Below are 168,469 nucleotides of genomic sequence, written 5' to 3'. Positions count from 1 at the left end.
GAAGCAAACGCCAACAAGTTTACGTTCGTCTGGCGTAAGGCCGTCGAAAACTACAGCGACAAGCTAATAGAAAAGTCCAACCAAATGTATGATGAATTAGTGGAAAAGGAAATCATCCCTGAAATAGAAAGGGAAAATCCGGAGGAATTATCGGTCGACGAACTTTCTGATATAGCCGAAACATTAGATGAAAAAGTCGAAGACTTGAACCGGAAAATTGAAGAAAGCGAAGACACAAGTGAACGAAAACAAATTCGTTCCGAACGCAAAGAACCGAATCAGGCCAGGAAACAGTTCAGAGACTTTGCGGCGCGCAAGCAAAAATATGCGAACGACATGGAAATCTTCGGGAAAAGGAATAGTTATTCGAAGACAGACCACGATGCGACATTTATGCGGATGAAAGATGATTATATGAAGAATGGGCAATTGAAAGCCGGCTATAATATCCAAGTTGCGACGGAAGGTCAATACGCCCTCGCTTATGATATTTTTCCGAACCCCACAGATATGCGTACCTTCGGTCCTTTCCTTGATCGGATCGAACAGGATTACTTTGAACTTCCGAACTACATCGTCGCCGATGGGGGCTATGGGAGTGAAGAAAATTATGAAGATGTCCTGGAAAACCGGGAGCGTGAGCCTCTGATTACATACAACTCTTATCGTAAAGAGAAGACGAAGAGCTTTCAAAAAAATGCCTTCCACTCCGCGAATTGGTCATACAATGAAGAAGAAGATTCCTATACGTGTCCTAACGGAAAACAAGTGACGTTCCGTTACCGATCCCAGAAAACCGATCGAAACGGTTATACTCGGGAGTTCAAAGTGTACGAGAGCGAAGATTGTACGGGATGTCCGCTCCGTTCCCAGTGCACGAAGGCAAAAGAAGGGAACAATCGAAAAATCTATTATAATGAAAAGTGGGAGCAACAAAAAAATACGGTGAGAGAGAAGCTTTCGGATGAGAAAACCGGCGAACTCTACGGCAGACGCAAAGTAGATGTAGAGCCAGTTTTTGGATTTCTGAAGGCTAATTTGCGTTTCACTCGCATGTCCGTTAGGGGCAGCGATAACGTTGAAAATGAATTAGGTTTTGCCTTTTTGGCCGTGAACTTGAGAAAGTACACGGCCTGAAACGGAAACCGTCTAACCAATTATGAGATTGACTCAGTAAAAAAGGTTCCGGTCATCAAAATTCGATAATCGGAACCCTTTTTTTACTATTTTCGGCTAGTTATGTCCCAGACTCTTTATTTGAAAATTGTCATAGCCGCGCATGTACTGGGACTGGATAGTAAAAGATAAATCTACCAGTGCTTTTTAAGGAGACGTGGCTATGCTTGATTCAACTTTATTTCTATTTATGATGATTGGTTTGCTCGGTATCGGTTCTCAATGGATCGCGTGGCGGTTCCAATGGCCATCCATCGTCGTCATGTCGGTTGTCGGATTATTAGCCGGACCAATCTTCGGCTTTATGAACCCGGAGGAAACCTTTGCAGGTGTGTATGAGCCGATCATTTCGATCGCGGTTGCGATTATTTTATTCGAGGGGAGTTTAAAGCTCTCATTCCGGGAGATAAAAGGGCTCGAGCGCTCTGTAGTAAGAATCGTTACGCTGGGAGCTTTCCTGGGGTGGATTCTTGGTTCCTTCACGGCTCATTATGTAGCCGGATTATCATGGGCCGTCTCTTTTGTAATCGGAGGTCTGTTAATTGTAACAGGGCCGACTGTCGTACTGCCGATGCTGAGGCAGGCGAAACTTAAGCCCCGGCCGGCTTCGATACTGAAATGGGAAGGAATCATCGTTGATCCCCTCGGCGCACTTCTCGCTGTTTTTTCTTATGAAATCATTCGATTTCTCGTATTAGAAAAAGTATCGGTTACGGAGCTGTTATTGTTTTTCCTTGTATCAGGGTTTGCTGTTCTTCTTGGATGGCTGTTAGGCTGGTGTATTGCATGGATGTTCAAGCATGGTTACATCCCTGAATTTCTAAAGTCGCCAATTGTATTCGTTGTGGTCATTCTCTGTTTCACCATACCAAACGAAATCATGCATGAAACTGGTCTGCTATCCGTAACCGCCATGGGGGTGACGATGGCCAATATGAACATTTCTTCGATTAATGACATGCGCCATTTCAAGGAAAACATATCCGTCTTATTGATCTCAGCGATATTCATCATGCTGACTGCTTCCCTGTCACTTGACACTCTGCTTTCCATGCTGGAAATGGAAATCCTTTGGTATGTCATCCTGATGCTGTTCATTGTCCGTCCGCTTTCCATCTTATTATCGACGATTCGGACAGAACTTTCTCTTAAAGAAAGGATATTAGTTGGATGGATTGCACCTCGTGGAATCGTGGCCTTGACGGTTTCTGGTTATTTTGCCAGCGTGCTTGTTGATGAAGGTTTTGAAGATGCCTCCATATTAGTACCGCTCACCTTCGGATTGGTTTTTTCCACAGTTGTAGTCCATGGCTTTTCTATCACCTGGCTGGCACAGAAGCTGGGTATTGCCGCTAATGCCACCCCTGGGGTATTAATTGTCGGCAGCAACCATTTTACAATAAAACTGGCCTCTGCTCTTCGTGATCTTGAAGTTCCAGTATTGTTAACAGAAGCTTCGTGGGATCGTGTTCAACTGGCTAAGCAAAACGATTTTAAAAAGGTCTATTATGGGGAAATTCTCTCGGAAAAAACCGAATACCGTTTAGATCTTACCCCTTATGATAAGCTGGTAGCGGCAACAGAGCTTGATTCTTATAACGCGCTCGTGAGTACAAATTTCATGGCGGAATTCGGCCGCAGCAACGTCTATCAATTAAGCCTGAAATCAAACGAAGAAGGTCATCTGAATGACCTGGCTCATACAACGCATGGCAATATTTTATTCGAAGAAGGCATGAGCTGGGAAGCATTGATGAAACGAATAGAACACGGCTTTGTTTTCCATTCCGAGGAGCTTTCAGAATCCTTCATCCTGGAAGACTACGAGGCTCGGCTTTCAGATGATTCGGTCATGATAGCCATATTAAAAAATGAAGGAAGCGTTCAATTTTTCACATCGGAAAATAAATTGGAAGGCCAGCCCGGCGATAAGGTGTTGAGTTTAGTAACACGGCAAGAAGCTTAATCTTTTTTCAAATATTTACAATCATTATCTGACCTGGTAGCCTTATAGCAGGCATGGGGGTAAAAGCTATGTTGAAAAAGATATTTGGATATTTGGCTGCCGCAATTGCTGTTCTACTTATTGTCATCGGCCTTATTCTCGCCTACTTGATTTTTGCTGACTTCCAATATAATGAGGATGAAGACGAAAATGGGAATACGGAAAGCCAATATCAATTAGAAATTCAAAAAATAAGCTTGTAGACAATCGGCGTCTACAAGCTTATTTTTGTTTATTTAGCTGATTTCCAGGATTTTTGATTTTGAAGGGAAAGGTTTGCCATTCTATTGCGGTTCGTGGCGATGATATAGACGGCAATCGTGCTGATAATAGCTACGATAATCGAACCGATATTGAAGATTCCTTTTTCCGCGGTCCACACAATCGTGTAGCCAAGACCACCGGCAAACGTAGCATAATATAAGAACGGGAAGATGGTTTTTCGTATGATATCCCCTTCTTTCCCTACTAAACCAACGACGGCACATGCTGCTACGACGTTATGAACACAAATCATATTGCCGGCAGCTCCTCCAACTGCCTGGAGCGCCACAATCCAAGGTGCATCGACGCCAATCTGGGAGCCGACGTTAAATTGGAACAAGGAAAACATCATGTTGCTGACAGTGTTACTCCCCGCAATAAAGGCACCCAAGCCGCCAACAAATGTAGCAAACAGCGGCCATAAATCTCCTGTCAGCGTTGCTACTCCTGTCGCGAGTTCCATTGGCATGCTTTCATAACCGGCACCACCACCACCGGAGTTCAAGAATACCTGAACCATTGGCACGGTAAAAACAAGGGCGGCTGAAGCTGGAATCATCGTCTTGCCTGAATGTTTCCAAGCTTTCTTATAGGATGTGCTGTTCATTTGATGAATAAAGTATGTGATTAATGATACCAGTACAAAAATAGTACCCGGCAAGTATAACGGTTGGAAACTGGCTGTGATTTCTGTACCGAAAATATTTGGCATCGTTACATTCCAAGCCTGCAGCCACTCCAGGAAAGGAAGCGCTTTCAATCTTGTTATTACAAGAAACAGCCCAATTAACAAGTATGGCGTCCAGGCACGAACCATCGACATGCTGCCACTTTTATGAGCGATATCTTTGATTTCAATACTTCCAGTCCATGATGGGTCCCAACGTTCTTTTTCCTCAAAGTCCCAATGCTCTTCTTTCGGGGGCATTAAGAAACCTTTTTTAGCTGCTGATACGACAATGGCCAGCCCTACCAGTCCGCCAATCATGGATGGAAATTCTGGTCCAAGGAGATTCGCTACCATTACGTACGGTATTGTCATGGCAAAAGCAGCGAACAAGGCGAACTTCCAAATTGCAAGCCCTTCGCTGAACGATTTGTTTTCCCCAAAAAATCTTGTCATCAAAGCAACAACGAATAACGGGATCAGGGTGCCTGTAATGGCGTGGATGATGGCTACCCTGCCCCCAACCATGGTAACCAGCGTCAGGAAGTTATCCGTGATCGTGGCATCCGCTGCCAGCCCTGACTGGACGCCGACCAGAATCGGTGTGCCGACTGCACCAAACGAAACTGGAGTACTCTGGATGACCATCCCTGCAACGACAGCCGCCATGGCAGGAAAACCAAGACCAACAAGCAACGGAACTGCCACAGCTGCCGGTGTGCCGAATCCAGCTGATCCTTCGATGAAGGAACCGAACAACCAGGCAATGATGATGACTTGCACTCGTCTATCCGGGGAAATATCGATAAATCCCTGGCGAATGGTTTTGATTCCACCGCTCTCCTGCAAAGTATTCAATAATAGAATTGCACCAAAAATGATATATAGGAGTGTTCCAGCGACAACCAGACCATTGACAGAAGCTGCAGCAACCGTTGCTCCAGGAACTTGCCAGACAAACAACGCCAACAAAACTGCGACTATGTAGGAAATCGGCATGGCTTTTGCCGCCGGCCACCGGAGTCCTACAAGGAATATACCAACTGCAATAATCGGTAACAACGACAAAAGTGCTAAGGTTCCAGTATTCATTACTCACCCTCCGTTATATTATTGTCACTCGTGTTTAGAAAAAGCTAGCTTCTCTTAAACCATTGCTCCTCCTTTCTTTAAGATATGTACCTGGGACGAAAAGAGCATATAAACTAAAAGCCAGGGACTTCGCTCCTCATATTAAACCAACTTCACAGCTAAACCCCTGACAAATTCATCTATTCAGCTTCCGACCGATATAGAACTCTTTACCATTTTATTGCTTAACGTGCCAATTTCATCTATTTTGCAAGCTATCACATCATCGGATTTGATAAGGTAAGCTCCTAAAGGGCTGCCAGTCAAGATACAGTCACCTGGCTTCAAGGTCATTACTTTCGATAGATAAGAAACCATTTCAGCCAAAGGAACAATCATAAGGCTTGTGGGGCTGTTTTGCTTTTCCTCTCCGTTGACCTCTGCTTTCACCTGTACTTGATAAGGGTCAAGCTCTGTTTCGATATAAGGACCGAGCGGCGTGAACGTATCGAATGATTTACCCAATGTCCAATGCCCGGCCTCATGGAAAAATTGCGGAGCTGTAACATCATTGCCAATCGTGTAGCCGAATACATAGTCCAGCACTTCTTCTTTCGGTACATTTTTCATTTCTTTCCCGATGATAACAGCCAATTCTGATTCGAACTTCACTTCTTCAATTCCCTCTGGGATCTGGATATCCTCATCTGGTCCGATGACAGATGAAGAAGGTTTGAAAAAGAAAACGGGTAAATCAGGAATTTGTTCCGGCAGTTCTTCTTTACTGCTGACATAGTTGGCTCCAATCCCGAGAATTTTTTCCGGAATTACCGGGGCCAGCAATTGAACCTCATCCTCTGCCAAGACTTCCCCCGTGTATTCCCATTTTGAATACATATCACCATTTATGACCTGGATAGCGCCATCAGCAGCCACTCCAGTGAGCGTTTTCCCCATGTGTTTGAATCTTGCGAATTTCATTGTCCTTCCTCCTGTCTATTCCATGTGTTATTTAACTGCTACCGTGTCTTTTACGATCGTTTTGATATCCATACAACGGCTTGGTGTCGGGAACAGCTTCCCTTTATTGAGCAAGTCCTCCGGATTGAATACTTCTCTGATTTTTGTCTGGGCATCAAGTTCTTCGTCCGTGAAAATAAAACGCATTTCCTCTTTTTTCTCAATGCCCACTCCGTGTTCACCGGTTATCGAGCCACCAACATCAGCGCACGCTTTCAAACAGGCAGTACCTGCTTCCAGTGCTTTTTCGGTTTCACCAGGGATACGGGAATCAAACAGTATCAGCGGGTGCAGGTTGCCATCACCGGCATGAAAAATGTTCGCAATCCGAAGACCGGACTCATCACTGATTTCTGTGATCCGCTGCAGCACTTCAGGCAGTCTGCTCCTCGGAATAACACCATCCTGAACTAGATAATCCGGGGAAATCGCACCCATTGCACCAAACCCCGTCTTCCGGTTTGCCCACCACTTTCCTCTTTCTTCTTCACTCTCCGCTACTTTTACTTCACGAACGTTCCTTGATTTACAAACCTCCAGTATTTGCTTGATTTGCTCATCTATGCCCGCCGCTATGCCATCTACTTCAATCAAAAGCAGGGCTTCAATGTCTTTCGGGTGACCGACTGGAAAGGTGCCCGCTTCTACCCCCTCAATAGCCGTTTTATCCATCATTTCCAAAGCCGCTGGCACGATTCCCGCTGATATGATGCCAGACACAGCCCGGCTACCATCCTCCACATTATCGAAGTAGGCAAGCACTGTCTGTTTACCTTCCGGATTTTTCAAAATTCGCACCGTAATTTTTGTAACGATACCGAGTGTCCCCTCCGATCCAGTCAACAGCCCCATCAAGTCGTATCCCGGGCTGTCCGGGATGCCGTCTTCACTGATTTCGATGACCTCTCCGTTCGGCAGAACAACTTCCAGACCTAATATGTGATTAGTTGTCACTCCGTACTTCAAACAATGGGCACCACCTGCATTCTCTGCCACATTGCCTCCGATGGTACAAACATATTGACTCGATGGGTCGGGTGCATAATAATAACCCTTACTTGAAATCGAATTCGTTAATTTCAAATTGACAAAGCCTGGCTGAACCACTGCCTGACGATTTTCAAAATCGACGTGCAGGAGGTTCTTCATTTTCCCAAGACTGATAATCACCTCTCCATTTAGCGGTATTGCACCGCCACTCAATCCTGTGCCAGCTCCCCGAGCCAAAAACGGAAGGTCACGTGCAGCACAATATTTTACAAGTGCAGCTACTTCCTCCGTGTTTTTTGGGAAAACCACTGCTTTTGGCATTGCCTTGTGTACGGTGAACCCATCACAGTCATAAGAGAGCAGATCTTCCTTTTCAAAAAGGATTTCGCTTGGCCCTACAATAGCGGCCATTTGTTCCACATGCTCATCTCTACGTGTTTTTTTCTTCCTTCTAGATTTGAACAAACTCACTCACCCCTTGCCTGTTGTGGATTCCATGGCCTTTTTATCTTTTTGATAAGCCCAGTCAAGCAGCTGCACCGTATGGACAATTTCACTTCTCCGCCCGTGTTTTTGTACCCCCATCGCCATTTGCAGCATGCAGCCTGGGTTTCCCATTGAAATCATCTCTACTTCTTCTGGGACATTTTCCATTTTTCTATCTAACACAGCACCAGCCATTTGGGGATTGGTAATGTTATAGATTCCGGCACTGCCGCAGCATGTATCGGAATTCGCCATTTCGGTATATTCGACGCCAGGGATATCATTCAGCAGCTGTCGTGGTTCATGTCTGACCCCTTGCCCATGAGCTAAGTGACAGGCATCATGATAGGTGATTTTTTTATTGATCTCGCTTTTCGGCTTCTCATAACCTGTATCATAAAGGTATTTGGAAATGTCCTGGACTTTCTCAGAAAAAACTTCCGCTTTTTCTTTCCATACCGGGTCGTCCTTAAATAATTCCGGATATTCTTTCAGTGCACAGCCACAGCCTGCGGCGTTGACGACTACTTTTTCAGCATCCTCGAATGCTTCAATATTCTGCTTCGCGAGCTTCCTCCCCATGTCCCGGTCTCCGGCATGGACATGAAGCGCCCCGCAGCAGGTCTGCTTCTTCGGTATCTCGACATCATTCCCGTTATGGGTCAACACATTAATGGTAGATTCATTGATATCACTGAACATGACATCCATGATACACCCGGTCAGCATGGCAACCCTGGCTTTTGTCTGTCCTTCAGCAGGAACAAACTTATAATCTTTGAATTTCTTTTGAACGGGCTTCTTAATCTCAGGCATGATTGCTTCCATATCAGCAAGATGGGGAGGCATGATCTTAAGTGCCCCGGTTTTACGCACGGCCGACTGCAAGCCGCTTTTTTGATAGAGTTTAAGAAAGCTGCCGACCGTCTGCATCCGGTTCGGGTGAGGAAAAAGCCCTTTCAGGAAAAATCCGCTGACCGCACCTTTCCATCCCTTCAGCGGCAGCGCCTGACGGACCTGGCCGCGCGCTTCTTCTATCAGCCCTCCCACATCGACATCTGCTGGACATGCAGTCGTACAGGCACGGCAGTCGAGACACTGGAAGACAGGATCAGCAAATTGTTCATTGACACTGATCTGTCCTTCCGCTACCGACTTGATCAGGTGAACGCGTCCCCGAGGGGAATGCTGCTCTTTCCCGGTTTCTAAATATGTAGGGCATGACTCCAGACACATGCCGCAGTGAACACAATCGGCCCATTTGTTTTCATCAGGATGATCCTTCAGCAAATAATTACTCGGGCTGGCTTCCGCACATGGCGGTGCTGCTTCTTCCAGCTGTGCCGCTAAACTTTTAGCCATTTATATCCCTCCTAAGAAGCGCTGGTAATTCAATGTATTGTTTGGATCGTTTTTCTTTTTGATCCCTTCAAACAAGAAAAAGTAGGATGGTTTCTTTCCCCAGACATCGATTTCCTTTCGAAGCTTAACAGGCAAATGTTTCACCACAGCATAACCTTTTTTACTTTCTGCTTCTGCTCGGAACTGGTGAATAGCTTGCTTCACTTGAGGTTCTTCCCCGGTAAGAATGACGGTAGTGATACCGTGCCCTAACCCGCCATGTATCTCTATATCCAACTGATCGATATCCGTCATGGTTTCCTCCACCGCCATCATCGCCAGGACATCCATATTCTTCGTTCCTATTTTCAACACAGCTTTTGTACTGCCTGATTCTTGATCAGTCAGGCTGTTCGGAGCCAGGGTGGCAAAAGCATGCCAGAATTCCTTTGCCTTATCCCGGTTGGAAATATCCACACTCATTCCGGCTGGGACATGCTCTTCCATCCACTGTTCCTGATACCAGACGGAGTTTTCGACATCTTCAAAGGCAACCAGTAACGTGTATACTTCCCGATTTAATAGCTTTTTGGAAAGAGCCGGGTTAATCATTTCAAGTGAAGCAGGTTCAACCATCGAATCCTGGATGTTTACGATAAATTCTTTTAGATCCTGCAGCTGCTCTTTAGGTACAAACAGCTTTACCAGACTTTCTGCTTTTGGGACAGGGCGCAGCTTCATGGTGATTTCCGTAATCACTCCAAGCGTGCCCATAGCACCGATAAATAGTTTATTCATATCATAACCGGCAACATTTTTGACGACCTTTCCACCTGTGCGGATGATTGTGCCATCAGGATAAGCCACCCTTAAACCGATGACCTGGTCCCTTGCTGAACCATACTTCATTCGTTTGGGACCGCTTTCATTTGCAGCGATGATACCTCCAATTGTCGCTTGTTCCGGCCAGGCTGGATCAAGAGAAACCATCTGACCAAAATCATTAAGAAACTGCTGGAGTTCTTTAATGGTCGTACCCGGACGAACGGTAACCGTCATATCACCAGCTGTATGCTCGACGATTCCTTTATACTGAGACAGCGAAAGCAGGATATCGTAATCATCTTTCAAACCGCCATATCCCCGCTTCGTACCTCCGGAAACTACAGCCACCTTCTTACCTTCTTCATTCGCTTTGCGAAGAACGTTCGCGATTTCTTCTTCGCTTGTCGGCTCTGCTAATTCAGCACCGCTGTTTCCAAATTTCTCATCTTTCAATACAAGTGAAGCTGTCGATTGAGGAATATCCCTAATTTCCATCCCATCCCCCTCCTTTTAAAAATCAATTGATTTTTGAACTAATGGTTTCCATCCTAATAGGAGAATATCGGGGCAGGGAAACGACTCGCTTTCCACGGGGAAGACGGCAAGCTTCCTCGGGCTTGCAGCCCTGCGGGATCTTGCCAGTCCTTCTTTTCCCGTAGGAGTCTCGCCGTTTCCCTTCCCCTTTACCCAAGCTTGTCAATGGAAACCTACTTCAAAGAATAGATAATAAAGAAAGTACTACTAGTAGTAAATTGTAAAACTACTTTCTACAAAAGAAGCCACTAACGGATCGTTAATGGCTCTTGTTCAGTTCGTTTACTTGTTTGCCGGCTCCTTGAATTTTGCTTCAATACGACGGCGGTGAAGAATCGGCTCTGTATAACCGCTCGGCTGTTCACATCCTTTGAATACCAGGTCACAAGCAGCCTGGAAAGCGACAGACTCATCATAATCAGCTGACATTGGACGGTAATCAGCATCTCCTGCATTCTGTTCATCGACGACCTTAGCCATCCGCTTCAACGTTTCCATCACTTGCTCTTCTGTACAGATGCCGTGATGCAGCCAGTTTGCAATATGCTGACTGGATATTCTCAAGGTCGCACGGTCCTCCATCAAATCGATATTATTGATATCCGGCACCTTGGAACATCCCACGCCATGTCCCACCCAGCGGACGACATATCCGAGGATGCCCTGCGCGTTATTATCCAATTCCTCCTGGATTTCTTCCTGGCTCCAGTTTGGATTTTCAGCAACCGGAATTTGCAGGATATCATCTTCATACTTACCCGGAGATTTAGCGAGTTCGTTCTGCACTTCCGCGACATCGACTTTATGATAATGAAGGGCATGCAAAGTTGCTGCTGTCGGAGAAGGTACCCAGGCTGTACTGGCCCCTGCTTTCAGCTGACCGTCTTTTTGTTCCAGCATAGCAGCCATCAGATCCGGCATTGCCCACATCCCTTTTCCGATCTGCGCTGTCCCGCGGAAGCCTGTTTCAAGTCCGACACTGACATTCGACTTCTCATATCCGGTAAGCCAGACAGATCCTTTCATGTCCCCTTTTCGAATCATTGGTCCTGCTTCCATAGATGTATGGATCTCATCGCCAGTACGGTCTAAAAATCCAGTATTAATAAAGGCGATTCTGTCTTTAACTTTGCTGATACAGTTTTTCAAGTTTAATGTCGTACGACGTTCTTCATCCATAACACCAATCTTCAATGTATTTCGTTCATAGCCAAGCAGCTCTTCGGTCCGACTGAATAGTTCTTCTGCAAATGCCACTTCCTCAGAACCATGCATCTTCGGCTTAACGATATAGACAGATCCTTTACGTGAATTCTGATAAGTACCATTACCAAGCACATCATGTTTAGCAAGCAGACCTGTAATTACCGTGTCCAGGATACCCTCTGGGACTTCTTTTCCATTCTGATCCAATACAGCATTATTGGTCATCAGATGCCCTACATTCCGCGCAAACATCAAGGAACGTCCGGACAGAGCCAATTCCCCGCCATCAGGTGTCGTATAGAAGCGGTCGGGATTCAGTTTCCGTGTAATCTCTTTTTTGCCTTTTTGGAAAGAGACACTTAAGTCTCCTTTCAAGAGACCAAGGTAATTTCGATAGACAAGCACTTTATCCTCGGCATCAACCGCTGTTACAGAATCTTCAAAGTCCATAATGGTGGTCAAGGCAGATTCCACCAGCACATCTTTCACACCAGCTTTGTCAGACCTGCCGATTGGATGCTTGCGATCTACCTGAACTTCAAGATGAATGCCATTGTTTTTCAACAGTACGGCCTCTGGTTCTTCCGGGCTTCCGACATATCCGGCGAACTGGGATGGTTCTTCCAGCCCTGCATTACTGCCATCCTCCAATTCAACAGTAAGCTTACCGTCATTTACTTTGTACACGGTTACCTTTTTATGAGAAGTCCCTTTCAATGGGACAGTTTCATCTAAAAATTCTTTGGAATAGGCAATGACCTTGTCCCCACGGACCGGATTGTAATCTCCTTTGACTTCTGCTCCCTCATCTTCACTGATCGCGTCAGTGCCGTATAAAGCATCATATAGGCTTCCCCAGCGAGCATTGGCAGCATTGATCGCATAACGCGCATTATTTACAGGTACGACCAGCTGTGGTCCAGCCTGGACTGTAATTTCATCGTCGACATTTTGGGTCGTAACCTGAAAATCGTCGACCTCCGGCTCCAGATAGTTCATTTCTTTTAGAAAGGCTTTATATTTACCAGCATCGAAAGATTTATTTTCTTTATGCCAGCTGTCAATTTTCTTTTGTATTTCTTCCCGTTTATTCAGTAACGATTTATTATCAGGTGCTAAATTATAAATGATCGCTTCTAATCCGCCCCAAAAGTTATCACTTGTGATCCCGCTTTCCGGGATTGCTTCTTCGTTAATAAAATTATAAAGTTCAGGAGCTACTTGAAGATTACCGATTTGAACGTAGTCTTTCACTGTAAATTCCTCCTTAAAATGAATGGTTGGAACAGATAGCAGGATATACACCCCAAACATAGGAACAACGATTTAAAATTCCGAATTTTCTATCCATTCGTTACCTTTTATCTTATAATAAAAGCGCACATATCAAAAATACATATTTGGAATTTACATTATGCCTTTTAGTTATAGTACAATATAAAATATAGAATCACTGTTTTATTACAGCGTGAAAAAATATATAACTGGAGTGATCAATGTGGATATTCGTCACCTGGAGTACTTTTCCGAGGTAGCCAAACAATTAAGCTTCACGAAAGCTGCTTCCACCTTGCATGTATCGCAGCCGTCTCTCAGTAAAGCCATCAAACAGCTGGAAGATGAATTGGGCGTGCCGCTTTTCTACCGCGGGAAACAATTAGTATTAACTGACGCCGGTAAGGCTGTGCTCGTCAATGCAAAGAATGTGCTGGACGCTTTCCATAATCTCAACTCGGAACTGAATGACGTTATCGATTTGAAAAAAGGTGAGGTGAAAATCGGAATCCCTCCAATCATCGGTGCCGCCTTTTTCTCCAGCGTAATTACGTGCTATAAAGAAAAATACCCACAAGTAGAAATTTTGTTGAACGAGGTCGGATCAAAAATGATTAAACAGGGAGTGGAAGATGGCTTATTAGACATTGGTTTAGTTTGCAATTTACCAAGTAAAAATGAAGATTTGTTTGATGTGATTGAGGTTATCAACGATCCATTGACACTAGTCGTCCACAACGATCACCCATTAGCATCGGAAAAACGCATCGATCTGGCATCATTAGAAAACGAACCCTTCATTATGTACCGCCAGGACTTCACGTTACACGATCGGATTTTAGATGAATGTGCAAAGAAAGGTTTCACCCCGAATGTCGTCTGTCACAGTTCCCAGCGTGACTTTATGATTGAGATGGTAGAGGCAAGGTTAGGCGTAGCTTTGCTTCCTGGAAAAATTGCTGCAGAATTAATGGATCGCTCCCTGGTTTCCGTCCCCCTGATCGATTCGAACGCAAGCCTCGAACTCGGGATGATTTGGAAGAAAAATAAATACCTGCCATTTGCAGTAAGAGAATTTATTGAAACAGCAGAGCAATTATTAGTAAAGAAAGAATTGGTTTCTGCAGTAAATTAAAGATTTTTTCTGCAGAAATCGGGCCAGAGTTACCGGATACGTCTGCTTCCCTATCAAAGAGAAAGGTTACGAGGGGGCAATCACAATGATTAAAAGCTAACAAGGCGCTGCAAACGCAGCGCCTCATTTTTATACTTACCTCATAAGCTATGGACAGGGAAACCAATTGCTTTGTCAGCAGCTTCCATGATACTTTCCCCCAGAGTCGGATGGGCATGGACAACAAGGGAAATATCTTCTGCGGTAAGACCAGACTGAATAGCAACAGCAAGCTCATTAATTAACTCCGGTGCCCCTTCTCCCGCCACTTCTGCTGACAGAATTGTTTGGTCAAGTGAGTCAACCAGCAGCTTCACAAAACCTTTACTGTTATTCATGGTTAGCGACCGGCCATTATGGCTGAAAGGGAAATGATGGACATCTACTGTAACTCCGGATGTAGTTAATTCCTCTTTCGAAGGCCCGACAGCAGCAAGTGGCGGATCTGAAAACACCACCGCCGGAATGACATAATCGGATAGGTCTACCGTGTCTCCAATGATAGTTTCTGCAGCAATCTTTCCTTGCAGTGAAGCACGGTGAGCCAGAGCCTGGCCGGAGGTTACATCCCCAATAGCAAAAATGTGGGACTGATTGGTTCGACAAGCGGAATCTATAGGAATTAACCCTTCCTCTGTCGCAATAATTCCCGCTTTATCTAAGCCTAAGGCTTCTGTGTTCGGTTTTCTTCCGACAGTGACCAACGCATAATCCGCTGAGATTTGCCTGGATTCCCCATGAGCATCAAAGTTAACCACAACGCCATCGGTCGAGTTTTCAACTTTAGAGACGTTTGCATCGGTATGAATGGCGACATTCTTTCTTCCATTCAGCTCCTCCTGAACAAGTGTGCTCATTTCTGATGAGAAACCTGAAAGTATTGAAGGAAGTCCCTCAAGGATAATCACCTCTGTTCCGAAGTTTGCAAACATGGTTCCCAGTTCTATTCCGATGTACCCTCCTCCAATGACAGCGAGAGAGGAGGGCTTTTCATTTAATGATAAAACTCCTTCAGAAGAAAGAATTCGCTCTCCAAAAGGAAATGCAGGGACATTTACAGGTTTTGAACCTGTAGCTATAATACAAGAATCAAAAGTCACCACCCTATCTTCAGTGCCAGAAATGGCTGCAGAATGTGAGTCAAGGAAAGCCGCTTCTCCTTGTATCACGTTTACATTTCGATGGTGAAGCAATCCGGCAACCCCGTCGGTCAGCTGCCTGACAATATTATTTTTCCAGGCTTGCAATTCGGCGAAATCCACCTTCGCTTCTGGATAATACACGCCTGCAGCTGCAGCTTTTTGCGGGATTGCGGCATAGTGGCTCGCCTCGATCAGTGCTTTAGAGGGAATGCAACCGACATTCAAGCAGGTGCCTCCCAGCTTCTCTTTTTCCACTAGTGTTACCTTCATTCCAAGCTGTGCTGCCCGTAATGCTGCCACATAACCACCTGGCCCGGCTCCAATAATGAGAACATCCGTATTAAGCATGTTGATTTCTCCCTTTCTCACAATAGCATTTGATAAGGATGCTCAAGATAATAGACGATTTCATTCAAAAAGGAGCTGGCAGGATCTCCATCAAGGGCACGGTGATCGAACGTCAAGCTAAGGGGTAAAAGGGTTCGTTCTGCTATTTCTCCGCCTTGGAATACGACCGATTTTTGATAGGTTCCTACTCCTAAAATCCCGGCTTCCGGTGTATTCAGGATCGGAGTGAAGTATTCAATTCCGGACGCCCCTAAATTGGTGATTGTAAATGTTGATCCCTTCATCTCATCACTGGAAAGCCTGTTTTCTCTTGCTTTTTTACTTAGCGTATATATACTCTCCGCCAACTCCAGGATGGTTTTATTTTCAGCCTGAAAAACGACCGGAACAACCAGGCCATCATCTAAAGATGTTGCCATTCCCAGATTAATCGTTTCGTACGTATGGATTTCATCATTGATATAAGCACTGTTAGCTGCTTTATGTTTTCCTAAGGCCATTACTGTTGCCCTGGCAATAAACGCTGTCAATGTTAGAGAAATGTCGGCATCTGTTTTTTGCAATTCCTGTTTCGCTTGTTTTTGAATTTCCTGTAACTCGGTGATATCTGCCTTTTTCATCAGAGTCAACTGAGCGCTTTCCTGCAGACTTTGATGCATTCGATCTGCAATTACTTTCCTAATTCCTTTAGCTGGAGCTACTTTGGAATTTGCATGGTCCTGGGAAGGTTGTTCATGTGAAGAAGCCGGTGCAGCTGCCAGACTTTCCTTTTCTTCCTCAACAGCTGGATTTTGATCTAAATAATTCTGTACATCCTGCTTGGTAATCCGTCCTTGTGGGCCTGTCCCGACTAATTCCTCCATTGGAACTCCATTGGATTTCGCCATTTTCTTAGCAGCTGGTGATATTTTAATTCTCTTACCCGTATCTGGTGCCCGTTTTTCCTCTGTCATGACAGCAGTGGCTGCTACCTCACTTGCAGCTGATGTTTCTTTAGAAGATGTTGAAGGCTTGTCTTCCTCATTAGAAGAAGTGTCGATATTTTCACCTGCTTCTCCAATATAGGCTAATGTATTGCCCACTTTTAACGTTTCATCTTCTTTCGCCATAATTTTCAAGATTACTCCATTCGCCGGAGCCTCTAATTCATTGGTTATTTTCTCTGAGCTGATTGTAACCAGGGGTTCCCCTTTCTTCACTGGTTCGTTTTCCTTTTTCAACCATTCAGCAATGGTGCCCTCCTGCATGCTCATTCCGAATTTTGGCATCACCACTTTCTCCGCCATGGCATTCCCACTCCTTCTTTCATCAGATTAAAAACTAGTTAGATAGTTACGATTGATTCATCATCTATCAATTCAGAAACTACGGCTAATATTTTTTCAGGTGTTGGCAAATACAAGTCTTCTAAAGCTGGCGAGAACGGCACCGGGCTGTGAGGTGCAGTAACCATCTTAATCGGTGCATCGAGGTAATCAAAACCTTTATCAGCTACCAATGCTGAAATGTCGGTTGCTGCGTTGCAGCGTGGGTTGGCTTCATCGACGATGACCAGCCGGCTTGTCTTCTGAACTGATTTCAAAATTGAATTCTCATCCAATGGAGAAAGACTCCTAGGATCAACAACTTCGGCTTCGATTCCTTTTTGGGCAAGTTGTTCAGCCGCAGCAAGCGCTGTATTGACTTGCTTTCCGATTGCCACAATCGTTAAGTCGTCCCCGGCACGTTTGATGTCCGCCTTTCCAATCGGAATAGTATAATGTCCTTCTGGTACTTCCCCTTTGACGTTATAGAGGGTTTTATCTTCAAAGAACACTACCATATCGTCATCTTCTATAGCAGAAATCAGCAGTCCTTTGGCATCAGCAGGGGTGGAAGGGACCACAACTTTGACACCCGGAATTGCGGTAAACATGCCATAAAGGGTCTGCGAGTGCTGAGCTGCTGCACGAAATCCTGCTCCGTGCATCGTCCGGATTACAAGAGGAATTTTCGCGTGGCCGCCAAACATGTACCTTAATTTCGCACCCTGGTTCATCACTTCATCCAGACAGCTGCCGATAAAGTCATTAAACATCAATTCAGCAATTGGCCGCATTCCAGTGGCTGCAGCACTTACAGCAGCTCCAACATATCCTGCTTCAGCAATTGGCGTATCAAGAATCCGATCTCGTCCAAATTCCTGGACTAAGCCTTTAGTGACCCCCATTACTCCGCCCCAGGCATCTTCATCTCCGAGATGATCGAGGTCAGCTCCACCGGCTACATCTTCTCCCAGCAAAATAACATTTTCATCGTTTCTCATCGTTTCCTTAATCGCTTCATTAATCGCATCAGCAAATGAAATTTGTCTTGCCATCGTTTATTCCTCCCCGCCTGGTTTATAGTTCACGTACACATCCGTGGTCAGTTGATCGGCCTCCGGCATTGGGCTTTTCTCCGCAAACTCCACAGCATCTGCGACGGCCTGCCGCACGTTTTCATCAATGGAGTGGAGCTCATCCTCGGATGCAAGGTTATTCGATAATAGATGTTCCCGGAATCGAATAATTGCATCTAATTCATTCAGGTGCTGCTCTCGTTCCTCTGATGTTTTATAGGTCTGGGCATCGCCTTCAAAATGTCCATAGTTTCTATATGTGACACACTCGATCAGACTAGGTCCTTCTCCATTACGGGCACGTTCCACCGCTCGTTGTGCCGCTTCATAAACGGCCATCGTATCTTTTCCGTCCACCGTTTCACCCGGGATATTATATCCGGCTGCCCGATCAGCAATCGATTTACAACTGGAGGCATATTCAAACGGAGTCGATTCTCCATATCCATTGTTTTCCGCTACAAAAATGACAGGAAGGTTCCAGATTGCTGCCTGGTTGATTCCTTCATGGAAAGTTCCGTGGTTGTTGGCACCATCACCAAAGAAGCAAACCGCAACCCCGCCAGTTTTTCTCAACTTTGCTGATAACCCTGCGCCAGTCGCCAGCGGGAAACCACCGCCTACAATTCCATTTGCTCCAAGCATCCCTTTACTGACATCGGCAATGTGCATGGAGCCGCCTTTTCCTTTACATAAGCCCGTGGCTTTTCCATAGATTTCTGCCATCATGCCTTTCAAGTCGCACCCTTTAGCAATACAATGTCCATGTCCACGGTGTGTACTCGTAATGTAGTCCTTGTCATCTAAATGGGAACAAACGCCGACCGCAACCGCCTCTTCCCCAGCATATAGATGCACGAATCCGGGTATGGTTCCTGTACTGAATGTTTCATGGACCTGATCTTCAAACCGACGAATCTCTACCATCTTCTGATACATCCATTTGGCTTTTTCAGCTGTCAGTGCTTCTTGCTGGACTTCCGATACTCTCATACACGTCGCCCTCCTTAATTTTTGTAACGCTCTAACGGAATTTGCCTATGGAGCGTTCTACTTTTAACTGTTGCAAGTTTCATGCCAAAAAAGAAAACGCTTACATAATAAGCGTTTTTAAACATTCATCTATTAAATTTCGACTGGAAACTGAGACAAATCGGGAAACTGTCTCATTCTGTCTCAATATGTTCCATTATCCCAGATTGTATTTTTTCAATTTCCGATAAAAAGTGCTGCGGGGTATCCCAAGCTGCCGGGCAGCGGCCGAAGCTTTTCCTCCGTGCTGTCTTAACGCTTTTTCAATATACTCCTTTTCCATCTGCTCACGTGTGGACAATTCAACACAAAAGCTGTCTTCCCTTTCATATGGAGTAATTTGCCGAATATAGGTTTCAACTTCTGAAGGTTCTGGTGATTGCTCACCATATTCTGTATAAATACCTTCCAATACATTAAAAAGCTCCCGGATATTCCCTGGCCAATGGTAGCTTTGCAAAGCCCGAATAGCTTCTTTACTCCAGGTGAATGGCCAATTTTGTTTCCCAAAATAATAATCAACTAAGTCAGGAATATCCGATAACCTGCTTTTAAGCGGCGGCATGTGAAGAGGATAGACATAGATTCGATAATAAAGATCTTCCCTGAATTGCCCTTTCTTAACGAGCGCTCCAAGGTACCTATTGGTTGCTGTAATGAGACGGAATGTGACAGGTATCGGCTTTTTACCGCCAATAGGCACTACCTTTTTTTCCTGGAGCGTACGCAGTAGAGCAACCTGTGTTTTTACTGAGATGTCACCAATTTCATCCAAAAATAAAGTGCCACCATTGGCTTGTACTATTTTCCCTTCATAACCACCCTTTTGAGCACCAGTGAATGCTCCTCCTGTATAACCAAACAGTTCGCTTTCCAACAGGTTTTCAGGTATGGCACCACAATTGACCGCAACAAACGGGCCTTTGGATTTACTGCAATCATGAAGCGATCTTGCCATTACTTCTTTTCCTGTCCCTGTGTCTCCAGTAATATGAATGGTGACATTCTTATCAGCAGCCTTTTTCGCACGATCTATTACTTTTTGAAATGCGCTGCTTTTCCCGGCTACACCCTGAAATTGGAACGAGGAGTTCCAGCCTTGGACTGCAGGTGATTTTTTATGATTTGTTAAAGTGATTAGATGCCCGATGATTTCTCTTGAATCTTTTGCGTATACAGGAGACTTTTTGTGGTTTGTCGGTAATTCAGAAATGGCAGCAGGACCATTTGTAATGGCAGGGGATGCGTAAACCAACTGGTGATTACGATTATAAAGCATGAAGGAACGGTCACTGCCTCTTTCTTCTTTCAATCCAAAATGGATTAACTCAAGCTCTTCTTCCTTCATCATATGCTGCCACTTGCTCTCAATCGCATAGGCAGCAGCAACAACTGTCGCAAGCACATGTTGATAGTAATCGGGAATATAAGGACTTGAGATATCCAAAGCACCAATCACATCGCCATTCTCATCTTTAATCGGCGCAGCGGAACATCCCCATGTTTGCGATGCTACTGAAAAATGTTCCATCCCATTGATGGCGATTGGTTCACCAATTGCCAATGCTGTTCCGATTGCATTGGTTCCGACTTGTTCTTCCGTCCATTTCACACCCTCTGTAAAATTTATCTGACCCGCCGTGGCTTTCACTTGTTCCTCCCCTGCCATCCTTAGTACATAGCCCTCACGATCGACAAGGAGCAAAACCACATTAGAATCATGGTACATAGCTGCAAGCTTTTTGATAAATGGTTCTGCCAATTGTATCAGCCGGCTATTTTCTCTTCTCCGTGTCTGTAACGCCTCATAAGACAACAAGTGGGTGCCTTTCCCATTGTAAGGATCGACACCAAGACGTCTGCAATGGTTCCATGATGTCAGAATCCGCTCGTTAATACGTGAATCATCCAATACACCTTCCTGGACAAAACGTCTCCAATCACCTTTTGTGATTTGTTCCACCACGTGATACTTCACCTCTTTGAATGGTATTAAAGTATGTCAGCAAGAGAGCATTCTACTCCTAATATTCGATTAAAATTGCTCTGGTTCCTCCTTGTAACTACTTATATTTCTGAAAATTCCTACAAAATTCTCAAACTATTAAAATACTGTGCATAAAGGGTTTAGAAGCTTGAAGATGAGTTCATTTCCCGATTTTTGTAAAAAAAGATCGATAAATGTAAAACGAATATAAAAGGAATTTTTTGTCGGTTTGTCGAAATTAAGCAGTATGCATAAAAACTTAAGACACTATGAAAGGGTGTAAGTATGTTGAAGAATAGTCTTTTCAAATGGCTGCCCTATAAAGACCAGGATACAAGTGAAAAAAGATTAGTAGAAGTAATGAAACGTCTAAAGATTGGTGACTACCATTTTAATTGGGATCGCAGCAGTTGTTATATAGAATTCGATTACAAAGATCATTCCTATCGTTTGGAACATTCTGTAGAGAAAGCAAAAAGAAAAGGGATTTTGCTGAAGAACGGCCTTGATTGTTTAGCGGCATTGACCCAGACACTAGAGGACCTTTGTGTCATCATCGACCGCGGCACCTATCCGTTCGAAACATGGATAGCAGGGATGCAGGACGATTCAAAAGAAGAAGCACCAAAGATTGAGAGTAAGCATCAAAATGAAAGTAACGCAGAGACAGACAAAGAGGAGTTTAACAAGGAATTCATTCCTTTTCGTAAAGATTCAACCGTAAGAGATTTTGAACGAAAGCAGGTTGCCCAGGGAGGACAGCGTAAATAAATAAGGGAAAGTTATGTAATTTTAATATCAAATCGATTACATTAACTATATTCATGTCCTGATCTGATAAAATTTATAAAAAGAACGACAGCACCACATTGGCGCCTACCCCTGGCGCCAGTATAGTGCTGCTTTCTTAAGCAAGAAAACCAACCAGTGAAATCCGGTTGGTTTTTTTATGCGGAAAATAAAAAATAATAGAAAAACCCTTGTAATTAAACAAGGGTTTATAAGTGGAGCATAGCGGGCTCGAACCGCTGACCTCTTCGCTGCCAGCGAAGCGCTCTCCCAGCTGAGCTAATGCCCCGTAATTCAATTTTTCAACTCGACAATCAGTATTATATAACGACAATCCTATTTTTATCAAGAGGAAAATGAAAAAACTGCTAATTTTAATTCTATAACGGGACTTTCTTCATTGTTTATGCTGTTCCTTCACCGGGAAACGCTCTTTCTAAGGAGGCGATATCGATGCAACCGAACTATCAAATCTTTGGTGATGACGAAAAAATGGGTGAATCCATCGACCGAATCAAGAAACATGGGGTCGATGAGGATAACATCTATATTCTTTCCCATGACAATGACCATGTCAGACGAGCGAAAAGACAAACCGACGCAAATAAGATTGGTGTAAGCGAAACTGGTCTTGGTACAGCAACGAAAAATGTCTTCCGTGGTAAAGATGATAAACTGCTCTCCAAGATGAAAGAAATTGGCTTCGAGCAATCTACGGCTAAGGAACTCCATAAAGAACTAGAAAAAGGAAAAACGTTATTAGTTGTTACGAATGAAGAAGATGTAAAATTTTAATAAAAGAACCAAAAAGCGGAGGGGTCTATGACAGGTACCCTCCGCTTTGCTTTATTTAACGGGAACTTTGATATACTGGTTCAGCATGTTTTGCATCAATTGTTTCCCTTCCAGCGTCCCGATAGATTCCGGATGAAATTGGACACCTTCGATCGGATACTCTTTATGCCGGATACCCATGATTTCTCCGTCTACTGTTACAGCAGTTAAATCAAAGGTTTTTGGCAGACTTTCCATATCGACAATCAAAGAATGGTAGCGCATGGCTTCCATCGGGGATATCAGCCCCTCGTAAATTCCTTTTTCCTCGTGATGGATGTAAGATGATTTGCCATGCATCAACTTTTCCGTCTGTACCACTTCCGCGCCGAATGCCTGGGCGATGGCCTGATGTCCAAGACAGACACCGAAAATGGGGATTTCACCTTTAAACTCATCGATGACTTCTAAGGTCATCGGTGCATCGCTTGGTGAACACGGTCCCGGCGAAAGAAAAATCAAATCAGGCTGAAGATTTTTTATCTCTTCCAGGCTAACCTTATCATTACGACAGACAATGATTTCTTCCCCAAGCTCACCAAGATATTGCACAATGTTATAGGTAAAGGAATCATAATGGTCAATCATATAAATCATATTGCTCAGCTCCTCTCTGCTCTTCCTCCTCTGCTACTCGACTAGTTCACGTACATTCTCATAAAAACGATCCAGGGCTTCCTGACGCTTGCTATCATCTTTTAAATTTTCTACTTCTGCTTCCACCAGCCGAATGATTTTACTTCCGATAATGACACCGTCGGCATGGTCCCGAATCATTCGGACATCTTCATTCGTCGAAATGCCAAAGCCAACGGCAACAGGAACAGGGCTGTGCTCCTTCACTTTCCTGATAAAGTCGGTGACTTCTGACGACAGCTGGTTTTCGCCTCCGGTAACGCCAAGTGTGGATACGCAATAAAGGAATCCGCGCGCTTCCGATGCTATCTTTTGAATCCGTTCTTCTGAATTAGGGGCAACTAGCGAAATATATTCAATATCGTGCTTTAACGCCAGTTCTCTGACAGACTCGCTTTCTTCATGGGGCAGATCCGGAATCAGTACCCCTTCTGCTCCATGTTCCTCCAATAGTTTGAAAAGCTTTTCCTCTCCAATACGGAGGACTGGATTATAATACGTGAAAACGACAACTGGTATCTCCAGTCCCTTTTCACGCATTTCTGGAATCAATTCAATTGCCTGCTGCAAAGACATACCATTGTCCAATGCCCTTTTCGCCGCCCGCTGGATCGTCGGCCCATCGGCCAATGGATCGGAATAAGGAATTCCTAATTCCAAAATATCAGCACCAGCCTCCTGGAGTTTCAAGGCGAGGTCAATCGTCACTTTAGGAGTAGGATCGCCTGCTTCAATGAATGGGATGAACAAGTCTTCTGTCTTGTTCAATTTCCCTTGGAATGAAGTTTGTGTCAGCATATTATTCCTCCCCCTTGAAATGATTCATAATCGTAGCCAAGTCTTTATCTCCACGTCCCGACAGATTGATAAGAATCGTTTTATCCGGTGACATGTCTTTTGCTTCTTTGAAAGCCTGTGCTAAAGCATGAGCGCTTTCCACAGCAGGAATGATGCCTTCCGTCTCGGTCAGCAGCTTCAATGCGTTCATCGCTTCCTCATCGGTAACCGCTTCATAGCGTACCTGTTTGGAGTCGAACAAATAAGCGTGCTCCGGGCCGATGCCTGGATAGTCGAGTCCTGCGGAAATCGAGTATGGCTCGGTAATTTGTCCATGCTCATCCTGCAACAGGAACGTCAACGAACCATGAATAACACCGCGATCTCCCTTCGTCAATGTCGCGGCATGCTCCGACGTATCTATGCCTTTTCCAGCCGCTTCAACGCCGACAAGCTCCACATCATCTTCCAGGAAAGGATGGAACATACCGATGGCGTTGCTCCCGCCGCCGACACAGGCATAAATATAATCCGGCAGGGTTGGCTCTCCTTCAAGAAACTGACGCTTGGATTCATCACCGATAATCCGCTGGAAATCACGGACCATCCGTGGGTAAGGGTGCGGTCCAACAACAGAACCGATCAAATAAAAGGTATCTTCACAGTTGGCAACCCAGTAACGAATCGCCTCATTGGTTGCATCCTTCAAGGTGCCTCGTCCACTGGAGACAGGAATCACTTCTGCCCCAAGCATTTTCATCCGAAAAACATTCGGCTCCTGGCGGCGGATATCTTCTTCCCCCATGAACACTTTACATTCCAATCCGAATTTAGCAGCCACCGTCGCAGACGCTACACCATGCTGTCCTGCTCCCGTTTCTGCAATGATTTTTTGTTTGCCCATCCTTTTCGCAAGCAATGCCTGACCAATGGCGTTATTTAATTTATGGGCACCAGTATGGAGCAAATCCTCCCGCTTTAAATAAATCCTGGCTCCACCGAGCATCTCGGTCACTTTATCTGCATAAGTAAGTGCCGTCGGTCTTCCTGCATACTTTTCTAATACGCGGTGATATTCTGTGATAAACTCTCTGTCAGCCATCGCTTCATCAAGCGCTTCTTCGAGCTCCTGTAATGGAGCCATCAAGGTTTCCGGTACATATTTTCCACCAAAGTCACCGTACCGCCCTTTTTGATCTGGATATACTTGTTCCATAGTTTTCCACCTCTCTCATCAGCGCTTGAATTTTATTTCGATCTTTTTTATTGTCCGTTTCAGTCCCACTGGAAAGGTCTATCCCTCCCGGGTGGTAGTTTAGTACTTCTGCTGCATTTTCATCGGTAATACCGCCAGCAATCAGACACGGAACCCTCTGGTGCTCTGCTTCTTTCATATATGCCGGGATTGCTTCCCAATCAAATCGCACGCCGGTTCCGCCGTAGGCACCTTTCACTTTGGAATCTACTACAAATCCATCAACTGCTCCTTTGAATAAGTGCATATAATCCACGCCAAAATCAGCGTGGTGGATGACTTTATAAACCGGTACAGCAAAATGTTCTTTGATTTGCAGTACTTCAGAAACCGTTTCATTGCCATGTAACTGGATGATGTCGAGTGGGACGTAGTGTAAAGCGATTTCCAATTCTTCAAGTGTCGGTTCGACAAAAACACCAACCAGTTTTTGCTGTGGTTTGATTTCATTTATCCAGCGTCCGACAAGCTCAGGACGGACATACCGTTTTGTTCCTTGTACGAAGATGAAACCAAGATGAGTCGCCTGCGAGTCTGCACTATAGGCTAAGTCCTGCTTTGAGCGGTTCCCACATAGTTTCACTAACGGTTCGGTCATGAGCGGACGCCCCCCATCAAACGGTTCACCGCTTGATTGAGGTTATTCTGTCTCATCAGCGCTTCACCAACCAGGATACCTTCCGCTCCAACAGATACGACCTGTTCGATATCCTCATAGGTGAAGATGCCGCTTTCCGAAACTAGCAGACTCTCTTCTGGCACCATTGGGGCAATTTTCTTCGTCTGTTCCAATGTAGTTTCAAAGGTTTTAAGATTCCGATTATTGATACCGATAATTTTCGGTGTAAAAACTTCTAAAATCCCTTCCAGCGTCTCTCCTGAATGAACTTCTACGAGAGCTTCCATCCCAAGTGACTCGGCATGATCATAAAGTTCATGAAGCTGCTTTGGTTCCAATGCTTCTCCGATCAAAAGGATCGCATCCGCTCCGATACGGTCGCTTTCTTCGACCTGGATAGGGTCGATGATGAAATCTTTACGCAATACCGGCAGCTCCACTACCTTTTTAATATCACTTAAAAAGTCACGGTGCCCCTGGAAGAAATGCTGATCGGTCAATACAGATATCGCCTGCGCTCCCGCTTTCTCATATTCCCGCGCGATGACGACGGGATTGAAGTCATCACGGATGATTCCTTTCGATGGCGATGCCTTCTTCACTTCTGCAATCAAACCGGCAAGGTGGGGGGAATTTCTTATCGCACCACGCAAGGAATGGCGTGTCGTATTCTGTTTATCTGGTAATAAGGTTTTTTCTATTTCTTGTTGTTTGATAGCGAGAATTGTATCAAGCATATTTCTGCTCCTTTGTATGTGTGATTGCTTCAAAGTATTCCCTTACAACATCTTCCTCAAGCGCTTTTTTCACCTGCGCTACCCCTGCCTGGATGCTATCCGCCTGTCCGGCAATATATAATCCAGCTGCCGCGTTCATCAGTACGATGTCCCTGGCGCTGTCATTCGCTTTGTTATAGACGATATCTTCAATGATAGCGGCACTTTCTGTCGGATGGGAAATTTGGATATCCTCCAGCTTGCCTCGTCTCAGCCCCACCTCTTCCGGGCTCACAGTAAACCTCGTAATCTCTCCATCTTTCAATTCCACGATATCGGTTTCTCCGGTAATGGTTATTTCGTCCAGTCCATCACGGCCAGTCACCAATAGTACGTGTTTGGATCCAAGTGCCTTTAACGTACCTGCCAGTTTTTCTCCGTGATTCGTATCATAGATACCAATCAGCTGACGTTTCGTCTGCGCAGGATTGGAAATCGGCCCAAGCAAGTTGAAGACAGTCCGGAATCCAAGCTCCTGTCTTGCAGGTACGGCGTGTTTCATCGCCTGATGGTAAGTCGGTGCATATAAAAAAGTCATCCGCTTTTCGTTCAGCGCTCGCTTGCCTTCCTCCGGAGTAACCTCTAAAGGCATTCCTAATAACTCTAGCACATCGGCGCTGCCACTTTTGGAGGAAACTTTACGGTTGCCATGCTTTGCAACCTTTACACCCATTGCGGCAAGGACAATAGCTACTGCTGTAGAAATATTAAAGGTCGAGCTGCCATCTCCACCAGTTCCGCAAGTATCAATGACCGCGTCATCTTCGAGATCCATTTTCAGCATATTGCTTCGCATCGCTCTGGCAAAGCCCGTCATCTCCTCGATTGTTTCCCCACGGTAACGCAGTACGCTCAATACACTCATCAATTGTCCTGTAGAGACTTTCCCCTGCATAATCTGGTTCATCAAATCAAAGGCGTCCTGTTCCCCAAGCTTTTCTCCTTCAACGACACGTTTCAATAATTCTTTCATCTCTGCTCCACTCCTTCTCTGCTCTTCTCAAATGTTTTCTCAGCTAATTCTATCGTCTTCTTTAATGCACTCGCTTTATTTAATGTTTCCTCATATTCGCTTTGCGGGTCGGAGTCTGCTACAACTCCCGCCCCCGCCTGGATATAAGCTTTTCCTTTATAAAGGGTCATTGTCCTTATAGTGATACAGGAATCAATGTTCCCGTCATACCCAAGGTAAAGAATGCCTCCTCCGTAAAGGTGTCTTGGCGTTGGTTCCAGTTCCCTTAATATCTGCATCGCCCGTACTTTCGGCGCACCGGATAATGTCCCAGCCGGGAATGCCGAGTATAAAGCCTCTATCGGATGGATTCCGCTGCGAAGCTTTCCGGTCACTTTACTGATGATATGCATCACCTTGGAAAAACGTCCGATGACCATGAACTCAGGCACCTTAACGGACCCGTACTCCGCTACCCGTCCGATATCATTCCGGGCTAGATCGACAAGCATCCGGTGCTCGGCCCGTTCTTTTTCATCTGCAAGGAGTTCATTAGCCAGGGATTCATCTTCTTCCTCAGTCATCCCCCGCTTTCTCGTCCCGGCAATCGGGTGAATTTCTAATTCCCCATCCCGGACTTCTAACAATCGCTCCGGGGAGCTGCCGATCACTTCTAACTCACCGAATTTCAAATAAAACATATAAGGGGATGGATTCACTTTCCTTAATACCCTGTAGAGCTGAAATCCCCCAAGTGTGGTTTCCGCTTCGAACCGTTGGGAAAGGACCGCTTGAAAAATATCTCCTGCATGGATATAATTTTTCACTTTTTCTACATCTTCAAGAAATGATTCATGCGAATAGTTGCTTTTCAATTGGATTTCTTCGTGAGATTCTTCATCGTTCGTCAGCATCAGGTCATGTACAAACCCGTTGGTCATCAGCTGATCACTAAGTTCTTTGATACGGTTTCTCGCCTGAAGGAATTTATCTTCTGGTTTATCATCATCTTCCAACCGCGCAAACTGCATAATTGTGGTTTCTTTCGTTTTATGGTTATAAGCAATGAGCGTCTGGCAAAACAACAGGTGATAGTTCGAGATCGGAATATCGTCTTCAATTGCCTCGGGAACAGGCTCTATATCAGAAATAGCATCATACGCGATATAACCGACCGCGCCACCACGAAACGGGACAGCGACCTCTGGTTCCTTTACCTTCAAATACTCCAATGAGCGATCGAAGGCTTCCTTCAAATCAGGAGCTTCCATCACCTGTGCTTTTTGTAAATCTTTAATATGAAATATCTCCCCATCCTGCTCAACTTCCAGCATCGGTTCAATGCCGATGAAGGAAAAATTGGACCATGGGGATTCTGGATCCTGACTCTCCAGCATATAGACAGCTTCGTCTTTCAAAGCCTGGAACATATGAATCGGAGTCAAAGTATCCGTATAAAATGATTCCGTTACAGGGATTGTCTGATATGTGCGTGCAGCTTTTAGAAAAGCTTCGCGTGTGGTCATGTCCTCACCTCTCCATAATTGTTATGGAGAATGAGAGTTGGAGGGTAAAAAGTGGATGATAAAAGAAGGTTTGGTACAGGCAACAGTTCAGGCTCTCCCTGATGTCCCTCTACTCGCTCGGCTCAACTCATCCAATTACCTCAACTCAGCTCACTCATTCTCGTCTCTCAACTCTAACTTGTTTGTTAGTTTAAAGAATACTACGCTGTATGTCAACCAAAAGTTCTGACAATTTAAATAATATGTTCTGTTAAAGCTCCCTTTTCTTGAAGACTCAGTTTCGAGATAGTTTGTTTCCGTTACGATAGTAACGATTTGGAGGTTTGGGGGGGTTTCTCCCATCCTTCGGATGGGGTGGTTGGGGATGCTTGGTATTTCTTTATAAATATTTCTATAAAAATATGAAGCTTTTTCCTATAATCATTCGTAAGATTAGATGTATAGGAATTATAGGGGGGATTCATATGGCAGAGTTATTTGAAAGTGTCAACTGGGCGCTTATCGCACCGTTGATTGTCATTCAGCTGATTTTACAAGTGGTGGCGCTGATTGACTGGTTCCGGATCGAGCGGACAAACGGTCCAAAGATCATGTGGCTGTTCATCATCCTGCTTCTTAATATGATAGGACCGATCTTGTATTTTGTGATCGGAAGGAGACAGGAGTAATGGCGCTGCTCACGGTAAAAAACTTGAAGAAAAATTATGATGGCAGTCCTGTCATCCGTGGAATCGATTTTTCAATCAACAAGGGAACATGTGTCGCTTTGCTTGGTCCCAATGGGGCGGGCAAAACGACAACGTTACGGATGTTGTCCGGTTTGATCCGCTCAAACGGCGGTAGTATTTCTTTTGAAGGACTGGATGACCAGACGGATATCCGCTATCACATCGGCTATCTGCCCCAACACCCCGTATTCCATTCCTGGATGTCAGGCAAAGAGTTTCTAGTATATGTAGCCAGGCTTGCTAACCTTGACAAAAAAACAGCGGATGCAAGGGCGGACGAATTACTTGCCCGTGTCGGCATTGCTGATGCAAAAAATAAGCGGATAGGAAAGTATTCTGGTGGGATGAAGCAGCGGCTTGGCATTGCCCAGGCTATGATTCACCAGCCGAAGTTGTTGATGCTGGATGAGCCTGTATCTGCTCTCGATCCGATAGGGCGCAGGGAAGTGCTTAATTTGATGGAAGAGTTGAAGCAGGAAACAACATTGCTTTTTTCTACTCATATATTAAATGATGCAGAAGAAGTCAGCGATGAGCTTCTGATGATGCATTATGGCGAAATTGTCGAGTCGGGACCGATGGAAATGGTAAGGCAAAAGCATCGCGTCGATAAAATCGATGTCGCCTTCCATGAAGATTTTGTACCCGATGAAATTTTATTGACAGCTCTTCCTTCTGTCATGCGTATAGAGTCCCACAGGGGAATACACCATATATTCGTTACAGATACCACCCAGGCAAGGGATGAACTTTTGCAATTGATTCAGTCGGAACACTGGCCTCTTGAACGGTTTGAAGTCGGCCGCGCATCACTGGAGGACTTATTCATGAAGGTGGTGAAGTCATGATGCAATTTCTGACCGTTTTCAAACGAGAAATGCTTGAATCGGGCCGGAATTTCAAATGGATTTGGGTGCCTCTTGTTTTTATCCTGCTTGGGCTATCTGATCCTCTGTCTACTTATTACCTTCCACAAATCATAGAATCTGTCGGAGGCCTTCCTGATGGCACGTCTTTTGACATACCGACTCCACCTCCCCATGATGTACTGATGATGAGTCTTGCTCAATTCAGTCAGCTCGGTGTACTGGTGGTGGCTTTGATGGCTATGGGACTTATATCCGGAGAAAGGAAAAGTGGTGTCGCAGAACTTGTGCTGGTAAAACCGGTGAAATACAGTACGTATGTATCAGCAAAATGGACAGCTACTAGTGTTCTGGTGTTAGTCTCTTTGTTTGCCGGTTTATTGGCTAGCTGGTATTACGTGAATTTACTATTTGGTGATGTTTCATTTTTACATTTGCTGGCGACATGGTTTTTTTATGGTTTGTGGCTGGTATTTGTCATCAGTATCTCCGTTTGGATGAATACCTTGTTTAAAGTCCCGGGATTAGTTGGTTTCTTGACTATATTGCTGGTTATCCTTACAAGCATCGTTACAAACATTTTTGATCATGTCTTGGAGTGGAGTCCGGCAAAGCTCAGCCCTTATATCCGCACAATGTTAAGTGACGGAAGCATCCCTGGCGACCTCTGGGTAACTGCTATCATCACGATAGGAATAAGCCTTGCCTTGCTGGCAGCAGCCATCTACACTTTCCGCACGAAAGAAATGGCCTGATTCCCAGCATTTGGAGGGCTCCGGGGTGTTTACGTAAACACCCCGGAGCCCTCCAAAATTTAACAAAAGGGAGGGTGCGAGTTGCAGCACTCTCCCTTTTCCTTTAATCTTGTAAATTGTTGTCGCCAAACATGAATTCACGCTGATGGTAATGGACAGCAAAAGCGAGCCCGATTGCCATGAGGTTCGCGAGCAGTGAGCTGCCGCCATAACTGATGAATGGCAATGGAATACCCGTAATTGGAAGAAGCTGAACGGTCATACCAATATTTTGAAACACGTGGAAAGTAATCATACTGACAACGCCTACGCAAACATAGGCACTGTAGGAATAATTTGCCCGAATAGCCAGCTGGATCAAATGGTAAATCAATAAGAAGAAAACCAGAATCACCAGACAGGCGCCGACAAATCCGAATTCTTCTCCTATTACACTAAAAATGAAGTCGGTATGACTTTCGGGGATATACACTTCTCCTCCGCCGAATCCTTTCCCCGTCAACATGCCGGACCCAATCGCCTGCAAAGACTTAATGAGATGATACCCTTCACCGGACTGGTATTTATAGGGCTCAAGCCAGGCATAGATTCTTCCGAATTGATACTCCTGGATTCCCAAATACTTACGCAGTACATCAGGAGCCTGGATGACGAGGTAAAACAACGTCCCTCCCACTGCTCCAATCAATCCATAAATCGGAAGAATCAACTTCCAGGTGACACCTGCAACAATAATCAATCCTGACATAATTCCCAGATAAACGAGCGCCGTTCCGAAATCCGGCTGCTGCATAATCAGCATGATGGGAGCGAATGTGACCCCCATAATTTTCATCAGGAGAACGAAATCAGTCTTAGTAGTCTTAAATTGATTTTCCTTATTGTGGTTGACAATTACTCTGCTTAAAACAAGTATGGTAAATATCTTCATAAATTCCGATGGCTGGATCGATCCTATTCCAGGCAGAAGAAACCAGCTTTTCTGCCCATTGATAACTGGAGCTATACTTGCCGGTGCCATAACGAGCGCCAGCAAAACCAGCATACCTGCTCCGTAAACATACCAGCTCAACCCTTTATACTGAATGGGTTCAATTAACATCATTCCGGCTATGATCAAACTGCCAAGTATGTACCACATAATCTGCCGGAGTACATAGTTATCGGAATACTGATTCGTCTGGATTGCGCTATATATGGCGACACAACTGATAGTGAACAAGGCTAACATAATAAAAAACAGGCGCCAGTCAAAGCGCTCTTCGAATGTCATTCAAATCATCCTCAAGGTTTATCAAAATGATGTAAAAGTAAAAAACTGTTTTCCATACATATAGATTCTAATACAATATCCGGGATGATGAAACATTTTTATATGAGATTTAACAATGAAAATCACACAAGGAGGCCCAATATGAAACAGATTTTGCGGAGCTATGATTTCGGTTTGCTTGCCATCATACTACTCCTGAGCATATTTGGACTTTTAATGGTCTATAGTTCCAGTTTTGCCTTTGCAGAGATCAAATACGGAAATCCCCAATACTTTTTCAACAAACAATTGATGTGGCTGATCATTGGACTGACGTTATTTTTCTTCGTCAGTATCTTCCCCTACCAATTATATGGACGATGGATCATACCAATTGTCTTCTTGACTTTCCTATTACTGATAGCCGTCCTGATTCCTGGTATCGGCATTGAACGAAACTATTCGCAGCGATGGCTCGGCGCCGGTCCTTTGATTTTCCAGCCATCGGAACTGGCAAAAATAGCATTCATCCTTTATTTCAGCAAAGTGTATACCAATAAACAAAAGGATATGGATAGCTTCACAAAAGGGGTTCTCCCTCCGTTAATTATACTTGGAGCCGGATTCGGACTGATATTAATGCAGCCTGATCTCGGAACTGGGACGTCAATTCTGCTTGCTTGCGGAATGATATTGTCGGTATCAGGAATAAGACAAGTACACTTTTGGGCGTTAGCAGGCACTGCTGCTGCCGGGATCGCTGTATTGGCATTTTCTGCTTCTTACAGGCTGGAGCGGCTGACCTCTTTTGTCAACCCTTTCGCTGATCCTGATGGAAGTGGCTTTCAACTGGTCAATTCTTACCTGTCTATTGGAACCGGCGGTGTCACCGGAACCGGGCTTGCTAACAGTGTCCAAAAACTGGGATACTTGCCGGAAGCCCATACGGATTTCATCATGGCGATTATAGCTGAGGAGTTGGGGTTCCTTGGGGTAGCCATGACTATGATTCTATACTTGTTGCTTTTGTTTAAAGGATTCCATATTTTTCAAAAAACAGAAAATCCGTTCGGGAAGTTATTGGCCTTAGGGTTCACCTTTCAAATCATTTCTCAGGCGATGATCAACCTGGGAGCAGTTACAGGGATGCTCCCAATTACAGGGATAACCTTGCCATTGATTAGTTATGGAGGGACTTCCATGGTCATCACCTTTATCTCCCTCGGCATCATGATGAACATTTCTTTGCAGCAAAATTACCGCTTAAAGTATAAGAAAGCTGGGAATACTACCCCTTCAAACAGGGTAAAAGATGAAAAGACATACCAACGTCCGGTATGGAACGGATGACGTACCTGTTGTAATAGGGGGGAATACCTTGACTGCAAAAATTGAGTATGACAGTGAACTAATGTTAGAGATCTTAGATTTGGTCAAAGAAAACAATCAGCCAAAATTAATGGAAATAGTGGATGATATCCAGCCTTATGACTTACGGCAAATCTATCTCCAACTACCCGAAAAGCTGAAAACTAAATTTTTGTCTCTAGTGGACCAAGTACAACTCGTAAAGTTGATCCAGGAACTGGAACAACCAGATCAGTTGAAAATGCTAAACCAATTGAGTACAAGTAAGTCTGTTGCTGTTTTAAACAAAATGGATAATGATGACTTGGCTTATATGTTCGATCAATTTCCTAAAGAACGGGTAGAATATTACCTTTCGCGCATGCAAGAACAGGAATCTACTCATGTACAAAACATCATGAACTATCCCGCCGAGACAGCAGGAAGACTAATGACGAACCGTTTTGTATGGATTTCTAAATCAGCAAGCGTGCGCGAGACCGTTGATAAATTAAAATCATTTGCAGCGATAGCCGAAACCATCAATTACCTGTATGTCATTGATGAGGACAAAAAGCTGGTTGGCGTTGTCTCATACCGTGACCTGATTCTGGCGGATATGAATGAAACGATGGAGGATTTGATTTCCCATCGGGTTATTTCGGTACCGACAGAAATGGACCAGGAAGAAGTTGCGCAAGTAATCGAGCGTTATGACTTCCTTGCTGTACCAGTAGTGGACGAAGAAAACCACCTGAAAGGGATTATCACGGTCGACGATGTCATTGATGTCGTCATCCAGGAAGCGAATGAAGACATCGAGAAGTTGTCTGCCTCTGGTAAAGATATTACCTTCGAAACCAACTCGTTGACCGCTTCCTACCGGCGACTGCCGTGGCTGATTTTATTATTATTCATTGGCCTGGTCTCAGGGAGTATCATCAGCACCTTTGAAGAGACATTGGATGCGGTGGTTGCACTTGCCTTCTTTATGCCACTGATTGCAGGTATGACCGGGAACACAGGGACTCAATCACTAGCCATTGTCGTCCGGGGATTGGTTTCTCAAGACCTGGACAAAAAGACAGTCGCCAGGCTGCTATTAAGAGAAATGCTAGTTGGAATTATTATGGGGTTGATATGTGGAGCCCTTATTTTAGTGGTAGCCTATTTTTGGCAAGGAAATATTGCATTAGGGGCTGTCGTAGGGTTATCATTGCTGCTGACCATTATTATCGGTACCTTGACTGGGACAAGTATCCCGCTCCTGCTTCATAAATTCAATGTCGACCCTGCAGTTGCTTCCGGACCACTAATTACGACTATCAATGACATTCTATCCTTATTTATTTATTTTAGTTTAGCAAGACTTCTGATCGAGTTTATGATGTAAAAAGGTCTGGCCCTGTTTAAGGCCAGACCTTTTATTATTTATTCAATTTCAGCTACATACTTTCTCAGTTTTTCGTTTCTTTCCTCACGTTCTTGTTCAGAAGCTGTATCGTATTTTTTCAAGAGATGGAAAATATCATTAAGCTCTTCTTGAGAACGAATATCCTTTAAATAGATATGCATTTTCACTGCCAGTTCATCAGGTAGGAATTCTTCCTGACTAATCAGTTTTTTCTTCACATCGTCTTGACCATGATCAATATTGCACTCTGCCATGTTTAACAAACCTCCATCTTAAATAATTTATATTGAGACTTACTACATGCTTACCCATAAAAATCCCTAAAAAAACTCCCCTCTTTCTTAAGCTCTGTTAAATCCCCGTGTTGTTCTTGCGGATAAGCTCCCAATTGCTGAAGACTCAGTTTCAAGATAGTTGGGTCCGTTACCGAAAGGGAAGCGATGGGCTGTGAAACGACGCTTTCCCCTCTCTAACTTTTATGAATTTACATAAATAAGATAACTCGAAATGAAGTAGGTGATAACCATCAATAGAGATGGTATTACGTACGTTAGTTTATTTTTCACCTGGACACGGATGATTGGATAAATCGCTAACAGCCCTAATGCCATCGCACTCAAGGTAGTAATGGCATGGGTATTGCTGACTGTTTGAAGAATGGCTTCTTGCCAGTACAAGACATCGGTTCCTACCAATATCATCAGATTGAACAAGTTGCTCCCCATGATGGAACCAATCGCTAAAGGATAATTCCTTAATTTCAAAGCTACAAACACAGAAACCGCTTCAGGCAATGACGTGGAAGCGGCGACAAGAAATGTGCCGACAAAACTGGAACCCAGCCCGGTAATGACTGCAATTTTATCTGCTGAGATAGTCAAAGCTGAACCCGCTGCCAATACTAAAATGGCGGATATGATAAATCCCATGACTGCACGCTTCAAGGTGACATGTTTATAGGCTCCATAAACTTCTGCTTGTCCCTCCGATTCAGATTCCTTCTGCTCGTCCCCTGCTTTTGAAATGATCTTCGCGCCTATGCCATACATAACGACCATGGCAATGGATTCCCATCCGATGCCGAAAAAAGAAAAAGGAATCGGGATGAGGATAGAGACGACTACCGTTAACGACAGCAGCATAAATAATCCCATGGTATAAAAGTTTTCGTTGGTGGCATGGTTAAAGATCCGTTTCCTTCTGAAAATCGCATCCATGACAGCCAATATCAATAAATTGAACATGTTGCTTCCCATTACATTCCCGACTGCAATATCCGGGTTATCAATGATGACAGAGGTGACACTGGTAGTAACCTCCGGTAATGAAGTGGCACCACCAAGCAGTACCCCTAAAAAGGCTGCTTTCAATGTTGATTTTTTATCAATGACATCCACGTAATTGGAGATTTTAACACTTAAATAGATGGTAGCGACAGCTGCAATTATAAAAATGACATAAATCATGATGACCCTCCGTTTTTATTCTACGGGTATATACCCAGTACGCAAAATATCAACCATATGATTACTGTCGCTTTACTGATCATCCATAAATTCGAGGTTCTTAAAATTTCTGCTGATCGGTCTTGGCGCTTTCAGCTTATCAAAGAATATCACATATGTGTTTTTCTTTTCATCAATACTTTCAATTTTACCTTCACCAAACACAGGGTGCCTGACGCGGGATCCTTCATGAAAGCCATCAGTTGATGCTTGTTCAGGATGGGCATACGCCTGAATATACTGCTTCGCTTCTTTGATCAACTCTTCATCCAATAAACCGATACGCCGGTATGCTGCTTCTTCAATTTCAAAAATAAACCGGGAGGGATACTTTTGCAGGCCGCCGCTCTGGAATCCTTCTGATTCCGTCAGATACAGTTCCTTTTCTGCTCGGGTTATAGCTACATAGGCAAGCCTCCGTTCCTCTTCCAGGCCGCGCTCTTTCCGTTCTCTTAAGGTCCGGACATTGGGGATGATCCCTTCTGTCATTCCGACAAAAAAGACATACGGAAACTCCAGCCCCTTGGCCGTATGGATCGTCATCATTTTGACAGTTTCCGCTTGTGCTTCCCGGTCATGTTCCGTATAAAGAGTCAGCATCTGCAAATATTCTTCCAGCTCGATGTCTTCCCCCAGTGTCTGTTCATACTGCACGATGGAATGAAGAAGTTCGGTGAGATTATCCAGACGGTCCTGATCCCCGTCCTCCCGGATATAAGCTTCGTAGCCTGTCTGCTGAAGAGCTTCCTGCAACAGCTCAGAGATGTTCATTGTTTTTCTTTTTACTTTTAATGATTCGATCGCATCGATGAAAGCTTGCGCTCCTGTACGGTGTAGCCGGGGATGATCCGCATATGTTTTCAACGCATCATATAAGGATAAGCCTTCGGTTTCCGCCCGTTCCCTGAGAAAATGCATCCGCTTCTTTCCGATTTGACGTTTCGGTACATTGATAATCCTTGAAAAAGACAAGTCATCTTCAAACGCTATCATCTTAAGATGAGCAAGGGCATCTTTGACCTCCATCCGGTCAAAAAACTTGAAGCCGCCAAAAATGGTGTACTCTATGCTTTCTTTGATAAGCGCTTGTTCGATGAAACGGGACAAGTAATTGGCGCGATATAAAATGGCGATGTCATTATAACTGACCTGCTTCGTGTCAATCAGCTCTTTAATTTTATCCACCACCCAGGCCGCCTCTTCCTGCTCGTCCTTGCCATGATAATGGATAACCTTTAAGCCACCTGCATTATCGGTAACCATTTCCTTATCGACACGGAAGTAGTTATGCTTGATGAGCGAATTACCCGCCGATAATATTTCTGGGGTCGACCGATAGTTCCGGTTCAGGAAAATCGTTTCAGCTGAAGGAAAGTACTCCTGGAAGTCGACGATATATTTGGGGTCGGCTCCCCGCCATTCGTAGATCGTCTGATCCGGGTCACCAACAACGAACAAGTTCCCATGCTTTTCCGCCAGCATCCGTACGAGTTCGAATTGCTTGGCATTACTGTCCTGAAATTCATCTACCTGAATATAGAACAACCGGTCCTGCCACTTTTCCAATACCTCGGGATATTGACTGAATAACACGAATGTGAAATTAATCAAGTCATCAAAGTCCAGACCGAATACCCGTTTTTGTTTTTTCAAATACATTTGGATAATCCGCCCATCCAGGTCGTCCCCCGATTCTTCTGCCGGCATCTCTCCCCGCTGGACCATTTGCTGAACATAATGGGTGTTTCCTTTCAGCATGCCGATCTTATCGAGCAGGCGCTTGAATGTTTTATCATTCATTTTTAAACCTAAGTCTTCGAAAATCTCACGGAGTATTGTTTTTTGATCTTCCACATCCAGAATGACAAAATTTTTCGGATAGAAAAGCCGATGGATGTCCTCCCTTAGCACACGTACACAAAATCCATGATATGTTGTGATAAAACCGGTATCCTGCTCTCCGCCAATCAATTGTTTGACTCGTCTCCGCATTTCATGGGCTGCTTTATTGGTGAACGTCACACACAGCATGTTGGAAGGCTCGATCCCTAATGCATTAACAATGAAGCCATAACGGTGTGTCAACGCTTTTGTTTTTCCTGATCCTGCCCCGGCGATGACTCGTATGTATCCTTCCGTGGAAGTAACTGCCTGCTGCTGCGCTTTATTCAGTCCTTGCAGTAAATCTTCCATGCCTCACCCCACCTTTTCCTAGAACATTTGTTTGTATTATATCATAATTGCCGGGCAAGCACTTATCACTCATCTATCATCTCAATTACGTATAATAATTCTCTCTTTTTTGAAGATTTGTCTCTCATATTTTTGAATTTGTCTCTTTTGTCCCTGAAATCACCTCTCTTCTTTTCATAAATTCTACTTTAACGTTATGTTTTCTCTCTTTTAGTCATTTTGTCTCATAAACCCAACAAAAATAGAAACCAGCCGCCCTTGGAGGCTTGCTGGTTTCTTAGCTATTCCCGAATCGCGCAACGGTTTGGGCCAATCTCCATTTCCCGCTGAGCTTCTGTTTCTGGTTTTTGTTTTCCCATATTTGTTTCACGGATATCCTGGTAGCTGTTTGGCTGTGGCGGCAAGTTGTCTGTCACCGCGCTTCGGAATTCATTTTCGTCTTCGATGTTCAACCCATGATTCTCATTATAGAGGGTACCGAGATTCTCTGAAATACTTCCATCTTCATTCATTTCTTTGATGCCCATATAGTGGGCAGGCAGAACAGTCAGGCTATCCGACAGAGATTTATATCTCTCATAAAGTGTGTTACGTAAATCAGCCACCCAGTCTTCAGCCTTTCCGGCCAAGTCAGGACGACCGATGGAATCAATGAACAGAATGTCTCCTGTGAGTAGATACTTATCATCGACAATAAAAGACGTACTCCCAATGGTGTGGCCTGGAGAGTATATAGCTTTGATGGTCGTTTGCCCTATCTGAAATTCATCGCCGTCATGCAAGGGGCTATAATCATATGTGACTTCATCGGCATCCTTCGGAGGTAAATAATAAGAAGCCTGCTGTTTATCAGCCAGCTTTTTTCCTCCTGAAATATGGTCGGCATGCAGATGAGTGTCGAACACATGGGTCAGCTTTACGCCTTTTTCCTTAATCATCTGTTCATATGGCTCCAGCATCCTGTTTGTATCAATCATTGCTGCCTCGCCATCCGATATGACCAGGTAAGACAAACAACCTTTCCCGATCCGGACGAACTGAATCATACTACCACCGGAAACCGTTCCGATTTCAACCGGCTCCAAGTGTTCACTGTATGCTTTCATTCCTCCTGCAATTGAATAGACATTATCGTACCCTGCCTCGGCGATTTGCTCAGCGACAAATTGAGAAGATCCTCCTTTGGCGCAAATCGTATAAATCGGTTCATCCTTTGGCAAATGGTCGACGACTGGATCAATTCCTTCTAATAATTCGAAGTAAGGTTTATTCACAACATCTACGTTTTCACCTTCAATTTTCCAATCATCAAACTCATCGGTATTTCGGACATCTAAAATAAAAACCTTTTCCCCTGACAAGATTTTCTTGGTAAGTTCCTTTACTGTAACTTCTTTGACCTGTTGGCCTGTGATCATTCCTATTCTCCTTTCATTTAAAATGTGAGCGTGATGTTGGCATCATTCGCAAAGTTCAAAAAGCTGGCAGCTTCACCAACATCTATCCCCCCCACAAAATGGTCTTTCTCTAAGCTCATCACGTCCATTGTCATCTGACAGGCGATCATTTTCACATTCATTTCACTTGCCATGCTTACCAATTCTTCTATTGGAGGAACATTGGCACGTTGAAAACCTTCCTGGAAATGCTCTGTTCCTTCAGGCATCGGCAATTGTTTGTGTCCTTCCTTGTGAATCAAATTCAACCCTTCAAACGTGAAAAAGATGCCGACTTCTGCATCTGTCGCTGCAGCGGCTGTAGCAATATTGAATACTTTATAAGCATCGAACATTCCGCCATTCGCTGCTATAATAGCTACTTTCATTTTTCGTCCTCCTAGTTATTTTGTTCTGTCGGCCCTGACCACTCTTTCATGCCAGGAACCACATTTTTGACATTTTCGAATCCTTCAGCAGCCATTTTCTGTGCCGCTAGATCACTGCGGCTGCCTGTTCGGCAAACCACATGAATATCATCATTTTTATCCATTTCCTCAAACCGTTTTTCCAGTTCATCCAAAGGAATGTTAATGGCACCAGGGATATGGCCGAATGCGTATTCAGCAGGTTCACGGACATCGATGACAGTAACTTTCTCATTACCTTCTATCTTCTGAAGCAAATCATCCAAAGTCATAATATCTTTATGTTTCGTTTCTGTTTTCTCTTCATCTGCACTGGCTTTTCTCAAATAATGTTTGAATACATCGTCTTCTTGCGTAGAACCTAAATATTGGTGTCCGGTATTTTCAGCCCAGGCTTTAATATCGGTCGTCGACCCTTTGTCCGTTGCCTGAATTTCCATAACCATACCCGGATCTAAGCTTTCGATTCCTTTTTTGGTTTTAACAATGGGCATTGGACAGGCTAGTCCTTTAGCATCAACCACTTTATTGACGGTAACTTCCACCTTGTATTCACTCCTTTCGTCCTTATTATTGATAAGCTTTCTTTTAATATGCTGAGTTATTATTGCCATTGGTTTGTCGGCAACTTTTTTATATTTAGGTATAAAAAAAGCACCCCAATTGGTGTGCTTGAAAAATAAAATAATTATGAATGCCATTTACAATCCTTCTAACTCTTTTTCTGGAATGTCCGCTTCCTCATTATTGGATTTAATAATTTCTACATGTCTTAAGTTACCGATACTGTCAAAATCTATGGCTAAGGTATCTCCTTCTTTCGCAAAAGCAATCAGTCTTTCTTTTAACACCATCATTTCATTATGCTCGTTGCCTTTATCAACAAGTACAGCGTACAGCCCTTCAAAACGGTCCAAGGTGTATTGATTAATCATTAGGATGTCTCCCTCTCTTCGTAGTTTAGTTGGAGATATTAGCCTGTATCATTTCTTCTCTTAGTTATCCCTACCCTTGTCAGAAAATTAAAAACAGGTATTTCTTGGATTTTGTCGAATTATTCGGATTTTATGATAGGGATGGTCTCAAAATTAATCAAAATAAATTATGACAAAAGACTTATTTGATACATTCTGTAAAGAAAACGTAATATAAATGTCGTTTTATTCCCTGTTTTATTATAGAATAAACATAGACATTATGAAGGAGGAACAACAGTGCGCACGTTTTTATTAGCCTTATTGGTCATTTTCATGATCAGCTTCGGAGTCATTGGCTATACGGACACGGGAGAAGAAGGCGAAATTGAAATCAAGGACGATAATCAAACCGAACATTTGGTTATCCAGAGTATTGCCACCTTTATCAAATAATAAAAATCCGCCTGTCATGGAAGACAGACGGATTTTTTTACTGGTTCATGACTTTTTCAAAATTGAACGCAACACTTGGCGTAATATCGGCAAATAATGACCGCTTCATAATCTGTAACGCATTACTGTTATCTTTTTTATCTTCCGATGCGACCAGATCCTCAGGGATATAAAGGTCATACTCGCGCATGTAGGCACCGTTAGCTGTAAATAATACACACATATCTCCTGTCAATCCTGTCAGGATGAGCCGATCTACTCCCATTTGTGTCAGGAGGATATCCAGCTGAGTACCATAAAAGCCGGAGTGTTTTGGTTTGATAACAAAAAAGTCGTCATTAGCCGGTCTCATCTTTTCAACGATTGGTCTGCCTCTTCCTTTTCTGCACTCTTCAACTATTTCTTCAGCATTATCCTGCCAGAGGCCAAAGTTGTCATTGACATAAATGACAGGAATGTTTTTGGCTTTTGCCTCTTGCTTAAATGTATGGAGGTTATCTATCATTTCCAAGCCATTTTCAAGTAAGTCTTCTCCTCCATCAAAATCCATTTTATTAATGACATCTATAATCAACAAGGCTGTATTGGACTGCTGCATTCTATTACTCCTCTATGATTCGTATTTTGGCGGTTCAGCCGGCATGATTCTTTTATGTGCCGATTTCCGGTGTAGAGCTTCAATAATTTCTTTATCTTTCTCCGCTATTTCTTCGCCTCGCAAGTACGCGTCAATCGTATCGTAGGAAACACCCATTTCTTCCTCATCCGTTTGACCTTCCCACAATTCTGCACTCGGTTTCTTGTCGACGACCTGAGAAGGTACACCTAGATAGCGAGCCATCTCCTTGACTTCTCCTTTAGTCAAGTGGATAAGTGGGACAAGATCGACACCGCCATCCCCATATTTCGTGAAGTATCCGGTATAATGTTCAGGAGCATTGTCTGTCCCTACCACCAGATAGCCGTAATTTGCAGCGACTGAATATAAAGTGCTCATACGCAGTCTCGCCTGGAGGTTAGCACCGTTCAACTGAGCGTTCTTTTCATTCCAATCCTGACTTTGCCGTAACTGTTCCTGTATCTCGTTATAAGTGGTCTGATAACTTTGGGTCAACTCGATACCAACATATTTTAAATCAGCTTCTTGCACTACTGCCACGGCGTCCTTTTGATCTTCCACTCGCTGATTAATTGGGAGGATGACACCGATGGAGTTTTCCGGAAAAGCCCGTTTGATCAGATTCGCTACTACCGCGGAATCAATTCCTCCACTTACACCTACCAGGGCACCGTTAAGTCCAGCATCCTCTACCTGCTGCCTTATCCAAGTAACTAGATGTTCGACTCGTCTTTCCATACTCATTGTATCTCTCCTTCTTTTTAACCATTTATCTATACCTCAAGTTCCTTTCCAGACCTGTTTCTAAACATTCTGGTTTACTCGGTTGTATGTAAGGAAATAATCCTATACAGATTGACATGTAAGGAGAGAGATTATGCCGAAGCCATATAGACGCGCCCTTCAATTCAGCATGACACTTGCTGCTTTGATTTTTATCATGACCATTGTGTTCATGCAGATCGAAAACTATTCATTTTTTGATAGTTTCTGGATGACAATCGTATCCGTTTTGGCCATCGGATACGGTGATTTAGTTCCTGTCAGCAATGCAGGAAAAATTTTCGCCATGTTGTTTGTTCCGCTTACCATGGGGTTTTCAACCTACCTGCTGACCTTTGTGGCAGCATCCATGATTGAAGGTCGAATATCAAAAAAATGGGAGAGAAAAAAGATGGATAACCAGATAAAAATCACTATATTATTTGTGGCTACGGCCGTGTAGGGGAACAGGTTCTAAGAGAGTTTTCCGAGCAGAATTATGAGGTGGTTATCATCGACAATGATGAAGAAGCAGTAGAAAAGATTCCGGAAGACATCCCTTACATTAAGAATGATGCGAAAAGGAATGACGTGCTCAACCATGCGGGGATTAAGAGAGCAAAGGGAATCGTCATCACTACTTCCGATGATGCTGCGAATGTTTTTATTACACTGACAGCCAAGGGATTAAATAAAGACATTGAGACAATTGTACGGGCAGAAGAGTTTGAAACTGAAGATAAAATGAGACGTGCCGGTGCTGACCATGTCGTCAACACGAATGATATAGGCGGAAGAAGAATGGCTCTTTCTATGATCAAACCTGCCAGCATCCATTATATCGATTCCATCATGCATGCAGAATCCGGCCATCATAAGGTAGAGGAAATTACGATCGGTCAAAACTCTAAGCTTGCCAATAAAAAAGCAACCGAACTTCGCACTCAGGATGATTACGGGATCTCCGTCCTTAGGATTGAACGTAAGGGAGAATTTATTGGCCTGGCAGATAAAGATGCCATTATCCAAACGGATGATAAATTGATCCTGTTCGGCGATGCAGAGAACATTAAATTTTTTACAGAAAGCTCATTTGAATAAGCACTCCGGGCAAATGACTTTAAAAACTTCTTATCGTGCGTGATAATAACAGACAGATGAATTATTATTGCAGTCGTTTTTAAAGGAGTGCTGATCATGATAGAAAAAGAAAGACAGGTGCTAGTCATTTTCCCTCACCCGGACGATGAAGCGTTTGGTGTTTCCGGTACAATTGCGTCCTATATCAATCAAGGGACGCCTCTGACTTACGCCTGCCTAACATTGGGAGAAATGGGAAGAAATCTTGGCAAACCTCAGTTTGCCAACCGTGAAACCCTCCCATTAATTCGAAAAGAGGAATTGAAGCTTGCTGCAAAAGCAATGAGGATTGAAGACTTGCGGATGATGGGGTTTCGTGACAAAACATTGGAATTCGAGGATGATGAAAAAATGACCCAATTGGTCCGCGACCTCATTAAAGAGCTCAACCCGTCATTAATTATTACTTTTTATCCAGGTTATGCTGTCCATCCCGATCACGAGGCTACTGCCCGTGCTGTTATACGCGCAGTTCGCGAAATTACCCCCGCAGACCGCCCGAAACTGCATTGTCTTGCCTTTGCGAATAATACATTTGAAGAACTTGGTGCTCCAAATGTCATCAATGATATCAAAGCAGTGAAAGAGCAGAAACTGGATGCCATGCGGGCTCATATTTCACAAACGGCCCGGATTCTGGAAATGATCGAGGAAGGTATGAAAGTCAATGATCCAGAAGCGTTGAAATGGGTAACCAAAGAGAGCTTTTATACGTATGACTGGAACAACGATACCGTAAGCTGAAAAGCTGTCCTGCCGGGCAGCTTTTTAACTTGTGAAGGACCCGCGTTTTCCTAAGCGACTCCCTAAACCATACACCACGATAAAGAACTTTACATCGTTTAGCGCTCCTTATGGGCGGGTACATATTAAATACAATATTGCATAGAAAGGAGCATACTTTCATATGGCAGATAAAAAAGGTCTAAGCGATAAAATGAAAGCCGGCGTGTCAAAAGCCAAAGGCGAAATGAAGGATCAAGTCGGTAATGCAAAAAACGACCCTAAGATGCAGGCAGAAGGAAAAAACGAAAAGGATAAAGGTGAATTTCAGGAGAAAAAAAGTGAAATGAAAGATCGCTTTAATAACGGAAAATAAAAGCAAAGAACAAAAGCGCAAGCGCCTTGCTCACCCCCGACAAGCTTAAGACAAGCCTCGCCGTGACGTTTTTTGTCACAGAGAGGATTGACTTAAGACCTCGAGGGGGTAGGCGCTGGAGCTGGATGGGACCAACCACGTAAAGTTATCCACAAAAAGAAAATTTTATAATTTCCTAGACAACGACGAAAAGCCGCTTCCTGGTTCAGGATAGCGGCTTTTCTTATGTTTCTGTATTCATTTCTTTAGGTTTTCGAACAATGCTGAGCACACCAGCTATTATATAGAATAACCCGGCGACCACAGCGACACCAATGGTTACAATAGTGGCCATAACCGCAATGACAATCAATAATATCCCGGCAAGCTTTGGCTTTTTATTTCCTTTTAACATATAGATGGCCCATATACCAGCAAGTAAAGCAATCACAGCTGTTATTATAATGACCATCGCACCATCAGCTATCCCTTCTATCATCTGGTCAATATTGACCTCCTCCAGGTTAGCTTCAGGATCCTGCTGAATAGTTCCTTCCAACGTGTTCCTGAAATCAGGATTGTCTTTCGCATTAAGTACAATCCCAAGCATCCCGGCAATCAGGCCAAAGAGCGCAATCCCGATGCTGGTCACTACTATTTCGGCAGTCCGCTTCATACATTTTCAACTCCCATATAAAGGTTGCATTATTCCTGTTTTTCATTAAAAAGAATAACATACCAGTCAACGATAGGTTCTAGTAAAAAACCCACTTGCCTGAATAATTGTTCAGGCAAATGGGCATCTATTACTTACTTCTCTACATTTTGCAGTTTTTTCTTTTTCGCTTCTTTTTCACGTTCATTCTTATTCAAAATCTTTTTACGGATACGGATGGATTCCGGAGTAACTTCACAGTACTCATCATCATCCAAATATTCAATCGCTTCTTCCAGCGTAAGTTTACGAGTCTTTTTGATCGTATTCGTGGTGTCTTTGTTAGCAGAACGGATGTTGGTCAAATGTTTTTCCTTCGTAATATTAACCGTCAGGTCATTATCACGATTATGCTCTCCGACCACCATGCCTTCATAAACTTCTGTACCTGGATCGACGAAAATAGTTCCACGATCTTCCAGGTTCATAATGCCATACGTGGAAGATTTCCCTTTATCCAGTGAAACAAGTACACCTTGACGACGACCGCCAACTTGCCCTTGGGCAAGAGGAGCATAGCCATCAAATGTGTGGTTCAAAATTCCATACCCACGTGTCTGAGATAGGAATTCAGTCGTGTAGCCGATCAGGCCGCGGGAAGGTACAAGGAACTCCAAACGGACTTGTCCATTACCATCGTTGACCATGTCCTGCATTTCACCTTTACGAAGTCCAATTGATTCCATAACCGCACCTTGATATTCTTCCGGAACATCAATTTGGACGCGCTCTACTGGTTCACATGTTATGCCGTCAACTTCTTTCAAGATAACTTTCGGTTTGGATAATTGGAGCTCAAAGCCTTCACGGCGCATGTTTTCCACAAGAATAGACAGGTGGAGTTCTCCTCGGCCTGCTACGATCCATACGTCAGGTGATTCTGTAGGTGTAACACGCAGGCTGACATCTGTTTCAAGCTGGGTCATCAAACGTTCTTCAATTTGACGGGAGGTAACATACTTGCCCTCACGTCCGGCAAACGGACTATTGTTCACGAGGAACGTCATTTCAAGTGTCGGTTCATCGATACGTGGAATTTCCATTGCCTCTTGATGATCAGGAGGACAAATGGTTTCTCCGACGTTGATATCTTCCATACCGGAAACTGCAATAATGTCTCCAGCTTTCGCTTCTTTAATTTCGATACGTTTTAGACCGATGAAGCCAAACAACTTCGTCACGCGGAAGTTTTTGACGGATCCGTCTTTTTTCATCAGGACGACAGATTGTCCAACTTTGATACTGCCGCGGAAAATCCGGCCGACTCCGATTCGCCCGACATAATCGTTATAATCAAGCAAAGTAACCTGGAACTGCAATGGGTCATCTGAATTCTCGACAGGTGCCGGAATATTATCCATAATTGTCTGGAACACCGGGTCCATGGTTTCTTTTTGAGTCTCTAATTCAGCTTCTTCACTGGAAGTTCCATTCAATGCAGATGCATAGACTACCGGGAACTCCAATTGATCTTCATCAGCACCAAGCTCGATGAAAAGGTCCAATACTTCATCAACGACCTCTTCCGGCCGGGCACTAGGACGGTCGATTTTATTCAATACGACAACCGGCGTCAATTTTTGTTCTAATGCCTTTTTCAATACAAACCGTGTCTGCGGCATGCACCCTTCATAAGCATCGACGACCAGTAATACGCCATCGACCATTTTCAGGATCCGTTCTACTTCGCCGCCAAAGTCCGCGTGGCCGGGAGTATCCAGAATGTTAATTCGGGTATCATTATAGTTAATCGCGGTATTTTTAGCTAAAATCGTAATTCCGCGTTCTTTTTCTAAATCATTCGAATCCATTGCGCGTTCGTCCACATGCTCATTGTCCCGGAACGTGCCGGAATAACGCAACAATTGATCGACTAACGTAGTTTTTCCGTGGTCAACGTGAGCGATGATCGCTACGTTACGGATATCATTTCTGTGTTGCATGGTGCATACACTCCTCTTTTGCTTTTAGAAAAGCCTGACTTTACGTACAAAATTATTCAACTTGACTATTATAACACAATAACAACTATGATAATACACCTAACTTATATTTTGCTATTCTTCCCATTTACGATTCAATAAAATCAATTATTTGATTGCAATTGTCAATTCATAGTCTTATATAACATAAAAAGATATTTCGAAAAAGTGCCACAAAGTTGCCACAAGATTATACGGACAGGTTCATAGTTTTTCTTTCATGCAAATGATAAGCTATAAATGAATGTGATTATTTACAAGTAAGGGAGTCATTATGATGAGAAAATCGTTGTTTTTACTAGGATTTTTTATTACGGCTATCGTACTTACTGCTTGCGGAGGAGATCAGTCCGGAAATGCTGAAGAAGAGGAAATGGAGCCGATGATCGCAACAGAAGTGATCATGCCTGAAGATATCCAGCCAGGCGAAGAAGCTACTTTTAAGGCTAAGGTTACCCAGGGAGATGAAGCTGTCGAAGACGCTGACTATGTAAAGTTTGAATTTTGGGCGGAAGGTAATAATGAGGATGAAGATAATGAAAAAGTGGAGGCCGAACATAAAGGTGATGGCGTGTACGAAGTCTCCTATACTTTCCCGGAAGAAGGAGTATATTTCTTATATGCACATACTCAGGCAAGAGATATGCACGTCATGCCTAAAGAACAATTAACCGTTGGGAATGGAAACACGGAAGAAGTACAAGAAAAGGCAGAGGAGAACCATTCTGATGAACACCATGATTCTAAAGATATAAAGGTTGATTTTGACTCCAACGGAGAGTGGAAACCAAATGAAGAAGCTAAACTGAAGGCAGACATAACTCAAAACAAAAAGCCGTTCGAGAATGCAACCGTCCAATTTGAAATTGTTTCTGACAAGCTGGAGAAACATATATTTGTTGACACCACTGAACAAAAGCCCGGTGAATATGAAGGAAAATATACCTTCCCTTCAACTGGTAACTATGAGCTAATAATCCATTACGTAAAAGAAGACACCCATGACCATATAAGCAAGCAAGTGAAAATAAACGAATAGGTACAAAAGCGCAAGCGCCTTGCTAGTAATGACGTTCGACTAAAAACGGCACGTCCTCAAAAAAGACCTTGTCTTTTTCTGCGATGTACTTTCGGAGATGTAGTTCTAGTGTGCCAACGTCGAACTGACCTGCATCCTCGAAACAGAAAACCACTTTTTCTTCGTGCGATGTTGTTCTAAGAAGCATTCCTTGTCCTGCAGGCCCCCGACAAGCTTAATACAAGCCTCGGCGTGACGTCCTTTGTACTTTTAGACCGATTAAGAGTAGAAAAGGTTTAAAGTATAAGTAAAACTAAGGCTTTCGCCATAAACCATTGGCGATAAGCCCAGTTTTTCTAATCACAGAGAGGATTGACTTAAGACCTCGAGGGGGTAGGCGCTGGCCGATGAAAGCGCCACGTCCTGTGGCGACATCGGTACTAGCACGTCCTGTGCGTCGGAGCTGGATGTAACCCACCACGTAAAGCTATTCACAAAAAGAGAATTTTTTTATTTTCCCAGATAGTTAATAAAGCAGGCCTGTCTCAAGGTCTGCTTTTAGTTATCATTGCTTTATAATCTTAAAAAGCCTGTCATACTCCCTGGCGCTGGTCATATCCAATTCAGTAAGCCCCTTGGCATTCCAGGAAGTTAATTTCATCGTGATCACTTTATAATCGATATTTATTAAAGGATGATGCTGTATCTCCTCGGCATATTCAGCAACCTGATTGACAAAATGCACGCCCGTCAAATAATCTTTAAAGCGATATCGTTTGACGATCCACTTATCATCTTCCAATTTCCACCCATCAAGCTGCTCTACTTCCTTGACCTTTTGTGCATCAGAAAACCTTTCCACTACCCTTCCCCCTTTGTTGTTATTCTGCTGTGGTCCCTGCTGTCAGCTTTAAAAACTCTTCCACATCTTCTGTACATACTTTCATGGCATCTTCCCAAAATTCCTGCTGCTCAAGATTTACCCCCAAATGCTTTTCTGCCAAATCTTCCACCCGCATTTTCCCGGTATCTTGTAGTAAAGAAATGTACTTATTTTCAAATTCTTTCCCTTCCTTTAACGATTGGGCGTAGATTCCTAAACTGAACAAATAACCAAACGTATATGGGAAATTATAGAAAGGTACACCAGTAATATGAAAATGAAGCTTGGATGCCCAGAAATATGGATCATATTCTCCTAATGCTTCCTGGTAGGCTTCTCTTTGAGCATCGACCATCAGCTCATTTAATCGCGCTGTTGGTACCATCCCCTGCTTTCTTTCTTCATAAAAACGTGTTTCAAATAGAAACCTGGCATGGATGTTCATAAAAAAGGCGACGCTGCGCTGTACTTTATCTTCCAGCAATACTGCTTTTTCCGTTTCATTCTTCGCATGCTTGACAGCTGCGTCAGCAACAATCATTTCCGCAAATGTAGAAGCAGTTTCAGCCACATTCATCGCATACCCCTGGTTTAAAATGGGAAGGTCATTCATCACATGCTGGTGATAGGCATGACCCAGTTCGTGTGCCAGTGTTGCCACATTAGAAGGTGTACCTGAATATGTCATGAAAATTCTCGTTTCTTTGCTGTCCGGAAAACTGGTGCAAAAACCTCCCGGGCGTTTTCCTGGCCGGTCCTCCGCTTCAATCCACCTTTTGTCAAAAGCCATTTCCGCAAACTCAGCCATTTTTGGACTGAACTTACCGAACTGTTCAATAATAAAAGCTGCCCCCTCATCATAGGACAATTTCTGATCAGCTCCCCCGATCGGAGCACCTACATCATAAATCGCAAGCTTATCCAGACCTAGTAGATCCGCTTTTCGGCTAAGATACTTAGTGTAATATTTTTTATATTTGGTGATAGCATTCCACATGGCATGAAGGGTTTGCTTATTCATACGATTAATGTCCAGGGGTTCTTTTAATGTATTATTCCAACCCCGGTGTTTATAAGTCTGCAGTCGGAAACCTGCTAAATGATTAAGGGTTTCGGTAAATAAATCACTCTTCTCTTCCCAGGCCTCCTGGAGTTTACCTGCTGCTTCTTTTCTTACTTCCCGGTTGGAAGAACTCAATTTATTGGATGCCTGCCCGACCGATAACTCCTTTCCTTCTACCGATATCGTCATTTTTCCTACTATGCTGTTATAGACTTGTCCCCAGGCATGATAGCCATCTACACTCAAATCATTGATTAAAGATTCCTGGTCTGCTGGAAGCTTTTCTTTAGCACGTTTACGCCTTTCTTCCAGTACATAAGATACAGGCGAAAGTGAATCCTCTTGAAGCAGCCCTTCCCAGTGCTGATCACCGACCTCCACCAGTTTCTCATCAAGTTTCGTCAGGATGTTGCTATAATCTGCCCCAAGTTGACTGCGCTTCGCCAGCCATTCTTTCGCTTTGATATCTTTGACATCCTGGGCAGTCAAACAGCTTACGAAAGCCCCTATTTCTCTGATCCTCCTGGTCACTGTCTGGAGTATATCCAAGACCCCTGTAAGTAGTGCAGCATCACCTTCCTGGTTTTCGAACGACAAGGCTTCTACCTTGTCTTTAAGTTGAAGCATGAATTGTTCTGTTTTCTGTACGTAGCTTTCAAATTCTTTGGAATTACTTTCTCCAGGAAATAAACTATCAAGGTCCCATTTCAGATTATATGTATTCAATACAGGCGCCTCCTTTTTATGTATACATTTTCCATTATAAAGAAATTTCAGATAATTAGCCACTTCGATATATAATAAAAAACCTATGTTCAGCCACTCGCTTATACATAGGTTTACATTGTAGCTATTTGTTTTTCGCTAAAGTCTTTTGATTCATCCTTTTCAATCGTAAAATGATATTTCCCTTGCATGTATCCAGTGTCTTTAAGTGAGCGAATGAACTTTTCTGCTTCTGCTTTCGTTTTAAAACTTAACTCTCTTTTGCTTTCACTATAAAGAAAATTGATTTCTGTTCTTTTATTAAACCATGCTACTACTTTAAAACTCATCCGTATTCCCCCTCCACAAAATAAATAGTGAAACTGATCCTAAGCATGTTTCTACAACGGGAGGTCAAGAGTGAAAGACTACAAATGTTTCTTTTTTTATTTAATATGTATATTTTAACATTATCCGACTTCCTTTTTATATATATTCATAAAGAACAGGAGATAAGTCTTATTAAAGATAACTAAATATTCCGAATTATATTTCATTTTTAGGTAATTAGACAGGGACACTGTCAGGAAGCAGATGGTTTGTAGACACAAATGTTTTCATTCATAATAAATGAACTAGTTATCGGAAGGTAGGATGACAATGAAAAACCATGCGGGTTACCAAAAAATGATACTTCCCGGGCACTTGTCTTTTGGTTTGTCGATACCAATAGAGAACCATGGTAAACAGGTACCTCATATGCAAAATCAGGTAGAAATGGCTCAGCTTGCTGAAAACAAGGGATTCCGGAGTTTATGGCTGCAAGATGTTGTATTGGAAGATCCTACATTTGAAGACCCTGCTACCGGACAAATATACGATAGTTTTATCTATTTAACCTACCTTGCAAGCCATACCAGTTCCATCAACCTTGGAACAGCAGCAACTGTTTTTTCTTTACGCCATCCGCTCCGGACGGCAAAGGAAACAGCCAGCATCGAACGGTTATTTCCGGAACGGCTAATGCTGGGAGTGTCCTCAGGAGATAGACGGAAGGATTTCGCAGGCTTGCATATTCCAGTCATGGAGCGTGGACAATGGTTCCGAGATGCCTTCAACTACTTTCAACAAGTACTTTATGAAGAGTTTCCATCCCTTGACTCACCACTGGGTCAAATAGAAAAAGCCAACCTTGTTCCTAAACCGACGAAAGAAATCCCCATCTTCCTAACTGGGTATGCTCAGCAAACATTAGAATGGGTAGCTGAACACGGACATGGGTGGATGTTTTACCCCCAGCGCCCGGAACAGCAGGCCACAACGATTAGAGAATATCGAAACCTGGCAGCAAAGTATAGCACGGAGGAGCATCGTGCCTTCCTCATGCCATTGCCTTTGGATCTGACTGCTGATCCTGACCACCCTTATGAAAAAATCCCTGCCGGCTACAGGACCGGACGAAATGATTTACTAGAAATATTAACAGCCTACCGTGACGCCGGAGTCAATCACATCTTTTTCAATCTATCCCAGAGTAAACGCCCGGTCAAGGAGGTAATCAGTGAATTAGGTGAATATATTCTCCCGTATTTTCACTGGTAAGAACTGAATAAAAGCGCAAGCGCCTTGCTCACCCCCGACAAGCTTAAGACAAGCCTCGCCGTGACGTTTTTTGTCACAGAGAGGATTGACTTAAGACCTCGAGGGGGTAGGCGCTGGAGCTGGATGGAAACCACCACGGAAAGTTATCCACAAATAGAAAATTTTATAATTTCCTAGACTATAAAAAACAGGAGGTGGTAAAGATGGCTTCGAAACCTGAAATTATTTTACTAGGGACTTACCATATGGCAATGAATCCTGAATCGGTTAATCAACATCAGGGGGAGATATCAGAGATTATTCACGAGCTGAAGGAATTCAACCCCACAAAAATCGCGGTCGAAAAAAGCTTTTTGCTTAGCAAGGAAGTCAACCGCAGGCTGCAGGAATATATCGCCGGGACTTTTAGGCTGGGTTATGACGAGGTGGACCAATTTGGTTACCGTCTGGCCAAAGAGCTAGATCATAAGGAACTTTACACAATTGATGAAGAGGTGAACATGACCAGTCCGGCCTTGAACCAGGTATTTGAATGGGCAGAGAATTACCAGCCTGATTTGTTAACGCAGATTATTGAAATTCAGCAGCAGCTGGCGAAAATGGAACCGGAAGACTCCTCCCCGCTGCATCGTCTTAAAGCTATCAACAATGCTGATTACAGCTCTACTCTTGAAAAATTGTATTTGAAACTCACCTTGATCGGTAACCATCAGCATCAAGTGGGGGCAGCATGGTTGAAACAATGGCACCAAAGAGACTTATCTATTTTTGCTAATGTCAGCCGTTTGGCAGTTAATGGCGATCGCATTTTGCTTCTAATCGGCAAAGACCACCTTCCGCTTTTGAATCACTTTTTTGATGGAAGCGGAAGTTTTGAAATGGTTCCAGCATACGAATATCTCCCCAAATAAAAACCTCCACTCTCTTATAAAGAGTGGAGGTTTTGCCTTTATTTGTGAGGGGGCTGATCCTCATTGTGTTTTCTTTTTCTTCTCATACGTTCCAAAATTCGCTTACGGTTAATATGAATGGTCTTTGGTTCATACCCTTCACTAGCCTCGATATCTTCATTGGAAGCTTTCATGAAGGATAATGCCAGCATGAACATAATAAAGATCAACGGGAATCCGCCGATTATGCTGGCCGTCTGCAGCGTTTCAAGTCCACCAAGAAACATGAGCGCCAACGGAAGCAGACATAAAGCAAATGCCCAAAATAACCGGTTCCAGCGCAATGGTTCTCCATCCACTTCTTTTTGTACAACTGCGGAAAGGATGTAGGAACTAGAATCAAAGGTGGTGGCAAGGAAAATGATTGCCAATATCGTAAATATAAGCACCATGAACTTCGCTAATGGCAGCTGGCCGATAATTGCAACAATGGCTGCAGGTGCGCCATGCTCGTTCATATAACCAATGGTATCAAAGGATCCCGTCATCTGCATGTACAGTCCGAAGTTGCCCATGATACCGAAGAAAAGGATACATCCTAGCGTTCCATATACCATCGTACCAAGGATCATCTGCCGGATCGTACGACCTCTGGATATACGGGCCACAAACAAACCGACAAACGGGGCATAAACAAGCCACCAGGCCCAATAGAAAATAGTCCATCCTTCCGGAAAGCCAGTTTCTTCGAATTCGCCAAGGTTACCGAACGGCTCAGTCCACGTTGCCATTTTAAAGAAATTATCCAACAATATGCCAACGCTGTTCGTAGTCGTCTCCATGATAAACCTTGTTGGTCCAAATAAAAATATGAAGCCTAATAGAAATAGCGCCAGCCATAAATTGATATCACTAAGCAGCTTGATCCCTTTTTTCAGTCCGGAATAAGCACTGAAAGCAAAAATCGCTGTACATATAAGTAATATAAATGCCTGCATCGTCATATCAGCTTCAAAACCGGTCAAATCGCTGATACCTTCTGCAATCATTGGAGTACCAAGTGCCAGGGTTGTACCTGCTCCTCCCATCAATCCGAACATGAATAAAATATCAATGATATATCCAAGCGGACCATCCACTGCTTTTCCTAGTAATGGCCTGCAAGCTTCACTGATTTTCAGTACAGGCTTTTTCCTGACATAATAGAAATAAGCAATCGGCAGTGCAGGAAGTGTATAGATCGCCCATGCGATCGGTCCCCAGTGAAAAATACCATAAGCAGTTGACCACTGGATCGCTTCTTTTGATTCTGGTTCAATACCGAATGGCGGTCCTTGATAATAATACGCCCATTCGATAACGGCCCAGTATAAAATACTGGAACCGATCCCGGCCGCAAACAGCATTGCTGCCCAGGAGAAAGAATTAAATTCAGGCTTCTCTCCCTCGTCCCCTAATAAAATATGGCCATTTTCACTGAAAGCCACAAATATCAGGAAAGCGAAAACCAACAAACCCATGACTAAGTATAAGACGCCGAAATTAGAGGTCATGAAGGTGTTCGCCTGATCCACCAATGCTGCTCCGGCTTCTGGGAAAATAACAAGTGGTACGACCACCAATAGCAACAAGGCAAAGGCTCCTATAAACGTGGGCCAGTCAATTATTTTAGTATTCATTTCACTACCTGCCTTTCATATTTTGTTATGATTATTACAACTACAATTTGAAGTGACTTTAAGTAGAGGTTTTCCTTACACCAGTTAATTACTGTATCAAAACCTTTATGAAGCAACAAACCGGCTATACTCCCTTTTCGCAGTGTGACAGTAAAATATCTCACGCTAGAAAGAGCCTATGTCGAATTATATACTATTTTGTCGAATTAAAACGAATCTCCAAATTGCAAATCGGAGGCCTAATCAAGCTTCTAATAAATTCGTCTTTACATACCCACGTTATTTATCAATTCGTCCGTAATGGAGAGGTGGTCTCGGGGCGGTAGGATTGGTGCTTTTGTATCTGCCCTATCCTGGAGCCAATCAAATCGAACTCTCCAAGTCGTTACCTTAGCATTTGCAGGCACAGGTATTTGGATATTCTTCCTGAGAGAATTTTGGTTATTATCTTCAACAGCTTTGCTATTAAGTTTGCTCTATTCCCTCCCATTTATTAATCACCTCATTAAGGTGGGAGGTTATGATATGGGATTTAAAAGCAGGAATATTTCGGTTGCGGTGATAGCGAATATGTGAAATGGAACCCGTATTACCGGATTGAATATAGGGTTTGGTTATAATTTAAAGCAACTGGAAGTCTGCACGCAGTCTTTCTTATGGAGGAGAAAGGAGAAGGATAAAATGAGGAGTTGGCGGAATTGGGATGAATGGCTCAATCCCTTGTATTTTCCATTAGTAACAGCCATACCTGTCGAAACATGGCTGTTGATTTCTATACAAACAAAAACGTGGAATGCAGTAGAGTTGACCACCTTTATCATATCTGCGCTATTCTTAGTATTTGCGGGAATTGTAGAATTGAGCGCTGAAGAAATAAAACATCGTTTTTTTGGCCACCTTTACTTGGGAAGTGCTGTGGTCTTTGGGGGATTAGGGTACCTCTTTTTTTGAGTTTCCCTCCCCCTTTTGTTATATAAAAAAAAGCCACGGCAGGATCATCGGAATCATAATGATCAGGGTCACGGTAAGCCAGGCGGTAGAGTTTTCATTCGCCAATTGCTTTCGGTAAGACATCCCCCATGCCATTAGAAGCAGGAGGGTGACAATGATGCTTCGTAAATGGAACGTGTCATCTTTATTCATCATGAATATATAGATTCCGCCTTCGATAAGAAGCATAATGCCTACTAATGAATTGAATATATGGGTGAAACGTTTGCTCACGCTTGTTCACTCCTTGACTAATAAGTTCTTTTACATTTTATCATTCGCTTAAAACATTATAGTATTACTTTTGCTTTTACAAGTTGAAAAGATTAAAATTATAAATGACTGAAAATTCCCTTAATTAAACATTTTTCCCTAAAGGAGGAATTCTAATGACACGACAGCTTACATGCCAATCTGCGGTATATGCGTTAAGTAAAGAAAATCCCTCTGCAATTACAATCCAGCCGGGAGAGACGCTTACCATGGAAACGTACGATTGCTTTCAAAATCAAATCCAGTCAGAAACAACGGAGATCAGTGCGATTGACTGGAATCAAATCAACCCTGCAACGGGACCAGTATATGTGGAAGGTGCTGAACCGGGAGATATTCTTAAAGTGAAAATTGATCAGTTGAAAATAGGTGAACGAGGAGTAATGGTGACAGGAAAAGACCTTGGTGTCTTAGGCCACCGTTTTGATAATTTTGATGTCAAAATCATTCCAGTCAAGGATAACCAGGCAATTTTTGATGAAAAACTTTCATTACCATTGAACCCAATGATTGGAGTCATTGGTGTTGCACCTGAAAATGAACCCGTCAACTGTGGCACTCCAGGCGCACATGGCGGCAACATGGATACAAAAGTTATCACGGAAGATGTAGAGCTATATTTTCCGGTTTTCGTAGAAGGCGCACTGTTTGCCCTGGGAGATTTTCATGCTGCTATGGGGGATGGAGAAGTGAGTGTATCAGGTATAGAAGTTCCTGGAGAAGCAACGGTCACCTTTGAGCTTATAAAAAAACAATCATTACCTTTTCCTTTAGTCGCAAACGATGAAGGCATCTCCTTAATTGTATCAAAAGAGACGCTTGATGAGGCTGTTGTCACTGCGGTAGAGCAAATGGTGGATTTATTACATCCGCGCACTGACCTTACGCTCTCACACCTGACCATGCTGATGAGTGCTGCTGGAGAAGTTCAAGTCAGTCAGGTTGTCGATCCTCTCGTAACGGCCAGGTTTTTTGTGCCGGAACATATATTAGAAGCTTATGATATTCAACTATTTTAAACAAAACGCCAACTCCCGGACAAGGAGTTGGCGTTCTTTAAGTTATTTTATTCAGGAAATCGGCTTATAAAAGCCTGTTGATTTCTTCCTATACCCCCACTTTTCATATATATGATGGGTCGTTTGCCGTTCAGGGCGATTCCCGCTATTCAGAATTATAGAAGCAGCTCCGCGCGCTTTCCCCCATTGTTCGGCACGTTTGAATAATTTCTTCCCAATTCCTCTTCCCTGATGTTCCTCCTCCACAATAGCAGCAACCACCCTCACGTAGCTGTCATTCATTTCATAACGAAAGCTATGGATCATCCCAATCATTCCGAGCAGCTGTCCAGATTCTTCATATACATAAGTCTGATAGTCCGTCTTCATTTTGATTTTCGCAAACCGTGCGGACATCTCCTTTACAGTGGTCGGATATCCTAATAAATTTACCAGCTTTGCTAATTCCCCTGCGTCTTCTAACATTGCTTCCCTTATCATGTACTTCCTCCTTAGCCTATAATCCAGGCTTTTAACCGCCACAAGGCCTATTTGGATAAAAAACTAAATATCTGTGCTTATTAGCATAGTAAAAGAAAGCCTTTCTCTAATAGAGAAAGGCAAATTGTTTGCGGTTCATTCAGGTTTTGTCTGTTCCAGCTCCAAGCTCTCCCATTTTTCCTGTTGATCCATCTCCGGACTTTGAACTTGGAATGGAATTACAGCCACAGCTATACCTATAAGGATAATAAATGCGACACGTTTGACCTTATCCACGTTCTTCCCCCTATACAGGTTAGTAATCTAAGTGTAACATACCAAAACCTTCCTAATAAGGTGTGAGAATGAATTCAATCTGAAAACCAGGTGACACCTTTCGTCACCTGGTTATTTTCTATTTACGATTGCTGCTTCTCCCTTTGTCTTAATTCGACTCTGCGAATTTTACCAGAAGTGGTTTTCGGTAATTCCCCAATGAAGTCGATCTTTCTTGGGTATTTATAAGGTGCTGTCAATTCCTTCACATGGGCCTGTAGTTCCTTGACCAGTGTTTCATTACCATTGACATTTTCCTTCAATACGATATACGCTTTAACAATATTACCGCGGACTTCATCTGGACTTGCAACTACGGCACATTCCTGAACGGCAGGGTGTTTTACTAAAGCGTCTTCCACTTCGAAAGGACCAATTGTATATCCAGAGCTGATGATAATGTCATCACTTCTTCCTTCAAACCAGAAATAACCATCTTCGTCCTTGGAAGCCTGATCCCCTGTTACATAATAGTCACCACGATAAGACATTTTCGTGCGTTCTGGATCTTTGTAGTACTCTTTAAAGAGCGCTGGAGTTTCCAAGTGTACGGCAATATCTCCAACTTCGCCAACTCCTACTGGCTGTCCCAGTTCATCGATGATTTCTACCCGATTTCCTGGAGTTGGTTTACCCATTGATCCTGGCTTGACATTCATGTCCTTCATTACCCCGACTAATAGTGTGTTTTCTGTTTGTCCGTAACCATCACGCACGGTGACATTGAAATGCTTCTGGAAAGTGTCGATCACTTCCCGGTTCAGCGGCTCTCCGGCTGAGACTGCACTGTGCAACGCCGGTAGGTGATAATCGTCCAAATTATCGACTTTTGCCATCAGGCGGTATTCGGTTGGTGTACAGCACAGTACATTAACCGTATAGCGTTCCAAAATACTCAGATAAGTTTTTGGATCGAACTTTCCTTGATAAACCAGGCCAGTAGCTCCAGAGCCTAACACAGAAAGAAAAGGGCTCCAAATCCACTTCTGCCAGCCTGGTCCAGCTGTCGCCCAAACGGTATCCCCGTCCTGTATGCTAAGCCAATTTTCGGCTGCTGTTTTCAAATGGGCATACCCCCATCCATGTGTATGCACTACACCTTTTGGGTTGCCGGTAGTCCCTGATGTATAGGATAAGAAAGCCATATCATTTCGCGAAGTATTTGCCATCTCCAATTCAGCAGCTACCTTGTTTTGGTCGAGAAGTTCGTCAAGAAAAGTCCACCCTTCAACCGCTCCACCGACTGTAAACTTTTTAAGTGCATCGATTTCTTTTATATCCTTAAACTGCCCCGTGTATGGGTGGTAGCTTACAACCCCACTTACTTCGCCATGGGAAATACGATATTGAAGATCTTTCGTTCTTAACATTTCAGAGCTTGGAATCACAACAAGACCAGCTTTTAAAGCCCCTACATATACCTGGTAGGCCTCAATCAGACGCGGGATCATGATCAATACCTTATCGCCTTTTTGAAGTCCTTCTTCTTTGAAAGCGTTACCAATTTTGTTTGCATTTGTTATCAATTCCGCATATGTAATTTCTTCCTGGTGCCCCTGATCATCCTCCCACTGCAGTGCTTTACGATCAGGATCACCTGCATACTTCTCAATTTCAGTGACTACATTATAAGTTTCCGGAGCAATTAATGATTCTCTATTCATCTCATATCCCCTTCCAAAAATCTAGTAGCTTCTTTCATCCGTATTATATCAAATAATTCATAATTGTTGTAATTATTTCAAAAGTAAAATGGCCTGTTGTAATTAATGACGCTTATCCAATAAAAGACTCGAAAAGTCGAAGACTTGATTTCGAGATGTTTGCCTGCATAACGGTCCGATGGGGAACGACTCCCTTTCCGCGGACATGCGCTGAGCCTCCTCGAGCTGGCGCTCTGTGGGGTCTCACCTATCATGCTCATCCCGCAGGAGTCTCGCCGTTCCCCATCGGACCTTGCCATAGGAAATTCTCGAAAACACACTTGTGGAAACAGCCTCTGGTACACGTAATGATAGACTTGTTACCCTATATATTCTTTATAAATAACTACAGATGAAGGGTTTGTTAAACACTTCTTGTAAGGTCCGTTATTTACAAAACTGGCTGGACGGGCTGGGAAACGGGGAGACTCCCGCGGGAGAAGGGGCTAGGCAAGATCCCACAGGGCTTTAGCCCGAGGAAGCTTGCCTGGTCCCCCGCAGGAAAGCGAGTCGTTTCCCAGCCCATCCCCTTACGCTCATCGTAACGGACCCAACTATCTTGAAGCTGAGTCTTCCATTAAAGGGAGCTTCACTTGAAAAAAACCGGTTGAAACTTTTCGTTTCAACCGGTTTATCAACTAAGCCAGACGTTTGAAGTTCTCGCCTAATATTTCATTCATGGAATGCACAGTAACAAAAGCGCGCTCATCGATGGAAGAGATATATTTTTTCAGGCGCGCGAAGTCCTTCCGACCCAGGATTGTCGTTATAACTTCTTTATCTTCATAGTTAAAAGCACCTCGGGCAGTATGAATAGTTGCCCCCTTCCCAAGCTGGCGAACAATAAATTCACGGACTTGCTTACTTTCCCTGCTAATGATGACAATTTCATTTTTATGGTCGAATTGCTGAAGAGCATAGTCGATGACTAAACCATTCAGAATGACCCCGAAGAAAGCGTACATTCCGATAGCCGGACCAAATAGGAACACGGATGAAGCAGCAATAGCAATATCAGCCATCAGCACACCTTTCCCGACTTCAACGGAAAAATACTTATTCATAATCATAGCCAATATGTCCGTTCCGCCTGTTGAGGCACCTTGATGGAATACGATGGCCATCCCGGTGGCAGCAATAATCTGACCAATGATTAACTGAATCAGAATATCATTACTTAGCGGAGCCCCCATCGGGTAGACCACTTCCAGTCCCCACACCATGAAGGAAAGGGCTAAGCTTGCGTAAATCGTTTTTGCACCAAATTGAAACCCTAAAAAAATGATACCAACTATGAATAACAATATATTCAAGATCAACATGATAAGCCCAAGTGATAAATCCGGAAAAACTTTATTCATCACAATCGAGAGCCCACTGACTCCACCAGTTGCCAGATCATTTGGTGACAAGAAAAAATGCACATTCACCGCCACAAAAAATGCACCAATATTCATAAGTGTAAATGACCACAATTTTTTTATCATCAGAAAGCCCCCTTGTGTTTATTTTATAGTTAATTAGCACGTTTCTTATTTCGACACAATCGGGATTATAACGAGGCTTTCGATGTTTGTAAACAGCTATGCACAAAACTACAAAAAAACTTTCATGTAAGCGATTCAAGCAATTTCACCATTCATAATTGTACAAATATTTTAACTTTAAAGGGGCTATTACCCGGGAAATATGTCGAAAAAAAACAGACCCTGTAAAGGTCTGTTTCTTACATAGGAAAAGCTATCGTAACACACGTACCCTTTCCTTCTTCACTGCTATATTTAATGGTGCCGCCTAAATCGTCGACCATCTTTCTAGTCACCATAATTCCTAAGCCTGTTCCATCTTTTTTTGTTGTGAAAAAAGGTTCTCCAAGTCTTTTTAGCCTTTCTTCAGATAATCCTTTACCATTGTCTTTAACTACTATTTTAGCCTCACTATAGTCACAAAAGACATCAATACAGACTGTACCTTTAAGTTCTACAGCTTCTATGGCATTTTTAATGATATTTATCAATATCTGCTTGAACCTATTGGGATCAGATTCCAGCGTATATTCACCGCAATCGATTGAAGTATGAATTTTAATGCCCTTCTCTGCAATCAACGATTGGTAGAGTTCCAATACATACTCTATCATTTGCTTAATATTGACCGCTTCTAACTGTTTTGATGAAGCCGGCTTTGCAAGCATCATAAAATCATTGACTATTGACTCAATGCGATTGACCTCACTTAATAATAAATCATTATAAGAGTCCCTCAATTCTGGGTTAGCTGCACCAAGCTGCATGAATCCTTTCAAAGCGGTTAACGGGTTTTTGATTTCATGGGCGATACCAGCTGACATCTGGGTAATCGTGGAAAGCTGTTCAGATTGGCGCATGAAAGCTTCCTTTTCTTTCATTTCGGTAATATCCTCACTGATACCGACAATGTATTTTTCATTGCCTTCCTGGACCGGAAATCCCCTGGTCCGTATCCATTTCACTTCACCAACAGGTGTTGTGATTGGGTATTCTATCTGACAGTTTTCGCTCCGCATCTTTCGATATCCTTCAAGTATATAGGCATAATTTTCTTCTTCCGTTAACTGCTTCCACCAGCATAGCGGGTCATCTCTTCTTTTTTCTAAAGGAATACCGAATAAGTCCCTGAAGCGCGGACTGACATACATCAATTCCATGAATGATTCATCACAAATCCAGAAGACGTCTTTGATATTATCAGCTAACAGGCTAAATCGTTTTTCGGATTCTTGCAATGCCTGAAGATATTTCTTCCTTATTGTCACATCCTGGATAAAGATAGTGAATCCATCATCTGTCGGATATATCGTGATTCTCGCATACATCTTCCGTTCTTTCATGTAAGCATCAAATGTAACCGGCTGTTCCATTTCTAACGCCATATAGTAATGGCGATAAAAAAGGTAGTAGTCACTGATTGGATATAATTGCCATAATTTATGTTTATAATGGGACTGCAGATTTTTACCAAGCATCCGTTCCATTTGCGGATTAGCATACGTCAATTGCCACTGCTTATTAATCAGTGCTAAACCATGCGGGAAATTTTCTGTGATCGCTTTCATTTGGTTATGCAATTCAGCAAAATTCATTTCAGGAGGCTTGTCCGTTACTCTTGTTTGTTTTTCTTGTACGGCGGCCAGGGCCTCGGAGCTTTCTTTAACTTTTGATGCCTTGTGGTTATACTCAGCAAGAAGCATATGGTGGGAAATGCTATTATCATCCTTATGTAAAGGCTGGATAACAACAGCTACTCTTCGATGGGATAGCGGTTTAAACGCACATCGTACCCATTGATGATGTGTCTTGAAGAGAAGGCGCGCTTTGCTGTATAAGGTCTCTTTCTTTGTGACATGCTTCAATGAATGTTGTATGCCGAATTGGTCGTAAACATAGAACAAGTCCAGCCAGTCATCTAGAAGAATCTCTTCCTTCGTAGAGATCTCTTTCTGCACCGAACGACTGCATGTTACCGTTTTAGTTTCTAAGTTAATGAGACAAATATTCTGATCAATCAGATCAAACAGCGCTAATACGTCACTTTCCTCCAAACCATATTGCATCCTCTCAATTAACATCAATGGACTACCTCTTTCCTTATGATACTTAAGGTAACGATTGTATGCTCCGTAGGTACTATTATAACAAAATTATTTAAATTTTGAATATATTCTTACAATTTTGTGAGAATTAGGTAAAACCCCTTAGAACATGGGTGTCTAGTAGAGATATTGTCATAAATAGGAATACACAGGAATACCATCTTTTTTATCAACTTCAAAAGAGTTCTTTCTACCTATGTAAAAAAATCACTTGTCACCTTGGTGTCCTTTTATGTTAATCCTAACAGATGCAAAGTGAATAATTTGTCGAAAAACATCAAATAGAGACACTTTTTTCAGTGTCTCCATATTAGTACCAATATCCACCTTTCGGAAGCAGTTTTTTCATCATTAGGTGATCCAGGCTATGAAAGGTATACCCTTGTGCACGCAAATCATCGATCATCTTTTCTAACGCAAGTGCATTATCTTCGGAAACGCTATGGAGCAACATCACCGCTCCGGGATGAACCTGGCTCATCAAGCTATCGTAAGCATACTTCCAGCCTTTTTGCCGGCCGGTATTCCAATCCACAAATGCAATGGACCAAAAGGCATTGATATACCCTAATTCTCTCGTCCATTCCAACGACTTATCTGTAAATGTGCCACGCGGAGGGCGTAAATAAAGCATATCTTTCTGGTCAGTCAATTGGGCTACCGCTGTTTCTACTTTGTGCAGCTCTTCTTTAATTCGCGACTTTGATGACGCCGTAAAGTCAGGGTGATGCCAGGAATGGTTGCCGATAATGTGGCCTTCTTTATTCATTCGTTTCACAAGCTCAGGAGCACTGTTTATATAATGGCCTGTAATAAAGAATGCTGCCGGCACCTTTTTCTCTTTTAATACGTCAAGAATTCGACCCGTATACCCTTCTTCATACCCGTTATCAAAAGTAAGGTATATTTCTTTATCGCCTGACTTATCTATATAAAAGCCATCGTGTTGTTCCAATAATGGCCCATAAAAGCCCACATCCGGCGGGGAACCATCCTTATTTTTTTCATACCCCCAGCCATAAGCAGCAGCCGATATAGGAAATAAAGGCACTATCACAATGGATAGGATTAGAAGCGTTATCTTTTTCATTGTTGTACACCTGCTTTTTTCTTAGTTTACAGCAAGTATCCTATGATATACCTGACTTACTTTTCCATATTAATAAGTAAAGAAGCACCTGCTGAACAGATGCTTCTTTAACAACCAAACTATAGAACCATGGCTGCAACCCAGCCAAAAATGAATAACGGTATATTATAATGCAAGAAGGTTGGAACACATGTGTCCCAGATGTGGTGATGCTTTCCGTCAGCAGCAAGTCCTGACGTTGGTCCCAGCGTGCTATCTGATGCAGGAGAACCAGCATCCCCCAGCGCCCCTGCTGTTCCAATCAAAGCAGCCAACGCCATAGGGGAGAAACCGGCAGCAACACCGATAGGTACGAACAGCGCTGCCAAGATTGGTACGGTGCCGAAGGAAGAACCAATTCCCATGGTTACCAGCAAACCGACAAGCAACAGTATGAAAGCGATTAGACCTTTATTGTCTCCGATCATATCAGAGCTTGATTCAACTAACGCATCAATTGAACCCGTTTCCTGTAGTACATTGGCATAACCAGCGGCAATCAGCATAACAAATGCTATCATTCCCATCATGCCAATACCATTCGTGACCACTTCGTCACCACGACGGAATGGTACTACAAGAAATACAAACATAAGAACAAGTCCTGTCAATGCTCCTAATACTAGGTTTTCGGTCCAAATCTGTACTCCTAGTGCTCCTGCCACGGCTACAAGCGTCCAGGCATGTTTCGCACTAAAAGCAGCATTTGCGATGTCTGTGGTATCTTCTTCACCTACTTCTACACTGACCTGATATTTATCTCTTGGCTTACGATAAGAAAAGAACACAGCTACGAGCAAGCCAATAATCATTCCGGAACCAGGAATCAATAATGACAGAGCGATACTTCCGATACCTAAATCAACTCCGCTGGTCCCCATGGCATCCTGAATGGTCTGATGGAAAATCAACCCGAACCCTGCAGGAATCATCACATATGGTGCTTTCAAACCAAATGTTAAGGCAGCAGCTACCCCGCGTCGATCCAGTTTCATTTGGTCAAAAAGCTTTAACAAAGGTGGAATTAATATAGGAATGAATGCAATATGAACGGGAATGACATTCTGAGATAAAGATGCCACACCAGCAATCACTAATAACATGGTGACACGCTTATTTTTCAACACTTTCAGTAAATAATTCACTAATATACTCGTTATTCCTGAGTAACTGATTGCTACTGCGAAGGCACCTAATAAAATATAGCTTAAAGCAACGCTCGCCTGATTCCCCATCCCATTGATCATCATATCCAAGGAATTTTGCAGCGATTCTCCAGCTATGAGCCCTGCTGATAAAGCCGCGGCAATGATTGCAATTATCACATTGACACGCAACAGACTGAGCACGGTCATGATCAGCACCGAAATAATAACAGCCCACGCCATATAAATTCTCCTCTCAACCATTTTAATTTTAGTTCGTTAACGATTTACCATGATAAAGGAAGGCGTTATAAAAATCAACCCCTTATTGTTTCATACCATATAATAACAAGCCCTTCCCCTCTAATAATAAAACCGCACGTTGGTGGGTGCGGTTTCGTCTTGGAGTTACATTTTCTTTTCAAGTTCTTCGAGCATTTGTATAAGCTGATCAATATCCTGCACGGATGTCTCTTCCGGCTCCATTTCATCCAGGCGTGACATAAATGCTGCCAATCTTAATTTCAGATCTTGAAGTTTTTCTTCTTGAGCCATGCATAAACTCCTTTGTTCATTGTATTCGTTATGGGGTTTTCGATTGATACCATGCACTATCATAGTAGAAATAATCCGGTTTGTCCATGTAGAACAGGAATATAATATTAGAAATACGTGCGAAAGCCTTCATCCTTTACCAAAGTTTAATTATCCAAAAGTAAAAAATACGCCTGACCCCATGTGACCGGATCAGGCGTGTATGCTGGTTATTTCAACTGGAAAGAGTAAGATACATGATCCTGAATCGGTATCCACGCTCCAATTCCTTGTTTTTTTATGTTTTTTACGATTAATTGCTTTTTGGATCCTTTCAATTGAATATATACTTCACCAAAGGCAACTGTTCCTTTTTCATTGACTGCTGGAGCATATGCTTGTAAGGAACCGATTTTTTTTGACGGAACTGCATAGGTATTCTGCTGTTTCGTACCACTGCCCACGACCGTATGAAATGACAACGGAAGGTTGGTATTATTCTGGGCTTCTAATAGAAGCATGCGTTTTACTTGATCAGGGGTATCAATTTTGGCTGTAAGGCCACCTTTGATATGTTTTTCATCTTTTTGCAAGTAATTCATTTTTTCTGTCTGTTGACTCGCCTGATTGTTCAGTTCATTTGTATTGATATGCTGATATTCCCAATTAATGCTCGTCTCCTTGGACGTGTAGTTCAATGGCCATTTTCCTAAGTAAACCTCGCCGCGATACCCAATGGCTAATGGAGAAGGTTTCAAATTCGTTTCATTCAATAATTCAATTAGCTGGGGATTCGTGATTTTCACCTCAGCTTCTTTTATCAGTTCATCTGTCAGTTCACTTGGCTCAAGGACAACCTGGTCTTCTGTTGAGTTAGGGTAGGTATTGTCTTTCGAGATATTCAAAACGTGACTTGGCAGCCGCCCTTCTTCTTTCTTATCTTCTGCTTGCAGAAGAAGCGGCTCAGCCGAGAATAACACCAATAATAATGCCATGATGGACAGGATCCACGTTCGCATATAAGGGAGCCCCTTTCTTTTTTGATTATCTTTTGAAATAAGGGGCTTTTTATTCATCAGGTCATCTCATCCATATATTAAAAAACGCGCCCTATCAATATAGGACACGCTTTACAGGAATTATTTACATGCTAAGCTCGATATAATCTACCGTTTCCTGAACATCGATACTGTCTTTGACAGACTGTACCATCGAACAGTTATTACGGGCGATTTCCAAGTTTTTCTGCAGTTTATCCCGACTGATGTTATGGCCTTTCACAATATAATGAATCGCCACCTTTTCAATCCGGTTAGCCACATCTGGATTACGGGTTACATCTACGGTAACTTTAATATCTTCGTACTTAACCCGTTGTTTGTCTAAAATTTTACGATAGACACCCACACTGCAGCCAACGATGGACGAAACCATTAATTGGTATGGGCGGAAGCCAAATTCTTCATTACTGGAGATATTCAGTTCTCCATATTCTAATTGCGTTCGAATTCCATTCTCTCTCATAAAAAATTCCATTATACCACTCCTTTATGACGTTCTTTTTCTCATTTTAACAGAACAAGCTCAGGGAATAACATCTTTTACTCAAGGTTTGCATTTTTCTTGCCATTACCATTATTCTCCGATAGGATGAAAGAAGTTTTTTTGAGGGGGAGGATAAAGAATGGTCAAAGCTAATACTCGCTTCAAAATCCTCATCGCCTTAGTAGCGATTTCAGGTTTTTCTCAAGGTATGCTGCTTCCATTGCTTGCAGTCATCTTAGAACAAAATGGAGTTTCTTCTTCCATCAATGGCCTGCATGCCACTGGATTGTATATTGGAGTTCTTATTGCTTCTCCTTTTATGGAAAAACCGATGCAAAAAGCTGGCTATAAGCCAGTGATTCTGATCGGTGGGGCATTCGTATTCATCTCCATGGCTTTGTTCCCATTTTGGCAGGCGCTTTGGTTTTGGTTTATTTTGCGGATGACTATCGGCATTGGGGACCATATGCTTCACTTCGGTACCCAGACTTGGATTACATCCACGGCTTCTCCAGAGACCAGAGGAAAAAGTATCGCATATTACGGTTTATTCTTCAGTGCCGGCTTTACGTTAGGACCCTTGATGACAAACTTATTATCTATCCATATATATTTACCATTCCTGCTTTCCGCCTTGCTGAGCGCCATCGTCTGGTCCAGTATGTTTGGGGTTAGAAATGAATTACCTGCGAAAGATAGCCATAACGTTCATATGGGCAGTTCGATCAGCAGATTTGGACAGGCCATCAAGTTAGCCTGGGTCGCATTTCTCCCCCCGCTTACTTACGGTTTTCTGGAAGCTACCTTGCACGGGATTTTTCCTGTTTACGGCATGCGGATTGGTCATGATGTTAACATTCTTTCATTGATTATCCCGTTTTTTGCAGCAGCAAGCCTTTTATCCCAAATACCATTGGGTATGTGGAGCGATAAAGCAGGTCGTAAAAAAGTGATTTCCCTTGTCTTAGCAGCCGGTACTTTAGCATTTTTTCTTGCTGCATTACTCGAAGACTCCGCATTCTGGCTCTTCGTACTATTTGCGCTGGCAGGGTTATGTGTTGGTTCTCTCTATTCCTTAGGGCTTTCCTACATGACCGATATTCTGCCAAAATCACTCTTACCTGCTGGAAATATCATGTGTGGCATCGCCTTCAGTGTCGGCAGTATCAGCGGCCCGTTTTTAAGCGGTGCTTTCATTGATTTGTTCCCAGGCACTTCCTTCTTCTATGTCATCGTAGCATTGCTTTTAGTCGTACTGATCGCTACTATATTGAAGAAAGAGCCGGCAGTTAACGACCACCTGCAGCACTCTTCATAAAAAGAATGTCTCCTGTTACATAAGTTAACAGGAGACATTTTTTATTGTAGTGCTTTCTTCAAAACCTCGAGATTCCGATACATTAAACTGAAGTAATCTTCATCAGCTTCGATATCATTATCTGTCAAAACTGATAAATTATGAATTCTTAATGCTTCTCCATTAATTTCTTTTTGAACGACTTCGGATACCTTAGGAGTAACATTTTGTTCGAACAATACATACTTTAAGTCATTGTCTTCCGCTACTTTGATGATTTTTTCTAATTGTTTTTGTGATGGCTCTTCCGTTGGACTTAATCCACTTACTGCAATCTGTTCAAGACCATAGGCATGTTCCCAATAACCATAAGCCGCATGGGACACAATGATTTTATTTTTGGGTTGTGCTTTTATTTCGTTAGCAAACGAATGATCCAGCTCCTCCAAGTCTGTTTTCAGTGTGTTGAAGTTCTCTTCAAAGGTTTCTTCCTCTTCCGGTTTCAATTCAACAAGAAGGTCTTTGATATTAGCTGCCAGCTGGATGGATAGGACGGGATCAAGCCATACGTGAGGGTCTTTGTCGTTATCACCATGACCATGACCATCATCTTCTTCTCCGGCATGATTCTCCTCATCGTCATGCTCGTCATGGCCGCCATCTTCTTCATTCTGTTGGTGTTCATGATTCTCCAAATCGATACCTTCAGTCGCCTCCAGGATTTTCACGTCCTCTGTTTCAACAGCATTGGAGATCTTTTCTGCATAAGCTTCCAGTCCGGCTCCGCTATAAATGAAACCATCTGCTTCTGCTACTTCTATCATTTGTTTTGTATCGGGTTCAAATGTATGCGAATCCGCACCAGGAGGAAGGATTGACTCTACTTCTACATGATCTCCGCCAATTTTCTCAGCAAAATCCATCAACGGATAGACAGTTGTATAAAGTTTAAGTGTTTCTTTAACTTCCTCCTCTGAAGTGTCTTTTTGACTCGCTTGTTCTCCACAAGCTCCCAGGAAAACAGTCAATAATAATGATAATAAAAATAAATACTTCTTTTTCATGGCTTACTCTCCCCCTCCGTTACTGAAATGAATTATAGCGTAACCATTACGCTTTGTAAATAGTAATCACTACCATTTAGTTTAGACCTGAATAGAAGCGTACCGTCTCGCACGATACGCTCCGTTCTTAAAGACAGCCTGGGCACTTTCCGTAAATCTCGAACTTATGATCATCAACAGCATAACCATCCAGGCTTTGGGCTATTTTATCCATCGGACAAAACTCTACCGCCTTTGTTTTGCCACACCCGGTACAAATAAAATGATGATGATGGCCATGCGTGTCACAATGGAAACGGAAATGTTTCTCCCCATCCAGTTCAGTCGATTCAAGTACCTGTTCTTCTGCCAACAAGTATAAGTTACGGTAAATCGTATCGTAGCTTACACCGGGAAAGTCCTTTTGTATTTCCTTTAGAATCGTCTTGGCAGGAATATATCCTTGATCCTGCTCCGAGAATATCTCAAGTATCCGCTCTCGCTGTTTCGTACGCTTATATCCCTTTTCTTTTAATTTATTAATTGCTTTTTCTATATTCATACCGTTTCACCCTTTAATGATAATTGACCTGAAACCTTCCGATAGGCTATCGCTCCGATTAATATCAAAATGGCAGTAACTACAATTGTTCCGCCAGGCGGTACGCTTAGCTGATAGGAAGTAATTAATCCAACGATTACGGATAATTCTCCGAAAAAGATAGATAATCCAATCGTCTGTTTAAAACTTTTGGAGATACGTAATGCTGCAGCAACAGGAAGGGTCATCAATGCTGATACGAGCAATATACCGACAATTTGCATCGCTGAAGCGATAACTAAGGCCACCATAACAATAAACAATAGGTGGATCAATTTCCCATTAACCCCGGACACCGCAGCATGGTCTTCATCAAACGACAACACAAACAGCTCTTTATAGAACAACAAAACGACGGCAAGTACCAATAATGTAATCACTAACACTGTCGACATGTCCGCACGGCTGACAGCAGTGACACTGCCAAATAAATAACTGAATAAGTCGGTATTAAAGCCGTCCGCAAGCGAGATCAATATGACCCCGACACCGATCCCTCCAGATAAGATGATCGGAATCGCGAGCTCCTCATAATGCTTATAAACTTTTCTAAGTTTTTCAATCAGAATGGCGCCCGTGACAGAAAACACCATCCCCATATAAACGGGGTTCCATTCATTGATCGCCGTTACCCGCTTTTCTAATAACAGACTTGCCGCAATACCAGTTAAAGTAATGTGTGAGAGCGCATCCGCAATCAGCGACAATCGCCGCACAACGATAAAGACACCAAGAAGCGGTGCCACAAAACCGATCATCAAACCGGCTAACGCAGCGTTCTGTAAGAACTCATAGGTGAAAAAGCTTTCAATCACGAGGGTCCACCTCCCCATGGTTGTGGGTCAGCTGCTGGACCGGATGACCGTATAATTGACTGAGATCTTCATTAGAAAATGCCTTATATTCATGAGACTCTCCATGAAAATGAATGGTTTTATTCATACAGACGACATGGCTCGCATGTTCGGTAATCGTCCCAATATCATGGGAAACCATCAATAATGTAATCCCTTCGTTGCGATTTAATTTGTGCAGCAATTGATAAAAGTCAGCCACATGTTTGGCATCGACTCCGACAGTGGGTTCGTCTAATATCAAAAACTTCGGATCGCTCACCAAAGCTCTGGCAATAAATACACGCTGCTGCTGTCCACCAGAAAGTTCACCGATATTATGGTTGAAGTAGTCTTCCATCTCTACTGTCTTTAACGCCTGCATCGCTTTGTCCCGGTCATTCTTATTATAAAAACGAAACAAGCCTGTTTTTGAAATTAACCCTGTTTTTACAACTTCCAGTACGGTAGCCGGAAATCCAGAGTTAAAGCTGTTGGCTTTTTGTGATACAAATCCGATCTCTTCCCAATGTTTAAAGCTGCGGACAGGAGACCCAAACAGCTTGATACTTCCTTTTGTAGGTTTCAACAGGCCAAGCATAAGCTTGATCAATGTGGATTTACCAGAGCCATTCGGGCCGACCAGCCCAAAGAATTGACCCGCCTCGATAGTGAGTGATACATCCTTTACTACCGTCTCTTTTTCATATTTAAAGGATACATTATCCATTTCCAAAACTTTATTATCTGTCATACTAATCCCTCTTTAAATCATAATGATTACGAACTACATTATAACGGCTTCCGACAGTCTACACAAGTATCTAATCGTAACCATTACAATTACATATGTTTTCCAGATAAGCTCCCTTTTCTTGAAGACTCAGTTTCGAGAGAAACTGTTTCCGTTACGGTAGTAACGGTGTGGAGGTCCGGGAAATCACTCGCTTTCCATGGGCATGGGGTGAGCTTCCTCAGGCTTCGCCTTCCGGGATCTCACCAATCATGTTTATCCCATAGGAGTCTCGCAATTTCCCAGCCGCCCTTACTCTAGTTCGGCAACGGAACCCAAAATATCTCGAAATCAAGTCTTCGACTTTCCGCCCTTTAATTGAATAAGCCTCTTGTGTTAAAAATAACGTTTATAAAAATAAAAAAGAAGCTCTGGTAGGCATTGCCTGGAGAGCTTCTTGACTATAAATATTTATTGTAGCGCTGTTCTAAATAATCCTGTAAGGCCGAGAATACCATGGTCATTGGCCAATAGATCAAAGCAGCCAAAATATACATTGTCATTGTGTCGTAATTTCTTCCTGCTACAATCTGCGCTTTATTGAACAGTTCAGGTACGGAGATCATTGCAGCCAAGGACGTCGCTTTCATCAAATCCAGGAACACATTCGTCAGTGGCGGTATAGCTATTCTCGTAGCTTGAGGAAGGATGATTCTTCTCATCGTCTGCCAATACGAAAAACCTAAAGCCTGTGCAGATTCCCACTGTCCCCCATCCACACTGCTTAGTGAGGAACGATTGATTTCAGCGATATAAGCAGCTGAATTCAATCCAAACCCTAACACAGCAGCCATGGTGGCAGTCAATTCAATCCCAACTACCGGAAGCCCAAAATACAGGATAAACAGGAAAACCAAGATAGGTGTGCCTCGCATGAACGATATATACATCCTTGCAGGCCAGCGCAGCATCCGTTTGTCCGATCGTCTCGCCAGAGCAAGAAATAAACCAATCAACAGTCCAAGCAGCATACCAAGGATAGCCACCAATAAAGTCAGCGGTACCCCACTTAATACAAAGGGAAGGTTATCCCAGGCCCGCTGGGCATTGAACAGATCCTCGATCTCTACTCGTTTGATTTCAATGCCGAACATATTCACTCACCTACAAATCTAAGCCTTCGATCTCTCGAATATCCTCGTCTGGTTTCTTTGATGCATCTTTTCCGCCGAAGAATTCTTTCGAAATCTCAGTTAAAGTTCCATCTTCGCGCATTTCATTCAAAGTTTCATTCACTTTTTGTTGTAATGTACCTGCGTCTTTCGGCATTACGATCGCAGAGTTTGTTGGATGAAACTTCAAGTCCGGATGTAATGTAACCTCAATGTCCGGCAGTGCTTTTAATGCCAATGATTGCAGGTAATAATCATTGATAATTAAATCGGTACGCCCATTCTCCACATCGCGCAAATATACATCATTGGTTACGTTTCCGTAAGTTTTCACCTCAGCTCCAAAATGACGGGAAATCTCTGCAAAAACAGTAGTGGCTCCTCCACCGGCAACTTTACCATCTAAATCTTCAAGTTTTTCAATGCCGGACAAGTCATCTTCCCGCACAATCATCGTCGAATAAGAATACTTATAAGGGTCGCTGAATGCGAACTCCTTCTTTCGCTCTTCTGTCACTTCCATATCATTGATTGCCATATCGATCCGTCCGCTTTTAATGGCTGAAAGCAGACCGTCTACCCCATATTCTTCAAACTTCACCTCGAGGCCAAGACGGTCCCCGATTTCACGCATAATTTCAACATCATAGCCTGTTAATTCTTCATCAGATCCTTCGGGATAAAAGGAAGCAGGATAAAGGGTACCAGATGTGCCTACCACCACTTCTCCTTGCTCCTCAATTTCTGACCACTTTTCTCCTGTCTGGTCTGAAGAACCACAAGCCGCTAACGCGAAAACAGAAAGTATCATAAGTATAAAAAATAGTGCTTTATTTTTCATGATTTTTTTCCTCCTCCTTAAATTCACACTTCACCAATATAGCAACGGGAAGGATAGTTTGCAACAATATAACCTGTCTTTAAAAAAGGATAAATAATCCAACGATTCTCACTTGATAATATCCCGAAATGTGCTATGATAATAACAGGTACTAAATTATAATTATTTTAATTTAAATTAACGCTATCAAAACCTAATTGATAGCTTTTATCATTTGTATAGTTAAATGATGTTGATTACTATTCTCAATTATAGAAGAGGAGTTGAGAACATGAGTTCAGAAGCACGTGCAGTCAGTACAAACCAGCCACAAACATCGCATACTCAAAAATCATTCGTATGGTGGGAAAAAGTTAAAGAGCATATGGAACTTATCGCAGCGATCGTCAGTGGAATTATCATTCTGACTGCCTGGATTTTTGAAGGATCCATGAGCTATGGAACATTTGTTGTTCTTCATTTAGCTGCCTTCGTCATTGGTGGTTTTGCAAAAGCTAAAGAAGGTATTGAGGAAACCATTGAAAATCGGGAACTTAATGTCGAGATGCTGATGATATTCGCGGCAGTCGGTTCTGCCATTATCGGCTATTGGACGGAAGGAGCTATCCTGATATTCATCTTTGCATTAAGTGGAGCATTAGAAACTTACACCATGAATAAAAGCCAACGGGAAATTTCATCTTTAATGGATTTACAGCCTGAAGAGGCTTTGCGTATAAAAAATGGAAGAGAAGAAATTGTTTCAGTTAAAGAGTTGCAACTGGGTGACCGCATCCTTATCAAGGCTGGTGAACGTGTTCCTTCTGATGGCACCATTATTAAAGGAAGAACCAGCCTGGATGAAAGTGCGATTACGGGAGAATCTGTTCCAGTAACAAAAGAAACCAACGGAGAAGTATTTGCCGGGACAGTCAATATTAATGGAAGTATTACAGTTGAAATCACGAAACCGTCTGATGAAACGCTTTTCCAGAAAATCATAAAGTTGGTACAGTCCGCGCAAAGTGAAAAATCACCATCTCAATTGTTTATCGAACGGTTTGAAGGTACTTATGTCAAAATCGTCTTGATTGTGGTTGCATTAATGATGTTTTTACCTCACTTTCTGTTTGGCTGGAGCTGGACAGATACGATATACAGAGCAATGATCCTATTGGTAGTTGCCTCTCCATGCGCGTTAGTAGCATCCATTATGCCGGCAACGCTGTCAGCTATATCGAACGGTGCCCGAAATGGAGTTCTCTTTAAAGGTGGGGTTCACCTGGAGAAACTGTCCCATTTAAATGCGATTGCTTTTGACAAGACAGGGACACTGACCAAAGGAAAACCGGAAGTCACAGATGTGTTTTTCCGCTCAGAGGAAGAGTCGGGTAGAGTTCTATCAGTACTTGCCTCAATAGAAAGAGAATCCACCCATCCGTTAGCACAGGCTATTGTCACTTACACGGACACCCAACCCGGCATTGAACGTCGGGAAATCAGCAATATGCAGGACCTTGCCGGCAACGGCGTTACAGCAGAAGTGGATGGAGTCACATGGAAAATCGGTAAGCCAGGATTTCTTGGAAAAGAAGCTGCCGAATCCTTCCACGGAGGAATTCTGGAACAATTAGCCAGGCAAGGTAAAACGGTTGTATTCATTGGAGATGAAAAAGGCATCGCAGGAGTTGTAGCTTTAAAGGACACGGTTCGAGAAGAAACCAAAAATGCCATCAAAATTTTACGGCAACACGGAATTTACACTGTTATGCTGACCGGTGATAATGAAACCACAGCTAAAGCGATTGCTGAAGAAGCTGGGCTTGATAACTATGTGGCTGAATGTATGCCGGAGGAGAAAGTGGATGAGGTAAAAATTCTTCGTAACAATTTTGATAACGTCGGTATGGTCGGTGATGGTATCAATGATGCACCTGCTCTGGCTACCGCAAATGTGGGTATCGCTATGGGGGAAGGTACAGATGTTGCTTTAGAAACGGCTGATATCGTTTTGATGAAAAATGACTTACCTAAAATCGCCAATGCCATTAAACTTTCCGAACGAATGAACAAAATTGTCAAACAAAACGTTGTCTTCTCCATATTGGTCATCATGGTACTGATCATTTCAAACTTCCTGCAAGTTCTGGACCTGCCGCTAGGCGTCATTGGTCATGAAGGAAGTACCATACTTGTTATTCTGAATGGCTTGCGACTTCTTAAATCCTAATATGTATGAAGGTATAAACCATCTAAAAAAGGCTTCCCGTCCGGGGAGCCTTTTTTCGTGTTAGTGGTAGTTATTCTGCTTATTCGCGGAGCTGCTTGTTTTGTGTTTAGGAGCATCACTTTTTTTCTTCTTGTTGTTCTTATTATTATGATTTTGCTTATTATCGCTCATCGCTGCCACTCCTTTTTTTCAATAATCATGCTTAGGTTCTGCATGAAGTACAGCGATTATACAGGCTATCAGGAGGAATGGATGCCCAATTTTCTCCTTCGCAAAATTGCATTAATTTCTCCTCCTAAAATGATGATGATCCCGGAAATATAAAACCAGATCATCAATACGATAAACCCGCCGAGGCTGCCATAAGTGGCTGAGTAATTGCCCATGCTGGTGACATAAAATGAAAATAATAAGGACACGATCTGCCAGCCAACTGTTGCAAAAACCGCGCCAGGGAAAGCCTGCTTTATTTTAATATATTTATTGGGGGCCAGCATATACAGAAACATGAGGACGAGAAAAAAGATGATCGAAGAAATCACCCAGCGTAAGGCATTCCACAACTCAAGGAAACCTTCGGATAATCCAAACATAGAAAACAGATAGACCCCGACCATTCTTCCAAACACAGGGAGTAAAAATGCGACGGCAATGACACCGATCATCGAAATAGTAAGTACGATAGCAATAATTCTCCCGACAAATGGAGAACGGCTTTCTTCTACATCATAAGCACGGTTGAATGCACGCATGATGGAGTTGACACCATTGGACGCAGACCATAACGTGCCGATGATACCAATAGACAGTAAGCCACTATTCTGACTTGCCATCAATTCTGCCAGATTTTCCTGAATCATCGTGTAGGTTTCCTGAGGAGCATAGGTGTGAATAAAATCCAACAGCCTTTCCTGCGAAAGCCGCATATAGCCTAATAAAGTGACAAGAAATATCATGAAAGGGAATAAAGATAATAAAAAAAAGTAAGATAATTGGGCGGCCATGCCACTGATGTCATCCTTGTTGAAGCTCGCTCCTACCTCTTTTATAAAACTGAAGAACTCTTTCATGATATCCCTCTCCTAACCATTGGGAGAATGTTATGAAACGTCCCGGTGATCTGTCAGTTTCTCGACGTCCTTTTCTACTTCTTTTTCCCATTCGCTCACTTTATCAAGCAGTTCCTCCACTTTATTCAAAACTTCCAGTATATCTTTAGCCCCATCTGCCACACGGTTCGTCAGCTGGTTGTACTTAAGGCGTAACTCCCGGATAGCTTCTGAAGGGTTTGAAGTATAACTCTTAGAAGATACCCCAGCCTGTTTAGTGCTGTTAAAAACATACTCTCTGGTCTCCTTGTCCAACAGCGTAACAGCTCCTCCAATAACGGCACCGATCATGACCCCTTTCCAAAACTTATGCTCTTTCATATTTACCTATTCCTCCTTTGATAATTGATGGTCTTTTTTGATTTTATTTAAAAGTTCTCTGCAGCCAGCCGATACAAGTTCATAGACATATTCAAAGTTGCCTGTAAAAAATGGATCGGGGACATCTTTCACTTCTGCTTCCGGAATAAAATCAAGCAGTCGAGCTACAGTAACATCTTCTTTTTTTCTTATACCTTCCATATCTGTGACATTCTTTTCATCCATCGCAATCAAGTAATCAAAATCGTCCCAATCGCGCTCTGTAATTTGCCTGGCAGACATTCCTTCATAAGAAATTTTATATTTATTCAGAATTTCTCTTGTGCCCTCATGAGGAAGATCACCAACATGCCAGTGACCGATCCCGGCAGAGTCTATGGATATTTTCTTTTCCAACCCTTCTTTCCTTATTAAATCGCGAAAAATAGCTTCCGCCATCGGCGACCGGCAAATGTTGCCTAAACAAACAAATAGAACTTTAATCATTACTTCTTCTCCCCCAATTCTTCTCTTTTTATCTCATGCAAATTTTGTATATATCGACTGCTACCCCCATTTTTACCGGTGAAAACTTGTTTTATCATCTACTATTATACCCGAAATAGCTTGACATTTGCTCTTAGTTTTCGGAATATTTTATATATAAGGAAAAAGGGGGTACTAATCATGCAAGATGTCTTAAGCAGTATATCCGGCGTTGTATGGGGTCCCGTATTATTGATCCTGCTCGTCGGAACCGGTGTCTATTTGACACTAAGGCTCGGATTTTTGCAATTCAGCGCATTGCCTTACGCGTTGAAGCTTGCATTCAGTCCGGGTAAACAAGATAAAAAATCGAAAGGTGACATTTCCCACTACCAGGCTTTGACTACTGCGATGGCAGCCACTATTGGAACCGGTAACATTGCCGGGGTAGCTACAGCTGTCGTACTTGGTGGCCCAGGTGCCGTATTCTGGATGTGGATCACCGCTATTTTCGGAATGGCAACAAAATATGCAGAAGCCATTCTCGCCGTTAAATATCGAATTACAGACAAAAACGGAAACATGTCTGGTGGGCCGATGTATTACCTGGACCGAGGTTTAAAAATGAAAGGCCTTGGAAAAACACTCGGTATCTTGTTTGCTATCTTTGGTGCGATAGCTGCTTTCGGTATTGGAAATATGGTACAATCCAATTCTGTATCCGATGCACTCGATGCCACGTTCTCCATCCCTACCTGGGTAACAGGATTGATTCTTACCGCGCTGGCAGGTTTGGTATTGCTTGGCGGAATTAAAAGTATCGGTAAGGTCACTGCATTTTTTGTACCGATCATGGCGATATTTTATGTCATTGGTGCACTTATTATTATCTTTACTAACTTTCACCTCGTACCAGCTGCATTTGGCACAATCTTTACGGATGCTTTCAGTGGGAATGCGGTAGCTGGCGGCCTGTTAGGTACAGCCATCCGCTATGGTGTCGCACGTGGTGTCTTCTCCAACGAAGCTGGTTTAGGGTCTGCTCCGATCGCAGCAGCAGCTGCAAAAACAGACTATCCTGGCCGCCAGGCATTGGTTTCGATGACTCAGGTTTTAATCGATACGATCATCGTCTGTACAATGACTGGTCTGACAATCGTTATGGCAGGTCAATATGGTAATGGAGACCTGGAAGGAGCTGATTTAACTACCGCCTCATTCTCCATTTTCTTAGGTGATATCGGTGGTTATATCGTTTCTCTCGGACTTGTATTCTTCGCTTTCTCCACCATTGTGGGATGGTCCTACTATGGAGAGAAATGTTTTGGTTATCTGACAAAAGACCGCGCTTTACCACTTTATAAAATTGCATTCGTCTTATTCGTGTTTGTAGGCGCTGTCCAAGAACTAGGCATCGTATGGACCTTTGCTGACATCATGAACGGGTTGATGGCATTCCCTAACTTGATTGGGCTCTTGCTTCTATCCGGCGTGGTAGCATCAGAAACGAAGCGCTTCTTGAAAGTAGCCAAGGAAGAAAAACGTCAGGAGAAGCAGTCCTCTTACTCTTAATTAGAACAAAGTTTAATGGAAAAATAAAGCAGCGCCTGCCTGGCGCTGCTTTATTTAGTCTTGTGGAAAGTATAAGGATTACGTACTGTTAAAAAATTCTCAAATTCTTCCGGTGGAAGCGGCTTACTAAAGTGGTAGCCCTGATAATGATCACAGCCATTTTCTTTAAGAAAACCTAAAACCATAGGTTTTTCCACGCCCTCTCCTATGACCTCTAACTTAAACGTATGCGCAAGCTGAATCATTGCCTTCACAATTTCTGCACCACTTGGGTTCGTGCTGACATCTTTTATGAAGGATTGGTCAATTTTTAAGTAATTAATTGGAAACTGCCGTAAATACCCAAGCGAGGAGTAGCCAGTGCCAAAATCGTCAATTGACAAAGCAACGCCAAGCCTTTTTAGCTCCTGCATCGTTTGGATGCATACTTCCGCATTTTGCATGATACTGTTCTCAGTAATTTCAATTTCTAAAAAACGGGCCGGCATCCCCGTTGCCTCTAATATCTTCCCTACACGGCTCGCAAAGTCATGGCGCTGAATTTCTTCTGCTGATACATTGACAGCCACACGCTCCGGGGCGTATCCTTTTTCCATCCATTCCTTGTTCTGGCGGCATGCTTCATAAAGCACCCATTCCCCCAGCTCCAGAATCAATCCAGTCTCTTCAGCAATCGGAATAAATTTCCCAGGGGAAATGAATCCTTGAACAGGGTGCTTCCACCGAACGAGAGCTTCCATACCACTGATCACTCCGGAACGGACGTCAATTTTCGGCTGATAATACAGCAGCAGCTCCCTATTACGGATGGCTGCACGCAAGTCGCCTTCTAAAGAAACCAATTCATTGTAGTACTTATTCATGGAATCTGTATAAAAGAGCAGACTCTGCCGTCTTTTCAGTTTGCAATAATGCATGGCAACATCCGCATTTCCAATCAACTGCCCAGCCGTAGTACCGCCGCCTGAATAGCCAGCGATGCCAATACTTGTGGTAAGAAATAATTCTTTCCCTTTTATACGCAAAGGCTTGCTTACATGTTCCAAAATAGAGTTACCTAACTCTCGCACCTCTTTTTCTGAGCTTGCCAGATCGGTGATAACAACAAATTCATCACTTCCAAGTCGGTACAGGTTCCCTTTTTCGCTGATCACTTCACGGATTCGCCTGCCAATCAGCTGGATGACTTCATCACCAGCCGTATGACCAAGGGCATCATTAATATATTTGAAACGATCCAGGTCACATAAAAGGATATAGAAAGGCGTGCGCTTCTGCTTAGCAGTGGATGTTAACCTTTCTTCCAAGTCTTTCTGTAATTTCCGCCGGTTAGGCAAGTCCGTCAATGGGTCGTGATAGGCCATATGCCTGACTCTCATCTCAGCCACTGCATGCACAGTTATATCAACAGAAGAACCGATGATCTCCACCACTTCTCCCTCGTGCTGGATAGGAGCCAATGTGGAGTAAAGGAAAGTATCCCTTAATTTATGTTTATATGTAATGTTTTCTCCAGCAAATGCTTTATCGTATTTATTTGTTAAATACACGGCTTTTTCTAACCCGAAAATCTCATCCATTTCTTTCCCTTCAACAAAAGCTGTGGTAAGCCCTAGGTCTCTGGCCAGTTTCCCTTCAAACATGGTAAAGTAATAATTTCCATTTTTATTTTTTCTAACTTTAAATACCATATTCATTAATGCTGCCACGGTTCGTTGAAAATCATTTTCCACTTCAATAACCAAAGTTTCTTCCATCACTTTGCTTTCTGTAAATGCTAAGTCCTCGTAGGAAGTAAGATAATTATGAAGCAGTTTATCAAGTTCATTTAGTGTTTGTCGTTCTTTTCCACCTTGAAGCTGTAGTTTGAGAGTTTCCATTAGTCGGGTTATTTCTGCATGTACAAACGAGGTATCCAAATTATTCATGGAATCCACCTTTATCAAATATCGTTAAGGTTCGAGAAGATTGAGTTAATTTTAAACTATTTTACCCATTATAAAAAGACTAATCATTTCCTGCATTCACTTTAATCACTAGCTATTTTTCTCTGAAAATTAATATTTTGTTAGTTGAATTTTCACTTTTTCAAGTGGGTGACAAGCAAGAAAAATTAAGACAGACCTATAGAAATAGGCCTGTCTGATGAAGAATTTATGAAAAGTGTACTTCCCTGGCAAAACGAGCAAGCGGATTTATGACTTTCCCTGATTCGGAAGCATGAGGGCGATCATCACCATCTTCATAACCATAGTCAACCATACGATTACGATTTAACGTAAGTTTGGTTAATTCAGGTTTAAAGAAATCAAAGAGTTTAAAACGATCTTTCAAATGTTGGTGGTTGTTCTGATATTGTTTGATGGAATCCGCTAGACACTCCCAAAATTTATATTCGGTTACGGCTTCCTGTCGATCAAGAATGTCAGCCATGTACCTTAAGTGGCATACAAACAACCCTGTGAAGATAAATTGGGTGAGTCCTTCAGGCGGCTCACTCCTCAGTACATCCTTCAGTTCTTGTGATAGTACAGATAACTCTTCAAATGGCTGATCACTGATATTTACGTCATCCACAAAATCTTTCACTGCCAACCGATGCGGCTTGAAATCTTTGATTACCAATATCGTATTCTGCCCATGAGGTGAAAATACTGTGCCATATTGATATAAGTAGTGGAGCAGCGGATCCATGACCACTCGGAAAAATTCCTTCAGCCACTCCTCAGGGGACATCCCGGAAGCCTCGATCAAGCTTGAGACAAATGGTTTGCCATCGTTATCTTCATGTAATAATGCGGCCAGGGTAATCGCTTTTTCTCCATCATCCAGATATGTGTAAATACTCTCCCGCCAAATGACACCAAGCATTTCCAGGTATTGATAGGGGGAGTTCTCAAGCTCTGGGTAGAGGCTGTGATCTACATTAATACTTGCTATTTCTCCCGGCAGGATCACCCGGCAAGTTTCTTTTAAAAAATCATCTTTCTCATAAATTCCTTTGATGAATTCCGTAATCTTTGGTGCAATCAGGGTACGCTCCGCAGGCAAGCCGCGATAGACTAGAGTATTCAATATACTCATCGGCACCTTCACGTGATGTTTTTCTTTATTGCTTTGATTTACAAAGGTCCGAATCGACTGTTGAGGGAGGTAATTGTCTTCACCTTTTCCTAATGGTATGATCATCTGCCTGGATAAATCTTCAGCGAATTGATGGATGATCACATTTTTCCACTGCCATTCATGAACAGGAAGGTAGAAATAGTCCTGTTCATCAACTCCCCATTCTTGCAGCACTTTTTCAAACTGTTTCTTTTCATCAAGGGAAAGCTCGTCATGTAAAAGCTTATGATAATTGATTTTTTCAGTCGACTGAAAGGAAGCGCGATCCTTATGCACGGCGATCCAGTATAATTTAGTTTCTTTTTGCATTTCTGGCGCGTAATCACAATAATCGTCGTAGCCGAAACCGATTCTCCCTTTATTATAAGTAATCCATGGGTGGCCGCTCATGTGTCCCTCTAACAACGCATAATCTTCCTTAATCAGCTCATCGGAGGTTTTCGAAGCTTTTCCAAGCAGATGCATATCAGCCACAAGTGTATTGTTCAATTCTTTAATTAAATGACCGGCTGTTTCAGAAGACATTCCTATAATAGGCTGGATATCAAGTAAAAATTGGATGGCATGATCAGCTGGGCGCTCTGTTCCATCTTCTTTTTCGCAAATAGTTCCAGCTTTTACCTTCAAACCTCCAAATAGATCTTTTCTTGCAAGAAAAGTATATTGTTTATTATCAGAGATCGGCAGCATGTATTCATCCCACTTCCCATGCTGCTTCTTAATTTCTGGTTCAAGCATATCTTCGTACGTATACTCCTCGATCATTTTGGTTAACAGCTGGTAATTCGCTTTCTCCCAGTGTTCGTGCTTAAAGTATTTCTTTATATATGGTAAATGCATGAATGAAATCCCTTCTTTCCCTGTAAATTTATTGACTAAAAGCAGGCTGTCTCCTAGTGCCAAATGACTGATAAACATTTGCTTGGCTGACTGGATAGACGTCTCTGCCAGCCAAGGAGTTAATGATAACCGCATTTCGGTGAGCGCCCAATCCAAGATCTGGGGCACCGACTCCATGCGTATGAATTTCTCCATTTTGAATGAAGATATGATTATTGTAGATTCCGTCCATTGATAGCTTATAATCTTCACTCACACTAAACCGCCCTTGGCTATCCCAGATAATAAGGTCATGAATTGGCATCAGGAAGTCTGGAAAGTTTGGCTTGTAGCCTGTCCCTAATATCACCACATCCGTTTCCACTAAAAATTCTTCTTCACTTACCAGCTGGCACCCATAAAGTCTCCATTGCTCCCCAAAAGGCTTGATCTGTTTAATAGCCGACATAGCTTGTAAGTGGATGTCAGGCTCTTCTTCTCCAACACTTCGCTGATATAAAAGTTCATAAATATTGGAGATAGTATCTGCGCTGATTCCTTTATATAACAAATCCTGTTCACCCAACAATTTGTCTTTTTTCTCCTGAGCTAATTGATAGAAAAAAGAAGTATAATCAGGTGAAAAATGTTCAAGTCCAAGTTTTGAATATTCCATTGGGAAGAAACCTTTCGAGCGGGTGTACCAATCCAACGAATATCCATGGTCTGGCTGGTCTTCCAGCAAATCAAGAAATACCTCCGCTGCACTTTGTCCCGAGCCAATGACCGCTACTTTTTCAGCCCCTTTACAAATATTTTTCTTATATAGATAATCTGCTGTATGAAATACCTTTTCCCCCAAGGCTTCCTGTAATTGTTCAGGAACAGCAGGCACCGTTCCAATTCCCATCAGAATATGGCGGCCATAGTAGCAATCTTCTTCCTTTGTACGAACATCTTCCACCACTATTTCATATACGTCTTCTCCATCAAGAGTTTGAAGCTCCACTTGTTTCACATTGGCATGAAACTGGCAATTATCCAGTTGCTCCGTCACCCATCTGCAATAATGGTTGTATTCCTTCCTCGGAATGTGGAAATCTTCCCGGAAATAAAAACGATACAACCTATTCTTTTCCTGTAAGTAATTTAGGAAGCTATAACGATTTGTTACATCTGCCATACTTACAAGGTCAGCTAAAAAAGGAACTTGTAATGTAGTCCCTTCAATCATCATCCCGGGGTGCCAGTCAAATTGTGGTTTCTTCTCAAAGAACAAAGCATCTATTTCGGGTACCCCTTCTGCCAGCGCTGCAAAGCCAAGGTTGAATGGACCGATTCCTATGCCAATCACGTCGTAAATGTTAGACTTCTTGATAGAATCCTTCATGAGACCACCTCTTTTCAAATGTCTCCCTGTGACAAAACATCAATAACCCTGTTTTATCTGGTAGTTTTATTGGATGAATTGCTTCAAACCCGCACTTTTCAAAGACATGGATCATCTTTTCATTTCGTATATCCGGTTCGGCAACCACTTTCTTTGTTTCGGGCCGCTTGAATTGAAAATCTACCATCGCCCGTAACAGGGGGAGAGCGTATCCCCTCCCTAGATATTGTGTGTCCCCGATCAGCAGATGGATCCCTTGATCAAAGGGTTCAGCATCGTAGCATTTTTCTACGACATCATCCTTGACCCAATAAGCCTCCCAATAGCTCATGGGATGACCGTCAATCTCTCCTATATATAACGTTTGGTGACGGTCATCCAGTGCGTCTTTCAAATGTCCGCTGAACTTAGCGAATGGCAGATTCAGTTGCCAAAAAGGGATGACGTGCTGTTGATGCATCCATAAAAATACGTTGGTCAAATCCCTATCATAGTCTAATTTACGGAAGGAAATATTTTTCTCAACATCATTGTCAAAGGTAATGAAATCAGGATTCATGAGAAATTCCCACCTTTTTTGCTATAGGGTTTGTTACTGATGTATAAACCGATTGCGTTTCCAGCGAGCCTACAAGTTCATCCATATCGTGAAAACGAGTAAGCAAGTTAGCCTTACAAGGGAGGTCGTCATTTTCTAATAGACTGTCAAGCAATTGCTTAGACTCCGTGGTATGTTTCTTGTGTTCCTCTAAACGCTCACGCAGCAGCTGGATTAAATTTTCCTCGGGAACTAACCCATTGGTTCCAAATCCATTAATGACACCAAACAAATGGTTGAAGACAAAATAATAACGAAGCCTTTCCTCCGCAATACTATCTGCACAGATGGTATCGCTCTTTTCATTCAGGCCAGGTAAAAGAGCCTTCAGATGGTCAGCTTTCTTTTCCCGAAAGTAGTAGCCTTGGTTATCACGGTAGTAAAATCGCTCAGGATAACCGTCTTTCAATTGAACCATTGAATTCTGCTGGTGAGCTTCCAGTGCAATGCCATAGTTTTCAAAGAGCCATAGAATCGGATCAAGGGTAATGGATAGATAGCGTTCGAACCAGTCTTCACTTACCTGTTGAGTAGTTTTGTTTGCTCGTTCAGCCAAACCGGTAATAATACTATAAAGGCGTGTCTGTTCCCCATAAGGGTGGTCTTGCCCCAGTCCGGCTGCTAATATCACATTTGCATCATCGTTGTAAAACGGATTCTCACGCAGGATGCAATCCAGCCGCACTTCATTTTCCCCTGGAATATCTACACTGATATAAGCAGGGTCTGATATCACATTGAAATTTGGAAACTGTCGATTCAAATCCTCCCCTAAAGTTGTCTGTAATAGTCGTGACACTTCAACTCCTCTATCCAATTCTTTCTGCTGGTTCATTCTAAGGGAATTCGTAATTTTTATCGGGACTGAAAACTTGTACATATATTTTGACTGTGGACTATATACCGTTCGGAATGAGGAGGTAGCTGTAAACTTAGGTCCCATCGGTCCAAAATACCTTATTGTCCCCTCATCCAACATATGCTGTACGGATGATTTTTTCAGCAGTTCTCTTGCCTGCAAAGGGTGAGCAGGAATCCATGCTCCTTCACCTTCAGTCTTGATCACCTCTTCGGCCAAGTTTTCTTTGATCATTTCTTCAGCAGAAGCCTTCAGGGAAGAGTCTTGATTTACGTATCCCTCTGCAGCCCAGAAGTAATGCAATTGGAACTCTCCCTTCATTTCAGGTGCGTACCAATTATCTTCTTCTTCCGTGATGCCTTGCTTGCTTTTTGGAGTAGGGTGAAGCAAATGACCGAAAATCAATGATTGCTCTGCTTCAATAAAATTGAATTGACGGCTGCTCAAGTAGTTGGAATCAGCTAATCTATGTTCGAGGTATTTTTTTATGTTTTTACAGCTCAGAATCACACGCATGATCAGTTCATCCTCAGCTTCTTCCTGATTATTTTCCAATGCTAATTCTTTGGTAATCAGGGAAGCTAATGTGACATAATCGATCGGCTTAGTTTCATTTCCTGTATGATAATAAATAGGGAAATCAAACAGGTGCCTTCCTGTTTCAGACCAATACTTCACATCGATGATCAGATCAATTCCCTGATTAGATAAGGCGCAGGAAATAGTCTTTGCTGACCCTGCAGCAGTTTCTTCCTTGAAATTTCCTGTTTCTCTCAGGTAGCAATTCAAAAAGCTTTGCATTGTCGCGTTCTCTGCAATTTCTTTTATATTTCTCACACGGGAAACCTCCATTTATCTAATTCCAATTTTCCAAACTCATGGATATCAACTAAAATTTCCTTCAAATCCTCAAGCTTCGTCCGGGGATTCAGAAGTGTAAATTTCAAACATACTTCACCTTTTATGGTTGTTTTAGCGAGAACAGCTTTACCTGTATAAAGTAAATGCTTATGGATATTACGATTGACCTGGTTTAGATCTACTTTGCCGGTTACAGACGGTTCAAAGCGAAAAACAATTGTATTTAACTCTGGATCGGCATTGATCACCTTCATGTTTTCCAACCCAGCGATATAGCAGGCAGCAGAGCTTGCCAAAGACAACGTATGATCAATCATCTCACCGTATTGCTTTGTCCCTACCATTCTTAAGGAGAAAAACAGCTTCAACGCGTCAAACCGTCTTGTTGTTTGAATCGACTTATTGACCAGGTTAACAATACCTTTTTCCTCATCCTCTTCAGGATTCAAATAATCGGCGTGGTGCTGCAGGTAACGAAATCCCTCTTTATTTTTAAGGAGGAACGCACCACAGCTGATTGGCTGATAGAATAATTTGTGAAAATCAACAGTAATGGAATCCGCTTTTTCTATCCCTCTCAATTTACTTCTATGCTGATGACTCAAGATCAAAGCCCCTCCGAATGCTGCATCGACATGTAGCCATAGCCCATGTTTTTTTGCTATTGCTGCCATATCAGAAAGAGGATCGATACTACCGAAATCAGTCGTCCCGCATGTAGCCACCAATGCAAATGGCAACAATTGCTCCTTGTCCAATTCTTCTAGTTTCCTGTTTAAATCAGCGATGCACAGGCGATGGTTTTTATCTGTGCGAATAGATAATACCGATTCCTCTCCCAGCCCTAGTTGAGAAGCGGATTTTTTGACAGTGAAATGTGCATCTTCGGAGCAAAGTATCCGCAGGCGCTGAAATTGAGGAGGAAGGCCATGTTTCTGTACATTCACTCCCCAGGTCTTTTTACAAAAAGAATCACGGGCAATAAGTAAACCTGTGTAATTGGACTGCGTTCCCCCGCTGGTAAAAACCCCATCCGCTTCAGAATCAAAGCCGAATCCATGAAGCAGCCACTGGATCACTTCTTGTTCTAAATATGTTGCTGCCGGGCTCTGATCCCAGGAATCCATCGAAGGATTGAAAGCATTGATGATCATTTCGGCCGCCAATGCAGATACGAGTGATGGGCAGTGGAGGTGGGCAACTGACTTTTGATGGGCAATATGAATATTACTCATCAAAAGGGTATCGTTTATGTCTTCCAATAAGCTTTCTATTGATTCTCCCTCGTAGCTGAAAACAGATAGTTTGTTCAACTCCTGATATAAGCTTGAGGGTTTTTTTCCTGAGTATGGGTGTTCAAGTTTATTCATCACTTCGGCAAGTTTCTCTGTCACCTGCTGTGTAATATGTTGATAACTTTCGGTGCTCTCTCCATGAAGAAAAAGATTACTATATTCTTTATCCGGGTGATTAAATCCCCTATTTTCAAGCGACTCTTTCTCAAATATGAAGTTCAAAAGCTATCCTTCCTTTCCAATTCATAATTATTGGGTTGCTCCTATTCATCCCCTTAAATGAAAATCATTTTCAATTAAGTGCATATATACATATTAATTGAGAATGATAATCATAGTCAATAGTAATTGAGATCCATTATCAATTACACCCATTACATTCTCACTCTAGGTATATATTCAGTAAAATTAACCAGTATTTAGTGAGTGTTCAAGAAAGAGAGGCATAAAAAAAGCTTAGAGCAATATACTCTAAGCTTCGGTTTAACAATATTTATAGTTCAAGCCAGGGATTGGATGCACTGCGGTCCTTCATTTTTGGGAGAATTAACGAAGTCGCTTACATCGTAAGCATCTAAATCTTCCATCTGCAGCTGCTCAAGGAAACCAGCCGCTTCATCAGCCCCCCATTTGACGGGCTCAATCCATTCATCCTGCTTTTCTTTAGGCAGAATCACCGGCATTCGATCATGGATCGGATTCATAAAATCATTAGCTTCCTTAGTAAGAATCGTACATGTAAACATCTCTTCCTCATCTTTAGCCCATTTATCCCATAGGCCGGCAAACGCGAATAGCTTCCTGTCTTTTAAATTCATCCGTTTTGCCTGCTTGCCGTTATCGGTACGCTGCCATTCATAAAAGCTATCCGCAACTATGAGACATCGTTTTTTACCCATAAGTGACTTGAAACTTGGTTTTTCATGAGCTGTTTCACTCCGGGCATTGATCATCTTATATCCGATCTTTGGATCTTTCGCCCAAAAAGGAACGAGTCCCCATTTTAAAAATCCGGCTCGCTTTTCTTTCCCATCATGAATGATGGCAAGCACCTTCTGACCCGGAGCGATATTATATCTTGGCTCATAATTCGGAATTTTGTGATCGAGACCAAATTCTTTTAAAATCTCAACCTCTTCTGCTAATAATGTATAACGGCCACACATCACTACCCCTCCATCCCTGTCTAAGCATGAATCAAAAGCCCATCCGCTTGTTGATTTGACCACGGTAGCGTCTGAAAGCTCCAGAACCTTTCAACTTCCTTTGTTCCATCATCAACTGAAAACGAAGCTGTTTTTCACTTAACTGCTTCTTATAGCTCTCTCTTTCTTCCGGCTCCCTGCAACAGTCAATCAATTCCTCCAGCGACACAATCTCTTTTTTCAACTGCATTTCTTCTGGGATCATATTGGCATTCTTTAAAATTTTATAGCTGTTTCGAAGGTCGGCAGGGACATGTTCCATATCATCTTTTGGAAGCGGTTTTCCTTTTCCGGGAAGATTGTCAAAATCCCCATTCCGAATGGATTGCTTAATTTTCTCTTCCACGAGTGATGTAAAATCCATTTCATTTTCTCCTTTCAGAAAAAGGAAATCTTTGTATAATATTATACCACTAATTATTATTGTTTATTAAATGTGACACTATAAAAAAGAGCCCGGCTCAAGGCCGGACTCCATAGCTGCTATATTATTTTCCAATAAACATTTGTGTCCATACATTGCCATTTTCTACATAGCCTACACCGATGTGAGTGAAGTTAGGGTTCATGATGTTCTTACGGTGGCCTTCACTATTCATCCAGCCATTGACAACTTCTTCTGGGCTGCGTTGTCCTTTAGCAATATTTTCACCCGCTGTACGGTAATCAATGCCATATGCTTTCATCATATCGAATGGAGAACCGTGTGTCGGACTGTTGTGAGAGAAATATCCGTTAGTAGCCATATCTTTAGATTTATCACGTGCAACTTTGCTTAGCTCTGCGTCTGCTTTAAGTGGTTCAAGTCCTTGCTTTTGACGCTCTTGGTTTGTCAATTCTACTACCTGCTGTTCGAATTGGCTTAACTCGCTGTTTTGCTCAGCAGATTGCTCTTCAGCTGGAGCTTCTTGAGTTTGTTCTTGTTGCTGTGGAGCAGGTGCTTGTTGTTGCTCTTCAGCTGGCTGTTCTGAAGCTTCTTGCTTCTCAGCAGGTTGTTCTGGAGCTTGTTCTTTCTCAGCTGGCTCCTCTTGCTTTGGTTGTTCTTTCGGTTGTTCTTGTTTAGGCTGCTCCTTAGGCTGTTCTTGCTTTGGCGTTTGCAGCTGATCCCATTGAATGTCGTATTTATTCAAAGCATCTTGCAACAATTTATTTACATCATCCTGGGAGAAAGAACCTCCATAGGATTGAATTTTATAGAATGCTTTAATAGATGGTGCCTGTTGTTCGCCTCCTGCGTGTGCGTCAGCTGTGAAAGCACCACCCATAAGCAATGCTGTTGATAATGCGAATGCAGTACTTACTTTCTTAAACATGCGTTGATCCTCTCCTTTGGTGTTTTTTGTACAATATCATCATAGCATCGCTTTTCTGTAACATTAGACCCAAGGTTTTCCATTGACTATTTTTGCAAGCGCTATCAACAGAAGAACCCCATCAAAGCAATAATAACGAATAGATTATTCAGATAATTCTCTGGAAAAAAACAAACAGATTTCTAGAAATTTCATAAAAAAAGCCGTTGACAGGCGTCAAAACGGCTTTTTTATGTTACGTTATATTACTGGTTTGTTACAATTTCCGCTCCAAAGAAGCCCGAAGTCCAGCAGCCAGGGCTGGTGTCTCTAATATTCTGGAAATTTTATCTTTATTTTCACGATCATGGAAAAGAACATCATTCACATCAGCTACGGTAATATGCAACGAGTCCCTTTCCTTCAAGATTAATTTGTCTTCTGGCTTCACACTTCCTTCTTTAACTACCCGCAGGTAGAAACCAGAAAACCCTTTTTCAATCATCTTGGTTGGAAAATCGTCAAGCCCGTACTTTCTGGCAATAATATAACAAGGCTTCCGCGGCTCGGAAACTTCAAGTTCTGCATCCCCAAGAAGGTACCGGTCTCCTATAGCAGCTTCACGTTCATCCCCCCCTTCAACCGTCAAATTTTCTCCGAATGATGGAAAAGTAAAGGTTTGCTGATAATGATCTTTCCAATGTTTGTAGTGTTGGGCGGGATAAAGACAGACCGCTTTGTCCGGCCCGCCATGGTTTTTCTGATCCGCCTGGTAATCCCCTTCAAAATTAAGCCGGCTTAACCAAACCGGCTCATCTACCCTTCTCTTCTTTATTGCTGTTTTCAGTGGTCCTTTATCTGTATCTAATAGAACAGGCTTTCCGACACTGATAGCTCGTACCTCATACTCCTTCATCCTCTAACTCACTCCTTCGCTTGATCCAGGCAGGTAAATAATCGTAACTCCATACATCACTTGGGTAGTCGACAAACAAACCTTCTCCATTTTCATATAAGGCCTGCATGATTTCATTTAAAGAGCCCATATAATATTCATACAAAAATTCATAGCTGAAAGGCTCATCTGGCATATGATTCTCCGCACAGACTTTAGGATTGGCGTAGTTGAGATAGGTCCGGCAAGGGATCGGACGTATTTCGTAAGCCATACACGTTTTTGTTTCGGGATCGAGCATTGGACATGGCAAATCCAGCCGCTTATAATTCAGCTTCGTTTCTGAGTCCTGAAGGTCCATATTCAACGCGGTATCGAGTTTCACTTCGTGTTCGTCAAAATAGGAGTTCCAGTGCTGATATATTTTTTCTTTCCGCTCTTCAGGAAAATTCTCAATTTCTTTTAACATGATTTTCGCTTCCATTTGGGTCACGATAATCGGAAAATAGCAGCAAAACGCGCACCCCTTGAAACAACTGGCCTTCATACCAGCGTAGTCTTCCATTCGCTCTATCTCATGGTCAACTTCACTTAATAAACGCTTAAAACCATTTAGGATGACTGAATCTGTATCCATGTCGCTATCAAGCAGTTCTTCTATGATGTTATCGAAAAATGCCGGGTCGACCTGATAGTTTTGGTTCAGCCGTTCGCATTTATCGATTATTTCCTGGTGTTTCAGATATTCCGTCATGAAAATGCTCCTTTTTCAGCTACAATTGATTTCTTCCATTATACATCCATATTTATATTCAGAACCACTTATGAAATTTTTCTCTTGAATTTCTTCAAAAACCTTTCGTCCCTATTTTTGAGATGTTACAATGGCACACGCATTTGAAAAAAAGCAAATGGATCACAGAAAGGATGATAGGGATGCACGTAGGAAGCAAAGGCTGGTACGTAGAAAAGTTGAAAGAACATGGGGTTAATACAATCGAAGGAAGAAAAGTGGAAAAGTTTAAAAAGCACATTCTTGCAAACCTATTAGCCGAAAAAGAAGATTAAGTTTATACTAGGGCAGAGGGATTTTTTCTCTGCCCTTTTTTTAATTATAATAGTATTGATAGATTTCCTATCATCCACCCCCGAAAATAGTAAATATTGGTCGAATTAATATTAGAAGAAATCTGTCATCATTGGAGGTACTTTCTACATGTTTGCAACTGCTGAAATTGGTATTGATTTAGGAACTGCTAATATATTAATCTACTCAAAGTCCAAAGGTATCATTTTAAATGAGCCTTCCGTGGTAGCTTATAATACGGATACAAAAGAAGTCGTCGCTGTAGGGAAAGAAGCAAAAGAAATGGTCGGAAAGACACCAAAGAATGTGATCCCTGTACGCCCTTTGAAAGATGGTGTCATTGCTGATTACGATATGACCGCTCAAATGTTGAAAGAGTTAATGAAGAAAGCAAGTAAACAGGCAGGTGCTTCTATGCGGAAACCGACCGTTGTCGTTTGTACTCCATCCGGTTCTACTTCTGTCGAACGTCGTGCTATTCACAACGCGGTTAAAAGCTATGGAGCAAAAAACGTCCACTTGATCGAAGAGCCGATTGCTGCCGCTATCGGTGCTGACCTTCCAGTCGAAGAACCGGTCGCTAACGTTATCGTAGACATCGGTGGGGGAACAAGCGAAGTAGCCATCATATCCTTCGGCGGTGTTGTTTCCTGTCGTTCTATCCGTACGGGCGGTGACAAAATGGACGAAGAAATCATCCAATATGTCCGCAAAGAATACAACATTCTTATCGGTGAAAGAACTGCCGAACAAATTAAAATGGAAATTGGTCATGCATTGCTCGACCATAAAGAAGAAAAGATGGAAGTTCGCGGCCGTGATATGGTCACCGGCCTGCCAAAAACTATCGAGCTAGGGTCTAAAGAAGTCCAAGGAGCGTTACGTGAATCTCTTGAGCAGATTCTAGAGACAATTCGTGCAACTCTGGAAGACTGTCCGCCAGAACTAAGCGGCGACATTGTCGACCATGGCGTTATTTTAACTGGAGGAGGCGCTTTGTTGAAAGGCATGCAAGAGTGGCTTTCTGAAGTGATCGTTGTACCAGTACATCTGGCACCGAACCCATTGGAGTCAGTCGCTATCGGAACGGGGCGCTCCATCAAAATGATTCAAAAACTCCAAAAAGCCGCTAAGTGATAGGCAGGCGAAAACAACTATTAAAGCAGAGCAGCAATTGCTCTGCTTTTTTGTATGTATAAATAGGATAGCTTACGCCTGATGACCTTGAAAACAAGGCATTTTCTATAAGGAATTAGTTTATAAATCTTAAGAAACAGGAAAAGCTAATAAAATAGAACTAGTTAATTTTCTATATAGGATTGGAGTGAAAGCGCATGGTATCCACAACATTTAAATGGGTTACCGGTATACTAGAAGGACTACTTGCCATCCCAATTGCAGGCGGGTTGTTCATTATCGGATCAGGATGGCAGCCATTGATGTTTATGTTTGTCCTACACTTGATCACCTTGATTTTTTCTGTAAAAGACAGCCGATTCAGCGCCGGCAGTGTGCTCGGGCTGATTGCTAGTGTTGTAGGTGTTATACCAGGTGTCGGGTGGTTTATGCATATGATTACAGCAATTGTTCTGGTTATTGACGCTGCTATATCATCTAAAGCAATGAACCGTGCAAAATAATTATTGAAGGCAGGGCCGTTCCGGCATAGTGGAACGGCCCTGCCTTATGAAAAGGTTTATTGGACAATTCACCTGTATACTAGACAGTTCACCAACCTTATGCGACATTTCAAAGACTAAACTAGACAACTTTAAAATATTATAAGACAAAATCGTTATTAAACTAGACGCAATCGACATTTAACTAGAAAAAGAATACTGTTATGGGACATTATTTCTGCGCTTTATATGTTTTCAATTTCATATAATCACCGGGTGGCAGTTTTCTATGATAATGGACGAGCTTCATGCTAAGATAAAGATAAAGATTTCGGAGGTGGAAAAATGAAGATTCTAGTAATCGGAGCCGGTGCCTTGGGGGCCTACTTTGGCGGTCGCTGGCACGAATCAGGTCATGAAGTTACATTCTTAGTACGCGAACGACGGGCAAAACAGCTGCAGCAACATGGAATTGAAATACATAGTCCACATGGGAATTATAAAATAGAAGAGCCTTCTATTATCCGAAACGCAAATGAAGCCGAAGGTATCGACCTTGTCTTTCTATCAGTGAAAGGTTACCATCTTCCTGGTACAATTGATTCGTTGAAAACGCTCGTTGATAAAGGGGCAAAGGTACTCCCGGTTTTAAATGGAGTGGAACATATTTCTGTCTTGCAAAAAGAATTAGGCGAAGAAGCTGTGGTTGGAGGTCTTTCCTTTATCATAGCTACGCTTGATGAAAATGGACATGTCATCCACTCCTCTCAGATACATGACTTGATCTTTGGTGCACTCCATCAATCCCAGCATGAAGTAGTAGATGAACTGGGTATTGCCTGCGAACAATCAAAATTCGATGGAAAGCTGAGTAATAGCATTTTACAAGAAATTTGGAAAAAATACATGTTCATCACAGCATTTTCCGGCATTACGACTGCAGTCAACCTGCCAATTGGCGAGATTCGCCAACATCCGGAAACCTTCCATATCGCCCGTAAAATCCTTGAAGATATGCAGCAACTGGCCAATAGCCATGGGTTAGAACTTACCGATGAACATGTAGACAAAGCTTTCGAAAGTATGGAGAACTTAGGTGAAGAAGCTACTTCTTCCATGCACCAGGACCGTCGAAAGGGACTGACCTTAGAAGTCGAGCATCTGCATGGCGGTGCTTTGCGTCTTGGGGAAACGGTCGGTTTGAAACTGCCTTATATCGAAGCCATATACGGCATTATCAAACCATTTGAAAATGCTTGAATGTAAAAGGAAGCCCGGTAGTTTCGGGCTTCCTTTCCTGTTTATATGCTTATCCATTTTTCATAGCAGTTATAACGCTGACAGTCTTTCGGCCTGTGGGTAAACTCCACATATCCTCGCAGTTGAAAATCGTTATGCAGATATAATCGGTTGGAAACAGGATTGCCATCAAAGGTATCAAGTCGAATGCTTGTATATCCATACTGCCTTGCGTAGTCCTCACACCACTCTATCATTTTGCGGCCATACCCTTTTCCCTGGTGCGTCGGAGAAATGCACAAGCCATGAAGTACGAGTGGTTTTCCAATGACATCACGCCACTCTACCGCTTCCCATTCTGGCGTTTCTGCTTCATTCAGTATGACTGCACCAAAGACATTTCCACCTTCTACCATCACATATAAGTCATTCTGATCTATCGCTTCCTCCAAAAATGCTCGCCCAGGATAATTTTCATCCCATTGATGAATGGATTGGGCTGTCAAAACTTCGCCACAAGCCTGATAAAGTTTAAAGATTTCCTCCCCCTGATGCTTTTCCGCCAATTTGATGTCCGTCATGTCTCTTCCCCTTTTTCATTGGTTAATTATGATAAACTGATACAGAGTATGATTTTACCAGTAAATCTATGTTTCTATAATTTTAGCATAATTCTGATGAATAAAAGTAAAAATTTCGGGGATGTACAATCATGGGCTTTTTCACGGATCGAACTAAAAAACAAACAACATATGAAATATTCATGATGCTTCTGGCTACGCTTTCAGTAGCTACGATTTGGAAAAAGACAGGCTATGACAGCTACATCGTCTGGACGACATGGGCCATCTTTTTCCTGGACTTTCTATACCGCTTATTTAAAAGCAAAAGTAAATGGGGATTCATCAAAGAACATCCCTTCATTGTCATAGCAGCGATACCATTGGATGCCGTGTTTCAATTTGCCCGGTTTGCAAGAATCCTCCACTTGTTGAGACTCAAGTCGATTACCAAGTTTTATACCAAGCCAATTATTCGATACTTAAAAGGCCAGCACTTGTCGCTAGTTGCTGGATTAACTGCGATTGCCATTTTCCTTGCCATTATCCCGCTATATCAATTCGAGTCAGGAGTAGAAAGCTATTGGGAGGCAATGCTCGGTGCCCTTACAGCCATCACTTTTTTTGGCAGGACAGCCTTTGAGCCATCCACTGGAATCGGCCAAACGATTGTAGTAATTCTCACGATTTTCGGCGTAATCTTACATGGGCTTATCATCAGTACCGCTTTTGATATGCTTTATCATTCTAAATGGGTGCAATCTTTTGTAAAGAAATTGAAAAATAGATAACGTTTAGGATTTTAAAGAAAGAGGTATATCTCTCATATAACGCTGAAAGAATGAGGTGAAAAGGATGGCTGAAAACCAAAAGAAAAAAGACCGCCAGCAAAAGGGTATGGCCAGAAGGAATCAGCCTGAACAAATCAAGTCAGATAACGAAAGCTTGTTGGACAAGCACGAAGAAGAACAGCTGACTGATCCCATTCCTATGGATGATTTGAATAAAGAAATGAAGGAAGAAAAGAAAAAAGATAAAACAAAGAAAGATTCTGGTTCAGAAGAGAAATATCGTCAGGACTATTAGAAAACCTGACTTATCGCCTAACTCTAATGGCGAAAGTCTTAGATTTTCTTATAGTTTAATCCTTTAACAAAGGTAAATTTTCTTAAAGTATTAGAAGAACCTGGAGGGCCGGCCGCCAGGTTCTATATTACTCTTTGCCGTCGTTAGTTTGGGAGTTTGATTCAAAAACATTTTATTGACAGGATGCTTACTTTCCTGTAGTATTGTCTTTTGTAGCTATATAGCGAATGGAACGTTGAAATGTAAAGAAACGTTAAGAGTGTAGTATGATCGAACTCTTGACGGACAAAACTGGCATTCTGTGCTAAGTTTTTGAAAGACTTATTCACACTGGATCGGCTTCGGAGCCGTAAGGATGCAAGAGAGGTAGGGCTTGCGTCGTCTAAGTTAGAAAACTACCAAACGGAATTTGAACCGCGGCATAATAAATAGACACACATTAGAAAAACTTGGCTTGTCGCCAAGTACTTATGGCGAAAGCCTTAGTATTTTCTTATACTTTAATCCTTCAAAGTTAAACTTTCTTAAAGTATAAAACAACGTGTGCAACATAATAAAGCATTTCCAAACGTTTAAAACTACAAAGCGGGTCTGACTAATGTCGGACCCGCTTTTCCAATGGAATTATACCTTTATATCTATGTTCGTCTCATTTAATTCCTGGAAAAGTACCGAGTCCTCAATATACCCCACTCGAGTGCGAGGCTGAAGTTTTTCAAGCAGATTAATTTGTTCTTTGATGTAATCAAATGGACCAATACCTCGAAATTCTTTATTTATGTATATTTCACAGCGGTTATCACTAAGCAAAACCAGCTTAACAAGCCTGCCATTGATCAGACTTACATAGGTTCTATCCAACAAACGAATCATGTTTCTACCTCCTTAAACTCAACTACCTTCTTCTACAAGTTCAGCCTGGACGATTAACCGATGTGTCGGATCTTTAATCGGATGACAGGTGATCAGTGTCACCATCGACTTATCTGTTGGCTGTTCTAAAACTGACAGATCTGTAGGTATAACAAGAAATGTCTCTTTCACACGATATGTAAAGGTTTCGTCTTGTGTGGATACCTTCACTTCCTGCCCTTCCTTTACTTCATCCAGCCGATTGAACAACCTGCCATAACTGTAGCCGCGATGCCCCGCTAGTGCTGAATTGCCGATTTCTCCTACTTGAGCTGTTTCAGACATGTGACCGACCGCATATTCCAGATTATCCATTCCGGCGCCTTCTAATAGTGGGAGTTTCAAATCAATGGTAGGAATTTCAATGCTTCCGATTATAGGAACTGCTGAGACTTTCTGAGATTCTTTATGTTTTTGTTGCGAATTTTCTTGTTCTCCAGCTTCTAATATTTGATTTACGTTTTGATAACTTTCGATCATTTCATTGTCATCGATTTCTGGCTGTGTCTTCTCCAGTGCCTCCAACATTTTATCTTGCTGGTTAGAGGTATAATAATTTTCTATCGTTGGGTAAAGCAAAAAGCCAACACCTATCAGTACGACTATTACAGCTACACCTCTCATCAGCCTTTGGCCCTCCCTCTATATAAAAAGAGCAGTGGAGTTTATTATGCTTGTTCCCCACTACTCTCTTCTTCTTTTCAACTGTCCAGAAGCATATAGAGCAAATCCAAAAGCAATGAGTAACCCGCCAATCAAATAGTATATAGTTGGCATTGATTCACCCGTTTGCGGTAAACCTCCAGAAAATGCAGGTATGGCAGTGCCTGTTTGTGGCGTGCCTGAACCGCCTCCATTAGTTGGAGTCCCTAGTGTGGATGGACTTTCTTGGTTATCCTTATCTCCTGGGCTCTCTGGATTTTCTTCGTCTGGTTTATCCGTTATTTTCCCGTCAGCGTAAAATTTAAAAGAGACCTTAGCGTTTAAACCCTGGTACTCATTTCCAAGCTCGTAAGGCATTTCAACTCTAAGTTCCAAAGTTTCAAAAGTGCCATGTAATAGTGGACGAGGTTCAAGTTCCTTAAAATCTTTCAGCATTCCATCAAATAAAATATTTTCTTTATCTTTTACTGTGAGTAATAGAGCGTCATAAAACATTTTGGATCCTTTCGAAAACTCGCTTGTAAAAAGATATCTAAAATCCTGTAATCCGTTATTTTTAATTGTAATTTCCCTGGTAATTGTGTCTCCAGGTTTTATATTATCCGTATTGAATAAAACATTTTTAGGACTAGTTGAAATATCAATTTCTTTTTTGCCATTCGTTTCTGCCAGAGGATGGTTTGGAATGACCAAAATCAGCACAAGAGCTACAATGGAAATGGTATATATTTTAAATAATTTCATATACAGTTCCCCCTTTATAAATTGCAGCTCTTGTATTAATGTTACTTATGATGATTTTTGGACAGTTGCTTCTTCCTCCTCTTTACGAGTATTTGTATCGATAGAGGATAATGTCTGCCATATGGTAAAGCAAGCGTAACCAAGAAGCAGAACACCAGGCACGAACAACAGTAACGCGCTGCCAGTTTTGGATTTAGCATAATCAACAAAATATCCTAGATAAGGAACGGTAAAACCAGTGTATTGAGCGACAACATTTTCAGATTGGACCGGATTCAAATCCTCAGCATCATTGTTATCACCTTTTGTTCTGAAGAGGGTTTGCCCTTCACTTTCCACAACTTCTGTAATCCTATGGGTGACAAGGTAGTCTTCCTCTTTATAAGTGATAACGTCTCCTTTTTTGAGTTTCTCTGTATTTTCTATTGGTTCAACAGCTATAATTGAACCTGTCTTGATTCCTGGTTCCATCGATCCTGATAAGACTGTCTTTAATTGATAACCGAACATACTCGGGCCATCCGGCGAAGCCTTTGACGTGATGACCATGAATACCATGAACAATAGCAATACTGCTAACACTGTGGTAATTAGATAGTTCAACACTTTCTTAACGATTTTCATCTTGTTAGTCACTCCTTATTTTCTTTCTGTTCTTCTGAGGTTTTTTCTTCCGTTGTTTCTTTATTTGACTTTTCACTTATCGTTTTTTCTTCTTTAACCCCTTTTTTGTTAGCATCTTCTTGTTTAGGTCTCTCCGTATCTTCCGCTATTTCATCCTCTTTTTCATTAGAGGAAGCCGCTTTATCCTCTGACTTTTGAGCGGAATCATTAGACTTTACTGGTGGTTTATCTTGTTTGTTCTTTGATTCCTCATTTGAAGTTTCGTCCTGAGCTGAGTCATCTTCTGTTTGCTCTTGACTCTCTTCTTCATCAGTCTGTTCTTCCGCTTTATCTTTCTCAACATTTTGATCAAGAGATTCCGTTTCCTCTTCACTATCTTCTCTCTCTGCATCGTTATTAGCTTTCTCTTCTTCCTCATCACATTCAACAGTAATCGTATCGCTCCATAAGTCATGTCTTTCATCTTCTTTGTTACCATGCCCAGGTCGTTGGAAAGCTCTAAACTTATAGTTGCCAGGCTCCTTAGCTATGTAGCTTATCTCTCCAACTCCATCTTTCTTTATAATTTCAATCGTGCCATCAGCAATCTTTTCTCCTTTTTTCATTGGGTTGCCAGATTCCGAATAATAAACTTCAAACTCTGATGTGCCTTCCATATCACTTCCAGAATTCTTGATAGCCGCCATGATCTTAAGCGGCTTACACCCTTGTTCCATTAATTCCTTTACTTCTCCACCTTTTTCTTTTACAAATTTCAGTGAGCTTTTGTCCCAAAGAGATTTTTCCTCCCAATGGCCGGCCTGGATCGTGGTTTTCGCTACAGATTTAGAATTGAAAAATGCCCCAGTATCAGACGTTGCATAGGATAAGATTAGTGTAGAAACATAAAAAATGCTAAAAAGCTTTACCATAATTGACCGATGCTTCTTCCTAAAGTCACTTAACCGTGAAATACGTATCTCAACCACGTCCTTTCAGCCATAAATTATGTATTGTTTTTCAATTCCTTTCATTTCAAGCTAAAACCTCGAAGTGAAAGGGAAAGAATTGATAAATGAAGGAACTGAGAAGCAGGAAGTTACTGCTTCTCAGTGTATTTATTATTTTGCTTCCCCTGCTCCTTGCATACCATTAAATTGCCAGTTTAGTTCTAAAGAGTCACCTTGGAATATGTTTTGATCTTTACCGTTATCTACAAATTCAAATTGCACATAAAAAGTATCAGTGGTACCAGCAGCAAGATTACCACCTTTCTCAGCAAAGAATTGACTCCAGAAATTCCCTTCAATAACATCAGGGTCCATGTCTTTTAATTCTGATAGTGTGGTACTAAAGACAGGCGCATCCAATTTATCAGCATTTATTAGGAAATTAACTCGAATGTGGTCACCAAAATCATTTCCTTTGTTACTATCGTCTGAATTTACAGTATAATCAGTGAGTAAATCGATACTTGCAATATCTAAACTTCCATCATTTTCAAGTTTGAATTCTCTAAGCATTGTGTCTCCAGGTTTAATTTTATCTACATTTATTACCTCTTCTGGGTTAGTGCTAAGTTGCAACGTTCCTGCAGCAAATGATCCTGAAGCTTCAGCAGTGTCACTAAAGTAAGCGTATGTACCTCCGCCCATTAATGCTAAACCCATCGCCGCAGACATAACACCCATGCCCAATTTCTTCTTAATACTCATACAAAATTCCTCCTCTTGATTTTGTTTTTTGTTCTCTTTTGAGAACCACAAACTGAGTATATGCCAAAAACCCTAGATGTAAAACCTTCAAAAATGGCTGATTATTCCATATAAAGAACTAAAGGCGTTCTTTTTCTTTGATTATCTGCTATTTTCTTAGTATTTTATTTCTTATAAAGAACATTTTGTGTTATATAAAGAACATAAATAAAGAATAAGCCCCTTAAAATGCTTACGCATCCTAAGGGGCTTGTTCAAGTAAACCATCATCTATTTATCATGGATTTGTTTGACTCTGCCAACCTGGCCATCCTGAAGACGGACTTTTATTCCATGAGGATGCTGGGCAGATTTTGTTAGAATTTCCTTCACTACTCCACGGGTAGTTTTACCAGTCCGCTGATCCTGCTTTAAAACGATATCTACTTCGGCTCCCTGTTGAATATCTTTACGGTATTGCCCGCTTTTACTCATTTCATTTCACATGCCTTCCCTTGCAAATTTACTTCTTCTATTCTGACGGTTATTAACCAGAACTGCAAGCTATACAAAAATGCCAGGGGGCCATAAATTCTATTAATCGGGCTATTGCACCAGTCAGCGTCTTTTTGTCATAAAATACAGGAACCAGACGGCGTGATTCTGCTCATCGGCCGATGCCCGACGGAATGTCTGTTGGATAAAAGGATCGGTAGATTGCTCGGCAATGTCCTGATAAAAATCAGCCGTATCCTGTTCATCTTTGAAAGCTGCTTCTATTCCCCTCCGATAATTAGTCGGGCAATCCTCAATCTGCTGTGGGCTCGGCTGTCTTCCCGTTAAACTTCTGTATATACGACTAAATTGCCGCAGGTGTTTTTCTTCATCCCTTCGGATTTCCCTGATTTGTCGTTTTTCTTCGTTTGTCGGTGCCTGCTCAATCAATTTAGCATAACACTGGACCGCCGTGTACTCTCCGTTGATAGCCTGGGCAATATTGCTGATCAGCTGCTGCTGATTTTGCCGCTCCATCGGCTGGTAATACGGATAATAATAAGAATAATACATGATACCCTCTCCTTTTTAATACATGAAATCATGGTATCCCTTACCTTTTTCCATTAACATCCAGATTAATAACTAAGTTTCATCGGTGAGGTAATTCAGTTCAATTTGTCTTAGCTGGCCAATCAATTGCTCTGTAGAACGTTCTGCTTCTTCCAAATCCAACCGGCATTTGGAAACAAATTTTGATAGAGAATAAAGGTGTGCCTAAATGCCAGCCGGGCATCTTGATGATTCAGGTTCTCTGACACATCCTACACACTCCTTTTAATGGTGCTGATGTTTTTACAGGTGTTCTCGCTCATATTGATAGTAGGTCGAACAGATACCTTCTGAGGAAACCATACAGGGACCCAAGGGACTTTCCGGTGTACAGGCAATGTCGAACAGCTTACAGTTAAATGGTACTTCTTTCGCTTTTACTATATCTCCGCATCGACAGTCTTTCACATTCCTCGACATTGGTTTATCGGTCACAATATTCTTTCGTACATCATATTTTTTAAATTCCGCCTGAATGGTCAGTCCACTGTCTGGCAGCTTACCGAAACCTCTCCATGATGGTGAATGTACCTCGAAAACTTCTTCTACAAGCTTCTTCGCTTGTCCATTGCCGAATTCCCTAACATGTCGAGGGTAATTATTTTGAATAACATGTGAGGATCTATCCATTTCTTTCAGTAATAAAACAACCGATGACAGCAGATCTATTGGCTCGAATCCACTGATAACGGTAGGTACACGAAACCTTTCTAACCCCTGCCAGCCATGGCGTCCAATTATTACCGAAACATGCCCCGGCAGCAATAAGCCATCCAGTTTATGTTCCTTATCCATTAGCAAAGAAGCGACGGCTGGAAGTGTCAGCTTGTTTGCGGGGTAAACAAAATAATTTTTAGTTCCTTGTTCTTTCGCTTTTTTTATCGTCTGTGCAATACTCGGAGCTGTGGTTTCAAATCCGATACCTAAAAAGACAACCCGTTTGTCTGGATTCTCTTCAGCTATTTCAAGCGATTGTGATGGTGATTGGACAATTCTTATGTCTGAACCTTCTAACTTTCGCTGATAAAGGTTGGAATGAGTGCCAGGCACCTTCAACATATTTGCAAAGGTCGTGACGATGACATTTTCACATGTTGCATAAGCAATCATCTGATCAATATCACATTGATCGGTCACAGAAGCCGGACATCCCAGACCGCTAACCAGGTTGATATATGGAGCAAGCAGATTCCTTACCCCAGATTTAGAAAAAGCTACCGTATGGGTTCCGCATACTTCCATTAAATTAATTTTCCTGCCTAATGCTTCCCTTTTTTCTTTTAAAAGAGGCTCAGTTTTTCTGAAAAGTCGCTTGAACACGGGACCATTTCGATAGGACATCAGGTTCATCCTTACAGCTCCTCTCCATAAATCAAATAAGTAAACCACCTGTTCTTAATCTATTAACTCGATTGCTTCCAATTCATGTAAGCCTATGACGACACCTTTGATCCTGCTTCCTGATTAACTGATCAAATCCATTCATTTCACTTTTTACTCGAGGAACATGAGAAGTCGTATTCTCGTGGAGAGTATCACGTCCAGTCGAAGTCTTTTACCTGCGTTTGAGCAACCCAGCTTTCCTTTAACCACTTCGTCCATCTCTTGAACCCTTCCCCTGACTGGGCTGATAGTTCAAAAACCGGAGCATCTGGATTGATTTGCTTGACGTTCTCTCTGAATTCTTTCAGATCAAACCCTGTATAAGGAAATATATCCATTTTAGTAAGAAGAATGACATCAGCATGCTCAAAGGGCGTCGGGTGTTTGATTACTTTCTCGGCGCTCTCCACAGTGCTTATAACTGCTGCATTGACATGTTCACCTAAATCAAAAGGCTCTGGATCATTAAGGGTGCCGACATTCTCAATTACCAACATATCTATTTCTCTCAATGTAAAATGAGGCAGAACTTCGGCTATCATTTTAGCGTCCAGCTGGCATGCCCCTTGCGTGTTGATTTGCACAGATTGTACATTTTGTATAGAAATACGCTCTGTACTAGCAGCTTTAACTGCTTCAATCACCCCGAAAGTCATAACATCTTTTAACTGCTCGATTGTTCTTTTCAGAATAGTTGTCTTTCCAGAATCAGCATCACTGAGTAAATTAATCACAAATACATTTTCATCATAAAAAACTGTGCGGTTTTGCGCCGCAAATTTCTTATTTGCAAGCAGGACGTCTCGTTTCATGGTCAATTTATTTCCTCTCTTTCCATGTGATTTCGAAGTATTCTCCATCTTCAGCCATAGTAGATTCTATGTGAATCTATCGATTATTATCACTCGTCCGCCTTTTGGCTGATTTTCTCCTTTCGACTGAAAATTCAGTGTACAGAAAATGTAAGCAGGGTAAACAAATGCTAGACTGTTAGATAAGGAAAGGGGAATGGAAAATGACATTTAAAGCATTTCGCGTGAATCAGGATGGAGAGGAATTTTCAAGAGGGATAGAAGAAGTTGAGATAGACGATTTGACGGAGGGCGATGTTGTAATCAAGGTGCACTATTCCAGTGTCAACTACAAAGATGCGATGGCAAGCGTGAAAAACAGTAAGATTGCACAGAAATATCCGTTGACACCAGGAATTGACCTGGCAGGAGAAGTAGTAGAATCCAATTCCGAACAATTTCGTGAAGGAGACAAGATAGTTGCTACCAGCTACGACATCGGGGTCTCCAAGGATGGTGGCTATAGTGATTATGCACGGATTCCTTCTGATTGGATCGTCGAACTGCCAGAAGGAATGACATTGGAAGAATCGATGATATTTGGAACAGCCGGCTTTACTGCTGCCTTATCGATACATCGTCTGGAAGAAGCGGGTATTAGACCGGAAGACGGGCAAATTCTTGTTACCGGAGCAACTGGCGGGGTTGGCAGCATGGCGATCGCAATGCTTGCCAAACTTGGCTATAGCGTTGTGGCAAGTACCGGAAAAGAGAGTGAACATGACTACTTAAAAGAGCTGGGGGCAAGAGAGGTCATTTCCCGTGAGGATGTCTATGATGGCGGTAAAATTAAACCATTGGACAAGCAGAAATGGGCCGGGTCCGTCGACCCAACGGGTGGAAACAACCTGGCAGCCATTTTAGGTAAACTTCAATATAGCGGGGCAGTTGCTGTAAGCGGTCTGACAGCAGGGACAGATGTGCCGGCTACCGTGTTCCCGTTCATTTTGCGAGGTATCAGCCTGCTCGGTGTTGATTCTGTCCACTGCACGATGACCATTCGCAGACAGATTTGGAATCGGATGGCGACAGACCTTAAGCCAGAAGAACATTTTGAGAAAATGAAAAATGAAGTGACACTGGAAGAATTGCCGGAGACTTTAAATACATTGTTAGAGGGTAAAGCACGCGGCAGAAATATCGTTAAGCTGTAACATAAAAAAGGAGCATCTGAGAATCACTCAGTTGCTCCTTTTTTAAAATTATTCTTCGCCGTGATAATAGCTTCCAGTCAATGTATCCCAGAAAGAAGTATCAGCATTATCGATTGAACCATCTGCGATTGCCTTCAATGTAGCTTTCATCGTTACTACTCCTTGTTGGATCAACTTTCCATTACTCTTTTGACCAAGCACATAGTCTTCACGGTAATGGTCAGCCATTCCCCTCATTTCAAATAGTAAAGTAGAAATACCGTACTCATTAGCTAATCCATTACGGCTGATTGTATTAGCGTTGCCGCCCGGATATTTAGACAATGTCCCGTACCCTTTAGATTCTACAGCATCATAGACTATTGCACCTAGCTGCTTGGATTTTTCTAGCACCTCAGAGTCGACGTCCTCATTGGTCGGATGAAGGATAGATCCAGATACAAGCGGTCCGTCTTCTCCTTTCGTCACCTGTGTACCTTGGTGATGGAAGTCAATCATATAGTCTGGCATATACTTTGCAAGTACATTCTCATGCAGGGCTTTTGTTTCCGGCTGCTCACGGTCAACGTGATCCCGGTTAAGATCTACTCCATTTGCGTTATAACGCGTATGTGTCCCTGAGACATAGTCGTCCAGTGAGAAGTTTACATCGCCTTCTGCTCCATCGACATTGAGACGAGGAGCAATCAATACATTTACATTATCTAAGATTTGTTGAACTTCATTGCTGTCTGTGCTTAAGTATTGAACCATTTTCAAAGCAGCTTCCGTTGTCAATGTTTCGTTTCCATGCTGCTGTGTCAAAAATAAGATTGTCGGATTATCTTCATTTTCCCCAAACTTAGCAAGGTATAAATCACGATCTTTTACAGACTGTCCATATACTTCTAACGTCAAGTTTTCGGACTTTTGATCGACCCTTTCAAGGAGTTTGACCATTTCACTATACGAATGCAAACGCTCGTTCTTGATCGTTTCATTACCATTGTAATTCGGGCCGTTCGCACTTACAGAGTCTACTGTACCAAAAGCAAGACCTGAACTTAACAACACACCAGATAAAGCGATATTTAATGCTTTTCTTTTCATAACCATGCATCCTTTCGTCATTTTATTCGGGTTCTCTTTGAGCTTTCTAGACAGTTTTAGAGGAATCCTGTCAAAAAAACGCAACTCAGGAAAAACGCCCTAACAGAAGGATACATACGTCCTATGCTTATTCTTCATCTATTCCAAAAGTTTCATTCGCTGGTTCAAACCTTATTGCGAGATACAAAAAAACAGACCTTTTTTTGAGGTCTGTTTCATTACTTGTTGCTGTTTTCATAATTGTGTTCGTTCTGAACGTCTCCATTTTTCTTATGAATGACAGCTTTGGTGCCTTTATTTTCAGCAATTTCTTTTGCACGATCAATCGCTTCATCTTTGTTGTCAAACACCTGGTCAGGCTTTTTGGCTCCTTTAGCCTGGACTGCCCAACCGTCATCATGGGCGACAACATGTTCTCCACGGTCCAATAATTCCGGCCGGTTGTCATATTGTTTATCTTCCCGTTCCTTCAATTCCTTATCATCGACATCTTTCATTTCATTTATTTCTTTTTGTGATGCATTGTCGTACCATTCTTTCGCCTGACTTGTAGCGATTGGGATTGCACGGTTTTCATCATAGCCTTCATCTAACATAGCATTTGCTATATCAATCGCTTTATTCCTGACGGCGCTATTTAAATTCTTCAGAGAGCTTGGATAATCATTCTTATCCCAAGGCATTACGTCACCTCCTGAATCGTTTGTTTAATATGTTCCGCATAAATGAACATATTAAACATCTTCTGCCTGTTTTAGGCAGGTATAGGTTGCCCAGTCAATATAAATACTAGCTATGTACCACAAAAAAAGGAGTGTTTCTAATGGGAATTTTAACAGGCGATCCTAAAGAACAGCCTCTCCATTATGGGGAAGTGTTCGGAATGTGGTCCTATTTAGCCGTGGCTAAAGGAAATTACACACGTTACCAGACGTTTATGAACCATACAGGAGATAAAGAATTGATGAAGTTGCTTGAAGAGTTAATTGAGGGAATCAAGCATGAATCAGAAAGTATTGAAGAGATTCTGAAAACGAACGGGATAGCATTACCTCCTTCCGCTCCAGAAAGATCCAATGCTACGTTAGAGGATATCCCGGTTGGCGCACGTTTCAACGATCCGGAAATCAGCGCGCAGGTTTCCGCAGATTTATCACTGGGAATGGTTGCCTGCAGCCAGGTCATCGGACAGTGTACGCGTGAAGACGTTGCGATGATGTTCGGGCAGTTCCATATGAACAAAACCCAGGCTGCCGCTAAAGCGCTTCGTCTGAATAAAGAGAAGGGCTGGCTGGTAACACCTCCCCTGCATACAAAAGTACCTGAACCAGTTTAACCCCTGGACCAGACCATCAATACATGGTCTGGTTTTTTCTTTTAAAATATAGCTATGTTAAAAGTCATGTTAAAATTTTATTGGCAATGGGAAAGTTTTTATGAAAAAGTGATTGCATCATTAGCAAAATTCCTGTATGTTGGTAATTAACTCATTTCAATTGAATATTCACAATTCTTATGAAGAGAAGCTGAGGGAACTGGACCGATGAAGCTTCAGCAACCTGCCATTATGGTGAGGTGCTACATCCAGCAAATGGTATGATCCATTTGAAAAATAAGAAGAAGTGGCTAATTGACGGTAAAATCAGCTCTTCTTCTGAAGGGCTGATTTTTTATTTTACAATAAAGGAGACGGAATGATGGGCACTTATCACCTTGATACAACACTCGCACAAACAGGAAACCGAAGTGAAACAGCAACAGGAGCAGTTAATCCTCCTGTGTATTTCTCTACAGCATATCGGCATGAAGGGATCGGAAAATCAAGCGGGTATGATTATTCGCGAACAGGCAATCCGACGCGTGATTTGTTGGAGCAGACAATCGCTGATCTGGAATCCGGCGCAGGAGGTGTGGCTTTTAGTTCAGGAATGGCTGCCATCCAGGCTACTTTTTCGATTTTTGAACCGGGGGATGAGTTCATTGTAACGAAGGATGTTTATGGTGGCTCCTATCGTATTTTCGAAACTCATTTCAAAAAGTTCGGCCTCAACTTTCACTATTTGAATAGCTCTGACCCAGCAGATTTTGAACAGGTCATTACAAATAGAACGAAAGGACTGTTCATTGAATCTCCAACAAACCCTTTGATGAAACAAATCGATATCACGGCACTGGCTAAGGTTGCTGAAAAGAACAAAATTTTATTAATCGTGGATAATACATTCTACACGCCATACCTCCAGCGTCCGCTTGAGCAGGGAGCGGATATCGTTCTCCATAGCGGGACTAAATATTTGGGCGGACATAATGATGTACTTGCCGGATTAGTAGTAGCTCGTGATGGCAAGCTTTTAGAAGAACTTCGCTTGGAACAAAATTCATCAGGAGCGGTATTATCTCCGTTTGACAGCTGGTTATTGATGCGAGGGATGAAGACGTTAGGGTTGAGAATGCGACAGCATGAAGAAAATGCCAAACAGCTGGTCAAGTTCCTGGAACAAAGTCCTTTTATTGCTGACGTTTTATATCCTAGCAAAGGCGGTATGGTTTCCTTTCGTGTTCAGGATGAAACAGCCGTCCCACATCTACTCGAACAACTGAAACTGATTACATTTGCAGAGAGCCTGGGAGGAACAGAAACGTTCATCACCTATCCAGCTACCCAGACGCATTATGATATACCAGAAGAGATTCGCAGCAGCTATGGAGTTTGTAACAGGCTCCTTCGCATGTCCGTAGGAATCGAAAATGTTGAGGATTTAACTCAGGATCTACAGCAGGCATTAGAAAACTCGCACCAGCATGTCTGATTTTTCCCCTTGGAAATGCCCCCTTACCCTAAGAGCGTAAGGGGGCTATTTTCACCAGATAAATAAAGCGAGAGTAGTGGATACCATCAGCCCAATGATGACAGGGAAGAAGTTTTTGCGAACAAGTTCCATAACAGAAACCCCGCAAAAACCAGCTACAGCTACCAGCGATGACCAGGCGATCAAAGTTCCGCCGCCAACCCAAATGGATCCCATCTGTCCAATAGCTGCCAGGGTAGCAGGATCAATATTCCCTGAAGCAAGTGCACCAGATAATGCCCCTGTCAATGGCAGACCGGAAAAACCAGACCCATCCAAACCAGTGATCATACCGATAATCAGAATACCAAAGGCAGACAGCACCATATTTTCCGGGATTACATTTTGACCTGCCTGCACGAGATCGAACAAAAATGCTGGACTGGCCTCTTCTCCCAGTGACAGAATGCTTCCGGCGAAATCTCCACTTCCCAGGAAGAAAAAGCCGGCAATCGGGATGACAGGTCCCATCGCTTTAAAAGCAAATACAAAACCTTCTGTAATGTGCTCGGAAATACGATCCAGTGCCTTCCCTTTTCCAAAAGCAAGCGTCGCAAAAGATAATAATAATACAGCAACACCGCCGATGAACGCCGCTCCGTCTCCTCCTTCAAAACCACCCATTCTTCCACTGCTGAATTTCGTGTATGCCATATATAACATAACCAGCAGCATGGAAAGCGGGACAATGACAGCAAAAACTTTCCCCCATCGCGAATCTGTTTGAGAAGCAGCAGATCTAGTTGTACTGCCACCGCCCGGCAATGATTTTAAAGCTTTTTCGTTTTCAGGGTCATTCGGTTTTCGAATCTGTTTTCTAATCAACATATAGGCGATAGAGATGGCAACAGCACCGGTAATCAAAGATAATAGTAAAGCTTTATCTGCTACTGCGGCTGTTTCTATACCAGCTGATGTAGCGCTCAACATCGGTGCGACCTGGATCACATAGTCCGAAGACAAAGCCATTCCTTGTCCGGATATAGCCACAATCATTGCGGCCCCCATAATAGGAAGCCCTGCTCTGACAGCTGCTGGTACCAAGAGTGCACAGATTAATGGTACAGCCGGAGTCGGCCAGAAAAATAACGAAATGACAAAGGTGACAAGGATCAACATGATAAAAGCGATATGTCCGTTTGTCATAACCTTTTGAATCGGAGCAATCATTTGTCGATCGGCACCCAAATCCTTCAGTGCATGCAGCAAAGCAACCATAAATGTAATAATGAGGAAAATACTGAACAACTCTTTTGCTGCGGTCAGGTTTGCATTAAATACAGAAGTGAACCCACTGACGAGACTCCCATTATAAATCCATGCAACCAGGAAAGTACCAAGCAGAGTCGGAAGCACGACACCTTTCCTGAATATCATGGTCATAATAACAGCCAGCGTCACAATTGCATAAACCCAGTGAGCTGCGGTCAAAACCATCTTGATTTCTCCTTTCGAGCCTAGTGCTCGATTTTGGAGTATTCTATGTGCATCCGCCTATATATGTGTGGGCTTATCATTAAATAGGCGGGCATCATAAAAGAATGCATTAGAAAAACTTGCTTGTTGCCAAGTACTTGTGGCAAAAGTCTTTCATCTTTTCATTCCGCAGATCTTTCTTAAAGGACAAAAAAGACGCTCCAGTGCGGAACGTCTTTAAAATTTATAACTTTCCTTCTTCCTTTAGTACTTCTTCAAATACCGCGACTATATCAGAATCGTAATGAATGCCAGCGAGACTCTTGAGTTCTTCCATCGCATATTCTGCCGTAAACGCCTTACGGTAAGTTCTATCTTCTGTCATCGCATCAAATGTATCACAAACAGCGATAATTTTCGCTTCATATCGGATTTCTTCCTCTTTCAGCCCATAAGGATAGCCCGATCCATCCAATCGTTCATGATGCTGAATAACTATTGGTGCTAACTCTTTGTAGTATGTATTCGCCAACATGTCAGCACCATCCCCAGGATGCTTCTTTATCAGATCGAACTCTTCTTTTGTGAGTTTACCAGGCTTGTTCAGTATGTCTTCAGAGATGTTGATTTTTCCTACATCATGCAATTCTGAAGCTAAATGAAGTTTTTCAAGATGTTCTTTACCCAGCCTAAGCTTACGAGCAACTTTTACTGCATAATCAGTTACCCTTCTACTATGAAGTGAGGTATATCGATCCTTCTCTTCTACTTTATACACCAGCTCTCTGAGCCCTCTCATATATTCACTCATATAGTAAAAGGTAGGTTCTGTTATCACCCATAAATAAGTGACATCTGTCGTCGCTTTAAAGTGAACAGGATTACTTAAATTTTTCACGGAATAATAGTCATTTTGGGTCATTAAGACTGTTTTCTCTTCCATTTTACATTCCAGTTGCCCGTTGAGAATATAAAAAAACTCCATCACATTGGCACTCTCACTAGGATAAACATAAAATATGTTTCCTTTTTTGATGGTTTGCAACATGATTTCTACTCCGTCACCGCGTTCAAGTAACCTTAATTCGTTTGTTGTATACTTTAAGTTGTCTATAAAAGCTTGTTGGTTATAAATATTTAACCCTTTCACATTTACCCACCTTTAGAATCCTACTACTCTTACCGGATCAATCATTACTGTTCGGTCAGCAATCTGAACCTCCACCCATTCCACTTCAGCTTCCACACCGAGTTTTTCTATAGCTGTGATGGTTGTATAGGTCAACGTTCGGGTAGTGTAATCGAGCACCGCAATCAACAAATCAAGGTCCTGGTTATATTTTGCTGTACGTGCTGCCGCTTCTTCTTCATCCTCAATTGTTTCCATGTCTTGCAGGTAATTTTCCTGAAGCACATCTCCTGCTTCCTGGGCTTTTTCAATTATAAAGTAAATATTACTATTCGTGGTATCAGCCAGCTTCAAAGCTGCATCCATATTTTCGGCTTCATTATCGGCTGCGAAGACATTACCTCCTGCAGCCAGCGTCAACACTAAAGATAAAAACATCATTCCAACTAACTTTTTCATCATACTATTACCTCCCGTTATTTGTGTGCATTATGTATTCTCATTTGCTGATAAGACATACTGAAAGCGGGTCCACTCCCCCCTTATATCGTCACAAAAAGCAAGAACTTAACAGAATGCTTCAAATTATGACATTAGAAAAAAATGGTTTATCGCCAAGTACTTATGGCGAAAGCCTTAGATTTCCTTATACATTAAACCTAACAAAGCCACACTTTTAAAGTATAAAAAAGAATCGTGTGATTGGCTCACACGATTCCGCAAGATGCTGTTCCATTTTTTTGTAAGTATTTCTGATGATACTCTTCTGCTTCATAAAAAAGAGCTGCCTGTTTGACCTCGGTGACTATTTCGGTTTTAAATACTCCCTTTTGATTCCATTCCTGAATTTTTTCTGCAGCAATCTGCTTCTGCCGGTCATCTTGAAAGAAAATGATGGAGCGATATTGAGATCCAATATCTTCTCCTTGACGATTCCTTGTCGTTGGATCATGGCATTCAAAGAATGCATCAACAAGTTCAGAGTAAGAAATTTTTTCAGGATCAAAATCTATTTTCACTGATTCAGCATGGCCGGTCTTCCCTGTTTTGACTAATTCATACGAAGGATTTTCAATAGTACCTCCGCTGTAACCTGCTTTTGTCTGATCTACACCATTTAAACGTTCGAACCATGCCTCTACACCCCAGAAACATCCTGCTGAAAATACTGCTATTGCCATTACTCATCGCTTCCTTTCCACTCACGTTACTTCTTTCGCAAGAGATTGACGAGCCTTTTTACGTTGAGAAACACTCAGCTTCACACCAGGTCTTTCTGGTGAAAGCCTAAGCGTTTCTTATACTTTAATCCTTTAACAAAGTTAAATGCTTAAAGTATAAAAAGATCCCTCTCTTATCCAAAAGAAAGGGATCCGTACGTTTATGCATACGTCCTCTCATCTTTCAGGATCATTCATCCTGCAGGAATTGGCACCGTTCGAATCATGACGATCCGATGGTTGCCGGGCATCAAAGGGCCAGTCCCTCCGCCTCTCTGGATAAGAAGTTAACGATAGTATTTAAATTTGTAATTCTTATCTTACAATAAATGCTATGCCGAAGTAAAGGGATAAAAACCATTTTTTTCGAATAGGTCCTTTATTTTTTCCACAACCTATAGCGAGCATGCTAAGGGAAAGAGGTGTACATATGGGCTGGATGTCCGTCATACCGTTCGTTGCTGTGGTTGTAGCCGCTATTTGGACGAAACAAGTAGTGCCAAGTCTCTTACTGGCTGTAGTTGTCGCTGGGTATCTCGCCGAACCAGACTGGCTGGGAGGGATGACTACTTCGCTTCAGTTCATCATTGAGGGTTTACAAGACGAAAATAACTTAAAAATCATCATCTTTCTTTATGCATTTTCGGCATTAATAGGGCTTATTAAATTCGCCGGGGGAATAAAGGGGTTCGTACGAGCAGCTACAGAAAAAGTGGATACAAAGCGTGGAGCATTCCTATTGACCTGGTTGTCTTCTGTCGGCACCTTCAGCGCACCCAGTTTCCGGATTGTCACTATCGCTCCTGTAATGAAAGCCATGCGAAAAAAGCTGCCAATGACGAAGCAGGAATTAGCCTTTGTCATTGAAACGACCGCTTCTCCGCTTGTTGTTTTAATTCCGGTGGCTACCGCTTTTGTAGGATATATGAGCTCGGTAATTGAGATGTCAATTCATCAGGCTGGGACTGAAGGTGACCCTTATAGACTCTACCTTCAAAGTATTCCGTTCAATTTTTTCGCATTCGCTATGCTCGGGATTGGATTCTACCTCAGCTTTTTTCACCGGAATAAAAAGTCTGCAACCGATGCGGAAGATGGAACAAAACAATCAAACGAAGAAGACGACCAATGGGAGGACTGCCACCCAGCTGTCGCCAAAGATCTGCCTACCAGACCGTGGACATTGATCATACCATTGTTCAGTGTGATTATCCTGACTTTTTTATTGATGTACGTGCTTGGTTTGGCTAAAGGTGAACAAGGATTTCAAGCCTTGATAAATGCTAATGTGCTTGATGCTATGGTATTAGCCGTAGTGCTGACCATCGTATTACTGATGGTCTATCTGAAAATCGTCCGACAGCCCTTACGAACTATGATGAATACGTTGATACATGAAGGAAATGAAATGATGGGGGTTATTGTACTGCTTGCGATGGTATGGGGATTGAGCAAAGGTTCTGAAGCTTTGCAGTTCGCTGATACGGTTTCGTCTTCCTTCGGATGGATACCTCCTGGCTATGTAGCCGTTGTCCTCTTTATCGTTGGGTGCGGTTTATCTTATTTTATCGGCTCTTCGTGGGGAACCTGGGGGATTCTGATGCCTGTCGGAGTGTCGATCGCCGTATCTGCAGGAAGCTCATTGCCGATTGTCATCGGAGCCGTCTTTGCCAGCGGGACGTTCGGTGCGTTTGCCTCCCCTTTAAGCGATGATACCAATACTACAGCAGGAATATTAGATCTTAATCCGGTCAAATATGCTAAATTCAAGCTGAAACCTGCGCTTCTTGCTGCGGGTGTAGCGGCTGTAATATACTTTGCCTTTTCCTTTTTTATGTAAACGTGAATTTTATAGCTTCATAAGCAAACAAACGACCAGCCCTCAAGATGAAGGGCTGGTCGTTTGTTATCGAGCGCTGAAGTTTTGGAAGACATTCTTAGCTGGAAGTTTGTAAACTTCCCGGTCAAGCAGATGATTGATAATAACTTTGTTTCGGTGAATCGCCAATCCAAGATTGGTAGAGCCTACCCCATGGGTGTGAGAGATGCCACTGTGTACATAGATTTCGTTCGCTTCTTCGGTTGTTTTCAAACGATAATCCGCTTCTACTTTATATCGCCCTTTCTCATCCCACTCAATGATGGAATCCAGACTGTCAATGAATTCGGGGACAAGGGGCTTATAACCGGTTGCCGTTACCACTACCTCACTGGCATGGGTAAACGTTTCGTCTGTTTCCGTCTGCCTGCAGGTAAGTTCGTAGCCTTCTCCATTCGATTTCTGTTCTATTTTTTCTACTTCTGACAATACTTGAAGCCCTACATCTAATGGTTCACCGCCAACCGAATGTTCATACAACAGGTTATAGATATCGGTCACCGTGTGGTTGCTGATTCCTTTATAATATAAGCCCTGGGTCGGAAATATTTCATCTTTTTTCTCCTGGGGAAGCTGGTAAAAGTAATTGACATAGTCCGGCGAGAAATGTTCCAAACTTAGTTTCGACTCTTCCATCGAATCAAACCCAGGGGAACGCGTAATCCAATCAAGCCGGTAGCCATATTGTTTTTGTTCTTTCAACAATTCCCGGAACGCTTCCGCAGCGCTTTGCCCCGATCCGACCACCGTCACTGATTTCGCTCTTTTACACCGATCCTGATGGTTCAGGAAATCAGCGGTATGGAACACATCTTCCTCCGGCAACCCTTGCAATGATGCAGGAACGGCTGGGACACTTCCAGTCCCTAACACGAGATTTTTCGTGCGGAAAGCATCTGTTTCATTCGTGGCAAGGTTCACAACCTCTACTTCAAAATAAGCTTCGTTGTCCTTTACATGCCTAAGGTTCGTCACCCGGTACCCGAACTTACAACTGGACAGCTGACCAGCCACCCACTGGCAATAATCATTATACTCCCGGCGGGGGATATCCAGGCGCTGTAAAAAATAAAACTGATACATACGCTCATTTTCATTGATATAGTTTAAAAATGTATACTTGCTACGCGGATCTGCCATAGTAACTAAATCTGCCAGAAACGGTACCTGGAGCTTCGTGCCTTCAATCAGCATTCCAGGATGCCACTCGAACTTTTCCTTTTGCTCAAAAAACATGGCATCTATTTCCGGCTGTTCATCCAGTAGTGCTGCCAGGCTCAAGTTGAACGGTCCTGCGCCAATACCAATCAAGTCATATAATTTTGCTTTGTCCAAATCCTTCACTTCCCCTGTATGTTGATTTCTCCGATTGTCACACTATCTTTTATCGTATCATAAGTTTTACGGTACTTGCCTAAATACTAAAATAAGACCACAAGCGGTTACACTTATGGTCCTCTATTTCAAGCTAATCTATTCTATCTGGAACTGAAATGCGCCCCATTATCAATGTGGACGAATGGAATATCCGTATCTACTTCGCCGGTGATGTGTGCCATCTCAATATTTTCTCCTTTTAGCCAGTTACCGAAGTCCAATTCGGTAGGCTCCTGGTCTCCGCCTAAGGCAAACCAGGTTTTCATCTGATGAGGGAGATAGACGGAGGTGTGGATGGTACCAGCCCAGCTCTTGTATTTTTTCGAAAATACTCCTTTATCCGTATCATTCATGACACGGAAAGCTTCATAAGCCTGCTTGGCACCACCAGACTCCATCGCATCCATTCGCTTATAGGAATCAGCAAGGTGATTACGATTTTCATGCTTCATGATTTCAAAATGATTGGTGCACATGGCTGATTGCCGAATTTCGACACCACGCGGGGAAGCCTCAACCACATAGGTCTGTCCGCTTCGATCATACACAATATAACTGAAAGAGTGACGATGGGGGATTTCTTTTAACATGGCGATTGCATCCGCTACATCAGCACAGCTCTCTAATATGAGACGACCGATCATACAGCAGATAAAACCTAAGCCCGGCTTTTTGCGATGCATGAAATTATACCCCAGCACAAGTCCTTTCTCATTCATTCCGTCCATACGTCCGGTAATTCGCTGTGTTGGACCAGCAATAGCATATCCTTGATCGGTCGGCTGGAAAAAGACATACCGGCCTTCATAGGTTTTCGGCTGATAATCATAATTACGAACGAAAAAGTCTTTACCCGTCAATATCGAACACCCGGACTTTTGATAATTAACACGGTAGCCGCCAAATTCTTTCATTACCCGTTCCATTGGCCAGCCAAGGCTATCCCGTAACCCTTCCAGTTCTGCCCAGACACCTGGTGCGAATTTAGTGATGGCTGCTTTTACTTCTTCTTCTTCCACCGTAAACCTTGGAATTCTTACCTTCCATTGTTTTTCGCGGTTTTTGACTGTTAGAGAATCTTTTAATAGCTCCCCCTGTTTGTAGCCAAAATCATAATGGGTACCTCGAAATTGTACTATATCGCTATGTATTTTCTTCAAGCTGATCCCTCTTTTACATGAATGTATGTAATAAGACTACCTATAATGGTCATCATTTTTCAAATGAATAGAATTATTTTATGATAGAACATAGCGTGCATTCCAGTTGAAAGGGTGAAATGAGTGTATAAAATTGAAGAACAACGCCAGCAAGTAATTGATTTCACTACTGACCTTACCGATGAAGAAGCACGAAAAAAGCCGGATGAACATACATGGTCCATCCTGGAAACACTGGAACATTTATACTTAATCGAAGGATGGGTGACTCAGCAGCTAAAAGAATCATTAGCTGCTGAGAACGTTCAGGAAGTGAAGGAAAAGCCTATTGAGCGAACGGTGGACCGCTCCCATAAAGTAGATGCTCCTGAGCCGCTTCGTCCGAAAGGCCAATTTGATTCCCCTGATGAAGCATTGGATAGTCTCTCCAAAAGCAGAGATTCCTTGATGTTCCTCCTTCGAAACTATGAGGAAGACGACTTTCGAAAAAGAGCGATGCCTCATCCCGCTTTTGGAAAAATGAACCTGTTACAATGGGTCGAATTCGTGGGATATCATGAGCTCCGTCATTTGGAACAGATGAATGAAGTAAAAAAATCTCTATAGCGCCCTTCCGCTATAGAGGTTTTTTAAAAAGGTTTCTATTATCGCGCAAGAATGCATATTTTATCGTCTTACCTTCGCTCTTCGCGCTATTTCACTGTGGTCTTGTCCTGGTACACACTAAAAAAAGCCAGACCGTAAGTGGGGCTGGCTTTAGCTTCTATGGCACTATAGTTACGGGGACTTTTGCGGAATGAAGAACGCTGTAGCTTATGCTGCCTAAGATCGCACCTCTCAATGCGCCCATTCCACGGGATCCCATAATGATTCCTTCGACTTCTTCCTCATCCGCCACTTCACATATAGCTGGTGCTACTTTCCCAACCATCTTTCTCGTTTCTACCGATACAGGAACGCTTTTCAGATGTTCATCCGCCAGAGCAATTGCTTCGTTAGCTGCTTTTTCCTGTTGAGCTTCAATTTCTTCATTAGTAAAAACACGATGAGTGTTATACGTGTCGAATAGCGGTTGTACGTTGACGAGAAGGATACGACTTCCATTCTGTCCTGCTAGCTTGGCGGCATAATCAAGGGCGCGCAGGGAGTGCTCGGAACCGTCTACCGGTACGATGTATTTCTTGACCATTTTACCCCTTCCCTTCTCTAGGAATCTACCTCTATTATACCATATCCCTATCGATTACCGGCATTTTCTGATCAATCGTTCAGAATTCGTTCAATTACATGGGCGACACCATGGTCTGTATTAGATAATGTCACCCAGTCTGCTTCCTCTTTAACGATGTCCTGTGCATTTCCCATCGCCACACCAAATCCAGCCTCACGGATCATTGCTATGTCGTTCAGGCTGTCACCGACCGCCATAATCTGGTTCATGGACAGGTCTAGCCAGTTGGTCACCTTTCGTAAGGCAGCGGCTTTATTCACACCAGCAGCATTGACTTCGATATTCGTCAGGCTTGAATTAGTCACTTCCAGTGCTTCATTTTTTACCAATTCATCAAAAATAACCTGACGCACTTCATCATCTTCAATATCGAACCCGAACTTCAGCCATTCATACGTTTCAATATCCCGGTCGAATGGTTGTCCTGAATTGAACATTCCTTCTGAAGTACTCGACCAAAAAATGGTGTCATGCTGTTCTTTCAATTCCCATAACCGCTTGACCAGGCTGGCTTCGAGCGGCTGGCGATCCACCAATTTAAAATTATGATCATAAATCTCACCCCCATTGACGGTGACAATATAGGAAGACCGGCCAAGCTCTTCGGCAATATCCCGGCAATTCGGCAAGGAACGACCGGTACTTAACACGACATGAAGCCCCTTTTCTTTAGCTCGTTGAATAGCTTGTTCATTCTCCTCTGAAACATGGCCTTCGTCATTGACAAGGGTCCCGTCCATATCAAGCGCAATCAGTTTTATATCCATGACTAACACGTCCTCTCATTTGCTGACCTCATTTTAATATAACATCGGAACTTTTTACAGAATAACCAAAAAGAAAGAATCGATTCATACGTATTATTCTTTCTCAAAGAGTTGTTTCGTGTTCCATTTTCCATATTTGTAATAAAGTGTCGCAACCACACTGCTTATAACAAAACTTACCCCCATGCCAACCGCAATTCCTGAATCCCCTAACAGCCTGGAAAATAAGGCAGTCAATGGATAACGGAGCACCCAGAAAGAGATGATATTCAACACAAGTACCTGATACATAGCACCTGAAGCCCTGACGATCCCATTCAAGATGAAGTTGATGCCTAAAAATGGATAAAAGAAGGCTACTATTCGCAGATATTCACCACCAAAAGCTACTGGGGCTTCTTCCTGCACGAACAATTTAATCCCATATTCCCCAAACAACACTAACAGCAACGCAACCACCAGCATGATTGTTATCGTATAAATCAAGCCATAACGAGCGACCTTGTGAACGCGATCCCAATTTTCCACGCCAATATTTTGACCTGCCATACTGTTCACAGCGGTTGCCAGTGCCATAGGTGGCAGCATCAAAACACTATCCAGACGCTGTGCGGCACTGAATCCGGCTACAACATCCTCTCCGAATGCAGTGACAACACTCATGATGGCAGCTACCCCGGCAGAAATGACAGCCATCTGCAGTCCTGAAGGAATCCCTAAGTGCAGAATTACCCCCACTTCCTGTTTACTCGGAATGGAAGGGATAGAAAATGGAGCAAGATTCTTTTTCAGAACGATATACATCCCATAGAGGAAAGAGGCTCCTTGCGCAACAACCGTGGCATAAGCAGCTCCGTCAATACCCAGGTTGAAAACGTAAATGAATAATGGATCGAGTACGGCATTCAAAAGAACAGCAGCCACCACGAACCGGAGCGGAGTTTTGCTGTCCCCAAGTGCACGCATAACCGTTCCGATGAAGTTATACCCCATTAAAAAAAGAATACCGATGGAGTTGATCTGTAAATATGCTTTCGCTCCCGGCATCATCGCATCCGGTGTTCCCAATATCAACAGGACTCTTTCGGCCAACAGGAAACCAAGGAGGCCCAGTCCAGCAGCTAAAAATAGCAAAACGACAACAAAAGCATTCAAGTAGCGCTTCAGACCTTGCTGATCGGCTTTTCCTTTCTGTTGCGATAACACAGTCAGCGTCGCATTGTTAAGGCCGATGATGAATGACAAAAGCGTAAATAGGACCGTACTCGCTACAGCCACAGCACCCAGTGCATTTCCCCCGAGGAGATTTCCAACCCACATGCTGTCGATGAACTGGTACGATACCTGAAGCAAGTTGGTCAGCATAATTGGACCTGAGAAGATGACCAGCTGTTTTCCTATATTTCCGCTTGTAAAATTATGTTGATCCCCCATAACCGACTTCCTTTCTCCTCTACTTTATCATCCTGCCAAAATAATTGCTGTTTATAATCTTTCCATATGGGTATTTAAAGGTTGAACGCTGCTATGACGGTGTTCATGAGGATCAAGTATATAAAACAGGAACCCCACACAAGCCGATAAGGAGGTCGATTGTAGGTCAATCATTAAATAAATCGGAAAAATCCCCCAAAGAGTAAAACCCTTTCATATCAAGGGTTTAAGATTCGATTTTTTTAAAACTTTTAGAAAATTACAGAATTCCTAAGCATTATTTAAAGAATCCCCCATTAAGCACCACTCAGTATAACTCAGCGATAATAAACCTTATTCAGCAAGATTAAGCTAGTTTGATAAAAAAACGGGAGCGATTTAATATTATCAAGTATGTAAGGTCACACCTTATTAAAAATGGAAAGGAGAATCCACCATCACTCAAACGACAAAAGAACGAGCAGTATCAACCGCAACATTAACATTTAGCGAACCAACCTTGGATGATGGAAAAGCAATGTGGGAATTAGTTGATAATTCCACCCTTGATCAAAATTCAGCTTACAAATATCTCATGATGAGTGAGTTTTTTTCTGATACTTGTGTAGTAGCAAAAGAAGATGATAAATTAGTTGGATTTGTAACCGCGTTTATCCCCCCTGAACATCCTGATGTGGTGTTTGTCTGGCAGATTGGAGTAGATTCTTCCCAACGAGGGAAAGGAGTCGCATCCAAACTTCTCAATGAACTTGTAGCACGGGAAGCATGCCAGGATGTCCATTACCTTGAAGCGACAGTCACCCCATCGAATGAAGCATCTCAATCCTTATTCCGAAGATTAGCTCGTGATCATGATACCGAGTGCAAGGTCACCGAACGTTTCACAGAAGAAATGTTCCCTGGCGATGGACACGAAGAAGAATTGAATTTCCGAATTGGACCATTTAAACGGTAAACTTTGAAAATAAATACCAAGTAATCCGATGATTAAACAAGGAGGAAAACAATGAGTAAAACTGATATGAACATCTTTGAAAAATATGAATCTGAGGTACGCAGTTACTGCCGCGGCTTCCCTACTGTATTTTCTAAAGCGAAAGGCTACAAAATGTGGGACGAAGACGGAAAAGAATATATCGATTTCTTCTCCGGAGCTGGCGCATTGAACTACGGGCACAATGATGATCATATGCAAGATAAACTTGTAGAGTATATCAAAAGCGATGGACCGACCCATACGCTGGACATGGCTACCACAGAAAAAGCGAACTTCCTGACAAAATTCAATGAGGTCGTTCTGAAACCACGAGACTTGGATTACAAAGTTATGTTCCCTGGACCAACAGGTACAAACACGGTTGAAAGTGCTCTGAAACTTGCACGTAAGGTTACTGGCCGCACAGATGTCATCAGCTTTACAAACGGCTTCCATGGCATGACCATTGGCTCTCTATCTGTTACGGGTAATGCAATGAAACGTAAAGGTGCTGGTATTCCATTGAATAATACCGTGACCATGCCATACGACAATTTTGTGGATGAAAGTATGGATACACTTGAATATTTAGAACGTTTCCTGGAAGACAACGGAAGTGGTGTTGATTTACCCGCTGCAATGATTCTTGAAACTGTCCAGGGTGAAGGCGGCATCAACGCGGCACGTATGGAATGGCTGAAAAAAGTCGACGAAATCTGTAAGAAGTGGGACATCCTGTTAATCATTGATGATGTGCAGGCAGGTATCGGACGTACTGGTACTTTCTTCAGCTTTGAACCAGCAGGTATCAAACCTGATATCGTATGTCTGTCCAAATCATTGAGCGGTTACGGCCTTCCATTTGCAATCACCCTATTCCGTCCAGACCTTGATATCTGGGCTCCAGGTGAGCATAACGGAACATTCCGCGGCTTCAATCATGCATTCATCACAGCTTCTGCCGCTTTAGATTATTGGAAAGATGAGCAATTCGAGAAAGGGATCCAGCAAAAATCCGATAAAGTAAAAGATTTCCTTGTTGGACTTACTGAAAAATATCCAGAGCTGCAAGGCACCTTCTGCGGTCGTGGTCTTATGGTCGGTATCGAATGCGCAAAAGAAGGGCTTGCCGATGAAGTTGCAGCGGAAGCTTTCGAGCGTGGTCTGATTATGGAAACTTCCGGACCGAAAAGTGAAGTATTCAAATTGTTCCCACCACTAAATATCGATGATGAAGGTCTTCAAAAAGGCTTTAACATCATAGAAGAAAGTGTAAAGTCATTAGTAAGTGAACCAGTAACTAACTAATCTACCAACGAACCAGGAGGAATCAGACATGAAAACAGTCAAACTACAAGACGTAATCGATTCAGAAAATCACGTAAAAGCTGATACTTGGGAAAGCAGACGTTTAGTATTAAAAAAAGATGGCATGGGCTATTCTGTTCATGATACCGTCATTAAAGCAGGCACAGAAACACACATCTGGTACCAAAACCATTTAGAATCTGTCTACTGTATCGAAGGCGAAGGCGAAGTTGAAACAGTAAAAGACGGAAAAGTATGGCCGATTGAAAAGGATACCATCTATGTGCTGGATCAACATGATGAACATTACCTGCGTGCCAAATCGGATATGCGTATGGTATGCGTCTTCAACCCGCCGATCACAGGCCAAGAAACACATGATGAAAACGGCGTCTACCCAATAGTAGAAGATTAATAGTATAGAAGCTTCCAACTTTAGTTGGAGGCTTTTTTCTTTGCCTTCCCCCTAGTTACTATTCAACTAGCTATTCATTACTTTTTTGCTATATAATGGATGAAAAAGCAATGGAGGATTTTGTTAATGAAAAATGCTTTGATTGACCGCTTCATCCGTTATGCCAAGATAGACACCCAGTCTGATGCCAGCAACCCAGAATGCCCTTCCACCCCCGGACAGCTGACGCTCGCCAATATGCTGATAGAAGAATTGAAAGGAATCGGTATGCAGGATCTATCCATCGACGAACACGGATATGTAATGGCGACTTTGCCTTCCAACACAGATAAAGACGTTCCGACCATAGGCTTCCTTGCTCATCTTGATACTGCCACTGATTTCACTGGTAAAAATGTCAATCCTCAGGTAATAGAAGAATATGATGGGAATGACATCACACTGAATGATCTACATAACATAGTCTTATCACCGAGCGATTTCCCTGAGCTAACCGGTTATAAAAGACACACCCTTATAACCACAGATGGAAGGACATTGCTTGGAGCAGATAACAAAGCAGGAATCACGGAAATCATGTCAGCCATGCACTATTTGATTGAGCATCCGGAAATCAAGCATGGAGATATCCGGGTCGCATTTACCCCTGATGAAGAAATCGGACGAGGTCCGCATAAATTTGATGTCGAACGGTTCCAGGCCGATTTTGCCTATACGGTCGATGGCGGCCCCCTGGGGGAGCTGCAGTATGAAAGCTTCAATGCTGCCGGTGCCCGGATTACTTTTTCAGGAAATAGCGTCCACCCCGGCACCGCTAAAGGAAAAATGACTAACTCTGCCAAACTGGCAATGGAATTTCACTCCCACCTTCCAGCAGAGCAGGCACCAGAGTACACAGAAGGTTATGAGGGCTTTTACCATCTCGTTTCCATGCATGGCGATGTGGAAAAAACAGAGCTAACTTATATTATCCGGGATTTTGATAAAGACGCATTTCGGACAAAAAAGGAAAATATAGTCACCATTACGGAGCAGATGAAGGAAAAGTACGGGCAAGAACGAATAACCTTAGAGATGGAAGACCAATATTACAATATGGGTGACAAAATCAAACCTGTTAAAGAAATCGTCGACACCGCCTATCAAGCAATGAAAAATGTAGATATAGAACCGCTTGTGCGGCCCATCCGTGGCGGTACCGATGGTTCCCAGTTATCTTATATGGGCCTGCCTACACCGAATATTTTTACCGGTGGAGAAAACTTTCATGGAAAATATGAATACATCTCGGTTGATAATATGGATAAAGCTGTACATGTAATTGTAGAAATATCTCGTCTTTTTGAGAAACAGGCTTAGATATCCTTCAATTGCACGTGTAAATTTTCCAATCTACGGGTAGTAGGTAATAGGAAGACCAACCAATTTGGGGGAGTGTAAATTGTCAAAAAATGAAGCACTACGTGAATATTTTTTAGAGCACGCAAAAGAAATTACGGAAGAGTGGTATAACACAATCGAAGAAAACGACCCAGCTTCTATCTATGCCATTCGTACACCAGAAGTAGTAGAGAGATTAAAAAAACAGAATTATGACTTCCATCATTTTTTCACTCAAATTTTTGTGAAAACCGAAGAAGAGTGGGCGGAAACTTTTGATGAATGGGCATCGGAGATTGCAGCCGACCAAAACCACTTGAACACACCCAGTCACTACGTCATTCGCGAATTTATGAGAGTGCGTATGCTCTATCTCAAATACTTAAAAACGTTTGTAAAAGAAACGGAACATGACATAACACAAGAAGATATGGATAATTGGAATGAATTGGTCATCACAGGGTTCGATACTGCTATCCTGATGTTCGTCGAAGGTGCTAATAGAAATTCCAAAGAATTACTGAAAGCAAAAGAGGATATCATTCAACAATTGAGTGCTCCCGTCATTGCCTTGGACGATAAGCGGGCGCTGCTCCCACTGATTGGAGAGATTGATAGTGAACGAGCTGGTGTTATCCTGGAGAATACCCTTCATAATTGTTCCAGGATAGGGATTAGTCAATTGTATATTGACCTCTCGGGGGTAGCAACCATTGACACATTGGTAGCTCACCAGATTTCTAATTTGATTCAATCCTTACAGCTGCTTGGTATCAAACCAATGATTTCAGGCATGCGTCCGGAAATCGCCCAAACCGCCATTCAACTTGGTATTGCGTTTGATGATGTCACGATCAAATCCTCCCTTGCCAATGCCATGGAAGAAAAATAAAAAAAGGTCAGCAGCTGATTAAAATGCTGCTGGCCTTTTTTATGTTACAGAAGGGCCATTACAGACCTTGTGTATTTATCAATAACAACCTCTTTATCTGCCTGATCAAGCTGGTGAAACGGCTGTTCATTAGGCAGCACAATATGGCTTAAGAAAATTCCGCCTAATTGACGTGCGCATAATTCTGTGTCCACATTATCACCTGCGAAGTGATGATCCAGTCCACTTTTCAAACTTGTAAATATCAGCTTCGGCAGGTCAATCTCTTCTGTAAGGTTCCCCATAAGGCTTTCCGATATCAACATCTTTACCAGTGGGGTGTTTTTCGAAAGCACTTCCAGCCTGTTTTCAATAATCTTTCTGAAGAAATATTCTGTATCAGCTTCATCTGCCAATTTCATAACCTTGGAATTAAATTGATTTTCCAGGACATGTTTGATAACACTGATAAATAGGTTCTGCTTTGTTGCAAACTTACGGTATAATGTCACTTCTGCTACATCTGCTTCTTTTGCTATCTCTTGTGTTGTCGCCTGTAATCCTTTTTTGACAAAAACGGTTACAGCCGCTCTTAATATCTGATCGGTTTTATCTCTCAAATCCTTCACCCCACTTGTACTTCCTTCCTAGCCTTTATTTTCACAAAACGATCGAAAATAATCAAGATGGCCGGCATGACAACGATGGTACTAAACAAGGCCAACGATATATTGATCAACGTCATTAAGCCGAAATTGCTTAAAATAACAAAGTCAGATATGAGCAAGGCACTGAAGCCACCAATCGTTGTCAATGCTGAAGTGAATATGGCTTTCCCGATTTTCTGGTTGGAAATCCTGATAGCTATTTCTGCACTATTCCCTTTCTCACGCTCTTCATAATAACGTTCCATGATAAGAACCGTAAATTCGGTTCCGATCCCGATAATCAACGCACCAAGCGTAGCCGTCAAAGGTGTATAATTAATATCTAAAAGGTACATAGCTGCCCCGGACCAGCCGACAATCAGAATAATCGGTACAAGCGGGATGAATGCTTTAACTGGGTGACGGTAGATGAGCAGCAGACCTAAGAAGACGAGCCCCATGCCAAGCAATGTCATTTGATACCTCCCTGAGGTCAAAGCAGAAATCATCTCGACATCAAGGACGGATTTACCTGTTACCGTTGTCTCTACGTCAGCCACTTCATTTTCCTCCAAAAAAGCTGCTAAAGCATTCAGGAACTCCTGTAAAGGTTCAGATTCTAAATGCTTGATGCCAATATTGATCACACCCTGGGTATGCTCCTCGTTGATCAGCAATTTGGCCTGTTCAGAGGGCATATCTTCCAAATGAGATCCCCAGTCTCCTTCCTCTGGCAACTCCCCATCATTCATCTGCTTGACAGCGGTCGTAATTGATTTTGTATCTACTACTTCTGAAAATTCGTCATTCAGTGATTCACTGACACGATCCACCCAAGTCATAATTTCAGCGTTAACGACATCCTCTCCTTCATAAACGATGGATACCTGATCGGTCGTACCGATGACATCTCTGAGTTTATGAATATCGCCAAGTGCCTGATCATCCTGGGGCATGAAGCTCTCCACGTCCGTCTCCACTCCTGTCTCCGTATCAACCCATATTCCTAATGATGCCGTGACAATAGCCAAAAGGATGATCAGCCATCTTAACTTGATCAAGTATTTGGTAAACTTATCGAGGAGGCGATCTGCCTTTCCTTCTCCTTTTTCCATGTCTGCTTTTTTTTGCTTGCTTCCAAAAAAATGATCACGTGTAAACAGGATCGGAATTAGTAGAAATAATCCGACAAAGAAACTTACAACCATACCCACTGTCAACATCTTTCCGAAATCTTGAATCATTGGAACCGGTGAAGTATACAGAGATATGAAACCCAACGCTGTCGCAATCAAAGCTGTCATTACAGCTGGAACCATTTTTGTAATGGTTCTCTTCAGACTTTTTTCTGACTGGTTCCTATATGTTTTATTCTTCAATCGAATCCTCTCCTTCATTCAATTCTTCCGTGTAACGGCTGTGGAACTGTATGGCGTAATCAATTCCTAAGCCAATTAAAATCGGAAACACAGCCATGGATACCATCGTAACTGGAATATTGACCCAACCCATCAGACCGACGGTTCCTACGACAGCCACTAAAATCACCACTAATGGAAGTAAGCGCCAACTTACTTTAAATATGATAGAAAGTACAAGAATCATGAATGCGACAGACAACATCATCATTTTCTGCATGTTTTCTTTCATGGAGGTCCGGATGGAATCATCCAAGACCGGTTTTCCAGACACCATTGTCTCCACCTGATCGTTCGGGTTTTCTTCCATATAGGAATTAATTGCTGCTACGGTATCGCTTTTAACCGTATCGTCGACATTGCCTTCGAACTTGATAATCATCAACATATATTTATTATCGATGACCACCTCCTCAAAGGAGCTTCTGAGCTGGTTGTCGTCATCATAAATCATATGGTCAAGCGTTGCCTGTTTTTCTGGCAGCCCTGCCTTCATTGTGTCTGAATAAGCGGTCACCGTTTCAACATTGTCACTGATAGAAAGGAGACGCTCACCCAGTTTGTCCATCTCTTTCTTCTGCTGTTCCTGTTGGGTTAGGAAACCTTCCAATTGTTTGGTTTGCTGGTCTAACCCCGCCTCCCTATGTTCACCGGACTCCTTCAGCTGTCTCCCCATTTCCTTTAATCCTTCGTTGATTTCCCCTATTCCTTCCATGGATTTTTCCTGCTGCTTTCCTGCTATCTGCTCCACTAGAGTGACGGGACTGAATACGCTGAAAACAGCGTCATTATATTCCAGCTGGTCTTCAAGTCCTTTCATATGCTGGAGATTTCCAGTGGTGAGCAAACCTTCTCCTTCATAAAGAACAAGGATGGATTCCCCACCGAATTCTTCCTCCAGCTTTTGATTATCCTGATAAACTTTAGTGTCTGTTCGGACCAATGTTTCATTGCCGGTAGCCATATTTACATTCCTTGTCCCTGCTGCCAGCAAAGCGATAATTAGTATAGCTATGAAAATGACTAGCATTGGACGTCGTGTTAATACCCTCGATAAAAGATTCAATACTTTCATTTCTCTCTCCCCTTTTGAATGTTAGTGGTAACTTACATAAAACTCAAAAAAATATATAAAGGAAAAACGCCACCTTTAATTGTTAGTGGTCACTAACATTCAGTGTATAGGATTACCTTTGTTTTGTAAAGCTAAAAATCCAGCCTCCCTTTTGGATGGCTGGATTTAGCAGGGTTTATTGGGTAATTCAAGTGTTCAAGTCATCTTAGAGTGCTTTTACCAATCCTCCATCGACAACGAGTGACTGACCGGTCAAATAAGTATTCGCTCCGGAAGCCAAAAATACGATTGCTCTTGCGAATTCCTCCGGTTCCCCATAGCGGCCGATCGGGATCGACTGTTCCGTTTGCTGCTTTACTTCCTCAGCTGTAATTCCCAGCTTTTCTGCTCTTTTTTCATCCAATTGGGCAACTCTATCGGTTGCAATTCTCCCTGGGCCTACCGTATTGATTAAGATATTATCACTAGCAAGCTCCTGGGATAGTGATTTCGATAGACCAACAATGCCGGCACGAAATGTATTGGACAAAATCAGGTTATCCAATGTCTGCTTGATCGAAGACGAAGCGATATTGACGATTCTTCCGCTTTGCTGCTCCCGCATGGAAGGAAGTACTTCCCGGACAGTCCGGACAAAGCTCAGCAGGTTTAACTCAAATGCCCCCTGCCAGTCTTCATCCGTAAACTTATCAAATGTTCCTGCTGGAGGGCCGCCGGCATTGTTGACCAATACATCTACGGTACCGTTCCAATCCACCGCTTTTTGTACCAGTTGCTTGATTTGATCTGCATTGGTGACATCACAGACACCATAATCGATATGGCTATTCCCGCTAACTTCCTGAATCTCTTTTTTAGCGGCCTGTAGTTCTTCTTCATTCCTGCTGGAAATTAATACATGGGCTCCTTCTTTGGCGAACTCCAGTGCTGTCGCTTTGCCCAAGCCTTTACTTGAAGCAGTTACAATCACTGATTTTCCTTGTAATTGAAAGTTCAAATCCTACACCCTTTCCTATCGTTTCTTCAAGTCTACTACATTATTTTTCAGTTTGCAGAATCCATCAATCTCGCATTCAATCACATCTCCATCCCGGATAACCACCGCTCCAGGAGTCCCTGTGGAAATGATGTCCCCTGGCTGTAGTGTCATTACCTGGGAATGAAAAGCCACCAGATAATAAGGGTTAAAAGTCATATTGCTGACGGAGTTTTTTCGATGACATTCCCCATTAATGATGGTCGCTACTTCTAAATCAAACACTTCAGCCACTTCATCCGTAGTAACCAGTTCAGGTCCAAAGCTGAAAAAAGTGTCAAAGCTTTTTGAACGCGTCAAATAGCGTGGATTACGCTGGAGGATATCCTCTGCGGTCATATCAATGATGGTCGTATAACCGGCAATAACCTCTTTCACTTCTGATTCGGAAATATTTTTACATTCCTTCCCGATGATTACTCCTAATTCAGCTTCCCCTGTTGTCCGCTCTGACTGCACAGGTAACTGGATGGTATCTTTGTGACCGATGATTGTGGTTGCTGGTTTCATAAAGCTTGCCGGCTCTGAACTTGGAGCTATTTCCTTCAGGTCAGAAGCATGATCGACGTAGTTAAGCCCGATCCCCCAAATCTTTCGTGGATGCCGATAAAGTGGTCGATAGACAGCTTCTTCACTTGCTAGAAAGTGAGATTCCAAATCCTTTTTCTCATCTTCACTTCTTTCATTCCACCAATCTCTCAGGGAAGATAGTTTTTCTTCATTAATCAATTCATACAGCCCTATCGGCCAATCTGTACCCGCAACATCATTGATAGATTGGATGGGGAGCAGACGCTCACCATCCACAATAGCAGCGACTTCCATGCCACCCTGATTGATTGTTGCTAATCGCATAGTCTCTCCCCCCTACTTGCCTGCTTCTGCCGTCTGGTTCGATGGCAGATTTGGTGTGTTTTTAAAATTGGTAAATAATACGTATGAGAACACGATCAAACCAATCAAATCTGTCCAGATGCCAGGGTAGATCAATAGCAGTGCAGCTGCACCGGATACCGCCCTCAGCCAACCCGGTAGCTCTTTCATAAAGTAACCTTCCGTCATGATCGATAATAAGAATACCCCGATTAACGAAGTGATGGTGATAACAATAATATTCATAAAGTTAGCATCAATCATCAGCATTTCATGCGAGAACACGAACATGAATGGTACGATGAACCCGGCAATCGCAAGTTTCATCGCCTGGAATCCAGTCTGGTTCGGATTTCCTCCTGCTATCCCGGCCCCTGCGAATGCGGCCAGTGCGACAGGCGGTGTAATGTTAGCAAAAATACCAAAATAGAACACAAACATATGAGCAACGAATGTTGCTGTTTCCGTAGACCCTGCAAGTTCCCGGTACAATGGAAGCTGCAATAGGATTGGTGCTGCCATCGTACTAGTAATGATATACGTCGGGATACTAGGCAGACCCATTCCAAGGATAATAGAAGTGATCATTGTCAGGAACAAGGTGATGATCAGCTGGATCAATGGACTGTTTACAGCACTACCGATATTGACGATGCTGTTGGCAATTTCCAACGCAACACCTGTCAATGAAGCAATTCCGACAACAATTCCGACAGCACCACAGGCAATCGCAACAGGAACCGTGGTCCTTGCTCCATCCTCCAGTGCCTTAAGGGCGTCCTTCACACCTACTTCATCCGCCTCAAGCTTCAGCCATTTTCTCCATAGATTGATAGCCAGCGGGATAACAATAATTAAGAGCAGTTCCCACCAATCGCTTCGCACATTCGGTATGGCACCGCCGCTGAAAAGAGCAGACAGCTGGGGCTGGAAAATCAGAAACAAGGAAATACCAGTTATAATCGGTACCATCTGCTTCGAACCGGCAATCACCACGGTTGCTATGATGGACCAGAAAGCCGCATAAAAAGGTGTCTTTCCTGAAAACAAGAGGTACAATAAAATCATCATCGGTATGATTAAATGCCCGCGTTTAGCAATGACTGCTTTCAACCTTGGCAGTTCACTTTTAGGCATGCCCTGCAGTCCACGTTTTGAAGCCCGAAAATGGACTTGCAGTAATATTCCTACATAGAATAGCAGTGCCGGAATAATACCCGCCAGTATGATTTTGGTATAGGCTACATTCAGGTTTTCTGCCATGATGAAGGCGGCCGCTCCCATAATCGGGGGGAGAATCTGTCCACCGACACTAGCTGCCGATTCCACGGCACCAGCGAAATTCTTTTTATAACCAATCTTCTTCATCAACGGAATGGTAAACGCACCCGTTGTTACTACGTTTGCGATTGCAGAACCATTGATCGAACCAAGAAACCCACTGGAGATGACAGCGACTTTTGCTGGACCACCTTTTGTATGTCCCGCCACAGCTAAGGCGAGATCATTGAACAACTGCCCCATTCCGGATCGTCCTAAAAATGCCCCGAATAGTATAAATAAGATAATATAACTGGCTGATACACCAATCGCTGTTCCAAGGACCCCTTCCGTAATAAAAACGAGTTGTCCGATGATTTGCTTCGATACACTTAGAACGACAGGTGATGTCAATTCAGGATAAATGGAGAGTTTTACATAGAACCCATAAATGAGGAAACCGAGCGCTAATAAAGACAGGCCCCATCCTGTTACCCTGCGCGTAATATCGAATAATAAAAATAGGATAAGTAAACCAATATAGAAGTCCGTATCATTGATACGTCCACCCGATTCTATAATACGTTCTGCAGTAAAAAACATATAAATCCCGACACCGAGTGACAGTGCAGCAGTGAAATAATCATAGAAAGGAACCGACTTGCCTGGTTTTCCTTTGCTGCGAACAAATGGATATAGTAAGAAACCAAGTGTCATTAATGTGTATAAGTGAATACTCCGCTGCTTGATATCAACAAGCGATCCAGCATAGGAAGTATATAAATGGAACAGTGATAAGGAAATTGCCAAAATAGTAATTACGAGTGCTATCGGCTTTGTGATTCCTGTCCTCACTGTACTTTCGCGGTCATAATCTTCTGCTGATTTTTTCTGTTTCTTCCCCATACGCTCACCTCATTCTAGTAGCTATATAATAACCGATGGCATGGAGCAAATTTGCTTCTTCCACTGTGAAACGATAGGATTGAGAAGCTCTCATCTGCCAGACCTCGTCTCCACGTATGACACGATGATCCGTCGTTTTTCCTGTTCTCGTCACCAGTTCCATGCCTATCGGCTGATGGATGTCTGTCATGTAGACCCAGCCGTCTTTAATAAATGTATCCTCACCAGTATCACTTGGCACCCCGGCCCCAAATGTTTTGAACCTTGTCGAGTCAAGGACAATTTGATATTCTTCCACTTTAAAGAACTCTTCCCATTCCTCATTTTCAACAGAATGGGTCCACCGAATCGAAAAGTCCTTATCCTTCTGAAGATATAGCACCTTTTCCAACTCGTTTTCTCCAGAAACTTTCAGTACAGGAATCGTGTAGAACGTCATCACCGGAAGCAGGAGGATAATACAAGCAGCAAGTAAAATGATGATTCGTTTCATCGGACTATTTTAAAAAGGGCACCAAATTGATGCCCTTTTTGCTTACTCCAAAATTCCTTGTTCTTCATAAAACTTCTTTGCTCCCGGATGAAGAGGTGCAATTAAGTCTTTAGCAATTTCATCACGCTCTAATTGTTTAAGTGCTCCGACTGCAACTTCATCTGTTCCCAGATATTCGTAATATCGTTTTGTCATGTCATAGACGACATCTTCGCTTAGATCAGGAGAAACGATAATCATGTTTTGAATACCTACTGTTTCTACTTTATTTTCTAACTCATATTGAGCTTCGTTGCCTGCTTCAATCGTATATTCTTTATAGAATGGATATTTCTCCATCAGTTTTTCAGCAGTATCCCCTTTGATTTCTACAAAGTTAATGTCCGTCTGCTGCATCAAATCAGTGATATTACTGTTTGGTACTCCGGATGTAAAGAATGCCGCATCCAGATTTCCGTTTTTCATTTCCTGTACACTGTCAGCGTAGCCAGTATGCGTCACTTTAGATAAATCGTCGTAAGTCACTCCCACAGACTCCAATACTTTCTTCGCACTTTGTTCTACTCCGGAACCCACCTTGCCAACACCGACCTTTTTACCTTCTAAATCTTCGATGGATTCAATCCCACTATCTTTCAAAGCAACTACTTGGACAACATTTTGATACATGCCAGCCATTGCTTGTACATCAACAGAGCCACCATCGAATTGCCCAGTACCTTCGATCGCATCATAGCCTACATCACTCATGATAATTGCCATCTGGTTCAACCCATCCTGAATGTTCTGAATGTTGGCGACAGAAGCACCAGTGGACTCCACCGTAACATTGCCAATTTGATCACTTTCTTCAAAAATAGGCTTCAATGCCCCGCCGATCGGATAATAGGTTCCAGATGTACCACCTGTACCAAATACAATTGATTGTTCACCAGAACCACCGGAATCTCCTTCCGAACCATCCGCCTCATCATTACCACCACAAGCAGCCAACAGCATGACAATTGCTAAAGTAAAAATAAATGATAATCGCTTTATCATATAAAAACCCCCATTTCGAAATATAAACTAATTACATGTTACCGCTTACATGTTATTTTTTGAATATTATGACCATATTGGACATTTTGGTCATTTTGGTCACAATATTAATGATTGGTGTTTTAAAAAAACAATATTAAAAAAGGCCACCTCATTTCAAATGAGATAAGCCTGTTTAATGATTAATTTTATATCGATTTACAGGGCGTCCAACGCCGCCATACTGAATATCCAGGACGACCTCCCCGATATTCTTCAAATAATCCAGATACCTTCTTGCTGTTACACGAGCAATGCCAATCCCATCTGCAACTTGTTCTGCAGAAAGGGCTTCCTTCTGCTCCCTTAAGAAAAGAATTATCTGCTCCAGCGTCTGTTCATTCAAACCTTTCGGAAGTTCTTTTGACGACGATGGTGACTGTTTGGCACCGGTGATTACATCATCTATTTGCTTCTGGGCCAGCTCTCCCTCCCCGGAAAAACGTTGATGCAAGTCCCGGTAGCGAGTCAGCGCCTGCTCCAGGCGCTCGAACTTGAATGGTTTGACAATATAGTCCGTCGCGCCTCGCTGCAGCATCTTTTTAATCGTTCCTTTATCGTTGGCAGCTGTAATTACAATGACATCTATATCCAGCTGTTCCCCTCGAAGCTGTTCCAGTGTTTCCATCCCATCTTTTTCAGGCATATAAATATCCAGCACGATCAAGTCTGGTTTAATTTTCCTGGTGAGCTCCATTCCCTCTTCTCCGTCAGAAGCAATTGCTACCACTTGAAATCCAGGGACGCGTTCGATGAACTGCCTGTTTACTTCCTGAACCATCGGATCATCTTCAATCAACAAAACTTTTATCACTGGTGATGTCATCCCTTCTCCTCCTTCAAGTTCATCGGAAATGTCAGCAAAACGCTCGTCCCTTCTCCTGGTTGAGAAATGACTTCTATTTCTCCCTGGCCTTTTTCCACTGTTTTATGGACGAGATACAAACCATAGCCAGAGCCACCTTCCCCTTTCGTGGTGTAGCCTTTCTCAAAAATATGATTCTTTTTCTCTTTTGGAATTCCTTTTCCATTATCCTCCACTGCTATGGCACAGATGGTATCATCCTGTTTGATGGAGATATCCACCCATTTCTGAGCCCGTTTGATACCATGGAAGGAGTGGAAGGCATTTTCGATTAAGTTTCCTAAAATAAGTACAAAATCATGTTTGTCCAGTAACGGGGGATAGCTTTTCAATTCACTGGTTTCATCAATAGAAACCTCTATCCCTATTTCTTTCCCACGGCTCACCTTACTGAGCAGAAGTCCGGAAATACTGTAATCTTTCATATTCGTAATCAAAAACCGGGATAATTCTTCTTGCTTTTCACTAGCGTCAAATACAAATTCCAGCGCCTGCTCCTTTTTGTCCAGCTGAATCAGACCTGCAATCGTGTGAAGCTTATTTAAATGTTCATGGTTTTGTACCCGTAATGCATCGACGAAGGCTTTTACACCCGTTAATTCTTCAGCAAGCTTCGTTGCTTCTGTCCGGTCCTGGAAAACTGCGACAGCACCTACGATTTCATTCTCCACACGGATAGGTACGCGGGTACTCATAATCAACTTGTCCCCGACTCGCATTTCTTCATGATAAACAGGAGCCCCTTCCTGTAAGACTTTTAATAATTTAGTCTCACGGACAACAGATTGAATTGGCTCACCAATCCAGTCTCCTTTTATATCAAGAATTTGTTTCGCTTTATCATTCAGAATCGATATGCTTCCATCCTTATCAATCGCAACAATCCCTTCATTCATTGCCTGGAAAGTTGCTGTTCTTTCTACTAATAGCTGTACAATTTCATAGGGCTCCAGTCGAAAAGTCTGGTCTTTCAAATGCCGGGCAAGCAGCCAGGAACCGATGACCCCGAATAAGGCAGTTAAAAATAGAACAAATAGAATTTCTTTTTTTATATCGTTTAAAATTTCACCAACGGAGGGAAGGATATTGCCTACAATTGCTACACCAATCTGTTCATGGTCCTCACTCATAATGGGAACGAACGCACGGATAGCCGTCCCCATCTCCCCTTGCGCTTTAGCGGTATAGCTGTGTTCTGCAAAGGCAGGACCTTCATCTTTACCGGATGAAACAGTACCTAGCTGATCAGCAACAGGATGGGAATAGCGAATCCGGTTCATATTTAAAATAACAATATAGTCCGCATCGTTGACTGTTCGAATCCGCTCTACAATGGGATTTATTTTTGTCCATCCGGCTGGTTCTGTCAAATATTCTTTGATATCAGGAAGGTTGGCTACCGTACGCCCGGTAATCATGGCGTGTTCTCCCAACGCATCTTCTTTCGATTCAATTGTATTTCCAATTACAATAATCCCACCGATCAGAATCGAAAAAAGAACGACCCCAAATGACAGGATTGTGATTTTCCAGCGGATCGGCATATGCTTGAGTGTCATGAGGAATCTTCCTTCCCATCAGGCTATACCTAGTGTACCATTTATTCTTTGGTGTGTTACACTATTGAAAACGATTACGAGCGAGGTGGCAGGATTGCGCACAGTCATCACGATTACGGCTTTCATCATCACCGGAATTTTCACTGCCCTATTTTTCGGATTCGATTTGAGTAATGCCTCCAGTTCTCTGGAATATGATGATGAGCAGGAAGGGATCAAAGATAAGATTGTCATCCAATTCAGTCATGTAGTGGCAGAGAATACTCCGAAAGGAATGGCAGCCAGAAGGTTCGCATCTCTTGTAGAATCACGTACCAACGGTGAAATTAAAATCCAGGTGCATTCCAACGGCACGCTCTATAGTGATCAGAATGAGTATGAAGCACTGAGAGAGGGACGAGTGGAAATGATTGCCCCTGCCACTTCTAATTTAACGAAACGATTTCTGAAATGGCAGGTTCTCGACCTCCCGTTCATTTTCCCTTCCTACCAAGCTGTAGAGGAAGCCTATGAGGGGGAAATCGGAGAAACACTGCTCCGTGACCTTGAACAGGATGACATCAAAGGATTGACCTTTTGGTATAATGGTTACAAACAAGTGACCAATAGCAGCCAGCCAATCTTATATCCCGAGGATTTTCATCGTCTTCATTTCCGGATAATGCCCAGTCCTGTCATCGAGTCCCAGTTCGAACAATTAGGCGCCAGCACCAGTGAACTTCCTTTTAATAAAACATATCGGAATCTCGAAGTGGACTTCGTCAACGGCCAGGAAAACACTGCTTCCAATATCTATTCAAAGAAATTATTCCAGGATCAGTCCTATATGACCATCAGTAACCATGGTTACCTTGGGTATGCCGTACTGATCAATGAAGCATTTTGGAACAACCTTTCTAATGAACATAGAGAAATCATTGAAGGTGCGATGACTGAAACCACCAACTGGGTGCGACGCCACTCCATTGAAATGAACGACGAGTCTACAAGAAAATTGAGGCAGGAAGAGAACCTGCAGATTGATTACCTGACCCAAGCCCAACAAGAAGCATGGGAACAGCGGCTCCGTCCGATTTATGAAGAAACAGAATCGATGGTGGGCTCAAAGTTAATGAAGAAAATATATAAATTAAAGGATAAATACAGTAATTAACTAGCTTGTAGGAGGAGAGAACATGAATACAATTTTTGTAGCCGGACATTCGAAATTACCGACTGGAATTGCAGCCAACCATATTTCTGAATCATTGACGCTGACTCTGGAAATCGATAAAAAATACGGGGTCATTGTGGACGCGTCCTGCACACTGGCAACCGATCACGGCAGAGAATACGTGAAAAATCTGTTGAAAGGGTACAGCCTCAAGGAAGGGTTGGATGAGCCTTTGAAACAGCTGGAAAACGGTTATCGAGGGAAAGCAGGCAATGCAATTGCAGCTGCCTTAAAAGATTCCTATAAACAGTATCAAATGCACGACTAAAAAAACCGCTCATTGTGAGCGGTTTTTTAGTATATAATTTTTTCGATATCAATGCGGACACGAAACAGTTTAGTTCGTGACAAGACTTGGCTTCAATTTATCGCTCGCCTTCAAGTGGTCCTGAGGAGGGATCCGGTGAACTATTTCTTTTCCGATTTCTAAGGATGCCGTAGCGGCCGGTGATGGCGCGTTACAGACATGAATGGATTTCTTCCCTGGGATAATATAGAAATCATCCACGAGACGACCATCCTTCAACATCGCTTGCGCTCTTACTCCCGCATGAGTCGGTACTACATCATCCACCTGGATTTCCGGGACAAGGCGCTGCAGACTTTTGACAAACGTCTGTTTATGGAAAGATCGCACCATCTCCTTCAAGCCTTCCTGTAAGTTACTGCCTGCCATTTTCCAAAAGCCAGGAAAAGTAATCGTCTCCAGAGTATCTTTCAGGTGAAATGCCGTTTTATGATACCCTTCCCGTTTGAAACTCAGTACAGCATTAGGCCCCGCATGAATACTGCCATCAATCATCCTGGTTAAATGGACGCCAAGAAAAGGGAAATCCGGGTTCGGAATCGGATATATCAGGTTTTTCACAAGGTGGCGTTTATCATCTTTCAAGGTGAAGTACTCACCGCGGAATGGTACAATTTTCACATCTGTCTGTATCTTAGCCATCTTGACCAGGCGGTCACTATGAAGCCCGGCGCAGTTGATCAAGAAACGCGACAGGATTGTCTGTTTATCTGTGTCGATGAATACCTCCTTGGACGATTCATCAATATTTAATACCTTCGTACCGAGTAATAAATCCACACCTGCTTCTTCTACTAACTTCGCCAACGTCTCGGTAACTTGTTTATAGTTGACGATCCCTGTAGTCGGCACCTTCAGGGCAGCTTTTCCATTGACGTGCGGCTCGATTTCCAGCAGTTCTTCCCGACTTAGTCGGGTAGCATTTATGCCATTCTGGTGTGCGTTCTTATAGAGCTTTTCCATTCTTGGCAGCTCTTCGTCTTCAGTCGCCACCAACACTTTTCCACAAACTTCATGCTCGACATCATGCTCTTTACAAAACGCTACCATGGAAGCGGCGCCCTGCTTGGCTAGTCTGGCTTTCATGCTCCCTGGCTTGTAATAGACACCGGAGTGAATAACCCCGCTGTTGCGGCCGGTCTGATGGCTCGCCCAGGATTTTTCTTTTTCTATAACGGCTATTTTGGCAGCCGGATATTTTTTAGTAAGGGAATAGGCGGTAGATAAACCGACTATTCCCCCACCAATTATGGTGAAATCATACATGCTGACTACTCCCTCCTCATCCAACGCTTACTCTGCGAACCTTCCTCGCTGACGCAGTAACTCTCTATGCAATTCCGTATTTTTTTCGAACGCTTCACGCCCATGCAGCCAGAAGCGGTTATTCAACATGATCAAGTCGCCTTCTGGAAGATCAAGACCAATCGTCGCCGGCGAATTCTCCATAGAATGGGACAAGTCCTTTAGATACTTTGCCTGATCGATCGTCTCCGGGTACACGAACTGGTCGATGAAACAAATGCAGGGACCATTATTATGCTCATAGAAAGTCTGGCGCAGTACATCTTCTGAGACGTTTTTACTTGCAGGCGCTTTGTATGTGAATTTATATTTTGCCAGCGGATGATTATAGAAATAATCCATCTCTTCCCAGTCATCAAGATGAAGCAAGCGGGAGCGTCCGCCAACGGCATTCTCTTCCTCGAACTTCATCATCAGCAGCCAGTCTGTCGGCTCATCGACATAGGTGCCATCGGTGTGCAATGTAAACGTCCGGTAGGCCTGGCGAAGATAGGAATCACTATCATCTGTATGCTTTACCGTAAAACGCGCGTAGTACTTACCTGACATCGCATCGAAGTTTGGCGTACCGACGAGATGGGTCAGTGCCGTAGAAAACTTCACATAGTCCTGATCGTCTTTCGTCCGTCCCTGCAGCCCGATGGTGAAGCCGCCTGTCTTACGATCATGAAGAATACCACGGATTGTCTGTACAAACTCTTCTCCTACTAACTCTACCAGCTTATCAGCCGCCATCAAACGCATATATGGAACATATTCCAGCTGCTCATCACTGACATCCTTTAAGTCTGCTACGAACTTATCAATGACATCGCTTTCAAATTCAATATGATAGAGACGGTGATGTTCCGGGTGCTGCACAACCTTATACCCTTTTCCAGTTTGAAGCTCTAATTTACCTTTTTGTAGATCCATCGCACACATTATTAAAAACCTCCTGATATTTTGATAGTTTTTGGCTGCTGACGGGCCCTTCAGCGATTAAAAAAAGCCAGTATAGTCCCTTAGTTTCAAGGAAAAATACTGGCTTCTAAACTGCGTGGTTGCTCTGGCGCTCAGAGCTCTGGCAGTTTTGACAGTCACTTATTTATTTGAACGTTTGTGATAAACTAGCAAACCGGCTTTGAAAGGGGATACCTTTCTAAAGGTTGCTTTCTGTTATCTACTATATAACAATCTAAATTTTCTGTCAATAATATTATTAACTTTTTCACTATACTTATAGTAATTGTTAAGAGCGCGTACACTGTTGTAACCTTTAAAGCTCATCGTATTTTTCATAGTCGATCGCCTGGTACAGCTCTTTCCTGGTCTGCATATCTTCCAGCCTACTTTGCTGCGTTCCTTTTTCATAGATAGTTCGATACACACGCTCCACCGCTTTGGCAGCTGCCCGCAGCGAAGTAACAGGATAAATCACCATGGAGAAGCCTAGAGCAGCAATTTCATCTGCAGTTTTGTAAGGCGTCTTACCAAACTCGGTCATATTGAAAAGTAAAGGAACATCGAGTCGAGAAGCAAAATATTTCATTTCTTCATCTGTTCTTACGGCTTCAGGAAAAATGGCATTGGCTCCCGCTTCTATATAATATTTTGCTCTATCAATAGCGTCTTCGCTTCCTGTAACAGCTAACGCATCGGTACGGCCGACGATGACCAAGTCAGGTTCCGCTTGTTTCATCAATCGTATCTTTTCCCCTACTTCTTCTTTACCTGTCAATTGCTTGCCATCCAAATGCCCGCACTTCTTCGGGAAAACCTGGTCTTCAATCTGGACAGCGGCTACCCTTACTTTTACTAAATCACGGGCCAGCCTTGCCACGTTAAAGGCCTCCCCATATCCAGTGTCGATGTCGACGAGCAATGGTAAGTTTGTAGCGTTGATAATTTCTTCTGCCTTGCGAACTAGTTCTTCGTGAGTCATCAATCCAATATCAGGCAGCCCTTTACTTGCAGACAATGCTCCTCCCGATAAGTAAAGGGAGGTAAAACCAATATCTTTTGCAATGATACCTGATAATCCATGATGAGCCCCCACCAGCCGCATTAATTCCTTGCTCTTCATCTGGTTTCGAAATGATGTACTTAATTCCTTCTGGCTGGTTCGCTCATCCATCATCCATGACATCTACAATCCCCCCTGCTTTACTAGTTCATTGAAATACGCCTGGACTTCTTTATTCGAAAGCTTCTCCTCATTATGAAAATTTAATAGATCCTTCGTCCGTTTTTTCGTATATCGTACTTCCATATTCTTAAGAAACTTAGCTTCTAAAAGAGGGTAGCCTTCTTGTCTGCGTTCACGATGTCCAATTGGATACCGTACCTCTACCCGTTCCGTAGAGCTTCCATCTACAAAATGAACTGTAACTGCATTAGCAATTGAACGCTTATCCGGGTGAAGATACTCTACGGTATAGTCAGCATTTTCTACTACTTTCATTTTTTCTCGAAGCTGATCGATTTCAGGGTGAGCCAGTGCAAAATCATCCTCATAATGGTCTGCTTCCAATTCTCCTAAGAGCAGTCCAACAGCTGTGATGTACTGAATACAATGGTCACGGTCAGCCGGGTTATTCAATTCCCCTGTCTTGTCGATAATCCGCTTGGCTGATTCCTGTGTTTCAATCACAACCTCTTTAACCTCTTCCACTCTTCCCTTCACTTGGTCATGAAGGGTGACGGCACATTCCGCAGCGGTCTGTGCGTGGAATTCTGCAGGGAAGGATATTTTAAATAAAACATTTTCCATCACATAGTCTTTCATTTCCCGGGAAAGTGTCAGCTCCTTCCCATCTAACATGACATCCTGAAATCCCCAAGTTTTAGCACTGATTGCTGTCGGATAGCCCATTTCATCTTTCATCGCCATTAAGGCAAGGCGGACTCCACGGCTGGTCGCATCCCCTGCTGCCCATGATTTTCGGGACCCCGTATTCGGAAAATGGCGGTAAGTCCTCAAGCTTCCATTATCGATCCATGCATTGCTGACAGCATTCATCACTTGCTGTTTCGTTCCCCCTAACATGGCTGCAGCGACTGCAGTGGTTGCAATTTTAACGAATAGCACATGATCAATCCCCTGTCGGTTCATGCTATTGCTTAGTGCCAGAATCCCCTGAATTTCATGCGCCTGGATGGAACGGTAGAGCACTTCTTTCATAGTCAAAGGGGATTTACCTTCTGACAGACGCTTGCGAGAAAGGTAGTCCGCTAAAGCTAATATTCCTCCAAGATTATCGGATGGGTGCCCCCATTCTTCTGCAAGCCAGGTATCGTTATAATCTAGCCAGCGAATTAATAACCCGATATTGAAGGCAGCCTGGACAGGGTCCAATTCATAAGAAGTCCCGGGAACGCGCGCACCATTAGGTGTCTGTATCCCTGGTACAATCGGACCCAAGTGTTTTGTACACTCCGGATATTTCTGTGCAAGAATCGCACACCCAACGGAATCCAGCAAAACATAGCGGGCATTACGATAAGCTTCCTCGCTGAATTGCTGCTCTTCTGTCACGTAAGCAGCTATTTCTTCAATCACTTCATCAAATACTTGCATGTTCCTTTCACCTCTTAATCTTGTGTAGCATCTTTTTTGCGAATTCTTATTAGTGGCACGACAAATGACAAGGCACTGACAATCAATAAGGAGATGGAAATAGGATCAGAAACAAGGATTGCCAGATTGCCACCCGATGCGGTCAACGCCTGTCGCAACGCCTGTTCCATCATTCCGCCCAGGATAAAGGCAAGTATGAATGGGGCTGCAGGAAATGAAAACAAGCGCATCAAGTAGCCGATCACTCCAAATATGAGTAATAAATAAAGGTCAAATGTACTGAAGCTGATAGAATATACACCAATTAAGCTGAAAATGATGACAAGAGAGATCAGCATCGGCCGGGATATCTTCAATATTTTTGCGATATAAGGGATTAATGGTAAGTTAAGAATCAATAAAAATACATTTCCGATATACATACTGGCAATAATCCCCCAGAAAATTTCCGGACGATCCTGTACTAGCAGTGGACCAGGCTGAATACCCAGAACCAGAAATGCCCCCAGCATGACGGCAGTAGTGCCAGAGCCAGGAATACCTAAACTTAGCAACGGAACGAATGCACCGCTCGTAGCAGCGTTGTTGGCTGTTTCCGGTGCAGCTACTCCTCTTATCGACCCTTTCCCGAATTCTTCCGGCTTCTTGGCTATCCTTTTTTCAGTAATATAACCGATAAACGACGCAATTGTTGCACCGGCTCCTGGAAGCACACCAAGAATGAAACCTAAGAAAGATTGTCTTGTCATCGGTCCTTTCATTTCTTTAAGATCTTCTTTACTCAACTTCAAATTGCCGATGTCACTTTGTTTGCTTAACGATTTGTCTTTTCGATTGATGATTAAGAAACAGACTTCTGCAATGGCAAAAAGTCCAAGAGCTATGACAAGAAAGTCGATACCTTCAATAAGATTAGGGGTTCCAAACGTAAAGCGGGTAGTCCCTGTCTGGGCGTCCATCCCAATCGTAGCTGCTATGAAACCTAACGTAGCTGCTATCAATGCTTTAATCGTCGAACCTTCCGATAGACTGGAGATTGCAGTAAGTCCTAGAAACATCAAGGCAAAATACTGCGGGGGACCAAACGAAACTGCTACCTGTGCGAGAGCTGGCGCGAATAGCATCAATAGAACCACTGAAACAGTTCCTCCTGTGAAAGAGGAGATAGCTGCAATTGCCAGTGCCTTACCAGCCTCTCCCCGTTGCGCCATCGGGTAGCCATCGAATGCGGTTGCTACTGTACCCGAAATTCCCGGGGCGTTTAATAAAATGGAAGAGGTTGAACCGCCAAAGACAGCACCATAATAAACACCAGCCATCATCACTAAAGCAGCGGAAGGATCCATTCCATACGTGACTGGGATCATGATAGCAATGGCACTGATCGGTCCCAAACCAGGCATCATTCCAATCAATGTCCCGGTTACAACGCCAATCAAAACAAACATGATTCCTTGTAAACTAAATGCAACTTGGAAGCCTTGCATCAGGCCGTCTAATGCACCCATTTTTCACCAACACCTTTTAAAATGGTAATATTCCTTGAGGTAAACGAATCTGTAATAAATAGTTGAATAGATAATACAAAACGGAAGGAAAAATAAGTGATACCAATAAATTGCTCACCCATCTGTTATAACCCAGGAACCAGGAACAGAAGAAAATAAACAAGGCTGTTGCAATCAGGAACCCGACTATTTCAAATAAGAAAATATATAAAAAGATCATTCCTCCGACTGCAAGTATGACCATCAATTCTTTTTTGGGCACGCTTCGTTTTTTCTTTTGTTCTTCCGTTTCGGAAGACTTGTCAAAGAAAAGCAATACGGCTAATCCAACCAGCAAGTAACCAAGCGCTTTCGGTACAAGGTCGGAATCCACAGGAACATATGGATATTCCTTCAGGTTGTAACTTAAGTACAAATAACCGCTCCCAAACAGGATTAGAAAAACACTTATTTTTTGATTCATCGTTTTAAGCACATGCATCACCTTCATAAAAAGAGTTCGAGTTTGCAAGAGAAGGGTCTGCCCTCCCTGAACCGCCATCTGCGGCGGAATGAAAGTAATCAGACCCTTAAGCAAACAAACTCGCATGTTCTGTTTATTGACCTAAGCCCAGTTCTTCAAGCAGGCTTCCTAATTCGTCATTTTGTTCTTGCAGGAACTCCTGATATTCTTCACTATTCATGTACATTTCGTTCCATCCGTACTGGTCACGAAGCTCTGCGAATGCGTCAGAGTCACTGACTTCCTTGAATTTCTCTTCATAATAAGCAACTGCTGCCGGATCCATGTCTTTCGGACCGAAGAACCCTCTCCAGTTTACGAATGTTGCATCGATTCCCTGCTCTTTTGCAGTTTCAAAATCAGATAACACATCTCCATCCAGTCTTTCTTCTGCAGTGACACCTAGAACTTTAATTTTTCCTGCTTTTACTTGTTCCACTGTTTCAGCAACACCTGTGGAATAAACATCAGCACTTCCATTCAAAATTTGTGTAAGCGCTCCGCCTTCCTGTTCAGAAACATATTTGATTTCCTGGATATCTACTCCCGCCGCCTTGGCGATTTTAACAAATTGCATGTGATCCATGGAACCAGGTGAAGACGCTCCGACTACCGTAACACTGGATGGATCTTCTTTCATGTCGTCGAACAAGTCATTTAAGTTATCCCACTCGGCATCTTCAGAAACAGCAAATGCACCATAGTCTGCAATCATATTGGATAGTGGTGTGAAATCTTCATAGGACAAGTCTGACTGTCCATTTAACGGAACAAAGATTAATGGAGGTGAAGATACGAATAAATTGTGGGGATCATTCGTGCTATTGATGTAAGACCAGCCTACTGCGCCCCCGCCACCAGGCTTATTGACAACACCAATATCCGTATCTACAATACCTTCCTCTTCCATAATCTTACCGACACTTCTGGCTGTTGTATCCCAGCCGCCACCAGCGCCACTAGGAGCTACAATTTCTATATTCTGTTCTGGCTCCCAGTCACCCCCGCCTTCTCCAGAATCCGTTTCTGAATCAGCGCTTTGATCGCCGCAAGCTACTACAAATACAAGTAATGATAAAATAGCCATCATCCATAATTTCTTCATGTAAATACCTCTCCCTTTCAAGATGTAATCTTTCATTAACTTCATGGTAAAAGAAAGAAATGAAATTGTAACCGTTTTCAAAATATTCTGTTTTAAAAGCAATAAAAAAATAAACCACATAAAATTCACGAAAGAAAAAAATGAGGCCTTTACATAAAAAAAAGCCCCTTACTCGGGGCTGTTCATCCATTTAGATAGTATTTCCTTTCCGGTCTTCCTACTTTACCGTACCGCATTTCTGCCTTCCCTTCTTCTATAGAAATCAAATACTCCAAATAGCGCCGGGCAGTAGTTTTGGAAGCCCCCATCTGATCACTTGCCTGTTCGGCGGTCAGACCGTCTTCGGTTTCTGCCAGCATGCTTCTTACCTTATCAAGAGTAAGTGGATCTATTCCTTTTGGCATATTTTCACTCGGAGGGGTAGTACTCTTCTTACTGCCAATCAATTGATCTACCATATCCTGATCGAAGGTATCCGTCGAGTCTATCATTTGTTGCTTTTCTTGATAATCATAGATAGTTTTTTTGAAGCGGTCAAGAGAAACCGGCTTAATGATATAGTCGATAACCCCATATTTTATAGCTATTTCAATCATTGCTTTATCATTGGCAGCTGTGATCATAATGATATCTATCGTAGGAGAAAGCTCTCTAATATCATGCAGCAATTCCGTTCCAAGCTTATCTGGCATATAGACGTCCAATAATAATAAATCTGGTTGTTCGTCAGCTATGATTTCAAGGGTTTCCTTTCCATTCAATGCTTTTCCGACTACTTGGAATCCTGTTATTTCACTTAAAAATTTTTCATGGAGCTGTGCCACCCGAAAATCATCTTCAGCGATCACGACCTTAATCATTGAAGCCACCTCCCTTTTTAGGTATGAATATTGAAAACATTGCTCCCTCACTGGATGTCTGGCTGATTTCCATCGTCCCACCAAGTTCTTCTACAATTTCGTTCACGTTCGCTAATCCAAAACCTCGGTTTTGACCTTTTTTAGTGGAAAATCCTCTCATGAACAAATACGGCATAATCGAGTCAGAGATGCCAGGTCCATTATCTGTAATTTCAAAAACAATATCACTGCCGATATCAGTTGCAAAGAAACCCACCTTTTTATCTTCCTGACTACTTACCGCTTCGAAGGCATTGTCAATGATATTACCTAATATCGTTACCAGCTTAGAACGATTGATATGTTTTGGAATTAATTGAAGAGACGATTCACTATCAATTGAGAAATCTACTTTTTGTTCCGACGCTTTACTTATTTTCCCCAATAGGATCGCCTGGACAGTATCATCTTGAATCTGATCAAAAAGAACCTTGTTTTGAGTCTGAGACGTTTGAAACTCGCTTTCTATCAAGTCAATAGCTTCCTGATAATTTCCTAGCTGAAGCAGGCCAAGCAACACGTACATTTTATTGGTAAATTCATGTGTTTGCGCCCTTAAGTCCTCAGAATACCGCTTCACTTCAGAAAGAGCATTAACCATTTCTCTTACCTCTGTCTTGTCCCGAAAACTGGCAACTACCCCGACGACGTTATCATCTTCCAGAATAGGTGTGCGATTGACAATGATGACCCGGTCTTTCAGAATCATTTCTTCATTATGTTCAGGCGTGCCTGATTCCAGGACACGAAGCATTTGAGTATTCGGTAATATTTCTTCGATTGGTTTCTTGTTCGTATCTTCCGCTATGTTCAACATAGCTTTTGCTGATTGATTGATCATCGTAACGAGGCCTTGATGATCAATGGCAATGATTCCTTCTTTCACCGAAGAAAGAACAGCTTCCCGATCGCGGTAGAGCGAAGCTATTTGGAAAGGCTCAAGCCCCATCGTGTCCTTCCGTATACTTCTAGCCAGCATAAAACTTCCAAATGTGCCGAGAAGAAGAACTGCGATAGAAATACCACCGATATCCATAAATTTCTGCAAGGCAGCTGAGTTGATATCATCAATCAAAAAGCCGACGGACACAATCCCGATGATATCTCCATCATCATCTAAGATAGGTGCCTTGCCCCTCAGCGACGGCCCTAATGTACCTTCTGCTTTTGAGATATAATATTCACCATTTTTTAAAGCACGATCGTTATCTCCGCCAACCATTTGTTCACCGATTTTCCACGGGTCAGGGTGTGCATAACGGATACTATCCTCATTCCCTATGACGACAAACTCTGCACCTATCTCTTTTTGTACGCTTAACGCTATCGGCTGTATGATCTCAGCCGGATCGTCACGAGTGAATGCATCTTTGATTGTCGGCATAAAGGAAAGTGTAGTAGCAGCCTGAAGTGCCAGCTGACCCATTCTATCTTCCGTATCCTGCTTTTCCCAATAAGCAAACACACCAGAGAGTATAATAATGATCGATACAATTAATGTGATTACCAGCCCAAGGATTTTTGTTTGTAAGGACACACGAAAACGGCTAGTCATGATGAGAGAGCTCCTTTACATAAAGCGCTTGTATTATAGTTTATTTTAACATGCCAGTACATGGGTGAAGCGAAAAGAACAAAAGCGCAAGCGCCTTGCTAGTAATGACGTTCGACTAAAAAACGGCACGTCCTCAAAAAAGACCTTGTCCTGCAGGCCTCCGACAAGCTTAAGACAAGCCTCGCCGTGACGTTGTTTGTACTTTTAGACCAATTAAGTTTATAAAGGTTTAAAGTATAAGTAAAACTAAGGCTTTCGCCGTAAACCCTTGGCGATAAGCAAAGTTTTTCTAATCACAGAGAGGATTGCCTTAAGACCTCTAGGGGGTAGGCGCTGGCCGATGAAAACGCCACGTCCTGTGGCGTCATCGGCACTAGCACGTCCTGTGCGTCGGAGCTGGATGTAACCCACCACGTAAAGTTATCCACAAAAAGAAATTTTATAATTTCCTAGAAAATAAAAAAAGCCTCCCCTGATATGGGAAGGCTTTCCACGCTTTGCGGCGAAGGACCGATGACCACATTCATCGTTTAGCTCAAAAAAGCATATCCATTCGTCTTACGCAAATTAGCTCATCGCTCAACTAATATACCACGTAAAACCTTCAAACACAATCTTTCTTTTTAAAGTACTTTACTTAAGAACTCCTGCGTCCGTGGATTCTGAGGATTTCCAAAGAGATTATCGGGTATATCTTCTTCCATGATGATTCCTTCATCCATGAACAATACCCTGTCGCCAACTTCCCGGGCAAAGCCCATTTCATGGGTAACAACTACCATGGTCATCCCTTCTTTGGCAAGATCCTTCATAACCTCCAGTACATCCCCTACCAGTTCAGGGTCGAGGGCTGATGTCGGTTCATCAAACAGCATGATTCTAGGTTCCATCGCAAGTGAACGAGCAATGGCGACACGCTGTTTTTGACCACCTGACAAGCTCTCCGGATAAACATCCGCTTTATCACTTAAACCGACTTTATCCAGCAAAGGCAATGCGACTTTCTTTGCTTCGTCTTTGCTCAGACCTTTAACTTTTATAGGCCCAAGAGTGATGTTCTCCAGGACAGTTCTGTGTGGAAAAAGGTTAAAATGCTGAAAGACCATTCCGACCCGGGAGCGTACTTCATTAATATTAACTTTCGGATCAGTCAGGTTTGTGCCTTCAATCAGAACATCGCCGGAAGTGACTTCTTCCAGTAAATTCAGACATCGGAGGAATGTACTTTTTCCGGAACCGGAAGGCCCGATAACACAGACTACTTCTTTCTCTTTAATTTCTGCATCAATTCCTTTCAATACTTCAACGGAACCAAATGATTTATGCAAATCTCTAACGCTGATCATCATACGTCAAGTCTCCTTTCTACCCTTCTCAAGTAAACCGCTGTCGGCACAGTAATGACAAGGTACATAATACAAACCATCGTCAATGCCTCGAATGCAGCAAAAGTCGATCCATAATATTGCTGCCCCATATATAGCAGTTCACCAACAGCGATTACAGAGAAGAGTGAGGTATCCTTAAGACTAATGACAAACTGGTTACCAAGCGGCGGAATCATTCTTCGGAAAGCCTGTGGCCAAATGATGTATCGCATTGTCTGGTTACGAGTAAGACCGATGGACCGACCTGCTTCCTCCTGTCCCTTATCGATCGAGTAAACAGCTCCACGGACAATTTCTGCGATGTATGCCCCCGCATTAATAGCAATCGCTATAATTGACGCCGTTATTTTATCGATATTAACACCCATCAAATCAGACAGACCGAAATAAATGAATAAAATCTGGGCAAGAATCGGTGTACCGCGAACAACTTCTACATATACTGTCGCGATTCCATAGATGATTTTACTTTTTGAAAGGCGGGCGAAACCGAAGATAGCTCCGAGGATAAAGCCGAAGATCAATCCGATACCTGTAATCAATAATGTCCATACCAGCCCTTCGAGCAGCATGGGCATAACCCGGTAATAGTGGGATTGTGTAATAAAATCCATGAATGTTCGCTCCTTATTCAACATTTTGTGCAACATATAAATTAAATTTTTTCATTAGAAAAACTTGGCTTGTCGCCAAGTACTTATGGCGAAAGCCTTAGTATTTTCTTATACTTTAATCCTTTAACAAAGTTAAACTCTCTTAAAGTAAAATAAAAGCGCAACAAGCTAATCACTTGCTACGCTTTTACCGATCAGCTATGACGTCTTGGTGTCTTGTGTATTATTCAGAGGATTCTGTGCCGTATTTACGCTCACCGAACCATTCTTCGTAGATATCATCATACGTACCATTTTCAATGAGAGTTTCCAGCGCTTTGTTTACATCCTCAACAAGCTCGGAATCTTTAGGGAATGCAATACCATACTGCTCCCCTTGCAGAATATCACCGACAGTTTTCAGTTTTGCAGAGTCGTTAGCTACATAATACTGAACATTCGGCACGTCATACATAACTGCATCCAGACGGCCTGACTCCAAGTCCATGTATGCTTCTACAATTCCAGGGAACGTAACTAGCTCAGCATCAGGATGGTTCGATTTGATGTATTCTTCACTGGTTGTACCAGAACGAGTACCAACCTTTTTGCCCGCCAGATCATCTTCAGACTGAATGTCCTCATTATCTTTATTAACAGCGATCATCAGACCTGCATCATAGTATGGGTCTGAAAAGTCGATTGTTTCTTTACGTTCTTCTGTGATGGTCATCCCTGCAATACCGATATCAAAACGGCCGGATTGCATTCCACTGACTACCCCATCAAATTTCATTGACTCGATCTCCACCTCAAAGCCCGCTTCATCAGCAACCGCTTTGATCAGGTCGATGTCGAAACCTTCCATCTCACCTGTTTCTTCGTTCAAAAATTCAAATGGAACGAAGTTGTTATCTGTAGCAACTGTATACTTCTCCGTAGCATCGCCAGTGTTACAACCAGCTAACAGCAGAACGGATAATACAATTGTCAGGATAAATAAGTACCCTTTTCCTTTTCTCATTTTCTTGTCCCCCTTTTTATGTGCGTAATTAATTATCTCAAAAGTCACCATTAATTAAAATTTTCTGAATAATGAATATTATGTCATATTTATACAAAATGAATGATTTTTATAACTTTTTCGGTTGATTGCTAATAATTACAGCTATTTATTACGTATTACTCCTGATTACGATAGATTTACAATTTGACCACAGCTTGTAAACTTTATCAAACAATAATTTTCTAGTATTTTACTAGGATTTTTCACCATATTTATAGAACAAAGTACTTATAAATCTCTAAGGAGGGATATGATGAACTTCCTGGTCAACTGGATTGATTATTTAATTTCAAGTGAAAAGACATTTATTTATTCTACGTTCAGTCTGAAAGAATACTATAAAGTCGTTTCCAAACTTAAATCATCTTCCATTAAGTACCGCGTAGCCTCCAATGTTCACTTATCAGGTAATACTGGCGTGACGAGTAATAATTATGGGAATGAATATAAGTTTTATGTAAAAAAGGAAGATAAGCATAAAGCATTGGAAGCTATACATTCAAATTAATAAACAGGAAATCGTACAAAAAAACCGCCTGGAGAACCAGGCGGTTTTATAGTTTACAATAAATTTTCCTGCAAGCGGAAGCAGACAACTTTCGGTTCGGTCATTGATTCGATGGCGTATCGGACACCCTCGCGTCCAATACCAGAACCTTTGACACCGCCAAACGGCATCGCATCAATTCGGTAGTCGCTGCTGTCATTAATCATGACACCACCGACATTCAAACCCTTGATTGCATGGAAAGCATGATTGATATCGGAAGTGAAAATCCCTGCCTGCAAGCCGTAGTCGACGTCATTGGAACGCTCAATGGCTTCATGCAGGTTTGCAACAGGAGTGATCAGGACAACTGGCCCGAATATTTCCTCATAAGCTATTTTAGCTGTCTTTGGTACATCACTTAAAACAGTAGGGTAATAGAAGCTTCCTTCCCTCTTGCCGCCTGTGTGGATCTTTGCCCCTTTCATCAATGCTTCGTTCACCCAGCTTTCGACTCGCTTTGCCTCCCGTTCATTGATCATCGGACCGACATCCGTCAATTCATCCATTTTATCTCCGACCTTCAATTCGGACGTGCGACTGATGAACGTATCAAGGAAGCGGGCGTACACGTCTTTTTGAACGTAGATTCGCTGGACCCCGATACAGTTTTGGCCGACTGCAGAGAAAGCACCGGAGACACAGGACTGAACCGCATCGTTTAGGTTAGCATCGTTCAATACGATGACAGGAGAATTGGATCCAAGCTCCATGCTTACTTTCTTAGGACCTGCCTGTTCCGATATCTTCTTCCCGGCATCCGGTCCGCCTGTAAAGGACAACACTTTAACAGAAGGGTGAGTGACGAGTGTTTCACCGATTTCACGTCCTGAACCAGTAACCACAGATAAGAATCCATCAGGCAATCCGGCGTGGACGAAAGCTTCCGCTAACATCAAAGCACTAAGCGGAGTGACAGATGCCGGTTTGACAACAATAGCGTTCCCGGCTGCGATTGCGGGTCCGACTTTATGGGCCACAAGGTTCAGTGGATCATTGAATGGGGTGATTGCACCGACGACCCCTACCGGAAATCGGTAATGATATCCGACACGGTTTTCACTGCCTTCATTCTGATCGAAATTGATCGTTTCCCCATTGATTCTGCGAGCTTCTTCGGCACTAATCTGAATCGTCTGGATAGCCCGCTTCACTTCCCCACGAGCTTCATTGATTGTCTTGCTTCCTTCCGAAGCGACTGTTCTGGCAAAATCCTCTGCATTTTCTTTCATATAATTAGCTGCTTCCGATAACACTCGAATCCGTTCGTGGGTTGGCCAGACTGCTGTTTTCATATAAGCTTCTTCAGCTTTTTCAATCGCGATAAGCATATCCTTGCTGCTCCCTAAAGGTACGGAAGCGATTGGACGATCATTTTGAGGATCAACCACCTCAAATGTTTGATTCGAATGGACCCATTCTCCGCCGATCAGCATCTTAACTGCTTTCACTTTGGTATGCATTTCAACACCACCTTCCTTAAATTTTGGCCATAGTCTTCTGTCTTTGATAGTCAATCAGGTCAATCAATAAGGAAAAACCCGTTTCTTTTAGCCCTGCGCCTGCACCCGTCAACATGATTGGTCCTGCCAGGTCACATTCATACAAAATTGCATTCGTTGCACCGGTTACGCCTGCTAAAGGATCATCCGCGTCTAGTAATTGTGGTTCGACAGAGGCGGTAACCTCTCCATTCTCTTTCTTCACCTGCGCCAATAGGCGCCATTTCTTATTATCTTTCAGTGCTTCATTGACCATTTCAAGCGTCATATGACGGATGCCCTTGCATGGGATATCTTTGGAAGAAATCGGTGTACCCATCAAATAGCCAGAAAGGATGGCCGCTTTATAACGGGCGTCATAACCTTCCACATCATTCGTCGGATCTGCTTCGGCATATCCCAGCTCTTTCGCTTTTTGCAAAGCTTTGTCATAGGAATTACCTTTTTCCATTTCTGTAAGAATATAATTAGTCGTACCGTTTAAGATTCCTTTGATTTCCGTTATTTCATTGCCTGCAAGCGTAGCTATTGGCATTCTTAATGCTGGCGTTCCGCTCATCACAGTACCTTCGAAGCCCCAGTAAGCCCCGTTTTTCTCTGCAAGCTCACTAAGCTCTTTGTATGCGAGCGCTACCGGTCCTTTGTTCGTGGTTACGACACTTTTTCCTTTTTCAAAAGCAGCCCGGCAATGGTCGATGGCAGGCTGTCCGGTTTCCACATCAGTAAAAGTCACTTCAACAATCATATCGGCATTGGTATCCTGGATCGTTTCCATACTATTCAGTCCCTTGACTGTACCGGGCTCGTCAGGATAATCCTCCACATTTCCCGTTTTCCGGACTGCTTCGAGTAACTGTGCAACATCCAACCCATCAGGTTTATAGACCGCACCTTTCATCATATCCGAAACCGCCACCACTTCTGCTTCAAGACCATAAGAACATTCCAGCTGTTCCTTCCGCTCCAGCAGAATTTCAGCCAGCGCCTGCCCGACACCACCAAAACCGACAAATGCTATCTTAGTCATCGACCTTCCTCCCTTCTTCTATTTGCAGCAACCTGTGAGCGCTATTCGTCAAAATCGCTGCACCAATTGGCAGGGCGTTTTCATCTATTTGAAAGTCACCTGTATGAAGCTTTCGTTCTGGTGTCCCTTTCTTAGCACACCCGAGAAAAAACATCGCTCCTGGCCTTTCAGCAATCATATGAGCGAAATCCTCGCCACCCATACCAAACGGCCCCTCATGGATTTTCATATTTGGATAAAGATGCCTGGCAGATTTCCTGATTGCTTCATTAACTCGTTTATCATTATCCAGTGCTGGTTCTCCTGTTTCGATTTCAAGCTTATAAGTCCCACCCAATGGCAGAATGACATTTGCCACCTGTTCTAATTCCCGGACTAGCTGCAACCGCATATCTTTAGTGTAGGAGCGCAGAGTGCCAGTAATTGTCACTTCATCAGGGATAACATTTGCCGTCTCCCCTCCATGAATTTCTCCTACACTGATGGTACCTACGGAAAGTGGGTCTATTTTCCGGCTAATCAGACTGTACAACCCTTGTAAAAAATAGCTCGACATCCAAATCGGATCCGTGGCCAGGTGAGGATAGCCGCCATGGCCGCCAGTCGCTTTGATTGTCATATGGAAATTATCGATATTTGCCATACTCGGTCCGTCATTCACCTGAATTTCACCTGTCGCATGCCAAGGGCATACATGTAAAGCAAGGAACACGTCGATGTCATCCAAAAGACCGGACTGCAACATCAATGGTGCCCCGGTTAATCCGGCATCGTTGGTGTCTTCTTCTGCCGGTTGGAAAATGAACTTGATTGTTCCCTTTAACCTTCCTGTCTTTGCATCTTCACTCAATAGTCTGGCAGCTCCTAACAGCATAGCCGTATGGGCATCATGACCACAGGCGTGCATAATACCTTGGTGAATTGATCGATATTCAACATCATTGTGTTCATTAATAGGCAAAGCGTCCATATCTGCACGTAACCCGATGACAGGGCCCTCTCCACTGCTCAGGGTAGCGACAATACCATACCCGCCGACATTGGTTTGGATATCAAAAGCCCCCATCGCTTCAAGCTCGCGGAGAACATATGCACTCGTCTCTTTTTCCTGAAAACTTAATTCCGGATGGCGGTGCAAATGGCGCCGCCACCGGATCAAATCAGCTTTAATACGTTCTGCATTTACGGTTACCGGGTCATGTTTGATTTGCAAAGGGGCCCCTCCCTATCACCCTTTCACTGTCAAACTCTCTGGCAATGAACGGAATGCTTGATTCAAGTCTTCTTTTAAATCTTCGATATCTTCAATACCTGCAGAGTAGCGAATCAATCCTTCTGGTATTCCCATTGCCGCCCGTTCTTCCGGCGTACACTCGACATGGCTGGTAGTTCTGGCAGGGCCGACAATCGTTTCTACAGCACCAAGGTTAGCCGCACGGTTGGAATACTTGAGCTTAGGAAGTAAATGACGGACAGTATCCATACCGCCTTTGACTGAAAAGCTCAGCATGCCGCCGAATCCTTTCATTTGTGTCTTAGCAATATCGTGGCCTTTATGCTCTTCCAGCCCAGGGTAGAATACGTCATCGACAATATCGATAGTTTTTAAATGACGGGCTATCGCTAAGGCATTTTCATTTTGACGGTCAATACGAAGTTTCAATGTCTTCATGCCTCGAAGCAGCAGGTAAGCCGCCATCGGATCGAGCGTAGCACCGTTGATTTCGCGGTAATGGTACACTTTCTCAACGAGTTCTTTACTACCGACAAGTGCTCCGCCAAGTGCATCGGCATGACCGCCCAAGAACTTAGTGGCACTGTGGATAACCAGGTCTGCTCCTAAGGCGAGCGGGTTCTGGTTGACTGGTGTTGCAAACGTATTATCTACAACAACAAGAGCTCCTACCTTTTTAGCCACTTTTGCCATCCGTTCAATATCAGTTATTTTAACGGTCGGGTTGGTCGGTGTTTCAAGATAAAGAACTTTACAGCCTTTCATTACTTCTCTTTCAATCGCTTCATGATTCCCTGTCTCACAAAGCTCTACATCGATTTGCTGCTGCGGGAGAAATTCTGTGAAAATTTTGTTCGTGCCACCGTACGTATCTTTAATAGAAACAATCCGGTCGCCAGGGAATAAGAGTGTTCCTAGTGTGTTGCTGATAGCTGCCATCCCTGTGGAAAAACTGGTTGCAGCTTCCGCATCCTCCAGAATCCTGATTTTTTCTTCAAATGCCTGGACGGTTGGATTCGTATTTCGTCCATAAATGTGCCCTTCTTTATTGCCTACAGCTACTTCATACCAGTCATCCATATCGTCATAACCAAACGACACACTGTGAACCACCGGTACCTGCGTTGCTCCGAAAGCTAAAGAATCCTTTTCCCCCGCCCAAATTGCACGTGTTCCGATATTTGTCTTTTTCATCCTAAATTCCTCCCTTGGTTTTTATTTAGTAAGCCTCTCGTAGGCATACCTAGCAATTGCTGTGTCCTGGACGCCGGTGCCAGTCAAATCACAAATTGTTATTTGATTTTCTGAACTTCGGCCTTTTTTATCGCCAGCAGTAACCTCCCCGAGTTCAATCGCTTCATCGATCACCCGCTGGCTGTTGCAGGCACGCAGTTCCCCAAGCCTAGTTGACTGGGCGATAACGTCACAGACAAACATATCTGCTTTTTCTAACACGCTGCTCTCCAATTCCTGCTTATGCTCAGCGTCTGACCCCATCGCAGTTATATGCAGGCCTGGATGAAGCCATTCCCCTTTAATCACCGGAGCGGTTGCTGGTGTGGTAGTTATGACGACATCACTTGCCTTGACCACTTCCTCCGCTGTACGGGTGATGGTTACATCAATTCCTAGCTCCCGCTCCATATCTTCTTTGTATTGTTCCGCTTTCTCATGTGTCCGCCCATAGACGAGCAATTGATCAAAATCCCGGACTAGCTTGAGAGCTTTTACTTGATATCGTGCCTGCGCCCCGGTTCCAATTATCCCTGCTGTATGGATATGCTCCCGGGCCAGGTGCTGAGCCGCGACAGCTCCTGCAGCTGCCGTCCGTACCTCTGTGAGATAACCATTATCTGCAAGAACTGCTTTCGGGATACCGGTTTCCGAACTCAATAACAGCATCATGCCACTGGCGCTTGGCAAGCCAAGTTTATAATTATCGAAAAAACCAGAGGAAAGCTTTACGGCGAAGCTCTCATAACCTGCTATATAAGCTGATTTGATATCAACTTCGCCGTTATATTCCGGTACATCAATTCGCATGATTGGCGGCATTTGCACCTTTTTTTGAACTAAATCAGTAAAGGCCTTCTCGACTATGTCAATAACTTCTTTTTCGAGGTGGATGACCTTCTCCATCTCCCCCTTAGCAAACAGCTTCATCACGAGACACCTCCTAGCTGATCTTATCGGTTGGATTGAGGTTCAATGGATCCCGTACAATCAACCCTTGTGGATAATTTGTAAACCGTTCACAGCCTGTATCCGTAACCCGGAAGGTCTCCGAAATTTCAATGCCATAGTGATCATACCAAAGGCCCGGGATCAGATGGAATGTCATATTTGGCTCTAGGACTGTCTGGTCACCTTTTCGCAGGCTCGCGGTGTGCTCACCCCAGTCAGGAGGGTAACCCAAACCAACGGAGTAACCCAGTCTCGATTCTTTTTCCATTCCATATTTACTGATGCTTTTACGCCATACTTCCTCAATGTCACCGCAGGTGATCCCTGGCTTGATCGCTGCTAGCACTTCCTGGATTCCTTCGGTCACTATTGGCGAAAGCGTTGTCATTTCTTCCGTAGGCGTTCCTAGAGAAACCGTACGAGCTAACGGAACGTGATAACGTTTATAACAGCCAGCCAATTCAATGATGACAGATTCTCCAGTCATAAAGGACCGTTCTGACCAGGTAAGATGTGGAGTGCAGGTATTTTCTCCTGATGGCAGCAATGGTACGATCGAAGGATAATCGCCTCCATGCCCATTAGCGCCTTTGACGAGGTGATAATATATAGTTGCCGCTACATCCGATTCTTTAGCCCCGGCATAAATACTTTCAATTCCTTTTTCCATGGCATGTTCGGCTATCTGTGCGGCTCGCTTCATGTATTCAATTTCCTGATCGGACTTAATGATGCGGACACCGTTAACCAACAAGTCCGCGTTTTTGAAAGTTGCATTCGGCATGTTTTTCTTCAATTGCTCGAATGCCTTCGCCGAAAAATAATAATTATCCATCTCTACCCCAATTGTCCGGTTACCCTGGCCAATTTGATTTAAAATTTCAGCAATGAAGTCCATTGGATGATAGACATCAGAGTGTACGTAATAATCAGGATAGGAAATCACATTTTCATCATAGATCCAGGTTGTCTTCCTTGCCCCATTAGCATCCTGAAACCTGCCTATCCACAATGGCTGTGCTTCATCGATAATAATGACAAGCATCTGATGGACATAAAAAGACCATGCATCATAACCGGAAAGATAATTCATATTAGCGGGATCTGTAATCAGCAGCACCTCTATCCCTTTCTCTTCCATCCGCTTCTTCGTTTTTTCCAGCCGCCCATGGTATTCTAAAATATCAAAAGGAAGCATCATCATATTCCCTCCTTACATTAACTGAATATTTATATAATTCTTACTTCTCATTGTATTCATTAAAGTAAACAAATGTAATGTCCAATATGTATGAACTTTCCGAGCTAGGCTTTATACAAATTAAATAGGCGCTCCGCAAAAACCCATAATGGGTTTCACAGAGCGCCTATATCTGGCATTATTCAAGTTTTTTCAGCATCCAAAGGCGAACACTCAGTTCCAACAGGAATAAATCATCAGAGTCGACCAATGACAAGCCTGTCAAGTGCTCAATATTCCGAAGACGATGTAACAGTGACTGCCGGTGCAAGTTTAGTGCACGTGCCGTCTGGCTCACATTGCTATTGTATTTATTGTAAACAATGAACGTGTGAATCAAGTCCGTCTGCCGCTTCTTATCATATTCAATCAGCTTCTCCAATGTGTCTTTCACAATTGCAGAAATATCCGGATCATGGGAGAGTGACATCAGCAGCCGGTTGATGCGGGTGTCACTGAAAAAGGTCCGTTCACCTTTTCCATACTGCTGCTTGCCGATATCAAGCGCTGTTTTCGCTTCCTGATAGCTTTTATGGAAGGAATAATGGCCGTCCTTATGAATGGCGATTCCCCACGATATCTCAATACCAGCTAATAAATCATTCAAGCGCCGTTCGACCATATCCAAAAATTGATTGGACGCTTCCATATAAGGATGATGATCTGCTTCCAGATACACAATCACTTCCCCATCCTCAAAGGTCGTCATGGTGCTCCTACTCAGCAGCTCGCCAGCCTGATTGATTTCTTTTTGAATATAATAATTGCGGCTATGGAGGGAAGAGCCGGCAGAACGATCCGTCTCCTTCAATTTTTGGTTCGTTTCCGTAAAACTGATTTCACCTACCATACAGATATAAGACTTTGTCAGGTCATACCCAAGCAGCTGCCCCTTCGACATCGTCTGCTTCGTAATTTCTGTATCATTTTTAGCGAGGTCTAATAAGAAATTATCCTTCAAGCGGATTTCGGTCATTTCAATAGCATTTTCCTGTAAGAAATAAAGGGCGCACGCCGTCAAAGCATGCTCTAAAATATTCATGACCAGCCACGTCAGCTGGTGACGGTCGTCCGGTTTGAAAATCAAATACCCCTGCTTTTTTTGATTCGAAAGGATTGTAAGCTGGTAGCATGTCTGTTGATCGATGACAAATTCTTCAATATGGTGGTACAACGGATGCTCGCTGAACTGGATATCAGTCTGGGGGATTTGCTGTACCTGCCCGTCGACCTTTCCATTAAAAACATCCAGCAGGTGCGGATCGACATCATGGTTAGCCCGTATCCGCTTATTGTGATCGCTGATCGCAATCGGTATTTTCGTATTTTTATACAAATAATTAGATATTTCCTGAAGGCCTTTCCCATTTAAAACAAATGTAATCAATTCCTGTCTGATTTCTTCTGCCTGCTGTCTTTCGGCCTTCTTTTCCTGACTGATTTCTTCCAGCACCACTTGCAGGATATCACCAAAACGTACTTCCCAAGGGAGATCGATAAGGATCAGATCCTTTTGTTCAGCGAGCTGTATAATTCGGTCGGGTATATCATAGATATAACGGCCAGTGGCAAACGCCAGGACAGAAGCTCCGGATTGGATGACATCTCTTGTGAATTCCTCCAGCAGCAGGGGGTCATCTTCACAGCCAATTCCTGTACTTAAGACGAACTCATTGCTTCGCACAAAATTTTCAACTGGTGTCTCAATCACCGAAATCCAATCGACCTCTTTTTCATGTAATACTGACTTACCTGTCTTGACCTTGGCTGTCTCCATAATCGGAAGCTGGATGATGTCTTTTACGGTCAATCCCATATCCCCCACCTCACCCTTGTTAAACTAATACTTGCCGGTCAAGGAACGGATCGTGTCGTGATCGACATTGTTTCCGCTGATGACTAGGACAATATTTTTATATTTACTACTTTCTTCTCCCAGCAGCCACCCAATTCCTGCTCCGGCTGCCCCCTCTATTGCCATTTTATGATATTCCAGCATAAACATTATCCCTTTTGCAATCGAATTCTCCGATACAAGCACACTCTTATCCATTAATTGTTTCACCATTGAAAAAGTGTAGCGATTATCAGGACCAAGCCCGCCGAGCAAGCTATCGGCTAAGGTGTCCGACTCTTTCAAAACGATGGGCCTGCCATGCTTCAGACTTTCATGCATGACTGCTCCTTTCTCCATAGAAACACCAGTGATATTAATAGTCGCGTCCGTGGATTTCAATGCAAGACTGATTCCTGCAAGCAGCCCGCCACCTGACAATGGAATGACCGCCTGATCAATTTCCGGGCATTCTTCTAAAAGTTCCAATGCAATCGTCCCTTGGCCAGCGATGACTTCCGGGTCATCAAATGGCTTTATGACTGTAACGCCTGATTGGTTCTCCAGTTCGTAGCAATACTGTTCGGCGTCGTCCTGATTATCACCAACTATCTCCACATGGGCACCCAGACGCTTCAACTTTTTCACCTTTTCCTGCGGCACTCTTCTGGAAATACAGACAGTCGCAGGTATATTGGCCGCTTTTGCTACGTGAGCAACCGCAATCCCGTGATTTCCTGTTGAAAAAGTAGCTACCCCTTTATCCTTTTCATCTTTCGTCAACGACAAAATCTTGTTGGCAGCTCCTCTTAGTTTGAAGGCTCCAGTCGGTTGCATATTCTCTAGTTTCAAATAGACATTAGCCTCCAGCCTGTCAGACAGATGCTGAGAAAAAAGCAATGGAGTTTTAGATACTATGCTTCCTATACGCTTTTGAGCTCTCCAAACATCCCGGATCGTTACACCTGCCACTTGCATTCTTTCCATTCCGCCACCCCCAATACCTTTTCTGAATTATATATAACCTTATAATTATCAGTCAATTGCCAATATTATAGTTTTTAATGAAATTTAGACAAAGTACCGTTCTCTCTTCAATGATACAACCATATTTTATTTAGAGAGGAGGTGTTAATATTGGCGATCATCGAACAAAAAGGATATATCTATACAATCAAGCAAGGAGATACCTTATACGCTATTGCCCGCAGGTTCGGTACCACTGTGGAAGCTATTGAACAGGCAAACCATTTGTTCCCCCCTGTTACAGACCGTGGGCTTATTTTTCCAGAAGATGTGTTGGTAGTACCTACTTCTACTCCGTCACCTATAATGAGTTATGTTGTTTACCCGGGGGATGGATTAAGAGGGATTGCCGCTTCTTTTCAAACATCGGTAGATTTATTGGCCGGTATCAATAATATCGATAATCCGAACCTCATTTATATCGATCAATTGCTGTTAGTCCCTGCATTTTCGTATGAAATCCAATCCGGGGACACGCTATACCGTATCGCTTCCCGATTCGGTACCACGCTAGAAGCCATTGAAAAAGCAAACAGCGACAGGCCTGGTTTTCAAAGAGATGTCATCTGGCCCGGCTACCACATGGTTATCCCTATTCCTACTTCTACTAATATCTTTGCTACTACTCCGCTCCCGGGGACCCGAATTAAAAGTGGGCAGCAAGTAGAAGGATATGCCAGGGTTTTTGAGGCTTCCGTCCAGCATCAAGTAAGGGACAATAATAATGTGGTTGTTTCCCGTGAGCGCTTCACAACCGCATCCGAGGGGGCACCTGCTTATGGATTCTTCAGCAGTACGCTGCCATTTGACCGGCAGCCGACAAGCAGCTCGGGTGAAGTGTGGGTTTATAGCAGAAGTGCTAAAGACAACAGTATCCAGGATCTTGTACGAATTCCGGTAACTTTTTAGCACAGAAAAAACCCCGATCCTATAGCTCGATCGGGGTTCTTCATCAGCTTGCTTTTCTCGCAATTACTTGTTTATTTAGCATTCCTTTATATTTCATTATTTGTACGACAAACCAGACAGCTACTGCCAGCCAGATGACCGAACCGATGATCATCGATGTCGAATAAGCTAAACCGAAGCCTTCAGGGGCATAGAAGATATACGTACTGACAACTGCGGTCATAAATAACGCTGGGATACTGGCAATCCAGTGGAATTTTTTACTCTGCAGCAGGTACATTGCTGCTGTCCAGAGCATGACGGTGGCCACAACCTGATTGGACCAGCCGACATAACGCCAAAGGAAACTGTAGTCCATTTGTGTTAACAAAAATGTCGGAATCGCTACGGGGAAGACAAGACCGATTTTCACCCAGTTTCCCTTCAATTCCTTTTTACTCACTTGCTTCAATAAATCAGCCAGCATCATTCGTGAGGAACGAAGCGCTGTATCACCTGTCGTGATTGGCAGGATGATAACGCCAAGCACTGCTAATATACCGCCTAATGTGCCAAGTGTAGTCGTGCTGATTTCATTGACTACACCAGCAGGTCCGCCTGCTGCTAATGCCTCTTGCAGCCCGCCAGTGTCCCCGAAGAAAGCCATACCGGCTGCTGCCCATATCAAGGCGATGACTCCTTCTGCGATCATGGCACCGTAGAATACTTTACGGCCTTCACTCTCTTTTTTAAGAGTACGAGCCAATATCGGGCTTTGCGTACTATGAAAACCAGAAATGGCGCCACAAGAAATAGTGACCATCAACAACGGCCAAACTGGCAGGTTGTCTGGGTGAAGGTTGCTCACTGTCAGGTTTGGTACCGGGTTGTCGAAAAAGAACAAACCAATTCCGATCGCCACTGCCATGAAGATCAATACGGCACCAAAAATCGGGTAGACTTTCCCTATGATTTTATTGACCGGCAAAACTGTCGCGATTAAAAAGTAAGCGAAAATGATCAAGAGGGAAGCAAGAAATCCCAGTGGGGTCACTTCCGCCATCAGCTGTGCAGGGCCAGCTGTAAAAGCAGCAGCTACCAGAATCATTAAAGCTATCGATAGTAGATTAATAATGGACTTTGCATGTTTTCCTAAGTATTTTCCAACGAGAGTCGGATACTGTGCTCCATTATGCCGAAGTGATAACATGCCTGAAAAATAGTCATGTACAGCTCCTGCAAAAATCGAGCCCACTACGATCCAGATAAATGCAATAGGACCATATAACGCTCCCATTACTGCCCCAAAAATCGGACCAAGCCCAGCGATATTCAATAACTGGATCAAGCTTGCCTTCCACCAGCTCATCGGCATGTAATCGAAGCCGTCATTGTTTCTGTATGCTGGTGTCTGCTGTTGGTCGTCAATGCCGAAAATTCGTTCGACCACCTTTGCGTAAACGAAATAACCTGTAAGTAATAATGCGATGGATGCAACAAATGTAAGCATCGCTGAGCCTCCCTTCAAATTGAGTGATAGGAAGTATTCTATAACGGAATTAGACAAAAAACAACATCTTTTCTGAAAATTTTATGTATTCTTTCTAATTAACCGCTTACATTATTAAATCGAGTAGGAGGAGGTGACTAACCTCCGTCCTCTCACACCACCGTACGTACGGACCCGTATACGGCGGTTTCTTTAAGATTGACGTAAGAAAATATATCTTTGATACAAACTGCGAAGCCCTAAAC

162 protein-coding genes, 1 tRNA gene and 2 riboswitches are annotated in these 168,469 nt (G+C 42.8%); of the genes, 44 read left to right on the top strand and 119 right to left on the bottom strand.

The genetic code is table 11. From position 1 onward, the window contains the following. The 3 genes from ACGTNI_RS06535 to ACGTNI_RS06525 form a co-directional block, all read left to right on the top strand. Positions 1-1,137, top strand: a 1,137-nt coding sequence (locus tag ACGTNI_RS06535) for an IS1182 family transposase (protein ID WP_394460914.1), incomplete at its 5' end; no start/stop codon positions are given. Between the two features lie 202 nt (positions 1,138-1,339). Continuing rightward, positions 1,340-3,142 carry a cation:proton antiporter gene (locus tag ACGTNI_RS06530; protein ID WP_394460912.1) on the top strand — a complete coding sequence of 601 codons (1,803 nt, stop codon included), beginning with the start codon at positions 1,340-1,342 and terminating at the stop codon, positions 3,140-3,142. Positions 3,143-3,210: 68 nt separating this feature from the next. Then, the gene (locus ACGTNI_RS06525; protein ID WP_394460910.1) at positions 3,211-3,384 is read left to right on the top strand and encodes a hypothetical protein; all 174 of its coding nucleotides are present in this window, start codon (positions 3,211-3,213) and stop codon (positions 3,382-3,384) included. A gap of 29 nt (positions 3,385-3,413) precedes the next feature. Here ACGTNI_RS06525 and ACGTNI_RS06520 read toward each other — a convergent pair whose 3' ends face one another. The 6 genes from ACGTNI_RS06520 to ACGTNI_RS06495 form a co-directional block, all read right to left on the bottom strand. After that, entirely contained in the window at positions 3,414-5,204 is a 1,791-nt protein-coding gene (locus tag ACGTNI_RS06520) for an L-lactate permease (RefSeq protein ID WP_394460908.1), read from the bottom strand. 183 nt (positions 5,205-5,387) lie between these two features. Then, positions 5,388-6,164, bottom strand: coding sequence for a fumarylacetoacetate hydrolase family protein (locus ACGTNI_RS06515; protein ID WP_394460906.1), 777 nt, complete (start codon positions 6,162-6,164; stop codon positions 5,388-5,390). Between the two features lie 27 nt (positions 6,165-6,191). Continuing rightward, positions 6,192-7,604, bottom strand: a complete 1,413-nt coding sequence (locus ACGTNI_RS06510; RefSeq protein ID WP_394460944.1) for an FAD-binding oxidoreductase — start codon at positions 7,602-7,604, stop codon at positions 6,192-6,194. Positions 7,605-7,664: 60 nt separating this feature from the next. Further along, the gene (locus ACGTNI_RS06505) at positions 7,665-9,041 is read right to left on the bottom strand and encodes a (Fe-S)-binding protein (protein WP_394460904.1); all 1,377 of its coding nucleotides are present in this window, start codon (positions 9,039-9,041) and stop codon (positions 7,665-7,667) included. Further along, complete coding sequence (locus ACGTNI_RS06500) at positions 9,042-10,340, bottom strand: FAD-binding oxidoreductase (protein WP_394460902.1); 1,299 nt, start codon at positions 10,338-10,340, stop codon at positions 9,042-9,044. Between the two features lie 321 nt (positions 10,341-10,661). After that, positions 10,662-12,839, bottom strand: a complete 2,178-nt coding sequence (locus tag ACGTNI_RS06495) for a malate synthase G (RefSeq protein WP_394460900.1) — start codon at positions 12,837-12,839, stop codon at positions 10,662-10,664. 244 nt (positions 12,840-13,083) lie between these two features. Here ACGTNI_RS06495 and ACGTNI_RS06490 point away from each other — a divergent pair, with 244 nt between their 5' ends. After that, the gene (locus tag ACGTNI_RS06490) at positions 13,084-13,995 is read left to right on the top strand and encodes a LysR family transcriptional regulator (RefSeq protein ID WP_394460898.1); all 912 of its coding nucleotides are present in this window, start codon (positions 13,084-13,086) and stop codon (positions 13,993-13,995) included. A 140-nt stretch (positions 13,996-14,135) separates the two neighbouring features. Here the strand turns inward: ACGTNI_RS06490 and lpdA are convergent, their stop codons facing one another. The 5 genes from lpdA to ACGTNI_RS06465 all read right to left on the bottom strand — a co-directional run bounded on the left by lpdA (position 14,136) and on the right by ACGTNI_RS06465 (position 20,902). Continuing rightward, positions 14,136-15,524, bottom strand: a complete 1,389-nt coding sequence (lpdA, locus tag ACGTNI_RS06485; protein WP_394460896.1) for a dihydrolipoyl dehydrogenase — start codon at positions 15,522-15,524, stop codon at positions 14,136-14,138. Positions 15,525-15,541: 17 nt separating this feature from the next. Then, the gene (locus tag ACGTNI_RS06480; RefSeq protein ID WP_394460894.1) at positions 15,542-16,810 is read right to left on the bottom strand and encodes a dihydrolipoamide acetyltransferase family protein; all 1,269 of its coding nucleotides are present in this window, start codon (positions 16,808-16,810) and stop codon (positions 15,542-15,544) included. A gap of 38 nt (positions 16,811-16,848) precedes the next feature. Continuing rightward, positions 16,849-17,883 carry an alpha-ketoacid dehydrogenase subunit beta gene (locus tag ACGTNI_RS06475; protein WP_085505542.1) on the bottom strand — a complete coding sequence of 345 codons (1,035 nt, stop codon included), beginning with the start codon at positions 17,881-17,883 and terminating at the stop codon, positions 16,849-16,851. Between the two features lie 3 nt (positions 17,884-17,886). Continuing rightward, entirely contained in the window at positions 17,887-18,897 is a 1,011-nt protein-coding gene (locus ACGTNI_RS06470; RefSeq protein ID WP_394460891.1) for a thiamine pyrophosphate-dependent dehydrogenase E1 component subunit alpha, read from the bottom strand. Between the two features lie 196 nt (positions 18,898-19,093). Then, complete coding sequence (locus ACGTNI_RS06465) at positions 19,094-20,902, bottom strand: sigma-54-dependent Fis family transcriptional regulator (protein WP_394460889.1); 1,809 nt, start codon at positions 20,900-20,902, stop codon at positions 19,094-19,096. Positions 20,903-21,208: 306 nt separating this feature from the next. Between ACGTNI_RS06465 and ACGTNI_RS06460 the strand changes: the two genes are divergently transcribed. After that, complete coding sequence (locus ACGTNI_RS06460; protein WP_394460887.1) at positions 21,209-21,694, top strand: hypothetical protein; 486 nt, start codon at positions 21,209-21,211, stop codon at positions 21,692-21,694. 234 nt (positions 21,695-21,928) lie between these two features. On the opposite strand, the gene ACGTNI_RS06455 is transcribed toward ACGTNI_RS06460, so the two are convergent. After that, positions 21,929-22,001, bottom strand: a tRNA-Ala gene (locus ACGTNI_RS06455). 164 nt (positions 22,002-22,165) lie between these two features. Here ACGTNI_RS06455 and ACGTNI_RS06450 point away from each other — a divergent pair. Beyond that, positions 22,166-22,507, top strand: coding sequence for a YflT domain-containing protein (locus ACGTNI_RS06450; protein ID WP_085505538.1), 342 nt, complete (start codon positions 22,166-22,168; stop codon positions 22,505-22,507). 51 nt (positions 22,508-22,558) lie between these two features. Here ACGTNI_RS06450 and ACGTNI_RS06445 read toward each other — a convergent pair whose 3' ends face one another. From ACGTNI_RS06445 to trpE, 7 genes are read right to left on the bottom strand one after another with little or no spacing between them, the layout of a single operon-like run. Beyond that, entirely contained in the window at positions 22,559-23,143 is a 585-nt protein-coding gene (locus ACGTNI_RS06445) for an anthranilate synthase component II (RefSeq protein WP_394460884.1), read from the bottom strand. Positions 23,144-23,176: 33 nt separating this feature from the next. Further along, a complete protein-coding gene (gene trpA, locus ACGTNI_RS06440) occupies positions 23,177-23,980 on the bottom strand; it encodes a tryptophan synthase subunit alpha (RefSeq protein WP_394460882.1) in 804 nt (267 codons plus the stop codon). Position 23,981: 1 nt separating this feature from the next. Further along, on the bottom strand, positions 23,982-25,175 hold the full coding sequence (gene trpB, locus ACGTNI_RS06435) for a tryptophan synthase subunit beta (RefSeq protein ID WP_085505535.1): 1,194 nt from the start codon (positions 25,173-25,175) through the stop codon (positions 23,982-23,984). After that, complete coding sequence (locus ACGTNI_RS06430; protein WP_394460880.1) at positions 25,135-25,812, bottom strand: phosphoribosylanthranilate isomerase; 678 nt, start codon at positions 25,810-25,812, stop codon at positions 25,135-25,137. The genes trpB and ACGTNI_RS06430 overlap by 41 nt, the downstream gene beginning before the upstream one ends. Continuing rightward, positions 25,809-26,570: an indole-3-glycerol phosphate synthase TrpC gene (trpC, locus tag ACGTNI_RS06425; RefSeq protein WP_085505533.1), complete on the bottom strand. Its 762-nt coding sequence runs from the start codon at positions 26,568-26,570 to the stop codon at positions 25,809-25,811. The genes ACGTNI_RS06430 and trpC overlap by 4 nt, the downstream gene beginning before the upstream one ends. Then, positions 26,563-27,582, bottom strand: a complete 1,020-nt coding sequence (gene trpD / locus ACGTNI_RS06420; protein WP_085505532.1) for an anthranilate phosphoribosyltransferase — start codon at positions 27,580-27,582, stop codon at positions 26,563-26,565. Before trpD ends, trpC begins: the two co-directional genes overlap by 8 nt. Then, positions 27,579-29,087 carry an anthranilate synthase component I gene (gene trpE, locus ACGTNI_RS06415; RefSeq protein WP_394460877.1) on the bottom strand — a complete coding sequence of 503 codons (1,509 nt, stop codon included), beginning with the start codon at positions 29,085-29,087 and terminating at the stop codon, positions 27,579-27,581. Before trpE ends, trpD begins: the two co-directional genes overlap by 4 nt. A 464-nt stretch (positions 29,088-29,551) precedes the next feature. Between trpE and ACGTNI_RS06410 the strand changes: the two genes are divergently transcribed. Genes ACGTNI_RS06410 through ACGTNI_RS06400 form a run of 3 tightly spaced genes read left to right on the top strand, consistent with a single transcriptional unit; the run spans position 29,552 to position 31,436 of the window. Continuing rightward, positions 29,552-29,755 carry a PLD nuclease N-terminal domain-containing protein gene (locus tag ACGTNI_RS06410; RefSeq protein ID WP_062439427.1) on the top strand — a complete coding sequence of 68 codons (204 nt, stop codon included), beginning with the start codon at positions 29,552-29,554 and terminating at the stop codon, positions 29,753-29,755. Then, positions 29,755-30,663, top strand: coding sequence for an ABC transporter ATP-binding protein (locus tag ACGTNI_RS06405; RefSeq protein WP_394460875.1), 909 nt, complete (start codon positions 29,755-29,757; stop codon positions 30,661-30,663). Before ACGTNI_RS06410 ends, ACGTNI_RS06405 begins: the two co-directional genes overlap by 1 nt. Beyond that, entirely contained in the window at positions 30,660-31,436 is a 777-nt protein-coding gene (locus tag ACGTNI_RS06400; protein WP_394460873.1) for an ABC transporter permease, read from the top strand. Before ACGTNI_RS06405 ends, ACGTNI_RS06400 begins: the two co-directional genes overlap by 4 nt. Before the next feature lie 103 nt (positions 31,437-31,539). Here the strand turns inward: ACGTNI_RS06400 and ACGTNI_RS06395 are convergent, their stop codons facing one another. After that, positions 31,540-32,709 carry an FtsW/RodA/SpoVE family cell cycle protein gene (locus ACGTNI_RS06395; RefSeq protein WP_394460871.1) on the bottom strand — a complete coding sequence of 390 codons (1,170 nt, stop codon included), beginning with the start codon at positions 32,707-32,709 and terminating at the stop codon, positions 31,540-31,542. 141 nt (positions 32,710-32,850) lie between these two features. On the opposite strand from ACGTNI_RS06395, the gene ftsW reads away from it, so the two are divergent. Next, on the top strand, positions 32,851-34,038 hold the full coding sequence (gene ftsW / locus ACGTNI_RS06390) for a putative lipid II flippase FtsW (protein WP_394460869.1): 1,188 nt from the start codon (positions 32,851-32,853) through the stop codon (positions 34,036-34,038). Between the two features lie 61 nt (positions 34,039-34,099). Beyond that, positions 34,100-35,428 carry a magnesium transporter gene (mgtE, locus tag ACGTNI_RS06385; protein WP_394460942.1) on the top strand — a complete coding sequence of 443 codons (1,329 nt, stop codon included), beginning with the start codon at positions 34,100-34,102 and terminating at the stop codon, positions 35,426-35,428. Positions 35,429-35,466: 38 nt separating this feature from the next. Here the strand turns inward: mgtE and ACGTNI_RS06380 are convergent, their stop codons facing one another. From ACGTNI_RS06380 to ACGTNI_RS06350, 7 genes are all read right to left on the bottom strand, one after another. Then, positions 35,467-35,703: a hypothetical protein gene (locus ACGTNI_RS06380; protein WP_394460867.1), complete on the bottom strand. Its 237-nt coding sequence runs from the start codon at positions 35,701-35,703 to the stop codon at positions 35,467-35,469. Between the two features lie 222 nt (positions 35,704-35,925). Beyond that, on the bottom strand, positions 35,926-36,915 hold the full coding sequence (locus tag ACGTNI_RS06375) for a sodium:calcium antiporter (protein WP_394460865.1): 990 nt from the start codon (positions 36,913-36,915) through the stop codon (positions 35,926-35,928). A gap of 72 nt (positions 36,916-36,987) precedes the next feature. Further along, on the bottom strand, positions 36,988-39,147 hold the full coding sequence (locus tag ACGTNI_RS06370; protein ID WP_394460863.1) for an ATP-dependent helicase: 2,160 nt from the start codon (positions 39,145-39,147) through the stop codon (positions 36,988-36,990). A 281-nt stretch (positions 39,148-39,428) separates the two neighbouring features. Further along, positions 39,429-40,565, bottom strand: a complete 1,137-nt coding sequence (locus ACGTNI_RS06365; RefSeq protein WP_394460861.1) for an MBL fold metallo-hydrolase — start codon at positions 40,563-40,565, stop codon at positions 39,429-39,431. Positions 40,566-40,582: 17 nt separating this feature from the next. Further along, positions 40,583-40,972 (bottom strand): DsrE/DsrF/DrsH-like family protein, encoded by a 390-nt coding sequence (locus ACGTNI_RS06360; RefSeq protein ID WP_394460859.1) that lies wholly within the window; start codon positions 40,970-40,972, stop codon positions 40,583-40,585. Between the two features lie 11 nt (positions 40,973-40,983). Next, positions 40,984-41,556, bottom strand: a complete 573-nt coding sequence (locus ACGTNI_RS06355) for a sulfurtransferase TusA family protein (protein ID WP_394460940.1) — start codon at positions 41,554-41,556, stop codon at positions 40,984-40,986. Positions 41,557-41,712: 156 nt separating this feature from the next. Continuing rightward, positions 41,713-41,946 carry a DUF3006 family protein gene (locus ACGTNI_RS06350; RefSeq protein WP_394460857.1) on the bottom strand — a complete coding sequence of 78 codons (234 nt, stop codon included), beginning with the start codon at positions 41,944-41,946 and terminating at the stop codon, positions 41,713-41,715. A gap of 279 nt (positions 41,947-42,225) precedes the next feature. On the opposite strand from ACGTNI_RS06350, the gene ACGTNI_RS06345 reads away from it, so the two are divergent. Continuing rightward, entirely contained in the window at positions 42,226-42,381 is a 156-nt protein-coding gene (locus tag ACGTNI_RS06345; protein WP_394460855.1) for a hypothetical protein, read from the top strand. Between the two features lie 37 nt (positions 42,382-42,418). Here ACGTNI_RS06345 and ACGTNI_RS06340 read toward each other — a convergent pair whose 3' ends face one another. Together ACGTNI_RS06340 and nadE are read right to left on the bottom strand one after the other, a co-directional pair. Beyond that, positions 42,419-42,979: a cysteine hydrolase family protein gene (locus ACGTNI_RS06340; RefSeq protein WP_394460853.1), complete on the bottom strand. Its 561-nt coding sequence runs from the start codon at positions 42,977-42,979 to the stop codon at positions 42,419-42,421. 12 nt (positions 42,980-42,991) lie between these two features. Further along, positions 42,992-43,738 (bottom strand): NAD(+) synthase, encoded by a 747-nt coding sequence (nadE, locus tag ACGTNI_RS06335; protein ID WP_394460938.1) that lies wholly within the window; start codon positions 43,736-43,738, stop codon positions 42,992-42,994. Between the two features lie 139 nt (positions 43,739-43,877). Here nadE and ACGTNI_RS06330 point away from each other — a divergent pair, with 139 nt between their 5' ends. The 4 genes from ACGTNI_RS06330 to ACGTNI_RS06315 all read left to right on the top strand — a co-directional run bounded on the left by ACGTNI_RS06330 (position 43,878) and on the right by ACGTNI_RS06315 (position 46,001). Next, on the top strand, positions 43,878-44,225 hold the full coding sequence (locus ACGTNI_RS06330) for a potassium channel family protein (RefSeq protein WP_394460851.1): 348 nt from the start codon (positions 43,878-43,880) through the stop codon (positions 44,223-44,225). Beyond that, positions 44,201-44,863 (top strand): potassium channel family protein, encoded by a 663-nt coding sequence (locus ACGTNI_RS06325; RefSeq protein ID WP_394460936.1) that lies wholly within the window; start codon positions 44,201-44,203, stop codon positions 44,861-44,863. The genes ACGTNI_RS06330 and ACGTNI_RS06325 overlap by 25 nt, the downstream gene beginning before the upstream one ends. A 99-nt stretch (positions 44,864-44,962) precedes the next feature. Continuing rightward, complete coding sequence (gene bshB2 / locus ACGTNI_RS06320) at positions 44,963-45,646, top strand: bacillithiol biosynthesis deacetylase BshB2 (RefSeq protein ID WP_394460934.1); 684 nt, start codon at positions 44,963-44,965, stop codon at positions 45,644-45,646. 163 nt (positions 45,647-45,809) lie between these two features. After that, positions 45,810-46,001, top strand: coding sequence for a CsbD family protein (locus ACGTNI_RS06315; RefSeq protein WP_394460849.1), 192 nt, complete (start codon positions 45,810-45,812; stop codon positions 45,999-46,001). A 223-nt stretch (positions 46,002-46,224) separates the two neighbouring features. Here ACGTNI_RS06315 and ACGTNI_RS06310 read toward each other — a convergent pair whose 3' ends face one another. Together ACGTNI_RS06310 and typA are read right to left on the bottom strand one after the other, a co-directional pair. After that, positions 46,225-46,656 (bottom strand): DUF4064 domain-containing protein, encoded by a 432-nt coding sequence (locus tag ACGTNI_RS06310; protein ID WP_085505516.1) that lies wholly within the window; start codon positions 46,654-46,656, stop codon positions 46,225-46,227. Between the two features lie 134 nt (positions 46,657-46,790). Continuing rightward, positions 46,791-48,638, bottom strand: coding sequence for a translational GTPase TypA (gene typA / locus ACGTNI_RS06305; RefSeq protein WP_394460847.1), 1,848 nt, complete (start codon positions 48,636-48,638; stop codon positions 46,791-46,793). 316 nt (positions 48,639-48,954) lie between these two features. Between typA and ACGTNI_RS06300 the strand changes: the two genes are divergently transcribed. Further along, the gene (locus ACGTNI_RS06300; protein ID WP_394460845.1) at positions 48,955-49,716 is read left to right on the top strand and encodes a FixH family protein; all 762 of its coding nucleotides are present in this window, start codon (positions 48,955-48,957) and stop codon (positions 49,714-49,716) included. 544 nt (positions 49,717-50,260) lie between these two features. Here the strand turns inward: ACGTNI_RS06300 and ACGTNI_RS06295 are convergent. The 3 genes from ACGTNI_RS06295 to ACGTNI_RS06285 all read right to left on the bottom strand — a co-directional run bounded on the left by ACGTNI_RS06295 (position 50,261) and on the right by ACGTNI_RS06285 (position 52,696). After that, positions 50,261-50,557, bottom strand: coding sequence for a 4a-hydroxytetrahydrobiopterin dehydratase (locus tag ACGTNI_RS06295; protein WP_394460843.1), 297 nt, complete (start codon positions 50,555-50,557; stop codon positions 50,261-50,263). A gap of 19 nt (positions 50,558-50,576) precedes the next feature. Then, positions 50,577-52,367 (bottom strand): M3 family oligoendopeptidase, encoded by a 1,791-nt coding sequence (locus tag ACGTNI_RS06290; RefSeq protein ID WP_394460841.1) that lies wholly within the window; start codon positions 52,365-52,367, stop codon positions 50,577-50,579. A 113-nt stretch (positions 52,368-52,480) separates the two neighbouring features. Then, on the bottom strand, positions 52,481-52,696 hold the full coding sequence (locus tag ACGTNI_RS06285) for a hypothetical protein (RefSeq protein WP_085505511.1): 216 nt from the start codon (positions 52,694-52,696) through the stop codon (positions 52,481-52,483). Positions 52,697-53,006: 310 nt separating this feature from the next. Here ACGTNI_RS06285 and ACGTNI_RS06280 point away from each other — a divergent pair, with 310 nt between their 5' ends. After that, on the top strand, positions 53,007-53,948 hold the full coding sequence (locus ACGTNI_RS06280) for a TIGR03571 family LLM class oxidoreductase (RefSeq protein WP_394460839.1): 942 nt from the start codon (positions 53,007-53,009) through the stop codon (positions 53,946-53,948). Positions 53,949-54,151: 203 nt separating this feature from the next. Next, positions 54,152-54,859, top strand: coding sequence for a DUF5694 domain-containing protein (locus ACGTNI_RS06275; RefSeq protein ID WP_394460837.1), 708 nt, complete (start codon positions 54,152-54,154; stop codon positions 54,857-54,859). Between the two features lie 38 nt (positions 54,860-54,897). Here the strand turns inward: ACGTNI_RS06275 and ACGTNI_RS06270 are convergent, their stop codons facing one another. After that, positions 54,898-56,517: a BCCT family transporter gene (locus ACGTNI_RS06270; protein WP_394460835.1), complete on the bottom strand. Its 1,620-nt coding sequence runs from the start codon at positions 56,515-56,517 to the stop codon at positions 54,898-54,900. 681 nt (positions 56,518-57,198) lie between these two features. Here ACGTNI_RS06270 and ACGTNI_RS06265 point away from each other — a divergent pair. Continuing rightward, a complete protein-coding gene (locus ACGTNI_RS06265; protein ID WP_394460833.1) occupies positions 57,199-57,468 on the top strand; it encodes a hypothetical protein in 270 nt (89 codons plus the stop codon). 18 nt (positions 57,469-57,486) lie between these two features. Here the strand turns inward: ACGTNI_RS06265 and ACGTNI_RS06260 are convergent, their stop codons facing one another. After that, entirely contained in the window at positions 57,487-57,741 is a 255-nt protein-coding gene (locus tag ACGTNI_RS06260) for a hypothetical protein (protein ID WP_394460830.1), read from the bottom strand. A gap of 155 nt (positions 57,742-57,896) precedes the next feature. Here ACGTNI_RS06260 and ACGTNI_RS06255 point away from each other — a divergent pair, with 155 nt between their 5' ends. Beyond that, positions 57,897-58,799, top strand: coding sequence for an acetamidase/formamidase family protein (locus tag ACGTNI_RS06255; RefSeq protein ID WP_394460828.1), 903 nt, complete (start codon positions 57,897-57,899; stop codon positions 58,797-58,799). 51 nt (positions 58,800-58,850) lie between these two features. Here ACGTNI_RS06255 and ACGTNI_RS06250 read toward each other — a convergent pair whose 3' ends face one another. From ACGTNI_RS06250 to ACGTNI_RS06205, 10 genes are all read right to left on the bottom strand, one after another. Beyond that, positions 58,851-59,279 carry a GNAT family N-acetyltransferase gene (locus tag ACGTNI_RS06250; RefSeq protein WP_394460826.1) on the bottom strand — a complete coding sequence of 143 codons (429 nt, stop codon included), beginning with the start codon at positions 59,277-59,279 and terminating at the stop codon, positions 58,851-58,853. A 135-nt stretch (positions 59,280-59,414) separates the two neighbouring features. Next, positions 59,415-59,555, bottom strand: coding sequence for a hypothetical protein (locus ACGTNI_RS06245; RefSeq protein WP_394460824.1), 141 nt, complete (start codon positions 59,553-59,555; stop codon positions 59,415-59,417). A gap of 122 nt (positions 59,556-59,677) precedes the next feature. Further along, positions 59,678-61,258, bottom strand: a complete 1,581-nt coding sequence (gene mbcS, locus ACGTNI_RS06240) for an acyl-CoA synthetase MbcS (RefSeq protein WP_394460822.1) — start codon at positions 61,256-61,258, stop codon at positions 59,678-59,680. 677 nt (positions 61,259-61,935) lie between these two features. After that, positions 61,936-62,784, bottom strand: coding sequence for a YitT family protein (locus tag ACGTNI_RS06235; protein ID WP_394460820.1), 849 nt, complete (start codon positions 62,782-62,784; stop codon positions 61,936-61,938). A 239-nt stretch (positions 62,785-63,023) separates the two neighbouring features. After that, positions 63,024-64,904: an ATP-binding protein gene (locus ACGTNI_RS06230; protein WP_394460931.1), complete on the bottom strand. Its 1,881-nt coding sequence runs from the start codon at positions 64,902-64,904 to the stop codon at positions 63,024-63,026. A 334-nt stretch (positions 64,905-65,238) separates the two neighbouring features. Continuing rightward, positions 65,239-66,018 (bottom strand): delta-lactam-biosynthetic de-N-acetylase, encoded by a 780-nt coding sequence (pdaA, locus tag ACGTNI_RS06225; RefSeq protein WP_394460818.1) that lies wholly within the window; start codon positions 66,016-66,018, stop codon positions 65,239-65,241. A gap of 119 nt (positions 66,019-66,137) precedes the next feature. Next, positions 66,138-67,445 carry a Na+/H+ antiporter family protein gene (locus tag ACGTNI_RS06220; RefSeq protein WP_394460816.1) on the bottom strand — a complete coding sequence of 436 codons (1,308 nt, stop codon included), beginning with the start codon at positions 67,443-67,445 and terminating at the stop codon, positions 66,138-66,140. Between the two features lie 165 nt (positions 67,446-67,610). Further along, complete coding sequence (locus ACGTNI_RS06215; RefSeq protein ID WP_176223908.1) at positions 67,611-67,757, bottom strand: SE1561 family protein; 147 nt, start codon at positions 67,755-67,757, stop codon at positions 67,611-67,613. Positions 67,758-67,966: 209 nt separating this feature from the next. Beyond that, entirely contained in the window at positions 67,967-68,755 is a 789-nt protein-coding gene (locus ACGTNI_RS06210) for a YfkD family protein (protein WP_394460813.1), read from the bottom strand. Between the two features lie 124 nt (positions 68,756-68,879). Further along, positions 68,880-69,272, bottom strand: coding sequence for an OsmC family protein (locus ACGTNI_RS06205; protein ID WP_394460811.1), 393 nt, complete (start codon positions 69,270-69,272; stop codon positions 68,880-68,882). A gap of 148 nt (positions 69,273-69,420) precedes the next feature. On the opposite strand from ACGTNI_RS06205, the gene ACGTNI_RS06200 reads away from it, so the two are divergent. Next, the gene (locus ACGTNI_RS06200) at positions 69,421-70,599 is read left to right on the top strand and encodes an MFS transporter (protein ID WP_394460809.1); all 1,179 of its coding nucleotides are present in this window, start codon (positions 69,421-69,423) and stop codon (positions 70,597-70,599) included. Positions 70,600-70,640: 41 nt separating this feature from the next. Here the strand turns inward: ACGTNI_RS06200 and ACGTNI_RS06195 are convergent, their stop codons facing one another. The 6 genes from ACGTNI_RS06195 to ACGTNI_RS06170 form a co-directional block, all read right to left on the bottom strand. After that, positions 70,641-71,642, bottom strand: coding sequence for a metal ABC transporter solute-binding protein, Zn/Mn family (locus tag ACGTNI_RS06195; protein WP_394460807.1), 1,002 nt, complete (start codon positions 71,640-71,642; stop codon positions 70,641-70,643). 127 nt (positions 71,643-71,769) lie between these two features. After that, positions 71,770-72,183, bottom strand: coding sequence for a Fur family transcriptional regulator (locus ACGTNI_RS06190; protein WP_062439527.1), 414 nt, complete (start codon positions 72,181-72,183; stop codon positions 71,770-71,772). Beyond that, positions 72,180-73,037, bottom strand: a complete 858-nt coding sequence (locus ACGTNI_RS06185) for a metal ABC transporter permease (protein WP_394460805.1) — start codon at positions 73,035-73,037, stop codon at positions 72,180-72,182. The genes ACGTNI_RS06190 and ACGTNI_RS06185 overlap by 4 nt, the downstream gene beginning before the upstream one ends. After that, a complete protein-coding gene (locus ACGTNI_RS06180; RefSeq protein WP_394460803.1) occupies positions 73,030-73,809 on the bottom strand; it encodes a metal ABC transporter ATP-binding protein in 780 nt (259 codons plus the stop codon). The genes ACGTNI_RS06185 and ACGTNI_RS06180 overlap by 8 nt, the downstream gene beginning before the upstream one ends. A gap of 440 nt (positions 73,810-74,249) precedes the next feature. Then, positions 74,250-74,942 (bottom strand): amino acid ABC transporter permease, encoded by a 693-nt coding sequence (locus tag ACGTNI_RS06175; protein ID WP_394460801.1) that lies wholly within the window; start codon positions 74,940-74,942, stop codon positions 74,250-74,252. Between the two features lie 10 nt (positions 74,943-74,952). Beyond that, complete coding sequence (locus ACGTNI_RS06170) at positions 74,953-75,801, bottom strand: transporter substrate-binding domain-containing protein (RefSeq protein ID WP_394460799.1); 849 nt, start codon at positions 75,799-75,801, stop codon at positions 74,953-74,955. 271 nt (positions 75,802-76,072) lie between these two features. Here ACGTNI_RS06170 and ACGTNI_RS06165 point away from each other — a divergent pair, with 271 nt between their 5' ends. Then, positions 76,073-78,010 carry a heavy metal translocating P-type ATPase gene (locus tag ACGTNI_RS06165; protein WP_394460797.1) on the top strand — a complete coding sequence of 646 codons (1,938 nt, stop codon included), beginning with the start codon at positions 76,073-76,075 and terminating at the stop codon, positions 78,008-78,010. Between the two features lie 239 nt (positions 78,011-78,249). On the opposite strand, the gene ACGTNI_RS06160 is transcribed toward ACGTNI_RS06165, so the two are convergent. Genes ACGTNI_RS06160 through ACGTNI_RS06150 form a run of 3 tightly spaced genes read right to left on the bottom strand, consistent with a single transcriptional unit; the run spans position 78,250 to position 79,926 of the window. After that, the gene (locus tag ACGTNI_RS06160; RefSeq protein WP_085505488.1) at positions 78,250-79,080 is read right to left on the bottom strand and encodes a YihY/virulence factor BrkB family protein; all 831 of its coding nucleotides are present in this window, start codon (positions 79,078-79,080) and stop codon (positions 78,250-78,252) included. A 30-nt stretch (positions 79,081-79,110) separates the two neighbouring features. Then, positions 79,111-79,440 (bottom strand): YtxH domain-containing protein, encoded by a 330-nt coding sequence (locus tag ACGTNI_RS06155; RefSeq protein ID WP_394460795.1) that lies wholly within the window; start codon positions 79,438-79,440, stop codon positions 79,111-79,113. A 6-nt stretch (positions 79,441-79,446) separates the two neighbouring features. After that, positions 79,447-79,926, bottom strand: a complete 480-nt coding sequence (locus ACGTNI_RS06150; protein ID WP_085505486.1) for a low molecular weight protein-tyrosine-phosphatase — start codon at positions 79,924-79,926, stop codon at positions 79,447-79,449. Positions 79,927-80,106: 180 nt separating this feature from the next. Between ACGTNI_RS06150 and ACGTNI_RS06145 the strand changes: the two genes are divergently transcribed. Further along, complete coding sequence (locus ACGTNI_RS06145) at positions 80,107-81,477, top strand: alanine/glycine:cation symporter family protein (protein ID WP_062439556.1); 1,371 nt, start codon at positions 80,107-80,109, stop codon at positions 81,475-81,477. 50 nt (positions 81,478-81,527) lie between these two features. On the opposite strand, the gene ACGTNI_RS06140 is transcribed toward ACGTNI_RS06145, so the two are convergent. The 11 genes from ACGTNI_RS06140 to ACGTNI_RS06090 form a co-directional block, all read right to left on the bottom strand. Further along, positions 81,528-83,405 carry a sensor domain-containing protein gene (locus ACGTNI_RS06140; protein WP_394460792.1) on the bottom strand — a complete coding sequence of 626 codons (1,878 nt, stop codon included), beginning with the start codon at positions 83,403-83,405 and terminating at the stop codon, positions 81,528-81,530. 226 nt (positions 83,406-83,631) lie between these two features. Further along, positions 83,632-85,443, bottom strand: a complete 1,812-nt coding sequence (locus ACGTNI_RS06135; RefSeq protein WP_394460929.1) for an IucA/IucC family protein — start codon at positions 85,441-85,443, stop codon at positions 83,632-83,634. A gap of 28 nt (positions 85,444-85,471) precedes the next feature. Next, the gene (locus ACGTNI_RS06130; protein ID WP_394460790.1) at positions 85,472-86,812 is read right to left on the bottom strand and encodes a lysine N(6)-hydroxylase/L-ornithine N(5)-oxygenase family protein; all 1,341 of its coding nucleotides are present in this window, start codon (positions 86,810-86,812) and stop codon (positions 85,472-85,474) included. Next, positions 86,787-87,371, bottom strand: a complete 585-nt coding sequence (locus ACGTNI_RS06125) for a GNAT family N-acetyltransferase (RefSeq protein WP_394460787.1) — start codon at positions 87,369-87,371, stop codon at positions 86,787-86,789. Before ACGTNI_RS06125 ends, ACGTNI_RS06130 begins: the two co-directional genes overlap by 26 nt. Beyond that, positions 87,361-89,106, bottom strand: a complete 1,746-nt coding sequence (locus ACGTNI_RS06120; RefSeq protein ID WP_394460785.1) for an IucA/IucC family protein — start codon at positions 89,104-89,106, stop codon at positions 87,361-87,363. The genes ACGTNI_RS06125 and ACGTNI_RS06120 overlap by 11 nt, the downstream gene beginning before the upstream one ends. Further along, on the bottom strand, positions 89,103-90,647 hold the full coding sequence (locus tag ACGTNI_RS06115) for a pyridoxal phosphate-dependent decarboxylase family protein (protein WP_394460783.1): 1,545 nt from the start codon (positions 90,645-90,647) through the stop codon (positions 89,103-89,105). The genes ACGTNI_RS06120 and ACGTNI_RS06115 overlap by 4 nt, the downstream gene beginning before the upstream one ends. Positions 90,648-90,925: 278 nt before the next feature. Beyond that, complete coding sequence (locus ACGTNI_RS06110; protein WP_085505481.1) at positions 90,926-91,591, bottom strand: SOS response-associated peptidase; 666 nt, start codon at positions 91,589-91,591, stop codon at positions 90,926-90,928. A gap of 31 nt (positions 91,592-91,622) precedes the next feature. Further along, entirely contained in the window at positions 91,623-91,994 is a 372-nt protein-coding gene (locus ACGTNI_RS06105) for a DnaJ family domain-containing protein (RefSeq protein WP_085505480.1), read from the bottom strand. Between the two features lie 124 nt (positions 91,995-92,118). Continuing rightward, positions 92,119-92,943 (bottom strand): CAP domain-containing protein, encoded by an 825-nt coding sequence (locus tag ACGTNI_RS06100; protein ID WP_085505479.1) that lies wholly within the window; start codon positions 92,941-92,943, stop codon positions 92,119-92,121. A 256-nt stretch (positions 92,944-93,199) separates the two neighbouring features. Continuing rightward, complete coding sequence (locus ACGTNI_RS06095) at positions 93,200-93,838, bottom strand: MOSC domain-containing protein (RefSeq protein ID WP_394460780.1); 639 nt, start codon at positions 93,836-93,838, stop codon at positions 93,200-93,202. Continuing rightward, positions 93,825-94,571 (bottom strand): YkgJ family cysteine cluster protein, encoded by a 747-nt coding sequence (locus ACGTNI_RS06090; RefSeq protein ID WP_085505477.1) that lies wholly within the window; start codon positions 94,569-94,571, stop codon positions 93,825-93,827. Before ACGTNI_RS06090 ends, ACGTNI_RS06095 begins: the two co-directional genes overlap by 14 nt. Positions 94,572-94,753: 182 nt before the next feature. Between ACGTNI_RS06090 and ACGTNI_RS06085 the strand changes: the two genes are divergently transcribed. The 4 genes from ACGTNI_RS06085 to ACGTNI_RS06070 all read left to right on the top strand — a co-directional run bounded on the left by ACGTNI_RS06085 (position 94,754) and on the right by ACGTNI_RS06070 (position 97,783). After that, positions 94,754-94,885 (top strand): YflJ family protein, encoded by a 132-nt coding sequence (locus tag ACGTNI_RS06085; RefSeq protein ID WP_082411897.1) that lies wholly within the window; start codon positions 94,754-94,756, stop codon positions 94,883-94,885. A 148-nt stretch (positions 94,886-95,033) separates the two neighbouring features. Beyond that, complete coding sequence (mreBH, locus tag ACGTNI_RS06080) at positions 95,034-96,041, top strand: rod-share determining protein MreBH (RefSeq protein WP_085505476.1); 1,008 nt, start codon at positions 95,034-95,036, stop codon at positions 96,039-96,041. 197 nt (positions 96,042-96,238) lie between these two features. Next, a complete protein-coding gene (locus ACGTNI_RS06075; protein ID WP_085505475.1) occupies positions 96,239-96,544 on the top strand; it encodes a hypothetical protein in 306 nt (101 codons plus the stop codon). A 324-nt stretch (positions 96,545-96,868) separates the two neighbouring features. Next, positions 96,869-97,783, top strand: a complete 915-nt coding sequence (locus ACGTNI_RS06070; RefSeq protein WP_394460777.1) for a ketopantoate reductase family protein — start codon at positions 96,869-96,871, stop codon at positions 97,781-97,783. Between the two features lie 41 nt (positions 97,784-97,824). Here the strand turns inward: ACGTNI_RS06070 and ACGTNI_RS06065 are convergent, their stop codons facing one another. Then, positions 97,825-98,343, bottom strand: coding sequence for a GNAT family N-acetyltransferase (locus ACGTNI_RS06065; RefSeq protein WP_394460775.1), 519 nt, complete (start codon positions 98,341-98,343; stop codon positions 97,825-97,827). A gap of 131 nt (positions 98,344-98,474) precedes the next feature. On the opposite strand from ACGTNI_RS06065, the gene ACGTNI_RS06060 reads away from it, so the two are divergent. Together ACGTNI_RS06060 and ACGTNI_RS06055 are read left to right on the top strand one after the other, a co-directional pair. After that, on the top strand, positions 98,475-99,113 hold the full coding sequence (locus ACGTNI_RS06060) for a hypothetical protein (protein WP_394460773.1): 639 nt from the start codon (positions 98,475-98,477) through the stop codon (positions 99,111-99,113). 64 nt (positions 99,114-99,177) lie between these two features. Continuing rightward, positions 99,178-99,408, top strand: coding sequence for a YczO family protein (locus ACGTNI_RS06055; RefSeq protein WP_085505470.1), 231 nt, complete (start codon positions 99,178-99,180; stop codon positions 99,406-99,408). A gap of 624 nt (positions 99,409-100,032) precedes the next feature. On the opposite strand, the gene ACGTNI_RS06050 is transcribed toward ACGTNI_RS06055, so the two are convergent. The 10 genes from ACGTNI_RS06050 to hypB form a co-directional block, all read right to left on the bottom strand. Further along, entirely contained in the window at positions 100,033-100,281 is a 249-nt protein-coding gene (locus ACGTNI_RS06050; protein ID WP_085505469.1) for a hypothetical protein, read from the bottom strand. Positions 100,282-100,299: 18 nt separating this feature from the next. Then, the gene (locus ACGTNI_RS06045; RefSeq protein WP_085505468.1) at positions 100,300-100,944 is read right to left on the bottom strand and encodes a class D sortase; all 645 of its coding nucleotides are present in this window, start codon (positions 100,942-100,944) and stop codon (positions 100,300-100,302) included. A 60-nt stretch (positions 100,945-101,004) separates the two neighbouring features. After that, entirely contained in the window at positions 101,005-101,727 is a 723-nt protein-coding gene (locus tag ACGTNI_RS06040; protein ID WP_085505467.1) for an LPXTG cell wall anchor domain-containing protein, read from the bottom strand. A gap of 45 nt (positions 101,728-101,772) precedes the next feature. After that, on the bottom strand, positions 101,773-102,351 hold the full coding sequence (gene sipW, locus ACGTNI_RS06035) for a signal peptidase I SipW (protein WP_085505466.1): 579 nt from the start codon (positions 102,349-102,351) through the stop codon (positions 101,773-101,775). 8 nt (positions 102,352-102,359) lie between these two features. Continuing rightward, positions 102,360-103,319, bottom strand: coding sequence for an amyloid fiber anchoring/assembly protein TapA (gene tapA / locus ACGTNI_RS06030; RefSeq protein WP_394460769.1), 960 nt, complete (start codon positions 103,317-103,319; stop codon positions 102,360-102,362). A 132-nt stretch (positions 103,320-103,451) separates the two neighbouring features. After that, positions 103,452-104,045 (bottom strand): CalY family protein, encoded by a 594-nt coding sequence (locus ACGTNI_RS06025; RefSeq protein WP_085505464.1) that lies wholly within the window; start codon positions 104,043-104,045, stop codon positions 103,452-103,454. Between the two features lie 270 nt (positions 104,046-104,315). Beyond that, complete coding sequence (locus ACGTNI_RS06020) at positions 104,316-104,519, bottom strand: YwbE family protein (protein WP_085505463.1); 204 nt, start codon at positions 104,517-104,519, stop codon at positions 104,316-104,318. A 123-nt stretch (positions 104,520-104,642) separates the two neighbouring features. Beyond that, complete coding sequence (locus ACGTNI_RS06015; RefSeq protein ID WP_085505462.1) at positions 104,643-105,092, bottom strand: ferritin-like domain-containing protein; 450 nt, start codon at positions 105,090-105,092, stop codon at positions 104,643-104,645. 282 nt (positions 105,093-105,374) lie between these two features. Next, positions 105,375-106,481, bottom strand: a complete 1,107-nt coding sequence (gene hypD, locus ACGTNI_RS06010; protein WP_394460766.1) for a hydrogenase formation protein HypD — start codon at positions 106,479-106,481, stop codon at positions 105,375-105,377. Between the two features lie 185 nt (positions 106,482-106,666). Continuing rightward, positions 106,667-107,326, bottom strand: coding sequence for a hydrogenase nickel incorporation protein HypB (hypB, locus tag ACGTNI_RS06005; protein ID WP_394460927.1), 660 nt, complete (start codon positions 107,324-107,326; stop codon positions 106,667-106,669). A gap of 203 nt (positions 107,327-107,529) precedes the next feature. Here hypB and ACGTNI_RS06000 point away from each other — a divergent pair, with 203 nt between their 5' ends. Further along, entirely contained in the window at positions 107,530-108,519 is a 990-nt protein-coding gene (locus ACGTNI_RS06000) for an acrylyl-CoA reductase family protein (protein WP_394460765.1), read from the top strand. Between the two features lie 48 nt (positions 108,520-108,567). Here ACGTNI_RS06000 and ACGTNI_RS05995 read toward each other — a convergent pair whose 3' ends face one another. Both ACGTNI_RS05995 and ACGTNI_RS05990 read right to left on the bottom strand, forming a co-directional pair. Then, positions 108,568-109,608, bottom strand: a complete 1,041-nt coding sequence (locus tag ACGTNI_RS05995) for a M14 family metallopeptidase (RefSeq protein ID WP_394460764.1) — start codon at positions 109,606-109,608, stop codon at positions 108,568-108,570. A gap of 218 nt (positions 109,609-109,826) precedes the next feature. Beyond that, entirely contained in the window at positions 109,827-110,291 is a 465-nt protein-coding gene (locus ACGTNI_RS05990; protein WP_394460762.1) for a DUF2188 domain-containing protein, read from the bottom strand. A gap of 140 nt (positions 110,292-110,431) precedes the next feature. On the opposite strand from ACGTNI_RS05990, the gene ACGTNI_RS05985 reads away from it, so the two are divergent. Both ACGTNI_RS05985 and ACGTNI_RS05980 read left to right on the top strand, forming a co-directional pair. Beyond that, positions 110,432-110,944, top strand: coding sequence for a DUF3231 family protein (locus ACGTNI_RS05985; protein ID WP_085505456.1), 513 nt, complete (start codon positions 110,432-110,434; stop codon positions 110,942-110,944). Between the two features lie 174 nt (positions 110,945-111,118). Then, positions 111,119-111,227, top strand: a riboswitch (SAM riboswitch). 78 nt (positions 111,228-111,305) lie between these two features. After that, a complete protein-coding gene (locus ACGTNI_RS05980) occupies positions 111,306-112,418 on the top strand; it encodes a methionine biosynthesis PLP-dependent protein (RefSeq protein WP_394460759.1) in 1,113 nt (370 codons plus the stop codon). A gap of 51 nt (positions 112,419-112,469) precedes the next feature. Here ACGTNI_RS05980 and ACGTNI_RS05975 read toward each other — a convergent pair whose 3' ends face one another. The 4 genes from ACGTNI_RS05975 to msrA form a co-directional block, all read right to left on the bottom strand. Beyond that, positions 112,470-113,894, bottom strand: a complete 1,425-nt coding sequence (locus tag ACGTNI_RS05975) for a hypothetical protein (RefSeq protein ID WP_394460757.1) — start codon at positions 113,892-113,894, stop codon at positions 112,470-112,472. 223 nt (positions 113,895-114,117) lie between these two features. After that, on the bottom strand, positions 114,118-115,023 hold the full coding sequence (locus ACGTNI_RS05970; protein ID WP_394460755.1) for an HD domain-containing phosphohydrolase: 906 nt from the start codon (positions 115,021-115,023) through the stop codon (positions 114,118-114,120). A 12-nt stretch (positions 115,024-115,035) separates the two neighbouring features. Continuing rightward, the gene (locus ACGTNI_RS05965; protein WP_394460753.1) at positions 115,036-115,464 is read right to left on the bottom strand and encodes a hypothetical protein; all 429 of its coding nucleotides are present in this window, start codon (positions 115,462-115,464) and stop codon (positions 115,036-115,038) included. Positions 115,465-115,709: 245 nt separating this feature from the next. Beyond that, positions 115,710-116,183: a peptide-methionine (S)-S-oxide reductase MsrA gene (gene msrA / locus ACGTNI_RS05960; RefSeq protein ID WP_394460751.1), complete on the bottom strand. Its 474-nt coding sequence runs from the start codon at positions 116,181-116,183 to the stop codon at positions 115,710-115,712. A 213-nt stretch (positions 116,184-116,396) separates the two neighbouring features. Then, a riboswitch (SAM riboswitch) is annotated at positions 116,397-116,508 on the bottom strand. A gap of 144 nt (positions 116,509-116,652) precedes the next feature. On the opposite strand from msrA, the gene ACGTNI_RS05955 reads away from it, so the two are divergent. Further along, on the top strand, positions 116,653-118,062 hold the full coding sequence (locus tag ACGTNI_RS05955; protein WP_394460749.1) for a Na+/H+ antiporter NhaC family protein: 1,410 nt from the start codon (positions 116,653-116,655) through the stop codon (positions 118,060-118,062). A gap of 66 nt (positions 118,063-118,128) precedes the next feature. On the opposite strand, the gene ACGTNI_RS05950 is transcribed toward ACGTNI_RS05955, so the two are convergent. Together ACGTNI_RS05950 and ACGTNI_RS05945 are read right to left on the bottom strand one after the other, a co-directional pair. Next, positions 118,129-119,436, bottom strand: coding sequence for a lysine N(6)-hydroxylase/L-ornithine N(5)-oxygenase family protein (locus ACGTNI_RS05950; protein WP_394460747.1), 1,308 nt, complete (start codon positions 119,434-119,436; stop codon positions 118,129-118,131). 143 nt (positions 119,437-119,579) lie between these two features. Next, positions 119,580-120,638 (bottom strand): C45 family autoproteolytic acyltransferase/hydrolase, encoded by a 1,059-nt coding sequence (locus ACGTNI_RS05945; protein ID WP_394460745.1) that lies wholly within the window; start codon positions 120,636-120,638, stop codon positions 119,580-119,582. Positions 120,639-120,761: 123 nt separating this feature from the next. Between ACGTNI_RS05945 and ACGTNI_RS05940 the strand changes: the two genes are divergently transcribed. Next, positions 120,762-121,244, top strand: a complete 483-nt coding sequence (locus ACGTNI_RS05940) for a DinB family protein (protein ID WP_394460743.1) — start codon at positions 120,762-120,764, stop codon at positions 121,242-121,244. Positions 121,245-121,401: 157 nt separating this feature from the next. On the opposite strand, the gene ACGTNI_RS05935 is transcribed toward ACGTNI_RS05940, so the two are convergent. The 3 genes from ACGTNI_RS05935 to ACGTNI_RS05925 all read right to left on the bottom strand — a co-directional run bounded on the left by ACGTNI_RS05935 (position 121,402) and on the right by ACGTNI_RS05925 (position 124,070). Beyond that, positions 121,402-121,827: a universal stress protein gene (locus ACGTNI_RS05935; RefSeq protein WP_394460741.1), complete on the bottom strand. Its 426-nt coding sequence runs from the start codon at positions 121,825-121,827 to the stop codon at positions 121,402-121,404. Between the two features lie 71 nt (positions 121,828-121,898). Beyond that, positions 121,899-122,636 (bottom strand): Cof-type HAD-IIB family hydrolase, encoded by a 738-nt coding sequence (locus tag ACGTNI_RS05930; protein WP_394460739.1) that lies wholly within the window; start codon positions 122,634-122,636, stop codon positions 121,899-121,901. A 93-nt stretch (positions 122,637-122,729) separates the two neighbouring features. Next, on the bottom strand, positions 122,730-124,070 hold the full coding sequence (locus ACGTNI_RS05925; protein WP_394460737.1) for an MATE family efflux transporter: 1,341 nt from the start codon (positions 124,068-124,070) through the stop codon (positions 122,730-122,732). 436 nt (positions 124,071-124,506) lie between these two features. Between ACGTNI_RS05925 and ectA the strand changes: the two genes are divergently transcribed. From ectA to ACGTNI_RS05900, 5 genes are all read left to right on the top strand, one after another. Next, positions 124,507-125,025 (top strand): diaminobutyrate acetyltransferase, encoded by a 519-nt coding sequence (gene ectA, locus ACGTNI_RS05920; RefSeq protein WP_394460925.1) that lies wholly within the window; start codon positions 124,507-124,509, stop codon positions 125,023-125,025. Positions 125,026-125,076: 51 nt separating this feature from the next. Beyond that, positions 125,077-126,354 carry a diaminobutyrate--2-oxoglutarate transaminase gene (gene ectB / locus ACGTNI_RS05915; RefSeq protein ID WP_394460735.1) on the top strand — a complete coding sequence of 426 codons (1,278 nt, stop codon included), beginning with the start codon at positions 125,077-125,079 and terminating at the stop codon, positions 126,352-126,354. A gap of 28 nt (positions 126,355-126,382) precedes the next feature. Further along, positions 126,383-126,769, top strand: coding sequence for an ectoine synthase (locus tag ACGTNI_RS05910; protein WP_394460733.1), 387 nt, complete (start codon positions 126,383-126,385; stop codon positions 126,767-126,769). Positions 126,770-126,895: 126 nt separating this feature from the next. Next, positions 126,896-128,128, top strand: a complete 1,233-nt coding sequence (pepT, locus tag ACGTNI_RS05905) for a peptidase T (protein ID WP_394460731.1) — start codon at positions 126,896-126,898, stop codon at positions 128,126-128,128. A gap of 82 nt (positions 128,129-128,210) precedes the next feature. Continuing rightward, positions 128,211-129,041, top strand: coding sequence for an STAS domain-containing protein (locus ACGTNI_RS05900; RefSeq protein WP_394460729.1), 831 nt, complete (start codon positions 128,211-128,213; stop codon positions 129,039-129,041). A gap of 44 nt (positions 129,042-129,085) precedes the next feature. Here the strand turns inward: ACGTNI_RS05900 and ACGTNI_RS05895 are convergent, their stop codons facing one another. The 10 genes from ACGTNI_RS05895 to ACGTNI_RS05850 all read right to left on the bottom strand — a co-directional run bounded on the left by ACGTNI_RS05895 (position 129,086) and on the right by ACGTNI_RS05850 (position 140,232). After that, positions 129,086-129,649, bottom strand: coding sequence for a TetR/AcrR family transcriptional regulator (locus ACGTNI_RS05895; protein ID WP_394460727.1), 564 nt, complete (start codon positions 129,647-129,649; stop codon positions 129,086-129,088). Further along, positions 129,646-131,046: an efflux RND transporter permease subunit gene (locus tag ACGTNI_RS05890; RefSeq protein WP_394460725.1), complete on the bottom strand. Its 1,401-nt coding sequence runs from the start codon at positions 131,044-131,046 to the stop codon at positions 129,646-129,648. The genes ACGTNI_RS05895 and ACGTNI_RS05890 overlap by 4 nt, the downstream gene beginning before the upstream one ends. Beyond that, positions 131,036-132,160, bottom strand: a complete 1,125-nt coding sequence (locus ACGTNI_RS05885) for an MMPL family transporter (RefSeq protein WP_394460723.1) — start codon at positions 132,158-132,160, stop codon at positions 131,036-131,038. The genes ACGTNI_RS05890 and ACGTNI_RS05885 overlap by 11 nt, the downstream gene beginning before the upstream one ends. Before the next feature lie 205 nt (positions 132,161-132,365). Next, entirely contained in the window at positions 132,366-133,157 is a 792-nt protein-coding gene (locus ACGTNI_RS05880; RefSeq protein WP_394460721.1) for an SDR family oxidoreductase, read from the bottom strand. A 15-nt stretch (positions 133,158-133,172) separates the two neighbouring features. Then, positions 133,173-134,051: a fumarylacetoacetate hydrolase family protein gene (locus ACGTNI_RS05875; protein ID WP_394460719.1), complete on the bottom strand. Its 879-nt coding sequence runs from the start codon at positions 134,049-134,051 to the stop codon at positions 133,173-133,175. A 12-nt stretch (positions 134,052-134,063) separates the two neighbouring features. After that, the gene (locus ACGTNI_RS05870) at positions 134,064-136,235 is read right to left on the bottom strand and encodes a TRAP transporter permease (protein WP_394460718.1); all 2,172 of its coding nucleotides are present in this window, start codon (positions 136,233-136,235) and stop codon (positions 134,064-134,066) included. A 4-nt stretch (positions 136,236-136,239) separates the two neighbouring features. Beyond that, positions 136,240-136,728 carry a DUF1850 domain-containing protein gene (locus ACGTNI_RS05865; RefSeq protein ID WP_394460716.1) on the bottom strand — a complete coding sequence of 163 codons (489 nt, stop codon included), beginning with the start codon at positions 136,726-136,728 and terminating at the stop codon, positions 136,240-136,242. A gap of 42 nt (positions 136,729-136,770) precedes the next feature. Next, positions 136,771-137,769, bottom strand: coding sequence for a TAXI family TRAP transporter solute-binding subunit (locus tag ACGTNI_RS05860; RefSeq protein ID WP_062439711.1), 999 nt, complete (start codon positions 137,767-137,769; stop codon positions 136,771-136,773). 175 nt (positions 137,770-137,944) lie between these two features. Next, positions 137,945-138,634, bottom strand: a complete 690-nt coding sequence (locus tag ACGTNI_RS05855; protein WP_394460714.1) for a response regulator — start codon at positions 138,632-138,634, stop codon at positions 137,945-137,947. Beyond that, positions 138,631-140,232 (bottom strand): ATP-binding protein, encoded by a 1,602-nt coding sequence (locus tag ACGTNI_RS05850; protein ID WP_394460712.1) that lies wholly within the window; start codon positions 140,230-140,232, stop codon positions 138,631-138,633. Before ACGTNI_RS05850 ends, ACGTNI_RS05855 begins: the two co-directional genes overlap by 4 nt. A gap of 64 nt (positions 140,233-140,296) precedes the next feature. Here ACGTNI_RS05850 and ACGTNI_RS05845 point away from each other — a divergent pair, with 64 nt between their 5' ends. After that, a complete protein-coding gene (locus ACGTNI_RS05845) occupies positions 140,297-141,385 on the top strand; it encodes a DctP family TRAP transporter solute-binding subunit (protein WP_394460710.1) in 1,089 nt (362 codons plus the stop codon). Between the two features lie 22 nt (positions 141,386-141,407). After that, entirely contained in the window at positions 141,408-141,713 is a 306-nt protein-coding gene (locus tag ACGTNI_RS05840; protein ID WP_394460708.1) for a DUF3870 domain-containing protein, read from the top strand. 69 nt (positions 141,714-141,782) lie between these two features. On the opposite strand, the gene lhgD is transcribed toward ACGTNI_RS05840, so the two are convergent. From lhgD to ACGTNI_RS05780, 12 genes are all read right to left on the bottom strand, one after another. Continuing rightward, positions 141,783-143,018 (bottom strand): L-2-hydroxyglutarate dehydrogenase, encoded by a 1,236-nt coding sequence (gene lhgD / locus ACGTNI_RS05835; RefSeq protein WP_394460706.1) that lies wholly within the window; start codon positions 143,016-143,018, stop codon positions 141,783-141,785. A gap of 27 nt (positions 143,019-143,045) precedes the next feature. Beyond that, on the bottom strand, positions 143,046-143,981 hold the full coding sequence (gene glaH, locus ACGTNI_RS05830) for a glutarate dioxygenase GlaH (protein ID WP_394460704.1): 936 nt from the start codon (positions 143,979-143,981) through the stop codon (positions 143,046-143,048). A gap of 334 nt (positions 143,982-144,315) precedes the next feature. Next, positions 144,316-145,185: a methylisocitrate lyase gene (gene prpB / locus ACGTNI_RS05825; protein ID WP_394460702.1), complete on the bottom strand. Its 870-nt coding sequence runs from the start codon at positions 145,183-145,185 to the stop codon at positions 144,316-144,318. Then, complete coding sequence (locus tag ACGTNI_RS05820) at positions 145,186-146,616, bottom strand: bifunctional 2-methylcitrate dehydratase/aconitate hydratase (RefSeq protein ID WP_394460700.1); 1,431 nt, start codon at positions 146,614-146,616, stop codon at positions 145,186-145,188. 14 nt (positions 146,617-146,630) lie between these two features. Then, entirely contained in the window at positions 146,631-148,124 is a 1,494-nt protein-coding gene (locus ACGTNI_RS05815; protein ID WP_394460698.1) for a tripartite tricarboxylate transporter permease, read from the bottom strand. A 16-nt stretch (positions 148,125-148,140) separates the two neighbouring features. Then, the gene (locus ACGTNI_RS05810; RefSeq protein ID WP_394460923.1) at positions 148,141-148,605 is read right to left on the bottom strand and encodes a tripartite tricarboxylate transporter TctB family protein; all 465 of its coding nucleotides are present in this window, start codon (positions 148,603-148,605) and stop codon (positions 148,141-148,143) included. A 115-nt stretch (positions 148,606-148,720) separates the two neighbouring features. Next, positions 148,721-149,731 (bottom strand): tripartite tricarboxylate transporter substrate binding protein, encoded by a 1,011-nt coding sequence (locus ACGTNI_RS05805; RefSeq protein WP_394460696.1) that lies wholly within the window; start codon positions 149,729-149,731, stop codon positions 148,721-148,723. A gap of 182 nt (positions 149,732-149,913) precedes the next feature. After that, positions 149,914-150,591: a response regulator gene (locus ACGTNI_RS05800; RefSeq protein ID WP_394460694.1), complete on the bottom strand. Its 678-nt coding sequence runs from the start codon at positions 150,589-150,591 to the stop codon at positions 149,914-149,916. Further along, positions 150,584-152,185, bottom strand: coding sequence for an ATP-binding protein (locus ACGTNI_RS05795; protein ID WP_394460692.1), 1,602 nt, complete (start codon positions 152,183-152,185; stop codon positions 150,584-150,586). Before ACGTNI_RS05795 ends, ACGTNI_RS05800 begins: the two co-directional genes overlap by 8 nt. A gap of 623 nt (positions 152,186-152,808) precedes the next feature. Beyond that, positions 152,809-153,531, bottom strand: a complete 723-nt coding sequence (locus ACGTNI_RS05790; protein WP_394460920.1) for an amino acid ABC transporter ATP-binding protein — start codon at positions 153,529-153,531, stop codon at positions 152,809-152,811. Then, positions 153,531-154,187: an amino acid ABC transporter permease gene (locus ACGTNI_RS05785; protein ID WP_085505416.1), complete on the bottom strand. Its 657-nt coding sequence runs from the start codon at positions 154,185-154,187 to the stop codon at positions 153,531-153,533. The genes ACGTNI_RS05790 and ACGTNI_RS05785 overlap by 1 nt, the downstream gene beginning before the upstream one ends. Positions 154,188-154,410: 223 nt before the next feature. Continuing rightward, positions 154,411-155,190, bottom strand: a complete 780-nt coding sequence (locus tag ACGTNI_RS05780) for a glutamine ABC transporter substrate-binding protein (protein ID WP_394460689.1) — start codon at positions 155,188-155,190, stop codon at positions 154,411-154,413. A gap of 295 nt (positions 155,191-155,485) precedes the next feature. Here ACGTNI_RS05780 and ACGTNI_RS05775 point away from each other — a divergent pair, with 295 nt between their 5' ends. Then, the gene (locus tag ACGTNI_RS05775) at positions 155,486-155,740 is read left to right on the top strand and encodes a hypothetical protein (RefSeq protein ID WP_394460688.1); all 255 of its coding nucleotides are present in this window, start codon (positions 155,486-155,488) and stop codon (positions 155,738-155,740) included. Positions 155,741-155,793: 53 nt separating this feature from the next. On the opposite strand, the gene ACGTNI_RS05770 is transcribed toward ACGTNI_RS05775, so the two are convergent. The 8 genes from ACGTNI_RS05770 to eutB all read right to left on the bottom strand — a co-directional run bounded on the left by ACGTNI_RS05770 (position 155,794) and on the right by eutB (position 165,787). After that, positions 155,794-157,242 (bottom strand): aldehyde dehydrogenase family protein, encoded by a 1,449-nt coding sequence (locus ACGTNI_RS05770; RefSeq protein ID WP_394460686.1) that lies wholly within the window; start codon positions 157,240-157,242, stop codon positions 155,794-155,796. A 16-nt stretch (positions 157,243-157,258) separates the two neighbouring features. After that, positions 157,259-158,308 (bottom strand): homoserine dehydrogenase, encoded by a 1,050-nt coding sequence (locus ACGTNI_RS05765; RefSeq protein WP_394460684.1) that lies wholly within the window; start codon positions 158,306-158,308, stop codon positions 157,259-157,261. Beyond that, positions 158,301-159,521, bottom strand: a complete 1,221-nt coding sequence (locus ACGTNI_RS05760) for a M20 metallopeptidase family protein (protein ID WP_394460682.1) — start codon at positions 159,519-159,521, stop codon at positions 158,301-158,303. The genes ACGTNI_RS05765 and ACGTNI_RS05760 overlap by 8 nt, the downstream gene beginning before the upstream one ends. A gap of 15 nt (positions 159,522-159,536) precedes the next feature. Continuing rightward, positions 159,537-160,736, bottom strand: coding sequence for a cystathionine gamma-synthase family protein (locus tag ACGTNI_RS05755; RefSeq protein ID WP_394460680.1), 1,200 nt, complete (start codon positions 160,734-160,736; stop codon positions 159,537-159,539). 21 nt (positions 160,737-160,757) lie between these two features. Continuing rightward, the gene (locus tag ACGTNI_RS05750; RefSeq protein WP_394460918.1) at positions 160,758-161,705 is read right to left on the bottom strand and encodes a cyclodeaminase; all 948 of its coding nucleotides are present in this window, start codon (positions 161,703-161,705) and stop codon (positions 160,758-160,760) included. Between the two features lie 13 nt (positions 161,706-161,718). After that, entirely contained in the window at positions 161,719-162,924 is a 1,206-nt protein-coding gene (locus ACGTNI_RS05745) for a M24 family metallopeptidase (protein ID WP_394460916.1), read from the bottom strand. 181 nt (positions 162,925-163,105) lie between these two features. Continuing rightward, on the bottom strand, positions 163,106-164,782 hold the full coding sequence (locus ACGTNI_RS05740) for a PucR family transcriptional regulator (protein WP_394460678.1): 1,677 nt from the start codon (positions 164,780-164,782) through the stop codon (positions 163,106-163,108). 24 nt (positions 164,783-164,806) lie between these two features. Continuing rightward, positions 164,807-165,787, bottom strand: coding sequence for a hydroxyectoine utilization dehydratase EutB (gene eutB, locus ACGTNI_RS05735; protein WP_394460676.1), 981 nt, complete (start codon positions 165,785-165,787; stop codon positions 164,807-164,809). Positions 165,788-165,928: 141 nt separating this feature from the next. Between eutB and ACGTNI_RS05730 the strand changes: the two genes are divergently transcribed. Then, entirely contained in the window at positions 165,929-166,735 is an 807-nt protein-coding gene (locus ACGTNI_RS05730) for a LysM peptidoglycan-binding domain-containing protein (protein ID WP_394460674.1), read from the top strand. 43 nt (positions 166,736-166,778) lie between these two features. On the opposite strand, the gene ACGTNI_RS05725 is transcribed toward ACGTNI_RS05730, so the two are convergent. Beyond that, the gene (locus ACGTNI_RS05725) at positions 166,779-168,224 is read right to left on the bottom strand and encodes a carbon starvation CstA family protein (protein WP_394460672.1); all 1,446 of its coding nucleotides are present in this window, start codon (positions 168,222-168,224) and stop codon (positions 166,779-166,781) included. Between the last annotated feature and the right edge of the window lie 245 nt (positions 168,225-168,469).

Source organism: Thalassobacillus sp. B23F22_16, from assembly GCF_043496955.1.
GTDB lineage: Bacteria > Bacillota > Bacilli > Bacillales > Halobacillaceae > Thalassobacillus > Thalassobacillus devorans_A.
Note: the sequence above shows the minus strand (reverse complement) of the source record. Positions and strands in the feature narration are given on the sequence as shown.

Bases quoted from the DNA above. Each gene is read 5' to 3' on its own strand.
- ACGTNI_RS06530 (WP_394460912.1), top strand. From the start codon at position 1,340: ATGCTTGATTCAACTTTATTTCTATTTATGATGATTGGTTTGCTCGGT.
- ACGTNI_RS06525 (WP_394460910.1), top strand. From the start codon at position 3,211: ATGTTGAAAAAGATATTTGGATATTTGGCTGCCGCAATTGCTGTTCTA.
- ACGTNI_RS06520 (WP_394460908.1), bottom strand. From the start codon at position 5,204: ATGAATACTGGAACCTTAGCACTTTTGTCGTTGTTACCGATTATTGCA.
- ACGTNI_RS06515 (WP_394460906.1), bottom strand. From the start codon at position 6,164: ATGAAATTCGCAAGATTCAAACACATGGGGAAAACGCTCACTGGAGTG.
- ACGTNI_RS06510 (WP_394460944.1), bottom strand. From the start codon at position 7,604: ATGGCCGCTATTGTAGGGCCAAGCGAAATCCTTTTTGAAAAGGAAGAT.
- ACGTNI_RS06505 (WP_394460904.1), bottom strand. From the start codon at position 9,041: ATGGCTAAAAGTTTAGCGGCACAGCTGGAAGAAGCAGCACCGCCATGT.
- ACGTNI_RS06500 (WP_394460902.1), bottom strand. From the start codon at position 10,340: ATGGAAATTAGGGATATTCCTCAATCGACAGCTTCACTTGTATTGAAA.
- lpdA (WP_394460896.1), bottom strand. From the start codon at position 15,524: ATGCTTAATACGGATGTTCTCATTATTGGAGCCGGGCCAGGTGGTTAT.
- ACGTNI_RS06480 (WP_394460894.1), bottom strand. From the start codon at position 16,810: ATGGCGGAGAAAGTGGTGATGCCAAAATTCGGAATGAGCATGCAGGAG.
- ACGTNI_RS06475 (WP_085505542.1), bottom strand. From the start codon at position 17,883: ATGGCAAGACAAATTTCATTTGCTGATGCGATTAATGAAGCGATTAAG.
- ACGTNI_RS06470 (WP_394460891.1), bottom strand. From the start codon at position 18,897: ATGAGAGTATCGGAAGTCCAGCAAGAAGCACTGACAGCTGAAAAAGCC.
- ACGTNI_RS06460 (WP_394460887.1), top strand. From the start codon at position 21,209: ATGTTGAAGAATAGTCTTTTCAAATGGCTGCCCTATAAAGACCAGGAT.
- ACGTNI_RS06450 (WP_085505538.1), top strand. From the start codon at position 22,166: ATGCAACCGAACTATCAAATCTTTGGTGATGACGAAAAAATGGGTGAA.
- ACGTNI_RS06445 (WP_394460884.1), bottom strand. From the start codon at position 23,143: ATGATTTATATGATTGACCATTATGATTCCTTTACCTATAACATTGTG.
- trpA (WP_394460882.1), bottom strand. From the start codon at position 23,980: ATGCTGACACAAACTTCATTCCAAGGGAAATTGAACAAGACAGAAGAC.
- trpB (WP_085505535.1), bottom strand. From the start codon at position 25,175: ATGGAACAAGTATATCCAGATCAAAAAGGGCGGTACGGTGACTTTGGT.
- ACGTNI_RS06430 (WP_394460880.1), bottom strand. From the start codon at position 25,812: ATGACCGAACCGTTAGTGAAACTATGTGGGAACCGCTCAAAGCAGGAC.
- trpC (WP_085505533.1), bottom strand. From the start codon at position 26,570: ATGCTTGATACAATTCTCGCTATCAAACAACAAGAAATAGAAAAAACC.
- trpD (WP_085505532.1), bottom strand. From the start codon at position 27,582: ATGAAAGAATTATTGAAACGTGTCGTTGAAGGAGAAAAGCTTGGGGAA.
- trpE (WP_394460877.1), bottom strand. From the start codon at position 29,087: ATGACCACACGCGAAGCTTTTCTAAAAGCTGCACGCACATATCAGACA.
- ACGTNI_RS06410 (WP_062439427.1), top strand. From the start codon at position 29,552: ATGGCAGAGTTATTTGAAAGTGTCAACTGGGCGCTTATCGCACCGTTG.
- ACGTNI_RS06405 (WP_394460875.1), top strand. From the start codon at position 29,755: ATGGCGCTGCTCACGGTAAAAAACTTGAAGAAAAATTATGATGGCAGT.
- ACGTNI_RS06400 (WP_394460873.1), top strand. From the start codon at position 30,660: ATGATGCAATTTCTGACCGTTTTCAAACGAGAAATGCTTGAATCGGGC.
- ACGTNI_RS06395 (WP_394460871.1), bottom strand. From the start codon at position 32,709: ATGACATTCGAAGAGCGCTTTGACTGGCGCCTGTTTTTTATTATGTTA.
- ftsW (WP_394460869.1), top strand. From the start codon at position 32,851: ATGAAACAGATTTTGCGGAGCTATGATTTCGGTTTGCTTGCCATCATA.
- mgtE (WP_394460942.1), top strand. From the start codon at position 34,100: ATGTTAGAGATCTTAGATTTGGTCAAAGAAAACAATCAGCCAAAATTA.
- ACGTNI_RS06380 (WP_394460867.1), bottom strand. From the start codon at position 35,703: ATGGCAGAGTGCAATATTGATCATGGTCAAGACGATGTGAAGAAAAAA.
- ACGTNI_RS06375 (WP_394460865.1), bottom strand. From the start codon at position 36,915: ATGATTTATGTCATTTTTATAATTGCAGCTGTCGCTACCATCTATTTA.
- ACGTNI_RS06370 (WP_394460863.1), bottom strand. From the start codon at position 39,147: ATGGAAGATTTACTGCAAGGACTGAATAAAGCGCAGCAGCAGGCAGTT.
- ACGTNI_RS06365 (WP_394460861.1), bottom strand. From the start codon at position 40,565: ATGATCACAGGCCAACAGGTCAAAGAAGTTACAGTAAAGGAACTTACC.
- ACGTNI_RS06360 (WP_394460859.1), bottom strand. From the start codon at position 40,972: ATGAAAGTAGCTATTATAGCAGCGAATGGCGGAATGTTCGATGCTTAT.
- ACGTNI_RS06350 (WP_394460857.1), bottom strand. From the start codon at position 41,946: ATGATTAATCAATACACCTTGGACCGTTTTGAAGGGCTGTACGCTGTA.
- ACGTNI_RS06340 (WP_394460853.1), bottom strand. From the start codon at position 42,979: ATGCAGCAGTCCAATACAGCCTTGTTGATTATAGATGTCATTAATAAA.
- nadE (WP_394460938.1), bottom strand. From the start codon at position 43,738: ATGGAAAGACGAGTCGAACATCTAGTTACTTGGATAAGGCAGCAGGTA.
- ACGTNI_RS06330 (WP_394460851.1), top strand. From the start codon at position 43,878: ATGCCGAAGCCATATAGACGCGCCCTTCAATTCAGCATGACACTTGCT.
- ACGTNI_RS06315 (WP_394460849.1), top strand. From the start codon at position 45,810: ATGGCAGATAAAAAAGGTCTAAGCGATAAAATGAAAGCCGGCGTGTCA.
- ACGTNI_RS06310 (WP_085505516.1), bottom strand. From the start codon at position 46,656: ATGAAGCGGACTGCCGAAATAGTAGTGACCAGCATCGGGATTGCGCTC.
- typA (WP_394460847.1), bottom strand. From the start codon at position 48,638: ATGCAACACAGAAATGATATCCGTAACGTAGCGATCATCGCTCACGTT.
- ACGTNI_RS06300 (WP_394460845.1), top strand. From the start codon at position 48,955: ATGAGAAAATCGTTGTTTTTACTAGGATTTTTTATTACGGCTATCGTA.
- ACGTNI_RS06285 (WP_085505511.1), bottom strand. From the start codon at position 52,696: ATGAGTTTTAAAGTAGTAGCATGGTTTAATAAAAGAACAGAAATCAAT.
- ACGTNI_RS06280 (WP_394460839.1), top strand. From the start codon at position 53,007: ATGAAAAACCATGCGGGTTACCAAAAAATGATACTTCCCGGGCACTTG.
- ACGTNI_RS06275 (WP_394460837.1), top strand. From the start codon at position 54,152: ATGGCTTCGAAACCTGAAATTATTTTACTAGGGACTTACCATATGGCA.
- ACGTNI_RS06270 (WP_394460835.1), bottom strand. From the start codon at position 56,517: ATGAATACTAAAATAATTGACTGGCCCACGTTTATAGGAGCCTTTGCC.
- ACGTNI_RS06265 (WP_394460833.1), top strand. From the start codon at position 57,199: ATGAGGAGTTGGCGGAATTGGGATGAATGGCTCAATCCCTTGTATTTT.
- ACGTNI_RS06255 (WP_394460828.1), top strand. From the start codon at position 57,897: ATGACACGACAGCTTACATGCCAATCTGCGGTATATGCGTTAAGTAAA.
- ACGTNI_RS06250 (WP_394460826.1), bottom strand. From the start codon at position 59,279: ATGATAAGGGAAGCAATGTTAGAAGACGCAGGGGAATTAGCAAAGCTG.
- mbcS (WP_394460822.1), bottom strand. From the start codon at position 61,258: ATGAATAGAGAATCATTAATTGCTCCGGAAACTTATAATGTAGTCACT.
- ACGTNI_RS06235 (WP_394460820.1), bottom strand. From the start codon at position 62,784: ATGATAAAAAAATTGTGGTCATTTACACTTATGAATATTGGTGCATTT.
- ACGTNI_RS06230 (WP_394460931.1), bottom strand. From the start codon at position 64,904: ATGTTAATTGAGAGGATGCAATATGGTTTGGAGGAAAGTGACGTATTA.
- pdaA (WP_394460818.1), bottom strand. From the start codon at position 66,018: ATGAAAAAGATAACGCTTCTAATCCTATCCATTGTGATAGTGCCTTTA.
- ACGTNI_RS06220 (WP_394460816.1), bottom strand. From the start codon at position 67,445: ATGGCGTGGGCTGTTATTATTTCGGTGCTGATCATGACCGTGCTCAGT.
- ACGTNI_RS06215 (WP_176223908.1), bottom strand. From the start codon at position 67,757: ATGGCTCAAGAAGAAAAACTTCAAGATCTGAAATTAAGATTGGCAGCA.
- ACGTNI_RS06210 (WP_394460813.1), bottom strand. From the start codon at position 68,755: ATGCGAACGTGGATCCTGTCCATCATGGCATTATTATTGGTGTTATTC.
- ACGTNI_RS06205 (WP_394460811.1), bottom strand. From the start codon at position 69,272: ATGGAATTTTTTATGAGAGAGAATGGAATTCGAACGCAATTAGAATAT.
- ACGTNI_RS06200 (WP_394460809.1), top strand. From the start codon at position 69,421: ATGGTCAAAGCTAATACTCGCTTCAAAATCCTCATCGCCTTAGTAGCG.
- ACGTNI_RS06195 (WP_394460807.1), bottom strand. From the start codon at position 71,642: ATGAAAAAGAAGTATTTATTTTTATTATCATTATTATTGACTGTTTTC.
- ACGTNI_RS06190 (WP_062439527.1), bottom strand. From the start codon at position 72,183: ATGAATATAGAAAAAGCAATTAATAAATTAAAAGAAAAGGGATATAAG.
- ACGTNI_RS06180 (WP_394460803.1), bottom strand. From the start codon at position 73,809: ATGACAGATAATAAAGTTTTGGAAATGGATAATGTATCCTTTAAATAT.
- ACGTNI_RS06175 (WP_394460801.1), bottom strand. From the start codon at position 74,942: ATGTTCGGCATTGAAATCAAACGAGTAGAGATCGAGGATCTGTTCAAT.
- ACGTNI_RS06170 (WP_394460799.1), bottom strand. From the start codon at position 75,801: ATGAAAAATAAAGCACTATTTTTTATACTTATGATACTTTCTGTTTTC.
- ACGTNI_RS06165 (WP_394460797.1), top strand. From the start codon at position 76,073: ATGAGTTCAGAAGCACGTGCAGTCAGTACAAACCAGCCACAAACATCG.
- ACGTNI_RS06160 (WP_085505488.1), bottom strand. From the start codon at position 79,080: ATGAAAGAGTTCTTCAGTTTTATAAAAGAGGTAGGAGCGAGCTTCAAC.
- ACGTNI_RS06155 (WP_394460795.1), bottom strand. From the start codon at position 79,440: ATGAAAGAGCATAAGTTTTGGAAAGGGGTCATGATCGGTGCCGTTATT.
- ACGTNI_RS06150 (WP_085505486.1), bottom strand. From the start codon at position 79,926: ATGATTAAAGTTCTATTTGTTTGTTTAGGCAACATTTGCCGGTCGCCG.
- ACGTNI_RS06145 (WP_062439556.1), top strand. From the start codon at position 80,107: ATGCAAGATGTCTTAAGCAGTATATCCGGCGTTGTATGGGGTCCCGTA.
- ACGTNI_RS06140 (WP_394460792.1), bottom strand. From the start codon at position 83,405: ATGAATAATTTGGATACCTCGTTTGTACATGCAGAAATAACCCGACTA.
- ACGTNI_RS06135 (WP_394460929.1), bottom strand. From the start codon at position 85,443: ATGCATTTACCATATATAAAGAAATACTTTAAGCACGAACACTGGGAG.
- ACGTNI_RS06130 (WP_394460790.1), bottom strand. From the start codon at position 86,812: ATGAAGGATTCTATCAAGAAGTCTAACATTTACGACGTGATTGGCATA.
- ACGTNI_RS06125 (WP_394460787.1), bottom strand. From the start codon at position 87,371: ATGAATCCTGATTTCATTACCTTTGACAATGATGTTGAGAAAAATATT.
- ACGTNI_RS06110 (WP_085505481.1), bottom strand. From the start codon at position 91,591: ATGTGTGGCCGTTATACATTATTAGCAGAAGAGGTTGAGATTTTAAAA.
- ACGTNI_RS06105 (WP_085505480.1), bottom strand. From the start codon at position 91,994: ATGGATTTTACATCACTCGTGGAAGAGAAAATTAAGCAATCCATTCGG.
- ACGTNI_RS06100 (WP_085505479.1), bottom strand. From the start codon at position 92,943: ATGTTTAAGAAAGTAAGTACTGCATTCGCATTATCAACAGCATTGCTT.
- ACGTNI_RS06095 (WP_394460780.1), bottom strand. From the start codon at position 93,838: ATGAAGGAGTATGAGGTACGAGCTATCAGTGTCGGAAAGCCTGTTCTA.
- ACGTNI_RS06090 (WP_085505477.1), bottom strand. From the start codon at position 94,571: ATGACGGAATATCTGAAACACCAGGAAATAATCGATAAATGCGAACGG.
- ACGTNI_RS06085 (WP_082411897.1), top strand. From the start codon at position 94,754: ATGCACGTAGGAAGCAAAGGCTGGTACGTAGAAAAGTTGAAAGAACAT.
- mreBH (WP_085505476.1), top strand. From the start codon at position 95,034: ATGTTTGCAACTGCTGAAATTGGTATTGATTTAGGAACTGCTAATATA.
- ACGTNI_RS06075 (WP_085505475.1), top strand. From the start codon at position 96,239: ATGGTATCCACAACATTTAAATGGGTTACCGGTATACTAGAAGGACTA.
- ACGTNI_RS06070 (WP_394460777.1), top strand. From the start codon at position 96,869: ATGAAGATTCTAGTAATCGGAGCCGGTGCCTTGGGGGCCTACTTTGGC.
- ACGTNI_RS06065 (WP_394460775.1), bottom strand. From the start codon at position 98,343: ATGACGGACATCAAATTGGCGGAAAAGCATCAGGGGGAGGAAATCTTT.
- ACGTNI_RS06060 (WP_394460773.1), top strand. From the start codon at position 98,475: ATGGGCTTTTTCACGGATCGAACTAAAAAACAAACAACATATGAAATA.
- ACGTNI_RS06055 (WP_085505470.1), top strand. From the start codon at position 99,178: ATGGCTGAAAACCAAAAGAAAAAAGACCGCCAGCAAAAGGGTATGGCC.
- ACGTNI_RS06050 (WP_085505469.1), bottom strand. From the start codon at position 100,281: ATGATTCGTTTGTTGGATAGAACCTATGTAAGTCTGATCAATGGCAGG.
- ACGTNI_RS06045 (WP_085505468.1), bottom strand. From the start codon at position 100,944: ATGAGAGGTGTAGCTGTAATAGTCGTACTGATAGGTGTTGGCTTTTTG.
- ACGTNI_RS06040 (WP_085505467.1), bottom strand. From the start codon at position 101,727: ATGAAATTATTTAAAATATATACCATTTCCATTGTAGCTCTTGTGCTG.
- sipW (WP_085505466.1), bottom strand. From the start codon at position 102,351: ATGAAAATCGTTAAGAAAGTGTTGAACTATCTAATTACCACAGTGTTA.
- ACGTNI_RS06025 (WP_085505464.1), bottom strand. From the start codon at position 104,045: ATGAGTATTAAGAAGAAATTGGGCATGGGTGTTATGTCTGCGGCGATG.
- ACGTNI_RS06020 (WP_085505463.1), bottom strand. From the start codon at position 104,519: ATGAGTAAAAGCGGGCAATACCGTAAAGATATTCAACAGGGAGCCGAA.
- ACGTNI_RS06015 (WP_085505462.1), bottom strand. From the start codon at position 105,092: ATGTATTATTCTTATTATTATCCGTATTACCAGCCGATGGAGCGGCAA.
- hypD (WP_394460766.1), bottom strand. From the start codon at position 106,481: ATGAACCTGATGTCCTATCGAAATGGTCCCGTGTTCAAGCGACTTTTC.
- hypB (WP_394460927.1), bottom strand. From the start codon at position 107,326: ATGAAACGAGACGTCCTGCTTGCAAATAAGAAATTTGCGGCGCAAAAC.
- ACGTNI_RS06000 (WP_394460765.1), top strand. From the start codon at position 107,530: ATGACATTTAAAGCATTTCGCGTGAATCAGGATGGAGAGGAATTTTCA.
- ACGTNI_RS05995 (WP_394460764.1), bottom strand. From the start codon at position 109,608: ATGAAAAGAAAAGCATTAAATATCGCTTTATCTGGTGTGTTGTTAAGT.
- ACGTNI_RS05990 (WP_394460762.1), bottom strand. From the start codon at position 110,291: ATGCCTTGGGATAAGAATGATTATCCAAGCTCTCTGAAGAATTTAAAT.
- ACGTNI_RS05985 (WP_085505456.1), top strand. From the start codon at position 110,432: ATGGGAATTTTAACAGGCGATCCTAAAGAACAGCCTCTCCATTATGGG.
- ACGTNI_RS05980 (WP_394460759.1), top strand. From the start codon at position 111,306: ATGGGCACTTATCACCTTGATACAACACTCGCACAAACAGGAAACCGA.
- ACGTNI_RS05975 (WP_394460757.1), bottom strand. From the start codon at position 113,894: ATGGTTTTGACCGCAGCTCACTGGGTTTATGCAATTGTGACGCTGGCT.
- ACGTNI_RS05965 (WP_394460753.1), bottom strand. From the start codon at position 115,464: ATGATGAAAAAGTTAGTTGGAATGATGTTTTTATCTTTAGTGTTGACG.
- msrA (WP_394460751.1), bottom strand. From the start codon at position 116,183: ATGGCAATAGCAGTATTTTCAGCAGGATGTTTCTGGGGTGTAGAGGCA.
- ACGTNI_RS05955 (WP_394460749.1), top strand. From the start codon at position 116,653: ATGGGCTGGATGTCCGTCATACCGTTCGTTGCTGTGGTTGTAGCCGCT.
- ACGTNI_RS05935 (WP_394460741.1), bottom strand. From the start codon at position 121,827: ATGGTCAAGAAATACATCGTACCGGTAGACGGTTCCGAGCACTCCCTG.
- ACGTNI_RS05930 (WP_394460739.1), bottom strand. From the start codon at position 122,636: ATGGATATAAAACTGATTGCGCTTGATATGGACGGGACCCTTGTCAAT.
- ACGTNI_RS05925 (WP_394460737.1), bottom strand. From the start codon at position 124,070: ATGGGGGATCAACATAATTTTACAAGCGGAAATATAGGAAAACAGCTG.
- ectB (WP_394460735.1), top strand. From the start codon at position 125,077: ATGAGTAAAACTGATATGAACATCTTTGAAAAATATGAATCTGAGGTA.
- ACGTNI_RS05910 (WP_394460733.1), top strand. From the start codon at position 126,383: ATGAAAACAGTCAAACTACAAGACGTAATCGATTCAGAAAATCACGTA.
- pepT (WP_394460731.1), top strand. From the start codon at position 126,896: ATGAAAAATGCTTTGATTGACCGCTTCATCCGTTATGCCAAGATAGAC.
- ACGTNI_RS05885 (WP_394460723.1), bottom strand. From the start codon at position 132,160: ATGAAAGTATTGAATCTTTTATCGAGGGTATTAACACGACGTCCAATG.
- ACGTNI_RS05875 (WP_394460719.1), bottom strand. From the start codon at position 134,051: ATGCGATTAGCAACAATCAATCAGGGTGGCATGGAAGTCGCTGCTATT.
- ACGTNI_RS05870 (WP_394460718.1), bottom strand. From the start codon at position 136,235: ATGGGGAAGAAACAGAAAAAATCAGCAGAAGATTATGACCGCGAAAGT.
- ACGTNI_RS05865 (WP_394460716.1), bottom strand. From the start codon at position 136,728: ATGAAACGAATCATCATTTTACTTGCTGCTTGTATTATCCTCCTGCTT.
- ACGTNI_RS05860 (WP_062439711.1), bottom strand. From the start codon at position 137,769: ATGATAAAGCGATTATCATTTATTTTTACTTTAGCAATTGTCATGCTG.
- ACGTNI_RS05855 (WP_394460714.1), bottom strand. From the start codon at position 138,634: ATGACATCACCAGTGATAAAAGTTTTGTTGATTGAAGATGATCCGATG.
- ACGTNI_RS05850 (WP_394460712.1), bottom strand. From the start codon at position 140,232: ATGACACTCAAGCATATGCCGATCCGCTGGAAAATCACAATCCTGTCA.
- ACGTNI_RS05840 (WP_394460708.1), top strand. From the start codon at position 141,408: ATGAATACAATTTTTGTAGCCGGACATTCGAAATTACCGACTGGAATT.
- lhgD (WP_394460706.1), bottom strand. From the start codon at position 143,018: ATGTATGATTTCACCATAATTGGTGGGGGAATAGTCGGTTTATCTACC.
- glaH (WP_394460704.1), bottom strand. From the start codon at position 143,981: ATGTGTGCGATGGATCTACAAAAAGGTAAATTAGAGCTTCAAACTGGA.
- prpB (WP_394460702.1), bottom strand. From the start codon at position 145,185: ATGTCATGGATGATGGATGAGCGAACCAGCCAGAAGGAATTAAGTACA.
- ACGTNI_RS05820 (WP_394460700.1), bottom strand. From the start codon at position 146,616: ATGCAAGTATTTGATGAAGTGATTGAAGAAATAGCTGCTTACGTGACA.
- ACGTNI_RS05815 (WP_394460698.1), bottom strand. From the start codon at position 148,124: ATGGGTGCATTAGACGGCCTGATGCAAGGCTTCCAAGTTGCATTTAGT.
- ACGTNI_RS05810 (WP_394460923.1), bottom strand. From the start codon at position 148,605: ATGCATGTGCTTAAAACGATGAATCAAAAAATAAGTGTTTTTCTAATC.
- ACGTNI_RS05805 (WP_394460696.1), bottom strand. From the start codon at position 149,731: ATGAAGAAATTATGGATGATGGCTATTTTATCATTACTTGTATTTGTA.
- ACGTNI_RS05800 (WP_394460694.1), bottom strand. From the start codon at position 150,591: ATGATTAAGGTCGTGATCGCTGAAGATGATTTTCGGGTGGCACAGCTC.
- ACGTNI_RS05795 (WP_394460692.1), bottom strand. From the start codon at position 152,185: ATGACTAGCCGTTTTCGTGTGTCCTTACAAACAAAAATCCTTGGGCTG.
- ACGTNI_RS05790 (WP_394460920.1), bottom strand. From the start codon at position 153,531: ATGATCAGCGTTAGAGATTTGCATAAATCATTTGGTTCCGTTGAAGTA.
- ACGTNI_RS05785 (WP_085505416.1), bottom strand. From the start codon at position 154,187: ATGGATTTTATTACACAATCCCACTATTACCGGGTTATGCCCATGCTG.
- ACGTNI_RS05780 (WP_394460689.1), bottom strand. From the start codon at position 155,190: ATGAGAAAAGGAAAAGGGTACTTATTTATCCTGACAATTGTATTATCC.
- ACGTNI_RS05775 (WP_394460688.1), top strand. From the start codon at position 155,486: ATGAACTTCCTGGTCAACTGGATTGATTATTTAATTTCAAGTGAAAAG.
- ACGTNI_RS05770 (WP_394460686.1), bottom strand. From the start codon at position 157,242: ATGCATACCAAAGTGAAAGCAGTTAAGATGCTGATCGGCGGAGAATGG.
- ACGTNI_RS05765 (WP_394460684.1), bottom strand. From the start codon at position 158,308: ATGACTAAGATAGCATTTGTCGGTTTTGGTGGTGTCGGGCAGGCGCTG.
- ACGTNI_RS05755 (WP_394460680.1), bottom strand. From the start codon at position 160,736: ATGAAAAAGACAAATATCGGAACACGTGCAATTTGGGCGGGGGAAAAG.
- ACGTNI_RS05750 (WP_394460918.1), bottom strand. From the start codon at position 161,705: ATGAAGCTGTTTGCTAAGGGGGAGATGGAGAAGGTCATCCACCTCGAA.
- ACGTNI_RS05745 (WP_394460916.1), bottom strand. From the start codon at position 162,924: ATGCTTCCTTTTGATATTTTAGAATACCATGGGCGGCTGGAAAAAACG.
- ACGTNI_RS05740 (WP_394460678.1), bottom strand. From the start codon at position 164,782: ATGGGATTGACCGTAAAAGACATCATCCAGCTTCCGATTATGGAGACA.
- eutB (WP_394460676.1), bottom strand. From the start codon at position 165,787: ATGGAAAGAATGCAAGTGGCAGGTGTAACGATCCGGGATGTTTGGAGA.
- ACGTNI_RS05725 (WP_394460672.1), bottom strand. From the start codon at position 168,224: ATGCTTACATTTGTTGCATCCATCGCATTATTACTTACAGGTTATTTC.